The organism is Streptomyces brevispora, from assembly GCF_007829885.1.
Classification (GTDB): Bacteria; Actinomycetota; Actinomycetes; order Streptomycetales; family Streptomycetaceae; genus Streptomyces; species Streptomyces brevispora.
Genome location: NZ_VIWW01000001.1, coordinates 1135108 through 1362557 on the forward strand (window position 1 = coordinate 1135108; position 227450 = coordinate 1362557).

Annotated in this window: 203 protein-coding genes, 1 tRNA gene, 1 other RNA gene, 5 pseudogenes and 1 riboswitch (2 of these 211 only partly in view); of the genes and pseudogenes, 112 read left to right on the plus strand and 98 right to left on the minus strand. The window is 70.9% G+C overall.

Features of this window, described 5'->3' with window-relative positions; translation table 11 throughout:
- Together FHX80_RS05325 and FHX80_RS05330 are read left to right on the plus strand one after the other, a co-directional pair.
- Window positions 1-1135: the 3' portion of a sensor histidine kinase gene (locus FHX80_RS05325; protein ID WP_145763136.1), read on the plus strand. Its footprint begins 134 nt before the window's first position; only the last 1135 of its 1269 coding nucleotides appear in the window; its start codon lies beyond the left edge, outside the window; it ends in the stop codon at window positions 1133-1135.
- Complete coding sequence (locus FHX80_RS05330) at window positions 1120-1767, plus strand: response regulator transcription factor (protein WP_145763137.1); 648 nt, start codon at window positions 1120-1122, stop codon at window positions 1765-1767. Before FHX80_RS05325 ends, FHX80_RS05330 begins: the two co-directional genes overlap by 16 nt.
- Here the strand turns inward: FHX80_RS05330 and FHX80_RS05335 are convergent.
- Window positions 1764-2423: pseudogene (locus FHX80_RS05335) on the minus strand (alpha-L-fucosidase); the annotation flags it as partial. The gene FHX80_RS05330 and the pseudogene FHX80_RS05335 sit on opposite strands and share 4 nt — an antisense overlap.
- Window positions 2424-2615: 192 nt before the next feature.
- On the minus strand, window positions 2616-3131 hold the full coding sequence (locus tag FHX80_RS05340) for a MarR family winged helix-turn-helix transcriptional regulator (RefSeq protein WP_145763138.1): 516 nt from the start codon (window positions 3129-3131) through the stop codon (window positions 2616-2618).
- Window positions 3132-3199: 68 nt separating this feature from the next.
- Here FHX80_RS05340 and FHX80_RS05345 point away from each other — a divergent pair, with 68 nt between their 5' ends.
- From FHX80_RS05345 to FHX80_RS05360, 4 genes and pseudogenes are all read left to right on the plus strand, one after another.
- Entirely contained in the window at window positions 3200-3778 is a 579-nt protein-coding gene (locus FHX80_RS05345; RefSeq protein ID WP_145763139.1) for a carboxymuconolactone decarboxylase family protein, read from the plus strand.
- A gap of 75 nt (window positions 3779-3853) precedes the next feature.
- Complete coding sequence (locus FHX80_RS05350) at window positions 3854-5797, plus strand: hypothetical protein (protein WP_145763140.1); 1944 nt, start codon at window positions 3854-3856, stop codon at window positions 5795-5797.
- Between the two features lie 77 nt (window positions 5798-5874).
- Window positions 5875-6318 (plus strand): annotated as a pseudogene (locus FHX80_RS05355) (metal-dependent hydrolase); the annotation flags it as partial.
- Between the two features lie 68 nt (window positions 6319-6386).
- Complete coding sequence (locus tag FHX80_RS05360; RefSeq protein ID WP_145763141.1) at window positions 6387-7109, plus strand: TetR/AcrR family transcriptional regulator; 723 nt, start codon at window positions 6387-6389, stop codon at window positions 7107-7109.
- Between the two features lie 4 nt (window positions 7110-7113).
- Here FHX80_RS05360 and FHX80_RS05365 read toward each other — a convergent pair whose 3' ends face one another.
- The 9 genes from FHX80_RS05365 to FHX80_RS05405 all read right to left on the minus strand — a co-directional run bounded on the left by FHX80_RS05365 (window position 7114) and on the right by FHX80_RS05405 (window position 23598).
- Window positions 7114-7464: a 5-carboxymethyl-2-hydroxymuconate Delta-isomerase gene (locus tag FHX80_RS05365; protein ID WP_145763142.1), complete on the minus strand. Its 351-nt coding sequence runs from the start codon at window positions 7462-7464 to the stop codon at window positions 7114-7116.
- 79 nt (window positions 7465-7543) lie between these two features.
- Window positions 7544-9580, minus strand: coding sequence for an ATP-binding protein (locus FHX80_RS05370; RefSeq protein ID WP_145767085.1), 2037 nt, complete (start codon window positions 9578-9580; stop codon window positions 7544-7546).
- 196 nt (window positions 9581-9776) lie between these two features.
- Complete coding sequence (gene pulA / locus FHX80_RS05375) at window positions 9777-15104, minus strand: pullulanase-type alpha-1,6-glucosidase (protein WP_145763143.1); 5328 nt, start codon at window positions 15102-15104, stop codon at window positions 9777-9779.
- 81 nt (window positions 15105-15185) lie between these two features.
- Window positions 15186-16898, minus strand: coding sequence for a carbohydrate-binding module family 20 domain-containing protein (locus tag FHX80_RS05380; protein ID WP_145763144.1), 1713 nt, complete (start codon window positions 16896-16898; stop codon window positions 15186-15188).
- Window positions 16899-17519: 621 nt separating this feature from the next.
- Window positions 17520-18593: a LacI family DNA-binding transcriptional regulator gene (locus FHX80_RS05385; RefSeq protein WP_145763145.1), complete on the minus strand. Its 1074-nt coding sequence runs from the start codon at window positions 18591-18593 to the stop codon at window positions 17520-17522.
- Complete coding sequence (locus FHX80_RS05390; protein ID WP_145763146.1) at window positions 18578-20305, minus strand: glycoside hydrolase family 13 protein; 1728 nt, start codon at window positions 20303-20305, stop codon at window positions 18578-18580. Before FHX80_RS05390 ends, FHX80_RS05385 begins: the two co-directional genes overlap by 16 nt.
- 105 nt (window positions 20306-20410) lie before the next feature.
- Window positions 20411-21286: a sugar ABC transporter permease gene (locus FHX80_RS05395; RefSeq protein ID WP_401595048.1), complete on the minus strand. Its 876-nt coding sequence runs from the start codon at window positions 21284-21286 to the stop codon at window positions 20411-20413.
- A complete protein-coding gene (locus tag FHX80_RS05400; protein WP_145763147.1) occupies window positions 21280-22299 on the minus strand; it encodes a carbohydrate ABC transporter permease in 1020 nt (339 codons plus the stop codon). Before FHX80_RS05400 ends, FHX80_RS05395 begins: the two co-directional genes overlap by 7 nt.
- 21 nt (window positions 22300-22320) lie before the next feature.
- Window positions 22321-23598: an extracellular solute-binding protein gene (locus FHX80_RS05405; protein WP_145763148.1), complete on the minus strand. Its 1278-nt coding sequence runs from the start codon at window positions 23596-23598 to the stop codon at window positions 22321-22323.
- Between the two features lie 381 nt (window positions 23599-23979).
- On the opposite strand from FHX80_RS05405, the gene FHX80_RS05410 reads away from it, so the two are divergent.
- Both FHX80_RS05410 and FHX80_RS05415 read left to right on the plus strand, forming a co-directional pair.
- A complete protein-coding gene (locus tag FHX80_RS05410) occupies window positions 23980-25047 on the plus strand; it encodes a LacI family DNA-binding transcriptional regulator (protein ID WP_145763149.1) in 1068 nt (355 codons plus the stop codon).
- Window positions 25048-25181: 134 nt separating this feature from the next.
- Window positions 25182-26102, plus strand: a complete 921-nt coding sequence (locus FHX80_RS05415) for a phosphatase PAP2 family protein (RefSeq protein WP_375886205.1) — start codon at window positions 25182-25184, stop codon at window positions 26100-26102.
- A gap of 292 nt (window positions 26103-26394) precedes the next feature.
- Here the strand turns inward: FHX80_RS05415 and FHX80_RS05425 are convergent, their stop codons facing one another.
- Window positions 26395-29385 (minus strand): bifunctional [glutamine synthetase] adenylyltransferase/[glutamine synthetase]-adenylyl-L-tyrosine phosphorylase, encoded by a 2991-nt coding sequence (locus tag FHX80_RS05425; protein WP_145763151.1) that lies wholly within the window; start codon window positions 29383-29385, stop codon window positions 26395-26397.
- A gap of 139 nt (window positions 29386-29524) precedes the next feature.
- Between FHX80_RS05425 and FHX80_RS05430 the strand changes: the two genes are divergently transcribed.
- On the plus strand, window positions 29525-30064 hold the full coding sequence (locus tag FHX80_RS05430) for a pyridoxamine 5'-phosphate oxidase family protein (RefSeq protein ID WP_145763152.1): 540 nt from the start codon (window positions 29525-29527) through the stop codon (window positions 30062-30064).
- A gap of 21 nt (window positions 30065-30085) precedes the next feature.
- On the opposite strand, the gene FHX80_RS05435 is transcribed toward FHX80_RS05430, so the two are convergent.
- From FHX80_RS05435 to FHX80_RS05445, 3 genes are all read right to left on the minus strand, one after another.
- The gene (locus FHX80_RS05435; protein WP_145763153.1) at window positions 30086-30877 is read right to left on the minus strand and encodes a putative protein N(5)-glutamine methyltransferase; all 792 of its coding nucleotides are present in this window, start codon (window positions 30875-30877) and stop codon (window positions 30086-30088) included.
- A gap of 242 nt (window positions 30878-31119) precedes the next feature.
- The gene (locus FHX80_RS05440) at window positions 31120-31347 is read right to left on the minus strand and encodes a hypothetical protein (RefSeq protein WP_145763154.1); all 228 of its coding nucleotides are present in this window, start codon (window positions 31345-31347) and stop codon (window positions 31120-31122) included.
- A gap of 129 nt (window positions 31348-31476) precedes the next feature.
- The gene (locus FHX80_RS05445; RefSeq protein WP_145767088.1) at window positions 31477-32976 is read right to left on the minus strand and encodes an MDR family MFS transporter; all 1500 of its coding nucleotides are present in this window, start codon (window positions 32974-32976) and stop codon (window positions 31477-31479) included.
- Window positions 32977-33132: 156 nt separating this feature from the next.
- Here FHX80_RS05445 and FHX80_RS05450 point away from each other — a divergent pair, with 156 nt between their 5' ends.
- Window positions 33133-33723: an acyl-CoA-like ligand-binding transcription factor gene (locus FHX80_RS05450; RefSeq protein ID WP_145763155.1), complete on the plus strand. Its 591-nt coding sequence runs from the start codon at window positions 33133-33135 to the stop codon at window positions 33721-33723.
- A gap of 128 nt (window positions 33724-33851) precedes the next feature.
- On the opposite strand, the gene FHX80_RS05455 is transcribed toward FHX80_RS05450, so the two are convergent.
- Entirely contained in the window at window positions 33852-35066 is a 1215-nt protein-coding gene (locus tag FHX80_RS05455) for an NADH:flavin oxidoreductase (RefSeq protein WP_145767089.1), read from the minus strand.
- 225 nt (window positions 35067-35291) lie between these two features.
- On the opposite strand from FHX80_RS05455, the gene FHX80_RS05460 reads away from it, so the two are divergent.
- Window positions 35292-36278 (plus strand): LysR family transcriptional regulator, encoded by a 987-nt coding sequence (locus FHX80_RS05460; protein WP_145763156.1) that lies wholly within the window; start codon window positions 35292-35294, stop codon window positions 36276-36278.
- A gap of 83 nt (window positions 36279-36361) precedes the next feature.
- On the plus strand, window positions 36362-36904 hold the full coding sequence (locus FHX80_RS05465) for a DapH/DapD/GlmU-related protein (RefSeq protein ID WP_145763157.1): 543 nt from the start codon (window positions 36362-36364) through the stop codon (window positions 36902-36904).
- A gap of 126 nt (window positions 36905-37030) precedes the next feature.
- Here FHX80_RS05465 and glnA read toward each other — a convergent pair whose 3' ends face one another.
- On the minus strand, window positions 37031-38392 hold the full coding sequence (glnA, locus tag FHX80_RS05470; protein WP_145763158.1) for a type I glutamate--ammonia ligase: 1362 nt from the start codon (window positions 38390-38392) through the stop codon (window positions 37031-37033).
- Between the two features lie 241 nt (window positions 38393-38633).
- Between glnA and FHX80_RS05475 the strand changes: the two genes are divergently transcribed.
- The 6 genes from FHX80_RS05475 (at window position 38634) to FHX80_RS05500 (ending at window position 44889) form a co-directional block, all read left to right on the plus strand.
- Window positions 38634-39296 carry a DUF3105 domain-containing protein gene (locus FHX80_RS05475; RefSeq protein ID WP_167523365.1) on the plus strand — a complete coding sequence of 221 codons (663 nt, stop codon included), beginning with the start codon at window positions 38634-38636 and terminating at the stop codon, window positions 39294-39296.
- Window positions 39293-40027, plus strand: a complete 735-nt coding sequence (locus tag FHX80_RS05480) for a DUF305 domain-containing protein (RefSeq protein WP_145763159.1) — start codon at window positions 39293-39295, stop codon at window positions 40025-40027. The genes FHX80_RS05475 and FHX80_RS05480 overlap by 4 nt, the downstream gene beginning before the upstream one ends.
- 388 nt (window positions 40028-40415) lie before the next feature.
- The gene (locus tag FHX80_RS05485) at window positions 40416-40841 is read left to right on the plus strand and encodes a CBS domain-containing protein (RefSeq protein ID WP_145763160.1); all 426 of its coding nucleotides are present in this window, start codon (window positions 40416-40418) and stop codon (window positions 40839-40841) included.
- 96 nt (window positions 40842-40937) lie between these two features.
- Window positions 40938-41396, plus strand: coding sequence for a DUF6153 family protein (locus tag FHX80_RS05490; RefSeq protein ID WP_145763161.1), 459 nt, complete (start codon window positions 40938-40940; stop codon window positions 41394-41396).
- 61 nt (window positions 41397-41457) lie between these two features.
- Window positions 41458-43044, plus strand: a complete 1587-nt coding sequence (locus FHX80_RS05495; protein ID WP_145763162.1) for a multicopper oxidase family protein — start codon at window positions 41458-41460, stop codon at window positions 43042-43044.
- 90 nt (window positions 43045-43134) lie between these two features.
- Window positions 43135-44889: an NAD+ synthase gene (locus FHX80_RS05500; RefSeq protein ID WP_145763163.1), complete on the plus strand. Its 1755-nt coding sequence runs from the start codon at window positions 43135-43137 to the stop codon at window positions 44887-44889.
- Between the two features lie 131 nt (window positions 44890-45020).
- Here the strand turns inward: FHX80_RS05500 and FHX80_RS05505 are convergent, their stop codons facing one another.
- The 3 genes from FHX80_RS05505 to FHX80_RS05515 form a co-directional block, all read right to left on the minus strand.
- On the minus strand, window positions 45021-46043 hold the full coding sequence (locus FHX80_RS05505) for an endonuclease/exonuclease/phosphatase family protein (protein WP_145763164.1): 1023 nt from the start codon (window positions 46041-46043) through the stop codon (window positions 45021-45023).
- A 189-nt stretch (window positions 46044-46232) separates the two neighbouring features.
- Window positions 46233-46928 carry a TetR/AcrR family transcriptional regulator gene (locus tag FHX80_RS05510; RefSeq protein WP_145763165.1) on the minus strand — a complete coding sequence of 232 codons (696 nt, stop codon included), beginning with the start codon at window positions 46926-46928 and terminating at the stop codon, window positions 46233-46235.
- A gap of 105 nt (window positions 46929-47033) precedes the next feature.
- Window positions 47034-48659, minus strand: a complete 1626-nt coding sequence (locus FHX80_RS05515; protein ID WP_145763166.1) for an MFS transporter — start codon at window positions 48657-48659, stop codon at window positions 47034-47036.
- 198 nt (window positions 48660-48857) lie between these two features.
- On the opposite strand from FHX80_RS05515, the gene panB reads away from it, so the two are divergent.
- The 3 genes from panB (at window position 48858) to FHX80_RS05530 (ending at window position 51730) form a co-directional block, all read left to right on the plus strand.
- Window positions 48858-49745, plus strand: a complete 888-nt coding sequence (panB, locus tag FHX80_RS05520) for a 3-methyl-2-oxobutanoate hydroxymethyltransferase (protein ID WP_145763167.1) — start codon at window positions 48858-48860, stop codon at window positions 49743-49745.
- A 111-nt stretch (window positions 49746-49856) separates the two neighbouring features.
- On the plus strand, window positions 49857-50876 hold the full coding sequence (locus FHX80_RS05525) for an ATP-binding cassette domain-containing protein (RefSeq protein ID WP_145763168.1): 1020 nt from the start codon (window positions 49857-49859) through the stop codon (window positions 50874-50876).
- Window positions 50873-51730 carry an ABC transporter permease gene (locus tag FHX80_RS05530; protein ID WP_145763169.1) on the plus strand — a complete coding sequence of 286 codons (858 nt, stop codon included), beginning with the start codon at window positions 50873-50875 and terminating at the stop codon, window positions 51728-51730. The genes FHX80_RS05525 and FHX80_RS05530 overlap by 4 nt, the downstream gene beginning before the upstream one ends.
- A gap of 10 nt (window positions 51731-51740) precedes the next feature.
- Here FHX80_RS05530 and FHX80_RS05535 read toward each other — a convergent pair whose 3' ends face one another.
- Window positions 51741-55145 carry an AfsR/SARP family transcriptional regulator gene (locus FHX80_RS05535; RefSeq protein ID WP_145767091.1) on the minus strand — a complete coding sequence of 1135 codons (3405 nt, stop codon included), beginning with the start codon at window positions 55143-55145 and terminating at the stop codon, window positions 51741-51743.
- 203 nt (window positions 55146-55348) lie between these two features.
- Here FHX80_RS05535 and FHX80_RS05540 point away from each other — a divergent pair, with 203 nt between their 5' ends.
- The gene (locus FHX80_RS05540; RefSeq protein ID WP_145763170.1) at window positions 55349-56146 is read left to right on the plus strand and encodes a site-2 protease family protein; all 798 of its coding nucleotides are present in this window, start codon (window positions 55349-55351) and stop codon (window positions 56144-56146) included.
- Window positions 56147-56183: 37 nt separating this feature from the next.
- Here the strand turns inward: FHX80_RS05540 and FHX80_RS05545 are convergent, their stop codons facing one another.
- A complete protein-coding gene (locus tag FHX80_RS05545; protein WP_145763171.1) occupies window positions 56184-56375 on the minus strand; it encodes a hypothetical protein in 192 nt (63 codons plus the stop codon).
- A gap of 96 nt (window positions 56376-56471) precedes the next feature.
- Window positions 56472-57182, minus strand: coding sequence for an NADPH-dependent F420 reductase (gene npdG, locus FHX80_RS05550; protein WP_145763172.1), 711 nt, complete (start codon window positions 57180-57182; stop codon window positions 56472-56474).
- Window positions 57183-57321: 139 nt separating this feature from the next.
- Here npdG and FHX80_RS05555 point away from each other — a divergent pair, with 139 nt between their 5' ends.
- Entirely contained in the window at window positions 57322-57924 is a 603-nt protein-coding gene (locus tag FHX80_RS05555) for a hypothetical protein (RefSeq protein ID WP_145763173.1), read from the plus strand.
- Window positions 57925-58229: 305 nt separating this feature from the next.
- Window positions 58230-59540 carry an MFS transporter gene (locus FHX80_RS05560; RefSeq protein WP_145763174.1) on the plus strand — a complete coding sequence of 437 codons (1311 nt, stop codon included), beginning with the start codon at window positions 58230-58232 and terminating at the stop codon, window positions 59538-59540.
- Between the two features lie 31 nt (window positions 59541-59571).
- Here the strand turns inward: FHX80_RS05560 and FHX80_RS05565 are convergent, their stop codons facing one another.
- Window positions 59572-59805, minus strand: coding sequence for a hypothetical protein (locus tag FHX80_RS05565; RefSeq protein ID WP_145763175.1), 234 nt, complete (start codon window positions 59803-59805; stop codon window positions 59572-59574).
- 58 nt (window positions 59806-59863) lie between these two features.
- Here FHX80_RS05565 and map point away from each other — a divergent pair, with 58 nt between their 5' ends.
- Together map and FHX80_RS05575 are read left to right on the plus strand one after the other, a co-directional pair.
- Window positions 59864-60721 (plus strand): type I methionyl aminopeptidase, encoded by an 858-nt coding sequence (map, locus tag FHX80_RS05570; RefSeq protein ID WP_145763176.1) that lies wholly within the window; start codon window positions 59864-59866, stop codon window positions 60719-60721.
- A 265-nt stretch (window positions 60722-60986) separates the two neighbouring features.
- Complete coding sequence (locus tag FHX80_RS05575) at window positions 60987-61652, plus strand: biliverdin-producing heme oxygenase (protein WP_145763177.1); 666 nt, start codon at window positions 60987-60989, stop codon at window positions 61650-61652.
- A gap of 241 nt (window positions 61653-61893) precedes the next feature.
- On the opposite strand, the gene FHX80_RS05580 is transcribed toward FHX80_RS05575, so the two are convergent.
- Together FHX80_RS05580 and FHX80_RS05585 are read right to left on the minus strand one after the other, a co-directional pair.
- Window positions 61894-63495 (minus strand): HtaA domain-containing protein, encoded by a 1602-nt coding sequence (locus FHX80_RS05580; RefSeq protein ID WP_145763178.1) that lies wholly within the window; start codon window positions 63493-63495, stop codon window positions 61894-61896.
- Between the two features lie 72 nt (window positions 63496-63567).
- Window positions 63568-64989 carry an HtaA domain-containing protein gene (locus FHX80_RS05585; protein WP_145763179.1) on the minus strand — a complete coding sequence of 474 codons (1422 nt, stop codon included), beginning with the start codon at window positions 64987-64989 and terminating at the stop codon, window positions 63568-63570.
- 135 nt (window positions 64990-65124) lie between these two features.
- On the opposite strand from FHX80_RS05585, the gene FHX80_RS05590 reads away from it, so the two are divergent.
- The 7 genes from FHX80_RS05590 to FHX80_RS05620 all read left to right on the plus strand — a co-directional run bounded on the left by FHX80_RS05590 (window position 65125) and on the right by FHX80_RS05620 (window position 72706).
- Window positions 65125-66204 carry a heme/hemin ABC transporter substrate-binding protein gene (locus FHX80_RS05590; RefSeq protein ID WP_145763180.1) on the plus strand — a complete coding sequence of 360 codons (1080 nt, stop codon included), beginning with the start codon at window positions 65125-65127 and terminating at the stop codon, window positions 66202-66204.
- A gap of 35 nt (window positions 66205-66239) precedes the next feature.
- A complete protein-coding gene (locus tag FHX80_RS05595; protein ID WP_145767092.1) occupies window positions 66240-67301 on the plus strand; it encodes a FecCD family ABC transporter permease in 1062 nt (353 codons plus the stop codon).
- Window positions 67298-68137 (plus strand): heme ABC transporter ATP-binding protein, encoded by an 840-nt coding sequence (locus tag FHX80_RS05600; RefSeq protein ID WP_145763181.1) that lies wholly within the window; start codon window positions 67298-67300, stop codon window positions 68135-68137. Before FHX80_RS05595 ends, FHX80_RS05600 begins: the two co-directional genes overlap by 4 nt.
- 190 nt (window positions 68138-68327) lie before the next feature.
- On the plus strand, window positions 68328-69464 hold the full coding sequence (gene efeO / locus FHX80_RS05605) for an iron uptake system protein EfeO (RefSeq protein WP_145763182.1): 1137 nt from the start codon (window positions 68328-68330) through the stop codon (window positions 69462-69464).
- 23 nt (window positions 69465-69487) lie between these two features.
- Window positions 69488-70816 (plus strand): iron uptake transporter deferrochelatase/peroxidase subunit, encoded by a 1329-nt coding sequence (efeB, locus tag FHX80_RS05610; protein WP_244318137.1) that lies wholly within the window; start codon window positions 69488-69490, stop codon window positions 70814-70816.
- A 53-nt stretch (window positions 70817-70869) separates the two neighbouring features.
- The gene (gene efeU / locus FHX80_RS05615) at window positions 70870-71841 is read left to right on the plus strand and encodes an iron uptake transporter permease EfeU (protein ID WP_145763183.1); all 972 of its coding nucleotides are present in this window, start codon (window positions 70870-70872) and stop codon (window positions 71839-71841) included.
- On the plus strand, window positions 71774-72706 hold the full coding sequence (locus FHX80_RS05620) for an SCO2278 family lipoprotein (protein WP_145763184.1): 933 nt from the start codon (window positions 71774-71776) through the stop codon (window positions 72704-72706). The genes efeU and FHX80_RS05620 overlap by 68 nt, the downstream gene beginning before the upstream one ends.
- A 174-nt stretch (window positions 72707-72880) precedes the next feature.
- Here the strand turns inward: FHX80_RS05620 and FHX80_RS05625 are convergent, their stop codons facing one another.
- Complete coding sequence (locus tag FHX80_RS05625; protein ID WP_145763185.1) at window positions 72881-73627, minus strand: bifunctional DNA primase/polymerase; 747 nt, start codon at window positions 73625-73627, stop codon at window positions 72881-72883.
- A gap of 143 nt (window positions 73628-73770) precedes the next feature.
- Entirely contained in the window at window positions 73771-74385 is a 615-nt protein-coding gene (locus FHX80_RS05630; protein ID WP_145763186.1) for a TetR/AcrR family transcriptional regulator, read from the minus strand.
- Between the two features lie 102 nt (window positions 74386-74487).
- Between FHX80_RS05630 and ddaH the strand changes: the two genes are divergently transcribed.
- Window positions 74488-75384, plus strand: a complete 897-nt coding sequence (ddaH, locus tag FHX80_RS05635; RefSeq protein WP_341874006.1) for a dimethylargininase — start codon at window positions 74488-74490, stop codon at window positions 75382-75384.
- Here ddaH and FHX80_RS05640 read toward each other — a convergent pair.
- Complete coding sequence (locus FHX80_RS05640; protein ID WP_145763187.1) at window positions 75381-76382, minus strand: small ribosomal subunit Rsm22 family protein; 1002 nt, start codon at window positions 76380-76382, stop codon at window positions 75381-75383. The two genes, ddaH and FHX80_RS05640, sit on opposite strands and share 4 nt — an antisense overlap.
- A gap of 151 nt (window positions 76383-76533) precedes the next feature.
- Between FHX80_RS05640 and FHX80_RS05645 the strand changes: the two genes are divergently transcribed.
- A complete protein-coding gene (locus tag FHX80_RS05645) occupies window positions 76534-77844 on the plus strand; it encodes a hypothetical protein (protein ID WP_145763188.1) in 1311 nt (436 codons plus the stop codon).
- Between the two features lie 67 nt (window positions 77845-77911).
- Here FHX80_RS05645 and FHX80_RS05650 read toward each other — a convergent pair whose 3' ends face one another.
- Window positions 77912-79246, minus strand: coding sequence for a multidrug effflux MFS transporter (locus FHX80_RS05650; protein ID WP_145763189.1), 1335 nt, complete (start codon window positions 79244-79246; stop codon window positions 77912-77914).
- Window positions 79247-79324: 78 nt separating this feature from the next.
- On the opposite strand from FHX80_RS05650, the gene FHX80_RS05655 reads away from it, so the two are divergent.
- Window positions 79325-80323, plus strand: a complete 999-nt coding sequence (locus FHX80_RS05655) for a Gfo/Idh/MocA family protein (RefSeq protein ID WP_145763190.1) — start codon at window positions 79325-79327, stop codon at window positions 80321-80323.
- Here the strand turns inward: FHX80_RS05655 and FHX80_RS05660 are convergent.
- Window positions 80320-81966: an alkaline phosphatase D family protein gene (locus tag FHX80_RS05660; protein ID WP_145763191.1), complete on the minus strand. Its 1647-nt coding sequence runs from the start codon at window positions 81964-81966 to the stop codon at window positions 80320-80322. The genes FHX80_RS05655 and FHX80_RS05660 overlap by 4 nt on opposite strands.
- A gap of 322 nt (window positions 81967-82288) precedes the next feature.
- On the opposite strand from FHX80_RS05660, the gene FHX80_RS05665 reads away from it, so the two are divergent.
- The 3 genes from FHX80_RS05665 to FHX80_RS05675 all read left to right on the plus strand — a co-directional run bounded on the left by FHX80_RS05665 (window position 82289) and on the right by FHX80_RS05675 (window position 84759).
- A complete protein-coding gene (locus FHX80_RS05665; RefSeq protein WP_145763192.1) occupies window positions 82289-83062 on the plus strand; it encodes an SDR family oxidoreductase in 774 nt (257 codons plus the stop codon).
- A 229-nt stretch (window positions 83063-83291) separates the two neighbouring features.
- Window positions 83292-83759 carry a lamin tail domain-containing protein gene (locus tag FHX80_RS05670; protein ID WP_145763193.1) on the plus strand — a complete coding sequence of 156 codons (468 nt, stop codon included), beginning with the start codon at window positions 83292-83294 and terminating at the stop codon, window positions 83757-83759.
- A gap of 115 nt (window positions 83760-83874) precedes the next feature.
- Window positions 83875-84759, plus strand: a complete 885-nt coding sequence (locus FHX80_RS05675; protein ID WP_145763194.1) for a PhzF family phenazine biosynthesis protein — start codon at window positions 83875-83877, stop codon at window positions 84757-84759.
- Between the two features lie 39 nt (window positions 84760-84798).
- Here FHX80_RS05675 and FHX80_RS05680 read toward each other — a convergent pair whose 3' ends face one another.
- Window positions 84799-85740: an NAD-dependent epimerase/dehydratase family protein gene (locus tag FHX80_RS05680; protein WP_145763195.1), complete on the minus strand. Its 942-nt coding sequence runs from the start codon at window positions 85738-85740 to the stop codon at window positions 84799-84801.
- Window positions 85737-86645: a ScbA/BarX family gamma-butyrolactone biosynthesis protein gene (locus FHX80_RS05685; protein ID WP_280118770.1), complete on the minus strand. Its 909-nt coding sequence runs from the start codon at window positions 86643-86645 to the stop codon at window positions 85737-85739. The genes FHX80_RS05680 and FHX80_RS05685 overlap by 4 nt, the downstream gene beginning before the upstream one ends.
- A gap of 281 nt (window positions 86646-86926) precedes the next feature.
- Between FHX80_RS05685 and FHX80_RS05690 the strand changes: the two genes are divergently transcribed.
- From FHX80_RS05690 to FHX80_RS05700, 3 genes are all read left to right on the plus strand, one after another.
- The gene (locus tag FHX80_RS05690) at window positions 86927-87589 is read left to right on the plus strand and encodes a ScbR family autoregulator-binding transcription factor (protein ID WP_145763197.1); all 663 of its coding nucleotides are present in this window, start codon (window positions 86927-86929) and stop codon (window positions 87587-87589) included.
- A gap of 144 nt (window positions 87590-87733) precedes the next feature.
- Window positions 87734-88111 carry a VOC family protein gene (locus FHX80_RS05695; RefSeq protein ID WP_145763198.1) on the plus strand — a complete coding sequence of 126 codons (378 nt, stop codon included), beginning with the start codon at window positions 87734-87736 and terminating at the stop codon, window positions 88109-88111.
- Window positions 88112-88160: 49 nt separating this feature from the next.
- Complete coding sequence (locus FHX80_RS05700) at window positions 88161-88925, plus strand: nucleotidyltransferase domain-containing protein (RefSeq protein ID WP_145763199.1); 765 nt, start codon at window positions 88161-88163, stop codon at window positions 88923-88925.
- Window positions 88926-89012: 87 nt separating this feature from the next.
- Here FHX80_RS05700 and rnpB read toward each other — a convergent pair.
- An RNA gene (gene rnpB / locus FHX80_RS05705) (RNase P RNA component class A) lies at window positions 89013-89414 on the minus strand.
- 91 nt (window positions 89415-89505) lie between these two features.
- Window positions 89506-90033, minus strand: coding sequence for a TetR/AcrR family transcriptional regulator (locus tag FHX80_RS05710; RefSeq protein ID WP_145763200.1), 528 nt, complete (start codon window positions 90031-90033; stop codon window positions 89506-89508).
- Window positions 90034-90171: 138 nt separating this feature from the next.
- Here FHX80_RS05710 and FHX80_RS05715 point away from each other — a divergent pair, with 138 nt between their 5' ends.
- Window positions 90172-90936: a MerR family transcriptional regulator gene (locus FHX80_RS05715; protein WP_145763201.1), complete on the plus strand. Its 765-nt coding sequence runs from the start codon at window positions 90172-90174 to the stop codon at window positions 90934-90936.
- A complete protein-coding gene (locus FHX80_RS05720) occupies window positions 90933-91793 on the plus strand; it encodes a hypothetical protein (protein WP_145763202.1) in 861 nt (286 codons plus the stop codon). Before FHX80_RS05715 ends, FHX80_RS05720 begins: the two co-directional genes overlap by 4 nt.
- Here FHX80_RS05720 and FHX80_RS05725 read toward each other — a convergent pair.
- Window positions 91744-93165 carry an RNB domain-containing ribonuclease gene (locus FHX80_RS05725; RefSeq protein WP_145767095.1) on the minus strand — a complete coding sequence of 474 codons (1422 nt, stop codon included), beginning with the start codon at window positions 93163-93165 and terminating at the stop codon, window positions 91744-91746. The genes FHX80_RS05720 and FHX80_RS05725 overlap by 50 nt on opposite strands.
- Window positions 93166-93366: 201 nt before the next feature.
- On the opposite strand from FHX80_RS05725, the gene yaaA reads away from it, so the two are divergent.
- Both yaaA and eda read left to right on the plus strand, forming a co-directional pair.
- Window positions 93367-94167: a peroxide stress protein YaaA gene (yaaA, locus tag FHX80_RS05730; RefSeq protein WP_145763203.1), complete on the plus strand. Its 801-nt coding sequence runs from the start codon at window positions 93367-93369 to the stop codon at window positions 94165-94167.
- A gap of 148 nt (window positions 94168-94315) precedes the next feature.
- Window positions 94316-94936 (plus strand): bifunctional 4-hydroxy-2-oxoglutarate aldolase/2-dehydro-3-deoxy-phosphogluconate aldolase, encoded by a 621-nt coding sequence (gene eda, locus FHX80_RS05735; RefSeq protein ID WP_145763204.1) that lies wholly within the window; start codon window positions 94316-94318, stop codon window positions 94934-94936.
- Window positions 94937-95127: 191 nt separating this feature from the next.
- Here eda and FHX80_RS05740 read toward each other — a convergent pair whose 3' ends face one another.
- The 4 genes from FHX80_RS05740 to FHX80_RS05755 all read right to left on the minus strand — a co-directional run bounded on the left by FHX80_RS05740 (window position 95128) and on the right by FHX80_RS05755 (window position 99086).
- Window positions 95128-96375 carry a bifunctional RNase H/acid phosphatase gene (locus FHX80_RS05740; protein ID WP_145763205.1) on the minus strand — a complete coding sequence of 416 codons (1248 nt, stop codon included), beginning with the start codon at window positions 96373-96375 and terminating at the stop codon, window positions 95128-95130.
- Window positions 96375-97118, minus strand: a complete 744-nt coding sequence (locus FHX80_RS05745) for a zinc ribbon domain-containing protein (protein WP_244318533.1) — start codon at window positions 97116-97118, stop codon at window positions 96375-96377. Before FHX80_RS05745 ends, FHX80_RS05740 begins: the two co-directional genes overlap by 1 nt.
- Window positions 97115-97951: a Nif3-like dinuclear metal center hexameric protein gene (locus FHX80_RS05750; RefSeq protein WP_145763207.1), complete on the minus strand. Its 837-nt coding sequence runs from the start codon at window positions 97949-97951 to the stop codon at window positions 97115-97117. The genes FHX80_RS05745 and FHX80_RS05750 overlap by 4 nt, the downstream gene beginning before the upstream one ends.
- An 85-nt stretch (window positions 97952-98036) precedes the next feature.
- Window positions 98037-99086, minus strand: coding sequence for an ABC transporter substrate-binding protein (locus tag FHX80_RS05755; protein ID WP_145763208.1), 1050 nt, complete (start codon window positions 99084-99086; stop codon window positions 98037-98039).
- A gap of 197 nt (window positions 99087-99283) precedes the next feature.
- On the opposite strand from FHX80_RS05755, the gene FHX80_RS05760 reads away from it, so the two are divergent.
- Window positions 99284-100831 carry a hypothetical protein gene (locus tag FHX80_RS05760; protein WP_145767096.1) on the plus strand — a complete coding sequence of 516 codons (1548 nt, stop codon included), beginning with the start codon at window positions 99284-99286 and terminating at the stop codon, window positions 100829-100831.
- Window positions 100832-101250: 419 nt separating this feature from the next.
- On the opposite strand, the gene FHX80_RS05765 is transcribed toward FHX80_RS05760, so the two are convergent.
- Genes FHX80_RS05765 through FHX80_RS05775 form a run of 3 tightly spaced genes read right to left on the minus strand, consistent with a single transcriptional unit; the run spans window position 101251 to window position 104240 of the window.
- Window positions 101251-102192, minus strand: coding sequence for a 3-oxoacyl-ACP reductase (locus FHX80_RS05765; RefSeq protein ID WP_145763209.1), 942 nt, complete (start codon window positions 102190-102192; stop codon window positions 101251-101253).
- A 40-nt stretch (window positions 102193-102232) separates the two neighbouring features.
- Entirely contained in the window at window positions 102233-103309 is a 1077-nt protein-coding gene (locus FHX80_RS05770; protein WP_145763210.1) for a Zn-dependent alcohol dehydrogenase, read from the minus strand.
- A 58-nt stretch (window positions 103310-103367) separates the two neighbouring features.
- Window positions 103368-104240 carry a MaoC/PaaZ C-terminal domain-containing protein gene (locus FHX80_RS05775; protein WP_145763211.1) on the minus strand — a complete coding sequence of 291 codons (873 nt, stop codon included), beginning with the start codon at window positions 104238-104240 and terminating at the stop codon, window positions 103368-103370.
- A gap of 334 nt (window positions 104241-104574) precedes the next feature.
- Here FHX80_RS05775 and FHX80_RS05780 point away from each other — a divergent pair, with 334 nt between their 5' ends.
- Genes FHX80_RS05780 through FHX80_RS05790 form a run of 3 tightly spaced genes read left to right on the plus strand, consistent with a single transcriptional unit; the run spans window position 104575 to window position 107419 of the window.
- Window positions 104575-105492, plus strand: a complete 918-nt coding sequence (locus tag FHX80_RS05780) for an ABC transporter ATP-binding protein (protein WP_145767097.1) — start codon at window positions 104575-104577, stop codon at window positions 105490-105492.
- Window positions 105492-106214 (plus strand): ABC transporter permease, encoded by a 723-nt coding sequence (locus FHX80_RS05785; RefSeq protein WP_145763212.1) that lies wholly within the window; start codon window positions 105492-105494, stop codon window positions 106212-106214. Before FHX80_RS05780 ends, FHX80_RS05785 begins: the two co-directional genes overlap by 1 nt.
- 11 nt (window positions 106215-106225) lie before the next feature.
- A complete protein-coding gene (locus FHX80_RS05790) occupies window positions 106226-107419 on the plus strand; it encodes a sensor histidine kinase (protein ID WP_145763213.1) in 1194 nt (397 codons plus the stop codon).
- Here the strand turns inward: FHX80_RS05790 and FHX80_RS05795 are convergent.
- The 7 genes from FHX80_RS05795 to FHX80_RS05820 form a co-directional block, all read right to left on the minus strand.
- Window positions 107416-107697, minus strand: a complete 282-nt coding sequence (locus tag FHX80_RS05795) for a hypothetical protein (RefSeq protein WP_145763214.1) — start codon at window positions 107695-107697, stop codon at window positions 107416-107418. The two genes, FHX80_RS05790 and FHX80_RS05795, sit on opposite strands and share 4 nt — an antisense overlap.
- Before the next feature lie 277 nt (window positions 107698-107974).
- Window positions 107975-109585 (minus strand): ISAzo13 family transposase, encoded by a 1611-nt coding sequence (locus FHX80_RS05800; RefSeq protein ID WP_145767098.1) that lies wholly within the window; start codon window positions 109583-109585, stop codon window positions 107975-107977.
- 1034 nt (window positions 109586-110619) lie between these two features.
- Window positions 110620-111747, minus strand: coding sequence for an ISAs1 family transposase (locus tag FHX80_RS05805; protein ID WP_145763215.1), 1128 nt, complete (start codon window positions 111745-111747; stop codon window positions 110620-110622).
- 67 nt (window positions 111748-111814) lie between these two features.
- Window positions 111815-111976, minus strand: coding sequence for a hypothetical protein (locus FHX80_RS34600; RefSeq protein ID WP_167523366.1), 162 nt, complete (start codon window positions 111974-111976; stop codon window positions 111815-111817).
- Window positions 111977-112484: 508 nt separating this feature from the next.
- Window positions 112485-112679, minus strand: a complete 195-nt coding sequence (locus tag FHX80_RS35095; protein WP_208764587.1) for a hypothetical protein — start codon at window positions 112677-112679, stop codon at window positions 112485-112487.
- Between the two features lie 216 nt (window positions 112680-112895).
- Complete coding sequence (locus FHX80_RS05815) at window positions 112896-113105, minus strand: DUF397 domain-containing protein (protein WP_145763216.1); 210 nt, start codon at window positions 113103-113105, stop codon at window positions 112896-112898.
- Entirely contained in the window at window positions 113102-113932 is an 831-nt protein-coding gene (locus FHX80_RS05820) for a helix-turn-helix domain-containing protein (protein ID WP_145767099.1), read from the minus strand. The genes FHX80_RS05815 and FHX80_RS05820 overlap by 4 nt, the downstream gene beginning before the upstream one ends.
- A gap of 104 nt (window positions 113933-114036) precedes the next feature.
- On the opposite strand from FHX80_RS05820, the gene FHX80_RS05825 reads away from it, so the two are divergent.
- The 5 genes from FHX80_RS05825 (at window position 114037) to FHX80_RS05850 (ending at window position 118029) form a co-directional block, all read left to right on the plus strand.
- A complete protein-coding gene (locus FHX80_RS05825; protein ID WP_145763217.1) occupies window positions 114037-114297 on the plus strand; it encodes a hypothetical protein in 261 nt (86 codons plus the stop codon).
- Complete coding sequence (locus tag FHX80_RS05830; protein WP_145763218.1) at window positions 114294-114497, plus strand: hypothetical protein; 204 nt, start codon at window positions 114294-114296, stop codon at window positions 114495-114497. The genes FHX80_RS05825 and FHX80_RS05830 overlap by 4 nt, the downstream gene beginning before the upstream one ends.
- 606 nt (window positions 114498-115103) lie before the next feature.
- The gene (locus tag FHX80_RS05840; protein WP_145763219.1) at window positions 115104-115286 is read left to right on the plus strand and encodes a hypothetical protein; all 183 of its coding nucleotides are present in this window, start codon (window positions 115104-115106) and stop codon (window positions 115284-115286) included.
- Window positions 115287-115743: 457 nt separating this feature from the next.
- Window positions 115744-116376 carry a response regulator transcription factor gene (locus tag FHX80_RS05845; protein WP_145767100.1) on the plus strand — a complete coding sequence of 211 codons (633 nt, stop codon included), beginning with the start codon at window positions 115744-115746 and terminating at the stop codon, window positions 116374-116376.
- Between the two features lie 117 nt (window positions 116377-116493).
- Window positions 116494-118029, plus strand: a complete 1536-nt coding sequence (locus FHX80_RS05850) for a glycosyltransferase family 39 protein (protein WP_145763220.1) — start codon at window positions 116494-116496, stop codon at window positions 118027-118029.
- Window positions 118030-118057: 28 nt separating this feature from the next.
- On the opposite strand, the gene FHX80_RS05855 is transcribed toward FHX80_RS05850, so the two are convergent.
- From FHX80_RS05855 to FHX80_RS05865, 3 genes are all read right to left on the minus strand, one after another.
- Window positions 118058-119479: an MFS transporter gene (locus FHX80_RS05855; protein WP_145763221.1), complete on the minus strand. Its 1422-nt coding sequence runs from the start codon at window positions 119477-119479 to the stop codon at window positions 118058-118060.
- A gap of 116 nt (window positions 119480-119595) precedes the next feature.
- Window positions 119596-120792: a lipid-transfer protein gene (locus tag FHX80_RS05860; protein ID WP_145763222.1), complete on the minus strand. Its 1197-nt coding sequence runs from the start codon at window positions 120790-120792 to the stop codon at window positions 119596-119598.
- Window positions 120793-120826: 34 nt separating this feature from the next.
- A complete protein-coding gene (locus tag FHX80_RS05865) occupies window positions 120827-123007 on the minus strand; it encodes an acyl-CoA dehydrogenase family protein (protein WP_145763223.1) in 2181 nt (726 codons plus the stop codon).
- Between the two features lie 260 nt (window positions 123008-123267).
- Here FHX80_RS05865 and FHX80_RS05870 point away from each other — a divergent pair, with 260 nt between their 5' ends.
- Window positions 123268-125082: an MFS transporter gene (locus FHX80_RS05870; RefSeq protein ID WP_145763224.1), complete on the plus strand. Its 1815-nt coding sequence runs from the start codon at window positions 123268-123270 to the stop codon at window positions 125080-125082.
- Here FHX80_RS05870 and pepE read toward each other — a convergent pair.
- Together pepE and FHX80_RS05880 are read right to left on the minus strand one after the other, a co-directional pair.
- The gene (pepE, locus tag FHX80_RS05875; RefSeq protein WP_145763225.1) at window positions 125045-125773 is read right to left on the minus strand and encodes a dipeptidase PepE; all 729 of its coding nucleotides are present in this window, start codon (window positions 125771-125773) and stop codon (window positions 125045-125047) included. The two genes, FHX80_RS05870 and pepE, sit on opposite strands and share 38 nt — an antisense overlap.
- A 50-nt stretch (window positions 125774-125823) precedes the next feature.
- Window positions 125824-126645: an IclR family transcriptional regulator gene (locus FHX80_RS05880; RefSeq protein WP_145763226.1), complete on the minus strand. Its 822-nt coding sequence runs from the start codon at window positions 126643-126645 to the stop codon at window positions 125824-125826.
- 153 nt (window positions 126646-126798) lie between these two features.
- Here FHX80_RS05880 and FHX80_RS05885 point away from each other — a divergent pair, with 153 nt between their 5' ends.
- The 7 genes from FHX80_RS05885 to FHX80_RS05915 all read left to right on the plus strand — a co-directional run bounded on the left by FHX80_RS05885 (window position 126799) and on the right by FHX80_RS05915 (window position 134587).
- Entirely contained in the window at window positions 126799-127752 is a 954-nt protein-coding gene (locus FHX80_RS05885) for a DUF1177 domain-containing protein (RefSeq protein ID WP_145763227.1), read from the plus strand.
- A complete protein-coding gene (locus FHX80_RS05890) occupies window positions 127752-129140 on the plus strand; it encodes a cytosine permease (protein WP_145763228.1) in 1389 nt (462 codons plus the stop codon). The genes FHX80_RS05885 and FHX80_RS05890 overlap by 1 nt, the downstream gene beginning before the upstream one ends.
- Entirely contained in the window at window positions 129137-130465 is a 1329-nt protein-coding gene (locus tag FHX80_RS05895) for a M20/M25/M40 family metallo-hydrolase (protein WP_145763229.1), read from the plus strand. Before FHX80_RS05890 ends, FHX80_RS05895 begins: the two co-directional genes overlap by 4 nt.
- Window positions 130466-130609: 144 nt before the next feature.
- Window positions 130610-131305, plus strand: coding sequence for a class I SAM-dependent methyltransferase (locus FHX80_RS05900; RefSeq protein WP_375888608.1), 696 nt, complete (start codon window positions 130610-130612; stop codon window positions 131303-131305).
- A gap of 204 nt (window positions 131306-131509) precedes the next feature.
- Window positions 131510-132454, plus strand: coding sequence for an N-acetylmuramoyl-L-alanine amidase (locus FHX80_RS05905; protein WP_145763231.1), 945 nt, complete (start codon window positions 131510-131512; stop codon window positions 132452-132454).
- 220 nt (window positions 132455-132674) lie between these two features.
- Window positions 132675-133466 carry a hypothetical protein gene (locus FHX80_RS05910; protein WP_145763232.1) on the plus strand — a complete coding sequence of 264 codons (792 nt, stop codon included), beginning with the start codon at window positions 132675-132677 and terminating at the stop codon, window positions 133464-133466.
- A gap of 113 nt (window positions 133467-133579) precedes the next feature.
- The gene (locus FHX80_RS05915; protein ID WP_145767101.1) at window positions 133580-134587 is read left to right on the plus strand and encodes an LLM class F420-dependent oxidoreductase; all 1008 of its coding nucleotides are present in this window, start codon (window positions 133580-133582) and stop codon (window positions 134585-134587) included.
- A 215-nt stretch (window positions 134588-134802) separates the two neighbouring features.
- On the opposite strand, the gene FHX80_RS05920 is transcribed toward FHX80_RS05915, so the two are convergent.
- From FHX80_RS05920 to FHX80_RS05930, 3 genes are all read right to left on the minus strand, one after another.
- The gene (locus FHX80_RS05920; protein WP_145763233.1) at window positions 134803-135837 is read right to left on the minus strand and encodes a PHP domain-containing protein; all 1035 of its coding nucleotides are present in this window, start codon (window positions 135835-135837) and stop codon (window positions 134803-134805) included.
- 85 nt (window positions 135838-135922) lie between these two features.
- Complete coding sequence (locus tag FHX80_RS05925) at window positions 135923-136699, minus strand: maleylpyruvate isomerase family mycothiol-dependent enzyme (protein WP_145763234.1); 777 nt, start codon at window positions 136697-136699, stop codon at window positions 135923-135925.
- Window positions 136700-136738: 39 nt separating this feature from the next.
- On the minus strand, window positions 136739-137305 hold the full coding sequence (locus FHX80_RS05930) for a hypothetical protein (RefSeq protein WP_145763235.1): 567 nt from the start codon (window positions 137303-137305) through the stop codon (window positions 136739-136741).
- Window positions 137306-137444: 139 nt separating this feature from the next.
- Between FHX80_RS05930 and FHX80_RS05935 the strand changes: the two genes are divergently transcribed.
- Window positions 137445-137735 (plus strand): hypothetical protein, encoded by a 291-nt coding sequence (locus tag FHX80_RS05935; RefSeq protein ID WP_145763236.1) that lies wholly within the window; start codon window positions 137445-137447, stop codon window positions 137733-137735.
- 103 nt (window positions 137736-137838) lie between these two features.
- Here the strand turns inward: FHX80_RS05935 and FHX80_RS05940 are convergent, their stop codons facing one another.
- From FHX80_RS05940 to FHX80_RS05950, 3 genes are all read right to left on the minus strand, one after another.
- Window positions 137839-138912 (minus strand): prenyltransferase/squalene oxidase repeat-containing protein, encoded by a 1074-nt coding sequence (locus FHX80_RS05940; protein WP_145763237.1) that lies wholly within the window; start codon window positions 138910-138912, stop codon window positions 137839-137841.
- A complete protein-coding gene (locus FHX80_RS05945) occupies window positions 138909-139694 on the minus strand; it encodes a class I SAM-dependent methyltransferase (RefSeq protein ID WP_145763238.1) in 786 nt (261 codons plus the stop codon). Before FHX80_RS05945 ends, FHX80_RS05940 begins: the two co-directional genes overlap by 4 nt.
- Before the next feature lie 68 nt (window positions 139695-139762).
- A complete protein-coding gene (locus tag FHX80_RS05950) occupies window positions 139763-141103 on the minus strand; it encodes a glycosyltransferase family 4 protein (protein WP_145763239.1) in 1341 nt (446 codons plus the stop codon).
- A gap of 232 nt (window positions 141104-141335) precedes the next feature.
- Here FHX80_RS05950 and FHX80_RS05955 point away from each other — a divergent pair, with 232 nt between their 5' ends.
- The 7 genes from FHX80_RS05955 (at window position 141336) to FHX80_RS05985 (ending at window position 147846) form a co-directional block, all read left to right on the plus strand.
- Complete coding sequence (locus tag FHX80_RS05955) at window positions 141336-141947, plus strand: TetR family transcriptional regulator (protein ID WP_145763240.1); 612 nt, start codon at window positions 141336-141338, stop codon at window positions 141945-141947.
- 167 nt (window positions 141948-142114) lie between these two features.
- On the plus strand, window positions 142115-143404 hold the full coding sequence (locus FHX80_RS05960) for a substrate-binding domain-containing protein (RefSeq protein WP_244318139.1): 1290 nt from the start codon (window positions 142115-142117) through the stop codon (window positions 143402-143404).
- A 3-nt stretch (window positions 143405-143407) separates the two neighbouring features.
- A complete protein-coding gene (locus tag FHX80_RS05965; protein WP_145763241.1) occupies window positions 143408-144199 on the plus strand; it encodes an ABC transporter ATP-binding protein in 792 nt (263 codons plus the stop codon).
- On the plus strand, window positions 144196-144939 hold the full coding sequence (locus FHX80_RS05970; RefSeq protein ID WP_145763242.1) for an ABC transporter ATP-binding protein: 744 nt from the start codon (window positions 144196-144198) through the stop codon (window positions 144937-144939). Before FHX80_RS05965 ends, FHX80_RS05970 begins: the two co-directional genes overlap by 4 nt.
- Window positions 144939-145826 carry a branched-chain amino acid ABC transporter permease gene (locus FHX80_RS05975; protein ID WP_145763243.1) on the plus strand — a complete coding sequence of 296 codons (888 nt, stop codon included), beginning with the start codon at window positions 144939-144941 and terminating at the stop codon, window positions 145824-145826. The genes FHX80_RS05970 and FHX80_RS05975 overlap by 1 nt, the downstream gene beginning before the upstream one ends.
- Window positions 145823-146965 (plus strand): branched-chain amino acid ABC transporter permease, encoded by a 1143-nt coding sequence (locus FHX80_RS05980; RefSeq protein WP_145763244.1) that lies wholly within the window; start codon window positions 145823-145825, stop codon window positions 146963-146965. The genes FHX80_RS05975 and FHX80_RS05980 overlap by 4 nt, the downstream gene beginning before the upstream one ends.
- Window positions 146962-147846: an alpha/beta fold hydrolase gene (locus FHX80_RS05985; protein WP_145763245.1), complete on the plus strand. Its 885-nt coding sequence runs from the start codon at window positions 146962-146964 to the stop codon at window positions 147844-147846. The genes FHX80_RS05980 and FHX80_RS05985 overlap by 4 nt, the downstream gene beginning before the upstream one ends.
- A gap of 95 nt (window positions 147847-147941) precedes the next feature.
- Here FHX80_RS05985 and FHX80_RS05990 read toward each other — a convergent pair whose 3' ends face one another.
- Complete coding sequence (locus FHX80_RS05990; RefSeq protein WP_145763246.1) at window positions 147942-149408, minus strand: extracellular catalytic domain type 1 short-chain-length polyhydroxyalkanoate depolymerase; 1467 nt, start codon at window positions 149406-149408, stop codon at window positions 147942-147944.
- Window positions 149409-149718: 310 nt separating this feature from the next.
- Here FHX80_RS05990 and FHX80_RS05995 point away from each other — a divergent pair, with 310 nt between their 5' ends.
- Both FHX80_RS05995 and FHX80_RS06000 read left to right on the plus strand, forming a co-directional pair.
- Window positions 149719-150540, plus strand: coding sequence for a 3-hydroxybutyrate dehydrogenase (locus tag FHX80_RS05995; protein ID WP_145763247.1), 822 nt, complete (start codon window positions 149719-149721; stop codon window positions 150538-150540).
- A gap of 39 nt (window positions 150541-150579) precedes the next feature.
- Window positions 150580-152556 (plus strand): helix-turn-helix domain-containing protein, encoded by a 1977-nt coding sequence (locus FHX80_RS06000; protein ID WP_145763248.1) that lies wholly within the window; start codon window positions 150580-150582, stop codon window positions 152554-152556.
- A 75-nt stretch (window positions 152557-152631) separates the two neighbouring features.
- On the opposite strand, the gene FHX80_RS06005 is transcribed toward FHX80_RS06000, so the two are convergent.
- Together FHX80_RS06005 and FHX80_RS06010 are read right to left on the minus strand one after the other, a co-directional pair.
- Window positions 152632-152865, minus strand: a complete 234-nt coding sequence (locus tag FHX80_RS06005; protein WP_145763249.1) for a ferredoxin — start codon at window positions 152863-152865, stop codon at window positions 152632-152634.
- A complete protein-coding gene (locus tag FHX80_RS06010) occupies window positions 152865-154328 on the minus strand; it encodes an aldehyde dehydrogenase (RefSeq protein ID WP_145763250.1) in 1464 nt (487 codons plus the stop codon). The genes FHX80_RS06005 and FHX80_RS06010 overlap by 1 nt, the downstream gene beginning before the upstream one ends.
- Window positions 154329-154539: 211 nt before the next feature.
- Here FHX80_RS06010 and FHX80_RS06015 point away from each other — a divergent pair, with 211 nt between their 5' ends.
- Entirely contained in the window at window positions 154540-154911 is a 372-nt protein-coding gene (locus FHX80_RS06015) for a VOC family protein (protein WP_124283919.1), read from the plus strand.
- A gap of 101 nt (window positions 154912-155012) precedes the next feature.
- Entirely contained in the window at window positions 155013-156053 is a 1041-nt protein-coding gene (locus tag FHX80_RS06020; protein WP_145763251.1) for a Strvi_7410 family MBL fold metallo-hydrolase, read from the plus strand.
- On the opposite strand, the pseudogene FHX80_RS06025 reads toward FHX80_RS06020, so the two are convergent.
- Window positions 156053-156238 (minus strand): annotated as a pseudogene (locus tag FHX80_RS06025) (IS5/IS1182 family transposase); the annotation flags it as partial. The gene FHX80_RS06020 and the pseudogene FHX80_RS06025 sit on opposite strands and share 1 nt — an antisense overlap.
- Before the next feature lie 132 nt (window positions 156239-156370).
- Window positions 156371-156553: a hypothetical protein gene (locus FHX80_RS06030; protein WP_145763252.1), complete on the minus strand. Its 183-nt coding sequence runs from the start codon at window positions 156551-156553 to the stop codon at window positions 156371-156373.
- 507 nt (window positions 156554-157060) lie between these two features.
- Between FHX80_RS06030 and FHX80_RS06035 the strand changes: the two genes are divergently transcribed.
- A complete protein-coding gene (locus tag FHX80_RS06035) occupies window positions 157061-157819 on the plus strand; it encodes a DUF4097 family beta strand repeat-containing protein (RefSeq protein WP_145763253.1) in 759 nt (252 codons plus the stop codon).
- Here the strand turns inward: FHX80_RS06035 and FHX80_RS34605 are convergent.
- Entirely contained in the window at window positions 157816-157992 is a 177-nt protein-coding gene (locus FHX80_RS34605) for a hypothetical protein (RefSeq protein WP_167523367.1), read from the minus strand. The genes FHX80_RS06035 and FHX80_RS34605 overlap by 4 nt on opposite strands.
- Window positions 157993-158038: 46 nt before the next feature.
- A complete protein-coding gene (locus FHX80_RS06040; RefSeq protein WP_145763254.1) occupies window positions 158039-158230 on the minus strand; it encodes a hypothetical protein in 192 nt (63 codons plus the stop codon).
- Between the two features lie 234 nt (window positions 158231-158464).
- A riboswitch (cobalamin riboswitch) is annotated at window positions 158465-158538 on the plus strand.
- A gap of 126 nt (window positions 158539-158664) precedes the next feature.
- On the opposite strand from FHX80_RS06040, the gene FHX80_RS06045 reads away from it, so the two are divergent.
- From FHX80_RS06045 to FHX80_RS06065, 5 genes are read left to right on the plus strand one after another with little or no spacing between them, the layout of a single operon-like run.
- Complete coding sequence (locus FHX80_RS06045; protein ID WP_145763255.1) at window positions 158665-159924, plus strand: SCO2321 family membrane protein; 1260 nt, start codon at window positions 158665-158667, stop codon at window positions 159922-159924.
- Window positions 159921-160616 (plus strand): SCO2322 family protein, encoded by a 696-nt coding sequence (locus FHX80_RS06050; RefSeq protein ID WP_145763256.1) that lies wholly within the window; start codon window positions 159921-159923, stop codon window positions 160614-160616. Before FHX80_RS06045 ends, FHX80_RS06050 begins: the two co-directional genes overlap by 4 nt.
- Window positions 160613-161794, plus strand: coding sequence for an energy-coupling factor transporter transmembrane component T (locus FHX80_RS06055; protein WP_425281674.1), 1182 nt, complete (start codon window positions 160613-160615; stop codon window positions 161792-161794). The genes FHX80_RS06050 and FHX80_RS06055 overlap by 4 nt, the downstream gene beginning before the upstream one ends.
- Window positions 161791-163515: an ABC transporter ATP-binding protein gene (locus FHX80_RS06060; protein ID WP_145763257.1), complete on the plus strand. Its 1725-nt coding sequence runs from the start codon at window positions 161791-161793 to the stop codon at window positions 163513-163515. The genes FHX80_RS06055 and FHX80_RS06060 overlap by 4 nt, the downstream gene beginning before the upstream one ends.
- A complete protein-coding gene (locus FHX80_RS06065) occupies window positions 163512-164339 on the plus strand; it encodes an ECF transporter S component (RefSeq protein ID WP_145763258.1) in 828 nt (275 codons plus the stop codon). The genes FHX80_RS06060 and FHX80_RS06065 overlap by 4 nt, the downstream gene beginning before the upstream one ends.
- Before the next feature lie 15 nt (window positions 164340-164354).
- Here the strand turns inward: FHX80_RS06065 and FHX80_RS06070 are convergent, their stop codons facing one another.
- Entirely contained in the window at window positions 164355-164618 is a 264-nt protein-coding gene (locus FHX80_RS06070) for a hypothetical protein (protein ID WP_145763259.1), read from the minus strand.
- A 108-nt stretch (window positions 164619-164726) separates the two neighbouring features.
- Complete coding sequence (locus tag FHX80_RS06075) at window positions 164727-165896, minus strand: steroid 3-ketoacyl-CoA thiolase (protein WP_145763260.1); 1170 nt, start codon at window positions 165894-165896, stop codon at window positions 164727-164729.
- 302 nt (window positions 165897-166198) lie between these two features.
- Between FHX80_RS06075 and FHX80_RS06080 the strand changes: the two genes are divergently transcribed.
- Complete coding sequence (locus FHX80_RS06080) at window positions 166199-167452, plus strand: cytochrome P450 (RefSeq protein WP_145763261.1); 1254 nt, start codon at window positions 166199-166201, stop codon at window positions 167450-167452.
- Window positions 167453-167583: 131 nt separating this feature from the next.
- Entirely contained in the window at window positions 167584-168546 is a 963-nt protein-coding gene (locus FHX80_RS06085) for an AEC family transporter (protein WP_244318140.1), read from the plus strand.
- A 132-nt stretch (window positions 168547-168678) separates the two neighbouring features.
- Here the strand turns inward: FHX80_RS06085 and FHX80_RS06090 are convergent, their stop codons facing one another.
- Window positions 168679-170796, minus strand: coding sequence for a bifunctional glycosyltransferase 87/phosphatase PAP2 family protein (locus FHX80_RS06090; protein WP_145763262.1), 2118 nt, complete (start codon window positions 170794-170796; stop codon window positions 168679-168681).
- Between the two features lie 112 nt (window positions 170797-170908).
- The gene (locus FHX80_RS06095; protein ID WP_244318141.1) at window positions 170909-172009 is read right to left on the minus strand and encodes a serpin family protein; all 1101 of its coding nucleotides are present in this window, start codon (window positions 172007-172009) and stop codon (window positions 170909-170911) included.
- A gap of 60 nt (window positions 172010-172069) precedes the next feature.
- Between FHX80_RS06095 and FHX80_RS06100 the strand changes: the two genes are divergently transcribed.
- Window positions 172070-172561, plus strand: coding sequence for a GNAT family N-acetyltransferase (locus FHX80_RS06100; RefSeq protein WP_145763264.1), 492 nt, complete (start codon window positions 172070-172072; stop codon window positions 172559-172561).
- A gap of 69 nt (window positions 172562-172630) precedes the next feature.
- Here the strand turns inward: FHX80_RS06100 and FHX80_RS06105 are convergent, their stop codons facing one another.
- The gene (locus FHX80_RS06105; RefSeq protein WP_145763265.1) at window positions 172631-174676 is read right to left on the minus strand and encodes an MDR family MFS transporter; all 2046 of its coding nucleotides are present in this window, start codon (window positions 174674-174676) and stop codon (window positions 172631-172633) included.
- Window positions 174677-174811: 135 nt separating this feature from the next.
- Here FHX80_RS06105 and FHX80_RS06110 point away from each other — a divergent pair, with 135 nt between their 5' ends.
- Both FHX80_RS06110 and FHX80_RS06115 read left to right on the plus strand, forming a co-directional pair.
- Window positions 174812-176047 carry a peptidoglycan-binding domain-containing protein gene (locus FHX80_RS06110; protein WP_145763266.1) on the plus strand — a complete coding sequence of 412 codons (1236 nt, stop codon included), beginning with the start codon at window positions 174812-174814 and terminating at the stop codon, window positions 176045-176047.
- A 224-nt stretch (window positions 176048-176271) separates the two neighbouring features.
- The gene (locus tag FHX80_RS06115) at window positions 176272-176934 is read left to right on the plus strand and encodes an HAD-IA family hydrolase (RefSeq protein WP_145763267.1); all 663 of its coding nucleotides are present in this window, start codon (window positions 176272-176274) and stop codon (window positions 176932-176934) included.
- Here the strand turns inward: FHX80_RS06115 and FHX80_RS06120 are convergent.
- Entirely contained in the window at window positions 176921-177682 is a 762-nt protein-coding gene (locus tag FHX80_RS06120) for an ABC transporter permease (protein ID WP_145763268.1), read from the minus strand. The two genes, FHX80_RS06115 and FHX80_RS06120, sit on opposite strands and share 14 nt — an antisense overlap.
- A 307-nt stretch (window positions 177683-177989) precedes the next feature.
- Here FHX80_RS06120 and FHX80_RS06125 point away from each other — a divergent pair, with 307 nt between their 5' ends.
- From FHX80_RS06125 to FHX80_RS06140, 4 genes are all read left to right on the plus strand, one after another.
- Window positions 177990-178634 (plus strand): HNH endonuclease family protein, encoded by a 645-nt coding sequence (locus FHX80_RS06125; protein ID WP_145763269.1) that lies wholly within the window; start codon window positions 177990-177992, stop codon window positions 178632-178634.
- Window positions 178635-178812: 178 nt separating this feature from the next.
- Complete coding sequence (locus FHX80_RS06130; protein ID WP_145763270.1) at window positions 178813-180588, plus strand: alkaline phosphatase D family protein; 1776 nt, start codon at window positions 178813-178815, stop codon at window positions 180586-180588.
- A gap of 83 nt (window positions 180589-180671) precedes the next feature.
- Entirely contained in the window at window positions 180672-181130 is a 459-nt protein-coding gene (locus FHX80_RS06135; protein ID WP_145763271.1) for a DoxX family protein, read from the plus strand.
- A 309-nt stretch (window positions 181131-181439) separates the two neighbouring features.
- Window positions 181440-182114 carry a DedA family protein gene (locus FHX80_RS06140; protein WP_145763272.1) on the plus strand — a complete coding sequence of 225 codons (675 nt, stop codon included), beginning with the start codon at window positions 181440-181442 and terminating at the stop codon, window positions 182112-182114.
- On the opposite strand, the gene FHX80_RS06145 is transcribed toward FHX80_RS06140, so the two are convergent.
- The 6 genes from FHX80_RS06145 to FHX80_RS06170 form a co-directional block, all read right to left on the minus strand.
- Window positions 182101-182325 carry a DUF2277 domain-containing protein gene (locus FHX80_RS06145; protein ID WP_123470583.1) on the minus strand — a complete coding sequence of 75 codons (225 nt, stop codon included), beginning with the start codon at window positions 182323-182325 and terminating at the stop codon, window positions 182101-182103. The genes FHX80_RS06140 and FHX80_RS06145 overlap by 14 nt on opposite strands.
- Before the next feature lie 369 nt (window positions 182326-182694).
- On the minus strand, window positions 182695-183216 hold the full coding sequence (locus FHX80_RS06150; RefSeq protein WP_145763273.1) for a P-loop nucleotide/nucleoside kinase family protein: 522 nt from the start codon (window positions 183214-183216) through the stop codon (window positions 182695-182697).
- A 180-nt stretch (window positions 183217-183396) separates the two neighbouring features.
- Window positions 183397-184371 carry a transposase family protein gene (locus FHX80_RS06155; protein WP_244318142.1) on the minus strand — a complete coding sequence of 325 codons (975 nt, stop codon included), beginning with the start codon at window positions 184369-184371 and terminating at the stop codon, window positions 183397-183399.
- Window positions 184372-184561: 190 nt separating this feature from the next.
- On the minus strand, window positions 184562-185266 hold the full coding sequence (locus FHX80_RS06160) for a hypothetical protein (protein WP_145763274.1): 705 nt from the start codon (window positions 185264-185266) through the stop codon (window positions 184562-184564).
- Window positions 185263-185694, minus strand: a complete 432-nt coding sequence (locus FHX80_RS06165) for a hypothetical protein (RefSeq protein ID WP_145763275.1) — start codon at window positions 185692-185694, stop codon at window positions 185263-185265. The genes FHX80_RS06160 and FHX80_RS06165 overlap by 4 nt, the downstream gene beginning before the upstream one ends.
- On the minus strand, window positions 185694-187589 hold the full coding sequence (locus FHX80_RS06170; RefSeq protein ID WP_244318143.1) for a glycoside hydrolase domain-containing protein: 1896 nt from the start codon (window positions 187587-187589) through the stop codon (window positions 185694-185696). Before FHX80_RS06170 ends, FHX80_RS06165 begins: the two co-directional genes overlap by 1 nt.
- A 188-nt stretch (window positions 187590-187777) precedes the next feature.
- Here FHX80_RS06170 and FHX80_RS06175 point away from each other — a divergent pair, with 188 nt between their 5' ends.
- Window positions 187778-188752: a transposase family protein gene (locus tag FHX80_RS06175; protein ID WP_244318144.1), complete on the plus strand. Its 975-nt coding sequence runs from the start codon at window positions 187778-187780 to the stop codon at window positions 188750-188752.
- A gap of 69 nt (window positions 188753-188821) precedes the next feature.
- Here the strand turns inward: FHX80_RS06175 and FHX80_RS06180 are convergent, their stop codons facing one another.
- Entirely contained in the window at window positions 188822-190453 is a 1632-nt protein-coding gene (locus FHX80_RS06180) for an ISAzo13 family transposase (RefSeq protein ID WP_145763276.1), read from the minus strand.
- A 91-nt stretch (window positions 190454-190544) separates the two neighbouring features.
- On the opposite strand from FHX80_RS06180, the gene FHX80_RS35490 reads away from it, so the two are divergent.
- On the plus strand, window positions 190545-190922 hold the full coding sequence (locus tag FHX80_RS35490; protein WP_280118771.1) for a methyltransferase domain-containing protein: 378 nt from the start codon (window positions 190545-190547) through the stop codon (window positions 190920-190922).
- A 3-nt stretch (window positions 190923-190925) separates the two neighbouring features.
- Complete coding sequence (locus tag FHX80_RS35495; protein WP_244318146.1) at window positions 190926-191273, plus strand: hypothetical protein; 348 nt, start codon at window positions 190926-190928, stop codon at window positions 191271-191273.
- Here the strand turns inward: FHX80_RS35495 and FHX80_RS06190 are convergent.
- Entirely contained in the window at window positions 191266-191706 is a 441-nt protein-coding gene (locus FHX80_RS06190) for a DUF7144 family membrane protein (RefSeq protein ID WP_145763277.1), read from the minus strand. The genes FHX80_RS35495 and FHX80_RS06190 overlap by 8 nt on opposite strands.
- A gap of 215 nt (window positions 191707-191921) precedes the next feature.
- Here FHX80_RS06190 and FHX80_RS06195 point away from each other — a divergent pair, with 215 nt between their 5' ends.
- The 4 genes and pseudogenes from FHX80_RS06195 to FHX80_RS06215 all read left to right on the plus strand — a co-directional run bounded on the left by FHX80_RS06195 (window position 191922) and on the right by FHX80_RS06215 (window position 195115).
- Window positions 191922-192419, plus strand: coding sequence for a GNAT family N-acetyltransferase (locus tag FHX80_RS06195; RefSeq protein WP_145763278.1), 498 nt, complete (start codon window positions 191922-191924; stop codon window positions 192417-192419).
- The gene (locus tag FHX80_RS06200) at window positions 192416-192916 is read left to right on the plus strand and encodes a GNAT family N-acetyltransferase (RefSeq protein ID WP_145763279.1); all 501 of its coding nucleotides are present in this window, start codon (window positions 192416-192418) and stop codon (window positions 192914-192916) included. The genes FHX80_RS06195 and FHX80_RS06200 overlap by 4 nt, the downstream gene beginning before the upstream one ends.
- Window positions 192917-193186: 270 nt before the next feature.
- A pseudogene (locus FHX80_RS06210) lies at window positions 193187-193426 on the plus strand (dihydrofolate reductase family protein); the annotation flags it as partial.
- 429 nt (window positions 193427-193855) lie between these two features.
- On the plus strand, window positions 193856-195115 hold the full coding sequence (locus FHX80_RS06215; protein ID WP_145767108.1) for an MFS transporter: 1260 nt from the start codon (window positions 193856-193858) through the stop codon (window positions 195113-195115).
- Window positions 195116-195374: 259 nt separating this feature from the next.
- Here the strand turns inward: FHX80_RS06215 and FHX80_RS06225 are convergent, their stop codons facing one another.
- On the minus strand, window positions 195375-196061 hold the full coding sequence (locus tag FHX80_RS06225) for an alpha/beta hydrolase (protein ID WP_145763280.1): 687 nt from the start codon (window positions 196059-196061) through the stop codon (window positions 195375-195377).
- A 658-nt stretch (window positions 196062-196719) separates the two neighbouring features.
- On the opposite strand from FHX80_RS06225, the gene FHX80_RS06235 reads away from it, so the two are divergent.
- The 4 genes and pseudogenes from FHX80_RS06235 (at window position 196720) to FHX80_RS06250 (ending at window position 200196) form a co-directional block, all read left to right on the plus strand.
- Window positions 196720-196920 (plus strand): superinfection immunity protein, encoded by a 201-nt coding sequence (locus FHX80_RS06235; RefSeq protein WP_145763282.1) that lies wholly within the window; start codon window positions 196720-196722, stop codon window positions 196918-196920.
- Window positions 196921-197424: 504 nt separating this feature from the next.
- A pseudogene (locus tag FHX80_RS06240) lies at window positions 197425-198087 on the plus strand (transcriptional regulator); the annotation flags it as partial.
- A 586-nt stretch (window positions 198088-198673) separates the two neighbouring features.
- Window positions 198674-199261 (plus strand): RNA polymerase sigma factor, encoded by a 588-nt coding sequence (locus tag FHX80_RS06245; RefSeq protein ID WP_244318147.1) that lies wholly within the window; start codon window positions 198674-198676, stop codon window positions 199259-199261.
- 41 nt (window positions 199262-199302) lie between these two features.
- Window positions 199303-200196, plus strand: a complete 894-nt coding sequence (locus FHX80_RS06250; protein WP_145763284.1) for a CU044_5270 family protein — start codon at window positions 199303-199305, stop codon at window positions 200194-200196.
- A 399-nt stretch (window positions 200197-200595) separates the two neighbouring features.
- Here FHX80_RS06250 and FHX80_RS06255 read toward each other — a convergent pair.
- Window positions 200596-200670: transfer RNA gene (locus tag FHX80_RS06255), tRNA-Val, on the minus strand.
- 220 nt (window positions 200671-200890) lie between these two features.
- Here FHX80_RS06255 and FHX80_RS06260 point away from each other — a divergent pair.
- The 4 genes from FHX80_RS06260 (at window position 200891) to FHX80_RS06275 (ending at window position 204250) form a co-directional block, all read left to right on the plus strand.
- Window positions 200891-201691: a DUF4097 family beta strand repeat-containing protein gene (locus FHX80_RS06260; protein ID WP_425281675.1), complete on the plus strand. Its 801-nt coding sequence runs from the start codon at window positions 200891-200893 to the stop codon at window positions 201689-201691.
- A gap of 71 nt (window positions 201692-201762) precedes the next feature.
- On the plus strand, window positions 201763-203139 hold the full coding sequence (locus FHX80_RS06265; RefSeq protein WP_145763285.1) for a hypothetical protein: 1377 nt from the start codon (window positions 201763-201765) through the stop codon (window positions 203137-203139).
- A 179-nt stretch (window positions 203140-203318) separates the two neighbouring features.
- Window positions 203319-203918, plus strand: a complete 600-nt coding sequence (locus tag FHX80_RS06270; RefSeq protein ID WP_145763286.1) for a DUF4383 domain-containing protein — start codon at window positions 203319-203321, stop codon at window positions 203916-203918.
- A gap of 113 nt (window positions 203919-204031) precedes the next feature.
- The gene (locus tag FHX80_RS06275) at window positions 204032-204250 is read left to right on the plus strand and encodes an FmdB family zinc ribbon protein (protein ID WP_145763287.1); all 219 of its coding nucleotides are present in this window, start codon (window positions 204032-204034) and stop codon (window positions 204248-204250) included.
- A gap of 124 nt (window positions 204251-204374) precedes the next feature.
- On the opposite strand, the gene FHX80_RS06280 is transcribed toward FHX80_RS06275, so the two are convergent.
- The 4 genes from FHX80_RS06280 to FHX80_RS06295 form a co-directional block, all read right to left on the minus strand.
- Window positions 204375-205034 (minus strand): O-methyltransferase, encoded by a 660-nt coding sequence (locus FHX80_RS06280; RefSeq protein WP_145763288.1) that lies wholly within the window; start codon window positions 205032-205034, stop codon window positions 204375-204377.
- Window positions 205035-205155: 121 nt separating this feature from the next.
- Window positions 205156-205983, minus strand: a complete 828-nt coding sequence (locus FHX80_RS06285; RefSeq protein WP_145763289.1) for an HAD family hydrolase — start codon at window positions 205981-205983, stop codon at window positions 205156-205158.
- Window positions 205980-208718, minus strand: a complete 2739-nt coding sequence (locus FHX80_RS06290; protein WP_145763290.1) for a phosphoribosyltransferase — start codon at window positions 208716-208718, stop codon at window positions 205980-205982. The genes FHX80_RS06285 and FHX80_RS06290 overlap by 4 nt, the downstream gene beginning before the upstream one ends.
- 107 nt (window positions 208719-208825) lie before the next feature.
- The gene (locus FHX80_RS06295; protein WP_145763291.1) at window positions 208826-209989 is read right to left on the minus strand and encodes an HpcH/HpaI aldolase/citrate lyase family protein; all 1164 of its coding nucleotides are present in this window, start codon (window positions 209987-209989) and stop codon (window positions 208826-208828) included.
- Between the two features lie 220 nt (window positions 209990-210209).
- Here FHX80_RS06295 and FHX80_RS06300 point away from each other — a divergent pair, with 220 nt between their 5' ends.
- Window positions 210210-211046: a TerD family protein gene (locus FHX80_RS06300; RefSeq protein WP_145763292.1), complete on the plus strand. Its 837-nt coding sequence runs from the start codon at window positions 210210-210212 to the stop codon at window positions 211044-211046.
- A gap of 37 nt (window positions 211047-211083) precedes the next feature.
- On the opposite strand, the gene FHX80_RS06305 is transcribed toward FHX80_RS06300, so the two are convergent.
- The 6 genes from FHX80_RS06305 to FHX80_RS06335 form a co-directional block, all read right to left on the minus strand.
- A complete protein-coding gene (locus FHX80_RS06305) occupies window positions 211084-211818 on the minus strand; it encodes a TerD family protein (RefSeq protein ID WP_145763293.1) in 735 nt (244 codons plus the stop codon).
- Window positions 211819-211987: 169 nt separating this feature from the next.
- Complete coding sequence (locus FHX80_RS06310) at window positions 211988-213133, minus strand: DUF475 domain-containing protein (RefSeq protein WP_145763294.1); 1146 nt, start codon at window positions 213131-213133, stop codon at window positions 211988-211990.
- Window positions 213134-213203: 70 nt separating this feature from the next.
- Window positions 213204-213779: a TerD family protein gene (locus FHX80_RS06315; RefSeq protein ID WP_145763295.1), complete on the minus strand. Its 576-nt coding sequence runs from the start codon at window positions 213777-213779 to the stop codon at window positions 213204-213206.
- Between the two features lie 316 nt (window positions 213780-214095).
- Window positions 214096-214671 carry a TerD family protein gene (locus FHX80_RS06320; RefSeq protein ID WP_145763296.1) on the minus strand — a complete coding sequence of 192 codons (576 nt, stop codon included), beginning with the start codon at window positions 214669-214671 and terminating at the stop codon, window positions 214096-214098.
- A 150-nt stretch (window positions 214672-214821) separates the two neighbouring features.
- The gene (locus FHX80_RS06330; RefSeq protein ID WP_145763297.1) at window positions 214822-215280 is read right to left on the minus strand and encodes a peroxiredoxin; all 459 of its coding nucleotides are present in this window, start codon (window positions 215278-215280) and stop codon (window positions 214822-214824) included.
- A gap of 187 nt (window positions 215281-215467) precedes the next feature.
- Window positions 215468-215905, minus strand: a complete 438-nt coding sequence (locus tag FHX80_RS06335; RefSeq protein WP_145763298.1) for a DUF3052 domain-containing protein — start codon at window positions 215903-215905, stop codon at window positions 215468-215470.
- Window positions 215906-216434: 529 nt separating this feature from the next.
- Here FHX80_RS06335 and aceE point away from each other — a divergent pair.
- A complete protein-coding gene (gene aceE, locus FHX80_RS06340; protein WP_145763299.1) occupies window positions 216435-219176 on the plus strand; it encodes a pyruvate dehydrogenase (acetyl-transferring), homodimeric type in 2742 nt (913 codons plus the stop codon).
- 88 nt (window positions 219177-219264) lie between these two features.
- Here the strand turns inward: aceE and FHX80_RS06345 are convergent, their stop codons facing one another.
- Together FHX80_RS06345 and FHX80_RS06350 are read right to left on the minus strand one after the other, a co-directional pair.
- Window positions 219265-219627, minus strand: coding sequence for a peptidase inhibitor family I36 protein (locus FHX80_RS06345; protein ID WP_145763300.1), 363 nt, complete (start codon window positions 219625-219627; stop codon window positions 219265-219267).
- Window positions 219628-219802: 175 nt separating this feature from the next.
- Window positions 219803-221413, minus strand: coding sequence for an MFS transporter (locus FHX80_RS06350; RefSeq protein WP_145763301.1), 1611 nt, complete (start codon window positions 221411-221413; stop codon window positions 219803-219805).
- Between the two features lie 114 nt (window positions 221414-221527).
- Here FHX80_RS06350 and FHX80_RS06355 point away from each other — a divergent pair, with 114 nt between their 5' ends.
- The 4 genes from FHX80_RS06355 (at window position 221528) to FHX80_RS06370 (ending at window position 225346) form a co-directional block, all read left to right on the plus strand.
- Window positions 221528-222187 carry a TetR/AcrR family transcriptional regulator gene (locus FHX80_RS06355; RefSeq protein ID WP_145763302.1) on the plus strand — a complete coding sequence of 220 codons (660 nt, stop codon included), beginning with the start codon at window positions 221528-221530 and terminating at the stop codon, window positions 222185-222187.
- Window positions 222188-222403: 216 nt separating this feature from the next.
- Entirely contained in the window at window positions 222404-223615 is a 1212-nt protein-coding gene (locus FHX80_RS06360; RefSeq protein ID WP_145763303.1) for an alpha/beta hydrolase, read from the plus strand.
- Between the two features lie 85 nt (window positions 223616-223700).
- On the plus strand, window positions 223701-224657 hold the full coding sequence (locus FHX80_RS06365) for a DUF4429 domain-containing protein (RefSeq protein WP_145763304.1): 957 nt from the start codon (window positions 223701-223703) through the stop codon (window positions 224655-224657).
- A 332-nt stretch (window positions 224658-224989) separates the two neighbouring features.
- Entirely contained in the window at window positions 224990-225346 is a 357-nt protein-coding gene (locus FHX80_RS06370) for a hypothetical protein (protein WP_167523368.1), read from the plus strand.
- A 206-nt stretch (window positions 225347-225552) separates the two neighbouring features.
- On the opposite strand, the gene FHX80_RS06375 is transcribed toward FHX80_RS06370, so the two are convergent.
- Together FHX80_RS06375 and FHX80_RS06380 are read right to left on the minus strand one after the other, a co-directional pair.
- Window positions 225553-226569 (minus strand): aldo/keto reductase, encoded by a 1017-nt coding sequence (locus FHX80_RS06375; RefSeq protein ID WP_145763306.1) that lies wholly within the window; start codon window positions 226567-226569, stop codon window positions 225553-225555.
- Entirely contained in the window at window positions 226569-227036 is a 468-nt protein-coding gene (locus tag FHX80_RS06380) for a MerR family transcriptional regulator (RefSeq protein ID WP_145763307.1), read from the minus strand. Before FHX80_RS06380 ends, FHX80_RS06375 begins: the two co-directional genes overlap by 1 nt.
- Window positions 227037-227127: 91 nt before the next feature.
- On the opposite strand from FHX80_RS06380, the gene FHX80_RS06385 reads away from it, so the two are divergent.
- A protein-coding gene (locus FHX80_RS06385; protein WP_145763308.1) for a serine hydrolase domain-containing protein crosses the window boundary here: on the plus strand, window positions 227128-227450 show its start. 493 nt of this gene lie beyond the right edge of the window; the window shows 323 of its 816 coding nt (coding positions 1-323); the start codon lies at window positions 227128-227130; its stop codon lies off the right edge, out of view.

The window sequence follows — 227450 nt, forward strand, 5'->3', positions numbered from 1 at the left end:
GGGAATCGGCCTGGTCACCACCCCGTACGTGCTGTCGGCGGTCCGCACGCACGCCAATCAGCGCCGGCTGCTGGCGATCACCTGGTCGAACGTCCGTATCCCGGTCCCGTACCGGCCCTTCCCGAAGGATGTGCGCGGCGGGTTCACCGGGCAGGTGGAGCGGACCGGGGTGCTGCTGAAGGACCCGGCGACCTGGCGGGACCTGCAGTGGCTCCTGGTCGACATGACGGCCGGCTATGTGGTGTCGATCCTGGCGGCGGCGCTGATGGTCTACCCGGTGGAGGGTTTCGTCCTGGCGGCGGGGCTGTGGCGGGTCTTCACGGACGACCGGTACTGGTACGGGTTCGTGCCCGTGGACAGTCAGGCGACGGGGCTCGCCGCCGCCGCGCTCGGGGTGGCGGTCTTCGCGACCGGGGTGCTGCTGAGCGAGCGGCTGCTGCGCGCGCACTTCGTGATCGCCCGCTCGGTGCTGGCCCCCACCCATGAGCAGGAACTGGCCCTGCGCATCGACCGGTTGACGGAGACCCGGCACGAGGCGGTCGACACCGCCGCGTCGGAGCTGCGGCGCATCGAGCGCGATCTGCACGACGGGGCGCAGGCCCGGCTGGTCGCCATGGGCATGAATCTGGGCACCGTCGAGGCGCTGATCGAGAAGGACCCGGCGCAGGCGAAGAAGCTCCTGGCGATGGCCCGCGAGTCGTCCGCGGAGGCGCTCACGGAGCTGCGCGATCTCGTACGGGGCATTCATCCGCCGGTCCTCGCCGAGCGCGGGCTCGGGGACGCGGTCAAGGCGCTGGCGCTGCGGACGCCCGTCGGGACCGAGGTGGACGTGGAGCTGAGCGGTCGCGCGGAGGCCCCCGTGGAGTCGGCCGCGTACTTCGCGGTCAGCGAGCTGCTGACGAACGCCGCGAAGCACTCGGGTGCGGACCGGATCTGGGTGGATCTGCACGATGCCGAGGGGATGCTGAGGATCTCCGTCACGGACAACGGGAAGGGCGGTGCGGCGATCGGATCGGGCTCGGGCCTGAGCGGGGTGGAACGCCGACTCGGTACATTCGACGGCATCATGGCCGTCAGCAGCCCCGCGGGCGGTCCCACCATGGTGACCATGGAGATCCCTTGCGAGTTGTCCTAGCCGAAGATCTCTTCCTGTTGCGCGACGGCCTGGTGCGCATGCTGGAGGCGTACGACTTCGAGATCGCGGCCGCCGTCGAGACGGGACCGGAACTGACCAGAGCACTCGCCGAGTTGAAGCCGGACGTCGCCGTCGTCGACGTCCGGCTTCCGCCGTCCCACACGGACGAGGGGCTGCAGTGCGCGCTGGCGGCCCGGCGGGCCAGGCCGGGCCTGCCGGTGCTGGTGCTCTCCCAGCACGTCGAGCAGTTGTACGCGCGTGAGCTGCTGGCGGACGGCAACGGCGCCATCGGCTATCTGCTCAAGGACCGGGTCTTCGACGCCGACCAGTTCATCGACGCGGTCCGCCGGGTCGCGGCGGGCGGCACCGCGATGGACCCGCAGGTGATCTCGCAACTGCTGTCGCGGCGTTCGCAGGACAAGCCGATGGGCGGGCTGACGCCGCGCGAGCGGGAGGTCATGGAGCAGATGGCCCAGGGCCGTTCGAACGCGGCGATCGCCTCGCACATGGTGATCACGGAGAGGGCGGTGGCCAAGCACACCTCGAACATCTTCGGGAAGCTCGGCCTGCCGCCCTCCGACGACGACAACCGCCGCGTTCTCGCGGTACTAGCGTATCTCGACCGGGGTTAGGGCGTGGCCGGTGCGGTGGTGAGGTGCAGCGTCGTGGCGCCCAGGTACGGCTTCGCCCTGGACTCCAGCACCTTGACCCGGACCGCCGACGCGGTGACGGGCGCGGGCAGCGGCAGGATGCGCTCGTGGCCGATGGTGGTGCCGTCCGCGATCCGCGGCCAGCTGCCCCGGATCCGGGCCTCCACGGCGAACTTCTCCACCCGTTGTCCGTGCCGGACGTCCTCACGGACGGCGACCCGGTCGAAGGCGCACGGCTCCGGTCCCCGCTTGCTCACATCGGCGCCGTAGACCCGGCGCAGCCCGGCCCCGAAGGCGGTCAGCGAGGTGACGTCCTCGTCCGCGATCCGGCCGTCGGGGGCGGGCGGGACGTCGAGCAGCAGCGAGGCGTTGCGGCCGACGCTCTTCTCGTACAGGTCCATCAACTGCGCTGCTGTCTTGGGCTTTTCGCCGGGGTGGTAGAACCAGCCGGGGCGGTTGGAGACGTCGGCCTCGGCCGGGTACCACTGGGGGTGGTTGATGCCGGGCTCCAGGAGCCGGTCCCGGGAGCCGATGTCGGGGTCGGTCGAGTCGTTGGGGAGGCTGCCGAGCCCCGTCCACGGGTCGGTGGTGTGCGGGGTGACGCTCCACTCGGTCTCGCGGGCGACGCCGGACTCGTTGGTGCGTGGTGCCATGGTTCCTCCCATTCCCGACCACGAGTGGTCGGACCTCTTGGGTACCGACGCGTGCATGTTGCCGCACGGAGTAGCCTTCGGGGAGGGTGACTACCAGATACATCCTATCTCTCGTGCGCAAAGTCCAAGCCCTCACCGACTCCGGGACGTCAGGCCCGCCGGGTCCCCGTCCACCTGTCAGCCGTTGAACCAGCTCGACGCGTCGAGACGGAAGGAGTCCGCGGCGGCCACGGTGCGCAGGTCGGACTCCAGTGCGGCGACCCGTTCGGCGCCGAGCACCCGGACCCATTGCGCGCGCACCCGGTCGAAGCCCGCGGCCGAGCGTGCCAGCACGTCGATCCCGCGCGGGGAGAGCCGGACCAGTTTGCGGCGGCCGTCCTGCGGATCGTCGGCGCGCTCGACGTAGCCGAGACCTTCGAGCCGCTCGACCGTCTTCCCGGCGGCCTGTTTGGAGACCCCGAGCCGTCGGCCGATCTCGCTCGCGGTCGCCCCGTCGAGGCCCACTGCCTGGAGCGCGTAGCCGTACGCGGGCCGCACCTCGGGGTGGCCCTGTTCGGCCAGCTCGCGGTGCAGGTCGTCGATGATCGACCGGAAGCCGGCAAACAGCAGCAGCGGCAGCTCGAAGCCCGCACCGCCCCCGGCGCCACCGCCGCCGGCGCCGCCCGAAGCGGGCCCTCTCCCACGCTCAGCCATTGCGAAACTCGACAACCAGGTTTACCTTTTCGTCAATCACGTTGTCGAGTTTACCCGAGAGGTCAGCCATGTCCGCGTCCGTCTCCCCCGAGCACGCCCCCTCCCCGCTCTTCCCCGATCACTCCCCCGAAACCGCTCCCGCCGCGTCCCGCCCCGCCATGGCGGCCGTGACGGCGAAGCAGGGCCGTCTCCCCGCCGCCGTCGCCCGGCTCGCCTCGTCACCGGAGCTGCTCAACGGTTTCCTGAGGACGAGCGCGCTCTTCGAGTCCACCACCCTGGACCCGCTCTCCCGGGAGGTCCTGATCATGACCATGGCCGCCCGCAACGGCTGCCACCTCTGTGTGGCGATGCACACCGCGAAGCTCACCGCACTCGACGCGGACAGCGAACTCATCGCGGCACTGCGCGGCGAGAGCCCCCTGCCGATTCCCGACGAACGACTCGAGGCGGTACGGCAGTTCACCCTCGCCGTGATCGAGGCGAGCGGGGCCGTGGACGACGACACGCTCCAGTCGTTCCTGGGCCACGGCTACACCTCGCGCAACGCGCTGGAAGTCGTCCTGGGGATCGGCGTCTACACCATGTCGACTCTGGCCAACCGGATGACAGCGGCCCCGATCGACCCCCAACTAGCCCGCTTTGCTTGAGACTTGGGCCGGGGATGCCGCCCGGGCCCCTCCGGCCCGAAGTGACCATCGCACGATTCGCTCGTTCAGCTGAATGTGCGCCCACTGCCAGAGGTACCGCCAGCCGCCGCCCCGGTCGATGCCGAGCAGGCCGAGGTCTCGCTCGTCGAGCACTACCCGCGACTGGTCCGGCTCGGCTATCTCGTCCTGCCGCCCTCACTGGGCCGCTCCCGGCGCGTTCTCGCCGCCCACGCCCTGGCCCAGCGCGCCCTGCAGTCCGCGCGCAGGTCCTGCCCGGCGGACCGCCCGGCCCTCCTGCTGCCGCGCCGCTCCGGCCGTGCGGTGGCGGCCGATCCCGGATACGCGTACGTCCGCCGACAGGTGCTGCGCGGCGCACTGGCGGCGGGGGCGCCGCTGCGACTGCGGGCACGACGCGCCCAGTTGCCGCCCGTCCTGCCGCTGGTCTGGGGGCTCCGGCTGTTCCCGCACTCCGGCGGGGCCGACGAACTCGCCCTGGAGCAGAGGCTGTCGGCGTTGGACGGACCGGCGCGCGCCGCCTTCGTCCTGCGCGGACTGGAGGCGCTCGCGGACCGCGAGGTCCGGCGGGAGCTGGCCGCCGCGGGGGTGCCGGATCCGCATGCGGCCCTGCGGGCGGCGGACGGGGTGTCGGCGCCGTACGCGCTGCTGGCCTCGACCGAGTTCGATCCGTGCTCGCTCCAGGCCCGGCCGCCCGATCTGCCGCGCCGCCGCAGATACGCGCGGGCCGCACTGGCCGCCACCGCCGCGCTCCTGGTGTGCGGGATGCTGCTGGGGCTGCCGGGGGGCGGCTGGGGGCGCGGGGCGCCGGCCGCTCCGCCGTACGCGCGCAATCCGGCCGCTGAGGAGGCCCTGGATCCGGGGGCGTTGCAGAGGGTGTCGGCGTCGTACTGGCGGCGTTCGCCGCGCACCGACTTCGCCGCCTGGCCCACCCGCGGTGACCGCACCGAGGACACCCGGCTGCTGCGGCGGGCGCTGACCGTATGGGCGCGGCCGGGCGGCGGGGTGCGGACATCGGCGACGCCGCGGACGCCCGCGGGGCCGCCGATGGGGGCCCCGCAGCTGCTGTACGCGGGTGAGGTGGGCGCGTCGGCGGTGGCGATGTTCTACGACGGGCTGCGCGTCGTGCGGTACGCGGAGCCCCGTAACGCCGATCCGTCCGGGGGCGCGGCGCTCGACTTCGCCCGGGTCGACGGGGCGGACGTGACGTCGGCGGGGGCCCTGGTCGTGGACCGTACGGGGGGCCGGGTCCGCTATCTGACCGCGCCCTGGGTGCGGAGGGTGTCGGTACGGGATCTGCTCGCGCCGGACCGTGCGCCGCGCGCGCTGCACCGCACCCCGGACGGCGTGACCGACGCCCTGCCCGGTCCGGCGGCACCGGGCCGCTGCCGGTCGTGGGACGCCGTCGAACTGGCCGGCGGCTCGGGGGTCCGGCTGATGGCGGATCTCGGTGAACTCGCCCCGGCCCGGCTGACGTCGGGCCCGCCGTCGAAGCCGCACGATGTGGCGGGGCGGGCGGAGCTCCAGAACTGGGCGCGGACCGCCTGTCTGCTGCCGGAGGTGCGTGCGCACGGTGTGCGGTCGGTCAATTCCTGGATGTACGCGACGCAACCGCTGCCAGAAGGAGGCGGTTCGGCCCAGTGGCTGTGCACCCGGGCGGAGACCTGGCGGGGCGCCGGGAGCCGGGTCCTCGCCCAGTTCCAGGCGCCGTCCGCGCGACCGCCCGGGAGCCGCCCGCCGGGAGCGGTCGCGGCGCGCTCCGAGGACTCGCCCGAGTGCGGGACGCGCACTCCGCGGGTACTGGCGGGTGTGCTGTGGAAGTCGCACGGCGGCCGGTGGTACGTGCTCGCGGCGGGCAGCGAGCAGTTCACCTCGCTGACCACGTCCGGCGGGGTGACGGGGCGCGCCCGGGGGCGGCTGCTCGCGGTGCCGGCCAGGGCGGGCGACCGGGCGCAACTGAACGGGCGTCTCGCGGACGGCAGTCGGGTCGGCGCGCTGCGCTGAGCCCGCCCGGTCGGGACGGGCTCAGGAATTCGCCGCAGGCCCCTGTTCCCCGGCCTACCCCTCAGTACATTGACAACATGTCTCACACGAAGCCAGTGGCGGTCGCGTCGGAGCGGATCGCGCACAAGGCCCGCCGGGTCTCCTTCACCTGGGACAGGACGCCCCTGCACTGGGTGCCGGGTGATCCGTTCACCACGCACACCATCAACGTGCTCCATCTGCTGCTCCCGGCCGGGGAACGCTGGTTCGTCCACGTCTACCGCCGGGTGCTCCCGTACATACACGACGAGCAGCTCCGCGAGGACGTCATCGGGTTCATCGGCCAGGAGGCGATGCACTCCCAGGCCCATGACGACGTGCTCCCGCACCTGAAGGAGCTGGGCCGGGACCCGACCCCGTACACGGCCCAGGTCGACTGGCTCTTCGAGAAGCTGCTCGGCGACCGGACGCTGCCGCCGGGCCGGGCGCGCACGTGGTGGCTGATGGAGCGGGTGGCGACGATAGCGGCGATCGAGCACTGGATCTGCAGGCGGCCGGGAAGGGGTTTGGGAGCCGTGCTCCGCTCGTGCCGGTCGGTACGCTGTTCCTCATGACGACCGGGGTACGGCGCAGGATGGGCGTCGAGGAGCGCAGACAGCAGCTGATCGGTGTCGCGCTGGAGTTGTTCAGTCACCGGTCCCCGGACGAGGTGTCGATCGACGAGATCGCCGCCGCTGCCGGGATCTCACGGCCACTGGTCTACCACTACTTCCCGGGCAAGCAGAGCCTGTACGAGGCGGCGTTGCGGCGGGCGGCCGACGAGCTGGCGACCCGGTTCCTGGAGCCGCGCGAAGGTCCCCTGGGCGCACGGCTGTTGCGGGTGATGGGGCGGTTCTTCGACTTCGTCGACGAGCACGGTCCGGGCTTCGCCGCACTGATGCGGGGCGGCCCGGCCGTGGGGTCGTCGACGACGACCGCGATGATCGACGGGGTGCGGCAGGCGGCCTGCGAGCAGATCCTGAACCACCTGGGGGTCCAGGAGCCGCCGCCCCGGCTGGAGTTGGTCGTACGGTCATGGGTGTCGCTCGCCGAGTCGACGGCCCTGATATGGCTGGACGGCCGGCGTATCCCGCGCGCGGAGCTGGAGATGCAGCTGGTGCACGACTTCGCGGCGCTGACGGCCGTGAGTGCCGCGTACAACGAGGAGATGGCGGGCATCATGCTGCGGGCCCTCGCGCAGGAGCCGGCGGACGGGCCGTTCGGAGACCTGCTGGTGCGGCTGTCCGCGCTGGCGCCCGCCATGGCCGCCGTGCCCCCGCAGCGGCTGCGGTAGGCGATCAGTTCTTGCGGTAGGAGGGGTCCAGGTCGCGGGTCTCGGCCGAGAGGTGGAGGGTCAGCCCGTCGGTCGGCTCGATGTGGCCGGCCAGCAGTTCCACGACGGATTCGGTGAGCCGCGCCTTGATCTCCGGGGTGCGGCCGGCCAGCAGCGCGATCTCGACGTGGACGATCGCGTCGCCGTCGGGGGCGTCCGCCACCGCTGTCTCCTCGACCCGGCGGAAGCGCGTCTTGCAGGCGGCGATCTTCGTGGTGACCGTCTCGGCGATCAGCGGGTGCAGCGCCCCCGCGAAGCCGTGGTGGTCGAAGGTCTCGTCGAGATGGGCGGAGTAGTCGACGGTGATCTGCGGCATGGCGGTCTCCTGGGCGAAACGTGGGTGGTGGCCGCCCCTACTCTTCCTCCGACCTGGGAAGGCGCACAAGCCGGGCCCGCTATGTGAGCCGTTCGCCGTGGAGTGCGAGCGCCAGGCCCGCCTCCGCGCTGTCCGCCCGGCCCCGGTCGAAGGCCCGCTGGTAGGCGGCGTCGCCGACGGCCGCGCGGGCCTGGCGTTCGCAGGCCTCGCGCAGCGGGCCCAGCTCCGGGGTGCCGCGCTGCGGGTGGCCGACCATCCGCCAGTAGACCTGTCCGGTGCCGTACACCCGGGCGGCGTGGGCGCCCTCGCCCTGGGCGGCGACCGCGGCGGCCAGGATGTCCAGGCCGAGTGCGATGCCGAAGCTGTCGCGGAGCCGGTGCTTGCCGGTGAGCATGGACCGGGCGTGCGCGGCGGCCGCCTCGGCGTGCCCCTGGAGCAGGGAGATCAGGGCGAGCTGGTAGTCGACGTAGCTGCGGGTCCAGCACTCGTCGAGGGCCGCGCAGGCAGCGCGCAGGACGACCGCGGCCTCGGCCGCCTCGTCCAGGCGGCCGAGGCCGGTGAGGGCGAAGACGGTGATCAGGTGGCAGCGCAGCCGGTAGGCCGATTCGAGCGGGGTGCAGGCCTCGGTGCTGCGCAGCACCCGGTCCGCCTCGCGCAAGCTCAGCTCCGGCCGGCCGACCATCAGATGGGTGAGGCCGCGCAGATACGCGGCGGCGAGGACACCTTCGCCGGACCCGTCGTCGGCCGCCGCCCGTACGCATTCCTCACCGATCCGTTCGGCGGCCGGGTAGTCGCCCTGGAGCATCACGCAGATGCCGAGCACCCACAGGGCCCGGGTGCGGTGCGGGCCCTGTGCCGGGCCGGCGTCCAGGGCGCGCTGTGCGTAGCCGCGGGTCTGCGGGAGGTGGCCGCAGCAGCACCAGAAGAAGCCGATCCGGCCGGCCATCTCCTGGGCGGCGGCGGTGTCGTGCGCGAGCAGGTGGTCAAGGGCCGCGCACAGGTCGGCGTGCGAGTCGGCGATGCGGTGGTACCAGCTGATCTGGTCGTCGCCGGTCCAGCCCGCGTGGGCGCTGCGGGCCAGTTGCAGGAAGCAGGCGGCGTGCCGGTCGGCCGCGGCGCGTTCCTCGCCCAGTTCGGCCAGCCACATCCGGCCGTACTCACGGATGGTGTCCAGCATGCGGTGGCGTACTCCGTCGCGCACGACGACCGACTTGGCGACCAGGCCGCGCAGTGCCGTGCGGACCCCGTCCCCGGTGAGCGGTCCCCCGGCGCAGACCTCACGGGCGGCGGCCTCGTCGAAGTCGCCGCGCAGCACGGCCAGCCGGGCCCAGAGGAGCCGTTCCAGCGGGGTGCACAGTTCGTGGCTCCAGCCGATGGTGGTGCGCAGGGTGCGGTGGCGCTGCGGCCGGAGCGACGCGTCGGTGAGCAGATCGAGGCGGGAGCCGATGCGCAGGGCGATCTGCTCGACTGTGTGTCGGCCGGTGCCCGCCGCCGCGAGTTCGATGGCGAGCGGGATGCCTTCCAGGCGGCGGCAGATCTCGGCGGCCGCCGCGGCGGTGCCCGGTTCCTCGAACGCGGTGCCCGGTCGGGCCGTGGTGGCCCGTTCGCGGAACAGGGTGAGGGCGTCGGCGGCGCCGTCGACGGGCAGCGGCTCCACCTCGACGAGCCGCTCGCCCCTGATGCCGAGGGGCTGCCTGCTGGTGGCGAGGACCGTGAGCCCGGGTGAGGTGGTGAGGATCTCGCCGAGGAGGTGGGCGCAGGCGGGGCGAAGGTGTTCGCAGGAGTCCAGGACGAGCAGCAGCTGTTTGTCGACGAGCCACTCGCACAGCACGTCCATCGGCATCCGCAGGGTGTGGTCGCTGAGCCCGACGGCGTCGGAGACGGTGGCGAGGAGCAGTCCGTCGTCGTGGAGCGGGGCGAGGGCGGCCCACCAGGTGCCGTCGCGGTATCCGGGTTCCGCATGGCGGGCCGCGCGGACCGCGAGACGGGTCTTGCCGACCCCGCCGGCGCCGGTGAGCGTGGTCAGCCGGCGGGTGGCGAGGGCGCGTTCGATCCTGCCCAGCTCCGCCTTCCGTCCGACAAAGCTCGTGGTCTCCTCGGGGATGTAGCTGGCCATCGTCACCGTCGCTGAACAGGTGGAGCGGCCGGGTCCCGGCCCCCGCGCCCGGTACGGCACCGGCGGGCCGACGGTGCGGCTGCCGGTGCGTACGGGACGGGGGCCGGGACCCGGCCGGGTGGAGTGGAAGGGCACGCCCAGGAGTGTGTTGCTGCGACTCTCCCCGGCGGCTGGCCTCACGGTAGACCTGTTGCGGTCAGCGCAGGGAGAACACCGCCACCGTGCGTCCCGGAACGGTGAAACTTCCCGAACTCCGCTCGTACGTCGCCTTCTTGACGGTAGGATCCGCGCCCGCCGCCTGGACGGGGTGCAGGGCGTAGTTCCTGCCCGCCAGGGCGGCGACCTTCTGAGTGGTGGTGCCCGGGGCGGCGTTGAGGACGACCACCAGCTTTCCGAGCCGCATGGTGATCACCCCGGGGGTCTCGTCCTTGCCGGAGAGCGGGAAGGAGAGCGTGGACTGCACCTGCCCGGCGGTGGAGAGGCCGAAGTCCTTCTCGGTGGCGCGGATGGTGAGCAGGTCCTGGTACGCGGCCGAGGCGCCGTTGATCTGTGCGCAGCCGGGGCTGATCGCGGCATTGGCCAACAGCGGCCTGGCGTAAGGCCACTTGGCCTCGTTGTCGGCGGCGGGCGGCAGTCCGCGGCCGAAGCCGTTGCCCGCGCGGCAGTCCCAGTGCAGGGCGTTGAACCAGTCACCGCTGTCGTAGGAGTTGCGGTCCAGGGACTTGGAGCGCAGCAGGTCGGTGCCGGCCTGGGAGAGCGAGGGGCCCTGCGAGAGGGTGGCCGTCGCCATGGCCAGGACCTGGGCCCTGGCCCGGTCGGCTGCCGGGGTGCCCGCCGGGAGCTTGAAGGCGAGGGCGTCGTACAGGGTCTCGTTGTCGTGGGCGTCGGCGTAGGCGAGGGCGTCACCGGGGGCGGCGGCGTATCCGGCCGGGGCTCCGTTGTAGTCGACGTCCGAGCCCTTGACCGTGTTTCCGGAGGTGTCGGTGAAGGTGTAGCCGGCGAGGTTGCCGGTGAGCCCGACCTTGATCAGGTCCTGGTAGTGGAGCAGCCGGGCCTTCTGCTCGGCCTTCGTGCCGTTTCCGGTGGAGGTGTTGGGGTCGGTGTAGAGGCCGGTGGCGAAGCCCTGCACGCCGGGGTCATCGTCGAACGGGCCGCCGCCGCGCACCGCGTCGCGGGCCCGGTCGGAGAAGGTGGCGATGCCGGTGCCGGCCATGTTCTTCTGGGTGGCCTGGACGAAGCGGGCGTCGTCGGCGATCTCACCGAAGTTCCAGCCCTCCCCATACAGGATGATCTTCTTCCCGTCGACGCCGTCCCTGGCGACGGTCAGGGCGTCCAGGGCCTTGCGGACGGCCAGGATGTTGTCCTTGGGGTGGTGTCCCATCAGGTCGAAGCGGAAGCCGTCGACCTTGTACTCCTTGGCCCAGGTGACGATCGAGTCGACGACGAGCTTGCCCATCATGGTGTTCTCGGGCGCGGTGTTGGCGCAGCAGGTGGAGGTGGCGACGGTGCCGTCCTCCAGCAGCCGCTGGTAGTAGCCGGGCACGATCCGGTCGAGGACGGACTTGTCGTCCTGGCCGGAGGCGACGGTGTGGTTGTAGACGACGTCCATGACGGTCCGCAGACCGGCGCCGTTCAGCCCCTGCACCATCTGCCGGAACTCGACGGTGCGCTTCGTGCCGTCGGGGTCGGAGGCGTACGACCCCTCCGGGACGGTGTAGTGCAGCGGGTCGTAGCCCCAGTTGAACGCGTCCTTCGCGGCGGCCTTCGCCACGCAGGCCTGCTGCTCCGTGGAGTCGGGGGCGTAGACGGACAGGTCGCAGGCCGGCTTCTGCTGGTCCTTCTTCCTTTCCGGGATGGTGCCGATGTCGAAGGCGGGCAGCAGGTGGACGTAGCTGGTGCCGGAGTCGGCGAGCTGCTTGAGGTGCTTCATCCCGTCGGAGCGGGTGTCGGTGAAGGCGAGGTACTCGCCGGGGTGCCTGGACGTGGGGTCCGCGACCGAGAAGTCGCGGATCTGGAGCTCCTGGATCTGGGCGTCGCGCAGCGGCACGGCGGCGGGCTTGCGCAGCCCGTCCCAGCCCTTGGGCGCGAGCCTGCGGTCGTCGAGGTCGACCACGAGGCTGCGGGCGGAGTCGGTGGTGAGCGCGGTGGAGTAGGGGTCGGTGACCTTGTTGGTGACGAGCTTTTGGACGGTGGGCGCCCAGACGCTCACCACGTACCGGTAGGGCTTGTCGTTCCAGTTCTTCTTCCCGGTGACCGACCAGACTCCGGTGCCGTCGTCGCGCCGCATCGGGACGGTCCTGCCGTCGAGTTCGAGCGACACCGTGCGGGCGGTTGGCGCCCAGACGGACAGGGTGGGGATGCCGCCCCGGAAGACCGGGCCGAGCGAGGCGCTGCTCGCCCGCTTCCCGTAGAGGTCGTCGAGCACACCGGCGCTCTGCACCCCGGTGGCGGCGAGCAGGGCGCCGTTGGCGGCGCGCTGGGTGGCGATCAGCTGGCCGCGCAGGGCGTCACGGACCCGGTCCCGGTCGCGGGCGTCCACGGTGAACGCCGGGTAGTCCTTGAGGTGCGGGTACTTGGCCTTCTGCGCGTCGGTCAGTGCGGACGGGTTGAGCCGCAGCCACTGGCCCTCGTCGGAGAGGGCGCCGTCGACGACGGAGATCCCGCCGTCCCTGGCGTGGACGAGTTGCTGGCTGGTGGCCTCGGTGGCCTTCACCTTCCAGACGACGGTGTCGGAGTCGATCCACTGCGCCTCGGCCTTGGTGAGGTCGGGGGCGGGGACGCCGCCGGTCTGCGGGAGCAGGTAGCCGGCCGTGCCGCCGAGCATCCACACCTCATGGCCGTGGCTCGCGATGTCGAGGGACTGGTCGCTGGGCAGGTCCTTCTCGTCGCCGCGGTGCAGGATGTAGCTGAGCGAGGTGGCCCCGTCGGTGAGCGGTACCTCGAAGGTGAGGCCCGAGGCGTCCTTCTTCACCGGCTGGAGCGGCTTGGACCAGTCGGTCGGCTCCTTGGCGCCGGTCCAGGTGTGCAGCCCCCAGCCGGCGTAGTCGCCGTCGGCCCGGTAGTAGTGCAGGACGGCCTTGCCGGTGTCCTGCGGCGGGTAGGCGCCCTCGGGCGCGTCGGCCACCTGGCCGTCCTCTCCCTGCGCGATCCAGACCTGTCCGGTCTTCGCGAGGTCGACGGAGCGCTCCGGCCCGTCGGCGGTTCCGGCCTTCTCCACGGTGTACGGGACCGCGGAGGCGCCTTCCGGCACCTTGATCCAGGCGAAGGCGCCGTAGGCGTCCCGCCCGGTGAACGACGCGGTGGCTTCGCCGGACTTGGCCTGCCATCCGTCGTAGTCGCCGTCCGCGCGCCGGTAGTGGATGACGGCGTAGTCGCGTTCGACGGCGACGGGCTTGGCCGGGGCGGGTGCCTGTCCGGCGGTCGAGGAGGTGAGGGCGCTCGCGGTGCGCCCGGTGCGGTCGACCACAACGGCCTTGTAGCGCAGCGGTGTTCCGGCGGCGGTCGCGTCGCCGATGGTCTGGGTGACCTTGTACGGGGCGTGGTCGGCGGTACCGAGGGTGGTCCACTTGCCGTTACCCTGCTGGGCGGCGAAGACGACCCGGTTCAGGGAGCCGCCGTCCACGTCGGCGGAGATCTCGACGGTGCCGGTGGCTCCGGCGGCCGGTGCCTTCAGGGAGATGGTGGGCCTGGTGGCGGGGGCGCCCAGCGGCTTCTCGGCGCGCAGCACGATGCTGGACAGGGCCGGCACGGTGACGGTGACCTTCTTGTCCGCGCCGCTGCGGACCGTTCCGGAACCGCCGTACAGCGTACGGAAGTCCATCCGGGCGGACTCGGTGGGCAGCTCGACGGTCTTCGCGTCGGCGGCGTTGTTGGTGGCGACGACGTACTCGTTGCCGTGCTCGGGGTCCGTGCGGGAGAAGGCGTGGACGGAGCCCTCGGCGTACCGCTCGGTCTGGACGCCGTCGCGCAGTGCCGGGTTCTTCCGGGTCAGCTCGGAGAGGGCCGCGATGGAAAGGTAGATGGGGTGCTTGGTGTCGTACGCGTCGGAGGCGTGCGTACGGTCGGTGCCCAGCTCGTCGTCGTCGAGGTAGTCGGCGGTCTTCGAGGCGAACATGGTCTGGCGGGCGTCCTTGTCGCCGCCGGCGCCCGTGAAGCCCTGCTCGTCGCCGTAGTAGACGACGGGGTTGCCGCGGCTGAGGAACATCACCTCGTTGGCCAGCCGGGCCCGCTGGACCAGTTCCGCGTCATCGGCCTTCGGGTTGTCCTGCTTGAGGAAGGTGCCGATGCGGCCCATGTCGTGGTTGCCGAGGAAGGTCACCTGCTCGTAGGCGTTGGCCTTGTCGGTGGTGTACCGGTAGTCGTCCGCGAAGACGGCGGCGAGCTTCGAGGCCGGGGCGCCCTGCGAGGCGTACTGGCGGGCCGCTTCCTGGAAGGGGAAGTCGAGCGTCGCGTCCAGCCGGCCCTGGGTGACGTAGGGCGAGGTGATCGCGGTGTCGGCGGAGTAGACCTCGCCGAACATGAAGAAGTCGTCGCGTCCGTGCTTGGCCGCGTATGTGTCGAGCGCGGTCGCCCACTGGGTCCAGAAGTCCAGGTCGACGTGTTTGACGGTGTCGATGCGGAAGCCGTCGATGTCGAAGTCGCGGACCCACTTCTCGTAGATCTTCTCCATGCCGGAGACGACCTCGGGCCGCTCGGTCCACAGGTCGTCGAGCCCGGAGAAGTCGCCGTAGGTGGTGGACTCGCCGGCATAGGTCGAGTCGCCGCGGTTGTGGTACATCGTCGGGTCGTTGAGCCAGGACGGCGTCTTGCCGCCGGTGGTGACCGGCTTGTACGGGAAGGAGTCGGCGTCCACCTTCGCCATGCCCGCGGCGTCGTCGAAGGGGCGGCCGTTCCGGTCGAGGTAGGGGTAGGCGCCCTTGGGCCTGTAGCCGTAGGTCTTCTCGGCGTAGTCGACGGTGTCGGCGGTGTGGTTGGTGATGACGTCGAAGAAGACCTTCATGCCCTTGCCGTGGGCCTTGTCGATCAGCTTCGTGAGGTCGGCGTTGGTGCCGAAGTGCGGGTCGACCTGGGTGAAGTCGGTGATCCAGTAGCCGTGGTAGCCGGCCGAGGCGTCCTTGCCGGTGCCCTGGACGGGCCGGTTCCTGAAGATCGGGGCGAGCCAGATCGCGGTGGTGCCGAGCCCCTTGATGTAGTCGAGCCCGTTGGTCAGCCCCTTGAGGTCACCGCCCTGGTAGAACCCCTTGTCGGTGGGGTCGAAGCCGGTCTCCAGCCGGGAGCCGGTCAGCCCGCCCCGGTCGTTGCCGGTGTCGCCGTTGGCGAACCGGTCGGGCATCACGAAGTAGAACTGCTCACGGGTCAGATCGTGGCGGGCGGGCTGTGCGGCCAGCTTGGCGTCCGACGGCGCGGCGGGCGGCCTGGCCGCGGCGGCGGGCAGCGCGGGCACGAGGGCCGCGCACAGGGCGGCCGCGACGACGACGGCGGGCGCCGCTCTTCGCGCGGGCACGCGCGGGGAGGGACGTATCACTCGGGTTCTCCTCGAAGGGGTACGGGTGCGGGGCCGGACGGGCCTGTTCGGCCCGTCCGGCGAGTGGGGCAGGTGACGGCTTCAGCCTCGCCAGACGTCGCCGGTCAGTGCGGCCTTGCCGGAGGACGGCACGGTGGCCGTGCGGTTGGCGCCGCTCTCCCAGGTGACGTTGCCGCTCGCGTCCTTGCGGATGTACTTGTACTCGAACGACGTACCGGCGGGCAGGCTCACATCGAGCTTCCAGACCGGGTACGTCGCCGGGTCGAGCTTCAGCGCGGCGGCGGGGTTCCAGTTGCCGAGGGCGGACTGGTTGCCGGTGACGTAGATGTTCTGGCCGAGCTGGGTGGTGGCGTTGACGCCGAAGGTGGCGCCGGAGGTGCCCGTACCGGGGTCGGTCGGGCCGGAGCCACCACCGGAGCAGGTGCGGGCGCCCGTCTGGAGGGCGAGGGCGGTGTTGGCGCCGAGCGTGGCGGTGAACTGGCCCGAGCCGTTGACGGTGACGCCCTTGCCTGACTGGATGTCGCAGTAGTCACCGGCGGGCAGCGAGGTCTGGAACGTACGGGTCAGCGAGGAGCCCTCGTGGTTGATCGCGACGTACGCCTTGGAGCCGCGGCCGAAGGCGATCTGGTCGCCGCCGTTGTCCCACCAGTTGGTGACGGCCTCGCCGCGGGCGGTGTTGCGGAAGCCGACCATGGACGCGATCTCGCGCCAGGCGTGCTGGCACTTCCAGCCGTCGCTGTAGCAGGCGTTGACCGTGCCGCCGTTGGGCGGACCGGCGTCCTTGTCGGACCACTCGTAGCCGGAGTGGACGTCGGGCGAGCCGTAGGGCCAGGCCAGCATGAACACGCTGGCGAGCGTGTAGTTGGCGCCGTCCTTGTAGCTGAGGGTGTCACCGCCGCGCTCGGTGTCGTGGTTGTCGACGAAGACCGCGGCCTTCGAGGAGGACATGAAGCCCCAGCCCTCGCCGAAGTTCTTCAGGTTGGCGAGGTTCTCGTTGTTGAAGACCTGCTTGAGGCTGCGGGCGTAGCGGAATTCCTGGACGTCGCCGGTGCCGAGGTACTCGTTGGGCGAGACGGCCTCGCCGGCTCCGTAGATGACCTCCTGCTTCCAGTAGGCGCCGGGGTTGGTCAGCCGGGACTTGATGTTGGCGAGGTCGTCGGCGGGGATGTGCTTGGCCCCGTCGACGCGGAAGCCGTCGACGCCGAGCGAGAGCAGGTCGTTGAGGTATCCGGCGATCTTGCCGCGTACGTAGTCCTCACCGGTGTCCAGGTCGGCGAGGCCGACGAGTTCGCAGTGCTGGACGTTGTACCGGTCCTGGTAGTTGCTGATCGGTACGGTGCAGTCGTCCATGTCCGGCGCGGAGTACAGACCGGGGTAGTTGTACTTCGTGTACGAGGAGCCGCCGGTGCCGGTGCCCGAGCCCGCCGACATGTGGTTGATGACGGAGTCGGCGACGACCTTGACGCCGGCGCTGTGGCAGGTCCTGACCATGTTGGCGAACGAGGTGCGGTCGCCGAGCCGTCCGGCGATCTTGTAGCTGACCGGCTGGTACGAGGTCCACCACTGCCCGCCCTGGATGTGCTCCTGGGGCGGCGAGACCTGTACGTAGCCGTATCCGGCCGGGCCGAGGGAGTCCGTGCACGCCTTGGCGACGGAGTCGAACTTCCACTCGAAGAGAACCGCGGTGACGTCCTTGGTGCCCGGTGTGGCGGCCTGGGCGCCCGTGGCGGGGGCCACGAGGGCGGCGGCGCCCGCTATCAGTGCGAGCGCTGCGGACAGGGGCCTGCGTGCCATGTCTTTCCTCCTGCTGTGGGGGAAACGCGGGTGACGGTGCAGCCTCATACGGCAACGCGCCCTGCCCTCAAGGCTCCTGAAGGTTCTTGCTGCAAGAATGCAAACCTTGCTGCGGGGAGACCGTACGAGCCCACCAGGTTCCGGTCAACCCTTTGGGCATGACCTGCTCACATCCTGCTCACACCCACGAAATACGGCAGCTTCCTGCCTGCAAGGTCTTACGCAAGACATTGCAGGCCTGTTACGTTTCTCCCGACTCCGGTCCGGTCGGCCGAGGGTCCCGTTACCCCGGGCCCCACGCGCCCGGCCGGCCGGGCCGGTCACGGACAAGAGAGGCACCCGGAGTCACCCACTCCCCGCCGGCCCATTCAGGGCCGACTCCCGGTGCCTCTCCTGTACGCCGCGGCCACCTCCGGACCGCCTCCGGGCCACCCCAGGACCGCCCTCAGTCCGCATCCGGACCACGCCCTGAAGCACCCGAACGCACGACGAGGCCCCGGGATCCGCTCCGGACCCAGGACCTCGCTGCGCGGGCCTCCGCGTGACCCAGGTGGGCCGCAGCTCCGAGAAGCCCGAGAAGGCATCCTGAGCCCGACGCGAAAGGCCCGCCCGGCGCCGGTATCAGGCTCCCCGCACTCCCGCCGATGCCACCGCCGCCGTCGACCCCCGTACCACCAGCTCCGGCTGGAACACGTACTCCGTGCGCTGGACGGGGCTTCCGCCGATCTCCTCCAGCAGGGCGCCCACCGCGGCTGCCGCCATCGCCTGTACGGGCTGGCGGACCGTGGTCAGCGGGGGGTCGGTGAACGCGATGAGCTGGGAGTCGTCGAAGCCGACCACGGACACGTCGCGCGGCACCGAAAGGCCGCGGTCCCGGGCGGCCCGCACCGCGCCCAGCGCCATCAGGTCGCTGCCGCAGACGATGCCCGTGCATCCGCGGTCCAGCAGCGCTCCGGCCGCCACCTGGCCGCCCTCGACGCTGAACAGCGTTGAGCACACCAGGAGTTCGGCCTCGGCGCGGTCCAGCCCGAGCAGCGACACCGCGGCGTCCACGAAGCCGTCCCGCTTGCGGCGGGACGGCACGTAGCGTTGCGGGCCGATCGCCAGGCCGACCTTGCGGTGGCCCAGTTCGGCGAGGTGGCCCACGGCCATCCGTACGGCGGCGGTGTCGTCGGGTGAGACGAACGGGGCGCTGATCCGCTCGTTGTAGCCGTTGATCAGGACGAACGGCACACCGCGGTCGGTGAGCGCGGCGTAGCGCGCCGGGTCGGCCGAGGTGTCGGCGTGCAGCCCGGAGAGGAACACGATGCCGCCGACGCCGCGTTCGACGAGTTGCTCGACGAGTTCGTCCTCGGTGGCCCCGCCGGGCAGTTGGGTGCAGAGCACCGGCGTGTAGCCGTGGCCCGCCAGGACCTGTTCCACGGACTGCGCGAACGCCGGGAAGATCGGGTTGGTGAGTTCGGGTGTCACCAGTCCGATCAGTCCGGCGCTGCGCTGCCGCAGCCGTACCGGGCGCTCGTAGCCCAGGATGTCGAGCGCCGCGAGCACCCGCTGACGCGTGGTGTCCGCGACGCCCGGCTTGCCGTTGAGCACCCGGCTGACGGTCGCCTCGCTGACCGCGGCCTGCCCGGCGATGTCGGAGAGCCTCAGCGCGCTGCCGGTTCTGGGCGGGGGGACGGTCACACCGTCCACCACACCGTGGTGTCGGCCGGCAGTTCGATCTCCGCGCCGTCGGTGCTGACCGGGGCGCTGGACAGCAGGACGGTGCCGGGTACGGGGATGCGGACGGCGGCGTCCGTCGTGTTGACGGTGCAGACGAAGCCGGGACGGGCGAGGACCAGCAGCCCCTCGGGGGCGTCCAGCCACTCCACCGCGGTGCCCGCGCCGAGTCCGGGGTGCACCCGGCGGGTGGCGATCGCGGCCCGGTACAGCTCCAGGGTGGAGTCGGCCGCGCCGGTCTGGGCCTCGACGCTGAGCTCGGCCCAGCCGGCGGGCTGCGGCAGCCAGCTGCCGCCCTCGCCGAAGCCGTACGAACTGCCCTCGCGGGTCCACGGGATCGGCACCCGGCAGCCGTCGCGGAAGCCGTCCTGGCCCTCGGCCCGGAAGAACGACGGGTCCTGGCGGGCCTCGTCGGGCAGGTCGGTGACGTCGGGCAGGCCGAGCTCCTCGCCCTGGTAGACGTAGGCGGAGCCGGGCAGCGCCAGCATCAGCAGCGTGGCCGCACGGGCCCGCCGCAGGCCAAGCTCGCGGTCGCCCGCGGTACGGATCTGGGTGCCGAGGCCGGGCGGGTTGGCGAACCGGGTGGCGTGCCGGGTGACGTCGTGGTTGGAGAGCACCCAGGTGGTGGGGGCGCCGACCGGGCGCATCGCGTCCAGCGAGGTGTCGATGACGCCGCGCAGCGCCTCGGCGTCCCAGGAGGTCGCCAGGTACTGGAAGTTGAAGGCCTGGTGCATCTCGTCGGGGCGCACGTAGTTCGCGGTGCGCTCGACGGTCGGGGTCCAGGCCTCGGCCACCAAAATACGCCCGCCCGTCGCCCCCTGCCGCCCTTCCGACGAAGGCCCTTCGGGCCCCTTGTTCTCGGGGTACTCCTCCAGGATGGTGCGCCAGCTGCGGTAGATCTCGTGCACACCGTCCTGGTCGAAGAACGGCATGACATCGTTTCCGAGCAGCTTCAGCTGGTCGTGGGTGCCCAGGTCGGGCAGGCCCTCGGCCTTGACGAGGCCGTGCGCGACGTCGACCCGGAAGCCGTCGACGCCCATGTCGAGCCAGAAGCGCAGGATCGAGCGGAACTCGTCGGCCACGGCCGGGTGTTCCCAGTTGAAGTCGGGCTGCTCGGGCGCGAAGAGGTGGAGGTACCAGTCGCCGGGTGTGCCGTCCGGGTCGGTGGACCGGGTCCAGGCCGGTCCGCCGAAGATGGACTCCCAGTCGTTGGGCGGGAGTTCGCCGTCGGCACCCTTTCCGGGGCGGAAGTGGTAGCGGTCGCGCAGGGCGGAGCCGGGGCCCTCGGCGAGCGCGCGCTTGAACCACTCGTGCTGGTCGGAGGAGTGGTTGGGCACCAGGTCGACGATGATCCGCAGGCCCAGGTCGTGGGCGTCGCGGATCAGCGCGTCGGCGTCCAGCAGGGTGCCGAACATCGGGTCGATGGCCCGGTAGTCGGCGACGTCGTAGCCCGCGTCGGCCTGCGGTGAGGCGTAGAAGGGGCTGAGCCACACCGCGTCGACGCCGAGGTCCTTGAGGTACGGGAGCCGGGCGGTGACGCCTGCGAGATCGCCCATGCCGTCGCCGTTGCCGTCGGCGAAACTGCGCGGATAGACCTGGTAGATCACCGCGTCCTGCCACCAGCCGGTGCGGTGGCCCGGGCCGTCGGTGGACGTGCCGGTGGAGGGGGCAGCGAGGTGCTGGGTCATGTCGTCCCTGGGGTGTCTGGGTGGGGAGTGGCGCCGGAACCGGGTCGGGATGCCGGCGCCACCGTGACTGGTGCGTGCGGGTCGTACGGTCGCGCCGTGTGGCCGTCAGCCCTTGACGGCTCCGGCGGACATGCCGGTGACGAGGTGCTTCTGCGCGAACAGGAAGACCAGGGCCGCGGGTATCGCGATGAGCACGGACGCGGCGGTCATCGGACCCCACTGGGCCCCGTACCGGTTGACGAACAGCTGGAGTCCGCCCGCGAGCGTGAGGTTGTCCTCGCCGACCATGAAGGCGGAGGCGTACGCCACTTCGCCCCATGCGGTGATGAAGGAGTAGAACGCGGTGACGGCGAGACCGGGCTTGGCCAGCGGCAGGATGAGCCGCCAGAACGTGCCGAACGGGGTGAGCCCGTCGACCTGCCCCGACTCGTCGATCTCACGCGGGATGGTGTCGAAGAAGCCCTTCATCATCCAGGCGCAGAACGGCACCGAGATGGTGAGGTAGGTGATGACCAGACCGGCCGGCTGATTGAGCAGCCCCATGCTCGCCATGATGTTGTAGATCGGCACGATGAGGACGGCGACCGGGAACATCTGGGTGATCAGCAGCGTCCACATCAGGCCGCGCTTGCCGGGGAACCGGAAGCGGCTGACGGCGTAGCCGGTGGAGGCGGAGATGATGACGCCGATGAGTGTGGTGAGCCCCGCGACGATCAGGGAGTTGCCGAACCAGGTCAGGAACTTCGTGTTCTGGATCAGGTTTGTGTAGTTCTTGAACGTCGTCTCTTTGAAGAAGTCCGTGGTGGTCGCCAATTCGGCCGGCTTCAGCGAGGTGAGCAGCACCCAGAGCACGGGGAAGACAGCGATCACGGACGCGACGACGAGCGTCAGGTGCAGTGCGGTGGAGGCCAGCGGCGAACGCTCGCCGCGCATCCTGACCTTGGGCGCGGAGTGCCGCGTGGTGGGGATGGTGGTCACCAGTCGTCTCCCTGGGTGCGCAGGACTCGCCGGTAGATGGCGGCGAAGATCAGCAGGAGTACGAGGATCAGCACGCCCCAGGTGGAGGACTGCGCGAAGTCGCGCGGACTGATCTCGAAGGAGAACTTGTACGCCTGCGTCACCAGGATCTGGGTGGCGTCGCCGGGCCCGCCGCCTGTGAGCAGGAAGATCACCGGGAACATGTTGAAGGTCCAGATGGTGGAGAGCAGGATCACGGTCGTGGAGACCGGCCGCAGTCCGGGCAGCGTGATGTGGCGGAAGCGCTGCCAGGCGGTGGCGCCGTCCATCTCGGCGGCCTCGTAGTGCTCGCTGGGGATGGACTGGAGCCCGCCGAGGAGGGCGACCATCATGAACGGCACTCCGAGCCACACGTTGACGGCGATGACCGAGAGCTTCGCCCAGGTGGGGTCGTTCAGCCAGGGGATGCCGTCGATCCCGGCGCCGGAGAGGATCTTGTTGAGCAGCCCGCGGTCCTCGTTGTAGAGGAAACGCCAGGCGAAGACGGAGACGAAGCCGGGGATGGCCCAGGGCAGGATGAGCGCCATCCGGTACGCGGAACGCCCGGCGATCCGGCGGTTGAGGATGTTGGCGAGGGCCATCCCGAGACTGAAGGTGATGGCCACACAGGAGACCGTCCACACCAGGGTCCAGCCGAGCGTGCCGAGGAACTGATCGCCGGTGAGGGCGTCGGCGTAGTTGTCCAGACCCACGAACTTGTACGTCGCGGGGATGTGGTTGACGCCGATGGACCGTGCGACGTTGCGCTCGTTGGCGTCGGTCAGTGACAGGTAGATGCCGCGGACCAGCGGGTACCCGATGATGACGCCGATCACGATGACGACCGGGGCGACCATGGTCCAGGCGTACCAGTGGGTCGACAGAGCCCGCCGGAGCCTGCTCGGGGGCTGGGGGTTACCAGTACCGCGGCTCCGGCCGCGGGCGACGATGTCGTCGCCCGCGGCCTTCGCCACCGACTGGCTGGTGTGGACAGCCATCAGTCGGCCTGCCTTCCTGAGTTACTTCCAGCCCTTGAGGAGCTTGCGGTAGGAGTCGCCGGTCGTCTTGGCAGCCTTCTCCGGCGTGGTCTGTCCGGTGAGGACCTTGGTGTACTCGGTGACGAGCGGCGCGAACAGGCTGCCGGTCTCCGGGATCCAGGGGCGCTCGACGGCGCTCTCGACGACCGGCTTGAAGAAGCCGACGATCTCGTTGTCGACGACGCTCTCCTGCGCGTAGGCCGAGGTGCGGGTCGGCAGGAGGTTGAGCTCCTTGGTGACCTGGGCCTGGGTCTTGACGGAGGTCATGTAGTCGACGAACGCGTAGGAGGCGTCGAGGTTCTTGGAACCGGCGTAGACGGCCAGGTTGTGACCGCCCTGCGGGGCACCCTGCGCGACGGAGCCGGCCGGGACCGGGGCGACGCCCAGGTTGGTCTTGTCCTTGAACTCCTTGCCGGCGTAGGTGTCGGCGACGGCCCACGGGCCGTTGATCATCATCGCGACCTTGCCGTCCTTGAAGGACGACTGCATGTTCTCCCAGCCGTCCGTCGCGTCGGTCTTGGCGGCGCCCGAGTCGACGAGGTCCTTGACGACCTTCATCGCCTTGACGCCGGCCGGGTTGTCGATGGTGACGGACTGGCTGGAGGCGTCGACCATGTCGCCGCCCTCGCCGTACAGGAAGGACAGGAACCAGTACGCGTCGTCGCCGCGCAGGTAGAAGCCGGGGTTGCCGGTCTTGTCCTTGATCTTCTTGGAGACGGTCTTCAGCTCGGCGACGGTCTTGGGGACCTCGACGCCGGCGGCCTTGAAGATCTTCTTGTTGTAGAAGATGCCCATGGAGTCGATGACCTGCGGCACCGCGTACGTCTTGTCCTTGTACTTGGTGGACGCGGCGGCCTGCTTCAGGAAGTCGTCCGCCTTCTGGAGGGCGGGGGTGCCGTCCAGCGGGGCGAGGTAGCCGAGGTCGGCGAACTCGGGCGTCCACGCGACCTCGGAGCGGATCACGTCGGGGGCGCCGGAGCCGGACTGCGCAGCGTTCTTGAACTTGTTCTGCGCCTCGCCGAAGGGAACGTTGACGTACTTGACGTCGACCTTCGGGTGCTTCTTCTCGAAGCCTTCGGCGATCTTCTTGAAGACCTTGTCCTCGCTGCCCGCGGTGGAGGTGTCCCACCACGTCACGGTGCCCGAGAGCTCGCCCGAGCTCTTGCTGGCGTCGTTGGACTTGTCGTCATCGCTGCCGCAGGCGGTCGCCGCGAGCGCCAGGGCCGCAACCAGGGCGGTGGCCGTTATGCCACGTCGCATCTGAACTCCTTCAACTTCCGTACCGCTCCGTCGCGGCGCCGGGTCGACGTGAACGTAACAAGGATGAAAGAAGGCCGAAAGAGTTTGCGGAATATTTCTGCAAGCTTCGGCGATCGTTACATTCGCGTGTCCTCACGGTTGCCGTCAAGCCCCTTGACGCGAGCCCCCAACCCCTGACAAGAGCAGGCCACCGCCCGTGATTCCGCAGTGCGACGATCTGATCGCAGCCCGCAGAGCGGTCCCGCAAGGTCTTGCAAGATATTGCCGCAGCACTCCACAGGCGGGACCACAGGCGGCGCCGCCGACCGGCCCTGCGCCCGCCACCGTCCGATTCCCGCCCATGGTGGGCAATCCGACCCGCTCCCGGTACAGTCCAGTCCCATGACCGCACGGCTTGCCGATATCGCAACTCAGGCGGGGGTCAGCGAAGCGACGGTCAGCCGTGTACTGAACGGCAAGCCCGGTGTCGCTGCGGCCACCCGCGAATCAGTCCTTGCGGCACTCGACGTCCTCGGCTACGAACGGCCGGTACGGCTGCGCAGGCGCAGCGCGGGCCTGGTCGGCCTGATCACGCCCGAGCTGGAGAACCCCATCTTCCCGGCGCTCGCCCAGGTCATCGGCCAGGCGCTGACCCGGCAGGGCTACACCCCGGTACTGGCGACCCAGACCCCCGGCGGCTCCACCGAGGACGAGCTGACCGAAATGCTGGTCGACCGCGGCGTCTCGGGAATCATCTTCGTCTCCGGACTGCACGCCGACACCTCGGCCGATATGCAGCGCTACGAGCAACTGCGCGCCCAGGGTGTCCCCTTCGTACTGGTTAACGGTTTCTCGCCCAAGGTGCAGGCGCCGTTCATCTCACCGGACGACCGGGCGGCGATGCGGCTGGCGGTGACGCATCTGGTGTCGCTGGGCCACACCCGGATCGGACTGGCGGTCGGCCCGAAGCGGTTCGTCCCGGTGGTCCGCAAGATCGAGGGCTTCCACGCCACGATGCAGGAGCAGTTGAACCTCACCCCGGACGAGGTGGAGGAGCTGATCCAGCACTCTCTGTACACGCTGGAGGGCGGCCAGGCGGCCGCCTCGGCGCTGATGGAGCGGGGCTGCACGGCGGTGGTGTGCGCGAGCGACATGATGGCGCTCGGTGCCATCCGTGCTGCTCGCAGGCTCTCCAGGGACGTGCCGCGCGATCTGTCGGTGGTCGGTTACGACGACTCTCCACTCATAGCGTTCACCGATCCGCCGCTGACCACGATCCGGCAGCCTGTGACGGCGATGGGTCAGGCCGCGGTGCGCACGCTCCTCGAGGAGATCGGCGGCACTCCCGCCCCGCACAGCGAGTTCGTGTTCATGCCCGAGCTGGTCGTGCGCGGCTCGACAGCCGCGGGTCCCGGACCGGGCGCTCCCCTCGGCGCCCCGCCCGCCCAAGGATCCCACGCGCACCGGTAGCCCGCAGGTCGTGAGGTCCCTCGCCCGCAGGACCCGCAACCCGCTCCCGGCCGGAGGGTCATCGGGCGGAGGGGGCGAATCTGGCAGACTCTGTGCCTATGGGTGAATTGAGCGCTAAACCGCAGGAAGGCCACATGGAGGCCAGCCCGTCACCCATCGTGAACGAGGCGGCTCCCGAGGCGGACACGGGACGACACGGCGACGTGAACCGGATGGGTCGACTGCTCGACCACGGCCTGGCGGGACTGCGCTCCCCGCGGTCCCCTCGAAGGCCACGCCTCTGGTTCGAAATCGCGCTGATCGCGGTCAGTTACTGGCTGTACTCACTGGTGCGCAACGCCGTCCCCGAGCAGAAGGCGGCGGCCCTGGCCAACGCCGACTGGATCTGGTCGGTCGAACGGTTCCTGGGCATTGCCGTGGAGCAGTCGATCAACCACGCGGTGAACTCCGCGACATGGCTGATCGTGTCGATGAACTACTACTACGCGACACTGCACTTCATCGTGACCATCGGCGTGCTCGTGTGGCTGTTCCGCCGCCACCCCGGCCGCTACGCGGCGGCCCGTCTGGCCCTGTTCGCGACCACGGCGACCGCACTGGCCGGCTACTACTTCTTCCCGCTGGCGCCGCCCCGGCTGATGAACGGGGGTAAGTTCATCGACACGGTCATGGTCCACCACACCTGGGGTTCGATGGCTTCGGGCAACTTCAAGAACATGTCGAACCAGTACGCGGCGATGCCGTCGATGCACATCGGCTGGTCGCTCTGGTGCGGCCTGACCGTCTTCGCCCTGGCCTCCACCTCCTGGGTACGGGTCCTGGGTCTGCTCTACCCGACGGCCACCCTGCTCGTGATCGTGTCGACCGCGAACCACTTCTGGCTGGACGCGGTGGGCGGCATGACCTGTCTGGCCTTCGGCTACGCGGTGTCGTACGCCTGGTACGGAGCACTGCCGCACCATCTGCCGAGACGGATCCCCCCGAAGGCGACCATCAGCCCACGGCTGTCGGCACTCGCGGTCCACCGGGCGAAGGCGGCGGCGGGCCGGAACTAACAGGGGCTGCTACCGAACCGGCTCGGGCAGATCAGGCCCCTCCGGCACCTGACGAACCGGGGTGGGCAAGACAAGCCCCTCCGGTACCTGGCCAACCAAGCCGGCCAGATCGAGCCCCGCACCTGACGAACCGGGTGGGCGAAACACGCCCCTCCCGCACCTGACGAACCGGGCCGGGCAGATCAAGCCCCTCCGGCGATTGAGGAGCGGGGTCCGGGGCGGAGCCCCGAAACCCAGGCACACCCGCAACCGCGCCCCGCACCCCGCGCCCCGCACCGCACCCCGCACCACCTCACGCCCCGTAGAACCGCTCGTCCACAACCGCCCTCGCCCGCCGCGTGGTCCGCCGGTAGTCGTCCAGCATGTCCCCGACATGCCCGGGCTCGTACCCCAGATACCGCCCCACCGCCGTCAGCTCCCGCGGCACGGACGGAAACGTGTCGCCCGGCCTCCCCCGCACCAGCATCACCGCGTTGCGGACCCGGGTCGCCAGCACCCACGCCTCGTCCAGCGTCTGGGCGTCCTCGTGGGAGATGAGCTCCGCCGCGGCCGCCGCGGCCAGCGCCTCACGGGTCCGGGTGGTCCGCAGCCCCGGCTCCGCCCAGCCGTGCTGCATCTGCATCAGCTGGACCGTCCACTCGACGTCGCTCAGCCCGCCCCGGCCCAGCTTGGTGTGGAGGGTCGGGTCCGCCCCGCGCGGCAGCCGCTCGGACTCCATCCGGGCCTTCAGCCGCCGGATCTCACGGACCGCGTCCTCCCCCAGCCCCTCCGCCGGGTACCGCAGCGGATCGATCAGCTCGATGAAGTCGCGGCCCAGATCCGCGTCGCCGGCCATCGGCTGGGCCCGCAGCAGCGCCTGGCTCTCCCAGACCAGCGACCACCGCCGGTAGTACGCCTCGTACGACTTCAGCGTGCGTACCAGCGGCCCGCTCTTGCCCTCGGGACGCAGATCGGCGTCGATGATCAGCGGCGGGTCCGCGGTGGGCAGCTGGAGCAGCCTGCGCATCTCGGCGACCACCCGGTTCGCGGCCCGGCTCGCCTCGTGATCGTCGACGCCCTCGCGCGGGGCGTGGACGAACAGGACGTCCGCGTCGGAGCCGTAGCCGAGCTCCTGTCCGCCGAAGCGGCCCATGCCGATCACGGCGAACCGTGTCGGGAGCATGTCGCCCCACTCCGCGCGCACGGCGGCGCGCAGTGCCCCGGCGATCGTGACGGCGTTCAGATCGGTGACCGCGCTGCCGACCCGGTCGACGAGCGCGCCCGGATCCGCTTCGGCGGGGCTCTCCTCCCTGCCGTAGGAGCCGATGAGGTCCGCGGACGTCGTCCGGAACAGTTCGCGCCGCCGTACCCCGCGCACCACCGCCACCGCCGATTCGGCGCCGTCCGCCCGCCCCACCGCGGCCAGTACCTCCTGCTCCAGGTTTTCCCGGCTGCGCGGCTTCAGCCCCTGCGGGTCGCCGAGGATCGTCACCGCCTCGGGGGCGCGCAGCAGCAGATCGGGGGCGAGCCGGCCGGCCGACAGCACCCGGGCGAGGTTCTCCGCCGCCGCGCCCTCGTCCCGCAGCAGCCGCAGGTACCACGGGGTCTTGCCGAGCGCGTCGGACACCTTGCGGAATCCGAGCAGTCCGGCGTCCGGGTCGGCGGAGTCCGCGAACCAGCCGAGCAGCACCGGCAGCAGCGTGCGCTGGATGGCGGCCTTGCGCGAGACGCCGGACGACAGCGCCTCCAGATGCCGGAGCGCGGCGGCCGGGTCCTCGTAGCCGAGGGCTTCGAGCCGGTGCGCGGCGGCCTTGGTGCTGAGCCGGGACTCACCGGGTGCGAGTTGGGCGACGGCGTCGAGCAGCGGCCGGTAGAACAGCTTCTCGTGCAGCCGCCGCACCACGGCGGCGTGCCGCTTCCAGGCCTGGTTGAGCTCGGCGATGGGATCCGTGCGCAGGCCGAGGGAGCGGCCCAGCCGCCGCAGATCCGTCTGGTCCTCGGGGACCAGATGGGTGCGGCGCAGCCGGTAGAGCTGAATGCGGTGCTCCAGGGCGCGCAGGAAGCGGTAGGCGTCGTCCAGCTGTGCGGCGTCCACCCGTCCCACGTAACCGCCCCGGGCGAGCGCGCTGAGGGCGTCCAGGGTCGAGCCGCTGCGCAGGGTGGTGTCGTTGCGGCCGTGCACCAGCTGGAGCAGCTGTACGGCGAACTCGACGTCCCGCAGTCCGCCGGGGCCGAGCTTGATCTCGCGGTCGACCCGGTCGACGGGGATCGTGTCGATGACGCGGCGGCGCATCTTCTGCACATCGAGGACGAAGTTCTCCCGGTCGGCGGCCTGCCAGACGAGCGGCGAGACGGCGTCGATGTACGCGGCGCCCAGTGCGGGGTCGCCTGCCACCGGCCGGGCCTTGAGGAGCGCCTGGAACTCCCAGGTCTTGGCCCAGCGCTGGTAGTAGGCGAGGTGCGAGGACAGGGTGCGCACCAGGGGCCCGTTGCGGCCTTCCGGGCGGAGGTTGGCGTCGACGGGCCAGATGGTGCCCTCGACGGTCGTGTCGGCGCAGATCCGCATCATGTGCGCGGCCAGCCGGGTGGCGGCCGGGATGGCGACGCTCTCGTCGGCGCCGTCGGCGGGTTCCGCCACGAAGATGACGTCGACGTCGGAGACGTAGTTCAGTTCGTGGCCGCCGCACTTGCCCATCGCGATGACCGCGAGCCGGCACTGCGCGTCGTCGGCGGGCGTGGCCACACGGGCGATGGCGAGCGCGGCCCGCAGGGTGGCCGTGGCCAGGTCGGCCAGTTCGGCGGCGGTCTCGGCGACATCCGTGGTGCCGCACACGTCCCGTGCCGCTATCGACAGCAGGCACCGGCGGTAGGCGACGCGCAGCGCGTCCGGATCGTCGGCCCCGGCCAGCTCGTGCTCGAACTCGGCCACCCCGGGGTGCAGATCGGTCGCCTCGTACGTGACGAGGGCCTGCCAGTCCCGCGGGTGGCGTGCCAGGTGGTCACCGAGCGCCTCGGACGCCCCGAGCACCCCGAGCAGCCGGTCCCGGAGGGGCTTGGCGGTGACGAGTGTGTCCAGCAGCATCTGCCGCTCGTCCGGCTCCTCCGCCTCCACGAGCCGTACGACGCCCCGCAGCGCCAGATCGGGGTCGGCGGTGGCCCCGAGCGCTTCGAGGAGGACGGGGTCGGAGCGTACGGAGGACAGGTCCGGCAGGTCGAGCAGCCGCTCGGCGGCGGACGGGTCGGTGAATCCGTGCCGAAGCAGTCGGGTGAAGGTACTGCTTCTGCGCCCCGGCAACGTCGTCATTCCGTGCTCTCTCCTGCTCGCCGCCCGATCACCTTCCAGCTGTACGAGCCTAGTCCCGCACCGATGAATACGGAGCGCGTGCGCGGTCTGCACTTCACAGGCGCGATCTCTTTCAGGACCCGACCGAGAGGCCCAGACCATGTCCGAAGCCAAGGCCGGCACCGAACCGGACACCGGCCCGACCGCCGAACTGGACGCCCGCTACAGCAGCTCGGACGCCGAGGTCCGCCCCTGGGCCGATGCGGCGAAAATCCTGACCGAGGCGGAGCTGTACTGGCTGACGACGGTCCGCCCGGACGGCCGTCCGCACGTCACCCCGCTGATCGGGGTCTGGTGGCAGGGGGCGCTGCACTTCTCCACCGGCGCCGACGAACGCAAGGCCCGCAATCTGGCAGCCAACACCGAGGTGGTCCTCACGACCGGCACCAACACCTGGGCGGAGGGCTTCGACGTGGTGGTGGAGGGCCGGGCGGAGCGGGTGACGGACGCGAGCCTGCTGACCGGCCTCGCCGAGGCCTGGGAGGCGAAGTACGGAGAATTCTGGCACTTCGACGTCCAGGACGGCATGTTCGTGGGTGCTCAGGGCAACCGGGCCCAGGTCTTCGCGGTGTCCCCGCGTACGGTCTTCGGCTTCGGCAAGGGCGACCCGTTCAGCCAGACCCGCTGGCGCATCGCCTGAGCCGCCCTGCCCGCCCCCTGCTCAGGGGGCGGGCAGGGTCCCGATCACGACGGTGGCGTACAGCTCGTCGGAGAAGACGACGCGCGGGGTCAGCCCGCTGCCGCCCACGGTCTCCACGGCACGTGCCGCCTGCCGTTCGCTCGTCTCGACCAGCAGGCTGCCGCCCGGTGCCAGCCAGTGCGGTGCCTCGGCGGCCACCCGCCGCATGACGTCGAGCCCGTCGCCGCCGCCGTCGAGCGCCACCAGCGGCTCGTGCACGCGCGCCTCCGCGGGGAGCAGTGCGACATCCCCGGTCGGTACGTACGGCACGTTGGCGAGCAGTACGTCGACGCGCCCGCGCAGCGAGTCGGGCAGCGGTGCGAAGAGGTCGCCCTCGTAGACCCGGCCCAGCTCGCCGAGGTTGCGCCGGGCGCAGCGCACTGCGGCGGGTTCGACGTCGGAGGCGTGGAGTTCGACCCCCTCCAGAGCCGCGGCGAGCGCGGCGCCGAGCGCGCCCGTACCGCAGCAGAGGTCGACCACGACGGCCGGGCTGGGGGCCACTTCCACGGCCTGCCGGACCAGGAACTCGGTGCGGCGGCGGGGGACGAAGACCCCGGCGTCCACGGCGATCCGCAGACCGCTGAACTCGGCCCAGCCCAGGACGTGTTCCAACGGGAGACCGGCGACGCGGCGCTCCACCATGGCGGCGAGTGCGGCCGGGTCGGCGGCGGTGGCGGTGATCAGTTCCGCCTCGTCCTCGGCGAACACGCAGCCGGCGGTCCGGAGCGTGGTGACGAGGGAGGAAAGGGCAGACGGTGACAGCGGGACCGGCATGAAGCGGAGCCTTTCGGGAAAACGCCGATGGGTGCTCCGCGGTCGGCTATGTCCGGTCGACCACGCGGTGAGGGGAGGTGAGCACCCAGCCTGATACAGCGGTAATGGGTCCCACCTCCTTCGGTACGTCCCCGTGCGGGGAGTCATTCGTTGGTGCGTCCCCGTGCGGGGACGCGTCACCCTACCCCAGTGGGGCCCCGGCCCTCCGGCTTTTTTGCCGTGCTGCCGGGAATCGGCGCGAGTCAGCGCTTCCCGGGCCGCCAGTCGTTGCCGCCGTCGACGAAGCGGTTGTGGACGGCGATCGATGAGTTGGCCGCCCGGACGTCCCGCGCCTGCGCGCTGTGCTGCCGTTCGATCTGCTGGCCGTCGAAATTGTCCGTGCGGCTTCGCCGTTCCCTCAGCATCAGCTTCACGATCAGGAAGACGATGACGATGAACAGCACCCCAGGCACCAACAAGACCTCAGTCATGGCTCCCCCGTCCACAGCGGTCCTTGCCGTCATTGTCGGTCGACCCGACAGGCGTAGTCAAACGGAATCGCACATGCCGGAGGGCGGGCGCCGTTCCCGGCACCCGCCCTCCAACTCCGGTTCCGCTGGCTACAGATCCACGCTGTCGCGCAGCTTGGTCGGGGTGAGGAACAGAGCGGCGATCACGCCGACGACCGAGATGGCCGCCGAGATCAGGAAGATGTGCCCCGTCGCGTCGCCGTACGCGGCCCGGACGACCTCACGGATCTCCGGCGGCATGGCTGCCACGTTCAGTGTGGAGCCGCCGGAGGACGAGGCCGCCGGGTCGACGCCGATCTTCGCGAGACCGGCCGTGATCTTGGTGGCGACCTGGTTGGCGAGCACCGCGCCGAGGACCGAGACGCCGATCGTGCCGCCGAGCGAGCGGAAGAAGGTGATCGCACCGCTGGCCGAGCCGAGTTCGCTGAGCGGGACGGTGTTCTGGAGGACCAGGACGAGGTTCTGCATCGACATACCGACACCGACACCGACCGCGAGCATGCCGGCCGAAACGAGAACGAGCGGCGTCTCGTGATCGATGGTGGACAGTCCCAGGAAGCCGAAGGTGAGGACGACGACGCCGGCGATGATGTACGGCTTCACCTTGCCGGTCTTCGACACCAGCCGGCCGGCCACGGTCGAGGAGAGCAGGACGCCGAACATCAGCGGAATGGTGAGCAGTCCCGCCTCGGTGGGCGAGTAGCCGCGTCCGATCTGGAAGTACTGGCCGAGGAAGACCGCACCGCCGAACATCGCCATACCGACCGCGAGGCTCGCGACGATGGCGAGGGCGGGGTCCCGGCGGCGTACGACATGGAGCGGGACGACGGGCTCCTTGACCCGTGCCTCGACGGCCACGGCCACGCCCAGGATCACGACGCTCGCACCGACCATGGCGGCCGTCTGCCAGGACAGCCAGTCGAAGTCGTTGCCGACGAAGGTGACCCAGAGGAGCAGCATGCTGACGCCGGCGGCGATGAGCGAGGCACCCAGGTAGTCGACCTTGGTCTCGGGACGCCGGATCTCGGTGAGGTGCAGGGTGCGGGTGAGCATCACGAAGGCGAGCAGCGTGAACGGTACGGCGATGAAGAAGCACCAACGCCAGCCGAGCCACGAGGTGTCGGTGATGAATCCGCCGAGCAGCGGGCCGCCGACGGTGGCGACGGCCATGACGCCGCCGAGGTAACCGTTGTAGCGGCCGCGCTCCTTGGGGCTGATCATCGCCGCGATGATGACCTGCACGAGCACCTGGAGCGCGCCCATGCCGATGCCCTGGAGGGCCCGGAAGGCGATCAACTGCTCGGTGGACTGGGCGAATCCGCAGGCGATCGACGAGACGACGAAGATGCCGATGGATATCTGGAGCAGCAGCTTCTTGCTGAACAGGTCGGCGAGCTTGCCCCAGATCGGCGTGGAGGCCGTGGAGGACAGCAGCATCGCGGTGACGACCCAGGTGTACTGCGACTGGGTCCCGTTGAGCGAGCCGATGATCTGCGGGAGCGCGACGGAGACCACCGTGCTGCTGGTCATCGCCACGAACAGCACGATGAGCAGACCGCTCAGCGCGCGCAGGATGTGACGGTGGTCCATGGGCGCGACATCGGTCGGCGCGGCCGTTTGAGCGCTCACGCGCAACCTCCGGGAGGTGTTCGAACAGGGAAGGAAGAAAGCAACGGCTCACCATACATGCCCAGTGGGCAATGTTGCGCATTGAGCAATAATGACCGGCGGGTAGATAATGGCCCCATGGAGCGCTCTATGGGACTGCGGGAACGCAAGAAGGAAGCCACCCGGCAGGCAGTGCACGAGGCGGCACTGCGGCTGACCGTCGAGCACGGCTTCGACCACGTCACGGTGGAGGCCGTCGCGGACGCGGCCGGGATCTCCCGCAGAACGTTCTCCAACTACTTCACCGGCAAGGAGGACGCCGTCCTGTACGGCGAGGAGCGGCAGATAGGAGAGCTCGTCCGCACGGTGCGCGAACGTCCTGCCGAGGAAGGCGCCTGGACGGCCTTGCGGGCAGCGGTCGCCCAGTTCGCCGAACGCCTCGCACCCCCGAAACGCGAATGGGCCGTCCGCACCCGCCTGGCCATGCGCCACCCCTCCCTGCTCGCCCGCCAGCTCGCCAACCACGCAGCGCTGGAGCGCGACTTGGCCGAGGCCGTGGCCACCCGCCAGGACCACTCGACGAACCCCGCCCGCCCCCTGATCCTCGCGGCGGCGTTCCTCGCCTCGCTGCGGATCGCGATGCGGATGTGGATCGAGGAGGACCTGGCCCGGGAGCCGGCCGAGGTGATCGACGAGATCATGGACGAGATGGGGCGGAGCTTCGGCTGAACCCCTGACACGAACGCCTGAACCGGATGCGCCCTCTGCGTTCAGGCCGGTGTGGGGCGCGCCCAGGTGTCGTCGAGGTCCCGTTCAGGTGCTGTCCAGGTGCCATCCAGGTCCTGCCCAGGTGCTGTTCAGCGTTCCTGTTCGTCGATCAGCGGGCAGTGGGTCCCCGTGTAGATCGTGGGCATGCAGCGGTTGCAGTGGATGCACGCCGAGCGGGTGGCGCTGTCGCGTCCGATGCGGTGCAGCAGGTCGGGTTCGCGGAGCAGGGCGCGGGCCATGGCGACGAAGTCGAAGCCCTCCGCCATCGCGCGGTCCATGCCCTGCCGGTCGGTGACCCCGCCGAGCAGGATCAGCGGCAGCCGGAGCGCGGCACGGAACTGCCGGGCGGCGTCGAGCAGGTACAGCGGCTGGTACGGGTAGGTGCGGAAGAACGTACGGCCCAGGGCCCGGATCCCGAGGCGCTGCGGGAGCGGGAAGTTGGCCGCGAACTCGGCGATGGGGGCGTCGCCGCGGAAGAGGTACATCGGGTTCAGCTGGGAGCTGCCCGCCGTCAGCTCGAGGGCGTCCACCGAGCCGTCCGCCTCCAGCCAGCGTGCGACCTGGAGGCTGTCGTCCAGGGTGAGGCCGCCGGGCGCGCCGTCCTTCATGTTCAGCTTGGCGGTGATGGCGAGGCGGTCGCCCAGGGCATCGCGCACCGCCCGGGTGATGCCCATCGCCACGGCTGCGCGGGCACGCAGGGAGCCGCCGAAGGCGTCGGTGCGGCGGTTCAGCCGGGGGCTGAGGAAGGCGCTGGCCAGGTAGTTGTGGCCGAGGTGGATCTCCACGGCATCGAAGCCGGCCTCGGCCGCCAGCACCGCCGCCTCCGCGTGGGCGCCGATGACACGGGTGATGTCGTCGGCGGTGGCCGCCTTGTTGCGCCGCATGCTGAGCGGGTTGAAGCCGGCCATCGGGGCGAGGGCGGGCAGTCCGTTGGAGCGGCCGTCGGCCACCGGCCCGGCGTGGCCAAGCTGGGCGCAGACCGCGGCACCGGTGTCGTGCACCGCCGCAGTCAGCCTGCGCAGTCCCGGCAGGGCCTCGGGCCGCATCCACAGCTGGCGGCGCTCGGTGCGGCCCTCCGGGGACACCGCGCAGTAGGCCACGGTGGTCATGGCGACGCCACCCTCGGCAGGGCGCAGGTGGTAGTCGATGAGCTCGTCGGTGACCAGCGCTTCGGGGGTGGCGCCCTCGAAGGTCGCGGCCTTGATCACCCGGTTGCGCAGCCTCAGCGGCCCGAGCCGTGCGGGCGCCAGCACGTCCGGTGCGCCGTCGGACGCCTCTCCCACCGCTCCCGATTCGTCCAGCATGGCGCGCAGCATCGCAGAGAACTGACGAATAGTCAGCACCGCGGCGGCCATGGGTTCCGCCATGCCCGCGGGAAGGATCCGAACAATCCGTGGACGGAGGTGCGCGAGGTGATGTGCAAGGTGTGCGAGGTGTGCGCTGTCGTTGACGCCGGCTGCGGCAGGGTGGTCGTACAACCGGCCCTCGTCAAGCCACAACCTTTGGTTGTGGCTGCCTAGGATGGCCATGTGGACACCGAGGTATTGCGATCGTTCGTCCGGGCTGCCGAGTTCGGACAGCTGCGGCACGCGGCCGACGAACTGGGCGTGACGCAGCAGGCGGTCTCCAAGCGGATCGCCGCCCTGGAGCGCACGCTGGGAGTCCGGCTGTTCACCCGGACCGCCCGAGGGGTGGAGCTGACGCTCAACGGCCAGGCCTTCCTCCCGCACGCACGGAGCATCGTCGCGGGTGTCGAGCGTGCCGTCGCCGCGGTCAGGCCGGGCTCACGGGCCCTCCGGGTCGACGTTCTCGGCCTGCGAAGCGCGCAGGCCCTTGTGCTGCACGACTACTGGCGGTCGCATCCCGAGACCGACCTCGACGTGGTGACCCTCCGGGTCAACGACCCCCGCGTGGCGGCCGCCGCCGTCGAAGCGGGCGATGTCGACGCCTCGTTCCGCACCGTCACCGACCCGGACGCGCTGCCGCCCGGCGTGCACATGATTCACGCCTTCGACTCCCCGCTGGAACTCCTGGTCGGCCCGAAACATCCGCTCGCCTCCGCGCGAGAGCTGACGCCGTCGCAGTTGCGCGGGCACCGGATCTGGGTGCCGGGCATCGCGCCGCTGAGTGAGTGGTCGGACTTCTACGACCAGCTCGCCACCGACTTCGACCTGCGCATCGACGCGGCCGGCCCGCACTTCGGGGACGAAGTGCTCCTGGACGCCCTCGCGGAATCCGCGCAGGTGGCCACCCTCGTTGGGGCGCGCGACCGGTACGTCTGGCCGCCGGACCACGACCTGCGTCGCATCCCTGTGGTGAATCCGACGCTCGTGTACCCGCTCTCGCTCATCCTCCCCGGAGCGAATCCGCATCCAGGGCTCCGTGGAATCGTCACCCACCTCAAAGGCCTGCCGGGGCTCCCCGGGCCGGTCTGGCGCCCAACCTGGGCAACGACGCCACAGCGCGACGACAGTGGCATCGGGAGTGCTCGCGGGTCCCGACCCCGGCAGAGGTGACTCGACCGGCTGCCGGCAACAGACTCCACCAGCACCCGGTGCGTCCCGCCCGGTCACCGGTGCACCAGACAAAGGATCTTGGCGTGTCCAACGACCGTCTCATGCGCATCCACAGCCCCGAGTTCCGGGCCATGTCCGAGCGGGTCCTGCGGGCCACCGAGCTCACTTCCCGCCTGAACGTCCTGCCCTTCGCGGACGAGACCGGCAAGGCGGAGCTGTTCGAACAGATCCTCGGCAAGCCGCTGCCGGCGAAAGTCACCGTCCATCCGCCCTTCTACACGGACCACGGCCTTCATCTGGACCTCGCGGAGCGGGTGTTCATCAACCAGAACTGCACGTTCCTGGACTACGCCGGCATCCGGCTCGGCGAGCGGGTGATGGTCGGCCCCAACGTCATGTTCATCACCGTCGGCCACCCGGTCGATCCCGAGGAGCGACGGGGCTGGCTGACCGGCGCGCCCATCGACGTGGCGGAGAACGTGTGGATCGGCGCCGGTGCCAGGATCCTTCCCGGCGTCAGCATCGGCCGCGACGCGGTGGTCGCCGCCGGCGCGGTCGTGGCCGACGACGTTCCGCCGGCAAGTCTGGTGACCGGCGGCAAGGCGACCGTGCAACGCCGGTGGTGACCCGCCTCTCCGGGCACCGACGCGGCACCGGAGGGAGCGACGGGCCCGAGACACCTTCGGGCCGACGGGTGGCGCACCGTCGGCCCGAAGCCACGTACGAGCGGCGCCACCGGCGCCGCACCACGCCTACAGCACCGGCAGCAGCGCCTTCAGCTCGAAGGCCGTGACCTCGCTGCGGTACTCCTCCCACTCCTGCTTCTTGTTGCGCAGGAAGAAGTCGAAGACGTGCTCGCCCAGCGTCTCGGCGACCAGTTCGCTCTTCTCCATCAGCGAGATCGCCTCGCCCAGGTTCTGCGGGAGCGGCTCGATGCCCATCGCGCGGCGCTCGGCGTCGGACAGGGCCCAGACGTCGTCGTCGGCGCCGGCCGGGAGTTCGTAGCCCTCCTCGATGCCCTTGAGGCCGGCGGCCAGCAGGACCGCGTACGTCAGGTACGGGTTGGCGCCGGAGTCGATGGAGCGGACCTCGACACGGGCCGAGCCGGTCTTGCCGGGCTTGTACATCGGGACCCGGATCAGCGCGGAGCGGTTGTTGTGGCCCCAGCAGATGTACGAGGGGGCCTCGCCGCCGGCGCCCGCGGCGCGGGAGGAGCCGCCCCAGATGCGCTTGTAGGAGTTGACCCACTGGTTGGTCACGGCGGAGATCTCCGCGGCGTGCGTGAGCAGGCCCGCGATGAAGGAGCGGCCGACCTTGGAGAGCTGGTACTCGGCGCCGGACTCGTAGAACGCGTTGCGGTCGCCCTCGAAGAGGGAGAGGTGGGTGTGCATGCCCGAGCCGGGGTACTCCGAGAACGGCTTCGGCATGAACGTCGCCTGCACGCCCTGCTCCAGCGCGACCTGCTTCATGACCAGGCGGAACGTCATGATGTTGTCGGCGGTGGAGAGCGCGTCCGCGTACCGCAGGTCGATCTCCTGCTGGCCGGGGGCTCCCTCGTGGTGGCTGAACTCGACCGAGATGCCCATCGATTCGAGCATCGTGATCGCCTGGCGGCGGAAGTCCATCCCGACGTTCTGCGGGGTGTGGTCGAAGTAGCCGGAGCTGTCCGCGGGGGTCGGGCGGCTGCCGTCCACCGGCTTGTCCTTCAGCAGGAAGAACTCGATCTCCGGGTGGGTGTAGAAGGTGAAGCCCAGGTCGGAGGTCTTGGCCAGGATGCGCTTGAGCACGTAGCGCGGGTCGGCGAAGGACGGCGAACCGTCCGGCATCAGGATGTCGCAGAACATCCGGGCCGTGCCGGGGGCCTCCGCGCGCCAGGGCAGGATCTGGAACGTCGCCGGGTCCGGCTTGGCGATCATGTCCGACTCGTACACCCGGGCGAAGCCCTCGATGGCCGAGCCGTCGAAGCCGATCCCCTCGTCGAACGCCTGCTCCAGCTCGGCAGGGGCCACGGCCACGGACTTGAGGTAACCGAGCACGTCGGTGAACCACAGCCGTACGAACCGGATGTCGCGCTCCTCAAGTGTCCTGAGGACGAATTCCTGCTGCTTGTCCATAGCCACATCCTTGCAGTTCAGACGGTCCGTGCACCACCGCCCGGGGTAGGGGAGGAACTCCAGTATCACGACCCGGGATTTCACCCAGATTACGCACACGACGTGAGATGGAGCACCCGGCCACCCACTACGATCGTCGGCCATGGTGTGCAAGGGACGCGGCGGCCTCGCAACCGCCCCGCGCACACCGGTCACCGACCCGTTCCAGACCCTCATCGCCCCTTCGTAGAAGGACCACGACATGAGTCACGACCGCAGGACCCGCATAGAGCAGATGCGCAACGCCGACCGCGCGCGAGACCGCCGCAACCGCGTGCTGGTCATAGGCCTCAGCACCGTCGTCGTCGCAGGTCTCGTCGCCTTCGGCAGCTACACGCTGCTCGACAAGTCCGAGGCCTCGGCGGACCAGAAGTCCGCGGACGCGAAGGGGGCGGACGGCAAGGACGCGGCCGACGGCACGATCGAGGGTTTGAAGACGTGGGACGCGAAGAAGCTGACCCGCAACCACGTCACCAAGACCGTGACGTACCCGATGAAGCCCCCGGTCGGCGGTGACCACAACCCCGTCTGGATGAACTGCGACGGCGAGGTGTACAAGAAGGCGATCCCCGACATGAACGCCGTGCACTCGCTGGAGCACGGTTCGGTCTGGGTGACGTACACGGACAAGGCCCCGGCCGCGGATGTGGACAAGCTCGCCGACCGCGTCGGGAAGACGCCGTACTCGCTGATGAGCCCGTACGCGGACCAGGCAGACCCGATCATGCTGAGCGCCTGGGGCAAGCAGGTCACGGTGGACAGCGCCGACGACCCCCGGGTGGCGCAGTTCTTCTCGACGTTCGTGCAGGGGGCGCAGACGCCCGAGCCCGGCGCGGCGTGCACCGGCGGACTGGGGGCCCCGTGACGGTTACGGAACGCGCCCGGCGCACCCGGTGGGTGGCGGGTTCCGCCGTCGCGCTCGCGGTGCTGTTCGCGGGGGCCGCGACGGTGGCCTCCGCGCGGGACGACGGGGCGGAGCACCACGCGGCCGCGACCGCCCCGCGCACGCCCGCGGCGGACTCGGCGGACGCCGGGTTCGCCCGCGACATGGCGGTCCACCACCAGCAGGCCGTGGAGATGTCGTTCATCGTGCGGGACCGCACGAAGGACGAGGACGTGCGCCGTCTCGCGTACGACATCGCCAACACGCAGGCCAACCAGCGGGGCATGCTGCTCGGCTGGCTGGATCTGTGGGAGCTGCCCAAGGTGGCCGCCGGGCAGGAGCCGATGGCCTGGATGGACGGGCAGCACGGTGACCACGACGGCCATGACATGGGCGACATGGGCGGCATGGACGGGATGTCGGGGAGCGGTGGCGGGTACCAGGCCCGCGACGGGTCCCTCATGCCCGGCATGGCGACCCGTACCGAGCTCGACCGGCTCCGTAAGGCCAGCGGCAAGCAGGCCGAGATCCTGTATCTCCAGCTGATGACCGACCACCACAAGGGCGGCGTCGACATGGCCCGCGGCTGCGTGAACCTGTGCACCGTGAAGGCGGAGAAGCGGCTGGCCCAGGGCATGGTCGCGGCCCAGCAGTCCGAGCTGGACGCGATGGCCGAGATGCTGGCGCAGCGCGGCGCGGCCCCCCGGAGCTGAAGGGTTCCCCGGAGCCGAACGGTTTCCCCGCACCCGGCAGGTTCCGTCAGAGCCGAACGGTTTCCCCGCACCCGGCAGGTTCCGTCAGAGCCGAACGGTTTCCCCGCACCCGGCAGGTTCCGTCGGATCCGAACGGTTTCCCCGGACCCGGCAGGTTCCGTCGGATCCGGCGGGTTCCCCGGACCCGGCAGGTTCCGTCGGATCCGGCGGGTTCCCCGGACCCGGCAGGTTCCGTCGGATCCGGCGGGTTCCCTTGGATCCGGAAGGTTCCCTCGTGCCGCAGATGCACCCGAACGGGTGACAGCGGTCGCGTACCCCGAACGGGCCCATCACGATGGGTTCGCTCGGGGTCGTACGGCAGTGCCCACCGGCACTCAGGAGGAAACCCATGACCATCGCCAAGGACATCATGCACACCGGCGCCACCTGGATCCCGGCGCACGAGACCCTCGACCGCGCCGCCCAGCTGATGCGTGAGCACAACGTCGGAGCGCTGCCCATCTCGGCCAACGGGGGGCAGGACCGGATGATCGGCATCCTCACGGACCGCGACATCGTGATCGACTGCGTGGCGATGGGCCGGGACCCGTCGAAGGTGACCGCGGGCGACCTCGCCCAGGGCACACCGCGCTGGATCGACGCGGGCGCCGAAGTGGAAGAGGTACTGGAGGAGATGCAGAACCACCGGATCCGCCGGCTTCCCGTGGTCGAGAACAAGAAGCTGATCGGCATGATCAGCGAGGCCGATCTGGCCCAGCACCTCTCCGACGACCAGATCGCCGGCTGGGCGGAGAAGGTCTACGCCCACAGTTGACCGGTACGGCGTACGGCTTCACGGCCCGCCCTCCCGCCGCGCGCGGGGCGGCGGGCCACCATCGCCCGCATACCCGGTAGGGGTAGGGTGGCCGGCATGTTCGGGACGAGGGGTGCGAGGTACGGGCAGCTGCTGCTGTTCGCCGCGCTGCTCTTCGGGATCCTCACCATGCACACCGTCGGTCACCCGGCGGAGCTCAGCGGGCCGGGTGCCGCTGCGACGACCGCCTCGCACCCGATGACCGCCAACGCCATGGCACCTTCGCACCCGGTGGCCGCGCAAACCACGCACCCGGTGGCCGCGGACGCCATGCACCCGGACGCCCGGCGCCCTGCCGATCAGGCACCGATGCGGGGCATGGACCCGATGGCCGTCTGCCTCGCCGTGCTCTCCGTCTGGGGCCTCGCCCTGCTCACCACGCTTCTGGTGGCGCGGCGGTCCGCGGCCGGCCTGCCGGGAACCGCCGGGCCCCGTTCGTCATGGAGGCCTCGGCCCCCTCCCCCGCCACGTCCGCGCAAGGCCGTCCTCACAGGTCTGTCGGTACTGCGGATATAGGCGCACCACGCCCCCGTCCGCCTCTCAGTACACCGACAACATCTCTGAGGTGCACTCAGTCATGCCCGCTCAGCACACCCGACGCGCCCTGCTCGGCGCATCGATCGCCCTTGCCGGTACGGGAGTTCTCGCCGCCTGCTCCGACGGCGGCACGACCACGGACCACACCGCCATGGACCACTCCGGCACGAACCACGCCGAGCCGTCCGGTACGACGGCCCCCGCGGGATTCATCGCCCCCGACGGCCCCGAGGTCGCCGCGGCCGAGACGCGCCGGGGCTCCGGCCCCGTACGCAAGGTCGCCCTGACCGCCGCCCCGTCCCGGCTCGATCTGGGCGGCGGGCGCACCGTCAGCACCTGGGCGTACGGGGACAGGCTGCCCGGCAAGGAGGTACGGGTCACCGCGGGTGACACGCTCACCCTCACCCTCGCCAACCACCTTCCGCAGTCGACCTCGTTGCACTGGCACGGGCTCGCCCTGCGCAACGACATGGACGGTGTCCCCGGGCTGACCCAGCGGGCCGTCGAGCCGGGTGCGGACTTCACCTACCGGTTCGCGGTGCCGAACCCCGGCACGTACTGGTTCCACCCGCACTCGGGCGTCCAGCTGGACCGCGGGCTGTACGCGCCGCTGATCGTCGAGGACCCGAAGGAGCCGCTGTCGTACGACAAGGAGTGGGTCGTCGTCCTGGACGACTGGCTCGACGGGGTGGACGGCTCCACCCCCGACGCGGTGCTCCAGGAGCTCACCAAGGGCGGCGGTCACAGCGGGCACGCCATGGCGGAGACGCCCTCGGCCGGTGCCCGTACCGGTCCCCCGCGCATGCTGAGGGGCGCCACCAGCGAGTTGCTGGGCGGCGACGCGGGCGACGTCGGTTACCCGTACTACCTGATCAACGGCCGCACCCCCGAGGACCCGTCCGTCCTCACCGCCCGGCCGGGCGACCGGATCCGGCTGCGGATCATCAACGCGGGCGGTGACACCGCCTTCCGCGTCGCGCTCGGCGGCCACCGGATGACCGTCACGCACACCGACGGCTTCCCGGTCCGGCACGCCGCGACGGACGCGCTGCTGGTCGGCATGGGCGAGCGGTACGACGTGCTGGTGACCGCCGGGGACGGGGTGTTCCCGCTGGCCGCGCTCGCCGAGGGGAAGAAGACCTCCGCGACGGCGCTGCTGCGTACCGGTACGGGCGCGGCGCCCGCCGCCTCCGTTCGGCCGAAGGAGCTGACGGGTCAGCTGGTGACGGCCGACCGGCTGACCCCGGACGCGGCCGTGGCGCTGCCCGGCCGCAAGCCCGACCGGACGGTACGGATCACGCTGACCGGTTCCATGGCGGCGTACGACTGGGCGTTCGACGCGAAGCCGTACAGCGCCGACCAGCGCCATCCGGTGCAGGCCGGGGAGCGGGTCCGGCTGGAGTTCCGCAACACGACCTCGATGTGGCATCCGATCCATCTGCACGGGCACACGTTCGCGCTGGCGGGGAACGCGTCCGGGGCCCGTAAGGACACCGCGATCGTGCTGCCCCGGCAGTCGTTGACGGTGGACTTCGACGCCGACAACCCGGGGCTGTGGATGGTCCACTGCCACAACGTGTACCACGCGGAGGCGGGCATGATGACGGTCGTCGGCTACCGCCGCTGACCGGCCTCCCGACGGCACCCCGGTGGGCCGCACTGCCCGTTGTGCGGCCCACCAGGACATCGCGTCAGTCAGACGATTACACTGGGCGGCGTGCCTCAACTACGCCTCGCACTGAATCAGATCGACTCGACCGTCGGTGACCTCGCCGGCAACGCGGAGGCGATCGTCCACTGGACCCGGCACTCCGCCGAGCAGGGCGCCCACCTGGTGGCGTTCCCCGAAATGGTGCTGACCGGTTACCCCGTCGAGGACCTGGCCCTGCGGTCGTCCTTCGTCGAGGCGTCGCGGGACGCGCTGCGTGCGCTCGCCGCCCGTCTCGACGCGGAGGGCTTCGGTGAGCTGCCGGTCGTCGTCGGATACCTCGACCGCTCCGAGTTCCCGGCGCCGCGCTACGGCCAGCCCGCCGGGTCCCCGCGCAACGCCGCCGCGGTGCTGCACCGTGGCGGGGTCGCGCTGAACTTCGCCAAGCACCATCTGCCCAACTACGGCGTCTTCGACGAGTTCCGGTACTTCGTGCCGGGCGACTCGATGCCCGTCGTGCGGGTGCACGGGATCGATGTCGCGCTCGCGATCTGTGAGGACCTCTGGCAGGACGGCGGCCGGGTTCCGGCCGCACGGGCCGCCGGGGCCGGGCTGCTGCTGTCCATCAACGCCTCGCCCTACGAGCGGGACAAGGACGACACCCGGCTGGAACTGGTCCGCAAGCGGGCCGAGGAGGCCGACTGCACGACGGCCTATCTGGCGATGATCGGCGGTCAGGACGAGCTGGTCTTCGACGGTGACTCGATCGTCGTCGACAAGCACGGCGAGGTGATCGCCCGGGCCCCGCAGTTCGCCGAGGGCAGCGTGATCATCGACCTCGACCTGCCGGCCGCCGCGGCCGACGCACCGTCGGGTGTGGTGAACGACGGGCTGCGGATCGACCACGTGGTCCTCTCCGAGAAGCCGCTGCCGGCGTACGAGGCGGAGCTGGCCGGGGGGTACGCGGACCGGCTCGACGACGACGAGGAGCTGTACTCCGCGCTCGTCGTGGGCCTGCGGGCGTACGCCGCGAAGAACGGCTTCGGCAGCGTGCTCATCGGGCTCTCCGGCGGGATCGACTCGGCGCTGGTCGCGGCGATCGCCTGCGACGCGCTGGGGGCGCAGAACGTGTACGGCATCTCGATGCCGTCGAAGTACTCCTCGGACCACTCCAAGGGCGACGCGGCCGAGCTGGCCCGGCGCACCGGGCTCAACTTCCGCACCGTACCGATCGAGCCGATGTTCGACGCGTACATGGGGTCGCTGGGGCTCACCGGTCTCGCCGAGGAGAACCTCCAGTCGCGGCTGCGCGGCACGGTGCTGATGGCCGTCTCCAACCAGGAGGGCCAGATCGTCCTGGCGCCGGGCAACAAGTCGGAGCTGGCGGTCGGCTACTCGACGCTGTACGGCGACTCCGTCGGTGCGTACGGGCCGATCAAGGACGTCTACAAGACGTCGATCTTCCGGCTGGCGAAGTGGCGCAACCGGGCCGCCGAGGAGCGCGGGCAGATCCCGCCGATCCCGGAGGCCTCCATCACCAAGCCGCCCAGCGCGGAGCTGCGTCCCGGACAGGTCGACACGGACTCGCTGCCGGACTACGACGTGCTGGACCGGATCCTGGAGATGTACGTGGACCGGGACCAGGGTCTCGACGCGATCGTCGCGGCCGGGTTCGACCAGGCGCTGGTGGCGAAGACGCTGCGGATGGTGGACACCGCGGAGTACAAGCGGCGGCAGTACCCGCCGGGGACGAAGATCTCGCCCAAGGGCTTCGGCAAGGACCGGCGGCTGCCGATCACCAACCGGTGGCGCGAGTCCGGCTGACGCCTGGGCGGTAAGTGCGGCAGCGGGCCCGTCCGGCTGGGGAGTCGTCCTCAACCGCCGGACGGGCTTGTGGTGTCCGGCCGGGTTCGCGTCACGCGTCCGAGATACCGGGAGGCAACCGGACCGTGCCGTCAGAGCTTGACGCGGGCGGCGATCGGAAGGTGGTCGCTGTTCGTCGCGGGGAGCGTCCAGGACGACACCGGGTCGATGCCCCTCACCATGATCTGGTCGATCCGGGCCATCGGGAACGACGCGGGCCAGCTGAATCCGAAGCCGTCACCGGCGGCGCCCTGGGTGGAGCGCATCTGGGAGGTGACCGCGTTCAGCGAGCGGTCGTTCATGGTGCCGTTGAGGTCGCCGAGCAGGACGACGCGGTCGAGCCGTTCGTCCGCGATGGCCTCACCGAGCGCGTCCGCGCTCTCGTCGCGCTGGCTCGCGGTGAATCCGGCGTGCAGCTTGACCCGCACCGAGGGCAGGTGCGCGACGACGAAGCCGACCTCGCCCTTGGGGGTGGTGACGGTGGTCCGCATGGCCCGGACCCATCCCATCTTGATGTCCACCGGGCGGGTGTCGCTGATCGGGTACTTGCTCCACAGGCCGACGGTCCCCTGCACCGAGTGGTAGGGGAAGCGGCCGGCGAGCGCCGATTCGTACGTCTTCACCTTTCCGGTGGGCAGTTCCTGGAGGGCGATGACGTCGGCACCGGAGCCCGCGACCTGCTGGGCGGTGCCGGCGGGGTCGGCGTTGTCCGCGTTGACGTTGTGGGTGGCGACGGTGAGATCGCCGCCCGTGCCCGACTTGTCGGTGAGCAGGCCGCCGAACACGTTGAACCAGACCACGATCGGCAGCAGCAGGGCGATCAGGGCGGTCGCGGAGCGCCGCACCAGGCCCAGCACGAGCAGCACCGGTACGAAGACGGCGATCCACGGCAGGAACGTCTCGCTGAGGCTGCCCAGGTTGCCGATGGTGTTCGGGATGTGGGCGTGGAGGACCATCACGAGGGTCAGCAGGACCGAGCAGCAGGCCAGGACGATCCCGCGCCGCCAGATGCCCGTGTCCCGGGTCAGTCTGTCGCGCAGGTTCCGGAAACGGGATCCGGAGGGCTGTGGTCCCACGCCGCCGTTCCCGGTGTCCGCCCTGTACGCCTGCACCATCGCGCTGTCCTCACTGCCTTGCCGTGCACATCGCCGCGCCAACGACCCTAGGCGATGAGCGACGCGTTTCCCGCCGTCGACGACGGCTGTACTGCCACGAGGACGAACAACGGGTGCGGTGGGTTCCGGCCGGGGGCGGTCTGCGGGGGCTTGTGACAGAACGATCACACTTACGCCGGTCCGGGCGCGTCAGCCCCGGGCCGGGGCGCCGGGTCCGGTGCCCGGCTGCCGCGGTCCGATGCCCTCGACCAGCAGCCGGATGATGCGGTCGGCGAGATCCTCGGGCAGTGGCGCGTCCGGCCGGTGAACGGTGCGTACGAGCATGGGGCCGAGGAACAGGTCGTCCATCAGCTCCACATCCGTGTCGTCCCGCAGTTCACCGGCTTCGACGGCTCGCCGGACGGCGGCGAGCATGGCGACCCGGCGCGGTGCTATCACGGTGCACTGGTACTCGGACCAGAGCCGGGGATGACTCTTCATCTGGGCGAAGACGTTGTGCAGCAGCACCGAGGAACGCTGGGCCAGGCCGCGCCTGCGCATCGACTCCAGCAGGACGCGCAGATCGCCGAGCCCGCCGGTGCCGGAGACATCGGGTTCCGGGGGCTCGATGTCCCTCAGGACGTCGACGAAGAGTGCCTCCTTGTCGGTCCAGCGCCGGTAGATGGTGGCCTTGCCGACGCCGGCGGTACGGGCGATCCGCTCGATGGACAGGCCGGCGAGGGGTTCGCCGGCCTCCAGCAGCTCGACGACGGCGTCCAGGATGGCCCGCTCGGCCGCCGCACTGCGTGGACGGCCGCGGCGGGGCTCCTGGTCGTCGCCGGGGCCGCGGTCGCGCTCGTGCTCGCGCTGATCATGCTCGTCCCGGTCCGATGCCTGAGCCTGCACGTGAAACCACCTTTCGCCCCCCCGATTCTCGCCGAAGCGGACGAGGCCCGGCAGCCCGGCCGCCAACAGCCTGATCGGGCCATCAGCCGTGCCGGGCCACGGGTGTCACTGTGCCGCGCTCGCGGGCACCGTCGACTCGTCCTGCGTGTCGCCCTGTGTGCCGTCCGGTGAGGCCGTCTGCTGGGCGGGCGGCCTGCCCGGCAGGAACAGCGCGACCACGATCGCTCCGAGCAGGGCGACGAAGGCCGAGCTGATGGCCGTGACGTGCATGGCGTTCAGGAAGGCGTCGTACGCGGCGGCGACCAGCGGGGTGCCCGCCGGTCCCATCTTCTCCGCGACGCCGAGCGTCGCCTCGATCGACTCCGCCGCCACGTCCCTGGCAGCGGCCGGGACCGCGCCGAGATGCCCCTCGATGTCGCCGCGGTAGACGGCGGACAGCACCGATCCGAGTACCGCGATCCCGAGCGCCCCGCCGACCTGCCGGAACGTGTTGTTGACGGCCGAGCCGGAGCCGGCCTTCTCGCGCGGCAGCGCCTGCATCACGGCGACGGTGACCGGCGGCATCACATGGGCCATGCCCGTGCCCTGCACGAAGAAGATCAGACACATCAGCCAGACGGGGGTGTCGGCGTCGAACAGCGCGAACGCCGCCAGTCCGACGGCGACCATCAGCATGCCGGCGGTGCACACGGCACGGACGCCGAACCGGGCGACCACGAGCCGGGCCCTGGGCGCGAAGACCAGCTGGGCGATGGCCAGCGGCAGGATCAGCAGCCCCGACTGCAGGGCGCTCCAGCCCCGCACGCTCTGCATGTAGAAGGCGGAGAAGAACGTCACGCCCATCAACGCGAAGAAGACCAGCGCGATGGCGGCGACGGCGGCGGAGAAGGCCGGCTTCCTGAAGTACGTGACGTCGATGGCCGGGCTGCTGCTGCGCTTCTCGTGGAGGACGAACACCACCAGGACGACCAGGCCGCCGATGACCGGCGCGAGCACGGAGACGTCGGTGAAGTCGGCCAGTTCGCCGCCGCGGATGATGCCGTACACCAGCAGCACCAGGCCGATGATGGAGAGCACCACACCGATCGGGTCGAGACGGCCCGGCTTCGGGTCCCTGGAGTCCGGTACGAGCACCAGCATCGCGATCAGCGCGATGACCACGACGGGCACATTGACCAGGAAGATCGAGCCCCACCAGAAGTGTTCGAGGAGCAGCCCGCCGGTGATCGGGCCGATCGCGATGCCGAGGCCGACGCTGCCGGCCCAGATGCCGATGGCCTTGGGCTGCTCGTCGCGCTCGAACACGTTCATCAGGACGGCGAGGGTGGCCGGCATCACGAAGGCGGCGCCGAAGCCCATCACGGCGCGCCAGGCGATGAGTTCGCCGGGCGAGCCGGACATGGCGGCGAAGGCCGAGCCGATGCCGAAGAGCACGATGCCGAGGAGCAGCACCTTCTTGCGCCCGATGCGGTCGCCGAGCAGGCCCGCGGTGAAGAGCAGTCCGGCGAAGACGAGGGTGTAGGAGTTGATCGACCACTCCAGCTCGCTCTGGGTGGCTCCCAGTCCGGTGGGGGCGGGGGAGGCGATCGTCTTGACCGCGACGTTCAGGATCGAGTTGTCGAGCACCACGATGAGCAGGCTGAACATCAGGACGACGAGGATCGCCCAGCGGCGGCGGTGGACCGCCTCCGGGACCTGGGGCACGGCGGGAGCGCCGGACGGTATGGACATGGGCGAGAGCCTAACGTCGTTTCGATACGGGACCGTCTCGTATTGGAAAGTCTTTACCGGCGGGAACCTGCCGCCACGCTGCCGCCGTCCGGGCGACATGTGCGGGCCCACTTCCCGTGACCGGCTCGGGGATGCCACCATGGAGGGGATCCGGGGACGCCGTCAGGGTGCCTCGAGATGATGAAGGAGCCGTTGGCAATGTCGCTTCAGGCTGCGCAGAACCAGTCCGCCACACCCCCCGCGGGAGCCCCCACCGACAGCAGCAAGGCGCTGTACGGAGGCAAGAGCAACCGCCGCGTCACCATCCACGACATCGCCGCCGCCACCGAGCGCGGCGAGAAGTGGCCCATGCTCACCGCCTACGACGCGATGACCGCGTCCGTCTTCGACGAGGCCGGCATCCCGGTCATGCTCGTCGGCGACTCGATGGGCAACTGTCACCTCGGCTACGAGACCACCGTGCCCGTCACGATGGACGAGATCGCCATCCTCTCCGCCGCCGTCGTACGGGGCACCAGGCGCGCCCTCGTCGTCGCCGACCTGCCCTTCGGCGCCTACCAGGAGGGCCCGGTCCAGGCCCTGCGCAACGCCACCCGGCTGATCAAGGAGTCCGGGGTCGGCGCGGTCAAGCTGGAGGGCGGCGAGCGCAGCCACGAGCAGATCAAGCTGCTGGTCGACGCCGGCATCCCGGTCATGGCCCACATCGGGCTGACCCCGCAGTCCGTCAACGCGATGGGCTACCGGGTGCAGGGCCGCGGCGAGGAGGCCGCCCAGCAGATGCTGCGCGACGCCAAGGCCGTGCAGGACGCGGGCGCGTTCGCCGTCGTCCTGGAACTCGTACCGGCCGAGCTGGCCGCCGAGGTCACCCGCACCCTGCACATCCCGACCGTCGGCATCGGCGCCGGTCCGGACACCGACGCCCAGGTGCTGGTCTACACCGACATGGTCGGGCTGACCGGCGGCAAGGTGCCGCGCTTCACCAAGCAGTACGCCGACCTGCGGCAGATCCTCGGCGACGCCGCGAAGGCGTACGCGGACGAGGTCGTCGGCGGCACCTTCCCGGCGCCGGAGCACACCTTCCACTGACCGGTCCCACCGGCCGGACGACCACTGCCGGCACCACCGACAGCCCGCCGACTTCCCCCATCGGCGGGCTGTCGGCCCACTGTCGGTGGGCTGTCGGTGGCGGCTGGTCTGATGGGGGACATGACGCGAATCGACAAGAACCCCAGGACCGGCGGGAACGCCGTCGAGGTACGGGGACTGGTCAAGCACTACGGCTCGACCAAGGCTCTGGACGGCGTGGACCTCGATGTGCGCGAGGGCACCGTCCTCGGCGTGCTCGGCCCCAACGGCGCCGGCAAGACCACTCTCGTACGCTGCCTGTCCACCCTGATCCTGCCCGACGCCGGACACGCCGTCGTGGCGGGCTACGACGTGGTGCGGCAGCCCCGCCAGCTGCGCCGCACCATCGGTCTGACCGGGCAGTACGCCTCGGTCGACGAGAAGCTCTCCGGCTGGGAGAACCTCTACATGATCGGGCGGCTGCTCGACCTGCCGCGCAAGAAGGCGCGGTCCCGCGCCGACGACCTGCTCGAGCGCTTCTCGCTCACCGACGCGGCGAAGAAGGCCGCGATGGACTACTCCGGCGGTATGCGGCGCCGGCTGGACCTGGCCGCGTCCATGATCGGCAGCCCGTCCGTGCTCTATCTGGACGAGCCGACGACGGGACTCGACCCCCGTACCCGTAACGAGGTCTGGGACGAGGTGCAGCGGATGGTCGCGGAGGGGGCGACCGTGCTGCTCACCACCCAGTACATGGAAGAGGCCGAACAGCTCGCCAGCGAGCTCACCGTCATCGACCACGGCAGGATCATCGCCCGCGGCGGTGTCGACGAGCTGAAGGCCAAGGTCGGCGGCCGCACCCTGCAGATCCGGCCCTCCGACCCGTCCGAGCTGGCCGCGATGGCCCGGGCGCTGCGCGAGACCGGTCTCGACGGGGTCGCGGGCGCGCAGGCGGTCCCGGACGAGGGACTGCTGTACGTACCGATCCTCAGCGACGAGCAGCTCACCGCCGTCATCGGTCTGCTCGGCACCCGGGGCTTCTCGCTGGCGCACGTCGCCACCGCGCTGCCCAGCCTGGACGAGGTGTTCCTCGCCATCACAGGCGGCAAGACCACCGCCACCGAAACGATTCCCCAGGAGGTCGCGGCATGAGCACGACGACTCTGACGCCCACCCCCGCCGACGCGAAGGTGGTGTCCCCGGTCACCGAGGTCCACGACGAGGGCCGGATCGGGCTGCGGAACAACCTGCGGCACATCGGAGCGCTGGTACGGCGCAATCTGCTCCAGATCAAGAAGGATCCGGAGTCGATGTTCGACGCGCTCCTGATGCCGGTGATCTTCGTGCTGCTGTTCGTGTACGTCTTCGGCGGCTCCGTCGGCAGCAGCATGGGCGGCGGCCGGCAGGAGTACCTGAACTACCTGATCCCCGGTCTGATGGCGATGATGGGCATGAACATCGCCATGGCCGTCGGCAGCGGTGTCAACGACGACTTCCGCAAGGGGGTCATGGACCGGTTCCGCACCATGCCGATCGCCCGTTCCTCGGTGCTCATCGCCAAGATCGTGGTCGAGCTCGGCCGGATGATGGTCGCCACGCTGATCCTGCTGGGCATGGGCTTCGCGCTCGGCATGCAGCTCCACGGGTCGGTGCTGGGACTGATAGGGGCGATCGCGCTGGCGGCCGCGTTCGGCGCCGCCATCATGTGGATCTTCATCCTGCTCGGACTGAGCATGAAGACGGCCCAGGCCGTCCAGGGAATGGGGATGATCGTGATGATGCCGCTCCAGTTCGGCTCCTCGATCTTCGCCCCGCCGCAGACGATGCCCGGCTGGCTCCAGACGTTCACCGACTACAACCCGCTGTCCAACCTGGCCGACTCGGCGCGCGCTCTGATGATGGGCGGCCCGGTCGGACACTCGGTCTGGCTGACGCTCGGCTGGACCGTGGTCATCACCGCGGTGATGGCCCCGCTCGCGGTGTCCAAGTTCCGCAAGAAGTCCTGACGGACGGGGTTCAGTCCCGGTACGCGTCGACGAGGGCGGCGGCCTCCTCCAGGGAGAGGCCGCCGCCCTCGGCGTATGCGGCCTCGAAGGCGGCGTCCCCGAGAGCGGCCCGAGCCAGCTCCTCGGCCGCCGCGTAGTTCTCCTGCTCCATCGACGTCGGCACATGACCGCTCGGCAGCAGCTCCCGGCAGGCTCCCAGCAGCCGCGCCGCCAAGGCGGCCCGGCGCTCCCCGCCGAGCCCGCCCAGCGCCCGCGCGACACTGACCAGCTGGATCACGGACATCTGCGGCGCCATCATCTGCGACAACCGGTCGCCGGACCGCGCCAGCGCCTCCCGGCTCCTGGGCAGGGCGTCCGCGTGGAGCCCGTCCACGTTGTCCAGCCAGGCCAGACCGCCCAGCACGAATCCGTCGAAGATCCCCAGGTTCTCCGCGCCGAACTCGTCGCGCAGGACACCGAAGTGTTCGCGGGCCTCGGCGGTACGGTCGGACCGGCCCAGCCACATGGCAAGGAAGAGCCGGGCGAAAGACCGCGCCCCGTGGGCCGGATGCCGCGCCTCGTCGAGCACCTCCCGCAGGATCGCCTCGCCCTCCGCGCCGCGGTCGAGCTCGGTCAGCACGGAGGCGTAGCGGGTGCGGAGCACCGACACCTGGGCGCGGGCGCCGATCTTCTCCGCGTAGCCGACCGCGGCCAGGTAGTCCTCGGCCGCCCGGACGTACTCGCCCTTCTTCTCGTTGGCCTCGCCGCGCGAGGAGAGCGCCTCGGCCGCGCCCCAGTCGTCGCCGAGGCGGCTGAAGATCGCCAGGCTCTCGTCGGCGTCCGCACCGGCCTCGCCCGACCAGTCGGGCCGGTTGGCCAGCACGTTGGCGCGCATCTGGAGCGCGGCGGCCAGCTCCCACTCGTAGCCGAACCCCCGTGTGGCCAGGACCGTTTCGTCCAGCAGCTCGCGCAGATCGCCGATGTCCCCGGTGATCAGGATCGCGAAGAACCAGAGTGACGCCGGGGAGCGGCAGGTCTGCGGCTGGCCGGCCCGGTAGGTGGTGGAGATGACCCGCAGGCGCGCCATGCTGGCCTCGCTCATCCACTCCTCCATCACGTGGTCCATGCTGACCAGCTGGATGAGCGCGACCTGGCGCCGCGCCTCCTGGAGCAGCTCGGGGCGCATCGGAGGGGGCGCGTCGGTGCAGCGTTCGTGGAGGGAGGGCGCGGGGCCGGCGGACGGGGCGAACGGATCGGGGCCGAGGGTGGCCGCTGCCTCGGCCCACTGCAGGGCATCCGCGCGCAGATCGCGTATCTGCCAGTACCAGGAGAGCGAGATCACCATGCACAGGGCCTCCTGCTCGTCGCGGGCGGCGACGGCGTGGCGCAGGGCGGTGCGCAGATTCTCGTACTCGCGCTGGAGCAGTTCGATGGCCGCGAGCTGTCCGGGTCCGCGGAGTTCGGGGTCGGCGGTACGGGCGAGCTCCCGGAAGAACACCAGGTGCCGCCGTTCGACGGCTTCCCGCTCGCCCGCCTCGTCGAGCCGTTCGGCGGCGTACTCACCGACGGTCTCCAGGAGGCGGTAGCGCATCCCGCCGTCCGCTGCGGGTGCGGCGACGACGAGAGACTTGTCGACGAGTGAGCCGAGCTCCGCGGCGACATCGTGCGCGTCCTGCGGCCGGTCCGCGCAGACCGCCTCGGCGGCGGCGAGGGTCCAGCCGCCGGAGAAGACCGACAGCCGCCGCAGCGTGGCGCGTTCCCCTGCGTCCAGGAGGTCCCAGGACCAGTCGACGACGGCCCTCAGGGTCTGCTGACGCGGCAGTACGGTGCGGCTGCCGCCGGTCAGCAGGCGGAAGCGGTCGTCGAGCCGGTCGGCGATCTGGCGCGGGGTGAGCATCCGCAGCCGGGCGGCGGCGAGTTCGATGGCGAGCGGCAGCCCGTCCAGGCGGCGGCAGATCTCGGCGGTGGCCGCGGCCGTCCGCTCGTCCGCGTCGACCCGGAAGCCGGACAGTGCGGCGGCGCCGCGGTCGGCGAACAGGCGCAGCGCCATCGGGCCGGGCAGCGGGTCGACGGGCCGGACGAACTCACCCGGTACGCCGAGGGGTTCACGGCTGGTCGCCAGGACGGTGAGATCCGGGCAGCGGGCCAGCAGATGGTCGGCGAGGGCGGCGGCGGCCTCGATGACGTGCTCGCAGTTGTCCAGGAGCAGCAGCATGCGGCGCCCGGAACAGTGCTCGGTGAGCCGGGCAAGCGGTTCGTCCCCGCTCCGTTCGACGGCGCGGAACTCCTCGGCGCCCGCACCGCGCAGCACCGTCTCGCGGCCGCCGAGCGCGGTGAGGACGGCCTCCGGCACGGATTCGGGGTCGTCGACCGGCGCGAGCTCGGCCATCCAGACCCCGTCGGGCCAGGCGGCGGGATCGACGGATTCGGCGGCCTCCTGGGAGAGCCGGGTCTTGCCCGCGCCGCCGGGGCCGAGCAGTGTGACCAGCCGGGCCCGGGAGAGATCGCCGCGCAGGGTGTCGATGTCGCTCTCCCGTCCGACGAAGCTGGTGAGCCTGACCCGTAGGTTGCCGGGCGGGGCGACGGGGGCGGCGGGGCTGCCGGATCTCGCAGGCCGGCCGACGGGTGATGCCGGGGCTGTCGGGGCCGCCGGGGCCGCCGCCAGGTCCGGACGGGCCGGTTGAGCCGGTTGGGCCGGTTGGGCGGGCGGCGCCGGCTGCTGGCAGAGCAACTCGGCGTGCAGTGCGCTCAGTTCGGCGCCCGGGTCGGTGCCGAGCCGGTCGGCGAGCACGGTGCGCACCTCGTCGTACGCGGCCAGCGCCTGAGCCGTACGTCCGGCGTCGCGCAGGGCGCGCAGCCGGAGCGCCTGGAGGGGTTCGTCGATGGGGTGCTCGCCGCAGAGCTCGGCCAGCTCCGGCAGCACCCGCTCGGCCCGGCCGAGGGCGAGCGCGGCGGCGATGCGGATGCGGCGGGCGTCGAGCCGGCGGGCCGTCCAGCGCGCCGCGACGGTGTGGCGGTCCGGGAGGTCGGCGAGCACCGGTCCGCGCCACAGGTCCAGCGCGTCGTCGAGGACGCTCACGGCCTTCGCCGGATCGCCCTCCTCCAGGGCCCGCGCCCCCTCCCCCGCGAGCCGCTCGAACCGGTACAGGTCGACGGTGTCCGGTTCGGTGGCCAGCCGGTAGCCGTTCTCCGCCGAGGCGACCGCCGCATGGCCGAGCGCCCGCCGGAGCCGTCCCACGAGTGCCTGCAGGGCGCCCGGCGCGTCCGCGGGCGGGTCCCCGTCCCACACCTCGTCGACGAGCACGGCGGCCGGCACCGTCCGGCCGGCCCGCAGCGCGAGAACGGTGAGCAGGGCGCGCAGCCGCGCCCCGCCGACGGCGACGGCCGTGCCGTCGTCGCGGAGTGCCTGGGTGGTACCGAGGATGCTGTAGCGCACGCGCCCATTCTCCGTGGCCGGAGCCGGGAGCGGGACCGCCGCCCGGCCGTATGCGGACGAACCGTCCGCCGTACTGCCTGTCATGCCCCCACCCTTCACGGAACCACGGGCAGGATGCCAGACGTTTTGGCCGTGTCGCCTGTACGGTCGGGTCTCGCCGCCCGCCCGCTCCCGTTCCTCCCGCAGCCACCTGGAGCCTGCCGATGACCACCGCAACAGCGCGCAGCGACCGGCGGATCAGCCCGGTCTTCCTCGGGATCGCCGCCGTCGCGGCGGTGTCCGGCTGGGCGGTGTGGACGGATTTCGCCGAACAGCCGGGGTTCGCCACGTTCCTCTTCGTCACGGCGGCCTGGGTCGTGTCGCTCTGTCTCCACGAGTACGCCCACGCCAGAACCGCGCTGCACAGCGGCGACATCTCCATCGGCGCCAAGGGATATCTCACACTGAATCCGTTGCGCTACACGCATGCCCTGCTGAGCATCGTGCTGCCGGTGCTGTTCCTGATCATGGGCGGGATCGGGCTGCCGGGTGGTGCGGTCTTCATCGAGCGCGGCCGGATCCGCGGCCGCTGGCGGCACAGCCTGATCTCGGCGGCGGGCCCGCTGACCAATGTGCTGTTCGCGATCGTGTGCACGGCGCCGTTCTGGCTGGACGCGCTGGCCGGTGTCCCGGCCGCCTTCCGCTACGCGCTGGGCTTCCTGGCGCTGCTCCAGGTGACGGCGGCGATCCTGAACTTCGTACCGGTGCCGGGTCTGGACGGCTACGGGGTGATCGAGCCCTGGCTCTCGCACTCGGTACGCCGCCAGGTGGAGCCGTTCGCCCCGTTCGGGCTGATCGCGGTCTTCGCCCTGCTGTGGGTCCCGGGCGTGAACGCGGCGTTCTTCGACGCGGTCCACGCGCTGCTGCGGTCGCTCGGCGTCAGCGACTTCGACACGTACTGCGGTCTCGACTCCTACCGGTTCTGGCAGACGCCGGATGCGCGTTGCTCGCCGAACGGCTAGGAAGCCCCTTGCGCGGCCAGGAAGCCCCTTTACGCGGCTAGGAGGCGCTCTGCGCGGCCTGGGCAGCGGTGCGCCTGCGGCGCAGGTAGTACCAGGCCATGTTGGACGAGAGCCCGACCAGGAGCACCCAGACGATCCCGAGGAGCCAGCTGCCCTGCACGAAGGAGAGCACAGCCGCGGCGACGGAGAGGACGCAGACGACGACGGCGTAGAGAGCGAGGCGGGGCATGGGGACGGCTCCTGTCGGGGGATGGCGCGCGGTCCCGTCCAGTGTCCCCCATGCCCCCGGCCGCTCCGAGCGCGGTACGGCCGGGGGCGGTGCGGCTCACACGTCGGTGATGCGCAGTCCCGCGTGTGCCTTGTAGCGGCGGTTGACCGAGATCAGGTTGGCGACCAGCGACTCGACCTGGTGGGCGCCCCGCAGTCGTCCCGCGAAGATGCCGCGCATTCCGGGGATCCGGCCGGCCAGCGCCTGGACGAGGTCGGTGTCGGCGCGGGCCTCGCCCAGCACCAGCACATCGGTGTCGATCTCCTCGATCGTCTCGTCCTGGAGCAGCACGGCCGAGAGGTGGTGGAAGGCGGCGGTGACCCGGGACTCCGGCAGCAGGGCGGCGGCCTGTTCGGCGGCGCTGCCCTCCTCGGGCTTCAGGGCGTAGGCGCCCTTCTTGTCGAAGCCGAGCGGGTTGACGCAGTCGATGACGAGCTTCCCGGCGAGCTCGTCGCGCAGCGACTCCAGGGTCTTGGCATGACCGTCCCACGGCACGGCGACGATCACGATGTCGCTGTCGCGGGCGCACTCCGCGTTGTCCGCGCCGCGGACGCCGTGGCCGATCTCCTCGGCGGCGGCCTGCGCGCGGTCGGCCGCGCGGGAGCCGATGACGACCTGCTGTCCGGCGCGGGCGAACCGGTAGGCGAGTCCGCGGCCCTGCGGGCCGGTGCCACCGAGTACGCCGACGGTGAGGCCGGACACGTCGGGGAGGTCCCAGGGGTCCTTGGCAGGGGGCTTGGGCGCGCTGCCGCTGTCATTCGTAGTCATGGCCCCGACAGTACTTCCAGGCGAGGCGGGGTCGCCCCGTCGCCGGACCGCGATCCCGATCACGTTCCCGGCCCCGTTCGGATGGTTCCTCGGCCGTTCCCCCACGTGGGACCCGGCGTGTGGTGCAGGATGCCGGGCCATGGATGCCGTACGTGTGGCGCTGCTGCGTGAGGTGCTCGCCGGTACCGAGTGGCCGGCCGCCACCCGGCGGTTCGCCGGGACGCTGCGCTCGTCCGTCGTCCCGCACCGCGGCGGGCTGCTGCTGGTGGGGACCGAGGTGTACGAGCCGTGGCATCTGGCGGCGCATCTGGTGGACGAGTCCACCTGGTCGGGGCTGCCCGAGCTGACGCCCACGCTGGTACGCCACCGGGTGGAGCCCGGCGACCCGGCGCACCTGGCCGTCGGCCTGGGCCGGATCGAGGCGGCGGGGCGGGGCGAGACGCTGCTCCTGGTGGTGCCTCGGTCTCCGGGCGAGGGCCTGCTGGAGCGGGTGCACGATGCGCGCCGGGCCGGGGCGACGGTGCTGTCGCTGGACAACGGCGATCCGGAGGTCCGGGGCCTCGCCCATGAGGCGCTCTCCGTCGCGGGCGGCGACGACGTCGACCTGGACACGGTCCAGCACCTGGTCAGTGCGGCGGCCGGGGAGAACGGCGTGCCCGTGCCGCGCGGGCGGCGGCGCTTTCGCGACCGGCTGTCCCGGCTCGCCGACCAACTGACGGCGCCCCCGCCACCGCGCTGGTGAGCGGGGGCCTGCTCCTGGAAGGGGGCGGGCGGCGCAGGCCGTGCTCGGGGTACGAAGCGCGTGTCGGGCCGACCCTGCGGCGCGTTGTGCGTGTCGGGCCGTGCCCGCAGTAGGAAGCGCAGGCCCACCCCGCGGCACGAAGCGCGTGTCAGACCGTGTCCGCGGCACGAAGTACGTGTCGGGCCGACCCCGCGGCACGAAGTACGTGTCAGGCCGTGCCCGCGGAGCGAAGTACGTGCCGGGCCGACCCCGCGGCGCGAAATGCAGTTGCACCGGGCACGTTTCCCGACGGACCATGACCCCTCGTGACCTCTCGTCCCTCGCTCGCCGCCAGGCTGGCCACGCTGCTTCCCGACCTCTCGCCCTGGCGGTCCTCGGCGGACTTCCGGCTGCTCTGGGTACAGGGGCTCGTCACCTTCTTCGGCAGTTCCATGGCCCTGATCGCGCTGCCCCTCCAGATCAAGGACCTCACCGGGTCCCCCCTCGCCGTCGGCGCGATGGGCGCGGTCGAGCTCGTACCGCTGGTCGTGTTCGGCCTCTACGGCGGTGCGCTCGCCGACTCCGCCGACCGCCGCAAGGTCATCCTGGCCACCGAGGCGGGGCTCGGGCTGCTCGCGCTCGTCCTCCTGGTGAACGCCGCCCTGCCCGACCCGATGCTGTGGCCGCTCTATGTGGTGGCCGGGGGCGTCTCCGCCCTCGCGGGGCTCCAACGGCCCGCACTGGACTCGCTGATGGCCCGGATCGTGCCGCACGACCAGCTCACCGCGGCGGCCGCGCTGAACTCGCTGCGCTGGCAGGTCGGCGCGATCATGGGCCCGGCGGTGGCGGGCCTGGTGGTGGCCTATGCCGGGCACGCCACGGCGTACTCGATCACACTCGTCACGTTCGCCGTCTCCGTCCTGCTGTGCCGCGGGCTCGAGCCCGCACCGCCCACCGAGAAGGGGAAGAAGCCTTCGCTGCGCGGCATCGCGGAGGGAGCGCGCTACGCCTGGAGCCGGCCGGTGCTGCTGGGGACGTACGCGATCGACATGGCGGCGATGTTCTTCGCCTTCCCGAACACGATCTTCCCGTTCCTCAGCGACGAGCTGGATGCCGAGTGGTCGCTGGGGCTGATGTACGCGGCGGGCTCGGTCGGCTCCCTCGTACTGGGGCTGACCAGCGGCTGGACCTCACGGGTGCGCAGGCACGGGCTGTTCGTGGTGTTCGGTGCGGCCGTCTGGGGGCTGGCCATCGCGGCGGCCGGCTGGTTCGGCAACGTGTGGCTGGTGCTGGTCTGCCTGGCGGTGGCCGGTGCGGGCGACATGCTCAGCGGGCTGGGCCGTTCGACCATCTGGAACCAGACGATCCCGGAGGAGCTGCGGGGCCGGCTGGCGGGCATCGAAGTGCTGTCGTACAGCGTCGGCCCGCAGCTGGGCCAGGTGCGGGCCGGCGGCATGGCGGGCTGGACGGGGACCCGCTCCGCGGTCTGGAGCGGGGGCGTGGCCTGCGTCGCCTCGGTGGCGCTGCTGGCGGCGGCCCTGCCGAAGCTCCTCACGTACGACTCGCAGACGGACGAGGACGCGCTGCGCAGGCGCGCACAGCGCGAGGAGGGCCTGGAGGCGGCGCCCGCGGGCTGAGCCCCGGCGCGGGCCCCGGCCCCCCTCGCCCTCAGCCGCTCGCGTTCTCGTCCGGCCCCTGACGGTCGTGCCACTTGGGGTCGGTCTCCCACTCCAGGTTCCGCTCCTGCGCGGTCTCCATGGCGTGCTGCGCCTCCTCGCGGGAGGTGTAAGGGCCGAAGCGGTCCTTGGCAGGGCACTCGGGGCCCTCTTCCACCTTCTTGTGCTCCAGGCAGTAGTACCACTCGCCGGGCTTGCCGACCGTGCGCTTCTTGAACAGGGCCATCGTCGGCTCCTTTCCTCGATGCCATGCTGCCCCAGACACGCTGGTTAGACTCGCTGACATGTCTGGCCAGTCGCTGCTTGTACCAGGGGAGCTCACTCCCGTCCGTTCCGTGCCCGGAAACATCCGGCGCCCCGAGTATGTCGGCAAGCCCGCTCCGACGCCGTACACCGGCCCGGAGATCCAGGACGCCGACACCGTGGAGCGCATGCGCGTCGCGGGGCGGATCGCCGCGCAGGCGATGGGTGAGGCCGCGAAGCTCATCGCGCCGGGCGTCACGACGGACGAACTCGACCGGGTCGCCCATGAGTTCATGTGCGATCACGGCGCCTATCCGTCGACGCTCGGCTACCGGGGCTTCCCCAAGTCGCTCTGCGCCTCGCTCAACGAGGTGATCTGCCACGGCATCCCGGACTCGACGGTGCTGCGCGACGGCGACATCGTGAACCTCGACGTGACGGCGTACATCAACGGGGTGCACGGCGACAACAACGCCACCTACCTCTGCGGTGACGTGGACGAGGAGTCGCGGCTGCTCGTGGAGCGCACCGAGGAGTCGCTGAACCGGGCGATCAAGGCGGTCCGGCCGGGCCGCCAGGTCAATGTGATCGGGCGGGTCATCGAGTCGTACGCGAAGCGCTTCGGGTACGGGGTGGTGCGGGACTTCACCGGGCACGGGATCAATTCCTCGTTCCACTCCGGCCTGATCATTCCGCACTACGACAGCGAGCACGCCACCACCGTGATGAAGCCCGGTATGACGTTCACCATCGAGCCGATGCTGACGCTCGGGACCCACGACTACGACATGTGGGACGACGGCTGGACCGTGGTGACGAAGGACCGCAGGCGCACCGCCCAGTTCGAGCACACGCTGGTGGTGACGGAGACGGGCGCCGAGATCCTCACGCTCCCGTAACCGAACCCCTCTCCGCATACAACGGCCGCCCACTCGGGCGGCCGTTTTTCGTGCGCCCGTTCCTTCACGTCCGCCCTTCGGGCCCGTGTGACCGGGCACGGAACGGGGTACGTTTTACCGACAAGGCGTCGGGAAGCAGTTGACTTAGGTAAACCTAAGTAGGAAGATCGACACATCGACCGGCGCTGCGAAACACAGCCGCGGTGGGCCGATGTTTCCGTCTCTTTCTGGACTTCCCGTCCCCCCTGGTCCCCGGAGGCCCGCCTTGGACGCAACCGTCACCGCCACATCCTTCTCGACGCTGATCCGCACCGCGTCGCACGAGCAGCACACCGAGGCGGAGACCTCGACCTTCATGAGCGACCTGCTCGGCGGGCGCCTCGGCGTGGACGCGTACACGCGCTACACCGAGCAGCTGTGGTTCGTGTACCGGGCCATGGAGGACGGTGCCGAGGCACTGCGCAACGACCCGGTCGCCGGTCCGTTCATCCAGCCCGAGCTGATGCGCACCGCCGAGCTGGAGCGCGATCTGGCGCATCTGCGGGGTGCGGACTGGCGCGAGGGCCTGGAGCCGCTGCCGGCCACGGCCGTGTACGCCGACCGGGTCGCCGAGTGCGCCCGTACCTGGCCCGCGGGTTACATAGCGCACCACTACACCCGCTACCTGGGCGACCTGTCGGGCGGCCAGATCATCCGCGACAAGGCGGAGCGGACCTGGGGCTTCGAGCGCAAGGGCGACGGGGTGCGGTTCTACGTCTTCGAGGGGATCTCCAACCCCGCCTCGTTCAAGCGGGGCTACCGCGAGCTGCTGGACGCGGTGAACGCGGACGACCTGGAGAAGCAGCGGATCGTGGACGAGTGCAAGCGGGCCTTCGCGCTGAACACCGCGGTGTTCCGGGAGCTGGGGGAGGCCTTCCCGCTCAGCGCGTAGTGCGTAGCGCTTGGCGCTTGCGGTGGGGTGGTGACCGGAGTTGTCGGCCGGGGCCGCCCCGCCGCTTCGTTTTGTCCTCAATCGCCGGACGGGCTTGGTCTACCGACGGACGGGTTGAACTGCCGCCGTCGATGCCGGCGGGTACGTCGTAGTCACTCACCTGCGCATTGAAGCACCGCCCGGGTGCCTGCCCTGCGAAAGGGCCGGTACCCGGGCGGCGGTGTCGCGCGGTGCGGCAGGATCAGACGGTGCGGCGACGGCGGGCCACGACGACCGCTCCGGCGCCGGCCGCCACGATGAGGCCCGAGGCGGCGAACAGTGCGCCGGTCGGGACGTCGGAGCCGGTGGCGGCGAGGGCGCCCGAGCCGCCGACCGTACCGCCGCCGCCGCCCACGGTGCCGCCGGTGACCGAACCGCCCGTGGTCGACGAGCCTCCGGTGGTGCCCGTGCCGCCCGTGCCTCCTGTGGTGGACGAACCGCCGGTGGAGCTCTCGCCGGACGGGAGTTCGGCGTCCTTGTCCAGGGCGACCGAGACGGTCAGCGCGTCGAGCTGCTCACCCACCTGGTACATCCCGCCGAAGGCCTTGGTGCCGCCGGAGGTGAGGGTCGCCGGAACGGCCGCGAGGGTCACCACGCCGTCCTTGGCGGTGAGTCCGCCTGCGGGCAGCTTGAGGTCGGCGACGGCCAGACCGGTGTGGGCGGCGACCTTCTTCGTCCCGCGGTCCTTGGCGGACACGTCGGCGATGAGCTTGCCCTTGGTCCCGTCGGCCTGGATCTTCAGGTTGGTCAGGGAGAGGTCGAGCGTGTACGCGCCGTCCTCCTGGTGGCCCAGGAAGCGGACCTTGCCTTCGAACTCGGCGTTCAGGGTCTGTCCGGCGGCGTCGAAGTGGCCGGTGGCGTCGGGGAAGCGGTAACCGTCGCCGGAAGCGGTCGCGCCGCCCGTCGTCTCGACCTTGCCGTGGGCGATGGGGCCCGTGACGTACGTACGGAAGGAGGCCTTGACGCCCCAGTTCAGGGTGCCGTCGACGATGGCGCCCGAGTCGGCGGCCGGCTTGTCGGTGGCCGTGACGCTCGGGGAAGGCTTCGGCGTCGGCTGCGTGGTGGGCTTGTCCGTGGGCTTCTCGGTCGGCTCGTCGGTGGGCTCGGCCGGGTCGGTCGGCTTCTCGGTCGGCTTGTCGGTCGGCTCGCCCGGATCGGTCGGCTCCTCGGTCGGCGCCGCGACCGCCTTCACCGTGAGCGTGGCCGGGTCGAGGACCTCCCCCACCGGGTACTGGCCGTTCAGTGCGTCGGAGCCCGCCTTCGTCAGCTTCGCGGGGACGTCCTTGAAGACCATCGCCCCGCCCGCGCCCTGACCGGGCCTCACGGCCGACAGGTCGAGGTCCGCGACCGCCACATCGTTCTGCGTGCCCTGCGGGGTCGCCACGTCGGCGGTGATCGCACCGCCCGTACCGGCGGTGGACAGCTTGACGTCCGACAGCGTGATGTCGAGGACGCCTCCGTGGGCCGAGAAGTTGATGCCGCCGTCGAAGGCGGTGTCGGTGCCGTGGGTGGTCATGTCGTACGTGCCCTTGCCGTTGACAAAGGTGAACACACCGTTGCCGGCGGCCTGGGTGGCGCCGTCCTTGACCGTGATCTTGCCCGCGGCGCCGATGTACTTGCGGAAGGACTCCTTGAAGCCCCAGTCCAGCGTGCCGTCCTTCAGCTCCATGGCCGGGGCGGCCGCGGCGGCACCGTCCTTGGCGGACTGGCCCGCCGCGAACGCGGGGAGGGCGAAGGCGGCACCGAGGGTGGCTGCGGTGGCGACGGCTGCGGCGAGAGCTATGGGGCGGCGGGTGGCTGCCATGGTCGGTGGTCTCCTCAGGGATGAACAGGAATCAACGGGGGGTGATGCGGAGGGGGAAGGAAGGAGTGCGGGTCAGGAGGGGGTGGCCGGAGTCGACCGGTTACGGCGTACCAGGACCAGCACGCCGACCGCGGCCGCGGCGAGCACGCCGACGCCGCCGAGGGCCAGGTACAGCCCGGCCGGGGAGCCCTCGTCCGCCGCGGACGCCGCGGCGGACATGGGGGCCGTGGCGGTCTTCGGTACGGGAGTGTCCGACGGCTGCGCCGAGGGTGCGGGGTCGCTGCCCAGATCGGGGAGCGCGGGCAGCTTCGCCTTCGCGTCGACGGCCACGGCGAGTGAGACCGGGTCCATCGCGGTGCCCGCCTTGTAGAGGGAGCCGAAGGCCTTGGCCCCGTCTGCGGTCAGTGTCGCGGGGGCCTCCGTGAGGACCGCGAGGCCGCCCTTCGGTGCGAAGTCCTTGGCGGTGAAGGTGACGAGCGGCACGGCCTTGCGCGTGTCGCCGTCGCTCAGGACGTCGGCGCTGAGCGTGCCCGCCCCGGCCTTCAGCCGGACCGCGAACCGGGAGAGCTTCAGGTCCAGGCCGCCCGCCCCGCTGAAGCGGACGCTGCCTGTGAAGGCGGCCGCCAGACTCTGGTTCTTCGGGTCGTACGTGCCCCGGCCCTTCGGGAAGCGGAACAGCGCGCCGCCGTCCTGGGCGCCCCCGGCCAGGGTCCACTTCCCCTGGCCGATCGAGCCGGTGACGTACTCCCGGTAGGTGCGGCGCACGCCCCAGTCGACGGCGGCGTCCTCGAAGCGGCCCGCCGCCTCCTTGGGCTTCGCGCTGCTGCCCGACTTCTCGGGGGACTTCGAAGCGGCGGGTTTCCCGGCCGGGGCGGAGGTGTCCACGGAGAGGCTGACCGGGTCCAGTGGCGTACCGGCCGTGTAGTAGCCGGCGAAGGACTTCGCGCCCTGCGAAGTCAGCGTGGCCGGGACGTTGTTGAGGGCGATGGGGGTGCTGCCGCCCCTCATGTCGATCCCGGACAGGCCGAGCGTGGCCATCGGTACCTGGGCCATGGAGGTGACCCGGCCGGTCGCCCGGTCCTTGCTGACCATGTCCGCGTACACGGTGCCGCTGCCGCCCTGGATCCGGACGGTGGGACGGCTGATCGTGAGGTCGAGCTCGTAGGAGCCGTCGGACTTCTTGTGGCCGGCGAAGCGGACACCGCCCGAGAAGCCGGACGCGAAGGCGCCGCTCGCCGGGTCGTAGGAACCGGTGGCGGAGTGGAAGCGGAACTGGCTGCCGCCGACCGTGGCCGCGCCACCGGTCAGGCTCCAACTGCCGTGGGCGATGGGGCCCGTGACATAGCTCTGGAAGGAGGACTTGATCCCCCAGTCCAGCCGGCCGCCCTGCACCGTTCGGTTCGCCGCTTGCGCGGCGGTGGCCGGGAGCAGGGCTACCAGCAGTACCGCGAGAAGCGCGACGGCAAGCGCGCGGGCAGGTCTGAACGGCGACATGGACCCCTCCGAGGCCTAGAAACTCAGGTAAGGCTAACCTAAGCTATATAGATCTTGTGTCGGCACCCCCCTTCCGTCACATCCTTCGCAATCCATCTCCAACTGCACGCCGCAGAACGACAGGACGGTGCCCCAGTGCGCTTCTCGCAGGACTTCGCCCCGCCGGGCCGGGACACCGGGCGACCGAGGCGCGGGCGCACCGGCCTCCTGACGGCCGCCATGTCCCTGGCGACGGCTCTGCTGCTGACCGGCTGCGGTGGTACGGGAACTCCCGGGGCGAGGACGGCGGGCGCCGGGGCCACCACGGCCGCGGAGGCCGACCGGATCGAGCCGCTGACCACCGTGCCCGCAACGAAGTTGCCCGTCACCGTGGAGTCGGCGGACGGCAAGCGGACCACGATCACGTCGGCCGACCGGATCGTGCCGCTGACCGGCGGCCTGAGCGAGATCGTCTTCACCCTCGGCCTCGGCAAGCAGGTCGTGGCCCGTGACATCACCGCCACCTTCGAGCAGGCCGCCGAACTCCCCGTGGTGACCCGCGCCCATGACGTGTCGGCGGAGAGCGTCCTGTCCCTGAGGCCCACCGTCGTCCTCGCGGACACCACGACCGGCCCGGCCGAGGCCATCGAGCAGATCCGGGACGCCGGGATTCCGCTCGTCGTCGTCGCACCGGCCGTGGAACTCGCCGACGTCGGCCGCCGGATCGACACGGTGGCGGCCGCCCTGGGCGTACCGAAGTCCGGCAGCGAGCTCAAGCAGCGCACCCAGGACCGCGTCGACGCCGTCCGCACGTCCGTGCCCGCACCGGCCGACGGGGAGAGGAAGCCGCGGGTCGCCTTCCTCTATCTGCGTGGCTCCGCGTCCGTCTATCTGCTGGGCGGCCGTGAGTCCGGCGCGAGTTCGCTGCTCGAAGCGGCGGGCGCGGTCGACGCGGGCAAGGCATCCGGGCTGAAGAAGGACTTCACCGCCATCACCAGCGAGGCCCTGGCCAAGGCGGCTCCCGACGCGATCCTGGTGATGTCCAAGGGGCTCGAATCCGTCGGCGGTGTCGACGGCCTGGTGAAGATCCCCGGCATCGCCGAGACCCCGGCGGGCATGGACCGCCGGATCCTCTCCATCGACGACGGGGTGCTGCTGAACTACGGGCCGCGCACCGACCGGGTGCTGAGCGAACTGGTGGCCCAGCTCCACCCGAAGGACGGAGCGGCCAAGTGAGCGCCCCGCACGACGAACTCACCCGGCCGCCCGAGGTGGAGAGCCCGAAGCCGAGCGCGCCCCCGGCCCGGCGCTCCGGCGCCGTCACCCTGACCGCCGCGCTGCTCGCCGCCCTCGTCATCTGCTGTCTGCTCTCCGCCGGCCTCGGCGCGTACCGCATCCCGCTCGGTGACGTGGTCGCCTCCTTCCAGCACCGGATCGGACTCGGCGGACACGCCCTGGACCGGGTGGGCGAAAGCGTCCTGTGGAACGTACGGCTGCCGAGGGTCGTCCTCGCGCTGCTGGTCGGGGCGTCCCTCGGCTGCGCGGGCGCCCTGATGCAGGGGGTGTTCGGCAATCCGCTCGCGGAGCCGGGCGTCATCGGGATCTCGGCGGGCGCGGCGGTCGGCGCGGTCGCCTCGATCGCGCTCGGGCTGAGCTTCTTCGGCAACTGGACCATCACCGTCTGCGCGTTCGTCGCCGGACTGCTGACCGTTCTGCTCGTCTACGCGCTGTCGCGGTCCGGCGGCCGGACGGAGGTGGTGACGCTGATCCTCACCGGCATCGCCGTCAACGCCTTCGCGGGCGCGCTGATCGGGCTGTTCATCTTCTTCGCCGACAACGCGCAGATCACCCAGATCACGTTCTGGCAGCTCGGCTCGCTGGCCCAGGCCACCTGGCCCAAGGTGCTGGCCGTGCTGCCGTGCGCGGTGCTCGGACTCGTCCTCGCGCCGTCCTACGCACGGAAGCTGGACCTGCTCGCGCTCGGCGAACGGCCCGCCCGGCACCTGGGCGTCGATGTGGAACGGCTCCGCATCGTGCTGGTGCTCGTCGTGGCGCTGCTGACCGCCGCCGCGGTGGCGGTCGCCGGGATCATCTCGTTCGTGGGGCTGCTGGTGCCGCATCTGCTGCGGATGGCCAACGGTCCCGGGCACCGCTTCCTCGTCCCCGGCAGCGCGCTCGGCGGTGCGCTGGTGCTGGTCGCGGGCGATCTCGCGGCCCGTACCGTCGCCGATCCGGCCGAGCTGCCGCTCGGCGTACTGACCGCACTCTTCGGCAGCCCGTTCTTCTTCTGGCTGCTGCGCAGGACCCGTCGCAAGCAAGGTGGTTGGGCATGAGGACGCTGCGGAATCTCTTCGCGGTACGCGACCGGCCGCTTCCGGCACCGGTCGCCTCCGGTGCCCCGGTCGCCGAGGTGCTCGGGCTTCGGGTACGGCTGGGCGGGCGCCAGGTGCTCGACTCCATCGAGATGACGGTGCACGCGGGCGAGGTGCTGGCACTCGTCGGCCCGAACGGGGCCGGGAAGTCGACGCTGCTGGCCGCGCTGGCCGCCGATCTGCCCGCCGAGAGCGGTGCGGTACGCATCGACGGGCGGCCGGTCACCGACTGGTCCGCGCCCGAACTCGCCCTGCGCCGGGCCGTGCTGCCGCAGTCCGCGGCGCTCTCCTTCCCGTTCCCGGTGGAGGACGTCGTACGGATGGGGCGTGCGCCCTGGGCCGGTACGGAACGCGAGGAGGAGGACGATCCGGCGGTCCGCGCGGCGATGGCGGCGACCGAGGTCACCGAGTTCGCCGCGCGCCCGTTCTCCGCGCTGTCCGGCGGCGAACGGGCCCGGGTCGCGCTGGCCCGGGTGCTGGCGCAGCGCGCCCCGCTGCTGCTGCTCGACGAGCCGACCGCCGCGCTCGACCTGCGCCATCAGGAACTGGTGCTGCGGATCTGCCGGGAGCGGGCCGCCGCCGGGGACGCGGTCGTCGTCGTGCTGCACGATCTGGGGCTGGCGGCCGCGTACGCGGACCGGGCCGCCGTGCTGCACGGCGGGCGGATCGCGGTGGCGGGCCCGCCCGCGGAGGTGTTCACGAGTGTGTTGCTCGGTGAGGTCTACCGGCAGCCGGTCGAGGTGTTCCCGCATCCGCGGACCGGGGTGCCGCTCGTCGTACCGGAACGGACCGCTTGACGACTTCTTTGCCATTGACTGGCTCGCTCATGGGTCGATCGTGATCACTCCGTTCCCGGACTCGTGCAGTGAGAGCTGAATCACTGCACGAGTGGGTATCGGTCAGGTAAGGCTCGGTTAAGTTAGGTCCGCCTCACCTGCCTTTGTCCGGCCTTTCCCCTCTTCTCCTTCATCCTCATGTGGAGCCCGTATGCGAGCCGTTCGTTTCTCCGTCGTCACCGCTGCCGCCACCGTGGCCGCTCTGACCGCCGTCACGGGCTGCGCCGAGAAGAGCGACGGCAAGGGTGAAGGAGCCGTCCAGGTCATCGCGAAGGACGACTCCTGCGAGCTGTCGAAGACGAAGCTGCCGGCCGGGCACGTCGAACTGGCCGTGCAGAACAAGGGTTCCAAGGTCACCGAGGTCTACGTACTGTTCCCGGACGACCGCATCGTCGCCGAGCGCGAGAACATCGGCCCCGGCACCAAGGCCACCATCACGGCGGAGATCAAGGCCGGTTCGTACGAGATCGCCTGCAAGCCCGGCATGAAGGGCCACGGCATCCGGCAGAAGCTCGAGGTCAGCGGAGGCACCGCGGCCAAGCGCAGCCCCGAGATGGACAAGGCCGTCGCCGCCTACCGGACCTACGTCCAGGACCAGGCCGACGAGACGCTGCCGAAGGCCAAGCTCTTCACGGACGCCGTCGCCGCCGGTGACATCGAGGCCGCCAAGAAGGTCTACGCCGACTCGCGGCTCGGCTGGGAGCGCACCGAGCCCGTCGCCGAGTCCTTCGGTGACATCGACCCGAAGGTCGACGTCCGCGAGGACGGCCTGGAGGACGGTCAGAAGTGGACCGGCTGGCACCGCCTGGAGAAGGCGCTGTGGCAGGACAAGAAGCTGGGTGCCGAGGAGAAGGCCCTCGCGCCGACCCTCTACAAGGACCTGCTCGACTGGCAGAAGCGGGTCGGCACGGCGGAGATCACCCCGACCTCGATGGCCAACGGCGCCAAGGAACTCCTCGACGAGGTCGCGACCGGCAAGGTCACCGGCGAGGAGGAGCGTTACAGCCACACGGACCTGATCGACTTCAAGGGCAACGTCGAGGGCGCGGAGAAGTCCTACGAGCTGCTGAAGCCGATCGCGTCGAAGAACGACGCCGCACTGGCCGCCACCCTGGACAAGCGGTTCGCGGAGCTGAACAAGCTGCTGGACAAGTACCGCAAGGACAAGACCTCCTACGAGTTCACCTCGTACGAGAAGGTCGGCAAGGCGGACCGCAAGGAACTGTCGGACGCGGTCAACGCACTGGCCGAGCCGCTCTCCAGGCTCGCCGCCGCGGTGACCAAGTAACGAGTCGGAGAGAGGCTCCGGGCATGTCCGAGAAGACGCAGAACACGGCCGCCGCCGACGGCAACACCGAGGGCGCGGATGCTGGGGTGCCGGATTCCGGGGCCCCGTCGTCGCAGGGCCCCGGCCGCGCCCCCTCCAGGCGGGCGCTGCTCGGCTGGGGCGGCGCCGGACTCGCACTCGGTGCGGTGGCGGCCGGCAGTGCCGTCGCCGCGGTCCGCTCCGACGACACGCGGGTCCCGGCCGCGGACAGTGGCGCGGCGGTGCCGTTCCACGGTGCGCACCAGGCCGGAATCGCCACCGCCGTCCAGGACCGGCTGCACTTCGCCGCGTTCGACGTGACGACGAAGGACCGGGCCGAACTCGTCGCGCTGCTCAAGGAGTGGACCCGGGCCGCCGAGCGCATGACGGCCGGTCACGCGGTCGGCGACGGGGCGTACGGCGGCCTGCCCGAGGCCCCGCCGGACGACACGGGCGAGGCGCTGGGGCTCAAGCCGTCCCGGCTGACGCTGACGATCGGCTTCGGCCCCTCGCTGTTCGCCAAGGGCCGGTTCGGCCTGGCGGACAGGCGGCCCGACGCGCTCGTCGACCTGCCCAAGTTCCCCGGCGACAACCTCGACGCGGCCCGCAGCGGCGGCGACCTGTGCGTCCAGGCCTGCGCGGACGACCCGCAGGTGGCGGTGCACGCCATCCGCAACCTGGCCAGGATCGGCATGGGCCGCACCGCCATCCGCTGGTCGCAGCTGGGCTTCGGCAAGACGTCCTCGACGACACCCGACGCACAGACCCCCCGCAACATGATGGGCTTCAAGGACGGCACCCGGAACATCGCCGGCACCGATACGGCGGCCCTGGACGAGCACGTCTGGGTCGGCGGGAAGGACCGGGCGGGCTGGATGACCGGGGGCTCCTACCTGGTGGCCCGGCGCATCCGGATGCACATCGAGACCTGGGACCGCGCCCCGCTCCAGGAGCAGGAGGACGTCTTCGGCCGCGACAAGGGCGAGGGCGCCCCGGTCGGAAAGGCCAAGGAGCGCGACGAACCGTTCCTGAAGGCGATGCTGCCGACCGCCCATGTGCGGCTCGCGCACCCGGACACCAACGACGGGGCGACGATCCTGCGGCGCGGCTACTCCTTCACCGACGGCACGGACGGCCTGGGCCGCCTCGACGCCGGACTGTTCTTCCTCGCGTACCAGCGCGACACCCGCAAGGCGTTCGTGCCGCTCCAGCGGCGGCTGGCGGCACACGACGCACTCAACGCGTACATCCAGCACGTGGGTTCGGCGCACTTCGCCGTCCCGCCGGGCGTCCGCGACAAGGACGACTGGTGGGGCCGGGCGCTGTTCACCTAGGCCCTCTCGAGTGCCTCGAAGCAAATGCCCCGAAGCGGAAAGGGATCCGAATCGTGTTCAGTAACTTCCTCATCGGCCTGCGCGAGGGCCTTGAGGCCAGCCTGGTCGTCTGCATTCTCATCGCCTATCTGGTGAAGACGGGCAACCGGAACAGGCTGCTGCCCATCTGGGTCGGCGTCGGGATCGCGATCGTCGTCAGCCTGACGTTCGGCGCGGGGCTCGAATTCGGCTCCCAGGAGATGACGTTCAAGGCGCAGGAGGCCCTCGGCGGTTCGCTGTCGATCCTCTCGGTCGGTCTGGTCACCTGGATGGTCTTCTGGATGCGGCGCACCGCGCGGCACCTGAAGACGGACTTGCACGGCAAGCTCGACGCGGCGCTCGCGATGGGTACCGGCGCGCTCGTCGCCACGGCGCTCCTCGCGGTGGGCCGGGAGGGCCTGGAGACCTCGCTGTTCGTGTGGCGTGCGGTGCACGCGGCGGACGACGGCTGGCATCCGATGATCGGTGCGGTGCTGGGCATCGCCGCCGCGGTGGTGCTGGGCTGGCTGTTCTACCGCGGTGCGCTGAAGATCAACCTGGCGAAGTTCTTCACCTGGACCGGCGGCATGCTGGTGGTCGTCGCGGCGGGGGTGCTCGCCTACGGTGTGCACGACCTCCAGGAGGCCGAGTTCCTCGGCGGTCTGCAGAACCGGGCCTTCGACATCAGCGCCACGATCCCGCCGGACAGCTGGTACGGCACGCTGCTGAAGGGCACCTTCAACTTCCAGCCCGATCCGACCGTTCTTCAGATCACGGTGTGGGCGCTGTATCTGATCCCCACGCTCGCACTGTTCCTCGCCCCGGTAGGGTTCGCACGGTCAGTGGGGGCGACGGATCAGAAGGCGCAGAAAGCAACGGATGAGAAGTCTGAGGCCGGTTCGGCTGGTGTCGGGGCTCGCGACGGCGACGGTGCTGAGCATGACGGCGAGCGGGTGCGTGACGGTGCACGGCGAGCTGGAAGTCGTGCCGGCGGCGACGAGGTCTGAGGCCGCTCAGGCCCTGAAGGACTTCACCGCCGCGTACAACGCGGCGGACAAGGCCTACGATCCGGCGCTGGACGCGGACGAGGTCGGCGGATCGCTCGGTGCGATCAACCAGGCGGGTCTGAAGGCCCGGCAGAAGAACAACCCGAACGGCAACGCGGACCACCGGACGCTGGAACTGACCGACGCCACCTACGTCATCCCCAAGAAGGCTGGCTGGCCGCGGTGGTTCCTCGCGGACACCGACTCCAACCGGGATCAGGACAGCGGCAAGCAGGACACCCGCTGGCTGCTCGTCTTCGTCAAGTCCGGTCCCGGCGCCGGGTGGAAGGCCGTCTATCTGTCGGTCGTCGCCCCGTCGCAGCTGCCGGGCTTCGCGAAGGACGCCGACGGCCGGGCCGAGCCGGTGCCGGAGGACAGCGCCGGACTGGCGGTGGCCCCGCAGGAGTTGAGCAAGCAGTACACGGGCTACCTGCAGAAGGGCACGCCCGATGTGTTCGCCCCCGGGGCGGCCACCTCGCTCTGGCGCACCACGCGCCAGAACACCCGGCGGGCGGGGTTCTCGTACCAGTACATCGACCAGCCGCTGACCGGCGGCGCGTTCGGGCCGCTCGGCCTGAAGACAAAAGACGGCGGGGCGCTGGTCTTCTTCAGCAGCAAGCACTTCGAACGGCAGACCGCGGCGAAGGGGCTGCGTCCGGAGGTCACCCCGGATGTCCAGGCGCTGCTGTCCGGCGAGGTGCAGAGCACCCTCACGAAGGAGCGGGTCTCCAGCCAGCTGGTGTACGTTCCGAAGAGGGGCGCCGGAACGGGCAAGGTGACCGTACTGAACCGCCTGCCGGGCCTGACCTCGGCACAGGGCTCCTGACCCCGCACATCCAGCCGCCCGGCGAATGAGGGCACCTCCCACCCCAGCCCGGCACACCCAGCCCGCCCGCGGCGACTGAGGGCATCTTCAAGCCCGTCCGGCGATTGAGGACGAACCGGCCGCCGGACGGCCCCCGCACCGGCGCCCGGCATCCGGCACCCGCCCGGCCACCGCCTACCGGCTCAGCGGCCAGGCCACCGACTCGTGGTCGACATCACTCTGCTCCGCGGAGCCCACGAACCGCGCACACGCGTCCGTCAACGTCTCCAGCAGCGTGAGCGGATCCGGAAGCGGATTCTCCGGCCCCCGCACCCACCGCACATCCAGCTCACCCGGAAGCCGCGCCGGCGGCAGCAGCACATAGCTGCCGCGGCAGTGCCACCGCAGCCCGGGGTGCGCGTCCATCGTCTCGGGGTGGCAGTCCAGCTCGCACGGCCACCACTCGTCCTCGTCCTCCGGCGTACCCCGCGTCGCGGTGAAGAACAGCATCCGGTCGTCGCCGGACCGGGCCACCGGGCCCACCTCGATACCGGCGGCGAGCAGCCGTTCCAGCGCCTGCGTGCCCGCCGACAGCGGGACGTCGAGAACGTCGTGGATCATGCCGGTCGCCGTGATGAAGTTGGCCTGCGGCTGACTGCGGACCCAGCGTTCGATCTGGGCCCGGTCGGTGGTGGACTGCGTCTGCCAGGCGAACGAGATCGGATGCCTGGCGGGGGTCGGACAGCCCATGCGTTCGCACGAACATCGGTAGCCGATCGGATGGGCGGCGGGCGCGATCGGCATTCCGGCCTCGGCGACAGCCAGGAGCAGTGCCTCCCGTGCGGTGTCGTCGACCTCGCCCTGCTGCGGTTTGGATCGTCGGCGCAGCCAGTGGGAAAACTTGCTCTCTGAGCCGCGACCACGGCCGAAATCGGCGCCCATCTATCCCCTTACCTCAGCGTTGCCCCTGTCCATGGTCCCACCATCCTGCGCCTCGGGTGGCCAGAGTTCCGAAGCAGGGTGCGCGAATCCACGGTACGTGGTGAGCACTATCACACCTTTTGTCATGAAATGACGGATGCGAATCAGGGGTTCGCGATCCCGTGCAGGGCGTAGTCGACGACGGCGTCCGCGTACGTGTGGGTGAGCGGCAGGGTCCGCAGCAGCCAGCGGTGGGTGAGCGGGCCGACAAGGAGCTCCAGGGCGATCCGTGGGTCGACGCCGGCCCGTACCCGCCCCGCCTCCTGTGCGGCCCGCAGCCGGGTGGCGTAGAGCTGGAGTCCGGGGTCCAGCAGTTTCTGGACGAATTCGGCGCCCAGTTGCGGATCGACGATGCCCGCGGCGGCCAGGGCCCGCGTCGGCGCCTCGAAGGCCGGGTCGTTCAGCTCGTCCACGGTGGCCCGCAGGACGAGCTTGAGGTCGGCCGCGAGGTCCCCGGTGTCCGGGAATCCGGCGGCCTGCTCCCCCGCTTCCCGCGCGGCCCGGTTCCCGAGGTCGATGAACGCGTCGAGGAGCACGGCCGCCTTGGAGGGCCACCAGCGGTAGATCGTCTGCTTGCCGACGCCCGCGCGGGCGGCGATGGCCTCGACGGTCGTCCGCCCGTACCCGACCTCGCCGACCAGGCCGAGCGCGGCGTCGTGGATCGCGCGGCGGGAGCGCTCGCTGCGGCGGCTGGGGTCGGGGGGCCGGTTCTCTGCCATGGCGGCCAATCTAACAACGGTACGAGCCGATACGTATCGTCCCGGTGCTCCTCGGGAACCACCCGATCGGATCACTGTGCGGCGAGCCCCGGACGGCGCACCATGGGCTCACGCACACACCCGTGCGACGCACCGGCCGCAGCGGTCACCAATGCCGCCGCGACGATTCGTGAGGAGCCCTCGTTGCCTCGTGAAGCCACACCCCGCCGCTACCTGATGTGTGCCCCGGCCCACTTCAGGGTGACGTATTCCATCAACCCGTGGATGGACCCCACCAAGCCGGTGGATCTCCCGCTGGCGCAGACCCAGTGGGAGGACCTGCGCGACCGCTACCGTGCGCTGGGCCACACCGTCGATCTGCTCGATCCCCGCCCCGAACTGCCCGACATGGTCTTCGCCGCCAACGGGGCCACCGTCGTCGACGGCCGGGTGCTCGGCTCCCGGTTCGCGTACCGGGAACGGTTCGCCGAGGCGGCCGCCCACCGCGACTGGTTCCGCGACCACGGCTTCACCGAGATCCATGAGCCGGCCCATGTCAACGAGGGCGAGGGCGACTTCGCGGTGACCTCCTCGTACCTGCTGGCCGGGCGCGGCTTCCGGTCGAGTCCGCTCTCGCACGACGAGGCCCAGGAGTTCTTCGGGCGGCCGGTGATCGGCCTCGACCTGGTCGATCCGCGCTACTACCACCTGGATACGGCACTGAGCGTGCTCGACGACGCGGCCGACGAGATCATGTACTACCCGGCCGCCTTCTCGCCGGGCAGCCGTGCGGTGCTGGCCCGGCTCTTTCCCGACGCGCTGATCGCGAAGGAGGCGGACGCCGCCGCGCTCGGGCTGAACGCGGTGAGCGACGGGCGCCATGTGCTGCTGCCGCAGGCCGCCACGGGCCTGTTCGACCCGCTGCGGGCGCGCGGCTTCGAGCCGGTGCCGATGGACCTGAGCGAGCTGCTCAAGGGCGGCGGCAGCGTGAAGTGCTGCACCCAGGAGCTGCGCGGCTAGCCGGCGTCCTGCGGAGGGGGCGGCCAGGCGTCGCCCCAGTCGGTGTCCCGGGCGGCCCGGTACAGCTCGCCGTGCCGCTTGGTGACCGTGGCCCGCTGGAGGGCCTCGTCCCGGGTGCACAGCTCCAGCAGCACCTGGCCCTTGCGGATCTGCGGCCTGCGGGTGACCCGGGCGTCCACGGGCCGCGGAGTGAAGCGGGTGGCCGCGACGTAGCTGAACTTCTCGTCCTCGTACGGCAGTGAGCCGCCCTTCACCTTCCGGTGCAGCGAGGATCGGCTCACCCGGGCCGAGAAGTGGCACCAGTCCGTGCCCGGCTCGATGGGGCAGGCGTCGCTGTGCGGGCAGGGTGCGGCGACGGTGAACCCGGCGGCGGTCAGGCGGTCCCGGGCCTCGATGACGCGGGCGTAGCCGTCGGGGGTGCCGGGCTCGACGATCACCACGGCCTGCGCCGCGCGGGCCGCGGTGTCGACGAGGGCGGTGCGGGCCTGCGGCGTCAGCTCGTTGAGTACGTAGGAGACGGTCACCAGGTCCGTGGGGGCGAGTTCGAGGTCCTTGCCGATCCGGGCCCGCTGCCACTCGACGGAGTCCAGCGCCGGGATGCCGGAGGCGACGGCCAGTTCGCGGCCCAGGGCAAGCGCGGGTTCGGCCCAGTCCAGGACGGTGGTCCGCGGCCCCTCCCAGGCCCCGGCGACCGCCCAGCTCGCCGCTCCGGTGCCGCCGCCGACGTCGGTGTGGGTGGCGGGCACCCAGTCCGGTGCGGCCGCGCGCAGGGCGTTCAGGGCGGACCGTACCGCTTCGAAGGTCGCGGGCATCCGGTACGCGGCGTACGCGGCGACGTCCGAGCGGTCGCGGAGCAGCGGGGCGTCGGTGGGAGTGGTCCCCCGGTAGCTGGCGATGAGCCGGTCGACGGCCTGGGCGGCCTGTTTGGGCGGAAGCCCGTCGAGGAGTCGGGCCAGTGCCGCGCGCAGGGCGTCCGCGGTGGGGAGGGTGACGTTCACCGACGAATTGTAGGCGGACCCGGCCGGGCCCAGCGGGCCCGTACTCCGCGGGGAATCGGGACGGAACGCGTACGGAAGCGAACTGCGAACAGTCACAGGTCAGTTGCTACGCTGACCGGCGCGACGTCGGGAATCGCTCATCGGGGGGACCATGAGACAGAAGATCGTGCGCCTGGCTCTGGTCGCCGGAGTGCTGGTGCTCGCTCTGCTGTTTCTGCTGGCCACCTGCGGTGGCGGTGGCGGCAGGGACGACGGCGGGGCGAAGAAGCCGGTGAAGAAGAGCACCGGTCCGGCGACGCAGCTGCCCGTCCCGCCCGCGTACACGACACAGCGCGGCTGGGAGCTCATCGGTACCTCGCCCGACTACGCGGTCTCCCGGACGACGGGGCGGCTGGCGTTCCTGGTGCGGGCCACCGGGGACCAGTACCGGCTGCGGACCATCGACTCGGAGACCGGTCGGGCCGGCTGGAGCGGCGAGAAGTGGCGGCCGCCGGCCGTGAAGCACTTCCCGAAACTGCTCACGCTCGCCACGGACGACCACGAGTACTTCGTGACCTGGTCGTACGGGAAGATCGGCGAGAACGCGCTGACCCCGGCCGACACGATCGTCTCCCTCGATGTGTACGGCGTGGAGAACGGCACCCGGCGGCGCGTCGATGTGCCGTGGGGTTCGGTGCCGACCGTCACCACCACCGGTCCGGGCATCCTGATCAGCGACGGCCGGACCAACAGCGTGGTGGTGGCCCCGGAGACCGGCAGGATCACCAAGGTCCCCGCCACGTCGCTGAAGTACCCGAAGGGCTGTGCGTCCTGCAGGCAGCTCACCGAGGTACGCGGGCTGACCTCGAAGGGCCTGCTGGTGAGCGGTGCGCGGGAGTTCTGGGTGCAGGGCGGCTGGTTCAGCCGGAACGTCGCGCCCCGGGACGCCGACCCGCGGAGCGGCATCCCGACATCCGTGGCCCCCGGACTGGTGCTGGCGAAGTGGAAGCTCGCCGAGAAGGTGAAGGGGGCCGCGATCCACGATCTGTGGACGGTGCACGACGCGGAGACGGGCAAGCCGCTGGCCTCGGTGGCTTGCCACAAGCCGGCGATCGAGCCGGGCCAGTACCCGCAGGCCGTCGTCTCCGCCTCGGGCGGCTATCTGGTGGCCGGGAACCTCGCGTTCGACCTGAGTGCCAGGAAGGGCCACTGCTTCGAGGACGCCTCGGGCGCGAAGTCGCTGACACTGGCGTCCGTGACCGACGACGGCACGGCGTACGGGGCGACGAGCGTGCGCAACGCGGCGGACGTGCTGGCCGGTGACGGCTTCCCGGTCAAGGCCGAGGTGACCGCCGGGACGACGGACACACTGCCCTCGAACGTGCGGGTGCCGAGCGCGGACGGGGCGGAGGGGGTCGGCCTGTTCCGCTGGACGGACGGCAAGGACCGGCTCCACCTGATCGGCTATCCGCGGGCGGAGTGACTTCCGGCGGCCCGGCAGCCCAGCGACCCCACCGGGCTGCCGGGCCGGGTCCGTGAGGTCCGGTCCGTCACGGCCGCGCGGCCACCTGCCGCCAGGGCCGGCACAGCGCCAGGAAGCACACCATCGCGCCCACCGCGCACACGAGCTGCACGACGGCCATCGGTACGGCCGTCGCCTCCCCCGCGATCCCGACGAGCGGCGAGGCGATGGCACCGATCAGGAACGACGACGTACCGAGCAGCGCGGAGGCGGACCCGGCGGCGTGCTTGGTGCGCATCAGGGCCTGCGCGTTGGTGTTCGGCATGGCCAGCCCCATCGCGGACATCAGGACGAAGAGTCCGGAGGCCACCGGTACGAGTCCGACGTCGCCGAAGACCCCGGACGTCATCAGCAGCAGCGCCGTCGCGGCCAGCACGATGACGGCGAGCCCGAAGCCGAGCGCCTTGTCGAGGCTGATGCGCCCGACGAGGAGTTTGCCGTTGATCTGGCCCACGGCGATCAGGCCGATCGAGTTGATGCCGAACAGCATGCTGAAGGTCTGCGGTGAGGCGCCGTAGATCTCCTGGATGACGAACGGCGAGGCGCTCACGTACGCGAAGAGGGCGGCGAAGGCGAGGCTGCCCGCGATCATGTAGCCGGTGAAGACCCGGTCGGCGAGCAGCCCGCGCATGGTGCGCAGCGCGTCGCCGATGCCGCCGGTGTGGCGTTCGGCGGGCGGCAGGGTCTCGTGCAGCCACTTCCAGACGACCAGGGTGAGGAGGATGCCGACCACGGTGAGGACGGCGAAGATGCCCCGCCAGTCGGTGATCCGCAGGACCTGTCCGCCGATCACCGGGGCGATGACCGGGGCGACGCCGGAGATCAGCATCAAGGTGGAGAAGAACCTCGCCATCTCCACGCCGTCGTACATGTCACGCACCACCGCCCGCGCGATGACGATGCCCGCCGCGCCCGCGAGGCCCTGGAGCAGCCGGAAGCCGATGAGGAGTTCGACGGTCGGGGCGAAAACGCAGATCGCGGTGGCGAACACGTAGATGATCATGCCGATGAGCAGCGGGCGGCGCCTGCCCCAGCGGTCGCTCATCGGTCCGACGACGACCTGGCCGAGCGCCATGCCGGTGAGGCAGGCGGTGAGGGTGAGCTGGACGGTCGAGGCGGGTGCGTGCAGCGCGTCGGTGACGGCGGGCAGTGCCGGGAGGTACATGTCCATGGACAGCGGCGGCAGCGCGGTCAGACCGCCGAGGACCAGGGTGACGAGGAGTCCGGTGCGCCGGGCCGCGGCGGTGGCTGCCGGGCCTGATGGAAATGTGACGGGCCCGCCGGAAAGTCCGGTGAGCCCGGCCTCGGCGCTGGTTTCGGATATGTGTGCTTGCTGGGCCCGGCTGACGCCGCTCTCCGGCATTCTCATCTCCATTGTTGTTGAATCCACCCCTATGCTCTCAGCTCAGCCGGAATGGTCGATACCTTTTTGGGAGCGTGCATGAGCAGGACTGTCCGTTGGGGCGTACTGGCGACCGGTGGCATCGCGGCGACGTTCACCGCTGATCTGCTGGCGATGCCCGATGCGGAGGTGGTGGCCGTCGCCTCCCGCACGGACACCTCGGCGAAGGCGTTCGCCGAGCGGTTCGGGATACCCAGGGCGTACGGCAGCTGGGCCGAACTCGTCGCCGACGACGAGGTCGACGTGGTGTACGTGGCCACGCCGCACTCGGCGCACCGGGAGGCGGCCGCGCTCGCCCTGGAGGCCGGGAAGCACGTGCTGTGCGAGAAGGCGTTCACGCTCAACGAGCGCGAGGCGCGGGAGTTGGTGGAGCTCGCCCGGGACCGCGGTCTCTTCCTGATGGAAGCGATGTGGACGTACTGCAACCCGGTCATCCGGCGGATGACCGAGCTGGTGCGGGACGGGGCGATCGGCGAGATCCGCACCGTGCAGGCCGACTTCGGCTTCGCCGGTGACTTCGGTGCCGAGCACCGGCTGCGCGATCCCGCGCTGGGCGGCGGTGCGCTGCTGGACCTCGGGGTCTATCCGGTGTCGTTCGCGCAGCTGTTGCTGGGTGAGCCGGACCGGGTGCAGGCGGACGCGCTGCTGTCCCCGGAGGGCGTCGATCTGAACACCGGCATGCTGCTGGGCTGGGACTCGGGTGCCACCGCCCTGCTCTCCTGCTCGATCGTCGGGCACCACCCGACGGCGGCCACGGTCATCGGGACGGCCGGGCGGATCGACTTCCCGGACAGCTTCTTCTGCCCACGGCGCTTCGTGCTGCACCGGGCGGGCGCCGAGCCCGAGGAGATCACCTCCGGGCCGGGGCCGCAGGGCCTGTCGGGGATGCAGTTCGAGGCGGCCGAGGTGATGCGGGCGGTCCGGGCGGGCGAGACGGAGTCCCCGTTGGTGCCGCTGGACGGTTCGCTCGCGGTGATGCGGACGCTCGACGCGGTGCGTGAGCGCATCGGCGTCCGCTACCCGGTGGACGTCTCCTAGGCCGGAGTGAGGCCCTGGTTCCCCACCTCCGTGACGAGGGAGGCGGCCGTCGTCACGGGGGAACCGGGCTTGGTGACGGCGGCCACGGTGCGGTAGTCGGCCCGCGCCTGCCGTTCCTGGAGCGTGATGACGGCGTACCCGCGGCGCCCGTTGTAGAACTTGAGGTGCGGGTTGGCCCGCATCAGGTTGTTCCAGTTGGCCGGCTTCTCCGAGCCGTCCTTGCCGCTGGTGATGGACGTGGTGACGATCTCGGTGCCGACGGTCCGGGACGAGGGGTCGTCGAAGTCCCGCTTCAGGTCGAAGGCGTAGCCGACGTGCACGTCGCCGGTCAGCACCATCAGGTTGTCCACCCCGACGGCCTCGGCACCCTTCAGGATCCGGTCCCGGGACGCCGGGTAGCCGTCCCAGGAGTCCATCGAGAGCTTGTAGGCGTCGGTCGGCACATCGCGCCGCTGGGCGAAGGCGACCTGCTGCGGCACGACGTTCCAGGTGGCCCGGGAGTGGCGCCAGCCGTCGATCAGCCAGCGCTCCTGGGCGGCGCCGGTCAGGGTGCGCGAGGGGTCCTCGGACTCGGGTCCGGGGGTCTGCCAGCCGTCGCCGTACGCCTGGTCGCTGCGGTACTGGCGGGTGTCAAGGATGTCGAACTGGGCGAGCCTGCCGAACCGCAGGCGCCGGTAGAGCCTCATGTCCGGGCCGGTCGGCCGCTGCGGGGCGCGCAGCGGCTGGTTCTCCCAGTACGCGCGGTAGGCGGCGGCCCGGCGGATCAGGAACTCCTCCGGCGGCACGTCGTTCTCGGGGATGTCCCCGGCGTAGTTGTTCTCGGTCTCGTGGTCGTCCCAGGTGACGACGAAGGGGTGCGCGGCATGGACGGCGCGCAGATCGGGGTCGGACTTGTAGAGGGCGTACCGCAGCCGGTAGTCCTCCAGCGTGGTCGTCTCCCGGTTGAAGAGGGCGGGCAGGGTGCGGTCGGTGTAGTTGCGGGCCCCGCCGGTCGCGGTCACGGCGTACTCGTAGATGTAGTCGCCGAGGTGGAAGACGACATCGACGTCCTCCTGGGCGAGGTGCTTGTAGGCGGTGAAGTAGCCGTCGTGGTAGGCCTGGCAGGACACGGCGGCCAGGCGCAGTTCGCTGTTGCGGGCGTTGTGGGCGGGTGCGGTGCGGGTCCGGCCCACCGGGCTGGTCCACTTGCCCACGCGGAAGCGGTAGTAGAGAACGCGGCCGGCGTCGAGGCCCCTGACCTCCACGTGGACGCTGTGGTGGAACTCCGGGTGGGCGGTGGCGGATCCGCGCCGCAGGACACGGGTGAAGCGCTCGTCGCGGGCCAGCTCCCAGCGCACCTCGACGCGGGCAGCGGGCAGTCCGCTGCCGGGCTCGTACGGGCGGGGCGCGAGCCGTGTCCACAGGAGGACGGAGTCGGGCAGCGGGTCGCCGGAGGCGACGCCGAGGGTGAACGGGTCCTCGCCGATCTGCCGGGCGTCCAGCTCGCGGGCGCTCGCCGATCCCGCGGCCGGCAGGCCGACCGAGAAGGCGAGCGCGGCGGCGGCACCGGTGACGGTGAGAAAACGACGGCGTCCCGTGTGCCGGGCGGCGTCGCGCAGCTCCTGCTCCTGCTCCTGCTCCTGCTGGTGCGATGAGTGCGTCATCTGTCCCTCCCCTGACTGGTGATGTGAGGGGAAGTCCATCGGTCCAGCGCATCCTGCGGTTGTCGTGCTCGCGTCGTGCGGGCGTCGTCGGGATGAGGAATGCGACAGGAATGGGTCCCCCAGGGCAAACTCCGTATATGCGGCCAGGATCATGATCATTAACTCCGGCCGCGACCGCAGGGGAATCGCCGAAACCCGATGCCGGAATCACCCCCGGGGGTACGAACCCGCCGTCCGGACGCGCCGTTCGGCCCGGACCGCACCGCTGTCCGGACGCACCGCCCCTCGCCGGGACCGGGCCCCCGGCGTACGCTGCCGCACCATGAGCGACGAACCGTTGAACTCCGCGACGAGGACGGCCGTGGTCACGGGCGCGGGCTCCGGGATCGGCCGTGCGGTGGCTCTCGCCCTGACCGGCGCCGGCTGGTCGGTGGCGCTCGCGGGCCGCCGCCCCGAGCCGCTCGCCGAGACCGCCGCACTGACCGGGGAGCACGCCCGGGTGATCACCGTCCCCACCGATGTCTCGCGCCCGGAGGACGTGGACGCGCTCTTCTCCTCGGTACGCGAGTGCTTCGGCCGCCTCGACCTGCTCTTCAACAACGCGGGCACCTTCGGGCCGGGCGGCGTACCGGTCGAGGACCTCCGGTACGACGACTGGCGCACGGTGGTCGACGTGAACCTGACGGGGGCGTTCCTGTGCGCGCAGGCGGCGTACCGCCAGATGAAGGAGCAGGACCCGCAGGGCGGACGGATCATCAACAACGGCTCGGTCTCCGCGCACGCGCCGCGCCCGAACTCGGTCGCCTACACCGCGACCAAGCACGCGCTGACCGGTCTGACGAAGTCGCTGTCACTGGACGGACGCCCATACCGGATCGCCTGCGGGCAGATCGACATCGGCAACGCGGCGACCGAGATGACCGAGCGGATGCGGACCGGAATCCTCCAGGCCAACGGCGAACTGGCCGTGGAGCCGGTGATGGCGGCCGCGGACGTGGCCAGGACCGTGGTCCACATGGCCGAACTGCCGCTGGAGGCGAACGTCCAGTTCGCGACGGTACTGGCGACGGCCATGCCGTACGTGGGCCGGGGCTGACACCCCGGCCGGAACCGGTCAAAGGCCCGGCCGCGGCAGGTCCGGGTCGTCCTGAACGTTCCTGAAAAGTCACGAACAGACCTGAATCGATCCCGGAATTGGCAGAATTGATCAATCCTCATGCCGGAACGGTCAAAGCTGACCAGAAATGCACCCCACTCGGTCCAGCGGGCGCGTACTGCCCTTATGCTCACTGTTCTTCACCGGAACTCCATACAAGGAACACAGCATGCACATACGCACCGCGGTGCCTCTCGCTCTGGCCGCCTCCACCGCCCTCGCCGGTTCGCTGCTCGTCTCGGCGCCGGCCTCGGCCGTCACGCACCGGAGCGGAGTGCACCTCGGCAAGATCCAGTACGACAGCCCCGGCAAGGACAACCGGTCCAACGCGTCGCTCAACGCCGAATGGGTCGAGATCCACAACAACACCACGTCGAAGGTGCAGCTCAAGGGCTACCAGCTCAAGGACAACAACGGGTACACCTTCACCTTCGGCAGCTACAACGTCAGCGCGGGCAAGACCGTCAAGGTCCACACCGGCAAGGCCAAGGTCACTTCCGGCCATGTGTACTGGAACCGCGGCTCGTACGTCTGGAACAACACCGGTGACAAGGCGCGGCTGATCAAGCCGACCGGCAAGCTGGTGGGCTCCTGCTCCTGGACGAAGTCGAGCAACGGCACCAAGAACTGCCACTGAGCCGGCTGCCGCGGTCCGGGGCCGGACGCTCTCGTTCCTGCTCCGTTCCCGCCCGACGAGGGGGTGGGCGGGGACCTGTGGGAATGCCCCGGACCGCGGCACGGTTGTGCGGCACATGAACGAGCACTCCCAGCCCGCGATCCTGCGCTACACCGCCTTCTCCGCCGACCCGGAGGGCGGTAACCCGGCCGGCGTCGTACTCGACGCGTCCGGCCTGGACGGGGCGGCGATGCTCGCCGTGGCGGCGGAGGTCGGATACAGCGAGTCGGCCTTCCTGACCGGGCGGACCGAGGCGGCCGCACCGGGCGCGCGCGGCTACGCGATCCGCTACTTCAGCCCGAAGGCCGAGGTCCCGTTCTGCGGGCACGCCACCGTCGCGACGGCCCTGGCCCTCGCCGAGCGGGACGGTCCAGGGGACCTGGAGTTCACCACCGCCGCCGGTCCGGTGCCGGTCACCGTCGTCCGCGAGGGCGGCGAACTGCGGGCCACCCTGACCAGTGTGGAACCGCACGTCACGGACATCGCCCCGGACGATCTGGCCGAGGCGCTGGCCGCCCTGGACTGGCCCGCCGCCGATCTCGACCCGGTCCTATCGCCCCGTATCGCCTACGCGGGCGCCCGGCACCTGGTGCTGGCCGCCGCGACCCGTGAGCGGCTGGCCTCGGTCCACTACGACTTCGCGCGCCTGGAATCACTGATGCACCGGCTGGACCTGACCACGCTGCAACTGGTGTGGCGTGCGTCGGACACCGTCTTCCACGTCCGCGACCCGTTCCCGGTCGGCGGTGTGGTCGAGGACCCGGCGACGGGCGCGGCAGCCGCCGCCTTCGGCGCGTATCTGCGCAGCCTCTCCCTGGTCCCGGACACCGCCGAACTGACCCTCCACCAGGGCGAGGACATGGGCCGGCCCGGCACGCTCACCGTCACGCTGCGGGCGGGTGACACCCGGGTCCGGGTGAGTGGGACGGGCACCAGGATTCCGGCACCGGCCGGAGCGTGAGCCGCCCGACCGGGACGGCCCCCGCGCACCGGCGGAACCTCAGCGGCTGAGGAACTTCCGGTACCAGGGGGCGTGTTCGGCGAAGGACGTACGGAAGTCCGGGCCCGGTACGCAGTCGAAGTCCTCCCAGACCCGTTCGTCCGCGAACCAGTGGTCCACGGTGAGCATCTCGAAGTGGTGCTTGGCGTAAGGGACTCCGGCCAGCCGGGCACGGGCCTCGTCCATCCCGATCTCCGTCCGCGCCCAGGGCAGCGAGAGTTCGGTGAGGACGGCCGACAGCAGCTCCGAACAGGTCACCGGCTGCGGGTGGTTCACATGGTAGATGCCGGTCGGGTGCTTCGGGGAGAGCGCCGCCCCGAGCAGCGCGCGGCCCAGCGTCCCGACGTCGATCATCGAATGGCGGGCGTCGCAGCCGGCCGGTCCGGCCGACAGGTAGCGCAGCAGGGCGACCAGCCCGGGAATCGCCCACCGGTCCCCCGCCCCATGGACGATGTGCGGGCGCAGGACGGCTCCCCCGGCCGCGAGGACGTGCTGCTCGGCGGCGGCCCGGGTCAGGCTGATGGCCGAGGCGGGGGCCGGTTCGGCCGCACCGGGGCGCAGCGCCGTGAAGGGGCCCCGGCCGTAGACGGAGGCGGTGCTCAGCTGGACGATCCGGCCGACGCCGGCGCGTACGGCCTCGTCGACCAGGGCCCGGGTGCCGTGGTCGTTGACGGTCCGGGCGGTCTGTTCGCCGGAGCCGACGTGCGACGCGCAGTGGATCACGGCGTCGATGCCGTCGCAGCTGCCGCGCAGCGTCCCCGGATCGGCGAGGTCCCCGTACACCGTCTCGAAGCCGGGGCCGTCGGCTGTCGCCGCCGGGGCGTCGAGCTCGGTGCGGTGGGTCATCAGCCGGAGGCTGACGCCGGGGGTGGCGCGGGCGGCGGCGGCCACCCGGCTGCCGACGAATCCGGCCGCGCCGGTGATGAGGATGCGCGTGGTCATGAGCGGTGGCTCCGGGCGTCGCTGAGGCCGGTCTGGCGGAGATCCGGCGTACGGAGAGTGCAGGTGAAGGCGGGCCGGTCGTTCTGGACGGCCCGTATGTGCACCCCGTCGGGCGAGGTGCCGTCGGCGGGAACGGGCCGGGCCTCGATCCAGCAGGGCCGGTCCAGTTCCACGTACTGGAGGAAGTCGGCCTGTATCGATGTCGGGAGGAAGGTGCGGCCGGGAGAGGCGGCCTGGGCGGCCTGCCGTGCGGCCTCCAGCAGCAGAATGCCCGGCACATGGTCGTTGGGGTGGCTGAACAGCGTCGGATGCCGGGTGTCGAGCCGCAGCGCCCAGGTGTCGGGGGCCGCCGCGGGCGCGAGGACGACGTCCTCCTCGGAGGTCCTGCCCACCGTGCGGGGTGCGACGGCGGGCAGGAGGGGTATCCGCGCGTCGAGCGTGGCGCCGCGGTGACCGCGCAGCCGCCGGTAGGCCCCGGCCGAGCTGCAGCTGATCCGCCCGCCGCCGGAAGCCAGTACGGTGCCGTGGCGGTGCAGGAGGAGTTCCAGGTGCATGGCGCCGAGGCTCCGGCCGCGGCGCTGGATCCGGGAGCAGGACACGTCCACCGTGATGTCCCAGGGGTCCTCGCCCAGCACGAGGCGCTCGGATTCGGAGGTGTACCGGAGTTCCCACATCACGAAGGCGTCGCCGAGGGGCACCCCGAACTCGGCGTGCGCGATCAGCATCGTCGCCTGCCGCATGGTCTCGGCGATCAGCAGGGGGTCCTGGTACCGTCCGGCGACCGGGGCGAAGAAGCGGTGGGACCGCGGCCAGTGGGCCGGCACCGAGAACTGGGAGTCGGTCAGCCGGGTCAGTCCGGTGGGGAACACGTCCTGCGGATCGGGCCGGTGAACGAGCTGTCTCAGCTGTTCCGGCGATCTCCCTCTTCGCGGCTGTTGCTCCGTTCCGGCGGCGGGAGCGGAGTCCGGGGCTCCACAGGGAGCCTCGGCACTTTCGGTGTGCCCGCCGGTCCCGACGCTCTCGGCCGACACCGAAGCGCTGCGTGAGGTGAGCTGAACCATGAAGTTCCCCCAAGAGGATCCGAGTCACGGAGCCGAGCCGCCCCGCAGTAAGATACTGACAGCCCGGTTTTCCTTTCCAGCCAACCCCATGTGGCACCGACCCCGCCACCACTAGAGAGAAGCTGATGGCACAGCAGGCGCGCGCGATCCAGACCCGGCGGTCGATCCTGGTGGCGGCCGCCGACGTGTTCGACGAGCGCGGCTACAGCAGCGCCACCATCAGCGAGATCCTCGCGCGGGCGGGGGTGACCAAGGGCGCGCTCTACTTCCACTTCGCCTCGAAGGAGGATCTCGCGCTCGGGGTGATGGACATACAGCTGCACAGCGACCCGCTGCCCCCGCAGCTCACCAAGCTCCAGGAACTGGTGGACCAGGGGATGATCCTCGCCCACCGCCTGCGCCACGAGCCGCTGGTACGGGCCAGCGTCGGCCTGGCCATGGACCAGGCCGTGGAGGGGCTCGACCGGGGCACCCCCTTCCGGGCCTGGATAGACCGGCTCGAACTGCTGCTGCGGGCCGCGAAGAGCCAGGGCGAGCTGCTGCCGCACGTCGACCCGGGCGAGACCGCCGAGATGCTGGCCGGCTCCTTCTCGGGCATCCAGGTGATGTCCCAGGTGCTGTCCAACCGGGAGGACCTCGGCCGACGGATCTCGGTCCTGCTCCACTACGTACTGCCGAGCATCTCGACGCCGGCCGTTCTGGCCACTCTCGACATGGCCGAAGATCGCGGTGAGCGTCTGCTCCGCACCCTCGAAACCGTACCCAGCCAGGTCGGCACCCCCAACTGAGCACCTGCACAGCCTTCTTGACGACCCAAAGAAAACCGAGCGGTCGGGGATGAGCTACGACCCCGATGGTGCGGCAGCACCCGCGGCCGCCCGCGCCGCCGTACTGTCGGTGACTCCACGTCAGTTATGTGACAGGAGTCGCCGATGTCGGTCCGCCGCATTGTCCCCAACATCCCCATCGGCGCGGGCGTGGGTCCCGACGGCGAGGCCGGCGCCATGCGGGCGAATGCCGCGTTCTACGGGCTGCTGGGGCTGGAGGAGTTCATGAACCAGGGCTGGATCATGACGCTCGCCTCACCCTCCCGACCCGCCGCCCAGATCAGCGTCATGACCGCCGACAAGACCGCACCGGTCACCCCGGACATGAGCGTGGAGGTCACGGACGTGGACGCGGCGCACACAGCGCTGGTGCGCGCCGGAGCGGAGATCGTGTACGGCCCGCGCGACGAGGAATGGGGCGTGCGCCGCTTCTTCGTACGCGATCCGAACGGCCGTGTCGTCAATGTCCTGAGCCATCGCTGATCCCGGCACACCACGGCGTACGGCGGCGCCCTCTGCGAGGATCCCGGGCATGACAGCGATCGAAACGACTCTGGTACTCAAGCGGTTCGTCGCCGACGTACGGCCGTTGGTGCCGACGGTGGCCGTCTGGGCGCACGGCTCGCTCGCGCTGGGCGACTTCCAGCAGGGGCGGAGCGACCTCGACCTCATCGCCGTGGTCGAGAGCCCACTGGACGTGGCACAGCGGGAACGGCTGGGAGAGCTTCACCAGCTGCTGCTGGACGAGGAACCGGCCGCGGCCAAGTTGCACTGCTCGTACATGCCCAGGGGTTCGCTCGGCGAGGCCGGGTCGGACCATGTCACCTGGGCACAGGGCAGGATCCTGGAACGCCCGGTCACACCGGTCACCCGCCGGGAGCTGCTCGACGGCGGACTCGCCCTCCACGGCCCGCCACCGGCGGAGCTGCTCCCGCCGCTTGCCCCCGGGCAGCTGGAGGACTACATCCGGCGCGACCTGAGGGAGTACTGGCTCACAGCCGCGGGCGAACCACCGCTCTGGCTCCAGGACATCTGGGTGGACCTCGGCCTGCTGGTCCTGGCCCGCGCGGCCGTCACGCTGCGCGACGGGCGGATGATCACGAAGGGCGAGGCCCTGACGGAACTGCTGGACCTCGGCGCACCCGCGGACGTGGTCCGCGACATCCACGAGCGCCGGTACGGGAATCCGGCACCGCTCGGCCAGGAGGAGCGCGCCCTGCGCGGGGAGCGGGCGCGCGCTTTCGTACGGCGCGGGATCAGGAGCACGCTCGCGATGGGCGAGGACTCCGCTCCCTGATCCGGTGTGCGGCACACCCCTCACGCCCGGAAGGGGCCTCCGACGCGGGTCGAAGGCCCCTTCCGGAAGCAAAGCCGCAGGTGGCGGCAGACGAGTCGGGCTGTACGCCGGGTTCTGTCGCCCGGTCGCCTCGCGGCGGCCGGGGAGACGGCCATCCATCTAGGACCGGCATTGCTGCCGGTCTCGTGCGGTCTACCCGCGAACTCGGGCGGGCAGCCCTCGAACGTTCGCGCAGGGCCCTCTTGCGACGGCCCCTCTTGACCTTGCTCCGGGTGGGGTTTACCTAGCCGCCTGAGTCGCCTCAGGCGCTGGTGGTCTCTTACACCACCGTTTCACCCTTACCGAGGACCGAAGTCCAAGGCGGTCTGTTTTCTGTGGCACTGTCCCGCGGGTCACCCCGGGTGGCCGTTAGCCATCACCCTGCCCTGTGGAGCCCGGACGTTCCTCGGGAGGGTCCGAAGATCCTCACGCGGCCGTCCGCCCGGCTCGTCTGCCGTGGCGCCCATGCTACCCGGCGGGGGCCCGCCGCTCGGACCGGGGACGCGGTCTCCCGATCGTGGCGCGGGACCCTGCGGAGGCATCAGGCGCGGGCCGTGTCGAAGGCCGCGATCCCCGCCGCCCAGGCCGCCGAGGCGTCGGTGTCCGCGGGGAGGCGGCCGTTGAGCTCCATCACGACCATCCCGTGGGCGAAGGCCCAGGCCGCCCTGGCGCGCGCCTCGTCGCCGGCCAGGGCACGCAGGAGGGGGGCCGCGGCGCGCTCCTCCAGGTTCCGCGGGAGCGGGCGGCCGGTGGTGAGGCGGTAGAGGTGGGGGTGGGCCAGGGCGTGGGTGCGGTAGGCGGTGGCCAGGGCCGGGACGGAGCCCGGGGCGGCGGACTCGGCCGCTTCGAGCACCTCGGCGGTCTCCCGCAGCATCGCGTCGGCCAGGGCGATCACCACGGACGACTTGTCCGGGAAGTGTTTGTAGAGCGAGGGCGCCGTGATGCCCACGCACCCGGCGAGGCGGCGCATCGTAACGGCGTCCGGGCCCTCCGCCTCCAGCAGGTCGCGTGCGGCGGCGAGGATCTGGCGGGCACGGTCGGTGGCGGGCGGGGACGCGAAATCGGTCATGCCGGTCCTTTCCTGCCGCGGGACACGCGGTGCGAGGTCAAAACCGCGATCGTACGAGACAGGGGTGGGGGTGCCGGTGCGCAGGGCCGGGGCGCCGCGCCTTGACCTTGCCGCAGCGTCAGGGTTTCTACTGGCACCATGCGCATCGGAGAGATCGCCGCGCTCGTCGGGGTCACCCCCCGGACCGTCCGGCACTACCACCACATCGGCCTGCTGGCCGAGCCCGCACGCCGGGCCAACGGCTACCGCGCCTACGGCGTGCGCGACGCCGTGCTGCTGGCGCGCATCCGGCGGCTCACCGAACTGGGGCTCGGGCTGGACGAGGTGCGGGATGTCCTCGCCGGTGACGCCGGGCGCGAGCTCGCTGACGTACTGCGTGAGCTGGACGCCGATCTGGCCCGGCAGGAGCGGGAGATCCGGGAGCGTCGGCTGCGGCTGGCCGGCCTGCTGGACGGGCCGGTGGAGGGTACGGAGTCCGTGTCGCCCGCGCTGGCCGAACTGCTGGCCGCCGCCCCGGTCACCGCTTCCCCGTCCGCCGCCAAGGACCGGGAGCATCTGATGCTGCTGGACACGATCGGCGGCGGCAGCGAGATCTATGCCGTGCTGCGGCCGCTGGCGGGCGATCCGGCCGTGCTCGCACTGTACGAACAGCTGGACGCGCTCGCGGCGGCGTCCCCCGACGATCCCCGGATCGGACCGTTGGCCGACCGGATGGCCGCGCTCGCGCCCGACGAGCTGCTGGACGCGATTCCGGCCGGCGGACCGGTGATGACCGGGTTCGGGGAGGCCCTGCTGGCGGACTACCCGCCCGCGCAGGCCGAGGTGGTGCGCCGGGTGATGGTCGCGCTGACCGTCCGGAGCAGGGACAGGGGCGGCAACGGGAACGGGAGGGGGTCGCGATGAGTGGGGTGCGAGGTGCGCGGCTGGTCGCCGCGGGCGTGGTGCCCGCCGAACTGGTGCTGGGAATCTGCCTGTTGGCCGGGGTACGGGTACCGGCCGCCGTGCTGATCGGCGCCGAGGGAGCGGTCCTGGCCGCGTTGGCGCTGGAGGCCGTCGTGCTGGGGCGGCTCTGGCGGGCGGGCCGACGGGCGGGGGCCGGGCGGCGCGAGGCGACGGGTGCGGCGCTGCGTACCGTCGTACCGGATGGGGTGCGCCGGCTCCTCGGGCACGAGGTGCGCGCCCTGCACAGCCTGGGGCTGTGGGTGCTGCGGCGGCGGCACGCCGTGCCGGAGGGTGCGCTGGCCGCCCCGTACACCGGACCGCAGACGGCGATGATGTACGGGCTGCTCTTCGTCTCCGTGGTGGAGACGGTGATGCTCGCGCTGCTGATTCCCTGGCCGGTCGTGCACCGGATTCTGCTGGTGGTGGATGTGTACGGGGTGCTGCTGGTGCTCGCCCTGCACGCCTCGTGCGTGGTCCGGCCGCATGTGGTGGGCGCGGACGGGTCGCTGCGGATTCGCTACGGGGCGCTGTTCGATCTACGGGTCCCGGCCGCCGCCGTCGCCGCGGCTCGGGTCGAACGGCGTTACCCCGAAGGCAAGTCGGTGCGGCTGCACCCGGACGGAGTGCTGGACCTCGCGGTGGGCAGTCAGACGACGGTGACCGTGGAGCTGACCGCACCGGTCGGCTTCGTGCGGCCGCTCGGGGGGCGCGGGCAGGCGCACACGGTCCGCTTCCACGCCGATGACCCGCGGTCCGTCGTCGCCGCGCTCACGCCGGTGCGAACAGCACCTTCGCCGAGCCGGGATCTGCCTGGGTGAGCCGGACCCGCAGCCGTTCCCCGAGAGGGAGCGACGCGCTGCCGCCCTCGATCCGGCCGACGACCGCCGGGTCGTCGATGTGGATGGTGCCGGTGGTCGGATCCTGCTCCTTCACGTCCACCACGTACGCGTCGAAGACCGCACCGATCCGGTCCTTGAGCAGTGCGGCCTCGACCAGGTCCACGCACTCGCGCTCCACCGTGTTGGCCCGCCGGGTCCCGTCCGCCATCTCCTTCGGCAGGGCGGGCAGCGCGGCCAGGACCCACTCGGGCGGCTCACGGTCCTGGACGGCGGATACGCACAGTTCGGCCGTGTACCGGTCGACGAGGCGGCGCAGTGGCGCCGTGCAGTGGGTGTAGAGGTCGGCGACGGCGGCGTGGACGGCGGGGGTGGGCAGTTCGCCGTTCTCGAAGACGGTGTACCCGGCGCCGCGCAGCAGTGTGGTGCAGTCCTGGAGGAACGCGGCGTGGTTGGTTCTCCGCGGGTCGAGCGAGCGGACGATCTGCGCGTACGGGACGTGGTGCGGCCAGTCGATGTGCAGGGCCTCGGCCGAGCGGCGGAGGCGGGCGACGGCGCCGTCCGGGGCGACCGGCAGCGTCCGCAGGATGCCGGTGCCGGACTCCGTCATCAGCCGGGCCGCGGCCATGCCGGTGAGTAGTGAGATCTGGGCGTTCCAGCCGTCGGCGGGCAGCGGGGCGCGGTACTCCAGCCCGTAGGTGCCGTCGTGCTCGACGATCTCCTGCTCGGGCACGTTGAGGGAGATACCGCCGCGGGCGACCTCCTGCTCCTCGCGGAGGGTGCCGATGTCCCTGAGCAGTGCGAGGGACTCCTCGGCGGTGCCCGCGTCGATCCGTTGCTGCACGCCCGTGCCGTCGAGCTTGGCGCGGCTGCGTACGAGGGCCCGGCGCACCCGGGTGGCGACGGCGCGGCCCTCGGCGTCGAGGTCGATCTCCCAGAGGACGGCGGGGCGGGTCCGCCCGGGGAGGAGGCTGGCGGCGCCCTCGGAGAGCGACGTGGGGTGCAGCGGCACCTTGCCGTCGGGGAAGTACAGGGTCGTCACCCGGCGGTGGGCCTCGGTGTCGAGTGCGCCGCCGGGGCGGACGAAGGCGGCGACATCGGCGATGGCGTAGTGCACGCGGTAGCCGTGAGCGCGGCGTTCGAGGTGCATCGCCTGGTCGAGGTCGGCGGAGGCGGGCGGGTCGATGGTGAGGAACGGGAGCTCCGTGGCGTCCTCGTGGCCGGCGACCGCCGGGTTCCTCGCCGCGTCGGCGGCTTCGGCGAGTACGTCGGGCGGGAAGTCGTCGGGGAGTGCGAGTTCGGTGCGCAGCCCGCGCAGGGCCGCCCGCAGCGGGGTGCCGGCTGCGCCGGTCATGTGGAGGTGGCGGCGGGGCATGGACCGAGCGTATGGCCGGGCGGGGCGGGCGGCATCCCGGGTGACGGCGAGGCGGGGCGGGAGTTCCCCGTACGCTGGCGCGAGGGGTTCCGACGGGTCCGGGCGGCGGTACCGCCGGGAGCCGTGAGCCGGTCCGCGACACCTGTCACCCCCTTTCCGTGCGTACGAAGGAGAACCGCCGTGCTCGTGCTGTTGCCGCCCTCCGAAGGAAAGGCCGCCTCGGGGCGCGGAGCACCTCTGAAGCCCGAGTCGCTGTCGCTGCCGGGCCTGGCCGCGGCGCGGGCCGCCGTGCTGGACGGGCTCGTGGAGCTGTCCGTGGCGGACGAGGAGAAGGCCCGTGTGGTGCTGGGGCTGAGCGAGGGCCTGCGCGGTGAGATCGCGAAGAACGTGGAGCTGCGGACGGCGGGCACGCGTCCGGCCGGGGAGATCTACACCGGGGTGCTGTACGACGCGCTGGATCTGGCGTCCCTGGACACCGCCGCCCGCCGTCGGGCCGGGAAGTCGCTGCTGGTGTTCTCCGGGCTGTGGGGCGCGGTGCGGGTGGGCGACCGGATTCCTTCGTACCGTTGCTCGATGGGGGTGAAGCTGCCGGGGCTGGGGGCTCTCGGGGCGTTCTGGCGCACGCCGATGGCCGAAGTCATACCGGAGGCGGCCGGGGACGGCCTGGTACTGGATCTGCGGTCGTCCGCGTACGCGGCGGCGTGGAAGCCGAAGGGCGCGGTCGCGGAGCGCACGGCGAGCGTGCGGGTGCTGCACTCCCAGCTGGTGGACGGGGTGGAGAAGCGGTCGGTGGTCAGCCACTTCAACAAGGCGACGAAGGGCCGGATCGTCCGCGATCTGCTGCGGTCGGGCGCCGCGCCGAAGGGGCCCGCGGAGCTGGTGACGGTCCTGCGTGACCTCGGATACGCGGTGGAGGCCGAGGCGCCCGCGCGGGCCGGGCGGGCGTGGGAGCTCGATGTCGTGGTGACGGAGATCCACTGATCCCGCAGCGGTGCGTTTGCGGTGAGGCACTGCCCGGAGCGATGTGTTGCGGCGTCTCACCACCCCTGACCCACCATCCCGAAACAGCGCGTTGCAGCATGCGCAACGCGCGTTGCGTGGAGTGTGGTCTTCGCGGCAGGATGAGGGCATGACCTCCTCCGTGCTGGACCTTGCCCCCGTCGTGCCCGTCGTCGTCCTGGAGGACGCCGCCGACGCGGTGCCGCTCGCCCGCGCCCTGGTCGCGGGCGGGCTCCCGGCGATCGAGGTGACCCTGCGGACCGCCGCGGCCCTGGACGCGATCAAGGCCATCGCCGCGGAGGTTCCGGACGCGGTGGTCGGCGCCGGCACGGTGATCTCCGTGCGCAATGTCTCCGACACCGTGGCCGCGGGGGCCCGGTTCCTGGTCAGCCCCGGCTGGACGGACGCGCTCCTGGACGCGATGAAGGCGTCCGGGGTGCCGTTCCTGCCGGGCGTCTCGACGACGTCCGAGGTGGTCGCGCTGCTGGAGCGCGGGGTCACCGAGATGAAGTTCTTCCCGGCCGAGGCGGCTGGCGGCACGGCCTATCTGAAGGCCCTGTCCGCCCCGCTCCCCCAGGCCCGGTTCTGCCCGACCGGCGGCATCTCGCTCACCTCGGCGCCCTCCTACCTGGCCCTGCCGAACGTCGGCTGCGTCGGCGGCAGTTGGATGGTGCCCGCCGACGCGGTGGCCGCCGGGGACTGGGCCCGGGTGGAGCGCCTGGCGGCAGAGGCGGCGGCGCTGCGCGGCTGACCGCGGCAAACCCCCTGCGGCTCGCGTGCATATTCCGCGGCAATTGGGGCACGAGACTCCTCAGGGACGTAACCCGGACTCCGGGTGACCCGGGTTCCGGCAGGTATCCCCCGCCTCGCCGGAACCGCCAAGGCCCCATCGGACCCCCCGCCGGTGGGGCCTTGTGCTGTCCGCGGCCGCCCGCCCCGAGATCAGCGCAAGTGGGACGTGTCGTTCAGCAGCCGTACGGAGGCGTTGCCGTCCGCGTAGTAGGCCACGGTCGACACGGACGCCGCCGAGAGCTCCATCCGGAACAGCGACTCCGGCGGTGCGCCCAGCGCCAGCCGGACCAGGGTCTTGATGGGGGTGACATGCGTGACCACGAGCACGGTGCGGCCCGCGTAGCGGGTGATGAGGCGGTCGCGGGCGGCCGCGACCCGGCGGGCGACCTCGGCGAAGCTCTCGCCGCCCCCGGTGGGGGCTGCCTTCGCGGAGGCCAGCCAGGCATCCAGGTCGGCGCGGTGGCGCTCCCCGACCTCGCCGAACGTCAGCCCCTCCCAGGCGCCGAAGTCCGTCTCGCGCAGCCCGTCCTCGATCCGGACCTCCAGGCCCAGCCGGGCCGCCACCGCACCGGCCGTCTCGCGGCAACGGCGCAGCGGGGAGCTGACGATCTCCTGCACCGTCCCGCGGGCGGCGAAGGCCTCGGCGGCGCACTCGGCCTGCCGGCGTCCGGCGGCGGAGAGCTCGGGGTCGGTTCCGCCGCTGCCGGAGAACCGCTTCTGTGGGGTGAGGGCGGTCTCTCCGTGCCGCAGCAGGACGAACGTGGCGGGCTCGCCCAGGTCAGGGGCGGCGGCCCAGCCGACCTGCGGGGTCCCGGCGGCGGGCCGGTTCAGCGCGGCCCTGGCCCTCGCCGCGCCGGCCGCCGCGTCGCCCGGTGGCCCGGAGACCGGCGGCAGGGCGGCGGCCACCGAGGACTTCGGGGTATCGAGGGCTGCCGTCGAGGACGACGGCTCCCACTGCCGGCCCCGTTTGCCCGCGTCCATCGCCTCGTTCGCGAGCCGGTCCGCGTGCTTGTTCCTCTCGCGCGGGATCCACTCGTAGGTGACCGCGGACGCCGGAAGGACCCGGGCGGCCTCGGCCGCGAGCGGCTTCATGTCCGGGTGCTTGATCTTCCAGCGGCCCGACATCTGCTCCACGACCAGCTTGGAGTCCATCCGGACGTGCACCCGCGGCCCGCCGTCGGCCGAGGCGTCCGGCACGAGTGCCTTCACGGCCCGCAGACCGGCGATGAGGCCCTTGTACTCGGCGACGTTGTTCGTCGCGACGCCGATGTACTCCGCGGCCTCCGCCAGGGTCTCCCCCGTCACCGGGTCGATGACGACCGCGCCGTACCCGGCGGGCCCCGGGTTGCCCCGGGAGCCGCCGTCGGCCTCGATGACGAACTGGCGCGGCGGGGTCACTACAGACCCGAGTCCGCGGTGCGGACCAGGATGCGGTGGCAGTTCTCGCAGCGCAGCACCGTGTCGCGGGAGGCGGCCTTCACGTCGTTGACCTCGGTGATGTTGAGCTCCAGCCGGCAGCCCTCGCAGCGGCGCTGGTAGAGGCGGGCGGCGCCCACCCCGCCCTGCTGGGAGCGGAGCTTGTCGTACAGCTTCAGCAGGTCCGCGGGGACGGAACCGGCGACGATCTCGCGCTCCTTGGTGAGCGTCGCGGCCTCCTCGTCGAGCTCCTTCGTCGCGGTGTCCCGGCGGGCGGTCGCGTCGTCGACCTTGGCCTGGACGGCGGAGACCCGGTCGGTCAGCTCGGTGACCCGCTCCTGCGCGGCCTCCCGGCGCTCCATGACCTCGAGGACGACGTCCTCCAGGTCGCCCTGGCGCTTGGCCAGCGAGACGATCTCCCGCTGCAGGCTCTCCAGGTCCTTGGGCGAGGAGACACTGCCGGAGTCCATCCGCTGCTGGTCGCGGGTGGCGCGCTGGCGGACCTGGTCGACGTCCTGCTCCGCCTTGATCTGCTCGCGGGCGGTGTCGCTCTCCTCGGTCGTCGAGGCGACGAGGAGGTCGCGGAGTTGGGCGAGGTCGGTCGTGAGCGACTCGATCTCGGCGTGCTCGGCAAGGGTGTTGCGCTTGTGCGCGAGCTGGCCGAGGCGCTGGTCGAGGGCCTGGACGTCGAGGAGTCGGATCTGGTCGGCGGGCGCGGCGTTCAGTTGGGGGCTCCAGAAGAGTGGTGGGTGGTCCAGGGGTCGGTGACCTGCTTCGAGACATGGACCCGCAGGCCCCATCCGTGGCGGTCGGAAATCGCGTCGAGCTGTGCCGCGGCCTGTTCGCACCACGGCCATTCGGTGGCCCAGTGTGCGGCGTCGACCAGGCCGAGCGACGAGTGCTGGACGGCCTCGGAGGCCGGATGGTGGCGCAGGTCCGCGGTGAGGAAGGCGTCCACACCTGCGGCGCGCACCGCGTCGAAGAGGCCGTCGCCGGATCCGCCGCTCACGGCGACGGTGCGCACGAGGGCGTCCGGGTCGCCGGCCAGCCGGATGCCCTGCGCGGTGGCGGGCAGCCGGGCGGCGGCGCGGGCGGCGAACTCGCCGAGGGTCTGCGGGTGGTCGAGCGTGCAGATCCGGCCGAGGCCCCGGCGGCCCGTGGGGTCCGTCGGGTCCGGTACGAGGGGCCGCTCGACGCGCAGGTCGAGGGCGCCGGCGAGGGCGTCGGAGACGCCGGGATCCGCGGAGTCGGCGTTGGTGTGGGCCACGTGCAGCGCGATGTCGTGCTTGATCAGCGTGTGCACGACCCGGCCCTTGAAGGTGCCGGCGGCGACCGTCGTCGTACCGCGCAGATAGAGCGGGTGGTGGGTGACGATCAGCTGGGCGCCGAGCTTCAGCGCCTCGTCGGCGATGTCCTGGACGGGGTCGACGGCGAAGAGCACCCGGTCGACCGCCGCGTCGGGATCACCGCAGACGGTGCCGACCGCGTCCCATCCTTCGGCCCGCTCGGGCGGCCAGAGGGCGTCGAGCTCGGCGATGACTTCAGACAGACGGGGCACGGAGGAAAGGCTACCTGCCCTCCGTGCCCCGCGGTCCATGGCCGCTACGACCCGTGGGGACGGACCGGCGGCCGGTCATGAATCGTTACTTCACGAGGTCGGCCCGGAGGTCGTCCAGGACCAGGTTCGCGGCCGTGACGCCGAGGCCGAGGTACCAGGTCTCGTCGGAAACGTTCTTGGCCCGCCCTTCCTTGACCGCCGTGAGGTTCTTCCACAGCGGGTTGGACTGGGCGGTGTCGCGCTTGGTGGCCTTCACGTCGCCGTACACACCGGTGAAGATCCAGTCGGCGTCCGCCTCGTCGATCTTCTCCGGGCTGATCTCCGCGGCGAGCTCGTTGATCTGCTGGTTCTTGGGCCGCGGCAGGCCGGTGTCGTCGAGGATCGTGCCGATGAAGGACGCCTTGGCGTAGAGGCGGATCTTGTCCGGCAGGTAGCGGACCATGGAGATGGCCGGCTTCTTCGGACCGATGTCCTCGCCCAGCTTCTTCGCGTTCGCCTCGTAGACGCCCAGCTCCGACCTGGCCTTGGCGGTCTTGTCCAGCGCCGCGGCGTTGAGGAGGTAGTTCTCCTTCCAGGTGAAGCCCGGACGGATGGAGAACACGGTCGGCGCGATCTTGGACAGCTCGTCGTACTTGTCGGCCGCGCGCAACTGGCTGCCGAGGATCAGATCGGGCTTCAGGCCCGCGATCGCCTCAAGGTTGAGGTTGTTGATCGTGCCGACGCTCGCAGGGTCGCCCGCGTCCTTCTTCAGGTACGACGGAATGGCCGCGTCGCCCTCGGAGGGTGCGTAGCCGACCGGCTTCACGCCCAACGACACCACGTTGTCGAACTCGCCGACGTCGAGCACGACGACGCGCTTCGGGGCGGCCTTGAGCTCGGTCTTGCCCATGGCGTGGGTGAGCGTGCGGGGGAACTGGCCGGCGGGGGCATCGGTCCCGTACTCCGCCGTCTTCTTCGCCGCGTCGCCGAAATCCTTGCCGCCCGTCGCGACCGCGGCCTTCTTCTCGCCGGCGGCCTCGGACTTGCCCGAACCGCCGGACGCGCCGTCGTCGCTTCCGCAGGCCGAGAGGGACAGGGCGGCGACTACGGCCAGGCCGACTGCGGCGGTGCCGCGGCGTCGAAGGCGAAGGGACATCACTTGCTCCAGTTGAGGGTCACACAGGCATCACTTAGGAATGCCTAACCTTAGCCACGCCTCTTTCGTGAGGCACAACCACCCCCTCCCTCTCAGGTGAATCCGGGCATCGCCACCCATATGTGTGAATTCGTGGGTCTCGTGTTGTTCGGCAGGAAGTGCGAAAACTAGCTTCGGTTGCCGGAGGTGACGAGTCGATGACTGCCTGTGCCATCGAGGACGGGGCCGCGGTGGCGGTCGAAGCCGGTGAGACGGTGGAGGTGGAGCCTGGGTCCGAGGGGCCGGACGGGGCCACGGAGCCACCGGCTCCGGCGGCGGACGCGGGGGCTGATGCCGACGCGGACGCGGCTGATCCGTGGGACCTGGCGGTTCCGCATGGTGGGCCTGCTCCGCATCTTGCGCCTGCTCCGCATGTCGCGTCTGCTCCGCATGTTGCGTCTGCTTCGCATGTTGCGCCGGTGGAGGCTCCGGCGCCGGTGGAGCTGTCGGCGCCTGCATGGGTTCCTGCCGAAGCGCCGGCCCTGTCGACGGCCGCGCCCGCCTCGGTACCCGCGTTCACGATCACGGCGAACGGCGCGTACGCGGCGCGGCTCACGGCCGCCCGCGGCCGGCCGGGCGGGAGCGGCGAGGTCGACACCGCCACCGCCTGGTTCCCGGAGCGCTGGACGCTGGACGGGCCCGAGCCGTACGCCGTGCCGCTCCCCCTCGACCAGCCGGAGGAGGCCGACTCACAGGTGCTGCCGCTCACCGACGGGCGAGTGCTCATCCGGCGCCGGGTCGCGGACCGGCACACCTTCTCGCTGCTCTACCCGACCGGCCCCGGCACCGGTGAACTGCCGCTGGGCGCGGTCGAGTGCGCGGAGCTGACCCTGCTGCCGCCCTCGCCGGGCGGCGTCAGCGCGTACGCCCTGTCGGCCGGTGAGCACTCCACCGGGCTCTGGCTGGTGGCGGGCGGTACGTACGGGCCCGAGCGGATCGCGGAACTGCCGGGGCGCTGCTCCGGCGGGGTCTGGCTGGACCGGGCAGGACGGCTGCTGGCCCTGGACCGGGAGCCGGCGGGGGGCGGCCCGGTGAAGGCGGTCGCGGTGGACCTCGGCCGGGGCGCCGAGATGACACCGCTGCTCCAGATCGCCCCGGACAGCGACGACCGGCTGCTGCTCGCCGACCCGGACAGCGGCCTCCTGCTGATCCGTTCGGACGCGCCGGGGCACGACCGGATCGGCTGGGGGGTCCTGGGCAGTTGTCTGCCGGTGCGCTTCCCGGAATGCCTGCGGCTGCCGGACGTCGCGGTGACGCCGTTCGCCGTGCAGCCGGGGCAGATGCTGATGCCGGAGAGCTGCGCGGTCGCCCTGCGGATCGACGGGGCGGCGGGCAGCTGGGTGGGGGTGTGGCGTCCCGCGGGCCGCCGGCTGCACCAGCTCCCCGTGCCCGAGGGGTGGCTGGCGGGCAGTGGTGTCTGGTCCCGCGAGGGGGTGCTCGCACTCCCGTACACGAACGGGGAGACGGCCTGCGCGGTGGCGCTCCTGGAGGCACCGGCCGACGTGGAACGGGCCAGGTGCCCCTCCCCGGCCGGATACCCGGAAAGCGGTATGCAACCGTCCGCGGCCGTGGCGCCTCCTCCTGTGTACAGACCGGTTCCCTTGGGACAGGCGCCTCTCGTGGGGCGTACCGCTCCCGCTCGGCCCGACCGGTCTAAAGTTGAGCCGGGGGTTCACGCATTCGCGCACCGCGGTCGCCGACGGTGACCGTTCTCGGGTGACGGTGGCGTGAGGACCCCGGAGACCAGCACGTAAGCGATCGCAACGGGGTGACTTCCCACATGTCTGAAGCCCGAACCGACACGACCCAGACGCGTCCGCCGGGGGCGGACGCGGAACGGGCCGCAGCCGGCGGCTCCGGAAAGCACCGAGGGGGTGTGGCGCCGGACGACTCGGCAGCACAACCGCTCGGCCGCCACCGCCGCACCTCCGAAGGGGGCAGCAGGGCGGCCTGACCGCCCGGAACATCAACGAGGGAACGAGGGAGGGGGAGCCCCCGCGGCCGGCCGGCCGCGGGGGCTCCCCCTTGCACGAATCCCGTGCACGAATCCCATGCACGGATCCCTTGCGCGGATCGCGCGACCGATCGGCTGCGGAGGCCCTCCCCCGTCCGGGCCCGCGGCCGGTCAGCCACGCTTCAGGCCGAGCACCTCCGCCGCGGCGAACGTCTCGTTCGGCGGGCGGTCCTCGTAGTACGGGGAGATCAGCTCGTCCAGCTCGTCGAAGGAGAACGTCTCCTTGGACGAGTCGAACTTCGCCGCCACCCGCGGGCGTTCGACGATCGCGACCATCCCGCCGTGCACCACGAGCAGCTGCCCGTTGACCTTGGCGGCGGCCGGGGAGGCCAGATAGCCGACGAGCGGCGAGACATGCTCGGGTGCGAGCGCGTCGAGCCGGCCGTCCTGCGGTTCCTGGAAGCCCGCGAAGACGTCCTGGGTCATCCGGGTCCGGGCGCGCGGGCAGATGACGTTGGCGGTGACGCCGTACTTGGCCAGGGCCAGCGCGGTGGACGTGGTCAGCCCGACGATGCCGCCCTTGGCCGCCGCGTAGTTGGGCTGCCCCGCCGAACCGGCCAGGAACGCCTCCGACGAGGTGTTGACGATCCGGCCGTAGACCGGGCCGCCGGACGCCTTGGACCGGGACCGCCAGTGGGCAGCGGCGAAGTGCGTGGTGTTGAAGTGGCCCTTGAGGTGCACCCGTATGACCGAGTCCCACTCGTCCTCGGTCATCGAGAAGATCATCCGGTCGCGCAGGATGCCCGCGTTGTTGACCAGGATGTCGAGCTGCCCGTACGTCTCGACGGCCAGCTGCACCAGGGCCCGGGCCTCCTCGTGGCCGGACACGTCGCCGAGGTGCGCGACCGCCCGGCCCCCGGCCGCCCGGATCTCCTCGGCGACCTGTTCGGCGGGGGCCGCGGACGCCTCGCCGGAGCCGTCGCGGCCCGGCTGCCCGTAGTCGTTGACGACGACGGCCGCGCCGAGCCGCGCCAGTTCCAGCGCTTCGGCGCGCCCGAGGCCGCGGCCGGCGCCGGTGACGATCGCGGACAGTCCGTCCAGGGGAAGTGACATCGGATCTCGGGGTCCTCTCGGGAGGGGGCGGGGCGGTGGTTCAGAGTTCGATGCAGGTACGCAGCGACTCGCCGGTCCGCATCTGGTCGAGGGCGTCGTTGATCCCGTCGAGCCGCACCCGGTGGGTGATCATCGATTCGAGGTCGATGCGGCCGGCCCGCCAGAGCGCGATGGCCCGTTCGTACGACCGGAGCACGTCCCCTCCCCCGTACATGGAGGGCAGGATCCGCTTCTCGTCGAAGAACAGCTCGAACATGTTGACCTGGAAGTTGTCGTCCATGGCGCCCGCGCCGACGATGCAGAGGGTGCCGCCGCGCCGGGTGTTCTCGTACGCCGTGCGGGCCGTGGCCGACTTGCCGACGACCTCGAAAACGTAGTCGAAGCCCTCGCCCGCGGTGATCCGCTGTTTGGCGTCGGCGAACTCGTCGGGCGAGACGGCCTCGGTCGCACCGAACCGCAGCGCCGCCTCGCGCCGGGAGGCCACCGGGTCCACGGCGATGATCTGGGCGGCGCCCTGCACCCTGGCGCCCTGGATGGTGGAGATGCCGACGCCGCCGCAGCCGATCACGGCGACCGACGAACCGGCCTCCACCTTCGCGGTGTTGATGGCCGCGCCGAGGCCGGTGGTGACCCCGCAGCCGATCAGCGCGGCGATCTCGAACGGCACGTCGTCGGGGATCGGCACCGCGCAGCCCGCGCCGACGACGACCTCCTCGGTGAAGGTGCCGGTGCCGGCGAATCCGAAGACATCGCCGCCGGGGCGCTTGAAGTTGGGGGTGCCCGCGTTCATGAACCCGGCGAGGCAGAGCTGGGTCTGGCCCCGCTTGCAGGACGGACACGCCCCGCACGCGGGCAGCCAGCAGACCAGCACCCGGTCCCCCGCGCTCAGCCCGGCCACCCCGTCGCCCACGTCCATGACCTCACCGGCGCCCTCGTGGCCGGGGATGAAGGGGGCGGGCTGCGGGAGCACCCCGCTCATCGCGGAGACATCGGAGTGGCACAGCCCGGTGGCCCGGATGCGGAGCCTGACCTTGCCGGGGCCGAAGCCCACCGCCTCGACGTCGTCGAGGACTTCGAGTTTTTCCTGGCCTATCTCGTGCAGTACGGCTGCGCGCATGGTGCGGCTCCCCTCGGGGTCGGTACGTGCGGTGCGTGCGGTGCGTGCGGTGCGTGCTTCAGGAGTGTTCGACGAGCGTGTCGGCGAGGACCGGTGCGTCGTCGCGTTCGACGGCGGTCACCACCACCTGGACCTGGCCGTCCGCGGCCCACATCCGGATACGGAGGGTCTCGCCCGGGAAGACGATCCCGGCGAACCGGGTGCGGTACGAGCCGATGCGGGACACATCGCCGTCCAGCAGGGTGTCGGCCACCGCCTTGAGCGCCATCCCGTAGGTGCAGAGTCCGTGCAGGATCGGCCGGTCGAAGCCGGCCAGTTTGGCGAACTCCGGGTCGGCGTGCAGCGGGTTCCAGTCCCCGGAGAGCCGGTAGAGCAGCGCCTGGTCGGGCCGCACCGGCCGCTCCACCACCCGGTCCGGGGCGCGGTCGGGCAGGGCGAGCCGTTCGGAGGGGCCGCGCTCGCCGCCGAAGCCGCCCTCGCCGCGCACGAAGATCTGGGCGTCGTTGGTCCACAGCGGGCCGTCGTCGTCGGTGGCCTCGGTACGCAGCACGAGGACCGCCGCCTTGCCCTTGTCGTACAGCGCGGCGACCTTCGAGGTCTGAACGGCGTTGCCCCGTACCGGAATCGGCCGGTGCAGACGTACGGACTGGCCGCCGTGCAGCACGGCGGCGAGGTCGACGTCGACGCCGGGCGCCGCGAGGCCGCCGGCCATCGCGAGGCCGGCGCCCGCGACGGTGGCGAAGCTCGGCAGGACGTGGAGCCGGGACTCCAGCGTGTAGCGCAGCTCGTCCGGGTCGGTCGCGGCTCCGGGCCGGCCCGGAGCCGTCCCCGCCCCGAGACCCAGATGGTAGAGCTGGATGTCCTTGTGGTCCCAGCTGATCGGCGTCGAGCGGGGTTCGGCGGCAACCGCCTCTGCGGCATCAATGGGCATGGGAAAGCTGCTCCTTGATGGTGGGAAGACCTCGGCGCGGCCGTCCGCACCGTCGGCCGCACCGAGGTCGTGCGGGACCGGAAGCCGCGTCCGTTCTAGAACGCGTTCTAGCCGGTGGCCCTATGTATAACGCAGCGCCCGGCAGTTGTGAAGCATCCTGACGTTATGTCAGATCTGCTTTCGGATCGCGATCCGGCCACCCGGTTCGCCTCGGCATGTACGGACTCCGCGATGACATTTGTCATCGCGAAGTCCGTACATGCGCCTCTGCCGGGGCGGGCCCGGGATCCGTAGCGTCATGTCCATGAAACAGACAACGGGGAACGGGGCCGCGGTGGTCTTCACCGGCGCGGTGAAGACCTTCGGCCGGGCCGGGCAGAGCGTGCGGGCCGTGGACGGGATCGGGCTGACCATCGAACGGGGTGAGACCGTCGCGCTGCTCGGCCGCAACGGCGCGGGAAAGTCCACCGCCATCAGCCTGCTGCTCGGCCTGAACGCGCCGGACTCCGGCAGTGTGCGGGTACTGGACCGCTCCCCCGAGCAGGCGGTGCGGGCCGGTCTGGTCGGCGCGATGCTCCAGGACGGGCGGCCCATCCAGCGGGTGACCGTCCGCGAACTGATCGCCTTCGTCGCCTCCACCTATCCGAGCCCGATGCCGGTCACCGAGGCGCTGGGCCTGGCGGGCGTCGCGGAGTACGCGAACCGGCGGATCGACAAGCTCTCCGGCGGCCAGATCCAACGGGTCCGGTTCGCCGTCGCACTGGCCGGAAACCCTGAACTGATCGTGCTGGACGAGCCGACCGCGGCCCTGGACGTGGACGGGCGCCGCGCCTTCTGGAACTCCATGCGGGCCTACGCCCGGCGCGGCAACACGGTGATCTTCTCCACCCACTACCTGGAGGAGGCCGACGAGAACGCCGACCGGATCGTCGTCATCGACCGGGGCCGGATCGTCGCGGACGGCAGCGGCGAGACCATCAAGGGCGCGGCCGGCCACCACCTGGTCTCCTTCGACCTGGCGGGCGGACCGACCGAGGGGCTTGAGCTGCTGCCCGGCGTCGTCACCGTCGAGGTCACCGGGGACCGGGCGCTGCTGCACACGGACGACTCGGACGCCACCGTCGTGGAGCTCGCCCGGCTGGGCCTGATCCGGAACCTCCAGGTCTCCCTGGCCACGCTGGAGGCCGCGTTCCTCTCCCTCACCTCTACGGCTGCTCCGGAGAGCCGGACCGACCGCAAGGAGACTGTCTGATGTTCCAGTACATCGTGCTCGAAATCCGCCGGACCCTGCGCGACGGCTTCTTCCTGATCTTCGGTACCGGGATGCCGGTGATGATGTATCTGCTGTTCACCAACATCGGCGGCGGCGAGGGCGTCGACGGCTGGAAGACCACCGCGATGGTCGGCATGGCCGCGTACGGGGCGCTGGGCTCGGCGATGTCGATCGGTACGGGCGTCGCCTCCGACAAGTCCCTCGGCTGGCTGCAGCAGTTGCGGGTCACCCCGCTGTCCCCGTCGCAGGCGGTCGTGGGCCGTGCGATCAGCGGTTCGGTGACGGTGCTCCCGACGATCCTCACCGTGCTGCTGGCCGGCGGACTGGTCAACGGGGTGCGGCTGGCACCCTGGCAGTGGATCGCTCTGGTCCTGCTCCTGTGGATCGGCGCCCTGCCCTTCACCCTGCTCGGAATCGGCAACGGCTACCGGCTGACCCCGCAGGGCACCGGCGTGGTCAACGTCGCGTGCCTGATGGGGTTCGCGATCGTCGGCGGGCTGTGGTTCCCGCTGGAGCTGCTTCCCGGCTGGCTGGGCTCCATCGGCGGGTTCACCCCCGCCAACCGGTTCGCGGAACTGGGCTGGGCGGCCACCGACGGCCGCGCACCCGGCGCCACGACCATCGGTGTACTCGCCGCGTGGCTGCTGCTGTTCGGCACGTACGCCGTGGTCTCGTACCGTCGGTCCGCGAGGACCGTGTGACGGGAGTGGACATGATCGGGAGCGGATCACAAGCGCGCGAGGTACGGCGCAGGCAGCGTGCGGAACGACGGCAGTGGAGGAGGGAGCACCGGCGTCCGGGACCTCCCGGCCCCTACGTCCTGCTCCCCTGGCTGCTGCTGGGCCTGGGCGCCTTCTCCAATCTGTTCCAGGGCGACACCCCCAATCCCTGGATCGGCGGCATCGGCCTGTTCGCCTTCAACTCCCTCTACATCGCGGTGGTGGTCCGGGGCTTCGACAAGAGGGCGCGCGAGAGCCGGTTGACGTACGTGCTGCTGGCCGCGCTGACCGCCGTCACGCTGGGGCTCGCGGCCGGGTACGGCGGCAGCTGGCTGCTGTTCTTCCCGCTGCTCTCGCTGGCCTGCGGGACCGTCCTGCGCAAACAGTGGCTGGCGGTCGGTCTGCTCGTGCTCGCCGTGGCCGCGTGCGTCGTCGCGGTGTGGCACAAGGACAGCGCGTCGACGCCGTGGACGCTGGCCTACGGCACGTTCATCTCCGGTGCGGTGACGGCCGCGCTGCTCACCCTGTCGGAGACGGTGATGGAACTGCGCTCCACCCGGCAGGAACTGGCCCGCGCCGCCGTCGAGAAGGAGCGGCTGCGCTTCTCCCGTGATCTGCATGATCTGCTGGGCCACACCATCTCGGTGATCGTCGTCAAGTCGGAGGCCGCGCGCAGGATCGCGCCGCACGACATGGACCAGGCACTCCAGCAGGTCGCCGACATCGAGTCGGTCGGCCGGCAGGCGCTCACCGAGATCCGTGAGGCGGTCACCGGCTACCGCGAGGGCAGCCTGGCCACCGAGCTCGACCGGGCCAGGTCCGCGCTGACCGCCGCCGGCATGGAACCGACCGTCCGCCGCTCCGGGCCGCCGCTCGCGCCGCAGACGGAGGCGCTGCTCGGCTGGGTGGCCCGGGAGGCCGTGACGAACGTCCTGCGCCACTCCGCCGCCACCGCTTGCGCGTTCGTGATCGACGGAACCTCGGACCGGGTCAGGCTGACGGTCACCGACGACGGCCGGAACCCGGCCGCACCGCCCACCCCGGGCATCGGTGGCACCGGTCTGAAGGGCCTCTCCGAACGGCTGGCGGCGGCAGGCGGCTCCCTGGAGGCGGGCCCGGGACCGGGCGGCGGCTTCGTGGTGACGGCTGAGCTCCCGGCGGACGCGTCGGGCACGTCGGACGACTAGTACTGCAACCGCCCAAGCCAAGACAGGCCGGCTGCCGCGGCGGCCACAGCTATCGCGGAAGGCAACCGCATGGCGAACTCACTGACCCCGGCGACCTGCCCGGTCAGGTACACAAAGACGTAGTGCAGGCCATATACCGCGTCCACCTGTTGCAATAATTGCATCAGTTGTGGCCGGGATCGCCGAGCCACATCTATGGTGACGATCTCGTCGGTCCACGTGGAGGGACCAGTGATCCCCTCCAGGCCGAGGACGAGGGCGGCGACCGAGGCGCCCACGCGCTTCCAGCGGGCACTGCCTGCGGATGCGCCGAGGGCCACAGGCCTGCCGGGGTGGAGCGCGCTTAAGGTCGCTGATGCCGCCTCCATCGGTAGTAGCCCCGCGCGAAAGCGCGATGGGAGCAGGGCGGCCTGCTCGGATAGCGCTGAGTCAAGCGGTGAAGGACGTCGGACATTACGCCGCGCAGCAAGCATGCACCCCCATGTACACCAGGTTATGTGCAACAACCGAAAAGTAGGAGGTGCGCGTGTGGGTTCACACCCAGGGAGCTGGCGATTAATTACTGATCGTTTTGGTGCCGTGCTGTCCGATGAGGTTCGCGAGTTCCTGGGCGGTGGCTGCGGTGATCGGGGCGGGCTTGATGGGGTGGCTGAGTCCTTCCAGGACCGGGGTGATCTCGTGGACCGCGTCGCCGACCGCCTCCCTGGGTGAGCCCAACAGTGCGGTCAGTGTCCTGACTTGTGTCTTCCAGCGGTGTCGGATCACGGTGGCCAGCAGCCGGTCGGACAGCGAGAGCGGGCCGCGCCGCAAGGTGCGGTGCCGGGCCCGCTTGTGGTGCAGGCTGATGGGTGGGTGGTCGAGGACGTACTGCTCGACGTCGGCCAGGAGCGCGGCGAACTCGTGTGTTTCCATGCCGCAGATCACCGGGTGGTGCAGCCAGTTCGGGGCCCGGTCCTCCGGCTGGGTCCGATCCTCGCTGCGCGGCGCCGTGACCGCGGCGGGCGGTTCGGGCCGCAGGGTGTAGTTCCACTTCCCGTGCCACTCGTGCTCGGTCAGCGGCAAGGAGTCCATCACCGCGTCGGGCACGGTCAGGCCGGTGGGGTAGGCGCCGGGGTCGAACTCGGCATGGATCGCAAGTCCGGTGCGCGTCGTGGTGGCGCCGATGGTGTTGACCACGATTTCATGGCTGGTCAGCGGCCTTCCTCGCCAGTTGATGCTGATCTGAGAGAACAGTCTGTGTTCTATTTTGTTCCATTTCGACGTCCCCGACGGAAAGTGACAGACCGTCACCTCCAGTCCGGTCTCGTGGACGAAATCGGCGAGTTGACTCTTCCAGGCACGGACGCGGTAGCCGTTGGAGCCCCCGGCGTCAGCGGTGATCAGCAGGCGGGATGCCGCGGGGTAGCGGCGTTGCCCCTCGCCGTCCCACCAGCGGCGCAAGGTGGCCACCGCGAAGGCGGAGGTGTCCCCGTCGCAGCCCACCGACACCCAGCCCGCGTCCGCGCCGATGTCGTAGATCCCGTACGGCACCGCCTTCTGGGCGCCCTTCTCCGGGAAGTCGTGCGCGCGGACCTCGACCGGCTGTCCGGCACGGTGCCACTCGCTTCCGATGAATGCGTAGTTGCCCAGGGCCTCCTTCTTCTTGGCATCCACACTGACGACCGGTTGCCCGTCGGCGAGATACGCCTTGACCTGGTCGTTGATGTAGTGGAACTGGGCGTCCCTGCCCGGGTGGCGGGCCCCCTCGGTGGTCCGCGAGGTGCCCTGCAGCGAGAAGCCCTCCGCCTTCAACAGCGCGGCCACCGTGTCCGGACCGATCCGGCGCCCCTGGCGCGTCAGCTCCGCCGCCAGCTTCCGGGTGGACTTCACCGTCCAGAGCAGCGGAGACTCCGGATCACCACGCTGATCCGGCTCAACCAGCGCCAACAGCGCGGGCGCCAAATCGGGATCAGCCTCCCGTAAAGACTTCCGACCCGCACCCGGCGCCCGGACCCGACCCTCGGGCTCCTCCCCACGCTTCCCGCGCGACACCGTGGACTCCGCCACCCCGGCCGCACCGGCCACCGTACGGATCCCGCCATGGCCCAGGACACGGGACGCGGCCCCCAGTACCAGGCGCTGCTGCCGCTCATCCAGATGCGGCAGCAGCAGACCGAACACATCCACCAGCCCCGCCTTGATCCCCTCCGACACCCGCACCCTACCGGCCAACAGCCCACCCAAACCAATGAGTTATCGATCGCCAGCGCCCTGCCGGATGAAGGCAGGCGAAGCACGACTTTCCTTCCTGCTCGACGGTCTCCCAGGCGCGAGTCAGGGGCCCGCGAAGGCTCTGAAGATCGCACTGGAGACGCCCGGAAAGCAGCGCATGTGGACACAATGGGAATTGATCCAGGCCAATGAAGCCGGTCTCATGGGACAGGTAAACTTCTATGGATTCAGTCGACGTACCGAAAAATAGGCAAGGGCCAAGTTCAAGTGACGTACCAATTGGTGGAGGGAAATCTCCCGCTGGCTCTGCAGGGCACGTTCAAGCCGTGGGCTATTGGAGTAGGCCACAGCAAGATCCTGCTTCGCGGATTGTCGAGGGGTGAGGAGGGGGATGCCCCTCGGGTCTTCGACGTCTTGTTCCAGGATGTCTCCCGAATCTCGCTGGCTGATCGGTACGCAGGCCTCAGCCTGTCGGACGCGGGCCCAGAAGCCTTGCGCGCCGAAGAGCGGAGGGCCGGGCGTAGCTGGGGAGAGAGCGCACTCTTCCGAGTCTCCGAAGACAATCCGTACGATTACGTCGTTGCGGGGCATGTCTTCTGGGCTGAAGTTTTCGTTCCCGCCACGGATCCGAGCCCGCTGATGCAGGAATTCCCCATTCCTGGCTCGATCAAGGATGACCAGGTCTTCCGAGTAAGAGCGGATCGGTAGCCCCCCATCACGTCGAAGCCCTGTCACGATCCGCATCGGGATCAACGGCGGCGGTGCAATCGCCAGCCTGGTCACTCCGGGACGAAGAGGAGTTCGCCCAGGCAGCCGGCCACGCCGAGGCGGGTATTCTCAACGGCCTGGCTTCCAACGAGCATGCGATCTTTGGCGCTACAACGATCAACTTCTGTAACGCGACGTGCTTCCCTCTGATGAACGTCCGCGGAATGACGTTGGGGGGCGGGTTCCAGGGTCATTGCATGATCGGGATCTGTCCGGGTTCGTCACGTGAGACCGAGGGCTCGTAGGGGCCGGTGGTAGTCGCGGCCGGTGTGGCGGAGGGCGGCGGCAATGTTGGTCTGGCCGTCCTGGCGGAAGACGCTGATGGCGAGGTTGCGCAGGGAGGCCATGGCGCGGGGCAGGGTGCCGGTGCGAACCTTGGAGTCGTCCTCGCGGAACGTGCGGTCGCGCACGTGATGCAGGAGGTTTTCGATGCCCCAGTGGCCTCTGATCCAGGTGGCGAGCTCGGTGCAGGTGGCGTCGAAGACGTTCAGGCTGGTGATCAGGTAGACGCTCTCGATGGTCAGCTTCCCAGTACTCAAGTCGCGTCGGCACCGCACGACTTGGATCGTCTGGCGGGCGCCGGGGCAGTCGAGGTGGCTGAACGCGGCGACCTTGAGCCGGCGGATCTCATCGCGGTGGTGGGCGCGGTCGCGAGTACGGTGCCCGAGCGGGACGTCCCGCCAGGACAGCTTCCTGACCTGGGCATACAGGCCCGGATGGTTCTTCTTCACGACGGCTACGCAGTGCGCGCCGCGACTGGTCAGATAGGCCCCGTGGCCGTGCTGGGTGTGCAGGGCGTCGGCGGTCACCACCATGTTCTCCAGCTCGAGACCGTCCAGCAACGGCGCGAAGGAAGGGATCTCGTTGCTCCTGGAGGCGACCTGCCGCTGGGCCAGGACCACGCCATGGTGATCCATCGCCGCCAGCAGCTGGATCGCCGCGGCCGTTGCGGTTCGCGATCCGCGGACCACCTTGCCCTCGACGGCGATCACTCGTCGCACCAGCCCTTTCTCCGACGCCGGATCGGCTGGCGCCGGCGTTCTTGCCTGCAGATACGCGCTGATCGCCGCGTCCAGCGCGTCACCGTCCACACGCTGCAGCAGACGGCGCACGGTTGCGGCGTGCGGCACCGGCCGCAGACCGGTGAGCGGGTCGGCCGCGAAGCCGAGAGCGCTCAGCACCTGCTGCGGGGCATCTGTGATCCACTCGCTGATCGCGATGAGTGAGCGGGCCCCGGTCAGCACCGCCGAGACGGCCGCGCACAGCAACGGGAGGGCCGGATACCGCAATCCTCGCGCATCGCGGGGATCGGTGACCAGCGCGACTGCCCAGCTCTTGCCGTCTTCCATCTGCAGTGCCCCGCAGCCACAGTCCGCATCAACGGGGCACCACGAGACCCCAGACTCCAGGAACTGATCAGATGGACTCCACATAACCGCTCTGGTGACGGAGGTTCACCGTACAGACCTCCGCGAGCTCGCCCATCGCGCGGCGGCCTCCACTGAGGAGGCACCCCTCGTCTTCGTCCGACGTGACGGGCATGCCGTTCCCGTCGCCGCTGTCAAGCGACTGAGCCACGAAGTGCTTCCGCGCGGAGCCCGTGCCGGGGCTCCGGGGGAGGACGAGCTGACCGCCGGAATCCCCAACCGGGATCAGGGGCGTTGGAGTACCTTGCTCGGCTTGATCGGCGTCGCTGTGCTCGCAGTCACCGCTGGTCTCGGTGCCATGGCAGAGTTTCTGCGCCACGGGCGGGCACTCGCACCCCTGTCCGTGCTGACCGGTGGACTTCGCGTCTTCCGCACGAGTGCTGCATGGTCTGTATTCATGCCACTCCTCCTGGCAGGGCTGGCAGGCAGCGCTGCCGCGGCCGGCTTGGCGGACCCGGTCTCCGCGACCGACGATGCTTTCCTTACCCGAGCGCTGACCACGTGGGCGGCAAGCACCGTCCTGGCTATCGGCATTCTCATGTGGATATGGGCAAGCGCTGTCGCGGTCCGGCAGGCTCGCCGCTGGCGCCCCCGCGGTGACTGACAGATGTGGACCTTGCTGGTCTGCCCGCCCCGCGAGGTTCCGAGCAGGGCGGCCTTCAGTGGGAGCTTGCGGCGGCGCCGGAGGCGTCTTCGCTCAGCAACGCCATCGGCTCCCGGCCCGGTTTGTTCTTCTTCGGCGCCCCCTTTGACCGAGCCTTCTCCTCCTCCGCGGCCTTCTCCAGGGCGTCGAGCACGCCGGGGGCCAGACGCAGACGTCCGGTCTCGGTCAGGGGCGCATTACGGTGGGGCATGAGGGCCTCCTGATCGTTCGGTGGAGATATCGCAATCCACACCGAACCCGGAAGGCCCTCACTCGTTCAAGATCCCCAGGCCGTGGAATCCGCACCAACCTCCGTGGACAGAACACCTAGGCCGGTGCAGCCGGAAACCACTGAACGGTCGTAGGACTCGCGCCGCAGCAAAGCCCCACCCTGCCGGGCACGCTGGGGCGACGCTGAATCGATTGCTCAGACGGTGCCGAAGCCTCCGGCCTTGACGCCCGCCACGAAGGAGACGAAGGAGGCGACGGGGAAGGACAGCGTGGGGCCGCTCAGATCCTTGGAGTCGCGGACGGGTACCACGCCGCGTGAGACGGCAAGGTTGGCTGCGATCTCAACGCACGCGCCGCCGTTGCTGCTGTAGGAGGACTTGAACCAGCGGGGGGATTCGGTCGTCACGGGGTGCCCTTTCTTTCCTTTTGGATCATGGCCACGGATGCCGCTTGAGACAGCGCTTCGGCCTGTAGTTGATGGTAGGCCGTCAACAGAGGCTGCACGAACCGCATATCGCGCTCCAGTCGACCTTGCTGTGCGGATTCGGCATAAGCGAGCTGAGCCCGGTCCGGCAAGGTCAGCAAGTGAACAGGCAGGTCGAACGACCGCCGCTCACCAAGATCGAACGGAGCGACTTGCACGACGGTGGACGGCAGCTCGGCGAACGCGGCGAGCCGGTCAAGCTGTTCCGCCATGACACGGGGGCCGCCCACCACCCGCCGAATGCAGCTCTCGTCAAGGACGACGTACACAAGCGGTGGGGGCGTCCGCTCCAGGGATGCCTGCCTCTTCGTGAGGAGCGTCAGCCGTTCTTCCGCCTGCTGCTCCGTGATCGCTCCGCGCCGCACGGCACCCGTAGTGATCGCTGCCGCGTACTCCGGAGTCTGGAGAAGACCCGGAACGATCCCGAGCTCGAACAGCCTGATCTCTACGGCTCGTACCTCGTGGGTGACGAAGTCCGTGAACCCCTCCAGGAGCGAGGTGTTCTTGAGCGCGCGGGTCATTCGCTCGAACTTGTCTCCGGTGCCGAGTGCCCTGTCAGCACTACGCGCGAAGCGGTTAGTTGGTGGGCGGCGGCCAGTTTCGACGGCGGAAACATGCGACCCGGTCAGGCCCATGCGTACGGCCAGCTCGTCCTGCGTCCACCCGCGCTCGTCCCGCGCTTGCCGTAAGCGCTGACCAAACGCCTGCGCGGGCGAAGTCTCGGGGTCCAATGCCTTCCGGTTGACCACGTGAGTTCCTAACTCATCAAGCAAAACAGCCAAGTTGAGGACACTCCAACTCTAGGTCACTCTGAACGCCGTGAGTAGCGAAACCGCTACGGAGAGGAGCGGCGATGAGTGCGCAAATCGTTCCCACGGATGGACAGGAACCCGCCCACGTACCCGCCCCCGGCACCCTCATGGTGGACACGGCCCACGCGAACAGGATCGGCGAGTTCCGGGGGCTCGCCGGCCCGTACTGGTCGCTGCGACCGATGTGCGGCGGGCAGGAGTGGGAGGCCGAGCCCGAGCACGTACGTCCCGCGGATGCCATGGAGCGGCTGCGAGCCCAGAACGCGCGGTGCAACGCGCGGAGTCGGGGTGAGGTGCTGTGAGAGTCCCGGAGCACGACCTGGACGCCGAGTTGGACCGCATCGCGTCGGACCCCGAAACCCGCGCGCTGTTCCGCGCCGAGTTGGACCGCGCGCTTGCCGAACACCTCGCGGATACGGCCGAGTCGGCGGCGTTCACGGAAGCGGCAGCCAAGGCGCTGCGAGCGGTGGTCCAGCTCCCGGCCGGGGAGCACGCCGCGTGAACGGCGTCCGCTATCTGGCGGAGATCACCGCGACGACCGGTGGGAGGGCCGTCTCGCTCGGCAGGGCCACCCTGCCGAACCGCCGGCTCGCGCTCCGGTGGCTGCGACGGCAGGCGCATCGGCTCGCGGACGGGCTCGGCGCGCCCGAGCCCCAACCGTCCGGCACGCGGGACGTCCGGCCGATCGGCTTTCAGAGCCCCGCCGTCCCGAACGGGCTACGGGCGTGGGCACACGACCCGGACCAGCAGGACCACGCGATGGCGCGGCTGGAGGGCGGAGGACCCGACGTGCTCACCGTGCTCGACCCGGCTGCCGGCCTGCTGTTGACACTCGCCGGGTGGCCCGTCCGGTCACGTCGTGCCGTGGCCGGGTACGGCGCTCCCGAGCCCCCTCCCCGTCCGTGTGCTGCCGCGCGCCGCACGGACCGGGTGCCACGTCCCCTCAAGCGGAGGCCCAACGGTGATCCACTGCAATTCCCGCGCCTGTCCGCCTTGGTCCGAGACCGCGCAAGCTCATCAGCAAGCGGGGAGTCCGGGGCTGCCCCACTGGCTCGTCTGCGAACTGGCCCAGGGGCATACCGACGAGCACGCCGGTCATCTTGAGGACATGGGGCGCGGCACCTTCGACGTGTGGGTGCGCTGGGACGGCGACCACTTCACCTACGTCTGCGCCGAGCCGTGCGAGATGGTGGACCCCGCCCTTGCTCCCCTGCGGCAACAGGCCTGCACGCTGTTCGTCGACCACGCGCCGGGGCACTCCTGGGAGTTCGGAGACCTCTTGCACGACTAGGGTCTTCCGCTTCGATCAGGCCGCACCGGGGCACGTGAGCCCGGCGTGATCCAAACGGCAGGCCCCAACGAACAAGGCCGTGAACTTACGGCTGTGGGGCCGGTGGCGGACGGATCTCGGTCTTCCCGCCCGGGTGGTGGTTCATTTACTGCCGGCCACCGCTCTGTTCGACGAGTGCGGCTACCTGGCCGTCTGGCGCACGTACGTCAGGGCCGGGTCGATCCTGACATGATCGCGTGAATATTCAGGTTCCGTTGCAGCGAATCGGTTCCGTGAAGCGGCGACGAATCGCATCAACAGCAACTCAGACGATCTGTCAGTGACGGACCGTCATAGCTCGCACAGGTGGGCCATCGTGAGCCGGCGGGTTTCGCGATCACAGGGCTCTCGCGTGCCCCGGACCCGCGTCGCATCGCCCCGACAGGCCACGGCCCATACCCTGTCCCCCGTGAACGAGATGCCGCAGGATCACCGGCCGGTCAAGTCCGTACGAGTGCTGCTCGCCGAGGACCAGGGCATGATGCGGGGCGCGCTCGCCCTGCTGCTCGGGCTGGAGCCGGACATCGAGGTGGTGGCCCAGGTGGGCGCGGGCGACGAGATCGTGGCCGCCGCGCTGACGTCCCGGCCCGACGTGGCGCTGCTGGACATCGAGCTTCCGGGGCGCAGCGGACTCGACGCGGCGGCCGATCTGCGTGAAGAGGTGCCGGACTGCCGGGTGCTGATCCTCACCACCTTCGGCCGGCCCGGCTATCTGCGGCGGGCCATGGAGGCCGGGGCGGCGGGCTTCCTGGTCAAGGACGGACCGGTCGAGGAACTCGCCGACGCGATCCGCCGGGTGCTGAGGGGGGAGACCGTCATCGACCCGGCGCTGGCCGCCGCCGCCCTGAGCGCGGGCCCGAGCCCGCTGACCGCCCGGGAGCGCGACGCGCTGATCGCGTCGGTGGACGGGGCGACGGTCGCCGACATCGCGGTGAAGCTGCGTCTGTCGGAGTCGACGGTACGCAACTACCTGTCGTCGGCGATCGGCAAGACGGGCACCCGCAACCGGATGGAAGCGGTCCGGGCGGCCCGCCAGCAGGGCTGGCTCTGAGGCCGGCAGTTCTCTGCCGGAGGCTCTCCGTCGGCAGCTCTCTGTCGGCAGCTCTCCGCCGCCTGTTTGAACCGTCCGCTTCGTTCCGTACCGTCACCCGGGGGCCCGACCATCTTCATGACATCGCGCGCAGCCGTTCTCCGACGCGGCCTGCCCATCTGGACCGTCGCCGCGCTGTGGACCCTCGCCCTGGGCCTCTGGGGGCTGTCGCGGCAGCACAGCGTGTGGCGGGACGAGGCCGCGACCTGGCTGGTGGCCGTGCGGCCGGCCGGCGAGATACGGCACCTGCTGACGCACGTGGACGCGGTGCACGGGCTCTACTACCTGCTGATGCATGGGCTGTTCGGATGGTTCGGGCCGAGTATCACGACCCTGCGGCTGCCCTCCGTACTGGCCACGGCGGTGGCGGCGGCCTGTGTCGCGGTCATCGGCCGGCGGCTGGCCGGGCCCTGGGCGGCCCTGGGGGGAGGGATGGTGTTCGGTCTGCTTCCGGCCGTGCAGTTCCATCTCCAGGAGGGCCGCCCGTACGCACTGGTCGCGGCCGGGGCCGGGATCTCGACCCTGCTGCTGGTGAACCTGCTCCAGGGTCGCGGCCGGGGGACGTACTGGGTGGCGTACGGGGGCACGGTCCTCGTCTGCGCGCTGCTGAACTGGCTGTCGCTGCTGATCCTGCCCGCGCACCTGGTGACCCTGGTCCGGACGAGGGCCGGGCGCGGCACCTGGGTGCGCTGGGCGGCGGCCTCGGCGGCCGCCGCGGCGGGTGCGCTGCCGTTGATCCTGTTCAGCCGGAGCCAGTCGGGGCAGGTGGCGTGGATACCTCCGCTGACCTGGCACATGCTGATAGGCCCGGCGGTCCTGCTCACGATCGGCGGCCTCGGGGCCCTGCTCGACCGGCCGCGGAAAGACCCGCAATGGGAAGGCCCGTCGCAGGAAAGCCCGTCGCAGGAAGGCCCGCATCGGGAAGGCCGGCTGTCCGTGGCGGCCGTCGGGCTGCCGCTGCTGGCGGTGCCGCAGCTCGGCCTGATCGGTCTCTCCCTGGTCAAGCCGCTGTTCCTGGACCGGTACGTGCTGTTCAGCATGCTGGGTCTGGCGCTGCTGATCGGTGCCGGGCTGGAGACGGCGGTACGGGCGGCCTCGCCCCGGATACCGGGGGCGGCGAGGTGGCTCGGCCCCGCACTGATCGCCGTGTCGGTGGTGGCGCTGCTGCCGCAGGCGCTGGCCACGCGCTCGCCGGGGAGCCGGGTGGACGATGTGCTCGCGATGACGGCGGACGTACGGCGGCTCAAGGGGCCCGGCACAGCGGTGCTGTTCGTACCGGCGGAACGGCGCGACACGAAGCTGGTCTCCCCCGACGCCTTCACCGGTCTGCGGGACATCGCTCTGACGCGGAGCCCGCAGGAGTCCGGCACGCTGAAGGGCGTCGAGGCGGACCCGGCTCGCATACGGGGCGCGATGCTGGCTCAGCGGCGCATCCTGCTGGTGACGGACTCACCGGACGTGGCGAGACCGCCGGCGGGACGGCGGGACAGGGTGAAGGCCGCCGTACTGAAGAAGTACTTCACCGTGGTCGCGGACGAGCGGGTTCGGGGCCGGCGGGTGACGTTGTACGAACGGCTCGGAGCGGCGCGGCCGTCACCGGGCAGCGCGCGGTGAACGCGCCGCCGGACCCCGTACCCGGTTCTCAGCGCCGCACGGAGCGGTGGCGCGGCAGCCAGAGGAGCATCAGCAGCACTCCGGCGAGCAGTACCGTGCCCGCCGTCCGGAAGGCCAGTGCGTAGCCGGCCGTGAGTTCCGCCGGGCCTGTGCCGCCTCCCGTGCGGGACGCGGCGACCGTGGAGAGCACGGCCAGGCCGAGTGCGCCGCCCATCGTGCGGGAGGTGTTGACGAGGCCGGAGACCAGGCCGGCTTCGCCGGGGGCCGCGCCCGAGGTGGCGAGTGAGGCGAGCGGGGTGGCCGCGAGGCCGGTTCCGGTCATCATCAGCACGCCGGGCAGGCAGACCGCGGTGAGGTAGGAGCCGTCGGCCGTCATCGTGGACTGCCAGCCGAAACCCGCGGCGGCGACCGCCGTACCGACGAGCGCCAGGTTCTTCGCCCCGGTCCGGGCCATCAGCCGGGGTGCGCACTTGGAGCCGACCACGACGGCGACCGAGGTGGGCATCAGGGCGAGCCCGGCCTCCAGCGCGGTGTAGCCCAGCACGTTCTGTGCGTACACCGTCATGAAGTACCACATGGAGAACGTCGCCGAGCCGATCACGAACATCGCCACGTTCGCCGAGGCCACCGCCCGTGACCCGAGCACCCTCAGCGGCATCAGCGGCTTCGCCGTGCGGGCCTCCACCAGGACGAACAGGGCGAGCACCGCCAGTCCGCCCAGCAGCGGCAGGAGGGTCGCCGCCGCGGTCCAGCCCGACTCCTCGGTCTGTACGATGCCGTACGCGACGGCGGCGAGGCCCGCGGTGACGAGCAGCGCGCCCAGGAAGTCGATACGGCTCCGCTCGCCGGCCCGGCCCTCGGCGAGCCAGATCGCGGCGCCGGTGAGGACGAGCACGCCGACCGGCACGTTGATCAGCAGGACCCAGCGCCAGGAGATCGCGTCGGTGAGCACCCCGCCGATCAGTCCGCCGGTCGCGCCGCCGCCCGCGCCGACCGCCATCCAGGTGCCGATGGCCTTCGTCCTGGCGGGCCCTTCGGGGACGGCCTCGGTGAGCAGGGTGAGGGTCGCGGGGGCGAGCACGGCGGCGCCGAGTCCCTGCGCGGCGCGGGCGGCGATCAGCTGCCAGCCGTCCTGGGCGAGTCCGCCGGCCAGTGAGGCGGCGGTGAACAGGCCGAGGCCGACGAGGAACATCCGCTTGCGGCCGTAGATGTCGGCGGCCCGGCCGCCGAGCAGCATGAATCCGGCGAACGCGATCGAGTAGGCGCTGAGCACCCACTGGAGTCCGGTGGTGCTCAGCCCCAGGTCGGTGCGCATGGACGGGAGGGCCACGTTGACGACGGACACGTCCAGTACGACGAGGAACTGGCCGACGCACGCGGCGAGCACCACCGCCCAGGTGCGGGTACGGGGCCGGGCGGTACGGCGTGCGGGCGTCGAGACGTCAACCATGGCGTCATAATCGCAGCCGCCCGCACCCCGTACATCGGTTTCGGGTCCGTACCGGGCTCGGTCCGGCGGCGTAGGACCGGCACCGCACCGGAACGGCCTGCGGGTGCTCCGGATCCTCAGCGGCGCAGGAGTGTCACCACGGCCGCGCCGCCGAGCCCGATGTTGTGGGCGAGTCCGGTGCGTGCGTCCGGCACCTGGCGGGCACCGGCCTCGCCCCTGAGCTGCCAGGTGAGTTCGGCGGCCTGGGCGATTCCGGTGGCGCCGAGCGGGTGCCCCTTGGAGATCAGGCCGCCGGAGGGGTTGACCACCCAGCGGCCGCCGTAGGTGGTGGCGCCGGACTCGACGAGCGCACCGGACTCGCCCTCGCCGCAGAGCCCGAGCGCCTCGTAGGTGAGGAGTTCGTTGATGGAGAAGCAGTCGTGGAGTTCGATGACGTCGAGGTCGGCGGCGGTGAGGCCGGAGGCCGCGTACACCTGCTGGGCCGCGGCTCGTGACATGGGCAGGCCGACCGCGTCGATGCAGGTGCCGGAGGCGAAGGAGTCCTCGGTGTCGGTCGTCATGGCCTGGGCCGCTATCTCGACGGCCCGCTCGCCGAGCCCGTGCCGGTCGACGAAGCGTTCCGACACGACGACGGCGGCTGCTGCCCCGTCGGAGGTGGGCGAGCACTGGAGCCGGGTCAGGGGGTGGTGGACGGTTTTGGCGGCGAGGACCTCGTCGACGGTGTACGGGTCCTGGAACTGGGCGTACGGATTGCCGGCCGAGTGGCGGTGGTTCTTGGCCGCGACGGCGGCGAGTTGTGCCTCGGTGGTGCCGTACTCGTGCATGTGTTCGCGGGCGGCGTTGCCGAAGATCTGGGCGGTGGGCGGGGTCATCTCGAAGCCGTGGGCGGCGGCCATGATCCCGTAGTGCCGGGCGACCGGGGACGTCCTGAAATCACCAGCGCCGCCGTCGGATCCGCCGCCGCCGAGCGATCCGCGCGCCATCTTCTCGAAGCCGAGCGCGAGGACGCAGTCGCTGCCGCCGCCCTCGACGAACTGCCGGGCCATCATCAGCGCGGTGGAGCCGGTGGCGCAGTTGTTGTTGACGTTGTAGACGGGTACCCCGGTCAGGCCGAGTTCGTAGACGGCGCGCTGTCCTGCGGTGGAGGCCTGGAAGCAGTAGCCGACCGCGGCCTGCTGGACGTCCTCGTACGCGACGGAGGCATCGGCGAGCGCCGCCGTGCCGGCCTCCTTCGCCATGTCCCAGTACTGCCAGTCGCGGGTCTCGGGCTTCTCGAACTTCGTCATCCCGACGCCGACGATGTATGCCTTCATGGTGTGTCCTTTCGGAGGGTCCGCCGGGACCCTCTCAGTCCCTCGGCAGGCCGAGGATGCGCTCGGCGACGACATTGAGCTGAACCTGGGTGGTGCCGCCCGCGATGGTCAGGCAGCGGGACATCAGGAACCCGTGCACGGCCCGTTCGCCCGCTCCCTCGGCCACCGCACCCGCGGGGCCCAGGAGTTCGAGGGTGAGTTCGGCGACCTTCTGCTGGTGGGCGGTCTGGATGAGCTTGCGTACCGAGGCGCCCGCGCCCGGTTCCAGTCCGGAGACCTGTTGCAGCGTGGTGCGCAGCCCGATGCAGGCCAGTGCGTGGGCCTCGGCGGCGAGTGCTCCGATCCTGGCGCGGCAGGCGCCGTCGAGTCCGGCGGAACGTTCGATGAGGGCTTCCAGTCCGGTGTCGAAGGTCATCTGGTCGGCCATGTGGACGCGTTCGTTGCCCAGGGTGTTGCGGGCGACCTGCCAGCCGCCGTCGGCCTCGCCCACGAGTGCGTCGGGGGGCAGGATCACGTCGTCGAAGTACACCTCGTTGAAGAGGGAGTCGCCGGTGATCTCCTTCAGCGGGCGGATGTCGATGCCTTCGGTGTTCTTCATGTCCACGAGGAAGTAGCCGAGCCCCTGGTGCTTGGGGGCGTCCGGGTCGGTCCGGGCGAGCAGAATGCCGTGGTCGGCCCACTGGGCGGCGCTCGTCCACACCTTCTGGCCGTTGATCCGCCAGCCCCCGGGGGTCCGCTCCGCCCGGGTGCGCAGCGCTGCGAGGTCGGAGCCCGCGCCGGGTTCGGAGAACAGCTGGCACCACAGGAGTTCGCCGCGCAGGGTCGGCAGCAGGTAGCGGTCCTGCTGCGCGGCCGTGCCGTGCGCGATGAGGGAGGGCACTACCCAGGTGGCGATCTGGAGGTCGCTCAGTTTCACGCCCTGTTCGCGCAACTCCTGTTGTACGGCCAGTTGTTGTATGGGTCCGGCGTCCAGCCCGTAGGGCGCGGGCAGGTGCGGGGCGGCGTAGCCGGTGGGTGCGAGGGCGCGGCGGGCGGCCTTCGGGTCCAGGCCCCGGGCGGCGGTGACGGCGTCGCGGGCCGCCGCGCGGTGGGCGGCGGCCTCCGGCGGGAGTTCCAGGGTGAGCCCGCGGCGTGCCCCGGCCGCCGCCAGCCGGACGGCGCGCTGCCGGTGGACGTCTCCGGAACCGAGCAACTGCCGTGCCACCAGGGCTCGGCGCAGATAAAGATGGGCGTCGTGCTCCCAGGTGAAGCCGATTCCGCCGAGGATCTGGATGGCGTCCTTGGCGCAGCCGTACGCGGCGTCCAGGGCGGTCGCCGCGGCGAGGGCGGCTGCCATGCCCCGCACCTCCGGGGGTTCGGTGGCCGCGCGGGCGGCGTCCCAGGTCAGTGCGCGGGCCTGTTCGACGCGTACGAGCATGTCCGCGCAGAGGTGTTTGACGCCCTGGAACTGTCCGATGGGGCGGCCGAACTGCTCGCGGATCCTTGCGTGTTCGGTGGCGGTGTCCAGTGATCGGGCCGCGGTGCCGCACGCGTCGGCGGCGAGGAGGACGGCGGCGAGATCGCGGACGAGTCCCGAGTCGGTGGGCAGCAGGCGCCCGGCGGGGACCAGGACCCCCTCGGCCCGGACCTCGGCGGTGGGGCGGGTCGGGTCGGCGCTGCGGTGCGAGCGTACGGCCAGTCCCCGGGTGGCGGTGTCGACGGCGAACCAGCGGGTTCCGGTGACCGAGGCGGCGGGAAGCAGCAGCAGATCGGCCCCGTCGGCGCAGAGCACCGGCGGGAGTTCGCCGTCGAGCAGGTGTCCGTCCTCCTGCTCGACGGCGGTGAGGCTGCCGGGGCCGAGGGCGACGGCGCCGGTGCGCCGGCCCGTGGCGAGGTCCCGCACCAGTGCGGAGGCATCCGGCGCCGACGCGTGGAGCACCGCCGAGGCGAGGGTGCTCGCCAGACAGGGGCCGGGGAGCGCGGCCCGTCCCGCCTCTTCGAGGACGACGGCCAGATCGAGGAGTCCGCCGCCGCCTCCCCCGCATTCCTCGGGAAGATGGATGCCGAGCAGGCCCTGTTCGGCCAGCCCGTCCCAGTACGCGGGGCGTGCGCCGGTGGCCGCGGGTTCGTCCGCGTCGAGGAGTTTGCGTATTTCCCCGGGCGGTACGGCGCGTGCGAGCCACCCCCGTACGGCCTGCGCCAACTCCCTGTGTTCTTCGGTGATTCCGATGCCCATGCGGATCCTCGCCGGTCGCAGCCACTGGAACGGCGCAAGAGTAGAACACGTTCCAATCTGACGGAAGGTCAGATGAGCATCTGTTTCCCGCCGGGTGGTCATTCCCGGCCGCGGATGTGTCCTGTTCGCCCCTCGTTCACCGGAATACCGTGGCCGTACGGAAGGTTTCACGGTGCACGCACTTGGCGGCCGGTGCCGTCCGCCGCACGGCCCGCACGCCTTCCCTTCCCTCCTTCTTCCGCTGCCCGGAGGCCGCACGTATGCCACAGACGACGCACGAACAGCAGTCCCCGGAGCTTTCCGATCCGCGGATGTCGAGGACGGGCAGGGGAATCGTCCCCGTGCTCGCCTTCGCGGGTATCACCGTGGCGGTGATGCAGACCCTGCTCGTCCCCGTCATCAAGGACCTGCCCACCCTTCTCCACACCGATCCGTCCAACGCCACCTGGGTGATGACGGCGACGCTGCTCGCCGGAGCCGTCTCCACGCCGATCATGGGGCGGCTCGGGGACCTCAACGGCAAACGCAGGATGCTGCTGGCCAGCCTCGCCGTCATGGTGACCGGCTCCCTGACATGCGCCTTCACCGACGATCTCGTGATCATGATCGTGGGCCGCGCGCTCCAGGGCTTCGCCATGGGTGCCATCCCGCTGGGCATCGGCATCATGCGCGACGAACTGCCGCGCGAGAAGCTCGGCTCGGCGATGGCCCTGATGAGCTCCTCGATCGGGGTGGGGGGCGGACTCGCGCTGCCCGGCGCCGCCCTGGTCGCCCAGCACACCGACTGGCACACCCTCTTCTTCGGCTCGGCCGGCCTCGGCGTGCTGGCCATGGGGCTGACCGTGCTGGCCGTTCCGGAGACCCCGCTGCGGGCCCCCGGCCGGTTCGACGTCATCGGCGCGCTCGGCCTCGCGGCCGGACTGGTCCTCCTGCTGCTGCCCGTCACCAAGGGCAGCGACTGGGGCTGGACCTCCCCCGCCACCCTCGGGCTGATCGCCGCCGCCCTGGTGGTGCTGTTGCTGTGGGGGGTGTTCGAGCTGCGCAGTGACGCGCCGCTGGTCGATCTGCGGACCACCGCGCGCCGCGAGGTGCTGCTCACCAACCTCGCCTCGATCATGGTCGGGGTCGCCTTCTACGCCGTCTCGCTGGTCCTGCCGCAGCTGCTCCAGCTGCCGCGGTCCACCGGATACGGCCTGGGCCAGTCGATGGTGGTCGCCGGGCTGTGCGTGGCGCCGCTGGGCCTGACGATGATGCTCGTCGCCCCGCTGTACGCCCGGCTGTCCGCCCGGTACGGCCCCAAGGTGTCGCTGATGCTCGGCCTGTTGATCATCGCGATCGGCTACGGGGCCGGGCTCGGCCTGATGAGCGCCGCCTGGCAGACCGTCGTGATCGCGGTGCTGCTCGGCGCCGGCATCGGGCTCGCCTACTCCTCGCTGCCCGCGCTGATCATCGGGGCCGTCGACGCCTCGGCGACGGGCGCGGCCACCGGGCTCAACACCCTGATGCGGTCCATCGGCACCTCGGGGTCGAGCGCGGTGATCGGCATGGTGCTGGCGCACACCTCGGTGCGGACGGGGCCGGTGGCGGTGCCCAGCATGGCGGGGTTCCGGACCTCGTTCATGATCGCGACGGGGGCGGTGTTGATCGGACTGGTGCTCGCCGCGTTCCTGCCGGCGCAGCGGTCGGCCGCCGCGCCGGTCCTGCTGGCGAGCAGCGCGGGCGACGCGGCGGCCCGGATGTCCGGCCTCCCGCTCGCCGGCTCCGGCACCCCGCTCCCGCTCGCCGGCTCCGGCTTCCGCGGCCGGGTCGTCGAAGCGGACGGGACCCCGGTCTCCGGTGCCAACGTCACCCTGATCGACCGGCAGGGCGGGCAGGCCGGGCTCACCACGACGGACGCGGAGGGCCGGTACGCGCTCGCCGCCCCGGCCGGCGGCAGCTTCGTCCTGGCCGGATCGGCCGCCGGATACGCGCCGCGCGCCTACCCGGCGGCGCACCCGGCGACCGGCCGGCCCACCGAGACCGATCTGGTGCTGACGGTCAGCGCACGGGAGCGTCGAACCTCGCTGCGGTCGTGAGGAGATGAGAGACGTCCGTCCCCGCCGGGAGCTCCCGCGGCTGCGCGGCGCGGGTGAACAGCCGGGCGGGGAGGGCGCCCTGGACATGGGCCCGGCGCCCGTCGACCCGCAGCCATGACCCCTCGCGCAGGCCGAGCACGGGGACGTCGTTCTCCTCCAGGAACTCGTTGAGCCGTTCCTCGCGGGTCTCGCCCTTGTGGGTGCTCTCCGGGTCCGGGTCCAGGTAGTGCGGGTTGATCTGGAACGGGACGAGGCCGAGCGTCTCGAAGGACGGCGGCTGCACGATGGGCATGTCGTTGGTGGTCCGCAGGGTGGGCGACGCCATGTTCGTCCCCGCACTCGCTCCCATGTACGGCAGTCCGTCGCGCACCGCCTCGGTCAGGGCGTCGCGCAGACCGGTCCGGTAGAGCGCGCTCAGCAGCCGGAAGGAGTTGCCGCCGCCGATGAACACGGCATCGGACGCGGCGAGTTCGGCGACCGGGTCGGCGTTCTCATGGACGCCGCGGACGCTGATGCCGGCCGGTTCCAGGGCACCGCGGACGCGCGCGGTGTACGTCGCGTGGTCGGCGAGCGCGTACGGCACGAAGGCGAGGCGGGCGCCGGAGGGCAGGAACGCGGTGACCGTGTCGAGGGCGTGTTCCAGGTAACCGCAGCCGTGCTGCGTGGAGTTGGAGAGCAGGAGCAGATTCACGGGGTTCCTCTTGGGTTCTCTTCGGGTCGGGCGGGTGCCGCGGCACCCGGTCAGCCGGTGCGGCGGGACCGGGGCTTCGGGCGCTGCGGCGGGTGGGTGAGGCGCCTCTCCAGCAGTTCGGCTGCCTTCCGCAGCGCGTCGAGCCGGTTCTCCGGCGCCCCCTCGAACCGTTCCTCGGCGCCGCCCAGGCTGAGGCTTCCGTACGGTTCGCGCCCGAGGAAGACCGGTACGGCGACGGTCGCGACGCCGGTGTCGTACTCGCCGACCGTCCAGGCGTACCCCTGGGCGCGTACCTTCAGCAGCTCCCGCTCCAGCAGATCCGGATCGGTCACGGTCCGGTCGGTGAACCGGGCCATCGGGCGCCCCCGGAAGAGCCGGTGGCGCTGCTCGTCCGGCAGGTACGCGTAGAACGACTTGCTGGTCGCCCCGGCGTGCGCCGGGTAGAGCTCGCCGACCAGGGGGTAGTAGCGCAGCGGCCCGGTCTCGCCCTCCTCGGCCGCCACGCACCGCATGTGGAAGCTGTCCGGCAGGCAGAAGAGCACGGTGTCACCGGTGACCCTGCGCAGCTCCTCAAGGACCGGTCCGGCGAGCAGCTCCAGCGATCCGGAGCGCTCCCAGAGCCTGCCCAGGCGCAGCACGGCGGGGCCGATGCGGTAGCGGCGGGTGGCCGGGTCGGAGACCAGGAAGCCGCGGCCCGCGAGGGTGGCGAGCAGTCGCTGGGCCACCGAGGTGTCCCAGCCGAACTCCTCGGCGACCTCGGTGACACCCCAGTCGGGCCTGCTCCGCTCGAACGCGAGCAGCACGAGGAGCGCCCGGTCGACGGTTTGCAGGGCTCCGGTGGGGGTGCGCCGGTCCAGGTCGAAGTCCGTCATCGTGATCTCACCATCTAGACCTGAGTTGCAAATAACGGGAAACAGTTGCGTTCAACGCTATCCGATCCCGAATCTGCTCTCAGCACCCCGTCCGGCGTCCCCTTCCATGCCGGGCGCCGGACGGGTGTGACGGATGCGCGAGAAAGGCCCCCCATGTTGAAGTACGTACTGGACATCGTCGATCTGCTCGACGATCCCCAGGTCAATGGCAAGACGGTCGTCGAGTACCTCGACTCCGCAGCGGGGGCCGCGGGTTCGTCCGCAGAGGTCACCACGGTCGCCGGCGAGCGGGGCTCGACGGACTTCGTGCTGGTCCGCATCCCCGGTTCCCGGGGACGGACGGCCGGGGGCACCGCCCGCACCCTCGGTGTGGTCGGCCGGCTCGGCGGCATCGGCGCCCGGCCCGAGGTGACCGGCCTGGTCTCCGACGCCGACGGCGCGATCTGCGCCGTCGCCACCGCCGCGAAGCTGCTCGACATGCGCCGCCGCGGCGATGTGCTGCCCGGCGATGTGATCGTCGCTACGCACATCTGCCCGAACGCGCCGACCGAGCCGCACGACCCGGTGCCGTTCATGGGATCGCCCGTGGACATCGCCACCATGAACCGCCACGAGGTGACCGACGACATGGAGGCCGTGCTCTCCGTCGACACCACCAAGGGCAACCGGATCATCAACCACAAGGGCCTGGCCCTGTCGCCCACCGTCAAGGAGGGCTGGGTGCTCCGGGTCAGCGAGCAGCTCGGCGAGCTGCTGGCCGTGGTGACCGGTGAGCCGTTGGTCACGTACCCGGTGACCACACAGGACATCACGCCGTACGGTAACGGTGCACACCACATCAATTCGATCCTCCAGCCCTCCACCGCCACGGCCGCCCCCGTGGTCGGTCTGGCGGTCACCTCGGCCGCCGCGGTGCCGGGCTGCCAGACGGGCGCGAGTCACGAGAGCGACATCGCGTCCGCCGCCCGCTACGCCGTGGAGGTCGCCAAGGCCTACGGCGCGGGCCAACTGGACTTCCACGACGCGGTGGAGTTCGACAACCTCGTCAACCGCTACGGGTCGCTGGCTCACCTGCAGACCTTCGGCCGCACACCCCAGGAGTCCTGATGGCAGCCGCCCCGCAGGCCGACGCCGCGGTCCACGAGACCAAGAACATCGGCAGCGACGACTACTCGCTCTCGCGCGTCCCGCGCGACAAGCGGTTCGGTTTCTGGTCCATGCTGCTCCAGTGGCTGGCCCAGTCCGGCTCGATCTCGCAGTTCACGCTCGGCGCCACCATCGGTGTCGGCATGACCTTCGGCAACGCCTTCCTCGCCTTCACGCTCGGCGCGGTGATCCTGGAGATCGTGATCTTCGCGATCGGCCTGGCCGGTATGCGCGAGGGTCTCGCGACCCCGATGCTGACCCGCTGGGTGGGCTTCGGCCGCAACGGCTCCGCGCTGGTCAGCTTCGTCATCGCGGTCAGCCTGGTCGGCTGGTTCGGCGTCCAGAACACGATCTTCGGCAACAGCGTCTCGGCGCTGGTCGGCGGACCGGCCTGGATGTGGTGCGTGATCGCGGGCATCGCCATCACCGCCCTGGTGATCTTCGGCTTCAAGTACATGGCCGTCTTCGCGAAGATCGTCACCCCGCTCTTCTTCGCGATGGTCGCCTGGTCGATCATCTCGACGCTGAAGGACCACTCCCTCAGCGAGCTGATCCACTCGCCACCGCCCGGTGACACGATCCCCCTCGCGGTCGCCGCCACCGCCATCGCGGGCGGCTTCATGACCGGTGCGATCGTGGCGCCGGAGATGACCCGCTACAACAGGAAGGGCTCCCACGTCTTCGTGCAGAGCGCCTCCTCGATGATCCTCTCCGAGTACATCGTCGGTATGACCGGCGTACTCCTGGGCCACCTGGTCAAGAGCAACGAGGTCTCGCACATCGTGCTCTCCACCTCCGGTGCCTTCGGCGTCATCGTGGTCCTGATGTCCACGGCGAAGATCAACGACTGGAACCTGTACGGCTCCTCGCTCGGCGTCGTCAACTTCTTCCAGGTCGTCTTCGGCAAGCGGATCCATCGCGGCGCCGTCACCATCTTCCTCGGCATCGCCGGCACGGTCCTGTCCGCGGTCGGGATCATGACCCACTTCACCGAGTTCCTCACGATCCTCGGCGTCGCGATCCCGCCGATCGGCGGCATCATCGTGGCCGAGTACTGGGTCGTGAAGCGGATGCGCAAGCCACTGGACGACACCCGGGAATCCGAGACGCTGCCCAAGTCCTCGCCGACCTGGGTGCCGATGTCCATCGCCATCTGGATCGCGGCCTTCTGCGTCGGCAAGTTCTACGACGGCGGCATACCGGCCCTGAACTCGCTGGCCACCGCCTTCGTCCTGTACAGCGTCCTCGGCCTGCTGGGCTGGGTGAAGCCGTACGGCACCTCCACCCTGGACGACGAGGACAGCGCGGTCCCCGAAGCCCGCACCACCACCTCTGTGGGAGCAGCATGAGCACCCCCGACCCCACCGCCACCCTGATACCGGCCTCCGAGGAGGCCCAGGCCGAGGTCGTCGACCTCTGCGCCGAACTGATCAGGTTCGACACCTCCAACCCCACCAGCAACGAGCGTGCGAGCGCCGACTGGGTGGTGGGCCGCCTCGCCGAGGTGGGCATCGCATCGGAGCTGATCGAGTCCGCCCCGGGCCGTGCCAGTGTCATCGCCCGGATCGCCGGCCGCGATCCGGAGCGCGGCGCGCTGATGGTCCACGGCCATCTGGACGTGGTCCCCGCGGACGCCTCCGAGTGGCAGGTGCCGCCGTTCTCCGGCGAGATCCGGGACGGCTACCTGTGGGGCCGGGGCGCGATCGACATGAAGGACACGGTGGCCGTCATGCTGGCCACCGCCCGGCACTTCGCCCGCACCGGCACCCGGCCCTCGCGCGATCTGGTGCTGGCCTTCCTCGCCGACGAGGAGGCGGGCGGCACGTTCGGCGCCCACTGGCTGGTCGAGCACCGCCCGGAACTGTTCTCCGGGGTCACCGAGGCGATCGGCGAGGGCGGCGGGTTCTCCTTCGCCATCGACGACACCCGGCGCCTCTACCCGATCGAGAACGCCCAGCGCGGCATGGCCTGGATGGAGCTCACCGCGAGCGGCCGGGCCGGCCACGGCTCGTCGCCCAACGACGAGAACGCGGTCACCGACCTCGCCGAGTCGCTGACCCGGATCGGCCGCGAGACCTTCCCGATCCGGCTGATCGAGCCGGTCCGCGTCCTGCTCGAAGAGGCGGCCCGCCTGTACGGCGTGGAGTTCGACGAGAACGACATCGAGGGCAGCCTCGCCAAGCTGGGCCCGGTCTCCGACTTCATGCAGGTGGTCCTGCGCAACTCGGCGAACCCCACCATGTTCAACGCCGGTTACCAGACCAACGTCATCCCCGGAAAGGCCACCGCCCGCGTCGACGGCCGTTTCCTGCCCGGCCACGAGCAGGAGCTGATCGACACGATCGACAGGCTGCTGCTCCCCTCGGTCAGCCGCGAGTGGGTCAACCACGACATCGCGATGGAGACCACGTTCGACGGCCCGCTCGTCGACGCCATGTGCGACGCGGTGCGCGCCGAGGACCCGGACGGCCACCCCGTGCCGTACTGCAACCCCGGCGGCACGGACGCCAAGGCCTTCACCCACCTGGACATCCGCTGCTTCGGCTTCAAGGGCCTGAAGCTCCCGCACGACCTGGACTACGGCCGGCTCTTCCACGGCGTGGACGAGCGCGTCCCGCTGGAGGGCCTGCGCTTCGGCGTCCGCGTCATGACCCGACTCTGGCAGAGCTGCTGACCCCTCCGTCACAGCCCCACCAGGGGCCCCCGACCCGGGCTCACCCCACCCGGACGCCCCCGCCGACACCGTCGGCGGGGGCGTCCGGCGTCCGGCACGGCCGGGCACCCCCCGCGCGCGTCCCCGGCCGGAAGGTGCGGCACGATGGAGCGCCGTCGAAATGCCCGTCCCGCATCCCGCCCCCAGGAGGAACCCGTGGCCGCCGAGCCCAAGCCGGAGATTCTCGCCGCGTTCCAGGCCGCCAAGGGCTTCATGCCGGTGGTGGAGGGGCTGGCGCTGTACGCGGCCGCCGCCGACGCCGCCGCCCTCGGACTGCCCCTGCTGGAGGTGGGCACGTACTGCGGGCGCTCCACCATCCTGCTCGCCGACGCCGCCCGCGGCGCGGGGGTGACGGCCCTGACCATCGATCACCACCGGGGCAGCGAGGAGCAGCAGCCCGGCTGGGAGTACCACGATCCGACCGTGGTGGACGCCGAGATCGGCCGGATGGACACGCTGCCCACGTTCCGCCGGACGCTGCACGCGGCCGGTCTGGAGGAGCACGTGGTGGCGCTCGTGGGGCGTTCCCCGCAGATCGCGGCCGTCTGGGGCGGGCGGCTCGGGCTGGTCTTCATCGACGGCGGCCACACCGACGAGCACGCGAACGGCGACTACGAGGGCTGGGCGCCGCATGTCGCCGAGGGCGGGCTGCTGGCGATCCACGACGTGTTCCCGGACCCGGCGCACGGCGGCCAGGCCCCGTACCGGATCTACCTGCGGGCGCTGGCCTCCGGGGCGTTCACGGAGATCGCGGTCACCGACTCGCTGCGCGTCCTGCGGCGTACCGGGCCCGGCATCTAACGACCTGGCGCGCGATAGGGAGCGGATCAGCGAGCGGCGTCATGCAGCTTCGAATCCAAGGCGGAGGAGGGAATCGACGCGGAGCGTCGTTGACCGACGACAACGCCGGAGGCGGAGTCGCAGGGCGTCGGGAGCCCGCTCACTGTCGTGCACCAGGCCGTAAGGCCTCCGGACAGCGGCCGGGCTCCCGGATAGCATCGCCGGGTGCGTGACGACGAGAGCGTTCCCCCTGCCCCCCGCCGCCCGGCCCTGTTCGCCGCCGCGACGCTGACCGCGCTGTGTCTGGGCGCCACGGGCTGCGGCGGCGGTGACACCGCGCAGGCCCGGCCCGGCCCGGACGGCAGTGCGGCCGCGTCGCCGTCCCCCGCGACAGCCTCCTCGCCGGGCCCGGCCTCCCCGTCACCGGTGCACAGCGGCCCGGCCCCGTCGAAGCGGCCGGCCTCCCGCTCGGCGTCCGCGCCGGCCACCGTGTCCGGGCCGCTGTCGGGCAAGACGGTCGTCATCGACCCCGGGCACAATCCGCGCAACCGCCTGCACACCGCCGAGATCGCCCGGCAGGTGGACATCGGCACCACGCACAAGGAGTGCGACACCACCGGCACCTCCACCAACTCCGGCTACGCGGAAGCCGAGTTCACCCTCGATGTCGCGCACCGGCTGCGCGAACTGCTGCGGGCGCAGGGCGCGAAGGTGGTTCTGACGTACGACAACGACCGGCTGTTCGGCCCGTGCGTCGACGAACGGGCCAGGATCGGCAACAAGGCGGGGGCCGACGCGGTCGTCTCGGTCCATGCGGACGGGTCTGCGGTCGGCAACCGCGGCTTCCACGTGATCCTGCCCGCGGCGGTGCGCGGCGGGAACGCGGACACCTCGAAGATCGTGGGTCCGTCGCGCGATCTCGGGACGCGTATCGCCGGACTCTTCGTCCGCGCCACCGGAAGTGCGCCTTCCAATTACATCGGCGGCAATACCGGACTGGACACCCGCAAGGATCTGGGCGGACTTAATTTGTCTACCGTGCCCAAAGTCTTCATCGAATGCGGCAATATGCGTGATCCGAAGGACGCCGCCCTGCTCACCAGTGCGGGTTGGCGTCAGAAGGCGGCGCAGGGCATCGCCGATGGCATCAGGAGCTATCTCAACGGGTAGTAAGAGGTGGTTCTGCGATGAACTCGGAAGGATGCTCGCCCAACGTCAGGGCGGCGGACGCAACCCGCGCCGGCAGACGATAGATTCATCCGTACGACGGGGAGCCCGCCCCGAGCTTCGCGCCGCGCCCGCCGTACCGGTGGCAGCGACGACCGCCCCGACGAGACGACCGACTAAGGACCTTCACGTGAATATCCGCTCCCTCACTCGAGGCGATGGCGTGGTGATCGGAGCAGCGGTCGTGCTGTTCATCGCCTCTTTCCTCGACTACTACTCCTACGGGAACTCCAGCATTGACGCGCCGAACTCCTGGGAGTTCCTGGGCGCCGCGATGGGCGTCTACATGGTCGGGGTGGCCGGCGCCGCACTGATCGTGCTCTCCCGCTCGCAGCCCCAGCCGCGCAAGGTCGCCGGTCTGGATCTCGCCCAGTTCGGCGTGGCCGCCACACTCTTCACCGCGTGGTACCTGTTCTGGACGATCATCGACCTCGGCCAGATCGACGCCGGTGCCGGTCTGATCCTCGGCCTGATCGCCGCCCTGGCGCTGGCCGCCGGTGCGGTCGCCTCCCCGCTGGTTCCCGCGCTCAAGGCCCCGCTCGTGGGCGCCCCGAAGCCGCAGGCCGTGCAGCCGCCCTACGGTGGCCAGCCGCAGCCCGGTCAGGGTTACGGCTACCCGGGCGCCGCGCAGCCGTCGTTCGGCGGTCAGCAGCCGGGTCAGCCGCAGCAGTACGGTGCCCAGCCCGGTCAGCCCGATCCGCAGCAGCCTCACGCGGCGGCGCAGCAGAGCCCGGCGGGCGGCGGTGCGCCGGCCGGTGACTTCACCCCGTTCTGGTTCGCGGTTCCGGTGGCCCGTCCGCTGTACGGCGAGGACGGTTCGCCGTCCCCGATCGCCGAACTGGCGCCGGGCACCTGGTACCTCGCGGTCGAGCAGCGCGGTCCGGGGCTCATCGCCCAGACCCAGGACGGCCGCCGGGGCGTGCTCCAGGACACCACGGGCATCCAGCGCGGCTGACACGCGGCGCACGGACCACCGACAGCGGCCCCCCGCCCCTTCCGGGCGGGGGGCCGCTGTCGTACCCTCCGGCTATATCTGATACATCGTCAGAAATGCTGGGAGGCAGCGGAATGCGGCTCGGACTCGCTCTCGGATACTGGGGCCGCGGCCCGAACCCGGCCCATCTGGACCTCGCCCGGGAGGCCGAGGACCTGGGCTATGAGTCGGTGTGGACGGCGGAGGCCTGGGGATCGGACGCCTTCACCCCGCTGACCTGGATCGCCGCCCACACCTCCCGCATCCGGCTGGGCACTGCCATCGCGCAGATGGCGGCACGCACCCCGACCGCGACCGCCATGCACGCCCTGACCCTCGACCACCTCTCCGGCGGCCGGATGATGCTCGGCCTCGGGCTCTCCGGCCCGCAGGTCGTCGAGGGCTGGTACGGGCGGCCGTTCCCCAGCAGCCCGCTGACCGCGACCCGCGAGTACATCGACGTGGTGCGCCAAGTGCTCGGCCGCGAGGCCCCTGTTGAGCTGGACGGCCGGTTCCACTCCCATCCGTACAACGGCCCCGGCGCCACCGGACTCGGCAAACCGCTGAAGCCGATCACCCATCCACTGCGGTCCGGGCTCCCGTTACTGCTCGGCGCGGAGGGGCCGAAGAACATCGCGCAGACCACCAGGATCGCGGACGGCTGGCTGCCGCTGTACTGGTCGCCGCTGCGCACGGATGTGTACAAGGCGTCGCTGGCGGGCCTCCGTGAGGGGTTCATGATCGCGCCGATGGTCCGTGCGCAGGTCTGTGACGATGTCGCGGAGGGCCTGCTGCCGGTGAAGGCGATGCTCGGCTTCTACGTCGGCGGCATGGGCGCCGCCGCCCGTAACTTCCACGCGGATCTGATGGCGCGGATGGGGTTCGGTGAGGAGGCCCGGCGGATTCAGCAGCTCTTCCTGGAGGGCCGCAAGGAGGAGGCCGTCCTCGCCGTCCCGGACGCCTTCGCCGATGAGATCTCGTTGGTCGGTCCCCGCGAACGGATCGCGGAACGGCTGGAGTTGTGGCGCACGGGGCCGGTCACCGACCTACTGGTGACGGCGCCGGACCCGCACACCCTGCGGGTGCTGGCGGAGCTCAACTAGACGGCTCGGGAGCGCGCCGCGGGGCGGCGAAAGCTGCGACGGCGTCCACGGCCACCTCGGAATGGTTGACGTCGAGCGAGTAGACGTTAGTTGGCGCCGATGCACACCCACCCCTGGCCGGCGGCCGGGGCCGCGGAGGCCACCAGGACGTAGAGGGAGGTTGCGCGCGTGGCTCCGGCATCCATGTCCGGGTTGGGTGCTGACCGGCGCTGCTCTCAGGCCCGGTCCGGGACCGTGCCCTCGCGCGTCCAGGCCAGCAGCTCGTCCGCCGTCCACGTGGTGACGACGCGCTCCGGCGGGACTCCGCACTCCTCGGCTCGGGCGCAGCCGTAGATCTGCCAGTCCAGCTGTCCGGGTGCGTGCGCGTCGGTGTCGACGGCGAAGAGCGTGCCCGCCTCGACGGCGCGGCGCAGCAGCCGCCGGGGCGGGTCCAGCCGCTCGGGCCGGCTGTTGATCTCCACCGCCGTGCCCGACTCCGCGCAGGCGGCGAAGACCTCGTCGGCGTCGAACCGCGACTCCGGGCGGCCCCGGCCGGTGATCAGCCGACCCGTGCAGTGCCCGAGGACGTTGGCCTGCGGATGGCGGACGGCCGCGAGGAGCCGCCGGGTCATCGGGCCGGGGTCCATCCGCAGTTTGAAGTGGACGGAGACGACCACCAGGTCGAGCTGTTCAAGGAGTTCGTCCTCCTGGTCGAGGGAGCCGTCGAGGTTGATGTCGCACTCGATGCCGGTGAGCAGCCTGAACGGTGCCCAGCGCTCGTTGAGTTCGGCGATCTCGGCCAGCTGTCGGCGCAGCCGTTCGGGCGAGAGCCCGTTGGCCACGGTCAGCCGGGGCGAGTGGTCGGTGAGCACCGCCCAGTCGTGGCCGAGCTCGGCCGCCGTACGGCCCATCTCCTCGATCGGGCTGCCGCCGTCCGACCAGTCGGAGTGCAGATGGCAGTCGCCGCGCAGCAGCGCGAGCAGCCGCTCACCGCCCTCGGCGAGCCGTCCGCTCTCCTCGGTCTCGGTCTCCAGCCGCTCCAGATAGGCGGGGACCTCTCCGGCCACCGCCTCGCGGATGACCTGTGCGGTCCTGGGGCCGATGCCCTTGACCCGCTCCAGTGAGCCGTTCGTCACCCGTTGGACGGCTTCGCCGCCGGGCATCGCGGCGACGGTGCGGGCGGCCGTGCGGAAGGCCTGGACACGGTAGGTGTCGGCCCCGCCGCGCTCCAGCAGGAAGGCGATCCGCTCCAGGGCCCGGACCGGGTCCATCGGCACCTCCTCGCCGGACGGGACGGGCTGCCGTTCCAGCTTGGCGCAGCGGCGCCCGGCCCGCACACCGGCCGGGCCCGGTCCGTCAGCCGAAGGACGACCGCGCCAGCCAGAAGTCCAGCAGCTCCGCGTCGCCCAGGACCTCGACCCGGTCGCTGTCCGGGGCGAGGCGGCGGTTGAAGACCAGCATCACGTCGGTGAGCGGCCCCCGCAGTGCCACGGTCGCCTTCTCGTGCGCACGGCGCCAGGTGAAGCCGTCCTCGCCGAACTCGATGAGCCATTCGGCGCCGGGGGTGTCGGTGGCGTGCAGGTGGATGGAGCGCCCGGCGCCGCGCAGCTCCACGGCCTCCGAGTCGCCCTCGGCCTGGGCGCCGGCGACGAACTGCAGCCATTCGTCGATGGTGTCCGCGGCCAGGTCGGCTGCCATGGTGTAGGGCACCTTCGCGGTGAGGGCCGCGTCCGCCTGGTGGACGACCGTCTCGATCGCCATGCGCCGTGCCCAGAATCCCGCGCTCTGGTCCCGGTACCAGGACCAGGCCTTCAGCTCGGGACCCGCCTCACGCAGCACCTCGGCGGTCCCGGCGGCCCCTTCCGCCAGCCAGGCGTCCAGCACGGCGGGGTCGTCGCCGTCGGGGGTGAAGTGCGGCACCCGATCGTCCGGGAGCGCCTCGGTGGCCTGGGTGCGCACGATCTCCCCGGCCCAGCGGTGGACGCCGCCGACATGGACGGCGAGGTCGCGCAGTGTCCACTCGGGGCACGTCGGTACGGTCGCGTCGAGGTCAGCACCGCTCACCGCGGCCCTCAACGCCTCTGTCCTCAGGACGATTTCGTCGCAGTAGCGCTCATGGGAGAGATGGCTCATGCCCGCAGCCTAGTTCGGGCCCGCGCCGCGCCCCACGGGTTATCCGCCGAGCTGCGCGGTGGACGGCACCTTGTCCTTCACCTCGGCGCCCGCGCTCTTCCCGGCGTCCTTGACGTTGTTGATGACGTTCTCGAAGGCGCCGATGTCGCCCTCTCCCGCGTCACCCTTGCGGAGCTTGGTGGCGAGGCCCTCGAGTGATGCGATGCCCGCGGTCAGTGGTGCGACGGCCTTCGAGAGCAGCGGGTCGCCCTTGGCGTTGTCGGAGGCGGCCTTGAGCCTGTTGTAGGCGAAGCCGCCCGCGAGTCCGGCCTTGACGAGCGCGAACGTCCGCCCGTCGGCGCCCTTCTTGAACCTGCCGGCCCGGTACGGCTTGACGATCCACTGGTAGGTGGCGCCCGCGGCCAGCCCCGCGTTGGTGACGAAACGCGTCTTGGCGAACTTCTGCGCCTCGGCCGAAGACGTGCCGGTGGGCGACGTCCCGGTGGGCGACGCGGAACTGCTCGCCCCGCTGTCGCCGCCGCTGCCGCACGCGGTGGCGCTCACCAGCACGGTGCAGGACAGCAGCAGTGCCACGAGCAGACGGCGGAGCGGTACGGAAGTGGGCACAGCGGGCCTCCCTGACCGGGCACATCGCGACGGGTGCCGGGGCCCGGCACCCCCCGCAAGGCTTGCCCCCGCCCGGACGGCCCGCCACCCGGGTACGCCGTCCGGGTTTCACCCGGCGGAATGCGGCAACCCGGATGGCATGTCCTCCAGAACAGGCAACGGAAGCAACACCGCAGCACGTGTCATAGCCGTAGTGGCCGACGTCATGGCCTTCATCATCGGCCTGTGGATTCTGATGTACCTGCTCGACGCCAACCGGGACAACGACCTGGTCGAGTTCGTGCGGCACACCGCCCGCTGGCTCGCCGGCTGGTCGTACGACCTGTTCACGTTCGACGAGGCGTGGGCCAGGGTCGTCGCCGGTTACGGCCTCGCGGCCGTCGTGTACCTGTTCATCGGGCACGCGGTCGCCGGACGCATCCGCCACTGACGCCGACAAAACCGCCGGGCGCGCTGAGCCGGCCGGGACCGCCGGGCGCGCAGAAACAGCCGGGACCGCCCGGCACCGCCCGGCACCGCCCGATCGCAGCCGCTCAGCCGCAGCAGTCCGGCTCCAGTCCCTTCGGCAGCCGTTCCCCGCTGAAGACCGCGGTGGTCGCCTCGTCCCCGCCGAGCGCGGCCACCGCCAGCAGCAGCGAACCGGCGGTCCAGGCGGTGCGCTCCTCGGGCCAGAACGCCCGGTTGCCCTCGAAGACGTACCCCGTCCAGTACAGCCCGTCCTCGGCCCGCAGGTGCTGGATGGACTGCAGGACCTCCAGGGCCCGGTCGGACTCGCCCATCACCCAGAGCGCCAGGGCGAGTTCGCAGCTCTCGCCGCCCGTCACCCAGGGGTTGGGCAGCACACAGCGCACCCCGAGGTCCGGGACGACGAAACGGTCCCAGCCCTCCTCGATCCGCTTCGTGGCAGCCGGTCCGTCGAGCGCGCCGCCGAGGACCGGGTAGTACCAGTCCATCGAGTAGTGGCTCTTGTCCAGGAAGCGTTCGGGGTGGCTGCGGATCGCGTGGGCGAGTGCGCCGGTGGCCAACTCCCAGTCGGGCTGCGGTTCCTCGCGGCGTTCCGCGATGGCGAGCGCGCAGCGCAGTGCCTGGTGGATGGAGGAGGAGCCGGTCAGCAGCGCGTCCGTGACCGGGGTGCCGTCGGCCTCCTGCTTCCAGCCGATCTGGCCGCCGGGCTGCTGGAACCTCAGGACGAACTCGACGGCGGCGAAGACGGTCGGCCACATCCGGTCGACGAACGCGTCGTCGCCGGTGGCGAGGTAGTGGTGCCAGACGCCGACGGCCACGTACGCGCAGAAGTTGGTCTCGAGCCCGCGGTCGGTCGGCTGCTGCGGGTCGCCGTCGTGGTAGGCGGCGTACCAGGAGCCGTCGCCGTTCTGGTTGCGGGCCAGCCACTCGTACGCGCGTTCCGCGGCGTCGTGCTCGCCGGCGGCGTCCAGCGCCATGGCGGCCTCGGTGTGGTCCCACGGGTCGAGGTGGTGCCCGCGGAACCAGGGCAGCGCGCCGTTGTCGCACTGCACGGCGAGCAGCGCGGCGACGGTCTCGGTCGCCTGCCCGGCGGTGAGCACTCCGGGCAGCACAAGGTGTTCGGTCCGCTCGGGAAGGGTCACGCCGGGGCCCCTGCGGAGTCGTCGGCCTTCGCCGGGGCATCGGTGGTCATGGCGGCGGGCAGGTGCGGCTTGGTCGCGTAGGCGACGAAGCTCTTGCCGACGACCGGGTTGAGCAGCTGCTCGGCGACCCGGGTGGCCATCGGCTTCTTCATGATGTCCCAGACCAGCAGCTTGTGGTACGCCCGCACCGGCAGCGCTGCGTCCTTGCCGTCGCGGCCCACTCCAAAGGCGCACTTCAGCCACCAGTAGGGCGAGTGCAGCGCGTGTGCGTGGTGGGTGCCGTACGGCTTGAGGCCGGCGCCGCGCATCCGGCCGAGCAGCTCGTCGGCCTTGTAGATGCGGATGTGGCCGCCCTCGACCTCGTGGTAGGCGTCGGAGAGCGTCCAGCAGACCTTCTCGGGGCCGTAGCGCGGCACCGTGATCGCGATCCGGCCGCCGGGCCTGAGCACCCGGACCATCTCGGCGAGTACGCCCTTGTCGTCGGGGATGTGCTCCATCACCTCGGAGATGATCACGACGTCGAAGGACGCGTCGGGGAACGGCAGGTTGAGCGCGTCCCCCTCCATGGCGGTGGCGGTGGCGCCCTCGGGTGCCTCCCCGGCCTCCTTCATCGCGGCGAACCACTTCGCGACCTCGCGGATCTCCTCGCCGTTCCGGTCGAGAGCCACCACCTGGGCGCCGCGCCGGTAGCACTCGAAGGCGTGGCGTCCGGCGCCGCAGCCCAGGTCGAGCACTCGGTCGCCTGCGGCGAGCGGGAAGCGGGTGAAGTCCACGGTCAGCACGAATGCCTGCTTTCGCGGTCGGGGTTCGAAGGGGGCGGGAGAGCGGAGACGTCAGGGGTGGGGCGGTTTCACCGACGGCCGTCGGGTCCGGCGGCGGCACGGGCGGCGATGGCCTCCCGGTAGAGCGCGGCGGTACCGATCGCCGCCTGCTTCCAGGTGAATCGTGCGAGGACCCGTTCGCGTCCCGCCGCCCCGAGCCGCTCGCGCAGCGCCGCGTCGCCGAGCAGCCGGCCGAGCGCGTCGGCCAGGGCCCCGGGGGCGGCGGGCGGGACCGCCAGACAGGTCTCGCCGTCCGGTCCCGCGACCTCGGGGATCGCGCCGCCGGTGGTGGCGACGAGCGGGGTGCCGGTGGCCATGGCCTCGGCGGCCGGCAGTGAGAACCCCTCGTACAGCGAGGGGACACAGGCGATCTGGGCGCTGCGCACCAGGTCGACGAGTTCGGCGTCGCTGATGCCCTTGACGAACTCGACGGCGTCCCCGAGACCGTGCCGTTCGATGGCCTGCGCGACCGGTCCGTCCTCGGCCCGCCGGCCGACGACCACGAGGTGCGCCGCCGGGTTGCCGGTACGGAGCTTGGCGAGCGCCTCGACGAGGTGGACGAGGCCCTTGAGCGGTACGTCGGCGCTGGAGGTGGTGACGATCCGGCCGTCGACCTCGGCGACCGCGGGGTCGGGCGACCACAGGTCGGTGTCGGCGCCGATGTGGACGACGTGGACGCGGGCCGGGCGCACCCCGAGGTGCTCGACTATCTCCTGTTTGGAGGAGCCGGAGACGGTGAGCACGGACGGCAGCCTGCGCGCGACCCGCTTCTGCATGCGGGTGAAGGCGTACCAGCGGCGTACGGAGGCGCGGCGGCGACGGGTCGGGGCGGCGTCGAGGTCGAGCCGCCGGTCGACGGTGATGGGGTGGTGGATGGTGGTGACGAGGGGGGCGCCGAGGTCGGCGAGGAATCCGTAGCCGAGCGTCTGGTTGTCGTGGATGACGTCGAACTCGCCGCGTCTGGCGGCGAGATGGCGCCGGGCGCGCAGGCTGAAGGTGAGCGGCTCGGGGAATCCGCCGGTCCACATGGTGGCGACCTCGGTGGCGTCGATCCAGTCCCGGTACTCGCCGCGCTTCGGGGTGCGGAACGGGTCGGGGTTCCGGTAGAGGTCCAGACTCGGCAGCTCGGTGAGCGGGACGCCCTCGTCGAGCACGGGGTAGGGCTGGGCGCCGATCACCTCGACGCTGTGGCCGAGCCGGGCGAGCTCGCGGGCGAGGTGGCGTACGTAGACGCCCTGACCGCCGCAGAAGGGGTTGCCCTTGTAGGTGAGGAGCGCGATGCGCAACGGCCGGTCGCCGACGGGGTCCGCCTCCGTGTCCGACGTACCGGGGCCCGTGCGGGGGCCCGACTCTATGGCCTCAGCGGTCACGCTCGGCCCCCTTCTCACTGCGTATTCGCCGGAGCGTAACCGCTCACGCTAATCTAGAACAAGTTACAGACTGGATCGTTCAACGCGTTACGAATCTACCGGCAGGTAGCGTCGGTGCGGCGGCCGGATCAGGTGATTCGCGCCACGACACACACCCTGGCATGCTGTGCGCCGCCGGACCGGCCGCCGCTTCCTCGTGGTCGCGGACCTGAAGCCACGGGGAATGGGACACATGACAGCGGAAGCCAGACCGGCATCGCCGCCCCTGACGGAACGCCAGGAGGCCCGCCGCCGCCGCATCCTGCACGCCAGCGCGCAGCTCGCCGGCAAAGGCGGGTTCGAGGCCGTCCAGATGCGTGAGGTGGCGGAGGCCGCCGGGGTCGCCCTGGGCACCCTGTACCGCTACTTCCCGTCCAAGGTCCATCTGCTGGTCGCCACCATGCAGGACCAGCTCCAGCGCATGCAGGGCACGCTGCGCAAACGTCCGCCGGCCGGGGCCGACCCGGCGGACCGGGTCGCCGAAACCCTGATGCGGGCGTTCCGCGCGCTCCAGCGCGAACCGCACCTGGCGGACGCGATGGTGCGCGCGCTGACCTTCGCGGACCGCAGCGTGAGCCCCGAGGTGGACACCGTCTCGCGCCTCACGACGGCGATCATCCTGGACTCGATGGGGCTCGAGCACCCGACACCCGAGCAGCTCTCGGCCGTCCGGGTGATCGAGCACACCTGGCACTCGGCGCTGATCACCTGGCTGTCCGGCCGGGCGTCGATCGCCCAGGTGAAGATAGACATCGAGACGGTGTGCCGGCTGATCGACCTGACGGCCGAGGACCCGGTCCGCTGAACCGGCGTCGATGACTCCCGCGGGGCGCCGCCCCTGCCGGGGTCCTGCCCATGTACGGCACCCACATGGGCACCCGGTCAGGTGGGGTGCCCTGCACCATATCGACGACGGCACGGTGTTCATACGGTTCGGCGACATCACAGGAACACGCCGAGGAGCCGGTCACCATGCGTCGCAGAGTCAGCAGAGTCAGCAGAACGAGCAGCGTCAGCAGAGCCGGCGGGGCCACCCGCACCGCCCGGCCCCGATCCCTGTCGGCCGTCGCCGTACTGGCCACCGCCGGTCTGCTGCTGACCGGGTGCACCGCCGCCGGCAAGGCGGGCAGTGAGGAGTCGACGACCGGGAAGTCCGCCAGTGGCGCGGCCGTGAAGGTGGGCCTGGTCTACTCCCGGACCGGGCTGCTCGCCGACTACGGCAAGCAGTACCGGGACGGCTTCATGGCGGGCCTGGACTACGCCACGAAGGGCACCCGCAAGGTCGCCGGCCACCGCATCGAGGTCACCGAGCAGGACGACGCGGGCGACCCCGGCAAGGCGGTCTCCGCGGCGAAGAACCTGATCGGCAAGGGCTACAAGGTGCTGGCCGGCACCACCGACTCCGGCGTCGCCCTCCAGATGGCGCCGCTCGCCGCCCAGAACAAGGTGCTGTACATCAGCGGACCGGCCGCCACCGACGCGGTGACCGGGATCAACGACTACACCTTCCGCTCGGGCCGCCAGTCCTACCAGGACATCCTCACGGCGGGGGCGATGCTCGGCGACGCCAAGGGCAAGAAGGTCACGGTGCTGGCCCAGGACTCCACGTTCGGCCAGGCGAACGTCGCCGCGGTGAAGGCGGTGCTCGGCGCGAAGGGCGCGAAGGTGGGCTCCGTACTGGCGCCGCCCAGCGCGACGGACCTGACGCCGTTCGCCCGGCAGGTGAAGGCGGGCGGGCCGGATCTGGTCTTCGTGGCCTGGGCCGGTTCCACCGCACCGGCGCTGTGGACCGCGCTGGACCAGCAGGGTGTGCTGGGCGCCGGCAAGGTCGTCACCGGGCTCGCCGGGACGGCCTCGTACCCGATCTTCGGGACGGCCGGGGCCAAGGTGTCGTTCCTCGCCCACTACTTCCCCGGTGCGGGCGGCGGCAACGCCGCGGAGAAGGCCATGCTCGACTCGGTGACGAAGGCCGGCGGCACCCCCGACCTGTTCACCCCGGACGGTTTCACCGCGGCCCAGATGATCGTGCACGCCGTGGCCGAGGGCAGCGCCACCGACCCGGCCGCGATGGTGAAGGCCCTGGAGGGCTGGACCTTCGACGGGGTGAAGGGCAAGGCGCAGGTCCGGGCCGAGGACCACGCCCTGGTGCAGCCGATGTTCGTGGCCCGGCTGACCGGCAAGGGCGCCGCCGCGAAGCCCGAGCTGCTGCACACCGAACCGATGGACACCGTGGCACCGCCCGTGAAGCCCTCGGCGGGCTGAAACATGACCGCACCGCACACCCTCGGCCACCGGGACGGCCGGGCGGATTCCGCGGCACCCGTGCTCCAGCTGGACGGACTCGGCTGGAGCATCGGGGGCGCGACCATCGTCCAGGACATCACGCTCAGCGTCCGCGAGGGCGAGTTCCTGGCCTTCATCGGCCCCAACGGGGCCGGAAAGACATCCCTGTTCAACCTCATCAGCGGCACGACGATGCCGACCGCGGGCACGATCGCGCTGGACGGCACCGACATGACGGACCGGCCCGCGCATGTGCGGGCCCGGCGCGGGCTCGGCCGGACGTTCCAGACGTCCAGCCTCTGGCCCGCGATGACCGTGGCCGACCACGTCCGGCTGGCGGCGCAGGCCGCCCGGGGCGGCTCCTACCGGCTCTGGCGGCGCGCCGACCCGTACACCGCCGAGGTGGACGGCGTGCTGGAGCGCACCGGTCTGGGCCACCGGGCCGGAGCGACGGCATCCGAACTGTCGCACGGCGAGAAGCGGAAGCTGGAGCTGGCCGTGCTGCTGGTGGGCGAGCCCCGGCTGATGCTGCTCGACGAACCGATGGCCGGGGTGAGCGCGGAGGAGGTCCCGGCGCTGACCGAGCTGATCCGCACCCTGCACCGGGAGGAGGGCCGCACCGTCCTCATGGTCGAGCACCACATGGACGTACTCCTGGGCCTGGCCGACCGGCTCGCCGTGATGCATCACGGCCGGCTGCTGGCCCTGGACACCCCCGAGGCCGTCACCGCCGATCCGACCGTGCAACAGGCCTACCTCGGGGAGGGGTTGTGAGCGCGCAGACCCTGCTCGCCGTCCGGGACCTGCGGGTCCTGATCGGCGGCCGGCACATCCTGCACGGTGTCGACCTGGACGTCGCCGCCCACGGCGTGACCGCGCTGCTGGGACGCAACGGCGCCGGGAAGACCACGACCGTACGGGGCATCCTGGGCCTCGTCCCGCGCAGCGGCAGTGTGCGGCTGGACGGTGAGGAGACCGTGGCCCTGCCCACCCACGCCGTGGTCCGGCGGGGTGTGGGTTACGCCCCGGAGGACCGCGGCGTCTTCGCCGGGCTGACCGTGGCGGAGAACCTGCGGCTGGCCGAACGGCGCGGCGCGGGCGAGCCCGCCTACGCCCTGGTCCATGAGCTCTTCCCCGAACTCAAGCAGCGGGCCCGGCAGCCGGCCGGGACGCTGTCCGGCGGCCAGCAGCAGATGGTCGCCATCGGCCGCACCCTGCTCAACGCCAACCGGCTGATCATCGCGGACGAACCCACCAAGGGTCTGGCGCCGAAGGTGGTCACCGAGGTGGCGCAGGTGCTGGAGCGGGCCGCCGAGGCGGTGCCGGTGCTGCTCGTGGAGCAGAACCTCGCCGTCGTGCGCCGGCTCGCCGAGCACTGCGTGGTACTGGCCGACGGCCGGACCGCCCACCGGGGCCCGGCGGACGAACTGCTCGGCGACGCGGAGGCGGCCCGCCGGCTGCTCGGCGTGGGCCACGGCCCGCTGTCCACCCACACCGCGGAGGCGGATTCCTGATGTCCACCATCGTGCTGCTCACCATGACCGGACTCGGTCTGGGAGCCCTCTACTTTCTCGTCGCGTCCGGACTCTCGCTGATCTTCGGCCTGATGGACGTGCTCAACTTCGCGCACGGGGCGCTGCTCTCCATCGGGGCGTACGGCACTTGGTGGGCGGCGTCCGGCCATCTGCCCGGCGCCGGACCCGGCGGGGCCGGCTTCGTCCTCGCGGTGCTGTTCGGTACGGCGGTGGGCACCGTCGCCGCCGTGCTCCTGGAACTCGCCGTCGTCCGCCCGCTCTACACCCGGCCGCGCGAGCAGGTGCTCGCCACGGTCGGGGTGGGGCTCGCGGTCCCCGCACTGCTGTCGGGGATCTGGGGATCGGACGCCCGGACCTTCCCGGGGCCGAAGGCGCTGTCCGGCACCTTCGGGCTGCTGGGCGCGCAGGTCCCGGTCAACCGCCTCGTGCTGGTCGCGGCGGCGGTCGTGGTCCTGGTGGCGCTGCGGCTCTTCCTCGGCCGGACCCGGCACGGTCTCGTCGTACGGGCGGGGGTCGAGGACCGGGCGATGGTCACCGCGCTCGGCATCGACGTCCGCAAGGCGTTCACCCTCGTCTTCGCGATCGGGGGCTGCGCCGCCGCACTGGGCGGGGCGCTCGGCGGGCTGTACTTCGGTTCGGTCGATCCCCGTCAGGGCACCTCGCTGCTGATCTTCGCGTTCGTCGTCGTGGTCACCGGCGGCATGGGTTCGGTGACCGGCGCCGCCGTGGCGTCGGTGGTCATCGGCCTGGTCCAGCAGTTCGCCAACTACTACACCGCAGCGGGCCTCGGCGATCTGGCGGTCGTCGTCCTGCTCGCCGCGCTGCTGCTGATCCGGCCGCGCGGACTGACGGGGAGGCTCGCGTGAGCACCGCCACCGAGACACACGACCGCACCGACGGCAGATCCCAGGCCGCACCGGCGCCCCCCGGCCGGTCCCGGCAACTGCTGCGCTGGTGGCCCGCCGCCGTCCTGCTGGTCCTGGTCGTGGCGCCCTACAGCGCCGTACCCGTGCCGGGTCTGCTGGACGGCCCGCTCGGCAGTGCGGGAAGCCTGCAACTCATCGCCACCTGCCTGCTGTTCGGCGCCCTGGCCACGGGCTACGACCTGCTGCTGGGCCGTACGGGGCTGCTCTCCTTCGGGCACGCCCTGTACTTCGCGGCGGGCAGCTACGCCACCAACGTGTTCCTGCTGGAGGCGGGGCTCCCGTTCGCGGCCGCCGCGGTCCTCGGCCTCTGCTTCGGGATCGCGCTGGCCCTGGTCCTGGGGTCGGTGAGCCTGCGCGTCACCGGCATCGGCTTCTCCATGGTCACGCTGGCGTTCGCCCAGGCGGGCTCGATCCTGGTCTCCCGCAACCCCGGTGGCGTCACCGGCGGTGAGGAGGGCCGGGCGGCACCGGCGGACCTGCTGCCCTCCTGGCTCGTCGGCATCGACAACACCGCGAACCTCTACTGGATCGCCCTCGCCTATCTCGTCCTCACCCTGGGCGTCGTCCACTGGGCGGTCCGCTCCCCCACCGGACGCGTCTGGGAGGGCATCAAGGAGAACGAGCGCCGGGTGGAGGTGCTGGGGCTGAAACCGTACGGTTTCAAGCTGACGGCCTTCGTCGTGGCGGGCGCGCTCGCCGCGCTCGGCGGCATCGTGCACCTGCTTCTGACCGGTGGTTCCACGCCCCAGACGACCACGTCCGACTTCACGCTGTCGCTGCTGGTGATGGTGGTGCTGGGCGGCTCCGGAACCCGCTGGGGCCCGATGGTCGGCGGCATCCTCTACACCTGGGCGGACCACCGGCTCGGCGACCTGGCCGGTTCGGGCGCGGTCGCCGACCTCCCGGCGGTGCTCCGCGTCCCGCTCTCCCAGCCGCTGTTCCTGCTGGGCGTGCTGTTCGTGGCCGTGGTACATCTGCTGCCGGGCGGCCTGGCCCGACTGCCGTCCAGGCTCGCCGCGCTGCGTCGAGGCGGGCCCGCCGAAGAGATCCCGCCCCGGAAGGAGAACGGAAACCCGTGATTCCGCACGAAGAGATCAAGGTCCCTGTCGCCGGAGGCGAGTTGGCGGCCGTGCGCTGGCCGGCCGCCGGTCCGGACGCGCCGGTGGTGGTCGCGCTGCACGGCATCACGGCCAACGCGCTGTCCTGGGGCCCGGTGGCCCGGCTGCTGGCCGGCCGCGTCACACTGATCGCCCCGGACCTGCGTGGCCGGGCGGGGAGTTCGGGACTTCCCGGCCCGTACGGCATCGCCGGGCACGCCGACGACGTCGCCGCCCTGACCGAGGCCCTGGGCCTGGACCGGGTGGTGCTGGCGGGCCACTCGATGGGGGCGTTCGTGGCGGCGCTGGCCGCGGTACGCCATCCGGACCGCTTCGGGCCGCTGCTGCTCGTCGACGGCGGGATTGGCTTCCCGGCGCCCACGCACCTGACTCCGGACGAACTGATGACGGCGGTGATCGGTCCGGCGATGGACCGGCTGTCGATGACCTTCGCGGACCGGGCCGCCTACCGCGCCTTCTGGCAGGCGCACCCGGCGTTCGCGGGCGCCTGGTCGGACGAGGTCGACGCGTACATCCAGCGCGACCTGACGGGCGGCGAACCGGCCATGCACTCGACGTGCCGGATCGAGGCGGTCCGCACGGACGGCATCGGCCTCTTCGACGAGGAGGTGCTCTCGGCCGTGCGGAAGCTGCCCGCCGAGGCGACGCTGCTGTGGGCGGCACGCGGTCTGATGGACGAGGAGCAGGGCCTGTACGACGAGCAGCGGCTGGCGGCGGCGGACCTGGGCGGGACCCGGCTGAGGCCGGTGGCGGTGCCGGACGTGAACCACTACACGGTACTCACGGGCGAGCGGGGCGGGCGGGAGATCGCCGACCGGCTGGTGGCGTACGCGCGCGCCTGACGGCGGACGGGCCCGGCACGGCCGCCGGGTCCGCGACCGACGGTGGACAGGGTCCGGCACGCGTGCCGGACCCCGTACGCCGTGCGCCGCACGGATCAGCCGGTGCAGCCGCTGTCCGCGATCACGAAGTACCCCGCCGGTGACTCCTTGAGGGTGTGCGTGACGAAGACGTTGTACAGGCCCATGTTCGCCTCCGAGCCGTTGGCGTAGACGTACCCGCCCGTGGTGTGGGCCCTGCCCGCGGCCACGTGCGCGTAGTTGGTCGCGGTGAAGCACCGCGCGGTCACGCCGCCCGTGGTGACCGCCGTCACCTGGGCCGACGCGGCGGAGAGCGTCCCCGATCCGTCGACGGCCGCCACCGTGTAGCGGTAGGTGCTGCCGGCGGTGAGGCCGGTGTCCGTGTACGTCGTGCCGGCCGGGGACGCGATCTTCGTACCGTTGCGGAACACGGCGTACGAGGCGGCGCCCCCGACCGCGTTCCAGGACAGCGACGCGGTGGTGCCGGTGACGCCCGTGACCTTCACGCCCGCCGGGGCCGGCAGCGCCTCGCCGCCGTCGCCGCCGCCGGGGTTGCCGCCGTCCAGGCCCCAGAAGACGCCCGTGTAGTACGTCGAGCAGATCGTCTTCAGGAAGTACGCGGCCGCCGTCCCGCACTGGTCCGCGCCCGAGCCGGGGCTCACCGGAAGGCCGTGGCCCATGCCGGAGACGGAGTACGTCTCCACGGCGGGCCGCCCGGCGGAGTCGTTGTAGACGCTGCGGGTGGTGTTACCGGGGAGGGTGTCGGTGGACGACGGGGTCTGGCCGATGCCCCAGACGTCCGTCCACTGGTCGCGCAGCGCCGTGGCGTTGGCCGGGTACACCGTGTAGTCCGAGGTGCCCTGCCAGATCGCCACCCGGGGCCACGGGCCGGTGTATCCGGGATAGGCGCCGCGGACCTTGTCGCCCCACTGGGCGGGGTTGAGCTTCTGCGGGCCCGTCTGACAGCCCGACGCGGCCGCCTGGCTCGTCGCGCACTGCGCGGGCAGCCCCGAGGCCACCGAGCCGCCCGCGAACACGTCCGGGTAGGCGGCCAGCAGGTCCGCGGTCATGCCGCCGCCCGCCGAGAGACCGGTGACGTACACCCGGCGGCCGTCCGAGCCGCGGCTCTGCTTCGCGTGCTCCACCATCTGCACGATCGACGCGGCCTCGCCCTTGCCGCGGCTGTCCTCGGCCGGGTCGAACCAGCCGAAGCAGGAGAGCGCGTTGTTCGCGGAGGTGGTCTGCGGGAAGACGACGTCGAAGCCCCACTGGTCGGCGAACTTCGGCCAGCCGGAGTTGGCGTAGTACGCGTCGGCCGTCTGGGCGCAGCCGTGCAGGGCGACGACCAGGGGCGCGTTCGCCGGGAGTCCGGCGGGGGTGTACTCGTACATCTGGAGGTTGCCGGGGTTGGAGCCGAAGCCGGTGACCTGCTGGAGGCCCCCGGCGGCAGCGGCGGCCGGCTGGGCGGCCGCCGTGGCGCTCAGCGTCGCGGCGACGAGGCCGAGGACCGCGGTGGACGCGATGCGCCGGAACAGGCGGCGCATGCGGTGCGCTCGGGGCGTTCCGGGCGGACGGTGGTGGGGGACGGATGGGCGCACGGGTGCCTCCTGGTCGTACGTGCGGGGTACGGGTTGCTGCCGGAACTTACGAGCCGCGGCTCCGCGCGCACATGTGGCAGGCGGACATCCGCGGGTGCGGGGTGTGTGCGGCGGGTCCCTTGTGCGGGCCGGGGCCGCGCGTGGCCGGGCCGCCCGGCGCCGCACCGCACCATGTACGCCGCCACCATGCCGGGGCGGGAGGGTGTGTGCACCGGCCCCGTGTGACACGGGCCGTGGCGTACCTACGGTGACGGCCATGGAGACTTCCCGGAGACCCGATCACGAGCCCCCCGCCCCCTTCCCCGGCGGCGGACCGTCGCAGGTACCCGCAGAACCGTTCCTGGCCGGGCGGACCGCGCTGGTGACCGGTGCGGCGAGCGGTATCGGGCGGGCCTGCGCGCAGGCGCTGGCCGCGGCCGGCGCGCATGTGCACGTCGTGGACAAGGCGGGCGAGGCCGCCAGGAGCCTGGCCGGGGAGATCGGCGGGACGGCCTGGGTGGTGGACCTGTCCGACCCCGGGGTCGTCGACACCCTGCCGGCCCGCGTGGACGTGGTCGTCAACAACGCGGGGCTCCAGCACGTCGCCCCCGTCCACGCATTCCCGCCGGATCGCTTCGCGCTGATCCAGCGCGTCATGGTGGAGACCCCGTTCCGCATCTTGCGCAGGACCCTGCCGGGCATGTACGAACGCGGCTGGGGGCGCGTACTCAACATCTCGTCGGTGCACGGGCTGCGCGCGAGCCCGTACAAGTCGGCCTATGTGACGGCCAAGCACGCACTGGAGGGGCTGAGCAAGGTGGTGGCGCTCGAAGCGGCGGAGCACGGGGTGACGAGCAACTGCGTCAGCCCCGGTTACGTGCGCACACCCCTGGTCGAGAACCAGATCGCCGACCAGGCCCGTACGCACGGCATCTCGGAGGAGGACGTGGTGGGGCGGGTGATGCTGGAGCGCAGCGCGATCAAGCGGCTGATCGAACCGGCGGATGTCGCCGAGGCCGTCCTTTGGCTGTGTGGGCCGCGCACCGGGCACATCACGGGGACCTCGCTCTCCATGGACGGCGGCTGGACCGCCAACTGACCGACCGCCCGGACCCGCCCCCTACGAACGATGGCCGCCATGTCTGAACCGTCTCCCTCCGCCGCACCCCACCTCCGGCGTCTGTTCGACCTGCTGGCCGACGACGCGCCCGCCGAGGCGCTGGGGGCCGTCTCCTCGCAGGCACGCGGGGACGGCGTGGCCGCCGGGGAGCTGGCCGAGGTGGAGCGGGCCACGGCCACCGCGCTGCGGATCAGGGGCGCCCTGCGCCAGCACCGGCGCCGCGAGCTCCAGCTCACCGCGCTCTTCGACACGGCGGGTGACCTGGCGGCCTCCCGCGACCTGGACGACGTGCTGAAGGCCATCGTGCGGCGGGCCAGGATGCTGCTGGGGACGGACACGGCCTACCTCACCCTCCCGGACGAGGAGGCCGGCGACACCTACATGCGGGTGACCGACGGGTCGGTGTCGCTGCTCTTCCAGCGGCTGCGCCTCGAACTCGGCGAAGGGCTCGGCGGTCTCGTCGCGCAGACGGCGAGCCCGTACGCGAGCCCGGACTACCGCACCGACGAGCGCTTCCGTCACACGCGCAACATCAACGCCGGGGTCCTGGACGAGGGCCTGGTCGCCATTCTGGGCGTGCCGCTGCTGCTCGGCTCCAGCCGCGGGGGTACGGGGAAGGTGATCGGCGTCCTCTTCGCGGCCGACCGGGCGCCGCGGGTCTTCAGCCCCGACGAGGTGGCCCTGCTGTGCTCGCTCGCCGCCCACGCCGCGATCGCCATCGACACCGCCCGTGCCCTGGCCGACACCACCTCCGCCCTCGCCGAACTCGCCGAGGCGAACGCCGAGCTGGCCGAGGCCAATGCCTCCGTACGGGCCCACTCGGCGGCCATGCGGCGGGCCGAGGAGTCGCACGACCGGCTGACGGACCTGGTGCTGCGCGGCAGGGACGTCAAGGACGTGGCGGCGGCCGTCGCCGGACTGCTGGACTCCCCCCTGACCATCCATGACCCGGGCGGGCGCCTGCTGGCCGCGGTCCGCCCGGACGGTACGGGCTTCGCCGCCGACAGCATGGACGCGGGGTGGCTGGCGGAGGCGGCCGAGGAGTCCCGTACGGGGGCCCGCGCCGTGCACCGCGAGGGGCGGGTGGTCTGCGCGGTGCTCGCCGGGCAGGAGCTCCTCGCCGGTCTGGTGCTGCACCGGGGCCGGCAACTGGACGACTCCGACCGCCGTCTGTTCGAGCGGTCGGCGGTGGTCACCGGACTGCTCCTGCTGCTGCGGCGCACGGTGGCCGAGACGGAGAACCGCATCCGCGGCGAACTGATCGCCGACCTGCTGACGGACACCGGCCGCGACCCGGCGGGCCTCGCGGAACGCGGCCGCCGGCTGGGCATCGACCTGGACCGCCCGCATCTGCTGCTGGTCGCGGAGACCGGCGCGCGGGAACGGCTGGCCCCGGCCGCGATGCGCTATCTGTTCGGCGGGGGCATCCATGGCGTGAGCGCCGAACACGCGGGCGCGGTGGTGCTGTTGATAGAGGCGGGCGGCTCCGGACCGGCGGCCGGCGCCGCGGCCCGCTCGGCGGCGGCCCAGCTCGGCCAGCTGGCCCAGGCACCGGTCACCGTCGCCGCCACGGGCCCCGCCCGGGGCCCGCAGGAGCTGGCCGCCGCGTACGCGGAGGCGGCGCGCTGCCTGCGGGCGATGCGGGTCCTGGGGCGTACGGGCGAGGGTGCGTGCGTGGACGAACTCGGCTTCCTGGGCGTGGTGCTGGGCAACGGGCAGGACGTCGACGGCTTCGTGTCGGCGACGCTGGGGCCACTGCTGGAGTACGACGCCCAGCGCGGCACCCACCTGGTGCGGACGCTCGGCGCGTACTTCGGCGCGGGCGGCAGCCTGATCCGGGCCAAGGACGAGCTGCATGTGCACGTGAACACGGTGGTGCAGCGGCTGGACCGGATCCAGGTGCTGCTGGGGCGGGACTGGAACGAGCCGGACCGCGCCCTGGAGCTCCAACTGGCGCTACGCCTGCACCTGTTGTCGGGCACCCCGGACCGCTGACGCCCCGCCCCCGCCCCCTGGCCGCTGGTCCTCCACGGCCGCTGGTCCTCCACGGCCGCCGCTCCTCCGTGGCCGCTACTCCTCCGGAGGGAACACGACCTCCCCCGAGCCGGCCAGCGCGACCGTGATCGCCTCGACCGGACACCCCTCGGCCGCGGCGAGGACCTGTTCATTGGCGTCGGTCTCCGGGTCGACGGGGCGGGACTGCCGGGCGGAGTCCAGCCGGAAGCCGCCCGGTGCGTGGTTCACGCACATCCCCGACCCGATGCACACGGACCGGTCGACCTCGACGCTCCACCGGTCCCCCATCAGGCACCTCCCCCGTACCCGGCAGGCAGGTGGATCATCTTGTGCTCGAAGTACTCCCCGTACCCCTCGGGCCCGAACTCCCGCCCCACACCGGAGTTCTTGTAGCCGCCGAACGGCCCGAGCATGTCGAGGCTGAAGGTGTTCACGCTGTACGTGCCGGTCCTGACCCGGCGGGCGATGTCGATGCCGCGTTCGGTGTCGGCGGTCCAGACGCTGCCGCTGAGCCCGTACTCGGAGTCGTTGGCGATCTTCACGGCCTCGTCCTCGTCGCCGTACGGCAGCAGGCAGATGACCGGGCCGAAGATCTCCTCGCGGGCGATGCGCATGGAGTTGTCGACGTCGCCGAAGAGCGTCGGCTCGACGTACCAGCCCCGCTCCTGCGAGGCCGGACGCCCGCCCCCGGTAAGGATCTTGGCCCCCTCCTCCTGCCCGATCCGGATGTAGTCCAGGGAGCGCTGCTGCTGGCGCCGCGCGACGAGCGGTCCGAGTTCGGTGGCGGGGTCGAGCGGGTCGCCGACCTTGAGCGCACCGGCTGCGGCGGCGAACGCCTCGGCCATCTCCTCGTACCGGGAACGCGGCACGAGAATCCGGGTCTGGGCCACGCAGGCCTGCCCGTTGATCATCCAGGCGAAGGGCACGATGCCCGCGACGGCGGCGTCCAGATCGGCGTCGGGGAGGATCACGGCGGCGGACTTCCCGCCGAGTTCCAGGGTGACGCGGGTGAGGTTGCGCGAGGCGACCTCCATGACCCGCCGCCCGGCGGCGACGGACCCGGTGAACGAGACCTTGTCGACGCCCGGATGCCCGACCAGGTACTCGCTCACCTCGCGGTCGGCCGGCAGGATCGACAGCACGCCCCCGGGCAGCCCGGACTCGGCGACGATCTCGGCCAGGATGTAGGCGTCGAGCGGCGACTCGGGCGACACCTTCAGGACGGCGGAGCACCCGGCGAGCAGCGCGGGCGCGAGCTTGGCGGCGGCGGTGAACTGCGGCACGTTCCACGGCACCACGGCCGCGACCACCCCGACGGGCTCCCGCCGCACCAGCAGCGGCCCGAGCGCCCCGCCCCGGTGCTCCTCGTACGGGAAGGTGCGGGCGACGGTGATCGCCGCGTCCCACACCATCATCGCGGCGAGCGCCTGCACCATGACGCTGGAGCTGTACGGGGTGCCGTTCTCCGAGCTGATGACCCGGGCGATCTCCTCGTACCGCACGGCGAACGCGTCCTTGATCCGCGTGACGACGTCGATCCGCTCGGCCGGCGTCATCCGGGGCCAGGGCCCCTCGTCGAACGCCCGCCGGGCGGCGGCGACCGCCCGGTCCACATCCCCCTCGGCGGCGTGCGGCACCCGGCCGATGACCTGCTCGGTGTGCGGGGAGATGACCTCGATGACTTCCCGCCCGAGCGGATCGACCAACTCCCCGCCGACGAACAGTTTTCCGTGTTCGACAAACTCGCTCATGGCTGCTGCCTCCCGCGACGCGGCACGTGACCCGACTCGTTGACTGAATTCTTCGTTCTGCGTCCGGCATACATCCGAACAACAGCTGACTACATGTCAGAACTGATACCAGTTCCAGTTCCAGGAGTCCACGGCCGGGACATGGCCGAAGCGTGGCCGGACGCCTCCGGAACCACTCCCGCGGCACGGCCCACCGGGCAGACTGGCCTCCATGACCGCCTCCCTGCACCACATCGTCATCGACACCCACGACCTGCCCGCCCTGGCCCGTTTCTGGGCGGCCGTACTGAAGTGGCGCATCCTGTCCGAGCGGGAGCGGGAGGTCGTGATCGGCCCGGACGCGGCAGCCCCGGTGGGCATCTGCTTCATGCCCGCGCCCGAGACGAAGTCCGTGAAGAACCGTCTGCACCTCGATCTGACCACGCAACCCTCCGAGGGGGAGGCGGAGATCGAGCGCATCCTCGCACTGGGCGCGCGCCGGGTGGAGATCGGACAGACCGGCGAGGAGTCGTGGACCGTACTCGCGGACCCGGAGGGCAATGAGTTCTGCGTCGTGCGGCCGAAGGCCACCCTGATCGGATAGTCGACCGGGGCTACCACTGGAACAAGTTCTCGTTACAGTGGACGCGGCGCGCCGTGGCCGTACCCCGCACGCCGCCGAGACCGCGGAGAGATGGGGAGTCCATGACGCAGGTGATGAACCACGGTGGAGGCGTCCACAGCATCAAAGTCCCCATCCCGGACAACCCGTTGGGCCACACCCTGGTCCATGTCCTCGACACCGGCCGGGGTCCGGTCCTGATCGACACGGGCTGGGACGACCCGGAGGCCTGGGACACCCTGACAGCCGGGCTCACAGCGGTCGGCGTGGACATCTCCGGCATCCACGGCGTGGTCATCACCCACCACCACCCCGACCACCACGGCCTGTCCGGCCAGGTGCGCGAGGCGTCCGGGGCGTGGATCGCGATGCACGCCGCCGATACGGCGATCGTCCGCCGCACCCGCGAGTCCGAACCGGGCACCTGGCTGTCATACCTCGCGACGAAGCTGGCGACGGTCGGCGCCCCCGAGGACCACATCGCCCCGCTGCTGGCCGCCCGCGAGAAGGGCGGCCGGATGCGCACCCTTCCCGGCCTGCGGGCCACGCTCCCGGACCGCGAGATCGTGCCCGGCGAACTCCTCGACCTGGCGGGCCGCGAGCTACGCGCGATCTGGACCCCCGGCCACACCCCCGGCCACGTCTGCCTCCACCTGGAGGAGGACCACCCGGCCAACCTCCCCGGCCGCGGCCGCCTGTTCTCCGGCGACCACCTGCTCCCCGGCATCAGCCCGCACGTGGGCCTGTACGAGGACCCGGACGACGCCACGGAGACCGACCCGCTCGGGGACTACCTGGCCTCACTGGAACGGATCGGCCGCCTGGGGGTCGCCGAGGTGCTCCCGGCCCACCAGTACGCGTTCGCGGACGCGGCGGGCCGCGTCCGCGAACTCCTCGACCACCACGAGGAACGCCTCACCGGCCTCCTCGGACTCCTCGCCGAACCCCTCACGCCGTGGCAGCTGGCGGAGCGGATGGAGTGGAACCGGCCCTGGGAGCAAATCCCCTACGGGTCAAGGAACATCGCCGTCTCGGAGGCCGAGGCACATCTGCGCCGACTGGTGAAACTGGGTCGCGCGGAGGCGGTCGCGGGAAGCGAACCGGTGACGTTCGTCGCGGCGTGACGGACACCCGGGTCGGTGACGACCTGCACGTTTACGCCGTGCCGCCGGTGCTTGGCGAAGTAGTCGGCCCGGCCGTCGCCGACCCGGTCGCACTCGACGAGGGTGCCGTCCAGCAGGATGAAGTCCGGTTCGTGCTCGCGCGGCGTCTTCAGCAGGCCCGGCGCCTGGTCGGCGAGCAACGTGATCGAGACGTCGGACTTCTCACTCAACAGCCCAGGGGCCTCGCTCGTTGCGCTTCACGATCCATCACTGTGACTGAGCGTTTCCTCTGGCGATGCCCGCCCCGTGAAGCCCACGCGGAACCGGAGCCCCTGGGGTCAGTCCTGATCCTGGGTGTACTGAGCTGCGTACCAACTGGAGTCGATGGCGGGGTTGCTCAGGGAACCCGCGATCTCCTTGTCTCCTGCGGGCGGCCGAAGTGTGGCGAAAGTGCGGGGCGCGTGCTCGCGCAGCCACGCGTCGATGCGAGTCCATGAGTCCTGGACCAGGTCTGCTGCCATGGGGCCGACCCTGGAGTCGGCCACCGACAACAGCTTGATCGTCGCTCACCGGCCTTGCCCGCCGTGTTGGCGTTCAAGCCGGGCCGATTCGAGTGGACCCTATGGCCCCTTGTCCCGGCTCACCAAGCTGCCGGCACGGGATGCCGCGGCCGCCCACTCAAGCGCTCACCGACCTCGGGCGGGTAGACGCGAACGCGCTCCCGAGCAACCTGCGCGGCCCGCTCGAGGCGCCGCGGGTTCGGGGCGAAATCCCTCCTCGGAAGCCGTTACCCGAGGGAGGCGGTTCGGGTTACCGCGACGGAAGGGGCCGGCGCTGCCCCCGCGTCAGGGTTGGGGCCCTGCCGCGTGGCGCACAGCCGTGCCGGCAGCGGCCGAACGGGGGGATATCCCCACCCTCGATCCGTTGGCAAGCCCGATCGCACCGGGTGGGCCTGGGCTCCTGGAGTTCGAGGGCATATCGACCGCACGCAGCAAACTCGCAGCTCAGAGCAGTAGGGAAGCATCACCATGGCAGCCAGGACCCGCAGCCTCACCGCACTCGGCGGGGCCGCCCTCGTCGCGCTCGTCGCCACCGGGTGCGGCAATACGGATGTCGCGGACGCGCCGGTGGAGAAGAAGTCGTTCGCCTACAGCGGCAAGAGCCTGACCGTGAACTCCGACTCCTCCGATCTCGAACTCGTTCCGGCGGACATCAAGGAGATCCAGGTCGAACGACAGGTCAGCGGGGCGGTGCCCGGCAGCAACCCGGACCTGGTGTGGAAGCTCGACGGAGACACCCTGACCCTGAAACTGAAGTGCACGGGCATCTCGGTGAACTGCAAGGCCAGGTACTCCGTGAAGGTGCCGCGCGATGTCGCGCTCACCGTCGGCAACGACAACGGGCTCATCAGGGCCACCGGGTTCACCACCGGCCTCAGGGCGAAGACCGACAACGGCGAGGTGCGGCTGAAGGACATGAGCGGCGCCGAGCTGGACCTGGAGAGCGACAACGGCAGGATCGACGGCGAGGGCATCTCCGCCAAGTCCGTGACCGCGAGGACCGACAACGGTGAGGTCCGGCTGAACTTCACCGCGGTGCCCGATCTGCTGGAGGCCCAGAGCCACGACGGTGGGATCCGGCTGGGTCTGCCCAAGGCGATGTACAAGGTCGACACGTCCGCCAAGAAGGGTGACATCACCGTGGACGTGCCGCAGGCCGACGACAGCACCCACGTGGTGACGGCCAGCACCCGCAACGGCGACATCACCATTGAAACCGCGCGCTAACGACCGGTGTTCGGGAGCGCGGCCAGGGCGCCGAGTATCAGCGGGGCGCCGCGCTGCGTCGCGATGAGGACCGGGCGGTCGCCGTCGCGGCATTCGATGACGGCGGCGTCGTACTCGAAGGTCTTGTACCAGCCGTACGGATCGCCCTTCAGCAGCCCTCGGACGCCCAGCACCGTCAGGGTCGCCGGAAGCGCCCGGCGCGCGACGCGGCCGTCCGGGTCAGGGGTGGCCGCCGGGCTTCGCGTTCACCGTTCCCAGGACCGCCGTCGTGTACCCGTCCGACCGGGACGCCCCGGCCCGGCAGTCGGGCGCGGCGCGGTACGCGTCGCTGTTCGCCGCCCTGCCCGGTACGAGGGCGAGCAGCCCGGCCGAGACCAGTACGAGGAGCAGGCCGGCAGCAGCGTTCTCCACCGGTCGGACGTCGCAGGCGCCTCAGGTGTTCTCGGCCCCTGGTCCGGTTTTGTTCCCATTCCCCCGCCTGTCCCCTCCCCGGCCGCGAACCGGCCGTGAACCCACCGCGAACCCGCCGTGCACCCGCCGTGCACCCGCCGCCCCCTCCGTGTTCTGCCCCGGCGGAAGCGCCCGGCCAGGGACCTCGGGATACCCGCCCGGTAGAGTGTGCGAGTCGTCATCATGCCCGTTCAGGGGGAAGCCGGTGCGAATCCGGCACTGACCACGCAGCCGTGAACCGCCCTCGCAAGCGGTGAGTCGGAATGCCCTGTCCGTGTCGTGACCGGCTCGCGCCATCGGAACCCCGGTGGCCGGCACCGTCGAGGTATACGGAGCCGGAGCCTGGTGCCTGTGTGTGCCTGTGCCCGGATTCCCGCAGGAGAGGCCCCACCGCCATGACCGTACGCCACAGCGCAGCCGCGCTCGCCGCCACCGCCACTGTGCTCTGTGCGGCCGCAGCCCCGGCCGCGGTCGCCGCGCCGTCCCCCTCGTCCTCGCCGTCCGCGGCGCTGCCCTCGGGGCTGTACGGCACGACGGACCCGACGTACGACGGGGTGTGGCGGCAGTCGCTGGCCTTCGTCTCGCAACGGGCCGTCGGTGTCACGCCCGCCGCGAAGGCGGTGGACTGGCTGGTCGGCCAGCAGTGCGACAGCGGGGCGTTCCCCGCGTACCGGCCCGACTCCTCCGTGCCGTGCGACGACAAGACCATGATCGACACCAATGCGACGGCGGCCGCCGTTCAGGCGCTCCGCGAGGTCGGCGGGCACAAGGACCAGGTCGCCTCCGGGGTCGACTGGCTGAAGTCCGTGCAGAACGAGGACGGCGGCTGGAGCTACACCGCCGGTGGGGCCAGTGACGCGAACTCCACCTCGATCGTGATCGGCGCCCTCGCCCGCGCCGGGCAGAAGCTCGGCGATGTGACGACGGACGGCGGCAAGACCCCGTACGACGCCCTGCTGACCTTCGCCATCCCCTGTGGCGTCAAGGACGGCGGCGCGTTCGCCTACCAGCCCGACAAGGCCGGAAAGCTCGTCGCCAACGGGGACGCCACCGCGGCCGGCGTGCTCGGCTCGCTCGGCAAGGGGCTCATCGTCGGCAACTACGCCGCGGTCAAGGCCCCCACCTGCCACAAGGGCGCCGTGCTCAAGCCGGAGCAGGCCGCCCAGAACGGCGCCCACTACCTCGCCGGGGCCCTCGCCAAGACCGGTCACCTCGACCAGCCGCCGATGCCGGGTGCCGAGGACAGCGCCCCGCTGCCCGACTTCGGCAACACCGCCGACGCGGTCGTCGCGCTGTCCGCCTCCGGTCACAAGGACAAGGCCGCCGCGTCCGTCGACTGGCTGGCGAAGAACTCGGCCGACTGGGCCAAGCAGAGCGGCCCCGCCGCCTACGCCCAGCTCGTCATGGCCGCCCGCTCGACCGGCGCCGACGTGCACGACTTCGGCGGCGCCGACCTCGTCGCCCAGCTGAACGCGACCGGGCCCGCGCCCGCCGCCGTCAAGAAGCCGACGGCGAGCGCCACCGAGGAGGAGCGGAAGGACAGCGGCGACGGGGACGGCATCGGCGGTGTCTGGTGGTTCGTCGGAATCGGACTCGCCGTCGGCGCGGGCGCCGGATTCCTGATCAGCGGCCGCCGGAAGAATCAGCAGCTGTGAGGCGGGCCGGCAGGACCACCGCGCTGCTGGTGGTCCTGGGCGCCGTCCTGGCCGTGCTCGGCACGGGCACGGCCCAGGCGGCGGGTTACCGCTACTGGTCCTTCTGGGAGGCTTCCGGCAGCGGGTGGGCGTACGCCACCCAGGGGCCGTCCCTGGTCCGGCCGGACGACGGTTCGGTACAGGGCTTCCGGTTCTCCGTGAGCGCCGACTCCCAGGACTCGGCGAAGCCGCGCCGCTCCCCCGACTTCTCGAAGATCTGCGCGCACGTCCCCGCCCAGGACGGCACCAAGCGGGTCGCGCTCGTCATCGACCCCGGCACCGCCGCCGATGCCCCGGAGGGGGAGACCCCGCCCCCGCCGCGTACCGCGTGCGCGCAGGTCCCGAAGGACGCGAGCAGCGCCGAGGCGCTCGCGTCGGTGGCCAAGCCGCTGCGTTACGGGAGTGACGCGCTGCTCTGCGCCATCACCGGCTATCCGGCCACGGGATGCGGTGAGCAGGTTTCCGGAACCACCGGCGCCGACAGCGGTCGGCAGGCATCGGCCGACGCCTCCGCGCCCACGTCCGCCTCCGCTGCCGCCGGTAGTGGTGGCAGCGGCGGTGGGCCGTCCGCCGGGGTTCTCGTCGGGGTCGGCGCCGTCCTTCTGCTCGGCATCGCCGCAGTCGCGCAGGCCCGCCGCCGCCGCCGCGGATGAGCGGCTTGGCGAACGTCACCGGGGGCGGCCCGGTGACCGGTGTCACGGACACCTGCTCCCCGGCCCCCGTCTGGCGCGCGCCCGCCGCGACCCGGAGCAACGCGCTGCCCGCCGGGGCGTGGTGGCTGTGGGCGCTGGGGCTCGCCACCGCCGCGTCCCGGACCACCAACCTGCTGCTGCTCGGCCTGCTGGTGGGCGTGGCCGGGTATGTGGTGGCCGCGCGCCGGACGGACGCGCCGTGGGCCCGGTCGTACGGGGCGTTCATCAAGATCGGGCTGTTCGTCATCGGGGTCCGGCTGCTCTTCTCGGTCTTCCTCGGTTCGCCGATTCCCGGCACGCATGTGATGTTCGAGCTGCCTGAGGTGCCGTTGCCGGACTGGGCGAAGGGCATCCGGATCGGTGGCCGGGTGACCGCCGAGCAGCTGCTCTTCGCGCTGTACGACGGGGCGAAGCTGGCCACCCTGCTGATCTGCGTCGGCGCGGCGAACTCCCTCGCCAACCCGGCCCGGCTGCTGAAGTCGCTGCCCGGTGCGCTGTACGAGGCCGGGGTGGCCGTCGTCGTCGCGATGACATTCGCGCCGAACATGGTCGCCGACGTGGTGCGGCTGCGCACCGCGCGGCGGCTGCGCGGCCGGCCGACCGGCGGGGTCGGGGCCGTGCTCCAGATCGGGCTGCCGGTCCTGGAGGGGGCGCTGGAGCGGTCGGTCGCGGTGGCGGCGTCGATGGACGCGCGCGGCTACGGGCGTACCGCGCGGGTGCCGGCCGCCGTCCGGCACACCACGAACGTCCTCACCCTCGGCGGGCTGCTCGGTGTCTGCGCCGGTACGTACGGGCTGCTGGCCGCGCAGGGTGCGGTGTACGGGCTGCCGCTGCTGATCGCCGGTCTGGTCGCCGCGATGGCCGGGCTGCGCCTCGGCGGGGCGCGTTCGGTACGGACCCGCTACCGGCCCGACCGGTGGGGTGTGCGGGCCTGGCTGGTCGCGGGCTCCGGCGCGGCGGTCGCGGTGGCGATGATCTGGGCGGGCAGCGCGGATCCGGCGGCGCTGCACCCCGGTGTCGTACCGCTGGCCGCGCCGGTGCTGCCGCTGTGGCCCGCAGCCGCGGTGCTGATCGGTCTGCTGCCCTCGCTGGTCGCGCCCGTCCCGCTCTCCCCCACAGGCTTCGAGGAGCAGGTGTGATCCGGTTCGACGATGTTTCGGTGCGTTACGAAGGGGCCGAGCGCCCCACCCTGTCGGGGGTCGATCTGACCGTTCCGGAGGGTGAGCTGGTGCTCCTCGTCGGACCGTCGGGAGTCGGTAAGTCGACTTTGCTGGGTGCGGTGTCGGGGCTCGTGCCGCACTTCACCGGGGGCCGGCTGACCGGGCGGGTCACCGTCGGCGGGCGCGACACCCGTACGCACAAGCCGCGTGAACTGGCCGATCTGGTCGGCACGGTGGGTCAGGACCCGCTCTCCCACTTCGTGACTGACACGGTCGAGGACGAGCTGGCGTACGGCATGGAGTCGTTGGGTCTGGCCCCGGACGTGATGCGGCGGCGGGTCGAGGAGACCCTCGATCTGCTGGGTCTGGCCGGGCTGCGCGATCGGCCGATCGCCACGCTCTCCGGCGGTCAGCAGCAGCGGGTCGCGATCGGTTCCGTCCTCACCCCGCATCCCCGGGTCCTGGTGCTGGACGAGCCGACGTCCGCGCTGGACCCCGCGGCGGCCGAGGAGGTCCTCGCGGTGCTCCAGCGGCTCGTCCACGACCTGGGCACGACGGTCCTGATGGCGGAGCACCGGCTGGAGCGCGTGGTGCAGTACGCCGACCAGGTCGTCCTGCTGCCCTCGCCGGGCGCCTCCCCGGTGATGGGCGCGCCCGCCGATGTGATGGCGGTGTCGCCGGTGCATCCGCCGGTCGTGGCGCTGGGGCGGCTGGCGGGCTGGGACCCGCTGCCGCTGTCGGTCCGGGACGCCCGTCGGCGGGCCTCGGGGATGCGCGACGCCCTGGCGGGCGTGCGGCCGGGGCCGGTCTCCGGTGCGGACGGCCCGCGGCTGCCGGCCGAGGTGGCCCCCGCTCCCCGTCCCGCCGCCCGGCGGGGCGCCCTGGCCAGGCTGTTCGGCCGCGCCCCGCAGGAGAGCGCCGACCCCGTACCCGTCACCGACGCCACCACCCGGATCGAACGCCTCGGGGTGCGGCGCGGCCGGGTCGAGGCGCTGCGCCGGGTGACGCTCACCGTCGCGCCCGGCGAGACCGTCGCGCTGATGGGACGCAACGGCGCGGGCAAGTCCACGCTGCTCGCGGCCCTCGTGGGCATGGTCGAGCCGACCTCCGGCAGCGTCCTGGTCGGCGGCCGGACCCCGCACCGCACGCCGCCGCGCGAGATGGTGCGCCGGGTCGGCCTCGTACCGCAGGAGCCGCGCGATCTGCTGTACGCGGACACGGTCGCCGCCGAGTGCGCGGCGGCGGACGCCGACGCGGGCGCCGCGCCGGGCAGTTGCCGGGCCCTGGTGTCGGAGCTGCTGCCCGGTGTACCGGACGACACCCACCCCCGCGATCTCTCCGAGGGGCAGCGGCTCGCCCTGGCGCTCTCCCTCGTGCTCACCGCCCGGCCCCCGCTGCTGCTCCTGGACGAGCCGACCCGGGGCCTGGACTACGCGGCGAAGGCCCGGCTCGTCGGGGTGCTGCGCGCGCTGGCGGCCGATGGCCATGCGATCGTGCTGGCCACCCACGATGTGGAGCTGGCCGCCGAGCTGGCCCACCGGGTGGTGATCCTCGCCGACGGGGAGGTGGTGGCGGACGGGCCGACCCCGCAGGTCGTGGTGTCGTCCCCGGCGTTCGCCCCGCAGATCGCCAAGATCCTGGCCCCCCAGGAGTGGCTGACCGTGACGCAGGTGCGCGAGGCGCTGGGGGGTGCCGCATGAGCGGCACGACGGGGCGCGGGGCGCGCCCGGTGCGGCTCGGGCCGCGTGCGGTCGCCGCGCTGGTGCTGATCAGCGCGATCGGCGTGGTCGCCTTCGGCTGGCCGCTGCTGGCGGGGGCCGACTCCGGTCTCGCGCATTCACAGGACGCCCCCTGGCTGTTCGCCGCGCTGCTGCCGCTGCTGGTCGGGGTGGTGGTCGCGATGATCGCGGACGCCGGGCTCGACGCGAAGGCGGTGGCGATGCTGGGGGTGCTGGCCGCGGTCGGCGCGGCGCTGCGGCCGTTGGGGGCGGGCACGGCGGGGCTTGAGCCGATGTTCTTCCTGATGGTGCTGAGCGGGAGGGTGCTGGGACCCGGCTTCGGCTTCGTGCTCGGTTCGGTGACGATGTTCGCGTCCGCGCTGCTGACCGGCGGGGTGGGCCCGTGGATGCCGTTCCAGATGCTGTCGATGGGCTGGTTCACGATGGGTGCGGGCCTGCTGCCGGGACCGGATCGGCTGCGCGGGCGGGCCGAGCTGCTGATGCTGGCGGCGTACGGGGCGGTGGCCTCGTTCGCGTACGGGACGGTCATGAATCTGTACGGGTGGCCCATCGTGCCGGGCCTCGGTTCGGGTATCTCCTTCCATCCCGGTGACCCGCTGTCCGAGAACCTGGTGCGCTTCGTCGCGTACTGCACGGCCACCTCGGTCGGCTGGGACCTGGGCCGGGCGGTGCTCACCGTCGTACTCACGCTGACCGTCGGGGCGGCTCTGCTGAAGGCGCTGCGCCGGGCCACCCGCCGCGCCGCCTTCGAGGCCCCGGTCGCGTTCGGGGCCCCTGAGGAGTAGCGGCCCGACCCGGGGTCAGCGCCGCGCCGCCGCGTCGAACCAGCGCACGATCTGCGGGCCCGACCTCAGATACGCCTCGTTGTGGCTGGTCGCCCCCTGGTCGATCACCGGCGCCTCGACCCCGTGCTTCGTGTGCCGCGCGGATGCCTGGCGGCCGGGCGCCGACTGCCCGGCCGCCGCGGCGGGAACCGTACTCGGTGCGGCGAGGACCACCACGGTGGCGGCCAGAAGTCGTCGTGCGCCGTTCGTCCGGACGGAGTTGTTCACGTTGTCCTCCATGGCCCCGACGCTGGGCAACCGCGTCCGGCGCCGGCATCCGCGTAGGCCCCCGCCCACTGGTGTACCTGACAGCACCGTCGCACTGGGGCGTTCCCCCGCCCGGTGCCGCTACAGCCGCTGGATGATCGTTCCGGTGGCCAGTGCGCCGCCCGCGCACATGGTGATCAGCGCGAACTCCTTTTCCCTGCGCTCCAGTTCGTGCAGGGCCGTGGTGATCAGCCGGGCTCCGGTGGCGCCGACCGGGTGGCCGAGCGCGATGGCGCCGCCGTTGACGTTGACCTTCTCCAGATCCTGCTCGAAGACCTGCGCCCAGCTCAGCACGACCGACGCGAAGGCCTCGTTGATCTCCACGATGTCGATGTCCTTGAGCGACATCCCGGCCTTGCCGAGCACCGCACGGGTGGCGTCGACGGGGCCGTCGAGGTGGAAGTGCGGGTCGGAGCCGACCAGCGCCTGGGCCACGATCCGGGCCCGGGGCTTGAGTTTGAGCGCCCGCGCCATGCGTTTGGACGCCCACATGATCGCGCAGGCGCCGTCGGATATCTGCGAGGAGTTGCCCGCGGTGTGGATGGCGGTGGGCATCACCGGTTTGAGTCCGGCGAGCCCCTCCATCGTGGTGTCGCGGAGCCCCTCGTCGCGGTCGACCAGCCGCCACATGCCCTGACCGGCGGCCTGTTCCGCCTCGGTGGTGGGCACCTGGACCGCGTACGTCTCCCGTTTGAAGCGCTCCTCGGCCCAGGCGACGGCCGCCCGCTCCTGCGAGATCAGGCCGAGCGAGTCGACGTTCTCGCGGGTGAGGCCGCGCTTGCGGGCGATGCGCTCGGCGGCCTCGAACTGGTTGGGCAGGTCGACGTTCCACTCGTCGGGCCACGGCTTGCCCGGCCCGTGCTTGGAGCCGCTGCCGAGCGGCACCCGCGACATCGCCTCGACCCCGCAGCTGATGCCGACGTCGATCACCCCGGCCGCGACCATGTTGGCGACCATGTGGGAGGCCTGCTGCGAGGAGCCGCACTGGCAGTCCACGGTCGTCGCGGCGGTCTCGTACGGGAGCCCCACGGTGAGCCAGGCGTTGCGCGCGGGGTTCATGGACTGTTCGCCGGCATGGGTGACGGTGCCGCCGACGATCTGTTCGACGCAGTCGGCCTGGATACCGGTCCGGCCGAGAAGTTCACGGTAGGTCTCACCCAGCAGATAGGCGGGGTGCAGATTGGCGAGTGCGCCTCCGCGCCTGCCGATGGGAGTGCGTACGGCTTCGACGATGACGGGTTCCGCGGCCATGAGCTCGTCCTCTCCTCGCACTTCCGCAGAGGCGTCCCGGCGCCCACGGAAGGAACTAGTACGCGTTCTAGTTCTTCATGCAGTCTTATGAGCATTACCCCCGGTACGCAAGGGGCTTGCACGGACCTTGCCCATGCTTCGCCGCCAACACCCGCCGCAAATCAGCCCGGTTCGCCGATGCCTCACGCAACGGATCCGGCCACGCCTCTTGTCAGTTGTAGAACTCGTTACTACCTTTCGGACAACTTCTGATGGGTCGTCAGACATGCTCGGGCGACTCTCGGACCGACCTGGAGTTGCCGATGCCCTGCCCTCATCTGCTGCCCGAAGGGTTCGACTTCACCGATCCCGATCTGCTCCAATCCCGCATACCGCACCCGGAGTTCGCCCGGATGCGCGAGACCGCACCGGTCTGGTGGTGCACCCAGCCCGCCGGTATCTCCGGCTTCGACGACGAGGGTTACTGGGTCGTCACCCGGCATGCGGACGTCAAGTACGTCTCGACCCGTCCCGAGCTGTTCTCGTCCAACACCAACACCGCGGTGATCCGCTTCAACGAGACGATCAGCCGCGACCAGATCGACGTCCAGAAGCTGATCATGCTGAACATGGACCCGCCCGAGCACACCCGGGTCCGCCAGATCGTCCAGCGCGGCTTCACACCCCGCGCCGTGCGCTCACTGGAACAGGCGCTGCGCGACCGGGCGCGCTCGATCGTCGAGACGGCGCTCGCCGCCGCGGACGACGACGGCTCGTTCGACTTCGTCAACAACATCGCCGTCGAACTGCCGCTCCAGGCCATCGCCGAGCTCATCGGCGTACCGCAGGAGGACCGGACCCGGATCTTCGACTGGTCCAACAAGATGGCCTCGTACGACGATCCGGAGTACGCGATCACCGAGGAGATCGGCGCCGAGGCGGCCATGGAGCTGGTCTCGTACGCGATGAACCTGGCGGCGGCGCGCAAGGAGTGCCCGGCCAAGGACATCGTCTCCCAACTGGTCGCCGCCGAGGGCGAGGGCAACCTGCTGTCCGACGAGTTCGGCTTCTTCGTCATCCTGCTCGCCGTGGCCGGAAACGAGACCACCCGCAACGCCATCAGCCACGGCATGCACGCCTTCCTCACCCACCCCGAGCAGTGGGAGCTCTACAAGCGCGAGCGGCCGGAGACGACCGCCGAGGAGATCGTCCGCTGGGCCACGCCCGTGGTCTCCTTCCAGCGGACCGCCACCCAGGACCTCGAACTGGGCGGTCAGCAGATCAAGAAGGGCGACCGGGTCGGGATGTTCTACTCCTCGGCCAACAACGACCCCGAGGTCTTCGAGAACCCGGAGAAGTTCGACATCACCCGCGATCCCAATCCGCACCTCGGCTTCGGCGGCGGCGGACCGCACTTCTGCCTGGGCAAGTCCCTTGCCGTGATGGAGATCGACCTGATCTTCAACGCCATCGCGGACGTGCTGCCGGACCTGCGGCTGGTGGGCGATCCGCGGCGGCTGCGGTCGGCCTGGCTCAACGGCATCAAGCAGCTCCAGGTGAGCACCACCAGCGGCTGAGCACCACCGGCGGCTGATGTCGGCCCGGAACACCTCGGCGGGCCGGGCCTGTTCGCCGTACCGCGAACGCGCCTCACGCCCGTCCGCACCCCGCACGGGTGGCGGACGGGCGTAGCGGGATCATGGCGGGTATGCACTCCCTGCTCTCCGCTTTCGCGCCGATCTGGATGCTGACCGCCGCCGGTTACGCGGTCGGCCGCAGCGGCCTCCTCGGGGCGCAGGCCGAAGCGGTGCTCGGCCGGTTCGTCTTCCATGTCGCCATGCCCGCCGCCCTGTTCACCATGGTGTCGGGGGCGCGGCCGGCCGGCTTCGCCCATCTGCCGATGGTGGCGTTCGCGGCGGCCACGGCGCTGGTTTCCGGTCTGGGCTACGTGGTGGCCCAACGGTTCTTCGGCCGCGGGAGGGCCGACGGGGCGATCAGCAGCATGGCGTCCGGCTACGTCAACTCCGCCAACCTGGGTATCCCGGTGGCGGTGCAGGTGCTCGGCGACGCCTCGTTCGTCGCGCAGGTCATCCTGTTCCAGGTGCTGGTGGTCTCGCCGGTGATCCTGACCCTGCTGGACTCGGGTACGCGGGCGGGCGGCGGACCGGGAGGCGGGCGCCCCGGCGGCGGGCTTCGGCGGATGCTCACCATGCCGGTCCGCAATCCGGTCATCATGGCCTCGCTGCTCGGAGCCGCCGTCTCCGCCGCCGGGCTGCGGCTGCCGGCCGCCCTCACCCACTCCTGCGACCTGCTGGGCGCCGCGGCCGTACCGACGGCCCTGGTCACGCTGGGCCTGTCCCTGCACGGCGGCCCGGCCAACCGGACCCAACGCGTCGCAGGCCGCACGGAGGTCGGGGCCACGGTCGCACTCAAGACGCTTGTGCAGCCCCTGATCGCCTTCCTGGTAGCCGGTCCGCTGTTGGGCCTGCCGGACCAACAGGTGCTGTCCGTGGTGCTCTGCTCGGCGCTGCCGACGGCGCAGAACGCCTTCATCTACGCCCGCGAGTACGGCCTCGACACCGGGCTCGCCCGCAATTCCGTGGTGGCCTCCACAGTGGTGTCGATGCTCACGCTGTCCTTCGCCACCTGGGCCCTGGGGCCGAACCACTGAACCGTTCAAGTGGCGGCGGTGCCCGGTGGATGGATGCTGGGAACGCGACGATCCACCTGCCGAAGGGGTGGCGGGGACGTTTTTCTGTCCCCGCCACCCCTTCGGCCCAGGTACGCGGGCGGGCGCCGGTCGCTACGATTTGCCGGCCACCGCTTCACCGTCCGCCTTCGCCACGGGTACCGGCACCGGCTCCGCCGCCCCGTCCGGCACCTTCGCCGCACTCGCCGCACCCACCGCGGGCTCCTGGAGCGCGCGCGGTCCGCACAGCAGGTAGGTCAGCGCGAAGCCGAGCGCGACGACCGCCGCCCCGCCCACCGCGTCGAGCACCCAGTGGTTGCCCGTCGCGACGATCGCGGCGACCGTGAACAGCGGGTGCAGCAACCCCAGCAGCTTCATCCAGGCCTTCGGGGCGAGCATCACGATCACCACACCGCACCACAGCGACCAGCCGAAGTGCAGCGAGGGCATCGCCGCGTACTGGTTGGTCATCGAGGTCAGCGAACCGTAGTCGGGCTTCGCGAAGTCCTGGACCCCGTGCACCGTGTCGATGAAGCCGAGCCCCGGCATCAGCCGCGGCGGGGCCAGCGGGTAGAGCCAGAACCCGACCAGGGCCAGGAGCGTGGCGAAGCCGATGGAGCTGCGGACCCAGCGGTAGTCCGCGGGGCGGCGTGCGTACAGCACACCGAGGATCGTCAGCGGCACGATGAAGTGGAACGTCGAGTAGTAGTAGTCGAGGAAGTCCCGCAGCCAGCCCACCTGGACGACCGCGTGGTTGGCCCAGTGCTCCATGTCGATGTGCAGCCACTGTTCGACCGCGTGGATCTGCCGGCCATGCTCCTCGGCGGTGGCACGGCCGGCCGTCGCGGCCAGCCTGACGTGCGCGTACGCGGAGTAGACGACCCTGATCAGCAGGAGTTCCAGCAGCAGGCTGGGCCGGCTGAGGACCCGCCGCCAGAACGGCAGCAGCGGCACCCTGCTCCAGCGGGCCGGGACCGGGGCCGTGAAGTCGACGGGGACCGGCTGCTGCCAGTACGGCGAGGTGCGCGGCAGGAACGGGGCGACGCACGCGGCCCCGAGCGCGGCGATCAGCAGCACGTTGTCGCGTATAGGGAACACCGCCTCGATGTTCGGCAGCAGCATCTTGCCGGGCAGCGTGATCACGAGGACCACGACGGCCGGCCACACCATCCGGTCCGAGGCACGCCTGCCGACCCGCCCGACCACGGCGAGCAGCACCCACAGCAACTGGTACTGCCAGGCGGTCGGCGAAACGGCGACGGCGACGCAACCGGTCACAGCCACGGCGAGCAGCAGTTGACCGTCACGCGCATAGCGTGCGGCGCGGCGCAGACCGACGAAGCAGACGGCCACGGCCAGCACCAGGAAGAGCCCGATCTCCAGCGGGCCCTCCAGCCCGAACCGGAGCAGCGCCCCGTGCAGGGACTGGTTGGCGAGGCTGTCCGCCTGGTCGCCGAGGCCGGCCCCGGCGACGTGGTGCACCCAGTACGTCCACGAGTCGTGCGGCATCGCCGTCCAGGCCAGTGCCGTGCAGGCGGCGAACGCGACACCGCCGGTCACCGCCGCCCGGCGCCTCCCGGTCAGCCAGAGCAGCGCGGCGAACAGCAGCACGGTCGGCTGGAGCGCGGCCGCGATGCCGATCAGGACGCCCGAGGCGCGTTCGCCGCGGACCACGAAGCAGCCGACGAGCACCAGGAGGACCGGCAGGATGCTGGTCTGGCCCAGGTAGAGGGCGTTGCGGACCGGCAGCGAGAGCATCAGCAAGGTGATCGCGACGGGTGCGGCGAGCAGCGCCGTACGCCGGTTGACCGGGCTCGGCAGGGCACGTGCCGCGATGACGCCGAGCGCGGCGACGAGCAGCAGCGAACCGAAGGTCCAGGCGACCCCGAGGCTCTGTTCGGCGGTCCGGGCCAGCGGCTTCAGCACCAGCCCGGCGAAGGGGGTGCCGGTGAACCGGTCGGTGTCGTACAGCGAGCCGGTCACATGAAGCACACCGTTCTCACCGATCCAGGTCTCCAGATCGGTGAGCCGTTCGCCGGGCGGCTGCCGCAGCACCACCGCCATCTGCCGTACGGCCAACGCGGCCACGACCAGCCAGAGGACGGCCCGGGCCGCCCCGGTCCTCGCTCCCGCCGTCGCGTCTCCGCGCACACTGTGCTCAGCATTCGCCACGCTGCGCCGACCCTCCCACCGTCTTGTGCAACCCTCGATACGGGCATGCTGTGAAACCATCGCATTGCACTATGAGGTAGACCCAATCAAATCCTTCTTCACCTGACTGTCATCTGCTTCTGTCCGAAAGGATGTCCGGCGGGGCAGGGCCGCCCGGGGCGGGTGGACGGGCTCAGCCCTCCGCCGGGATGTCCTCCTGCCAGCCCGTGAAGAGCGGGAGCTCGCCGCTGCCGTCCAGGACCACGATCCCGAAGGGGCGGTCGAAGGCGATGTGCCGGCAGCGCTGTGGGCCGGGCGCCGCGCTCCCCGGTGCGGCGAGGACGGTCACGGCGGCGGCCCGCACGCCTTCCTCGGCGACCTTCACCACGGTCTCCTGCACCACCTGGGAGATCCGGAGCCGCTCGGGTGACATCCACGCGAAGTCGGCGGCGGCACTCGTCGCGACCCGCACCCCGAGCGCCGGCAGCTGATCGGTGGCCTGAACGTTCGTACGCAAGGTGAACCGCGGAACCGCGACGCTCAGCACGTCCGCGTCCAGCCGGGTGCGTACCGCCTGCGGCGCCCAGGCCGCGGGCAGCACGTCCGCCGCTCCCGCACCCGGTTCCCCCAGCACCAGCCGGACCCGGGCCGGGGCCGCTCCGCCCCGCTCGGTGCGGCAGCGCAGCTCGACGACATGGGTGCCGCGCACCGTCCAGCCGTCCCACGGCCCACGCGTGCCGTACATGGTGGGCACGGCACGGCTCTCTCCGGCCGCGTCCGTGAACGGCCGGTCCTCGGTGTTCCCGGGCTCGAACGGCTCCTCCCAGCGCGCCTTCAGTGCCAGCACGTTGACGAGCACCAGCAGCATCTCGTCACTGATGTCCAGCGGCAGCCGCTCGATCAGACCACCGGTGGCCTCCCGTACCCAGGCGTAGACCCCGGCGGCGTCCATCGGCCCGAACCCGATGTCCGCCAGCGCCTCCCGGTACTCCCGGTGGACCGGCACCCGGGTCCACACCCGGGTCGCCACCCCCAGCGCGTCGGTGGCCGCCGGCTCGCGCACCCCGGCCGTCACCGCGTCGGCGACCTCCCGCTCCGCCACCCCCAGCACCGCCCGCAGCTCGTCGGCGGTCTCCCCGCGTGCCCCCGCCGCGACCACGGCCAGTGCCGGCCAGAGCCCGGCCGGCGAGCACACGAAGCTCCCGCCGCCCGGGCCGGCCGGCTCCCGTATCCACCTCTCGCCGAGCCGCTGGACCGCCCCGGCTCTCGTTGCCGAACCCGTCTCCCGCGTCACCGATGCCGCCTGCACACAAATGGCTTCCCCGCACGGTCGTGCGGAAGTCAGAATGAACCAATGACGTGGACCATGACCTCCGAACGCTTCGACTCCCCCGATGCCGCCCTGCTGCGCCGGGACTACTACGACGAGGTCGCGAGCCGCTACTGGGGGCGGCCCGCAACGGCCGGGGAGATCGACGAGGGGCTCACCGACGACGGTGCCGAGCTGCTCGTCCCGCCGACCGGTCAGTTCGTCGTCGGCCGCTTCGAGGGACGGGCGGCGGCCTGTGCCGGGCTGGTCCTGATGGACGCGGAGGTCGCGGAGCTGACCCGGGTGTTCGTCCGCCCGGAGATGCGCGGCACGGGCGGCGGCGGGCGGCTGCTCGCGGCGATCGAGAGCCGGGCGCGGGCCTTCGGCATACGCCGGATCCGGCTCGACACCCGTAACGACCTGGTCGAGGCGCGCGGGCTGTACGCGAAGCACGGCTACCGGGAGGTCCCGGCGTTCCACCGCCGCAACCAGTACGCGGAGCACTGGTTCGCCAAGGAGCTCCGCACCACCGCGTGATCGGTCCCCGGCGTCAGAGGGCGCGTTCGGGGGTGGACGTGTTCGGGGTGCGCGCTCAGGGGTGCATGCTCAGGGTGCGTGGTGGTCGCGCTTCGGCTCGGGGCTGTGCGGCCGTTCCTTGCTGGACCCGCCCGTCTCGGCCGTCAGCTCCGACACCAGGGCGACCAGATCGGTCGGACGGTCCGGGCCCCACCAGTCGCCCAGCAGCTCGGCCAGCGACTCCTCCCGGGCGTGCGAGAGCTTCACCACGGCCTCGGCGCCCGGTTCGGTGAGCGTCAGCTGCACCCCCACCCGATGGGCCAGCCCGCGTTCCTCCAGCTGCCGGGCGGCCTCGCTGATCACCCGCAGCGGCACCGGGGCGACCTCGGCGAGCTGGGCGGGCTCGACGGTGCCGTGCCGTTTTATGCGCAGCAGCATCCAGCTCGCGGCGGGCAGCAGGTCCAGCCCGGCCTTCTCGGTGATCTTCACGTAGACCTCGCGGCGCCCCTCCCGGGTGGCGAGGACCGAGAGGGCGCGGGCGCATTCGTCGTACGAGGACCGCTCGACCGGGTTCGACGCCAGGGTCTCGCTGGTCTCGGGGGCGGTCACCGAACCGCGCAGCTTGTCCTCCTTGAGCAGCCAGGCGAAGGCGAAGGCGATCAGGACGACGGGGGCCGCGTACAGGAACACGTCGGTGATCGACGCGGAGTACGCGCTGAGCACGGACTGGCGGAGTGCGGGCGGCAGCTGATGGATGGCGCGCGGGTCGGAGGACAGTCCGTTCACACTGACCCCGGGCGGCAGCGTCTGGCCGGCGAGCGCCGAACCGAGCTTGTCGATGAGCCGGTTGGTGAAGATGGTGCCGAAGATCGCGACACCGAACGAGGCGCCGATGGAACGGAAGAAGGTCGCCCCCGAGGTGGCGACGCCGAGGTCCTGGTAGGTCACGGCGTTCTGCACGATCAGGACGAGGACCTGCATCACCAGACCGAGTCCCGCACCGAAGACGAAGAAGTAGACGCTCATCTCCAGGGTGCTGCTGTTCTCCGTGAGCCGGTGCAGAAGCAGCAGGCCGGCCGCGGTGACTCCGGTGCCGACGATCGGGAAGACCTTCCAGCGGCCCGTGCGGCTGACGATCTGACCGGCCCCGGTCGAGGTGATGAGCAGGCCGAGCACCATCGGGAGCATGTGGACGCCGGACATCGTCGGCGTGATGTCGTGCACGACCTGGAGGAAGGTCGGCAGATAGGTCATCGCGCCGAACATCGCGAAGCCGATGACGAAACTGATCACCGCGACGAGGCTGAAGGTCCTGATCCGGAACAGCTTCAGCGGCAGTACGGGTTCGGCGGCGCGCCGCTCCACGTACACGAACGCGATCAGCAGCAGCACGCTGAGCACGGCGAGGCCGATGATCTGCGTCGAGCCCCAGGCCCAGGTGGTGCCGCCGAGCGAGGCGACCAGGACCAGACAGGTGGCGACCGCGGCGATGAGGAAGGTGCCGAGGTAGTCGATGGTGTGCTTCGTCCGGCGGACCGGGATGTGCAGCACCGCGGCGATCACGGCGAGGGCGACGACCCCGATGGGGAGGTTGATGTAGAAGACCCAGCGCCAGCTGAGCTGTTCGGTGAAGAAGCCGCCGAGGAGCGGTCCGAGCACGCTCGTCGCGCCGAACACCGCTCCGAACAGACCCTGGTACTTGCCGCGTTCGCGCGGCGGGACGATATCGCCGACGATCGCCATCGACAGCACGATCAGACCGCCGCCGCCGAGCCCCTGGAGGGCGCGGAAGCCGATCAGCTGCGGCATGTTCTGGGCGATGCCGCAGAGCGCGGAGCCGATCAGGAAGATGACGATGGCGATCTGGAAGAGCCGCTTGCGCCCGTACTGGTCGCCGAGCTTGCCCCAGAGCGGGGTCGCGGCGGTCGATGCCAGCAGATAGGCCGTGACCACCCACGACAGATGCTCCAGACCGCCGAGGTCACTGACGATGGTCGGCAGAGCGGTGGAGACGATGGTCTGGTCGAGTGCGGCGAGCAGCATGCCGAGCAGCAGCGCGCCGATCGCCACCAGGACCGACCGGGTGGAGCGGTTGTCGCCGGGTGCCGGGGCCGGGGGGCTCAACTGCTGGGCCATGAAACATCTCCTCGGATCCGCTAGACACCCATCCTGTCCGTTCCGCACCGTTATGGCCTGCCGAAAGGGCACCTGATTGGGCTTCCTGGCGGCGGGCTGCATAATCGCAGGCAGCTCAAGGGGAGGGGACCCACAATGACCGGACATATGTGCCCGGAGTGCGGTACGGACGGCAGACCTGGCACCGGCCCGGGCTGCGACTGCGCACAACGCGCGGCTCACCGCGGTGCCGGACAGCATCAGGCCACCGAGCAGCACCACGTCACACAGGGGCAGCAGGCCACCGAGCAGCACCACGTCACCGGACAGCAGCAGGCCGCCGAGCAGCACCGCATCGCGCAGGAACAGCGGGCCGCCGAGCAGCACCGCGTCGTCGAGGAGCACCACGCCGGGCGGTCGGCCGAGTTCGCGGCCGCGGAGGACTTCGACCCGTTGCGCATCCGGCCGTACGTGACGCTGGGCGGCGAGGAGCCGGGGGCCGGACGGGACGGGGCGACGGGGCACGCGCCGGACGGCCATACGGGGGACGCGGCCACCACGATGCCCCTGTTCCTGGACCCGGCCGGTCCGGGCCCACTCCCCGACCCGCTCCCCGGTCCGCTCCCCGGTCCACTGCCGGGCCCGCTGCCGGACGCCGTCCATCCGGCAGATCCGGCGGCTCGGGCAGCTTCGGCCCATCCGGTCGGCCACCCGGGCGCCGCGGTCCTCACCGCCCGCCCGGACCCCGTGCAACCGCGGCACCGCAGGCCCTTCGCGGCGTTGGCCGTGGGGGCGGCCGTCGTCGCGGTGGTGGGCACGGCGGCCTTCGTCGGCGGGCTGTTCAACGGGAACGGCAACGGGGACGCGGACCTGGATCCGGTCCTGCCCTCCACCGTGGCCAGCCTCCCCGAGGAGAGCGCCACCCCGTCGGCCTCCACGACGGCGTCCGCCTCCGCATCGCCGTCCCGGTCGGCCACGGCGTCGCCGTCCGGATCCACGACCGCATCGGCTTCGGCGTCCGCGTCGCCGTCGGCGAGCGCCTCGGCGTCCCGTTCCGCGCCCGCCGCCCCGTCGGAGCCGGCCGCCGAGTCCTCCCCGCCGGCCACGGAGGACGCCGAGGGTCCGGAGCCGGTGGCCCCTCCCGCCGAGCCGCAGGAGGCCTTGACACTGAGCCGCGGCGACCACGGCCCGGAGGTGGCCGAGCTGCAACGCAGGCTCCAGGAGGTCTGGCTGTTCCGCGGCCCCGCCGACGCCGACTTCACGGACCGGGTCGAGCGGGCCGTTCGCGGCTTCCAGTCGTCGATGTACATCCAGGGCGACCCGGAGGGGGTCTACGGGCCGAACACCCGGCGTGCGCTGGAGGCGGTCACCACGGGCCAGGGGCGCCACTGACCCGCACCGGGCTCCGGCCGGAGGGGGAATTCGCTTTCCCGGACATGTTTTTGTATCGTGATGGAACAAAGTGGCCCCCAACCGCACTCCCTGACCGGCGGGCGGGGGCCGCTTGTTCTCTTTTCCGTGTCGCCCGCCTTGCCCGCCCTGCCGCGCGGCAGCACGCCCTCGCGCGTCGTCCGCCCTCCCGCGCAGTTCGCTATCCCCCGCTCTGGAGCCCGCCCATGCCGGCCACTGTTCTCACCGCCAACGCCCTCCTGCTCGACATGGACGGGACCCTGGTGAATTCCGACGCCGTCGTGGAGCGCTGCTGGCGGCGCTGGGCGCTGCGGAACGGTCTGGCCCCGGAGGCCGTGCTCAAGGTGGTTCACGGCCGGCAGGGGTACGCCACGATGGCGGTGCTCCTCCCGGACCGCCCGGTGGAGGAGAACTACGCGGACAACCGGGTGATGCTCGCCGAGGAGACCGCCGACACCGACGGCGTCGTCCCGATCGGCGGTGCCGGCGCCTTCATGGACGCGATCGCCGCACTCCCGCACGCCCTGGTCACCTCGGCCGACCGGCCACTGGCGGAGGCCCGGATGGCCGCGGCCGCGCTGCGGATGCCGGACCTCCGGATCACCGCCGAGAGCGTGGGCGCCAGCAAGCCGGACCCGGAGGGCTTCCTCAAGGGCGCGGCCGCCGTTGGCTTCGATCCGGCGGACTGCATCGTCTTCGAGGACTCCGAGGCGGGCATCGCGGCGGGCCGGGCGGCCGGTATGCGCGTCGTGGGCGTGGGCCCGCGCGCGGCGGCGCTCTCTCCGGACGCGCACGTCGAGGACCTGACGCAGATCCGGGTGGAGGCGGCGGCCGACGGCTCGGTCCTGCTGCACATCAGCGCCCGGTAGCGAAGGCCCCTCCCCCACTGCGGTGAAGCCGCCCCCGCGCCACCAGCTCCAGCACGGTCGCGACGGCTGCCGCCTGGACGGCCATCAGCGCCACCAGTACGAACAGTTGCACGGCGCCCGCCTGCACCGGTGAGGCGCCGCCCAGCAGCATGCCGACGAAGGCCCCGGGCAGCGTGACGAGACCCACCGTCCGGGTCTGGTCGAGCCCCGGCAGCAGCGCGTCCGAAGCCGCGGGCCGCGCGATCTCCAGCCGCGCCTCGCGGTCCGGCAGGCCGAGCGCCATCGCCGCCTCCACCTCCCCGTGCCGGGTCGCCAGCTCGTCGAGCGCCCGCCGCCCGCCGAGCACGGTCGCGGTCAGGGCGCCCCCGATGAGGATGCCCGTCACCGGGATCAGCGCGATGCCCCGGACCGGCACCAGCCCGGTGAGCAACAGCACCGCGACCACCGGCACGACCCCCGCCCCGATCGGCACGGCCACCCACCACCGGCTGCGGTTATCGGTGACCCGACGGCCCGCTGTCCACACCGCGACGCCGAACATCAAAGCGATGAACGCGAACGTCGGCGCGAATGCGTGGACCACCCAGCCGATGAGCGAGGAGACCGCGGCGAGCTGGACCGCCGCCCGCAGCCCGGCGAGGACGATGTGGCGCGACCGGCCGAGCGAGGCGAACGCGGCGATGCCCGCGGCCACCGCGAGCAGCAGGGCGAGTACGACCCCGAGCGTGATGTTGACCGGTAGCAGCACACGGCCACTCTAGGACCGCCCGCAACCGGCCCTCCGCCGTGAAACCGGAACCTCCGGCGTCGCGCGCGACCGGATTTCCGGCCCCCGTCCCCCAACACGGAACTGCCGTCTCATCAGGCCCGTACGCCCGCGCACGCACTTCCGTACGCCCCCGCACCTCGACCCTCTTTGTCAGACCCCTTGATGTGACGTGCCCATGTCGCCACTCTGTTACCTGGCGCCCACCCCACGGAAACCTTGCGCCGCCACGATGACCGGGCCGTTTCGGACGAACCGGCCAAGGTCCCCCCGCATCAAGGGAGTTCGCATGTCAGGTATCTACGCGCGTCGCATAGCCGTCCTCGTCGCATCCGCCGCCCTCGCCGCAACCACCGGGCTGCTCACCGCCCCCAGCGCGCAGGCCGCCATGCCCACCCCGGTGGCCGCGTCCACCGCCCGTACCTATCTGAGCCAGCTGACCGTGCAGGCGGAGGGCTCGTCGACCGGTTACAGCAGGGACAAGTTCCCGCACTGGATCACCCAGTCGGGCACCTGCAACACCCGCGAGGTCGTCCTGAAGCGGGACGGCACGAACGTCACGCAGGACTCCAGCTGCGCCGCCGTCAGCGGCACTTGGTACTCGGAGTACGACGGAGCAACCTGGACCGCCGCATCCGATCTGGACATCGACCACATGGTCCCGCTGGCCGAGGCCTGGCGCTCCGGTGCAGCCAGCTGGACCACCGCCCAACGACAGGCGTACGCCAACGACTTGACCCGCCCCCAGCTCATCGCGGTCACCGACAACGTCAACCAGTCCAAGGGCGACAAGGACCCGGCGAAGTGGCTCCCCTCGCGCACCGCCTACCGGTGCACGTACGTACGCGCCTGGGTGCACGTGAAGCACTACTACAACCTGACCGTCGACGCGGCCGAGAAGAGCGCACTGCAGTCCGTGCTCAACGGCTGCTGAACGATCACTGAACGGCGGCCGGCCCGCCGGCCGCCGCCCTGAACAGTCCCGGGAACCGCCCCACACTCCCCCGTCGTTCCGTACCGTACGAACCCGCCGTACGAACAACCCGTACGGAACCGTCCGTACGAACAGCCCGTGCGGAGCCGTCCGTACGGAACGACGCGAGGAGCACCACATGGCCGGGCTGCGCCTGGGACCACTGCTGCGGTACGTCGACTGGGAGACCGCCTCCACCGCGACGATCTGGGTCGAGGCCGACCGGCCGTGCACGGCCGTGGTCCGGTGCGCGGACGGGGCCTCGGGCTCGTCCCGGACCTTCGCGGTCGCCGGGCACCACTACGCCCTGGTGGTGGTGACCGGCCTGACTCCCGGCTCCACCACGGCTTACGAGGTACTGCTCGACGACCACCCGGTGTGGCCGCCCGAGAACCACCGCTTCCCCGCGAGCACCATCACCACCCCGGCCCTGTCCGCCGACCACGGCGGCGGCGCGGACGGCTGCGCGGGGAAGGCCGGCGTGGACGGCGGGCCGGGTCCGGTCAGGATCGCGTTCGGCTCCTGCCGCTGGGCGGCTCCGCCCGCCGGCGGACACCTGCCGGGCCGGTCCGACCCCGTCGGACCGGACGCCCTGGACACCCTCGCCGCCCGGCTCGCCGCCGACCCCGACGCCGAACGCCCCGACGTTCTGCTGCTCCTGGGTGACCAGGTGTACGCGGACGAGACCTCGCCGGCGACCCGGCGCAGGCTCGCGGCCCGGCGCGATCTGGACGAGCCGCCGGGGGCGGAGGTCGCGGACTACGACGAATACACCTGCCTGTACGACGAGTCGTGGCGCGACCCCGAGGTGCGCTGGCTGCTCTCGACGGTTCCCAGTTGCATGATCTTCGACGATCACGATGTCATCGACGACTGGAACACCAGCGCCGCCTGGCTCGCCGAGGTCCGCTCCACGTCCTGGTGGCACGAGCGGATCGTCAGCGGGCTGATGTCGTACTGGGTCTATCAGCACCTGGGCAACCTCTCCCCCGCCGAACTGGCGGCGGACCCGCTCTACGCGGCGGTGCGCGCCACCCCCGACGGCACCGAACTGCTGCGCCGGTTCGCGGCCGGGGCCGACGCGGACCCCACCGGAACCCGCTGGAGCTACCGACGCGTTTTCGGCCGAGTACGGCTGCTCATGGTGGACAGCCGCGCGGCCCGGGTGCTCGACGAGCGGCAGCGGGCGATGCTCCACCCGCAGGAGGCGCGGTGGCTGCGCGAAGAGGCGCTCTCCCGGCCCGGTTCCTGCGACCATCTCCTGATCGGCACCTCGCTGCCGTGGCTGCTGCCGCCATTGGTACACGACGCGGAACAGTGGAGCGCCGCGCTGTGCCGGGGCGAGCGGGGCGGGCCCGACGGCCGCTGGGCGCGCATCGGGGAGCACCTCCGACAGCGCTCCGACCTGGAACATTGGGCCGCCTTCCCCGATTCGTTCGGGCAACTGACGGAGCTGATCCGGGAGGTGGGCAGCGGCCCGGACGCGCCGGCGACGATATGCGTGCTGTCGGGCGATGTGCACCATGCGTACATCGCGGAACCCACCTGGCCCGCCGCGACCCCCGGTGGTGCGCCGGATGCCCTCGTCCTGCAACTGACCTGCTCTCCCGTGCACAACTCGATCCCCGGCCCGCTCAAGGCCGGCTTCCGTTTCGGCTGGAGCCGGGCGGGGCGGCGGCTCGGACGGCTGCTGGCACGGCACGGGCGCATTGGTACACCCCCGGTCCAGTGGCACAAGGCGGGCGGTCCGTGGTTCGGCAATCAGCTGATGACACTCACCCTGCATGGCCGGAAAGCTGCGCTGTCATTGGTTCAGGCCAACTCTCGGAGGACAGGGGCCCAGCTTGAGACGGTTTTCGATCGCTCACTGACCAACGGCGGACCGTCTTCTTTCAGCCGGTCAACTAAACGTTGAACTTGCAAGTATTGGTGAGGCCTCCCTAACCTGTAGCGCTCAGTCGGTTCACGTCCCCACCAGACCGAAGGAGCCCTCCCCCCATGTACACACGCCTGAATCGGGCCCGGCCCTATGCCCTCGCGCTCTTCCGAATCGTCGTAGGCCTGCTCTTCGCCTGTCACGGTGCCGCCTCGCTCTTCGGCATCCTGGGCGGCGCCATGGGCGGCGGGTCGATACCCGCCGGCACCTGGCCCGGCTGGTACGCGGCGGTCATCCAGCTCGTGGGCGGCATCCTCGTGATGCTGGGCCTCGGCACCCGCATCGCCGCCCTGATCTCCTCCGGCTCCATGGCGTACGCGTACTTCAAGGTCCACCAGCCCGGTGCGCTCTTCCCGTTGCAGAACGGCGGCGAGCCCTCGGCCATCTACTGCTGGGTGTTCCTGCTGATCGTCTTCACCGGCCCCGGAGCCCTGGCCCTGGACCGGCTGTTCACGTCCCGCTCCACCGCACGGAACGCCGAGGACCGCACGCCCGAGGCGGCCTCCCCGGTCGCCGTCTGACCGTACGGACCGCCGGGCCCGCGCCGAACGGGCCCGCCGCGCCGCCTCGGGTACGCGGGGGACGCCGCTCCCCGCGTACCCGAGGCGCGGGCGCGGCGCACACCGGTCACACGGCGAGGCGCACCGGTGACACGGCGAGGCGCAAACGAGTTACGCGCGAGGCTCATGTGACATACACATGAGGTGCCCAACATCACGCATATATATGGATCTACAGGTGAACGGCAGGCGTACGCTGTACAGCTGGCCCTGCCGCTCCTGCCGCTCCCCTGCGACGTCGCGGCGTTGTCACGAATCGGGGAGTAGAAGGTGCTTGAGAGTGTGGGTGCGCTGACCGGCAGCCCATGGATTTACGCTGTGGTCGCCCTCTCGGTGCTTCTGGATGTCTTCCTCCCCGTGCTGCCCAGCGGTGTCCTCGTGATCACGGCCGCCACGGCCGCCGCCGCGGGCACCACCACGGTGGCCGCCGACGCCGCGGGCGCCGCCCGTCACGTCACCGAGGTCCCCTCGCTCCTGGCGCTGATCCTCTGCGCGGCCAGCGCCTCGGTGCTCGGCGACCTCGTCGCGTACCGGCTGGCCTGGCGCGGCGGCCCACGCCTGGACCGGGCCATCGCCCGCTCCCGCCGCCTCACCTCCGCGCAGGAACGTCTCGGGGCGGCGCTGAGCCGCGGCGGTGGTGTACTCGTCGTCATCGCCCGCTTCGCCCCGGCGGGCCGCTCGGTCGTGTCGCTGGGCGCCGGCGCCTCGCACCGCAAGGTGAAGGAATTCCTGCCGTGGTCCGCGGTGGCGGGCGTGGCCTGGGCCGGTTACAGCGTGGGGCTCGGCTACTTCGGTGCCCAGTGGCTCGGCGCGAGCTGGCTGGGCACGGCGATCTCGGTCCTCGCCCTGTTCGTCGCGGGCGCGTTCGCCGCACTGCTGATGCGACGCCCCGCCGCGGCAGCCGCCGCTGCCGCTGCCGCCGCCCCGGCCCCTACGGCGTCCTGACGCCTCCCCGCACTTCCAGACCGTCCAGCAGCCTGGCGGTCGACGCGGCGATCTCGTCGACGGCACGGTCGAAGACTTCCCTGTTGTGCGCGGCCGGGGCGCGGAAGCCGGACACCTTGCGCACGAACTGCAGGGCGGCGGCGCGGATGTCCTCCTCGGTGGCCTCTTCGGGGAGAACGGGTGGGCGAAGGGTCTTGATGCTGCGGCACATGCCTCAAGTGTGGACCGCCCCACTGACAACGCCCCGGCCACCGGTCCGCCCCCTCTGCCCTGCCCCCTGCCCCGCCCGATCGTGCCTCCCCCATGAGCGGCCCCGCCGGTCCGCTGAACGGCGGGAGGCCGCGTGACGCCCGTCAAGCGCGGACCGCTCCCCAACAGCCGCGGTGTCCTCCGCGTCCGGACAACCGACCCCGGGCCGCTGCGACCCGACCGGCTGCGACGCGACTGGCCGCGCCGACGCGTCGGCCGGCCCTTGGCGCCATGCACCCGGCCTCCCCGCAGAGGATCCCAAGGCCACAGGTCAGAAGACGGACTCAGCGCCTGTCCCTGGGTACTGGCCCCGGTGGCGTACGGGCAGGCCTCAGCTCTTGACGGCTTCCGCGATCTGCAGGGCGGCCTGGGCGGGCGTGAGGTGCGTGGTGTCGACGACCTCGGCCTCGCTGTGCAGCCACGTGCGGGCCGCCTCGGCGTAGGGCTCAAGGTATTCGAGACGGAACGTGGAGGGGCCGAGAGCAGCGTCCCCCTCGATGCGCCCGCGGAGGGTTTCCTGGTCGGCGTGGAGAACGAAGTGCCTTACAGGAATGTCGTATTGGTCGAGGCCCGTGCTGATTTCGCGCCAGTACTGCTCGACCAGGACAGTCATGGGCATCACCAATGTGCCGCCGGCGTAGTCGAGTACACGGCGGGCGGTCTCGACCACGAGCGGCCGCCACGGCGGCCAGTGCTGAAAGTTGCCGGTCCAGGGCAGCCCCGGCGTGATGTCCATGAGCGTCTCGCCGACCTTCTCGGCGTCGAACACCCGTGAATGCGGGATCAGTTGCTGCACGAGTGCACTGGTCGTCGTCTTGCCTGCGCCGTGGGTTCCGTTGAGCCATACGATCATGGGTTTACACCCTAATACTGTGCGGGTACCCGAAAATACCCGCGCGCCGGCGAACGTCTCGCGTCGTCATCCGCGGGTGATCTCATCGAGCAGCAGTGACGTCCCTTGTCGGATTCGGGTTCGGGTGCGGGTTGGGGAGGCGCCCAAGGCCCCGGGGAGAGTCGCGTTCACCCGATTTGATCACGGGATGCCGTGGAGGGTGAGGATGGCTTCGGGGCGGGTGTGAGCGCGGCGGCCACTGGCGATGTTGGCCCAGCCGGCCGGGTGGAGGGCGGCGCGGGCCAGGTCGCGGAAGACACTCACGACGACGGGGGTGCGGTGGCGGCGGGCCTGGCTCAGGTCCTCGCCGAAGACGACGTCTTTGGACCAGTGGACGGTGGATTCGATCATCCAGTGCCCGCGGGCCCAGGCGGCAATCTCGGCGGCGTCGGCCTGGTGGGCGGCGAGGTCGGTGACCGCGTAGACGGTCTCGGTGCTCCATTTTTTCGTGCCGAGTCGGCGACGCTTACGGTGGATGATTTCGTTGGTTTTCGCGCCGATCTCACGCAGGGCCGCGGTCAGCGCGTCGTCGTGGCGCACCGCGCTGAGCACGAACACCTTCGATCCGTCGGCGCGTACTGCACCGCGCAGGCATTTACCGTCGACGGCGATCGCACGTCTGCGGATGGTCTGATGGCCTGGACGGACGCGTCGGGCGGTGCGGTGGGCGCGGCGCTGTTCACGCTCGCGGGTGCCGTCCGGGTTCACCGGCGCAAGGGGTGCGGTGGCGAGAGCGGTCAGGTGGGCGAAGCCGGCCGCGGTCAGCGCCGCGGGATCGACCCTGGCAAACGCGTCACGCAGGGTGCGTTCACCCGGAGCGCGGTAGCGCCCGGCGAAGGGATCGTACGGGCAGCCGAGCCGGGCCAGAACCTCCTGCTCACACCGCCGTGCCCATTCCGCGATGGAGACAAGGGAGTTGTGCCCGGCACAGGTCATCGCGCAGACGCCGACGGCGAGCAAGGTGGTCAGCTGGAAACGTCGCCCCCGACGGGCGCGTGGGTCGGGCACGCGGGCCAGGGCATCCAGGAGCCCGGGCGGCACGACCGCCGCCGGGTCGACGGGCGAGGGCGTCGTGACGGGCGCAGCAGCGGAGAGAGAAGACGAGGCAGCGGGCACGGCAACCTTGCAGATCGTGAAGCGTAGAGAACTCCATGATCTACAAGCGTCGTGCCCGCTCTGCGTCCGGAGCCCGCCACATGATCAAATCGGGCGAACGCGACTCTCCCCGGGGCCTTGGCATCACCCCAGATCCGACCGCTACGACCACGGACCCGTCGAACCTATTCGGTCACAGCACTGGCAGTTTTCAACGTGTGTTCTTCGCCGCTCGAGAACGAGAGATCCGGGAGCGGTTGAAGGCGTCGATGCCGCCCGCGCCCTTTCCTGGGCGGGTGTTCCAATCACCGATGCGGTCAGCCAGTGCTTCAAGGCGCCGGTCGCCCGGAGGGGTGGCGATGTGGAAGTGGGACTGCTTGAGCGGGTCCAGCTCGCCGCCCCACGCCACGACTTCGCCCACGTCGGCGAGAATGTCCTCCACCACTGTCACCGCGAGCTCACTCATGCCGTTGGCGGCCGTACCGCCCAACGGGTAGAGCATGGGCTGAATCGCCACAGCCGTCCCCGACAGGTAATTCGATTCGAAATCCACCCCCACCGTGCGGTCCGTGGTGTGCCCTGCCAACTCCTCGGGCCGGAGCGTGTCGATCTCGTAGGCATAGCGGCGCACTACGTACAGCAGCGCGGTCGCAGCCGGGCCCTTCGCGAGCCTCACGGTGAGCTTCGGTGCGCCCTGCACCCGGTACTTGGTGGCCTCGTCCAGAACGGCCCAGCCATTCGCGGACTTCCGTCCGATCCATTCCTTGCCTGCCGGTAGCTTCACCTGCTCGGCCCTCGGCCGTGGCTTCGGCCGGGTCGACGCCTGCGCGGGGCTCCCGGTGGTGGCGAGTGCGAGGCCGGCAGCGGTAGCCGTGCCTGCTCCGAGCAAACGTCTACGGCTGGTTGTACCGCTCATGAGGAGACCAGCTCCTTTCTATGGAAAATCGCATAGGCGATCCGGAACAGAGCAAGGGCAAGAGCGCTGACGGTGAAGACAGCGAGAACGACGATCGTGGGGTTCACCCACGCGGGTACGAGACTGACCTGCTCGTTGCATGCGTTGGCCAACGGGAAGTAGGACGTGCCGTCCGCTCCCGTGCGGTCGCGCCATGCCTGGTCGTAGGTGGTGTGGTGGGTGAGCTCGCAGGTTTCCCTGACGTCCAGGCCTCCTGAGAAGACGCCGAAGCCCCACACCACGACCGTGAAGCCGCCGGCGATCAGGGCGGCACCGATGAGCACGAGAGGCCGCTTGTGCCATCGTGGATGCTGTTTGGCGCCGCGACGCAGCATCAGCAGCCCTGCCAGGACGGCCAGGACGAGAGCTGCGAAGATGAGGTTGAACATCAGGACTCGGCACCGACCCTTGCGACGATCGCGTCGACGAACCCCTGGCAGAAATTCTGCAGCTTGTCGAACCCGCCGGGCAAGTTCGCCAGCACTGTCGGAGACTGCGCCCCCTTCGCCAGGATCAGCGCGGAGCGCGCCAGATTGAACGTTTCGTTCTCCATCGTCAGATCGTTGAACGCCTGGTCCCTGCAGTCTGCCGCGGTGGAGAACCGCTTGCTGAAATACTGCGTGAACCGGGTGAGGTGCCCACCGCCGTTGCCGTAGTGCTCCCGCACGATCTGGTTGATCGGAGTCCCGGCGTTGCAGGCGCGGGCAATCAGATAGCCGTCGGCGTCTTCAATCAGGTCCTGGAAGGAGAAGGAAGAGGAAACACCCGGCTTGGCGAGCTTCGCGTCGCAGTACGCCTTGCCGGAAGCGTACTGCTGCTCGTCGTTGCGCCAGTTGGCGTAGAAGGTCATGAAGTCGCCGCCCCACCCGGCGATGTCCCCACTGTTCACCGACTTGGGATTCGTGGGTTGGGTAAAGAGTAGGTGGCCGTTAGCGGTGGCCAGCAAGTGATCGGGGCCGATTTCGTAGCCCGAGTTGGGGTCGGTGAAACCCTTCTTTACCGTGTGGCCCTTACTCTTGGCGTAGGTGACCCAGTCCCTGTCGTAATTGCCGATCAGAATACCCCAGTTCAAACCGCCGTACTCTTCGTGGCGGACGAACTCCATCACCAGTTGGGATGCGCTGCGGCTGGTGGAGTTGGATGCCTTGTAGTCCTGTGCGGTGGCATACAGCTGGTCAATGTAGGTCATGAAGTCCGCCGCAGGCGACGGAGCGGCAGCCAAGGACCTCACACCGGGATCGCTATACGGGCGCCACACGTCGTGGTCCAGGTCGATCTTCCCTCCCTCTCCGCCGGTCTCGATGCCGCTGATCTCCTTGATCTGGTTGAACGACCAGTTCGCAGGCAGGGGGAAACCGAGGTTCCCGGAGAAGCCCCAGGACATACCGGAGACGAACGAATACCGGGCGTAGGTCTTCTGGGTGGCGTTGATGCACACATTCCGCGACCCGTACACGCCGTGGATGTACTTCTTGCCCCGGTCCGCCAAGCCGACTACCACGCCGTTGAAGTACTTCACGATGAAGGGGTCCATCTCGTCCTGAGTGGCATCGAAGTCCACCGCGAAGTAGATGACCGACCCACGCGGGATATTGAACTTGGTCGCCTGCTCATGCGCTATCAGAGCGTGCTGGAAGCCGGTGGTGTAGTTGTACTCGGTCACGTCCCGACCATGAACCTGCATGATCGGGAAGAATTTCAGGCCAGCGGCGAGAATGGTCTCGAGCTCGCCGGGCCGGATCTCCTTCTCAAAGTTGGGGTCCGGGCTGTACAGGTACCGGCCGACGATCTCGCAGCCGCTGTTCTTGAGCCACTTGGCACGGTCGGCGTTGATGACGAACCGGGTATCGGCGCCGGTCACATCACGGTCGGGGTTGCCCATGGACACGAGCAGCTGGCACCAGGTGTCGTAGTCGGCCCTGCCGGCTCGTTGAGGGAGATACGAGAATTCCTGGAACAGCCTCACATATTCGGTGATGTTCGAACTGAAGGTGGAGGTGAAGGCGGTACGTACCCCGTCCGTGCCGACGGGCACCGGCTCGTTGAACACGCACGCGGCGGTGAACAGGCTCACCATGATGCCTGTCGCGCCCTCGGCGAGCGTGTGGTTCTTCAAGGCGGCTTGGGTGCCGGGGCCAAAGTTTCCGTTCGGAGCGGCGATGCCCATCTCGTACTGGAGAGCGATCACCAAAGACTTCTGCACATCGCGCGAGTACAGGCCGTCGCACGGGCCGATGTTGTAGGCCGACTTTTCAAATAAATGAGAGTCCCCGGCAGGCGCCACTCAGAAGATTCGGCCTCGTAATTGCGTTACAGAATGGTCCATCCCGCGCATTGGATGGGCCATTCCACCAAGGCCCCGGGGAGAGTCGCGTTCGCCCGATTTGATCATGTGGCGGGCTCCGGACGCAGAGCGGGCACGACGCTTGTAGATCATGGAGTTCTCTACGCTTCACGATCTGCAAGGTTGCCGTGCCGGCTGCCTCGTCTTCTCTCACCGCTGCTGCGCCCGTCACGACGCCCTCGCCCGTCGACCCGGCGGCGGTCGTGCCGCCCGGGCTCCTGGATGCCCTGGCCCGCGTGCCCGACCCACGCGCCCGTCGGGGGCGACGTTTCCAGCTGACCACCTTGCTCGCCGTCGGCGTCTGCGCGATGACCTGTGCCGGGCACAACTCCCTTGTCTCCATCGCGGAATGGGCACGGCGGTGTGAGCAGGAGGTTCTGGCCCGGCTCGGCTGCTCGTACGATCCCTTCGCCGGGCGCTACCGCGCTCCGGGTGAACGCACCCTGCGTGACGCGTTTGCCAGGGTCGATCCCGCGGCGCTGACCGCGGCCGGCTTCGCCCACCTGACCGCTCTCGCCACCGCACCCCTTGCGCCGGTGAACCCGGACGGCACCCGCGAGCGTGAACAGCGCCGCGCCCACCGCACCGCCCGACGCGTCCGTCCAGGCCATCAGACCATCCGCAGACGTGCGATCGCCGTCGACGGTAAATGCCTGCGCGGTGCAGTACGCGCCGACGGATCGAAGGTGTTCGTGCTCAGCGCGGTGCGCCACGACGACGCGCTGACCGCGGCCCTGCGTGAGATCGGCGCGAAAACCAACGAAATCATCCACCGTAAGCGTCGCCGACTCGGCACGAAAAAATGGAGCACCGAGACCGTCTACGCGGTCACCGACCTCGCCGCCCACCAGGCCGACGCCGCCGAGATTGCCGCCTGGGCCCGCGGGCACTGGATGATCGAATCCACCGTCCACTGGTCCAAAGACGTCGTCTTCGGCGAGGACCTGAGCCAGGCCCGCCGCCACCGCACCCCCGTCGTCGTGAGTGTCTTCCGCGACCTGGCCCGCGCCGCCCTCCACCCGGCCGGCTGGGCCAACATCGCCAGTGGCCGCCGCGCTCACACCCGCCCCGAAGCCATCCTCACCCTCCACGGCATCCCGTGATCAAATCGGGCGAACGCGACTCTCCCCGGGGCCTTGGGGGCTGTCGAGAAATTACTGGTGCGTGTCGGGTCAATCGTCTGTTGTCGTTGCGTGTATGACGTAGCGGGCGAGTTCGCTGGGGTCGATAAGACGGACCGGGAGCGGGTCGCTGTGGTGGCCGTGTCGCTGTAGCAGGGGGCGGGTCTGCTGGAGGAGGGTGCGCATCTGGTTCTCGCCGACGCGGAAGAGGTGGGCGATCAGCGAGGCGGGCAGCCCGCGCTGGTCCAGGACGGAGGCCCAGATGATGTTTTCGACCGCGAGTTTGCGGTGGCGGGGTCGCTGGCCCGGTGCGAGTTGGTCGATCAACTCACGAACTCTGCTGACGAGTTGGTCGAGGGCTTGCCGGGTGAGACCGGTCAGCACCGGGTGGGTGGCCAGCGCCGCGTCGAAGGTGTGGGCCTGGCGGGGATGGGCTCGGCGCCCTTGCGGCTGCAGCGGCACGGCCGGGGCGCCGGGCTGCGGCGGAATGGTGTAGTTCCACTCGCCGTGGAAGTCGTCGGGGTCGATACGCAGCGCCGCAAGGTGCTGGGCGTCAATCTCGATACCGGTGGGATAGGCGCCCTCGTCCAGGCGGGCGCTGACACGCAGGCCGGTCGTGGTCGTGGTGGAGGCGATCAGGTTGAGAGCGACTTCGTAGCTGGTCAGCGGGCGGGCGCGCCAGTTCATGGAGATGAAGGAGAACAGGCGATGTTCGACCTTGTTCCATTTCGATGTGCCTGGGGGCAGGTGGCACACGCTGATCTCCAGACCCGTCTCGGTGGCCAGGGCGGCGAGGTTGGCCTTCCAGGCGCGGGCGCGGGAGCTGTTCGAGCCCCCGCCGTCCGCGGTGATCAGGAGTCTGTGTGCGTCGGGGTAGGCCGTTTGGCCTTCCTCCCTCCACCAGCGGCGCAGGGCCGCGACCGCGAACGCGGCGGTGTCGTGGTCGGTGCCCACCACGACGAAGCCGGTATTGCGCCCCAGGTCGTAGATGCCGTACGGGATCGCCGTACCGGTAGCGTGGGAGGGGAAGTCGTGGTCGAGGACCTTCACCGGCGCACCCGGCGGCACCCACTCCCTCCCGGCCTGCGCGAACAGCCCGATCTGCTCCTTCTTCTTGGTGTCCACACTGATCACGGGATCGCCGGCGGCCAGGAACCGGCCCACCGTGTCGTTGAGGTGCCGGAACTGGGCATCACGGTCCGGGTGCGAACTCCCCGCCAGGACCCGCGCGTTCGCGCGCAGGCTGAACCCGGCCTGCTTGAGCAGCGCGGCGATGGTGTCCCGGCCCACCGCGTGGCCCTGGGCGGCCAGTTCACCCGCCAGGTGGCGCAGCGACTTCGTCGTCCACGTCAGCGGCCGTATGGGATCACCCTGGGTACTGTCCTCGACCAGGGCCAGTAGTGCGGCCCGCAGCCCCGGATCCTTCTCGGCCGCGGCCGGACGGCCCGCGCCGGCCCGGCGGGTACGGCCGTGTGGCGCGGGATCCTCCTCCAGCTCGGCCAGCCCACGGGAGACGCAGCCCTTGGAGACTCCTGCCGCCTTCGCGACGGCGGCGATCCCACCGTGACCGAGTATCCGGGCCTCCGCCCCGTACAACAACCGACGCTGACGCTCGTCCAGATGCGGCGTCACCGCCTCCAGCTTCGCCCGCAACGGACCGATCAACTCATCGAAACGCCCCATACCACATCAACGATCCGAAGGCTCGGAAGCAACCCGTAGAAAATCGACGGCCCCTTGGGGAGGCACCCGATCCACGGCCGGGACCTGCCGGCTGAGTCAACGGGAGCAGATCAACATGGGGTGCGGCCCGGGCACCGATCTGCCGGCGCCGGCGGAACGCGTGGGTGACAGCGGCACCGTGATCGGTGTCGACCGTGACCAAGCCATGCTCACCCGGGCCCGGGAACGCACGGACGGCCTGCACCAGGTGGAGATCGGCGAAGGCGACGTGCATGACCTCCCCGTCGAGCCCGGAACGGTGGACCGGGCCAAGATCGACCGAGTCCTCATGCACGTCGCCGAACCCGCGGACGCCCTTGCGCAACTCCATCGCGTAACCCGGCCCGGTGCCCGGATCGGCCTTTGTTCGGCGAGACGCGCGAGGCTCCGTCCGATCGTCGCGTTGCGGACCGCTTTTTCGGTGGTGTAGCGGGTGAAGGCGCGGCTCGAAGCGGGCTTCCGGGTGAAAACCGTGCTCGCAACGACACCGGTCTTCCGTGACTTCCAGGAGGCGGACCACACGCTGGGCCTCGGCCGCAACATGCAGCAGGCCATCGACACGGGCCGCGTCGACCGAGAGCGCGGCCACCGCTGGTTCACGGGCCTCTCAGCAGGGCGTCCGAAGATCCTCGGCGTCGACGATCAAGGTGTCCCCAATCGGGCTCGGCAGGTTCGGCGGCGATGGCGGATGCCCCCGGACCCAGGCAACCGCCATCGCCGCCGACGGGCCGACTCCATGGCCGGTGCCGCCGTCGTACCGTTGCCGGTGCCCGTCAGATGAGCGCCTTCGAGCGATCCGTGCACAGGGCCCAGATCACGAAGGTGTCGATCGCGAGGGAGATGACGGCCCAGATCGGCTGGTAGGGCAGCCACATGAAGTTGGCGATCATGTTGAGCGCCGCCAGCCCCACGCCTATCCCGCGGGCCAGGCCGACGCCCCTGAGGATTCCCCAGCCGACGAGGACGAGGATGATGCCGAGGCCGACGTGGACCCAGCCCCAGGCCGTCACGTTGAACTTGAAGACGTAGTCGTTGATCCGCGCGTAGACGTCGTTGGACACGATTCCGGCGATGCCCTTGAGTATGTCCAGAACACCGTCGACCATGAGCAGGATTCCGGCGAACATGGTCCCGCCGGCCGCCCAGGGGTTACCGCCCCTCGAATCGGTCGCGCGCGAATGGGAGGTGCCCGACGTGGGCGCTGACTGTGCCATGGGAACTCCTTGTCCGGTGGGACTGCACGTCAGACCGACCCTGGTCGGCACGTTCGGCGGCGGCCACTTGGGCGCAGCCGAAGGGGTGAGGGCGGTGCCCGGTGCGGCCGGGGAAAAATCCACTTGGCACGGGCGTCTGCCGGACGGAATCCTTGACCGTCACAGATGTGGTCCGCAGATGTGGTTCGGAAGTGTGGTTCGGAGGTGTGGTGACGATGACCGACGTCGTGCTGAGACTCTCGGCCCGCGATCTGCTTCCCGGTGATCTGGAGTCCTGCGGGTGGTCGGGCTCGCCGCTCCACCTGGAGAACGTCGCGGGACAACTGGCACGGGCCCGGCGCGGCGAGGTGGACTACCTGGCGGTGTGTCCGCCGTCGGGTGTCCCGGTGGCGATCGGCGGGATCGACTACGGCGCCCGGAGGGGCGCGGGCACGCTGATGCAACTGGCGGTCCATCCCGCGCTTCAGTCCTGCGGGATCGGCAGGTTCCTGATCGGCGCCGCCGAACGCCGGATCACCTCCCGCGGCCTGCGACGGGCCGAACTCGGCGTGGAGGAGAACAACCCGCGGGCCCGCGCACTGTACGAGCGCCTGGGATACGTGGCGTACGGCCGACAGCCCGATTCCTGGGACGAATCGGCCCCGGACGGCTCGGTTCGCCGATGCGAGACGGTGTGTACGCAGATGGCCCGGGAACTACGCTCGGAGGCATGATCGAGACGGAGCGACTCACCCTGCGGCCTCTTGAGATCTCGGACGTCGATGCCTTCGTCGAGCTCCACGCCGATCCGGAGGTCAATCGATTCGTCGGGGCCTACTCCCGTCAGCAGGCGCTGGAACGGCTCGCCGATATCGAGCGGCAGTGGGCCGAGCGGGGTCATGGCCTGTGCGCGGTGGAGCTCCGGTCGAGCGGCGAGTTCATCGGCCGAACCGGTCTGCAGTACTGGCAGCAGTTCGACGAGGTCGAGTTGGGATGGACCCTGCGGGCGGAGTGCTGGGGGCGCGGATGCGCGACGGAGGCGGCGCAGGCGTGCCTGGACCGGGGCTTCGCCACGCTCGAAGCCGATTACTTCACCGCCCTCATCCGGCCGGGCAACATGCCGTCGGTGAAGGTGGCCGAGCGCCTCGGCTTCGCGCCGCGTCGGCAGGACGAGCTGAACGGCAACCCGGTCACGGTCTACACGCTGGATCGCCCCACCGGCAGCCGGTGACGTCCGGCGTCGACGTCCGACGTCAGCATCCGGCGTCGCCCCACAACACCCGCTGACGCTCGGTGCCGTCCAGCGCCGTTCAGCCTTCGGAAACAGCGCGTTCGTAGGCCAGGGTGAGTTCGGCGAGGACGCCGTCGGCACGTTGAGGACGGCCTTCGAGGTGCATGGCGCGGAGCTCGTCCATGAACCTCTCCCCCATTTCGGGGCCGCCGCGAGCGAGGAGCCGGGCACGGATCGACAGCTCGGGTGACGTCGGGAGCCACCGAGGCGCTGGCACGCGCGAAGGAGGCCGCCGGCGGCCGGGACGTGCGCCTCGGTGGCGGGGTCGCGACCATCCGCGAGTTCCTTGAGGCCGATCTGGTCGACACGATGCACGTCGCGGTCGCGCCCGTCGACCTGGGCCGGGGCGAACGCCTGTGGGAGAGCCACACCGACCTGCTCGACCGCTTCCACGTCGATTCGGTGCCGAGCCCCAGCGGAGTCACCCACCTCCTGTTCTGGAGGCGATGACCGCTGGTGGGCCGGTGGTGGCCGCCAGTGGCCACCACCGGTTCGCCGGTTCGTCCCTGCGAAGGTTCCGCAGTCGCTTGGCGAGTCCGCCCGGCGACCGGCCGTTATTCACTCCCGCCGGAGAGGATCGGCGACTAGCCTTCGACCACCCAGTGATTCTTGAGGAGTTGAGATGCCCGGTCGCCCGAGCGCGCGCTGACGCTGCAGGTCGTGATCGACCCGTCATCGCGTGCTGCCTCTGACTCCGTCCGACTCTGCGGCACAGCGAGCCTTTCCCGCCCGATTCGGCGGTGCACTTCTTCGTGCGCCGTCGGGCGAGTCCTGCCTTCCGCAGCTCAGGGAGTCATTGTGCCGTCCGCTTCTCCGGACAGAACCTCCGACAAGCCGCATCCCTCTCCCCCTCCCCCTTGCCGCCCGGCTCCGCCGAGTCTGTGGCGGGATGCCGACTTCCGCAGGCTGTGGGTGGGCCAGACCGCGTCGCAGTTCGGGGCGCAGGCCGGTCAGGTGGTCCTGCCGCTCGTCGCCGTGGTGTCTCTCGACGCGGGGCCCGGTCAACTCGGCGCCCTGCGCGCGGTGGAGCAGGCGCCGATCCTGCTGCTCTCGCTCTTCGCCGGCGCATGGGTGGACCGCAGGCGCTCCCGCACGGTGATGGTCCTGGCCGACTGCGGCCGGGCGCTGGGGATGGCAGCGGTCCCCGCCGCGTATCTGCTCGGCGTCCTCGGACTGCCCGCACTGTTCGTGGCCGCTCTGCTCGTCGGCGTACTGAGCGTGTTCTTCGACGTGGCGTACCAGGCCTCGCTCGTACGGCTCGTGGACCGGGCCCAGTTGGCGCAGGGCAACAGTGCGCTGGAGGGCAGCAGGTCAGCGGCGCAGATCGGCGGCCCCGCGCTCGGCGGCACGCTGGTATCACTGCTCTCGGCACCGCTCGCCACCCTCACCGGTGCGTTCTTCTTCGTGGTGTCGTCCGTCTCGATCTGCCGGATCCGCAGGAGCGAGCCGCTTCCGGAGCGTTCCGGAGGACCCGCTCGCATCTGGCGGCAGATCCACGAGGGTCTCCAATTCGTCGTCAGCAACAGCTCGTTGCGGGCCGTGGGGCTGGCCTCGGCGCTCTACCAGTTCTCCTTCGCCGCCCTGATGACCGTCTACCTGCTCCACCTGCCCCGCGGACTGCATCTGTCGGGCACGGCTGTCGGCCTGGCGCTCGCGGCGACGGGACCCGGAGCAGTCGTGGGGTCGCTGCTGGCGGCGAGGCTGCCGGGGAGATTCGGGTTCGGCCCGGTGCTGGTGGCATCGGCGGTAGTGGCCGACGGCGTGATGCTGTGCGTACCGGCACTGCACGGTTCCACCGCTGTCACACTTCCCGCGCTCATGGGGGTCAACTTCCTTTTCGGTACGTTCAGTCAGCTGGTCAACGTCACGGCGATGGCCGTACGGCAGGCCGTCACGCCCCTCCGGCTCCAGGGCCGGGTGGTGGCGACGATCAACTTCGTGGGCATGGGGCTGACACCGCTCGGCTCGTTGCTGGGCGGCTTCCTGGCCGTTCGGTGGGGGCTGCGCACGAGCCTGCTCCTCACCGCAGTCGCCATGGCGCTGTCCCCGCTGTTCATGGCCCTGTCCCCGCTGGCCCGCCTCGGGAAGTCGCTCCCGGACGAGCATCAGCCGGGAGCGAGGCGAACCAGCAGCACCTGACAGGTGCCGAACCGATGCAGGAACCGACCCGGTTCCTCCCGACCACGCGCGGACGAGCTCCGCCACGGCTACGCGATCGCGTGTGAGGTCGAGCAGATCTCGGGCGGGCGGGTCACGCTGCGAACCGGCACGCTCTACGGAATCGGCGCGTGTTACGCAGGACCGCTCGACCGGATGCCGTTCATGCGCACCGTCCGGCCGACGGTTCACACCCGCCTGATCCGACGTACCCGCATCCCACCCGCGCACCGCGCCGCGCTCACCGCGGCACTGCGCTGAGGCGACCGCCCCCGGGACGCGGCAAGCTCCGCAGAACGGCAGCGACTCTCCCGGGCTCGCTGACGAAGGGCGAATGGCTCGTGTGCCAGGTCAGCGCGCTGGAACAACGCCTGCTCATCGCCCGCTGCAGACCGGGGTCGATCGCGCGGTCCCGGGCGCAGATGACGTACGTGGAGGGCGTGCTCTGCCAGGCTCGGCGCTGCGGCACGCCTCGCCCGCATCCCGGCCCCTGGGGCCGCAGCAGCGACGCCGCCCAGGTCGCACGCTCGATCGGGGCGTCGTCGTAGAACACTTCCACGGCTGTCGCCGGGTCCACGTGGGTGCGGCCGTCTCCGTCCCGCACGACGGAAGAGCCGAGCAGCTCGCTCGAACCACCGAGACCGGCCGCGCTCTCACCCTCAGCCGGCACGAAGGCGGCCAGATACACCAGGTGGCCAACGCCCGTCAGACCGGTGATGACCGACCCGCCGTAGGAGTGACCCAGAACCACCGGCGGCTCTCCCATGGCATCAACGGCCGCCTGTACGGCTTCGGTGTCGGCCGGAAGCGAGCCACGATGCAGTTCCGGAACGGCCACCTCGACTCCGTCGGCACGCAACTCCCGTACGACCAGATCGAAGTGCCGGGGGTCGTGATAGAGGCCGTGCACCAACACCGCGCTGTTCACCAAGGTCCCCAATCCACCGGAGCGGCCACTCGCTCAACAGCATGATCGCCCCCGGTCACCGTGCTCCGGAAGCCGATCTGCCGCACAGAGCCTCGAGGGCGATGACAACCTCGGCGGCCCTTACGGCCTACTGGGGGGTGGAGAGGCGGGGCGGCCCGGCCGGGGCGCTCTGCCGGCCGGCTCTCCGGAGCCGACCGGTCACCGATTTGTCACGGACTCTCGATGAAGCGGACGGACCAGGCGTAGCCGCTCAGGTTGTCGTGCGGGACCCGCCGGACCTCTGTGACCTGGCATCCGTCGTGCGCATACTTGTGGGCGAACCGTTCGAGGCGCTGCGCGTCAGTGAGATCTTCCATGGACAGCGGCGCTCCGACGACAAGGTCTTCGTGAAGGACTGACTCCGGCGCGGCACCGTCCGCGCAGGCCGAGCAATGATGCGTTTTGGGTAGGGCCATAGGGCCAGTGTGCGCCTGACTCGGCCGCCCGGCGCCCACAGGACGATCGGCCGCTTCCCGCAGCGCCTCAGAGCCTGTCCGCAGATCATGCGGCCGGCAGCACTTCGGGCCCGGGCCTACGGTCCAGTCGCGGGACGGGGAAATATGGCGAGTGCCGAGCGACCCGGCTGAATCCGCATCCGCCCCAAGGTGCAGGAGATCGCATGGACATCGTGGTGACTGGGCTGATCGCCCTGATAGGCCTTGTGGTCTACCTCCTTCCGTCGCTGGTCGCGTTCAACCGAGGGACGGACAACAGATGGCTCGTCCTGGTCATCAACGTGATCTTCGGCGCAACGTTCCTGGGCTGGGTTCTGGCCCTCGTCCTGGCCCTGCGTAAGCCCAAGGTGCCGTCCACGGCGTGACGTCTGCGGACGTGTACTCGTCCGGCCTGCCCAGCGCCGCAGGCCGACGAGGAAGTCGCGGAAGCCACCGCGCGACTGGATCCGCTGCAGCGCTCAAACAAGATCGTTGGCACGCCCGCTCACTCGCCGCTCACGCAGAAGGTCCCAGCCCCTGTTCAGGACTCAGGTCCAGGTCAGAAGCCTGGAGTGTCAGTCAGGTTCACCGGTGTCGTCGCCGCCCAGAGCTTGTCCGCGAGCCCATGCGTACCGGAGCCTGACCACGCCACGCCCCCTGTCCTGGCTACGGTCGGCGGCAGGGGCGCTTCGTCGTGCCTGGAGCGCGCGAAGACCCCATCGCCACGGGGGAGATGGGGCCTTCGGAGGTACCGGTCACCGTGGCGGCGGGTACCGTTCTGGTGTCGAGTCAGAACGGAGTTCAGTATGCACGCTCTGCCCCATGACCACACTGGCGCACGCATCAAGCGGCTGCGCCTCGAACGCCACCTCACACAGAAAGCCCTGTCCGACCTCGCGACGATCGCCCTGTCCCGAATGGAGTGGGCGGCCGAGCGCGGATCCGGCGCCGTCGTCGGCGGCATGTACCGATACATGCGCGCCCTCACCTACCTCCGGTCCGGGCAGTACCGCACTGGGGACCGACTGATCCGCATGGGGCTCGGCGTCCTGGACCAGGCGGCCCCGGGCCGTGAGCGCGACGTGCTCACTGGGCAACTCCACCTCGGCGCCGCGGTGATGGCCGGGCGGGCGCAGGACCGGGCAGCAGCGGACGGGCACCTGGACGAGGCAGCCCGCATCGCCGCGGTCACGGGTGACGCGTCGGATGTCCACTGGCTCAGCTTCGGCCCGACGAATGTGTCCGTGCACCGGGTGTCCGTGCTGGCCGAGCTCGACGAGTACGGGCAGGCCGCACAGGTCGGCCGGACCATCGCCGTGCCGAGGACGTGGCCGGCCTCACGAAAGAGTCACCACTTCGCGGAACTTGCGCGTGCACAGATGTGGGACGGGTCGCTGGATGACGCCTTCGCGAATCTGCTGCGTGCACGGAAGGCAGCTCCGCAGCAGGCCCGTTATCACCAGACGGTGCGGGAGACGTACGACGGGCTGGAGGCAGCGAAGCGACAACTCCCGGACAGCTTCCTCTCGTACGGCTCCTGGCTGGGAGTCTGACGCACCGTACATCTCTGGCCCCGACTATCACCATCCCGTGATAGTCGGGGCCTTTGCGTGCCCCCACCATGACTGCACCAGCCACCGACGGGAGCCGACCGTGACCCCGCATACCGCCGCCGCAGTTCTTCTGCCTGACCCGGCGACCCTGCACGAGGAACAGCAGAGAGGCGCGCGCCGCATCTGGTGTGTGGTGTCTCTTTCGTCCGAGAGCGCCCACGATTTCGGGCCTCGAACGATCGATGTGCACGGCTCCCTGGTGGTCTGGTTCCCCCGCTCCTGCCGCACCTGCTGGAAGAACCACGCACCATGCTGACGATCAAACCGGCCTCCAGCGAGGCCACTTACCGCGCTTGGGTCGGCCACACCGTCACGTGTACCACATGCCGTGCTGGTGTCGCCTGGGGCCATCAGGGTGCCTATGTGGTGCAGGAGATCGTGAAAGCGCCTGCACCAGAGCCGGACCGCATCGGCCCGCGCCGGCCCCAGCGCCGCTGTCCGCACCTCAATGCGGCGCGAACGCTCGCCGGAGTGGACGACAAGTAAGGGGTGAGACCGCCGCCGGGCGGTCGGAGACGGAGACTCTGTGGACCCGGATCACAACGACCGCGACCGCGACAGCGACGCCCAGTTGACACACGCGGCGAGTGACGCGGCGACGTTCACACCATTGGTGGAGAAGTATTCGCCCGCGCTGCACGGCTACTTCGCCCGGCGCGTCCCCGGCGCCGCCGATGACCTGCTGGCCGAGGCGTGGCTGCAGGCGTTCGCCGCGCGGCGCACCTTCGACGCCTCACGCGGATCGGCCCGGGGCTGGCTCTTCGGGGTGGCCCGGAACGTACTGGCCGGGCACTTCCGACGCACCGGGCGGGACGCGACCGCGCCGGCTGCCGCCGCCAGCGACCCCTGGCAGGCGGTGGACCAGCGGCTGGACGCCGCCGCGCTGGCTCCCGCACTGCGTGAAGCGCTCGCCGATCTGCCCGCCGAGGAGCGGGAGTTGATGCTGCTCGTCGCGTGGGAGCAGCTGACGCCGACCGAAGCCGCCGCCGCTGTCGGCATCCCCGCCGGCACCGCCCGCTCCCGCCTGCACCGTGCACGGGGTCGGCTCCGCGAACGCCTCGCGCCACCCCGTCCGGCATCGCGGCAGCTGACGGTGACCGGAGACCTGACATGACCCAGAGCACCCCCGAAACGTACGATCCGAAAGGGACCAGCATGACCGAGCGACAGGATCTTCTCGACTTCCCCGGCACCGAGGCGCTCCAGGCCGCGGGCCACGTAGAGCTCCCCTCCCCGCAGGCGCTCGCCCAGGCCATGGTGGCGGTCCGGGCGGCTGCGCAGGACGAGGCGGTGGTGACCCCGCTCCGTCGCCGCCGCCTCGCGTCCGGCCGGCGGATCGTAGCGACGGCCTTCGTGGCGGCCGCCTGCGCGGCCGGCGTCGTGGTGTACACGAACCAGGGCGCGGGATCGCCGACGGCACAGGCCCCGCAGCAGGCCAAGACCATCAGTGCCGCAACCTTCCTGACCGACACCGCCGCAGTGGCCGCAGCCGGGCCGATGCCGTCCGGGCAGTACTGGAAGATGCACATGAAGGTGACGTACGAGAACGGCAAGTCCAGCACGTTCGACGAGTACATCTCGCGATCCGGGTACCACATCGTGGACGGCGGCCAGACCTTCAAGAAGCCCGCTTCCGGCTGGCGCCTCGGGTCGAAGACCGTCGACTGGAACGGCCTGGACCAGCTGCCCACAGACCCGGCGAAGCTGCTGGAGATCATGGAGAGTTCGAAGGAGTACGCAGGCCAGAGCGCCTTCCTCCAGGCGAGCAGCCTGCTCGCGGAGTCACCGGCGAGCCCGCAGCTGCGCGCCGCCCTGTTCAAGGCGCTGGCCGGGATGAACGGAGTCAAGCTCGTCGGCAATGTCAAGGACAGCGCCGGTCGCGAAGGTACGGAGCTGGCGTTCAACGGGATCTCGAGCAGCGACCGTACGATCGTCGACCCCAAGACGAGCCTGCTCCTGGAGGCGACGCAGACGTCGACCAAGGGGCACCTCGGCCTGATCGATCGCCGGACATACCTGTCCGTGGGGCCGGCCGAGAAGATCGGCTGACCGTACGCGAGGCAGCCGCCCCCGGCGCCGTCAGAGCGCCGGGGGCGGCTGCGCACCGGGGCCGGGCGTCGGTCGGCAGCTGCAAGGCTGCATGGTTGCGCACGTAGCCGAGATCACACCGCTGGCCTGGGTGAATGGGGTTCAGGGTCTCGTGCCTGTCGTTTCCCCCGATCAGGATTCCTCGCTCTGGTTGCGCGATCGACGTGGCCGGGGCCCAGAGCGGGGCGGAGACAGGAGCGCAGGACCCCGACGGTGAGCCGGAGAGCGCGCGACGAGCAGATCGAGTGCCTTGACCTGGGGGGAGGTTTTCTGCTCATCTCAGTGCGACGCAGCCGAGGGACTGCCGTCACCTACTACCGTCAACGCCCCCGCAGCGGCTCGCTGCGGGGGCGTTTTGGCTGGTGGGCGCGGACGGTTTCGAACCGCCGACATCTGCTTTGTAAGAGCAGCGCTCTACCCCTGAGCTACGCACCCGTGAATGAGGCAACAGCGTACATGGACTACGGCCCCCGGTCACAAACGGTTGCCGGCGGCAGCCGTCGGAGGGCGCCGGAGCTGTGCGGGGGAGGCGGGGGATATCCCCACCCCGCATACGGTAGCCGTCCCGATTCCCCGGGGTACCGGCTCGCGCATACCGTGAACCGGCACGCAGAGCGGCGAACCGACCGTCGCAGGACCTGGGGGAACGATCACCGTGGCACTCCGCACCCGTACCCGCGCTCGCACCCGTACCCGCGCTCGCACCCGCACACTCATCGCGTCCGGCGGAGCGGTGCTTGTCGCCCTTGCTCTCACCGGTTGCGGCAGTACGGACGCCGTCGACGCACCGGTCGAGCACAAGTCGTTCGCGTTCAGTGGGAAGACGCTGACCATCGACACGGCCAATACGACGCTGGAGCTCGTACCGGCCGATGTGAAGAAGGTCGAGGTGACCCGGCAGGTCGACGGGTGGGTGGTGCTCGGGAACGGGCCCGATCCGAGCTGGATCATGCGGGACGGCACGCTGACGCTGAAGGTGAAGTGCGAGGCCTTGATCAGTAACTGTGACTCCAGGCATCAGGTGAAGGTGCCGCGCGGGGTGGCGGTCACCGTGCACGGGGACAACGGGAGGATCGTCGCGTCCGGGTTCGACACCCCGCTCGATCTGCGCTCCGACAACGGCAGGGTGACCGTGCGCGACTCCAGCGGGCCGCTGAAGCTGGGGAGCGACAACGGCGGCATCGTCGCCGAGGGGATCTCCGGTTCGTCCGTGACGGCCGACTCGGACAACGGTGCGGTGCGGCTGGGGTTCACGGCTGTGCCGACGCTGGTGGACACCGTCAGTGACAACGGCGAGGTCGTCATCGAACTGCCGGGCGGCAGTACGTCGTACGCGGTGAGCACCGAGGCCGACAACGGGAACACGTCGGTGGAGGTGCCGCGCAGTGACGACAGCCCTCATGTGGTGAGGGCCCGGAGCAACAACGGCGAAGTCACGGTGCGAAGCGCGAACTAACCGGCCCGTGTGTTCGTCCTTACCTGGTGGGAGAATGTACCGGGCAGGGCGAATCGGCACGGGAGAGGGATGTGACGGCGACACACGCGAAGCCGCAGGCGAGAGCGGGTGCGAGTTCCGCCGTCAGAGATGTCCGCGATGTCCTCGCGTTGATGCTGCTACCGGTGCCGCTGCTTGTCGGCGCATTGCCGGCCGCCTTCGCCGGCGGTGGTACACGGCGCTGGTTCGGCGGGCGCGGGGAGGGGCAGCGGGCCGAGGCGCAGGCCGCGAAGGACGCCGCCGCCGCGGCCTTCTACGAGCTGGACACGGCCCAGCGCGATCTTCGGATCTCGATCGAGACGATCACCGCGGTGGACAGTTCCCCGGCCGCGCGCAAGGCCGTCGACGACTTCGCGGCGCTGGGGCGGCGCATCGACGAGGCCAGCCGCTCCTACATCACCGCCGTCGACGCACACGATCTGGATCGCGACGACCTTGAGCCGTCGATCGCCACGCAGGCCAGGGCCCAGCTGTCCTCCGCCAAGGACGATCTCCTCCGGGCCAAGGTCGAGCTGGACCGGTTCGCGGCCGGTCTCGGGCCGCTGCTCAGCAGCGCCGAGACCCAGCTCGCACGGCTCGCACCCGCCGTGGAACGGGCGCGGCAGGCGCTCCTTTCCGCGAGCAATGCTCTCGACGCGGTGCGGCAGTCCGGACTGCGAGCGGATGATCTCGCCGCGCGGCTCGCCGCCCTCGCCCCCGAGCTGACCAAGCTCAACCAGGGCGCCGGCCGGCACGGCGTGGCCGAGACTCTCCAGCGTGCCGATCAGGTGTTGCGCGATGCCGAGGCCGTACGGGCCGAGGCTGCTCAGTTGCCTGAGCGGGCCGCCGAGATCGATCGCCGGCTCGTGACGCTGCGTACGCGCGCACAGGCGTTGACGACCCGCTCCGCTTCCGTCGAACCCGTGCTCAGCGAGTTGCGGCGACGGTTCTCGGCCGCCTGCTGGCAGGACCTCCAGCCCGTGCCCGAGCAGGCTGCGGTCAATGTGCGCCAGGCCGAGGAGAAGCTGAAGGAGGCGGCCAAGGCGCGCGACGAGCAGCGCTGGGCCGATGCGACCTCCCGGCTGAGTACGGTACGAGCGCTGCTCAACACCACGGACGAGGCGGTGTCCGCGGCCGGTGACCGGTTGCACCGGCTGAACGAGGTGGCCAAGGACCCGCAGCAGGAGATCCAGCGGACCCGGTTCGCGATCCGGGACGCCCAGCGGCTGGCCATGGCCGGGCGCAACACCCCCGATCCGCGCCATGCCCGTCCGCTGGACGACGCGGTGGCCCGGCTCGACCAGGCCGTCGCCGGTCTTGAGGGGCGCCATCCCGACTACTGGCACTTCCTCACGGTGACGGAAGGCGTACGGCAGACCGCCGCGCGCGTGGTCTCCGAGATCCGCGGGGAGCGCGGGGCCGGTATCTGACCCGCTCCCCGCGCAGGGATCGGCACGGCGGTCGTCCCCCGCCGGGCCGGATGCTGCTCCTTCGTGCGCCGGGTGTCCGTGCGCGGGGCCTACCGGCTCCGCGCGGCCGTGTGAGCGCTGACGTGCGCCGCACCCGCCGCAGCGCGATCCTGGTAGTACCCCGCGAAGGAGGCCCCTCCATGGCCGCCCACATACTGCGTCCCGCCCGACGACCCGCAGCCCACCGCAGGGCCACCCGCCTCGATGAGCACCTGCCCGTCGACCACCGGCTCAGCCGCGTCTACCGGGTCGGGGCGGGGCTGATGGGTCTGGTGCTGCTGGCTTTCGGCATTCTCGGGCTGATCGACAAGATCGGCTTCTTCGACACCGGCGGTGACACCGTCGCGGGCCTCAGCACCAACGGCGCGCTCAGCGTGCTGTCGATCTGTGTCGGGCTGCTGCTGTTCATCGGGATGGTGATCGGCGGCAACTTCGCCTCGTCCCTCAACATGGTCCTCGGCATCGCCTTCATCCTCAGCGGCTTCGCGAACCTCGCGCTGCTGGACACCGGGATGAACTTCCTCGCCTTCCAGATCCAGAACGTGCTGTTCAGCTTCGTCGCCGGGCTGTTGCTGATGCTGTTCGGGATGTACGGACGCGTCAGCGGCGGGCTCCCCCACGACAACCCGTACTGGCGGACCCGCCATCCCGAGGAGGCCGCGCATGAGGAGCGCCTCGGTCTGCGGAGGTCGCCCGAGGAGATGCCCGTCGTCCCGCCGTCCTCCGGGCCGCGGTTGTAAAGCCGACCTTCCTGCCGAGCCGTAGCCATTGCCGTGGCAGTAGCCGTTGCCACTGCCACTGCCACTGCCACTGCCACTGCCTAGGATCCGCTCTCGGCGGATAGCCTGGGGGCATGCCTCGTTACGAGTACCGCTGCCGCTCCTGCGGAGACACGTTCGAACTCAGCCGCCCGATGGCCGAGTCCTCCGCCCCGGCCTCCTGCCCCGCCGGGCATGAGGACACCGTGAAGCTGCTCTCCGCCGTCGCCGTGGGCGGCGCGGCCGGCTCCCCGTCCGCGCCGTCGGGCGGCGGTGGCGGTGGCGGTTGCTGCGGTGGGGGCTGCTGCGGCTGACCCGACCGGCAGCCCCCGTACGTACCCGGGGGACGTACCCCGGGTACACACCCACGTACGTCCCCCCGCGCACATACCCGCGTACGTGGGGGACGCGCCGCACCGTGCCGCACCGCCGCCGCGGCTACCGCTTGCGCGAGAGCGTCAGGCCGTCCGACACCGTGAGCAGCACGCTGTCCATGCGCGGGTCGGCGGACACGTGGTCGTTGAACTCCTTGATGGCCGCCGCTGCGCCGGTCGCCTCCGGCTCGGTCACGCGGCCATGGAAGAGCACGTTGTCCGAGGTGATGACGCCGCCCTGACGCATCCGGGGCACCAGTTCCTCCCAGTACGCGATGTAGTTGCCCTTGTCCGCGTCGAGGTAGGCGAAGTCGATGTGCGGTTCGGCGGGCATCGCTCGCAGGGTGTCCAGGGCGGGGGCGATCCGCAGGTCGATCCGGTCGGCGACTCCTGCCTTCTCCCATGCCTCACGCCCGTAGGCCGTCCACTCCTCCGAGACGTCGCAGGCGATCAGCAGTCCGTCGGCAGGCATCGCCCGGGCCATCGACAGGGCGGAGAAGCCGGTGAAGGTTCCGACCTCCACGATGTGACGGGCTCCGGTCAGCCGGACGAGGAAGGCCAGCAACGGGCCCTGTTCCTCGGCCGACTGCATGCCCGCATGCTCGGGGAGCCGGGCGTACGTGGTCTCGACGAGCTCTCGCTGCACCGGGTCCAGCGGCGGGTTGTGCGCCAGCATGTACGCGTACAGCTCGTCCGTGATCTTGGTTTCGTTTCCCTTGGTCATCGCAACTCCCTGGTCGGCCGAGTGCTCCCCCGGGCGGGCGGGAACGCGGTGACTGTAGTCGCCCGGCGGCGCCGCTTCGAGCGAACTCCGCGGCGCGCCGGGTGGCGTGGCACTCCCCGGATCAGACGGGCCGGCGCGGGTCCGACGCCTGGAGGAAGCGCCGCAGGATCTCCTCGCCCGCGGCCACGCCCCGCTCGGCGGTCTCCTCCACGTGCGGGGCGCTCCAGTGCGCGTCGGCGAGTTCGCCGTGGCCGGGGCGCCAGCCGCGGTCGGCGGCGAGCAGCAGGTCGGCGTCCAGGAGGGAGTCACCGGCGGCGAGCGTGAGCGTGGCGCCCGTGCGACGGGCGACCTCGCGCATCGCCGCGCTCTTGGTGAGCGGCCGCGGTACGACGTAGATCTTGCGGCCCTGGAGCGAGACGGTCCAGCCGCGCGGCTCCGCCCACTCGGCCAGCTCCTGCCTCCAGTCGGAAGGCAGCAGTGCCCGGTCGACGACGAGGTAGGCGAAGAGGTCCTCGGCGACCCGCTCCTTGAGCAGCCAGGCGGGGTCGGCGGCGGATACGAGGTGGGCGCGGACCTCCGCGAGCGGGGCGCACTCGTCGGCCAGCCGGCGGGTCACCGTCCGCTGCCAGTCCGGGTCGGACTCGCCGTCCACGAGGATGTGTCCGCCGTTGGCGCAGATCGCGAACCGGGCCGCGGGTCCCGGGAGATGGATGCGGTGGTACTGCTCGCGGGTCCGGGTGGTGGTCGGTACGAAGACCGTGGAGCCGGCCAGTTCGACGAGCAGTGCGGCGGCCTCCTCCGTGACGTACGAGAGCGGCTTGTGGTCGTACACCTCGACGCAGAGCAGCCGGGGGGCCTTCGCGTCCGGCATCGGGAGCTGGAGGGCTGCCGCCGAGTAGATGAGAGTGCGGTCGAGGTCGCTGGCGACCAGTGTGACGGGGGAGGTCACTTGGACTCCACCGCCCTGCCGTCCGCGCCGGTCGCCCCGCGCGTGTACTTGGGGTGGATCAACCCGACGCAGGTGTAAGGGAGTTCGGCGACCTCCTCGACCGGTACGCCGCGCTGTTCGGCCAGCAGCCTGATGTGTTCCAGGTCCGCGCCCGCGCCGCGCTTGGCGAGGATCTTCCACGGGACCCGGCGCAGCAGGACCCGGGTCGTCTCGCCGACGCCCGGCTTGACCAGGTTCACGTCGTGGATGCCGTACTCCTCGCTGATGCGCTCCACCGCGGCCCAGCCCTCCCACGTGGGTGCGCGGTCGGCGGTGAGCAGCTCCTTGACGTCGGCGTCGACCGCGTCGGCGACCTCGCCGAACCGGTCGGCGACGGTGTCGAGGAAGTGGCCGGAGACATCGGATCCGGCGAGTTCGCGGTAGAACTTCGCACCGTGGAAGTCCTCCGGTCCGACCAGGTCGGAGCGGAGGACGGTACGGGAAATCAGGCCGGACACCGTGGAGTTGAGGCAGGCCGAGGGGATCAGGAAGTCCTCGCGGGTGCCGTACGTGCGGACGCAGCCGCCGGGATCCGCCAGGACCGCGATCTCCGGGTTGAAGCCCTCCGTTCCGCCGGAATCCTCGAACTCGGCTATGGCAGCGGCCAGTTCGCGGGTGATGGCGCCCTTCCCGGTCCAGCCGTCGACGAAGACGATGTCGGCCGAGTTGTGGTGGGCGGCCAGCCAGCGCAGGGCGTTGGCGTCGATGCCGCGGCCGCGCACGATCGAGACGGCGTAGTGCGGCAGGTCGACGCCGTGCCGGTGGCGGGCCCAGCGGCGCATCAGGACGCCGACGGGGGTGCCGGCCCGGGCCAGCGAGACCAGCACCGGACGGGGGCCGCGCTCGGCGAGGACGGTCTCGGTGACGGTGCCGACGGCGCGGGCGACACGGGCGGCCGACAGGTCCAGGGCCGCCTTGAACAGGTCCTGGTACTGGTCGGACGGCTGGTACTCGACGGGCAGCGACTCGGCGTAGTGCGCGCCACCGCTCTGTATCGCCTCCTCGCGCTCCTCGGTGGGCGCCTCCAGCTCGGTGTCCGAGAGATCCTGGAGCAGCCAGCCGACCTCGTCCGGCGCGTAGGAGGAGAAGGCGGGGCCACGGAGGGGCTCGGGCAGCATGCGGGGTTCATCCTGGCGTTCGGGGGCGTACGACGGTACGGGGGCCGCGGACGGCAAGGAGACTGCGGACGATAGCGGCACTCCGGACTCGCCGGCCGCCGCGGGTGTCGCCGCCGTCGGTATCGCCTCGGGCGGCATGTACGAGGGGACGACCGCGAGCAGGACCTGGGCGGTGTGCGCGGCGAGCTGGGCCAGCAGTCCTTCGGGGGCGTGCAGTTCGGGTGTGTCCGCGGTGGAGTCCACGACGGCCACGATCGCGTCGAACCCTGCGCCCGCGACGTTGTACGCGTACCGGTCGCCGGGGCCGTCTGCCGGGTCGTCGTGGGCCGGGAAGACCAGCCGGGTGCGTATCGCGTAGCCCGGGTCGTCCACCGCGAGGACCGGCGAGCGGGTCGTGGTGGAGAACCGGACCTCGATGTCGGAGCGGTCCTCCAGGGCGGCGCCCAGGCGCAGGGGTGCGTACATCAGCTCCTCGAAGCCGAGGATCAGCACGCGGCGCGCCCCGTCGTCCAGCGCGTCGGCGATCCGGTCGGCCATGGCGGGGAGCGCCGGTTCCAGCCGGGCGCGGTGCGCGGGGGTGAAGCCGTGCCTGCCGCCGTCGGGCACACCGGCGGGCCACCCGAGGTCCACCCGGGCGCAAGGGCGGGGGGCGCCGGATGCCGGTCGCGGTGTCGCCCCCGCCCGCCTCTCATCCTCCTGCGCTACCTCCTCCGCCGTGACCAGCCCCTGCCCCTTCTCCAGGACGCCGTCCGGGAGGCGGACCGTGCCGGAGTTCCTCGCCACCAGGTCGACGCGGGCGCCGATCTCCGCGGCGAAGTCGGCCAGTCGCCCGTGGTCGGCCGGCGAGCGCATGTCGACCAGGGCCACGATGACGTAGCGGTTGCGGGGGTTGCGCTCGTGCAGGGCGCGGATGGTGTTGAGAACGGTGTTGCCGGTGGAGAACTCGTCATCGACGAGCACGAGTACCGCGTCGGACGAGTACGTCTCCCCCGCGTCCCTCACGTCGCCCGCGCCACTCACGTCGCCCGCATCACGTGCGTCGCCCGCATCATGTGCGTCACGTGTGTCATGTGTGTCACCCGCGCCGCAGGCATCCCGCGCGCCGCCGACGTCCCCCGCCAGCAGGTCCGGGTCCTCCGGAAGCAGCAGGTGCGAGGTGGCGTGCGAGTGCGACTCCTCGAAGCCGCCCGCCCGCGCCACGCCCTCGACGGGGCGTCGCGTCGAGTGGAGGTACGGTGCGGTGCCGAGCCCGTCGGCGACCGCGTGACCGAGGCCGGTGGCCGTCTCCGCGTAGCCGAGCACGACCGCTCGCCGCGCCCCTGCCTCCCCGAGCAGCTCCCGCACCCGGCGGCCCAGCTCGAATCCGGCACCGTAGACCACCGAGGGGTGCTGCGGCACATGCTTGCCGAGCACCTGGGACACGAGCAGATGTGCTCGCTTGGGGTTGCGCCGCAGGGCGAGGCCCAGCAGCTCACGCAGTTCGCCGTCGCCCACGAGCTCGACGCCCAGCCGCTCCGCGACCCAGCTACCCGACCACACCACGTTCGCCGTCTCTTTCGTCGCCGTGCGCCCGCTCATCGGGTCGCACTCGGGGTCACGCCCATCCGGAAACCGTCACCAGGAGGACGTCACCAGAACGCCGTCACCGGAAACACCGCCACCTGAACACCTTCACCGGAACAGGCTCATTCCGCGACGCTCGCGGCCAGCAGTTCCACGAAGCCCACGTCTTCCCTCGCCACCCCGAAGACCTCGGCCCGCTGCAAGGTGCGCTCGGCCCAGGCCCGGTGCGGCTTCACTTCGTTCATCTTGTTCGTGTACGCGGAACGCAGCACACCGCCGCCCACGAGCTCCGGCCGCAGGATGTCCTGCGCGTCGCTGAACTCCTCGTGACTGACCACCGACAGCGCGTGCACGGGTGCGACGTGCGACGGGTGGATGCAGGTCTTGCCGAGCAGGCCGTTGGCCCGGTCCAGCTCGATCTCCCGCAGCAGACCGTCCAGGTCGTGCTCGATCAACGCCGTCCGCAGCTCTTCGGCCCGGCCCTCCAGGAAGGGGCTGCGGCGCAGCTGTGGCTTGAACATGCGCTCCTGGAGCCGGAAGTACTCCCACACCGGTCCGGTGATCGTGAAGCCCGTGCCGTCCGCCCGGCCCAGCACATTGACGACGTCCGCGATGACGTCGCCGACGATCCGGACGTCGTACGCCGTCATGTCGGGCGCCCTGCGCAGTCCGTACGCCGAGCAGAAGTCGGTGACACCGAGCCGCAGCGCGAGGATCCGGTCCCGGTGCGAGTCGACCGTGGTGGCGATCTTCCGGAGGGCCTCCTGGCGGCTCTCCAGATGGAGCAGCTCGGGCGATTCGAGTACGGGCATGGCGAAGAGCCGCCGGCCGCCGGTGCTCTCGGCCTTGGTGAGCGCCTCCATGAATGGCACGCCACGCTCTTGTGTGAACTTCGGAAGTACAAAACCAGACAACAACCGGGCGGAATCGCCGAGTCGGCGCACCAGGTCCGTGATCTGGTGCGGTTCCCTGACCCGGATGAAGAGCAGGGGCAGTTCGCCGCCGCGCGCATCGAGTTCGGCGAACTGTCCGACCAGGTTCTCCTCGGCGCCCGCCACCTCGGAGTCGTCGATCGAATCCTCCAGGCACAGCACCATGGAGACGACTCCGCGGCCGGCCTGCTTGATGACGTCGTCGGCAAGTCTCGGCCGGGTGGCCGGGCTGTAGAGGGTGGCTCCGAGCGCGGCCGAAAGCACCCGGGCCGGTGCGTCGGCGTCGAAGGTGCACGGCTGCTGGAAGAACAGGCCGTCCCTGACAGTGGGCGCGATATGCCCGAAATGACGCATGCGATTCCCCCCGTACTACCTGCCCGATCGGACAACGTGTGGCCGGTAATAGTACGTACGGACGGGTGTCGGCAGTTCCCTGGCCACATGAATTCCGGGTAACTCGTCCATTTCGCGACGGTTCCATACGGTGCGGAGGGAGCGCTTCCGCCATGACGCCGAGACATCGCTTGTGACCCCCGCGTTGTCCGCGGGGGAGCCAGCAGGCAGGATGACCGCCATGACGCACGCGATGGTGAAAGGTTCGAACGTCCCACTCGACGCCATGGCCGTACGGGCCGTACTGCGCTGGACCCCGGGCGCCGGGGTCCCCGACGTAGACGCCTCGGCCCTGCTTCTCGGCTCCGGCGGCCGTGTGCGCTCGGACGAGGACTTCGTCTTCTACAACCAGCCCCGTCACCCCTCCGGCCTGGTACGACGGCTGCCGAAGCGGAGCCTCGGCGAGGGGCTGACGGACACCATCGAGGCCGACCTGAACGCGCTCGACCCCTCGGTCGACCAGGTGGTCATCGCCGCGTCCTCCGACGGAGCCGCCTTCGAGCATGTGCGCGATCTGTGCATCATGCTCTTCGACGCGGCGACGACGGGCGGCGAGCCGCTCGCCGTATTCGACGTGCGGCCGGAGACCGGCGAGGAGACCGCGATCATCTGCGGCGAGCTGTACCGGCGCGGCGATGGCTGGAAGTTCCGGGCCGTGGGGCAGGGCTACCCGACCGGACTGGTCGGTCTCGCGACCGCGTTCGGCATCTCGGTCGACGAGGCGGAGGCCGCGGCCGAGCCCGCTCCGACGCCGCTGCCACCCGCTCCCGCGTTCCCGCCCGCTCCGGCCCTCGGGCCGGACGCGCAGCTCACGGTGCAGCACCAGCAGCCCGCGTACGGCTATCCGCAGCCCACCGCGGCCGCTCCCGCACCGGCTCCGCAGCCCGCCTACGGCTACCCCCAGCCGGCCTCCGCGCAGCCCGCGTACGGCTATCCGCAGCCCGCGGCGGCGGCAGCGTACGCGCCGGACCCGAATTTCGTCCTGCCGCCGCAGGGGCCGCAGTTCATACGGCCCTGACCTCCCTGCGCGCCGCGTCCCCGACGCTCGGTGTCCGCTAAGCGCGGGACTTGTAGCCGCGCCCCCACTGCATGCCGTAGCCGTACAGCCGGTCCAGCTCCGACTGGAAGCCGTACACGAATTTCACCTCGCGCCGCACGATCAGTTCGTCCTTGACGTTCTCCACCGTGAACACGGCGCACGAGCGGGCCTGCGGGGCCCGTTCGTCCAGTTCGATCTCGATGCGCGGCCCGTTGCCCGGGTAGAGCGTCACCTTGGCGTGCGTACGGTCGAAGGCCGGCGTCTGGTCGTAGATGTAGACGAAGAACAGCAGCCGCTTGATCTGGTCGCGCTGGTCGAGGTTGACGTAGACCGTCTCCCCGGACGGCGCCCCGAAGCGGTCGTCCCCGCTGAGCCTGATGTACGGCGGCCCGTTCAGATCGCCGATCAGGTTGCCCAGCGGCTGCACCACGCCCTTGGTGCCGTCCGCCAGCTCGTACATGCAGCCCAGGTCCAGGTCCACGTTGACCATGCCCTGGGTGTGCGCCTGGACCACCTCGGGCTTGAAGAGCTTGAACGGCCGCAGCAGCCGGCTGCTCTGCTGTGTCCTGCCCCCGATGTCCGAGGTGCGCATCCGCCAGGAGAGGTTGACGCGGAGATTGCCGGTCAGCGCGCCCTGTTTGGTCAGCGAGACCGTGGCGTGCCGCCTGGAGAGCACGATGGAGTTGGTGGCCGCGCTGCCCGACTCGAAGTGTGATTCCCGCCCCGGCCACAGACTGTCCCAGAACGCCATCCCCAACCCCCACACATATCGGCTCGCGCCTGTTGGCCCCGCACTCGTCGCATGCGGCACATACGACGCACGCACCACTGCGGGGCGGCTCCGGGCCGGGTCCGGGTGTTCCCGGAATCCTTCACCGTACGAGCCGCCCCGCAGAGAGCGTTCCTCATTCCCTACCGGATCACACCCCGGCGGAGACTTCCGACGTGGAACCGTCGCCCCCACCGCCGCCGCCTTCGGCCTCCAGCGCCTTGTTGCGCCGGACCGACGACCAGAACGACCAGGCGATCAGGACGACTCCGACGAGACCGGTGATGATCTCGTTGATCTCGTACTGGATCGTGACGAGCAGGATGACAGCCAGCGCGCCGATCGCGTAGTGCGCGCCGTGCTCCAGGTAGACGTAGTCGTCCAGGGTGCCCTGGCGGACCAGGTAGACCGTGAGCGAACGGACGTACATGGCACCGATACCGAGGCCCAGCGCCATCAGCACGATCTCGTTGGTGATGGCGAAGGCGCCGATCACGCCGTCGAACGAGAAGGACGCGTCGAGCACTTCCAGGTAGAGGAACATGAAGAACGCGGCCTTGCCGGAGAGTACGAGGGCGGAGACCTTCGTGCCGGTCCGCTTGGCCTCTTCCTCCGCTTCGTGCTCCCGTTCCTCCTCCTCTTCGAGCTTGTTCTCGAAGTAGCCGGAGAAGCCGCCGACGATGAGGTACGTGATCAGACCCGCGATACCCGCGAGCAGGACCGTCTCCGCCTTGTCCGCGTGTCCGCCGTGCTGATGCGCCTGGGTCGCGAATGTCATGGACGAGACCATCAGGACGATCAGGGCGATGCAGACCGACAGCATGTCGACCTTGCCGAGCTTCGCGAGCGGGCGCTCGATCCAGCGCAGCCACTGGATGTCACGGTCCTCGAAAATGAAGTCAAGGAAGATCATCAGCAGGAACATGCCACCGAAGGAGGCAATCGCCGGGTGGGCGTCCGTGACCAGTTCCTTGTAGCGGTCCGGGTCGTTGAACGAAAGATCGATCGCCTCGATCGGTCCCAGCTTGGCGGTGACGGCCACGATGACGACGGGGAACACCAGCCGCATGCCGAAGACCGCGATGAGTACACCGATCGTGAGGAAGATCTTCTGCCAGAAGGCACTCATCTTCTTCAGGATTCCGGCGTTGACCACCGCGTTGTCGAAGGACAGCGAGATCTCCAGGACGGAAAGGATCGCGACCACGCCGAGGGCTTGCCACCCCCCGTAGATCAGGGCTGCGACCAGGCCGAGCGCGGTAATCGCGAACGACCAGCCGAAGGTTTTCAGAAGCACTGGCTACCCCATCATTTATGTAACGGGTCTCCCCCGGTGTGCACGGGGCTCCCCCGCGCCTGGCGCGGCTTTACGAAACGTTGACCCCGAAGTCTAGAGCGATGCCCCGCAGTCCCGACGCGTACCCCTGCCCCACTGCACGGAACTTCCACTCGCCGCCATAGCGGTAGAGCTCACCGAAGATCATCGCGGTCTCCGTCGAGGCGTCCTCGCTCAGGTCGTAACGCGCGAGTTCCTGGCCGTCGGCCTGGTTCACCACCCGGATGAACGCGTTGCTGACCTGGCCGAATGTCTGCCCGCGATTGTCGGCCTCGTGGATCGAGACCGGAAATACGATCTTGTCGCAATGGGCCGGCACCTGCGTGAGGTTCACGATGACCGACTCGTCGTCGCCCTCGCCCTCACCCGTGAGGTTGTCGCCGGTGTGCTCCACGGAGCCGTCCGGGCTCGTGAGGTTGTTGTAGAACACGAACCATTCGTCGCCGAGTACCCGGCCCGACTGGCACAGCAGCGCGCTGGCGTCGAGGTCGAAGTCGGCCCCCGTGGTGGATCGTGCGTCCCAGCCGAGCCCGACCAGCACCTGGGTGAGATTGGGTGCGGCCTTGGAGAGGGAGACGTTGCCTCCCTTGGCGAGTGTGACGCCCATGGTGTGTCCTCCCCGAGTCTGTGAACCGTCTGCTGAACCGGCTGAACCGGCTGTTGAACCGGCTGAACCGGCTGTTGAACCGGCTGATCCGATTGAACCGATCAAACCGATGCGCCGTCTGCGGAACGGACGGAATCGTCCGGTGAACCGCGACGGAGCCGCTCTTCCGCTGCTCCTCGGCACGTCCGCCGAGCGCGTCCGGCGCCGCACGAGGTGCGGCGCCGGACGGGACACACTGGTGCCTGACCGGGGCCGCGCCCAGGACCGGCCGACGATCGCCGGCCGGTCCTGGACCGCACGGCCCCGGATCGACGATCTAGACGTTGACGCCGAAGTCCTGCGCGATGCCGCGCAGACCCGATGCGTAGCCCTGACCGATGGCACGGAACTTCCACTCCGCACCGTTGCGGTACAGCTCGCCGAAGACCATGGCGGTCTCCGTCGAGGCGTCCTCGCTCAGGTCGTAGCGTGCGAGCTCGCTGTTGTCGGCCTGGTTGACCACGCGGATGTACGCGTTGCGAACCTGGCCGAAGCTCTGCTGGCGCGACTCGGCCTCGTAGATCGAGACCGGGAAGACGATCTTGTCGACGTCGGCCGGGACACCGGCGAGGTTCACCTTGATGACCTCGTCGTCGCCCTCGCCCTCACCGGTGAGGTTGTCACCCGTGTGCTCGACGGAACCGTCGGGGCTCTTGAGGTTGTTGAAGAAGACGAAGTTGCCGTCGTTGCCGACCTTGCCCCCGGCGTTCGTCAGCAGGGCGCTGGCGTCGAGGTCGAAATCTCCGCCGGTGGTGGTACGAGCGTCCCAGCCCAGACCCACGACGACCGCGGTCAGGTTGGGCGCGGCCTTGGTCAGCGAGACGTTGCCGCCCTTGCTGAGGCTGACTCCCACGAGTCCTCCCATTGGTTTCATTGGGGGCCGGCCGGTGCCGGCGCCTCCACGTTGCGTTGGCATCGGATCAACGAGTGGATCCTAGTGACCGGTTCCCGGCCAAAACAGGCTTTTGGCCGGGGGTCGCCGGGAGATCCCCCGGATCACGGGTCAGAGCGAGCCGAGCGCCTTGATGTAGTCGTTCAGGTCGCGCGCGTCGGGCAGCCCGTTGACGACGGTCCAGCGCACCACGCCCTCCTTGTCGATGACGAAGGTGCCGCGCACGGCGCAGCCCTTCTCCTCGTCGAAGACGCCGTACGCCCGCGAGGTCTCGCCGTGCGGCCAGAAGTCCGAGAGCAGCGGGTACTCGAGGCCTTCCTGCTCGGCGAAGACGCGCAGGGTGTGGATGGAGTCGTTGGAGACGGCGAGCAGCTGCGTGTCGTCGTTCTCGAACGTGGGCAGCTCGTCGCGCAGGGCGCAGAGCTCACCCGTGCAGACGCCGGTGAAAGCGAACGGGTAGAACAGCAGCACCACGTTCTTGGCGCCGCGAAATTCGGAGAGCTTCACGGTCCGGCCGTGATTGTCCTTCAGCTCGAAATCCGGGGCCTTGGTGCCGACCTCGATCGCCATGAAACGCGTCCCTTCGCTACGTCGCCGGGCTGGGCTGTCCGGGTGCCTCCCACCCTACGCAGAGGCCCCCGGTGGCCGTGCAGCACCCACGGAAGCCCACCCTGCGGGTGTCCGGCGGCGTGCCTCGGGTGTACGAAGGCCCCCGGGCGGCGTGCTGCCGTCGGGGGCCTTCAGGGGCGAGTGCGGTTCAGCGCTTGGCTTTGGCCGCCTTCGGTGTGGCCAGACGGCTGCCTGTCCAGTCCTTGCCCGCACTGATGCTCTTGGTCTGGGCAAGGCCGGCTGTCTGGGCAGCCTCGTTGATGTCGCTCGGCTCGACGTATCCGTCACGGCCGGTCTTCGGCGTCATCAGCCAGACCGTACCGCCGTCCTCGAGCAGACCAATGGCATCCACCAGCGCGTCCGTAAGGTCGCCGTCCTCGTCACGGAACCAGAGCAGGACGACGTCAGCGACGTCGTCGTAGTCCTCATCGACGAGTTCCTGGCCGATAGTGGCCTCAATGCCCTCACGGAGCTCCAGCTCGACGTCTTCGTCGTAGCCGATCTCCTGGACCACCTGTCCGGGCTCGAACCCCAGGCGTGCTGCCGGGTTGGTCCGCTCCTCCGCGTGGTCCGCGGTCGCGCTCACGGGTTGCCTCCTGATCATGTTTCGGAAAATGCTTCAGCCACGCGCGTACGCGGGGCGTTGGCCGTAGTCCACACGGGCGCGGCGGATCGCGCAAGTACCCAGCGCATGAGACCGCCTAAACGGTGACGTTTCGTACCACGTCGCCGTACTGTCGGCGGCCCTTCGCAGGAGCCTGTGCTGCCGTCCACACCCTTTACGTCCTTGAACAGCTTATGCCGTTTCGGTCCGGCAATCGGAGTCGAGCAGCCTTTGGGAACACTTGGACGCCTTGGGCGTATGGTTGCGGTTTCGCCCGACCCATCCTGCCCGACGCGTCTTCCCGACGCGTCACGCCTCCCCGATACCCGCTCCGCCGCGGCCCATCCGGATCTTCGGGACCCGGTGTCCCGGATGCCGCCGGTTACCTTTCGGTAGAGATGACGTTTGCGCCCTCGCGGTACACGATGGGCTGGCGTACGTGTACACACCCCGGGGGCGTGACACCCTCAACCAGGCCCCGTAGCGCAGCACCGAACAGCGAAGGAACAGCGTGGCTTCCGGATCCGATCGCAACCCGATCATCATTGGCGGCCTTCCGAGTCAGGTCCCGGATTTCGATCCCGAAGAGACCCAGGAATGGCTCGACTCACTCGACGCCGCCGTCGACGAGCGGGGCCGTGAGCGGGCCCGCTACCTCATGCTCCGGCTCATCGAACGTGCGCGCGAGAAGCGTGTCGCCGTGCCGGAGATGCGCAGCACGGACTACGTGAACACCATTGCCACGAAGGACGAGCCGTTCTTCCCGGGCGACGAGGAGATCGAACGCAAGGTCCTCAACGCGACCCGCTGGAACGCGGCCGTGATGGTGTCTCGGGCGCAGCGTCCGGGGATCGGCGTGGGCGGTCACATCGCGACGTTCGCCTCCTCCGCCTCGCTGTACGACGTGGGTTTCAACCACTTCTTCCGCGGCAAGGACGACGGCCGGGGCGGCGACCAGATCTTCTTCCAGGGGCACGCCTCCCCCGGTATCTACGCCCGCGCCTTCCTGCTGGACCGGCTGAGCGAGGCGCAGCTCGACGGCTTCCGCCAGGAGAAGTCGAAGGCGCCGAACGGCCTGTCCAGCTACCCGCACCCGCGGCTGATGCCGGACTTCTGGGAGTTCCCGACCGTCTCGATGGGCCTCGGCCCGCTCGGTGCGATCTACCAGGCGCGGATGAACCGCTACATGGAGGCGCGCGGCATCGCCGACACCTCCGATTCCCACGTCTGGGCGTATCTCGGCGACGGCGAGATGGACGAGCCGGAGTCGCTCGGCCAGCTCTCCATCGCCGCCCGTGAGGGCCTGGACAACCTGACGTTCGTCGTCAACTGCAACCTCCAGCGCCTCGACGGCCCGGTGCGCGGCAACGGCAAGATCATCCAGGAGCTGGAGTCGCAGTTCCGCGGCGCCGGCTGGAACGTCATCAAGCTGGTCTGGGACCGCTCCTGGGACCCGCTGCTCGCGCAGGACCGCACGGGCATCCTGGTCAACAAGCTGAACACCACGCCGGACGGCCAGTTCCAGACGTACGCCACCGAGACGGGTGCGTACATCCGTGATCACTTCTTCGGCGACGACGCCCGGCTGCGGGACATGGTCAAGGACATGACCGACCAGCAGATCCTGTACCTGGGCCGCGGCGGTCACGACCACCGCAAGGTCTACGCGGCGTACGCGGCGGCCAAGGCCCACAAGGGCCAGCCGACGGTGATCCTGGCGCAGACGGTCAAGGGCTGGACGCTGGGGCCGAACTTCGAGGGCCGCAACGCGACCCACCAGATGAAGAAGCTCACGGCCGAGGACCTCAAGCGCTTCCGGGACCGGCTGCACATCCCGATCGCGGACAGCCGGCTGGAGGACGGCAACCCGCCGTACTACCACCCGGGCCGCAACTCGGAAGAGATCCAGTACATGCACGACCGCCGCAAGGGTCTGGGCGGTTACGTCCCGACCCGTGTGGTGCGTGCGAAGCCGCTGGCCCTGCCCGACGACAAGGCGTACGCGACCGCGAAGAAGGGTTCGGGTCAGCAGTCGATCGCCACCACCATGGCGTTCGTCCGCATCCTCAAGGACCTCATGCGGGACAAGGAGATCGGCAAGCGTTTCGTGCTGATCGCGCCCGACGAGTACCGGACCTTCGGTATGGACGCGTTCTTCCCGAGTGCGAAGATCTACAACCCGCTCGGTCAGCAGTACGAGTCGGTGGACCGTGATCTGCTGCTCGCTTACAAGGAGTCACCGACCGGCCAGATGCTGCACGACGGCATCTCCGAGGCCGGCTGCACCGCCTCGCTGATCGCCGCCGGTTCGGCCTACGCCACGCACGGCGAGCCGTTGATCCCGGTGTACGTCTTCTACTCGATGTTCGGTTTCCAGCGGACCGGCGACCAGTTCTGGCAGATGGCCGACCAGCTCGCGCGCGGCTTCGTGCTGGGCGCCACCGCCGGCCGTACGACCCTGACCGGTGAGGGTCTCCAGCACGCGGACGGCCACTCGCAGCTGCTCGCCTCGACCAACCCGGGCTGTGTCGCCTACGACCCGGCGTTCGGGTACGAGATCGGGCACATCGTCAAGGACGGCCTGCGCCGGATGTACGGGGGGACGCCCGAGGAGAACGAGGACGTCTTCTACTACCTCACCGTCTACAACGAGCCGATCCAGCACCCGGCGGAGCCCGCCGACGTGGACGTCGAGGGCATCCTGAAGGGCGTGTACCGCTACAGCAGCGGCGAGCGGGGCGAGATCCCGGCCCAGATCATGGCGTCCGGCGTGGCGGTCCCCTGGGCCGTCGAGGCTCAGCGCATCCTCGCCGACGAGTGGAACGTGCGGGCGGACGTCTGGTCGGCGACCTCCTGGAACGAGCTGCGGCGCGAGGCCGTGGACGTGGAGCGGTACAACCTGCTGCACCCGGAGGAGGAGCAGCGCGTCCCGTACGTGACGCGCAAGCTCTCCGGGGCCCAGGGGCCGTTCGTGGCGGTCTCGGACTGGATGCGGTCCGTGCCGGACCAGATCGCGCGCTGGGTGCCCGGCGCGTACCAGTCGCTGGGTGCGGACGGTTTCGGTTTCGCGGACACCCGTGGGGCGGCCCGCCGGTTCTTCCATATCGACGCCCAGTCGATCGTCCTGGCGGTGCTCACCGAGCTCGCGAAGGACGGGAAGATCGACCGTTCGATGCTGAAGACGGCGGTCGACCGCTACGACCTGCTGGATGTGGCCGCGGCCGGTCCGGGGGCCACGGGCGGCGACGCGTAGGCACGCATGCCGCGGTGACGCGGGTATCGCGGTGACGCGGGCGGGGCGGTGGGACCTCAGGGTCCGACCGCCCCGCTGCGTTCGCGGGTCAGTTCTCCCAGACCTTGAAGGCCCGGACCTGGTACGGGGACTGCGGCACCCAGGTGCCGCCGCCCGGATAGGTCTCGAACTCGCCGGTCTCGGCGCACTCGGCCGACTGGTAGGTCGTGACCGGGCGGCCGGTGCGGTTGGCGAGCGACTGGACGGTACCGCCCGCCGGCAGCGGCACACAGCTCTCGATGTCGATGGTGGACAGCTCGTGCACCTGCCGGGCACCGGCGAACCCCGGTTTCGCCCACAGGCAGAGCTGACCGCTCCCGCAGGTGCCGGGCCGGGCGGGCGCGGCCTGGACCACCGCCTGCGGAATCAGGGCGGTGGCGGCCAGGACGGCGGCGACAACGGTTGTACGCATGTGAATGAACCCCCGTGCAGATGTGGATCTTCCCCACCCACTCTGAGCCGCGGGACGACGGCTCGGGAAGAGGCCTGGGGCCGTACCACCCTGATAGGCGACAGCCGCGCCGGAACGTTCCGGCGCGGCTGTCGTACGTACTGTGTTGACGCCTCCGGGCGTCGGGACGGACCGGTCAGATGTGACCGGCGCCGACGCCCGCCTCGGCGTTCGCACCGCGCTTGGTCAGGGTGGCGACCAGTGCCGCGATCACCGCGACGATGCCCGCGACCATGAACGCCGTGCTCATGCCCGACACGAACGTGTCATGGGTGACTCCCACGATCTTGCCGGCGACGTCCGTCGGAGTGCCCGGGGCGACCGGCGGCATGCCGACCTTGACGGCCGAGGAGGCCTGCTCCAGCTGCTCCGCCGACATCGGGGGAAGCTGCGCGTCCTTCCAGTTCCCGGCCAGTTCGGCGTCGACCCTGGCTGCCATGATCGCGCCGAGCACCGCCGTACCGAGGCTGCCACCGACCTGCATGGCGGCCTGCTGGAGGCCTCCCGCGACACCCGAGAGCTCCATCGGGGCGTTGCCCACGATGACCTCGGTGGCGCCGACCATGACCGGTGCGAGGCCGAGGCCGAGCAGGGCGAACCAGATCGACATGGTGACGGTGCCGGTGCCGACGGTCAGCTGGGACATGCCGAACATCGCGACCGCGGTGCACACCATGCCGCCGACGAGCGGGACCCGCGGGCCGAACTTGGTGATCAGCAAGCCGGCCAGCGGCGAGGCGATGATCATCATCGCGGTCAGCGGCAGCAGGTGCAGACCCGCGTCGACGGCCTTCATGCCGTGCACGTTCTGGAGGTAGAAGGTGACGAAGAACAGCCCGCCCATGAAGGCGAAGGCCATCAGCACCATCAGGACCGTACCGGCGGAGAGCGGCACGGAGCGGAACATCGCCAGCGGGATCAGCGGTTCCTTGACGCGCTGCTGGACGAGGGCGAACGCGGCGAACAGAACGACGGCGGCGGCCAGGAAGCCGACCGTCTTGACATCGCCCCAGCCCCACTCGGCGCCCTTGATGAGCGCCCAGATCAGGCAGAACATCGCCGACGACAGCAGCACGATGCCGGCGATGTCGAAGGAGCGCGGCGCGTTCTCGGCACGGTGGTCCTTGAGGATCAGCACGCCCAGCACGAGCGCGATCACACCGACCGGCACGTTGATGAAGAAGACGGACTGCCAGCTGACGTGCTCGACGAGCACGCCGCCCAGGATCGGTCCGCCGGCGGTCGAGGCACCGATCACCATGCCCCAGATGCCGATCGCCATGTTCAGCTTCTCGGCCGGGAAGGTGGCGCGCAGCAGGCCGAGCGCGGCCGGCATCAGCAGTGCGCCGAAGAGGCCCTGGAGCACCCGGAAGGTGATCACGAGGACGACGCTGTTGGAGAGGCCGATGGCCCCCGATGCCGCGGCGAAGCCCACGACACCTATCAGGAAGGTCTGCCGGTGGCCGAACCGGTCACCGAGCTTGCCCGCGGTGATCAGGGAGACCGCGAGGGCGAGCATGTAGCCGTTGGTGATCCACTGGACATCGGCGAGCGAGGCGCCCAGGTCTCGCTGGATCGCGGGGTTGGCGATCGCGACGATCGTGCCGTCGAGCGCGACCATCATCACGCCGATGGCCACGGAGAAGAGCGTCAGCCAGGGGTGGCCGCGCAGCCCCTTGGCAGGTGCGGGAGCGGGGGCGTCCCGAGGCTCCCGTGACGCCTTTTCGACGGTGGTCTGACTAGTCATACCCTGAGATTAGTGTCAGTCGCTGACAGTTGACCAACCATTTCACAAGTCGGTAACTGTCATGTAGCTCACAGGTACGCTGAGCTGGACGAAGCAGGAAAGAGGACCAGCTCCGTGACCGATGGGCAACGAGCCGCCGAGTATCCGACCGGGTTGCGCGAGCGCAAGAAGCGACGCACCCGGGACGCCCTGCTCCATGCCGCCCTCGATCTTTTCACCACCCAGGGGTACGAGGAGACCACCGTCGACGAGATCGTCGACGCGGTGGAGGTCTCCCAGCGGACCTTCTTCCGCTACTTCGCCGGCAAGGAGTCGGCCGCCTTCGCCGTCCAGGAGATGGTGGAGTCGCGCTTCATCGCCGAACTGCGCCAACGGCCCGCGTCGGAAGCCCCTTTCGAAGCCATGCGCCGAGCGGTCCTCTGCGCCTGGGACAGTATCGGTGAGGCCATCGAGGCCCTCGTCCCGGTCGAACTCCACATGCGTGTGTACCAGATGATCGAATCGACGCCCTCGCTGCTCGCCGCCCACCTGCGGCGCACCAGCGAGCTGGAGAACCAGATCGCCCTGCTGATCGCCGAGCGCGAGGGTCTGGACCTGGAGCGGGACCCGCGTCCGCGGGTCGCCGTCGCCGCGTTCTGCGGGGTGATGCGGGTGGCCGGTCAGCTGTGGGGCCAGGGACGGGAGACCAGCGTGGACTCGCTGCGCGCACTGACCGAGGCGTATCTCGACCGGCTGGGACCGGCCCTGGCCGAGGACTGGCGCACCCCCGGCTGAGGCCATGTGCCGCACGTCTCGGCCGCGGCCTATGAGCAAGCTCACAACAGGCGCGCCACGGCGCCCGGATGCGAGATCCACAGGGCGCCGAGCTCGGCGGAGCGTACCGGGGGTCCGTACGGAGGGTGAGTAGCGGGGCGTCCCGTTCCCCACAGTCGGGTGATGTGTGTCACCCGCTTCACGAGCTCCGGCGCGCGTCTCCTAATGTGGGCGGAAGTGACTTCCTTCGATTCCTCCCCGACGCTCACCGCATGGCGCACTCTGCTCGCCCTCGCGGTTGTGTTCGTGATGCTGGCGACCACCGGCTGGACAGCCGTGCGTCATCAACGCTCCGACGAGCCACGCACTGTCGCACTCGCCTCCTGGGCCAAGGGATCGATAGCGGGACGCACGCTTCCCCCTGCCGACGCCCAGCCGTCCGGGCTGGCGCACTTCTTCGCCACGCTCACGGCCGCGCAGCGCATCCGGCTGGCGGACAAGTACCCGCTGGTGGTGGGGAATCTGAACGGCGCTCCGGTCACACTGCGCTACCGGGCCAACCGGCACGCGCTCGTACAGGCGCGCACGGTCGAACAGGGACGGGCACACGACAGCAGACTCTCCCCCGAAGGCCGCGCCGAGGCGGTCCGCCGGATGGATCGCTTCCGCTCGATGCTCGCCGACGGCCGGCACTTCCTCGCGTTCGACCCGTCCGGCCGGGGCCACGCCGCCGAGGTGTTCGGCGATCTCGACCGGGCCGAGCGGGTCTCGGTGGTCGTACCCGGTGTCGACACCAATCTGCTGACGCTGGAGCGGACCGGGGCCAAGACCAACACCGCGCCCGTCGGCATGGCCAAGTCCCTGTACGCGGCGGAGCGGTCCGCCCGCCCGGCGGTACGGACCGCCGTGATCGCCTGGGCCGACTACACCGCGCCCGTCGGCATCGGCATGGACGCCGCCCTGGGGAATCTCGCCCAGCGCGGGGCGGTCCGGCTCGACGCACTCGTCGGCGCGCTCCCGGGCATCTCGCCCGTCTCACTGTTCTGCCACAGCTACGGCTCCGTCCTGTGCGGCGTGGCCGCGGGCGAACTGCCCGCCCGGGTGACCGACATCGCGGTCGCGGGCAGTCCGGGCATGCGCGTCGACAACGTCGGCCAGCTGCACACCCGGGCCAATGTGTGGGCGATGCGGGACCACGGCGACTGGATCGCGGACGTACCGAACCTGGAGGTCGCCGGGCTCGGTCACGGGGCCGATCCGGTGAATCCGGGCTTCGGCGCGCGGATCGCCGCGGCAGGCGACGCGGTGGGCCACAGCGGCTATTTCGAGCCGGGTACCGAAAGCCTCGCCAACTTCGCCGCGATCGGTGTGGGCACCTATGGTGCGGTGACCTGTGCGCAGACCGACAGCGCCTGCCACGAACAGATTTCCGGCGACGAGACGGTCTGACGCGCGTAGAAAGCCGCGGCCGGTCACGGATTGCGGTGTACGCCGAGGGGGGACGTGCGGGCAAGTGCCGCATACGATGTGGCACATGGGTGATGTGCTGGCCGGAATTCAAGCCACCTGGGAGTTCGACGCCGACTCCGTGCTCATCCGCTTCGAACGGGGTATCCGCACGCCGAGGCTCCTCCAGAGCCTCCGTGAGCGCCGCGTCCCGCACGCGGCGCTGTCGTCGGTGACGCTGACCCCGGGCAAGCGGGGCACGGTGGTGCTGCGCGCCGTCCCGAGACCCGGTGCCGATCCACTGCTGGAGGCCGCGGCCGGGCAGCTGAAGGACGGCTGCGACCCGTACCGCCTGGTGCTCCCCGCCGAACGCGAGACGCTCGCCGAGTACTACGCGGACGAGCTGCGGGCCCGGCTGGGTCCCGACGCCGGTGAACCGGCCGAACGGTTCCTCGTCGCGGCGCCCGAGGCGCCGATGCGTTTCAAGGCGTACGACGGCCGGGCCAGCTTCGACGGGGACCGGATCTCCTTCCGGTGGTTCTGGACGGGTGCCTCCTCGGAGAAGTGGAAGGCGGGTGACCAGACGTTCCCGGTCACCGAACTGAGCGGCGTCGAGTGGCGCTCGCCCGAGGCCTTCGAGGGCTACCTGCGGCTGGTGCCGAGAGGGCTGGAGGGTGCGGTTCCGGCCGCGGTCGAGGGCGCCGGTCTCGGCGGCGGCCCCGGGGCGGCGCTGTGTACGGGCACCGCCCACAGCGTGCAGTCGATATCCGCACGGCCCACCCGGGCCGACGAGGACCCCGCCGCGGTGATCTTCGGCCTCGGCTACGGTCCGGTGCACGAGTCGCTGCCCTTCGCCGCGGCCGTACTGGAGTCCGTCCGCAGGAAGCAGTCCACGCCTGCGGCGGCGGCGCTGGCCTCCGCCGGGCGGCGCGACCCGGCGGACATCGCGGAGCGGATCCACCACCTGGGCGAGCTGCACCAGGCGGGCCTGGTGACGGACGACGAGTTCAGCGCGAAGAAGGCCCAGCTGCTCGCCGAGCTGTAGCCGTACGGGAGGGGCCGGGGGATGCCCCGCCCGTACGGGCGCATGACGTAACCCCGTGCGCGTGATGTCTCACAGCCGACCAACTCACGTGCCGAACCGTCAGGTTGGAAACAACTCACGACGTCCGGCAGCGATAGAGAGGTAGTTTCAACTCTGTGGGGCAAGCTGGTGTGCTTGCCCCACAGGGCTATGGGAAGGCTTGACCTGTGCGGTTTCCGAGAACGATCAACCGCTTCTTGCTCGTTTCCGGGTTGCTCGCCCTCGCCGCTTGCGGGGGTGGAGGCGGAGACGGGAAGAGCAACGGGGGCGAGAGCTCCCCGGACGGTCTCGCCGTGAAGGGCGAGAACCCGAAGATCCTGGTTCACAACCGCGAGCTGGCCGAAGACATGCTGGTGGGCGGACGTCTCGAGTACATTGCCGACGGCGACTGCCTCGTGGTGCACGCCGACCAGGGCGGCGTCGAGGTCACCGTGTCACCGATCTGGTCGAAGGACGTGCGGCCGGCCCGCGAGGGCGGCAAGCGGGGTGTCGAAGTCCCTAACTTCGGCACGATTCTGGAAGGCGCCACGATCAAGGCGAGCGGCTCTTTCTGGGAGGCGGACGACGCCAGGATGAAGGACGCGGACATCGCGCGGGCGTGCCGGCCGGAGGGGGGCTTCATCGTCCTCAACGCCGGCTCCTTCACATAGGCCCTGTCCACGGTGGCGTCACCGACCGCGAGTCGGCCGGTCGTGCGCCATGACGAAGCTCCTGGCAGGACGAAGCTCCTGGCAGACGGTTCTTGACCGAGATGATCCGTGTCCGCCAGGAGCTTCGCTTGCCTGCCCATCCTCAGTCGGCCTGTCCAGCCGAACCCTGCGGTTTCTCGCCGGTCAACCGGCCGCGCGGCAGGTGCTCACTCGCGGGCCGCCGACGTCGAGCTCATGTCCGGGTAGCGGTCCCCCGCGACCTGACCGGCGATCGGCTCCAGCAGGGCCAGCTCCTCCGGGGTCAGCGTGATCCGGGTGGCGCCGACGTTCTCCAGCAGGCGGCTGCTCTTGCGGGTGCCCGGGATCGGGACCACGGTCAGGCCGTGCACCTGGGCGCGCTGCTGCACCCAGGCCAGCGCCACCTGGGCGGCGGTCGCCCCGTGCGCGGCGGCGATCTTGTGGACCGGCTCCAGCAGCGCGGCGTTCGTCTTCGCGTTGTCGCCGGTGAAGCGCGGCTGGAACTGCCGGTAGTCGTTCTTCGTCAGGTCCTTGCTCGCGTCCGCGAACGCCCCGGTCAGGAAGCCCCGGCCGAGCGGCGAGTACGGCACGACCGTCACGCCGAGCTCCACGGCCGCGGGCACCGCGCTGCGCTCGATGTCCCGGCTGAAGAGCGACCACTCCGACTGGAGGGCGGCGATCGGGTGCACGGCGTGCGCCTCGCGCAGCTCCGCACCGGTCACCTCGCTCAGCCCGAGCTGCTTGACCTTGCCCTGCCGCACCAGCTCGGCCATGGCGCCGACGGACTCGGCCAGCGGCACGGCCGGGTCGCGGCGGTGCATGTAGTAGAGGTCGATGACATCGGTGTTCAGTCGGCGCAGGCTGTGCTCGACGGCCTGCCGGATGTACGCGGGGTCGTTGCGCACGCCCCGGTAGTGCGGGTCGTCGTCCCGGCGCTCGATGGCGAACTTCGTGGCGAGGGTGATCTCGTCCCGGTGCGCCCCGACGAACGGCGAGATGAACGTCTCGTTGGCACCGGCGCCGTAGATGTCCGCGGTGTCGAAGAGCGTGACGCCCACGGAGAGGGCCGTCTCCAGCGTTTCGCGTGCGGCGGCCTCGTCGGTCTCCCCGTAGAACTCGCTCATGCCCATGCAGCCGAGCCCCTGGACGCCGATCCGCGGTCCGCCCCTGCCGAGCTCCACGGTGGCGATCTTGTTGTCAGTCATCAGGCACTGGGCCTCTCCGGCGCCCGTCGGGCGCCCGCATAGAAGTCGATCTTGCGGTCGAGGACGGCGAGGGTGTCCTGGAGCTCCGCGATCCGCGTCCTCACGTCGCGGCGGGTCGCCTCCAGCAGTTCCTGCCGTTCCCCGAAGGTGTGCTCGCCCTCACGCAGCAGTTCCGCGTAACGGACCATGTGGGCGACCGGCATCCCGGTCAGCCGCAGCTTGCCGACGAAGGTCAGCCAGTCCAGGTCACGGTTGGTGAAGCGGCGTTGTCCGGTGTGCGACCGGTCGACGTGCGGCATCAGCCCGATCCGCTCGTACCAGCGCAGCGTGTGTGCGGTGAGCCCGGTGAACGCGACCACCTCGCTGATCGTGTACTGGTCATGCCCCTCGGGGCGCGGATGCGCCTTGGGCGGCGCTGCGCAGACATCGAGCCCCGTCGAAGTCGAAGTGGTCTCCATCACCGTCATACCTCCACGCTAGAACCCTGGAGTGCACTCGAAGCAAGCGCAACCGGAGCCGGGTTTCGGCGGGGGCCGGGCAGAACCTAGGCTCATACGCATGCAGAGCCTGGCGATGATCGAGAACTGGCCCGTCCCCACCGCGGCAGCAGCCGTCGTACGAGCGGACGGCACCGTCCTCGGCCGGCACGGTCCGACCGCGCACCGGTTCCCGCTCGCCTCCGTCACCAAGCCGCTCGCCGCCTACGCGGCGCTGGTGGCGTACGAGGAGGGCGCGGTCGAGCTCGACGAACCGGCCGGGCCCGAGGGTTCCACGGTCCGGCACCTGCTCGCCCACACCAGCGGCCTCGCCTTCGACGAGCACCGGGTGACGGCCCCGCCCGGCACCCGGCGGCTCTACTCCAACGCGGGCTTCGAAGTGCT

Excerpts from the sequence above, each read along its gene's own strand:
- FHX80_RS05695 (WP_145763198.1), top strand. The coding sequence starts at position 87,734 with ATGTCGGTCCGCCGCATTGTCCCCAACATCCCCATCGGCGCGGGCGTG.
- FHX80_RS06365 (WP_145763304.1), top strand. The coding sequence starts at position 223,701 with ATGGGTGATGTGCTGGCCGGAATTCAAGCCACCTGGGAGTTCGACGCC.
- FHX80_RS05845 (WP_145767100.1), top strand. The coding sequence starts at position 115,744 with ATGCCGCAGGATCACCGGCCGGTCAAGTCCGTACGAGTGCTGCTCGCC.
- FHX80_RS05440 (WP_145763154.1), bottom strand. The coding sequence starts at position 31,347 with ATGACTGAGGTCTTGTTGGTGCCTGGGGTGCTGTTCATCGTCATCGTC.
- FHX80_RS05410 (WP_145763149.1), top strand. The coding sequence starts at position 23,980 with ATGACCGCACGGCTTGCCGATATCGCAACTCAGGCGGGGGTCAGCGAA.
- FHX80_RS06235 (WP_145763282.1), top strand. The coding sequence starts at position 196,720 with ATGGACATCGTGGTGACTGGGCTGATCGCCCTGATAGGCCTTGTGGTC.
- FHX80_RS05455 (WP_145767089.1), bottom strand. The coding sequence starts at position 35,066 with ATGCTGGACGAATCGGGAGCGGTGGGAGAGGCGTCCGACGGCGCACCG.
- FHX80_RS06295 (WP_145763291.1), bottom strand. The coding sequence starts at position 209,989 with ATGCGTCATTTCGGGCATATCGCGCCCACTGTCAGGGACGGCCTGTTC.
- FHX80_RS05645 (WP_145763188.1), top strand. The coding sequence starts at position 76,534 with ATGAGACAGAAGATCGTGCGCCTGGCTCTGGTCGCCGGAGTGCTGGTG.
- FHX80_RS06195 (WP_145763278.1), top strand. The coding sequence starts at position 191,922 with ATGACCGACGTCGTGCTGAGACTCTCGGCCCGCGATCTGCTTCCCGGT.
- FHX80_RS05475 (WP_167523365.1), top strand. The coding sequence starts at position 38,634 with ATGAGTCACGACCGCAGGACCCGCATAGAGCAGATGCGCAACGCCGAC.
- FHX80_RS05925 (WP_145763234.1), bottom strand. The coding sequence starts at position 136,699 with ATGAGCCATCTCTCCCATGAGCGCTACTGCGACGAAATCGTCCTGAGG.
- FHX80_RS05370 (WP_145767085.1), bottom strand. The coding sequence starts at position 9,580 with ATGGCCAGCTACATCCCCGAGGAGACCACGAGCTTTGTCGGACGGAAG.
- efeB (WP_244318137.1), top strand. The coding sequence starts at position 69,488 with ATGTCCGAGAAGACGCAGAACACGGCCGCCGCCGACGGCAACACCGAG.
- FHX80_RS05445 (WP_145767088.1), bottom strand. The coding sequence starts at position 32,976 with ATGGACCACCGTCACATCCTGCGCGCGCTGAGCGGTCTGCTCATCGTG.
- FHX80_RS06125 (WP_145763269.1), top strand. The coding sequence starts at position 177,990 with ATGTCAGGTATCTACGCGCGTCGCATAGCCGTCCTCGTCGCATCCGCC.
- FHX80_RS06305 (WP_145763293.1), bottom strand. The coding sequence starts at position 211,818 with ATGGCGTTCTGGGACAGTCTGTGGCCGGGGCGGGAATCACACTTCGAG.
- FHX80_RS05585 (WP_145763179.1), bottom strand. The coding sequence starts at position 64,989 with ATGTCGCCGTTCAGACCTGCCCGCGCGCTTGCCGTCGCGCTTCTCGCG.
- FHX80_RS05555 (WP_145763173.1), top strand. The coding sequence starts at position 57,322 with ATGGATGCCGTACGTGTGGCGCTGCTGCGTGAGGTGCTCGCCGGTACC.
- FHX80_RS06130 (WP_145763270.1), top strand. The coding sequence starts at position 178,813 with ATGGCCGGGCTGCGCCTGGGACCACTGCTGCGGTACGTCGACTGGGAG.
- FHX80_RS06080 (WP_145763261.1), top strand. The coding sequence starts at position 166,199 with ATGCCCTGCCCTCATCTGCTGCCCGAAGGGTTCGACTTCACCGATCCC.
- FHX80_RS05725 (WP_145767095.1), bottom strand. The coding sequence starts at position 93,165 with ATGACCGGCGCAGCCGGCACCCCGCTGCGGGCGGCCCTGCGCGGGCTG.
- FHX80_RS05920 (WP_145763233.1), bottom strand. The coding sequence starts at position 135,837 with ATGGACCCGGTCCGGGCCCTGGAGCGGATCGCCTTCCTGCTGGAGCGC.
- FHX80_RS05415 (WP_375886205.1), top strand. The coding sequence starts at position 25,182 with ATGGAGGCCAGCCCGTCACCCATCGTGAACGAGGCGGCTCCCGAGGCG.
- FHX80_RS05915 (WP_145767101.1), top strand. The coding sequence starts at position 133,580 with ATGCGGCTCGGACTCGCTCTCGGATACTGGGGCCGCGGCCCGAACCCG.
- FHX80_RS05895 (WP_145763229.1), top strand. The coding sequence starts at position 129,137 with ATGAGCACCCCCGACCCCACCGCCACCCTGATACCGGCCTCCGAGGAG.
- efeO (WP_145763182.1), top strand. The coding sequence starts at position 68,328 with ATGCGAGCCGTTCGTTTCTCCGTCGTCACCGCTGCCGCCACCGTGGCC.
- FHX80_RS06000 (WP_145763248.1), top strand. The coding sequence starts at position 150,580 with ATGTCTGAACCGTCTCCCTCCGCCGCACCCCACCTCCGGCGTCTGTTC.
- FHX80_RS05680 (WP_145763195.1), bottom strand. The coding sequence starts at position 85,740 with ATGACCACGCGCATCCTCATCACCGGCGCGGCCGGATTCGTCGGCAGC.
- FHX80_RS05960 (WP_244318139.1), top strand. The coding sequence starts at position 142,115 with ATGCGTCGCAGAGTCAGCAGAGTCAGCAGAACGAGCAGCGTCAGCAGA.
- FHX80_RS06070 (WP_145763259.1), bottom strand. The coding sequence starts at position 164,618 with ATGGAGGACAACGTGAACAACTCCGTCCGGACGAACGGCGCACGACGA.
- FHX80_RS05380 (WP_145763144.1), bottom strand. The coding sequence starts at position 16,898 with ATGGCACGCAGGCCCCTGTCCGCAGCGCTCGCACTGATAGCGGGCGCC.
- FHX80_RS06010 (WP_145763250.1), bottom strand. The coding sequence starts at position 154,328 with ATGAGCGAGTTTGTCGAACACGGAAAACTGTTCGTCGGCGGGGAGTTG.
- FHX80_RS05525 (WP_145763168.1), top strand. The coding sequence starts at position 49,857 with ATGGGGGACATGACGCGAATCGACAAGAACCCCAGGACCGGCGGGAAC.
- FHX80_RS05625 (WP_145763185.1), bottom strand. The coding sequence starts at position 73,627 with ATGGGCGCCGATTTCGGCCGTGGTCGCGGCTCAGAGAGCAAGTTTTCC.
- FHX80_RS05785 (WP_145763212.1), top strand. The coding sequence starts at position 105,492 with ATGTTCCAGTACATCGTGCTCGAAATCCGCCGGACCCTGCGCGACGGC.
- FHX80_RS06105 (WP_145763265.1), bottom strand. The coding sequence starts at position 174,676 with ATGGCCCAGCAGTTGAGCCCCCCGGCCCCGGCACCCGGCGACAACCGC.
- FHX80_RS05995 (WP_145763247.1), top strand. The coding sequence starts at position 149,719 with ATGGAGACTTCCCGGAGACCCGATCACGAGCCCCCCGCCCCCTTCCCC.
- FHX80_RS06180 (WP_145763276.1), bottom strand. The coding sequence starts at position 190,453 with ATGGGGCGTTTCGATGAGTTGATCGGTCCGTTGCGGGCGAAGCTGGAG.
- FHX80_RS05400 (WP_145763147.1), bottom strand. The coding sequence starts at position 22,299 with ATGGCTGTCCACACCAGCCAGTCGGTGGCGAAGGCCGCGGGCGACGAC.
- FHX80_RS06275 (WP_145763287.1), top strand. The coding sequence starts at position 204,032 with ATGCCTCGTTACGAGTACCGCTGCCGCTCCTGCGGAGACACGTTCGAA.
- FHX80_RS05425 (WP_145763151.1), bottom strand. The coding sequence starts at position 29,385 with ATGACGACGTTGCCGGGGCGCAGAAGCAGTACCTTCACCCGACTGCTT.
- FHX80_RS06160 (WP_145763274.1), bottom strand. The coding sequence starts at position 185,266 with ATGAGCGGTACAACCAGCCGTAGACGTTTGCTCGGAGCAGGCACGGCT.
- FHX80_RS06045 (WP_145763255.1), top strand. The coding sequence starts at position 158,665 with ATGACCGTACGCCACAGCGCAGCCGCGCTCGCCGCCACCGCCACTGTG.
- FHX80_RS06030 (WP_145763252.1), bottom strand. The coding sequence starts at position 156,553 with ATGGCAGCAGACCTGGTCCAGGACTCATGGACTCGCATCGACGCGTGG.
- FHX80_RS05540 (WP_145763170.1), top strand. The coding sequence starts at position 55,349 with ATGACCACCGCAACAGCGCGCAGCGACCGGCGGATCAGCCCGGTCTTC.
- FHX80_RS05655 (WP_145763190.1), top strand. The coding sequence starts at position 79,325 with ATGAGCAGGACTGTCCGTTGGGGCGTACTGGCGACCGGTGGCATCGCG.
- FHX80_RS05485 (WP_145763160.1), top strand. The coding sequence starts at position 40,416 with ATGACCATCGCCAAGGACATCATGCACACCGGCGCCACCTGGATCCCG.
- FHX80_RS06270 (WP_145763286.1), top strand. The coding sequence starts at position 203,319 with ATGGCCGCCCACATACTGCGTCCCGCCCGACGACCCGCAGCCCACCGC.
- FHX80_RS05870 (WP_145763224.1), top strand. The coding sequence starts at position 123,268 with ATGCCACAGACGACGCACGAACAGCAGTCCCCGGAGCTTTCCGATCCG.
- FHX80_RS05600 (WP_145763181.1), top strand. The coding sequence starts at position 67,298 with ATGAGGACGCTGCGGAATCTCTTCGCGGTACGCGACCGGCCGCTTCCG.
- FHX80_RS06375 (WP_145763306.1), bottom strand. The coding sequence starts at position 226,569 with ATGACTGACAACAAGATCGCCACCGTGGAGCTCGGCAGGGGCGGACCG.
- FHX80_RS05405 (WP_145763148.1), bottom strand. The coding sequence starts at position 23,598 with ATGCGACGTGGCATAACGGCCACCGCCCTGGTTGCGGCCCTGGCGCTC.
- FHX80_RS05340 (WP_145763138.1), bottom strand. The coding sequence starts at position 3,131 with ATGGCTGAGCGTGGGAGAGGGCCCGCTTCGGGCGGCGCCGGCGGCGGT.
- FHX80_RS06035 (WP_145763253.1), top strand. The coding sequence starts at position 157,061 with ATGGCAGCCAGGACCCGCAGCCTCACCGCACTCGGCGGGGCCGCCCTC.
- FHX80_RS05345 (WP_145763139.1), top strand. The coding sequence starts at position 3,200 with ATGTCCGCGTCCGTCTCCCCCGAGCACGCCCCCTCCCCGCTCTTCCCC.
- FHX80_RS06055 (WP_425281674.1), top strand. The coding sequence starts at position 160,613 with ATGAGCGGCTTGGCGAACGTCACCGGGGGCGGCCCGGTGACCGGTGTC.
- FHX80_RS06300 (WP_145763292.1), top strand. The coding sequence starts at position 210,210 with ATGACGCACGCGATGGTGAAAGGTTCGAACGTCCCACTCGACGCCATG.
- FHX80_RS06145 (WP_123470583.1), bottom strand. The coding sequence starts at position 182,325 with ATGTGCCGCAGCATCAAGACCCTTCGCCCACCCGTTCTCCCCGAAGAG.
- FHX80_RS05505 (WP_145763164.1), bottom strand. The coding sequence starts at position 46,043 with ATGGTGCAGGCGTACAGGGCGGACACCGGGAACGGCGGCGTGGGACCA.
- panB (WP_145763167.1), top strand. The coding sequence starts at position 48,858 with ATGTCGCTTCAGGCTGCGCAGAACCAGTCCGCCACACCCCCCGCGGGA.
- FHX80_RS05450 (WP_145763155.1), top strand. The coding sequence starts at position 33,133 with ATGGAGCGCTCTATGGGACTGCGGGAACGCAAGAAGGAAGCCACCCGG.
- FHX80_RS06330 (WP_145763297.1), bottom strand. The coding sequence starts at position 215,280 with ATGGCGATCGAGGTCGGCACCAAGGCCCCGGATTTCGAGCTGAAGGAC.
- FHX80_RS06005 (WP_145763249.1), bottom strand. The coding sequence starts at position 152,865 with ATGGGGGACCGGTGGAGCGTCGAGGTCGACCGGTCCGTGTGCATCGGG.
- FHX80_RS05580 (WP_145763178.1), bottom strand. The coding sequence starts at position 63,495 with ATGGCAGCCACCCGCCGCCCCATAGCTCTCGCCGCAGCCGTCGCCACC.
- FHX80_RS05565 (WP_145763175.1), bottom strand. The coding sequence starts at position 59,805 with ATGGCCCTGTTCAAGAAGCGCACGGTCGGCAAGCCCGGCGAGTGGTAC.
- FHX80_RS05955 (WP_145763240.1), top strand. The coding sequence starts at position 141,336 with ATGACAGCGGAAGCCAGACCGGCATCGCCGCCCCTGACGGAACGCCAG.
- FHX80_RS05360 (WP_145763141.1), top strand. The coding sequence starts at position 6,387 with ATGACGACCGGGGTACGGCGCAGGATGGGCGTCGAGGAGCGCAGACAG.
- FHX80_RS05825 (WP_145763217.1), top strand. The coding sequence starts at position 114,037 with ATGAGTGCGCAAATCGTTCCCACGGATGGACAGGAACCCGCCCACGTA.
- map (WP_145763176.1), top strand. The coding sequence starts at position 59,864 with ATGTCTGGCCAGTCGCTGCTTGTACCAGGGGAGCTCACTCCCGTCCGT.
- FHX80_RS05630 (WP_145763186.1), bottom strand. The coding sequence starts at position 74,385 with ATGGCAGAGAACCGGCCCCCCGACCCCAGCCGCCGCAGCGAGCGCTCC.
- FHX80_RS05675 (WP_145763194.1), top strand. The coding sequence starts at position 83,875 with ATGAACGAGCACTCCCAGCCCGCGATCCTGCGCTACACCGCCTTCTCC.
- FHX80_RS06020 (WP_145763251.1), top strand. The coding sequence starts at position 155,013 with ATGACGCAGGTGATGAACCACGGTGGAGGCGTCCACAGCATCAAAGTC.
- FHX80_RS05880 (WP_145763226.1), bottom strand. The coding sequence starts at position 126,645 with ATGACGGACTTCGACCTGGACCGGCGCACCCCCACCGGAGCCCTGCAA.
- FHX80_RS06090 (WP_145763262.1), bottom strand. The coding sequence starts at position 170,796 with ATGGTTTCACAGCATGCCCGTATCGAGGGTTGCACAAGACGGTGGGAG.
- FHX80_RS05755 (WP_145763208.1), bottom strand. The coding sequence starts at position 99,086 with ATGTCCCTTCGCCTTCGACGCCGCGGCACCGCCGCAGTCGGCCTGGCC.
- FHX80_RS06380 (WP_145763307.1), bottom strand. The coding sequence starts at position 227,036 with ATGACGGTGATGGAGACCACTTCGACTTCGACGGGGCTCGATGTCTGC.
- FHX80_RS06345 (WP_145763300.1), bottom strand. The coding sequence starts at position 219,627 with ATGCGTACAACCGTTGTCGCCGCCGTCCTGGCCGCCACCGCCCTGATT.
- FHX80_RS05435 (WP_145763153.1), bottom strand. The coding sequence starts at position 30,877 with ATGCCGGTCCCGCTGTCACCGTCTGCCCTTTCCTCCCTCGTCACCACG.
- FHX80_RS05690 (WP_145763197.1), top strand. The coding sequence starts at position 86,927 with ATGGCACAGCAGGCGCGCGCGATCCAGACCCGGCGGTCGATCCTGGTG.
- FHX80_RS05495 (WP_145763162.1), top strand. The coding sequence starts at position 41,458 with ATGCCCGCTCAGCACACCCGACGCGCCCTGCTCGGCGCATCGATCGCC.
- FHX80_RS05860 (WP_145763222.1), bottom strand. The coding sequence starts at position 120,792 with ATGAAGGCATACATCGTCGGCGTCGGGATGACGAAGTTCGAGAAGCCC.
- FHX80_RS05770 (WP_145763210.1), bottom strand. The coding sequence starts at position 103,309 with ATGCGCGCAGCCGTACTGCACGAGATAGGCCAGGAAAAACTCGAAGTC.
- FHX80_RS06085 (WP_244318140.1), top strand. The coding sequence starts at position 167,584 with ATGCACTCCCTGCTCTCCGCTTTCGCGCCGATCTGGATGCTGACCGCC.
- FHX80_RS05660 (WP_145763191.1), bottom strand. The coding sequence starts at position 81,966 with ATGACGCACTCATCGCACCAGCAGGAGCAGGAGCAGGAGCAGGAGCTG.
- FHX80_RS05850 (WP_145763220.1), top strand. The coding sequence starts at position 116,494 with ATGACATCGCGCGCAGCCGTTCTCCGACGCGGCCTGCCCATCTGGACC.
- FHX80_RS05855 (WP_145763221.1), bottom strand. The coding sequence starts at position 119,479 with ATGGTTGACGTCTCGACGCCCGCACGCCGTACCGCCCGGCCCCGTACC.
- FHX80_RS06200 (WP_145763279.1), top strand. The coding sequence starts at position 192,416 with ATGATCGAGACGGAGCGACTCACCCTGCGGCCTCTTGAGATCTCGGAC.
- FHX80_RS05865 (WP_145763223.1), bottom strand. The coding sequence starts at position 123,007 with ATGGGCATCGGAATCACCGAAGAACACAGGGAGTTGGCGCAGGCCGTA.
- FHX80_RS06110 (WP_145763266.1), top strand. The coding sequence starts at position 174,812 with ATGACCGGACATATGTGCCCGGAGTGCGGTACGGACGGCAGACCTGGC.
- FHX80_RS05715 (WP_145763201.1), top strand. The coding sequence starts at position 90,172 with ATGCGCATCGGAGAGATCGCCGCGCTCGTCGGGGTCACCCCCCGGACC.
- FHX80_RS05545 (WP_145763171.1), bottom strand. The coding sequence starts at position 56,375 with ATGCCCCGCCTCGCTCTCTACGCCGTCGTCGTCTGCGTCCTCTCCGTC.
- FHX80_RS06190 (WP_145763277.1), bottom strand. The coding sequence starts at position 191,706 with ATGGCACAGTCAGCGCCCACGTCGGGCACCTCCCATTCGCGCGCGACC.
- FHX80_RS05430 (WP_145763152.1), top strand. The coding sequence starts at position 29,525 with ATGTCCGAAGCCAAGGCCGGCACCGAACCGGACACCGGCCCGACCGCC.
- FHX80_RS05935 (WP_145763236.1), top strand. The coding sequence starts at position 137,445 with ATGTCCTCCAGAACAGGCAACGGAAGCAACACCGCAGCACGTGTCATA.
- FHX80_RS05700 (WP_145763199.1), top strand. The coding sequence starts at position 88,161 with ATGACAGCGATCGAAACGACTCTGGTACTCAAGCGGTTCGTCGCCGAC.
- FHX80_RS06065 (WP_145763258.1), top strand. The coding sequence starts at position 163,512 with ATGAGCGGCACGACGGGGCGCGGGGCGCGCCCGGTGCGGCTCGGGCCG.
- FHX80_RS05805 (WP_145763215.1), bottom strand. The coding sequence starts at position 111,747 with ATGGAAGACGGCAAGAGCTGGGCAGTCGCGCTGGTCACCGATCCCCGC.
- ddaH (WP_341874006.1), top strand. The coding sequence starts at position 74,488 with ATGGGCTCACGCACACACCCGTGCGACGCACCGGCCGCAGCGGTCACC.
- FHX80_RS05515 (WP_145763166.1), bottom strand. The coding sequence starts at position 48,659 with ATGTCCATACCGTCCGGCGCTCCCGCCGTGCCCCAGGTCCCGGAGGCG.
- FHX80_RS05990 (WP_145763246.1), bottom strand. The coding sequence starts at position 149,408 with ATGCGCCGCCTGTTCCGGCGCATCGCGTCCACCGCGGTCCTCGGCCTC.
- npdG (WP_145763172.1), bottom strand. The coding sequence starts at position 57,182 with ATGACTACGAATGACAGCGGCAGCGCGCCCAAGCCCCCTGCCAAGGAC.
- FHX80_RS06100 (WP_145763264.1), top strand. The coding sequence starts at position 172,070 with ATGACGTGGACCATGACCTCCGAACGCTTCGACTCCCCCGATGCCGCC.
- FHX80_RS05965 (WP_145763241.1), top strand. The coding sequence starts at position 143,408 with ATGACCGCACCGCACACCCTCGGCCACCGGGACGGCCGGGCGGATTCC.
- FHX80_RS06075 (WP_145763260.1), bottom strand. The coding sequence starts at position 165,896 with ATGGCCGCGGAACCCGTCATCGTCGAAGCCGTACGCACTCCCATCGGC.
- FHX80_RS05390 (WP_145763146.1), bottom strand. The coding sequence starts at position 20,305 with ATGACCCAGCACCTCGCTGCCCCCTCCACCGGCACGTCCACCGACGGC.
- FHX80_RS05720 (WP_145763202.1), top strand. The coding sequence starts at position 90,933 with ATGAGTGGGGTGCGAGGTGCGCGGCTGGTCGCCGCGGGCGTGGTGCCC.
- FHX80_RS05890 (WP_145763228.1), top strand. The coding sequence starts at position 127,752 with ATGGCAGCCGCCCCGCAGGCCGACGCCGCGGTCCACGAGACCAAGAAC.
- FHX80_RS05490 (WP_145763161.1), top strand. The coding sequence starts at position 40,938 with ATGTTCGGGACGAGGGGTGCGAGGTACGGGCAGCTGCTGCTGTTCGCC.
- FHX80_RS05760 (WP_145767096.1), top strand. The coding sequence starts at position 99,284 with ATGACTGCCTGTGCCATCGAGGACGGGGCCGCGGTGGCGGTCGAAGCC.
- FHX80_RS05840 (WP_145763219.1), top strand. The coding sequence starts at position 115,104 with ATGGGGCGCGGCACCTTCGACGTGTGGGTGCGCTGGGACGGCGACCAC.
- glnA (WP_145763158.1), bottom strand. The coding sequence starts at position 38,392 with ATGGACAAGCAGCAGGAATTCGTCCTCAGGACACTTGAGGAGCGCGAC.
- FHX80_RS35095 (WP_208764587.1), bottom strand. The coding sequence starts at position 112,679 with ATGCCCCACCGTAATGCGCCCCTGACCGAGACCGGACGTCTGCGTCTG.
- FHX80_RS05975 (WP_145763243.1), top strand. The coding sequence starts at position 144,939 with ATGTCCACCATCGTGCTGCTCACCATGACCGGACTCGGTCTGGGAGCC.
- FHX80_RS06135 (WP_145763271.1), top strand. The coding sequence starts at position 180,672 with ATGTACACACGCCTGAATCGGGCCCGGCCCTATGCCCTCGCGCTCTTC.
- eda (WP_145763204.1), top strand. The coding sequence starts at position 94,316 with ATGACCTCCTCCGTGCTGGACCTTGCCCCCGTCGTGCCCGTCGTCGTC.
- FHX80_RS06290 (WP_145763290.1), bottom strand. The coding sequence starts at position 208,718 with ATGAGCGGGCGCACGGCGACGAAAGAGACGGCGAACGTGGTGTGGTCG.
- FHX80_RS06115 (WP_145763267.1), top strand. The coding sequence starts at position 176,272 with ATGCCGGCCACTGTTCTCACCGCCAACGCCCTCCTGCTCGACATGGAC.
- FHX80_RS05775 (WP_145763211.1), bottom strand. The coding sequence starts at position 104,240 with ATGCCCATTGATGCCGCAGAGGCGGTTGCCGCCGAACCCCGCTCGACG.
- FHX80_RS05665 (WP_145763192.1), top strand. The coding sequence starts at position 82,289 with ATGAGCGACGAACCGTTGAACTCCGCGACGAGGACGGCCGTGGTCACG.
- FHX80_RS06150 (WP_145763273.1), bottom strand. The coding sequence starts at position 183,216 with ATGATCGTATGGCTCAACGGAACCCACGGCGCAGGCAAGACGACGACC.
- FHX80_RS05365 (WP_145763142.1), bottom strand. The coding sequence starts at position 7,464 with ATGCCGCAGATCACCGTCGACTACTCCGCCCATCTCGACGAGACCTTC.
- FHX80_RS05765 (WP_145763209.1), bottom strand. The coding sequence starts at position 102,192 with ATGTCACTTCCCCTGGACGGACTGTCCGCGATCGTCACCGGCGCCGGC.
- FHX80_RS06280 (WP_145763288.1), bottom strand. The coding sequence starts at position 205,034 with ATGACCAAGGGAAACGAAACCAAGATCACGGACGAGCTGTACGCGTAC.
- FHX80_RS06015 (WP_124283919.1), top strand. The coding sequence starts at position 154,540 with ATGACCGCCTCCCTGCACCACATCGTCATCGACACCCACGACCTGCCC.
- FHX80_RS05650 (WP_145763189.1), bottom strand. The coding sequence starts at position 79,246 with ATGCCGGAGAGCGGCGTCAGCCGGGCCCAGCAAGCACACATATCCGAA.
- FHX80_RS06250 (WP_145763284.1), top strand. The coding sequence starts at position 199,303 with ATGACCGAGCGACAGGATCTTCTCGACTTCCCCGGCACCGAGGCGCTC.
- FHX80_RS05710 (WP_145763200.1), bottom strand. The coding sequence starts at position 90,033 with ATGACCGATTTCGCGTCCCCGCCCGCCACCGACCGTGCCCGCCAGATC.
- FHX80_RS05885 (WP_145763227.1), top strand. The coding sequence starts at position 126,799 with ATGTTGAAGTACGTACTGGACATCGTCGATCTGCTCGACGATCCCCAG.
- FHX80_RS05620 (WP_145763184.1), top strand. The coding sequence starts at position 71,774 with ATGACGGCGAGCGGGTGCGTGACGGTGCACGGCGAGCTGGAAGTCGTG.
- FHX80_RS06315 (WP_145763295.1), bottom strand. The coding sequence starts at position 213,779 with ATGGGCGTCACACTCGCCAAGGGAGGCAACGTCTCCCTCTCCAAGGCC.
- FHX80_RS06165 (WP_145763275.1), bottom strand. The coding sequence starts at position 185,694 with ATGTTCAACCTCATCTTCGCAGCTCTCGTCCTGGCCGTCCTGGCAGGG.
- FHX80_RS05900 (WP_375888608.1), top strand. The coding sequence starts at position 130,610 with ATGGAGCGCCGTCGAAATGCCCGTCCCGCATCCCGCCCCCAGGAGGAA.
- FHX80_RS05530 (WP_145763169.1), top strand. The coding sequence starts at position 50,873 with ATGAGCACGACGACTCTGACGCCCACCCCCGCCGACGCGAAGGTGGTG.
- FHX80_RS06350 (WP_145763301.1), bottom strand. The coding sequence starts at position 221,413 with ATGACTAGTCAGACCACCGTCGAAAAGGCGTCACGGGAGCCTCGGGAC.
- FHX80_RS05790 (WP_145763213.1), top strand. The coding sequence starts at position 106,226 with ATGATCGGGAGCGGATCACAAGCGCGCGAGGTACGGCGCAGGCAGCGT.
- FHX80_RS05670 (WP_145763193.1), top strand. The coding sequence starts at position 83,292 with ATGCACATACGCACCGCGGTGCCTCTCGCTCTGGCCGCCTCCACCGCC.